Below are 229,466 nucleotides of genomic sequence, written 5' to 3'. Positions count from 1 at the left end.
GCCGACGTACTGGAGAGGGCCAGCGAGCAGGTACGCAAGACCGTCGCCGGGCTCGACCACGTCGCCGATGTCCAGAGCGACCTCTCGCAGAGCGTCCCGCGGATCTCCGTGACGCCCAACGCCAAGACGGCCGCGGCCGGTTACAACCAGACCACGCTCGGCGGTCTGGTCGCCCAGGCGGTCCGCGGCAACACCAGCGGCAAGGCGGTCCTGGACGACACCGAGCGGGACATCGTGATCAAGGCGGCCCACCCGGCCACCACCGAGGCGGAGTTGAGGAACCTGGCGGTGCCGACCCCGGCCGGCCCGGCCAAGCTCGGCAGCATCGCCACCGTCAAGACCGTGCCCGGCCCGGTCCAGATGACCCGCATCGACGGAGCCCGTTCGGCGACCATCACCGCCAAGCCGACCGGCGACAACACCGGCGCGGTCAGCACCAAGCTACAGAGCGAGATCAAGGCACTGAAGCTGCCGGACGGCGCCACCGCCACGATCGGCGGCGTCTCCCAGGACCAGTCCGAGGCCTTCTCCTCGCTCGGCATGGCGATGCTGGCGGCCGTCGCCATCGTCTTCATGCTCCTGGTAGCCACGTTCCGGTCCCTGATCCAGCCCCTCATCCTCCTCGTCTCCATCCCCTTCGCGGCCACCGGCGCGATCGGCCTGCTGGTCGCCACCGGCACCCCGCTGGGCGTCCCGGCACTGATCGGCATGCTGATGCTGATCGGCATCGTGGTCACCAACGCCATCGTGCTGATCGACCTGATCAACCAGTACCGCGCACAGGGTTACGGCGTCGTCGAGGCGGTCATCGAGGGCGGCCGCCACCGCCTCCGCCCCATCCTGATGACGGCCCTGGCCACGATCATGGCCCTGCTCCCGATGGCCCTCTCCCTCACCGGCAACAGCGGCTTCATCTCCCAGCCGCTGGCGGTGGTCGTGATCGGCGGTCTGATCACCTCCACCCTCCTCACCCTCCTCCTCGTCCCGACGCTCTACGCGATGATCGAACTCCGCAAGGAACGCCGCACGAAGAAGAAGGCCGCCAAACACGCCAAGAAGACCGGCACCCCCCTCAAGAAGACCGACCACACCCCGGAACCGGCCGGCGTGTAACCACCACCGGGTCACTCAACCGGGGAGCCCCCGCAGCCGTCACTTCGGCTGCGGGGGCTCCGCCGTACCCGGCACCAGGTCGAGGGTCACCCGGCCTTGAGCGAGGTGACGAACGCGGTCCAGGCCGCGGCCGGGATGAGCAGCGCGGGGCCGTCGGGGTGCTTGCTGTCCCGTACGGGCACTATGCCGGGGAGGTCGTCGGCGACCTCGACGCATTCGGCCCCTTCCTCATTGCTGTAACTGCTCTTGCGCCAGGTGGCCTTGCTCAGGTCGAGGCTTGTGCGCATGGCTCGTATCCCTTCATCACCCTGCGGATCCTCTCCGCGGAGTCGCGTGGAGTGAGAGCGTATGCCCGAAGCTTGTCGTAGACGGCCCAGAGGCGGTCCACATCCTCCGGGTCCTTGTAGAGGTGGCCCCGTGCACGCCCCTCTTCGTAGGCCACTGCCTGGCCGACCGAGGGCCGCACGAGGACCAGCGTGGGGGTGCCCATCAGGTAGTACTCACCGTGCTCGAACGGGACCACCTGAATCGTGGTGGCCGCGGCATCGACCTTCGGTAGCAGCGCCTCCAGTTGTGCGTGCATGACCTGGTGGCCGCCGACGGGCCGATGGAGGATCGACTCATCCAGAATCGCCCAATAGCGTGTGGATGACGCGGCCATTTGTGCCTGGCGGGCGAGCCTGGCCTGTAGGCGTTCCTCGACCAACTCCGGTGTGACGTTGGGAGACTGGCGCAGCAGGGCGCGGGCGTACTCCTCGGTCTGTAGCAGCCCAGGAATGAATCGCGTCTCGAAGGACTCGATCGCCGCTGCGTGCGCCTGCAATTCCAGGAACCGGCGGTAGTAGTGCGGGTGCGTCTCCTTCTTGGCCAGCTGATACAGCCCAAAGAAGTGCTTCTCCGTGCCGAACGCCGCGTCCAGCGCCCCCGGTAGCTCCGGTGGCGGCATCAACTCCGCCGCCTCCACCCGGGCCAGCGTGCTCTTGCTGAAGTTGACGATGTCGGACAGCTGCACCAGCGACAGCTTCGCGAGGTCGCGGTGGCGGCGTTGTTCCGAGCCGAAGTAATGGCGGGCGGACAGATACGGGTTCAGTTCCTTGGGCGTGAACTTCATGTGCAGCACCTCTTGGTCGTCCCACGCGCAACAGGTAGACGCAGCAACCCTGTTGAAGCCCCGTCTCACAGGGCAACTATTGCGATACACACGGTAATCAGCTGGCCAACTTAGCGAAAGCGGGTCATATGTTCGAGAGTTCGCCGCCGCGATTGCTGCCGTGGGCCAGGCCGGACGGCGCCCCGTGCTACCTGAGCACGGACGATCCGGAGAGCCGGCTGTCGCTCCTCGCCGACGATGTGGAGGGCGAGGTGATCGCCGCCGCCGAGGGGGCGCTGGAGGAGAGCGAGGCGTTGGCCGTCGGGGTGTCCGGGGCGGACCCCCGGGAGCTGTGCTGCGTGGTCGCCTGCCTGCGCGAGGCGTTACGGGACGTCCTGCGGATCGCGGTCAGCCGGGGCGACCGGCTCGCGGAGCGCGAGGAGTGATGCGATCGTAGCTGTGGGTGATGAGTCGACGAAAGGCAGGTAGCAACGTGTTCTCCGTGCTGGCCGCCAAGGCCGCTCTGCTGCCCGCCGCCGGGCTTGCCTGGGCAACCGTTCCGGCGACGGGCGCGGTGCCCGCGGACCCCGTCGCCGACGTCCGGGTGTCCGTCACCGGCGGCGCCTTCACCGCCACCGTCGGCACCGTCCGTACCACCGCGCACACCCTCGTCGGCGGCGTCTACTGTGCCGCCGCCGACGGGGCGCCCACCCCGCTCACCGCACTGGCCGATGCCGATGCGCAATTTCGCCTGGGCGGCGTGGAGATGCACTGGGACGTGGCCAAGCAGGACTACGTCGTCACCAGCATCCACGGCGATACCGCGGAGGGCACCAAGACCTGGAACGCGTATGTGAACGACAAGAAGATCACGACCGGGCCCTGCGGCACCGCGGTCAAGGACGACGACAAGGTCCGCTGGACCCTGGAGGCGCCGTCCTGACGGCAGGGGCTACGACAGGCCCTACGGCAGGGCCAGCATCCGCTCCAGCGCGAGCTTCGCGAACTTCTCGGTCTCCTTGTCGACCTCGATGCGGTTGACGACCTTGCCGGCCGCCAGCGACTCCAGCGCCCACACCAGGTGGGGGAGGTCGATGCGGTTCATCGTCGAGCAGAAGCAGACCGTCTTGTCGAGGAAGACGATCTCCTTGTCCTCCGCGGCGAAGCGGTTCGCCAGGCGGCGGACGAGGTTCAGCTCCGTACCGATGGCCCACTTCGAGCCGCGCGGGGCGGCCTCCAGGGCCTTGATGATGTACTCCGTCGAGCCGACGTGGTCCGCGGCCGCCACGACCTCGTGCTTGCACTCGGGGTGGACCAGGACGTTCACCTCGGGGATGCGGGCCCGGACGTCGTTGACCGAGTCGAGCGAGAAGCGGCCGTGCACGGAGCAGTGGCCGCGCCAGAGGATCATCTTGGCGTCCCGCAGCTGCTCGACGGTGAGCCCGCCGTTCGGCTTGTGCGGGTTGTAGACCACGCAGTCGTCCAGGGACATGCCCATGTCGCGGACGGCGGTGTTGCGGCCCAGGTGCTGGTCGGGCAGGAAGAGGACCTTGTCGCCCTGCTCGAAGGCCCAGTCCAGCGCGCGCTTGGCGTTGGAGGAGGTGCAGATCGTGCCGCCGTGCTTGCCGGTGAAGGCCTTGATGTCGGCGGACGAGTTCATGTATGAGACCGGCACGACCTGTTCGGCTATGCCGGCCTCGGTGAGTACGTCCCAGCACTCGGCGACCTGTTCCGAGGTCGCCATGTCGGCCATCGAACAGCCGGCGGCCAGGTCGGGGAGGATGACCTGCTGCGCGTCGCCGGTGAGGATGTCGGCCGATTCGGCCATGAAGTGCACACCGCAGAAGACGATGTACTCGGCGTCCGGCCGGGCCGCGGCGTCCCGCGCGAGCTTGAAGGAGTCGCCGGTGACATCGGCGAACTCGATGACCTCGTCACGCTGGTAGTGGTGCCCGAGGACGAAGACCTTGTCGCCGAGCTTCGCCTTGGCCGCGCGGGCGCGCTCGACGAGATCGGGGTCCGACGGGGCCGGCAGATCACCGGGGCACTCCACGCCGCGCTCGCTCTTCGGGTCGGCCTCACGGCCGAGGAGGAGCAGCGCCAGCGGGGTCGGCTGGACGTCCAGGGGCTGGGCGGTGGTCACAACACGCACCCTCTCTTCTCTGCGGACAGCTCTTGCTGGAAAGCCTTTTCGTCTATTTGACGCTATCTATCATAGCTGGTTCGTGTCAGTTTGACGATGGCCCTCGTGTCGATGTGACGCATCCGCCCCCCGCCATGTGCCGTCGGCCACCCGGTACCGGTTGCCGGTGTGCGAGCATGAGAAGAAGAAGCGCCGAGCCGGAATTAATCCGGGGCGTAGCCGGTTGCAGCTTGTTGCATCCGATGACAAGCGGTCCGTACAACCCGGGAGAGATGTAGATGAGCGTGCAGGACGAGAAGACCACCGTCAGCGACGGCATCATCCTGTCCGACGCGGCCGCGTCGAAGGTCAAGAGCCTGCTGGAGCAGGAGGGCCGGGACGACCTCGCGCTGCGGGTGGCCGTTCAGCCCGGTGGCTGCTCCGGCCTGCGCTACCAGCTCTTCTTCGACGAGCGTTCGCTCGACGGCGATGTCGTCAAGGACTTCGACGGCGTCAAGGTCGTCACCGACCGGATGAGCGCCCCGTACCTGGGCGGCGCCTCCATCGACTTCGTCGACACCATCGAGAAGCAGGGCTTCACGATCGACAACCCGAACGCCACCGGCTCCTGCGCCTGCGGTGACTCCTTCAGCTAAGGATCCCGGGCGGTAGGAACAGGTACCTACGACGAAGGCGGCACCCCGAGCGGGGGGCGGCCTTCGTCGTAGGTACGTACGGACCGGGGGAGAGGCCCGGTTACCGCTTCGGCACGGCCTCACCGGTCGACACATCGATCACCTTCCGGCCGTCCAGCGGCTTCTCCAGCGTCACGGTCTTGGTGAACTCCTTGGCGATCTTCACGCAGATCTGGCCCGGCTTCTTGTCCCGGCCGGTGACCTTGGTCTTCACCGCCGTGTCCGACTCCTCGGCGCTCACCGAGTAGACGCTGCACACCCCGCCCCAGAAGTGCACGGTCAGCTTCCGGCCACCGTCACCCACGTCGTACGACTCCAGCGCCATCGCCCCGGGCTTCCCCGACGGGTGCTGCGGGGTCTGGTCCTTGTGCGCCAGGTACTTCGGGTCCACCGCGGGGTGCGCGACGGTCGTCGTGGTGCTGTCCGGGCCGGTGCCGGCGCCCGGCTGGCGCACCGCGTACAGCCAGGACGGCACCAGCGCCTGCCCGCCGTCCACGTACTGCACCGCCAGCCCGAAGACCGCACCGGTCACCTCGGCCGGCTTCTGCGCCTTGTTCGGGGACGGCTCACAGGGCGCGATCTGGCCCTTCTTGTCGCCCTTGGCGGGCGTCGACGGGCAGTCGGCCGGCTTACGGCCCTCGCCCGCGTTCAGCCGGTCCAGCGTCTTGTCCGCGCTCAGCACCGGGTACACCGCGCCCTTGACCGGATTCGCCAACTGACCGCTGCCGCCGACCACTTGGCCGTCCGAGCCGACCTGGAGGTCGCTCTGCCAGCCGTACGTCGGCAGCCCGCCGAGCACCGGATCCGCGGTGACGATCCGCACCGCGCCCGACAGCCCGCTCGCATCCAGCTTGGCGTTCTGCTGGCCCAGCGCCTTGAGCACCGGCCGCACCGCCTGCTTGGCCTTCTCCGGCGACACCGCGCCCTTGCCGCTGCTGTCGTCCTCGGTCGTGATGTCCCCGCCGCCGCGGTACGAGGGACAGCCGGGCCGGGCCGAGGCGTCGCCGACGTCCGGCTGGTCCTGGCCGGTACCGCCCTTGGGGGAGGCGGGCAGCGCACAGTTGGTGCCACCGGGCGTGCCGTACTGCGAGTACGTCCAGGAGCCCGAACCGGTCTTGGTGACCTGGAGGACCGGGCCACGGCCGTCCCGGGTCGGCCCGCCGACCTTCCAGGTGGTGCCCTCGGAGCGGACCTTTCCCGCCACATCCAGCGCCTTCGCCAGCCGTTCCACCGCCTCCCGGCCGATCTCGCCCTTGGGCCGGTACACCGGTGCCGACGAGGGCCCGTCGGGCAGGTCCTTCACCGCCTTGTACTTGGCACCCTGCGGATTGGGCTCACCGGCCGCTATCGAGCCGCCCGTATAGCCGTCGAGGGCGAGCGGCGGCGGGTCGCTCTTGCCCGCGGATGCCGTGCCGGAGCCCTCGCTGCTGGACGCGGACGAGGCCCAGTACGCCGCGCCGCCCCCGGCCAGCAGCACCGCGGCGGCCATCGAGGCGACCAGCACCGGGCTGCGCCGCCTGCCCGTCTTGGGGTGGTCCGGGGTCTCAGGGGTGTCCTCGGTGTTCACCGCATCGCTCCTTCAGCTCCGCTGAGCATCTGACGTGCCATCCTCCGTGGAATGGACGTCGATGGGACGGAACGGGTGCGCGCGCGGTTCCCTGTGAGCCCCGTACGGGTGCCCACGGGAGTACGGGCGCCGCGGGACGGCCGTCCGCCCCGCGGCACCCGGATGGCTCAGTCGCCGTACTCGGACATTCCGTCCAGCAGCGCGGCGGAGGTGTCGGGGACCTTCACCCCGTGCAGATCGGTGGCGCGCCCCGGCGCAGGGGACGGCCGGCGGCCGGACCGCCAGCGCCCCGCCATCCGTGCGCAGTCGCCGCGCAGCTCGTCGAGCGATTCCGGTTCGGTGGCCGTGTGCGATGCCGCGGCACGCGGTGTGACGGCTTTCACAGGTTTGGTCATAGGGGCACCGTACGCAGCGGTATTCCGAGGAGAAAGCCCTACTATTTAGTAGTTTCAGTAGTTCCGGGTGTGCGGGATGACCGGGTGGCTGTGGCCCCCGCGGGGTAGCGTTGCTCTACGTCCGCCCGTCCCTCCGCCATCCGCAGGAGCAGACCCGTCGTGCGTATCGCAGTCACCGGCTCCATCGCCACCGACCACCTGATGACCTTCCCCGGCCGCTTCGCCGACCAGCTCGTGGCCGACCAGCTGCATACGGTCTCGCTCTCCTTCCTGGTCGACCAGCTCGACGTCCGCCGCGGCGGGGTCGCCCCCAACATCTGCTTCGGCATGGGCCAGCTCGGTATCCAGCCGATCCTCGTCGGTGCCGCGGGCAACGACTTCGAGGAGTACCGCGCCTGGCTCGACCGCCACGGCGTGGACACCCGCTCCGTGCGCATCTCCGAGGTGCTGCACACCGCCCGCTTCGTCTGCACCACCGACGCCGACCACAACCAGATCGGCTCCTTCTACACCGGCGCGATGAGCGAGGCCCGGCTGATCGAGCTCCAGCACGTGGCCGAGCGGGTCGGCGGCCTGGACCTGGTGCTGATCGGCGCGGACGACCCGGAGGCGATGATCCGGCACACCGAGGAGTGCCGCACCCGCGGTATCCCCTTCGCCGCCGACTTCTCCCAGCAGATCGCCCGTATGGACGGCGAGAACATCCGCACCCTCATGGAGGGCGCCACCTACCTCTTCTCCAACGAGTACGAGAAGGGCCTGATCGAGTCCAAGACCGGCTGGACCGCCGAGGAGATCCTGGCCAAGGTCGGCACCCGGGTCACCACCCTCGGATCCGACGGCGTCCGCATCGAGCGGGTCGGCGAGCCCACCATCGAGGTCGGCGTCCCGGAGGAGAAGGTCAAGGCCGACCCGACCGGCGTCGGCGACGCCTTCCGGGCCGGCTTCCTGGCCGGACTGGCCTGGGGCGTCAGCCTGGAGCGCGCCGCGCAGATCGGCTGCATGCTGGCGACGCTGGTCATCGAGACCGTCGGCACCCAGGAGTACGAGCTGCACCGCAGCCACTTCATGGACCGCTTCACCAAGGCCTACGGCCACGAGGCCGCCGCCGAGGTCCAGCAGCACCTGGCCTGAACCGGCCGCTCCACACCTCAGACGCGGCGCCGCACCACATACGCGGCGCCGCGTTCGGCCGCCCGCTCACCGACGTACTCCTGCTCGCGCATCGCGCACCAGGCGGGGATGTCCTGCCGGGCGGCCTCGTCGTCGGAGAGCACCGTCACCGTCCCGCCGACCGGCACCTCCCCGATCACCTTCGCCAGCTCGATGACCGGGATCGGGCAGCGCTTGCCGAGCGAGTCGACGACCAGGCCCTCGGGCGCCTCGGGCGCCGCCTCTTTCGGCTGCTCCTGCTCCGGCTGCTCCGGCTCCGGCGACCGGGCCCCGGCCTCCGCGTTCTCAGCAGCCTCCTCCGTCACCTCGGGCACCCCCAGCCGCTCCCGTACCGAGCGCACCACGCCCGGCAGCACCTCCAGGAACCGCTCCACCTTTGCCCCGTCCGTCCCGTACGGCAGCGAGATCCGGACGTTCCCCTCGGACAGCACGCCCATCGCGCGCAGCACATGGCTCGGCGTCAGCGTGCTGGACGTACAGGACGAGCCGGACGAGACGGAGAAACCGGCGCGGTCCAGCTCGTGCAGCAGGGCCTCCCCGTCGACATAGAGACAGGAGAAGGTGACGAGATGGGGGAGCCGGTGCACCGGATCGCCGACCACCTCCACATCCGGGACCAGCTCCGGCACCCGCGCCCTGATCCGGTCCACCAGGGCCCGCAGCCGCGCCGCCTCGGCGCCGGTCTCCGGGCCGGTCCGCAGCGCGCGCAGGGACGCCGCGGCCGCCACGATCGCCGGCAGGTTCTCGAACCCGGGGCTGCGGCCCGACTCCCGCTCGTCCTTCGGCCCCTGGACCGCGAACCGGGTCCCCTTACGGACCGCGAGCAGCCCCACGCCGGGCGGACCGCCCCACTTGTGGGCGCTGCCGGTCAGCAGTGACCAGGCACCGGACACCGGCCCCCACGGCAGCGACTGCGCGGCGTCCACCAGCAGCGGCACCCCGGCCTCCTGGCACAGCGCGGCCACCTCTTCGACCGGCTGTTCGGTACCCACCTCGTGGTTGGCGGACTGGAGCGCGACCAGCGCGGTGTCCGGGGTGAGCGCGGCGGCGACGTCCCCGGCCGCCACCCGGCCGCCGCGGTCCACGGCCAGCTCCGCCCGGGTGCCGCCGGCCGCCGCATGGACCTCGGCGGCGTGCAGCACCGAGGAGTGCTCCACCGCGGAGTACAGCAGCCGGCGGCCGGTGCGCCGGCGGGCGGCCAGCGCCCCGGCGACTCCGGTGTGCACCGCCTGCGTCCCCGATGGGGTGAAAATCAGCTCGTCCGGGCGACAGCCCACGGCCTCCGCCGCCGCCTCGCGGGCGGCGTCCAGCAGCAGCCGGGCGCGCCGCCCCTCGCGGTAGAGGCGGGCCGGATCGGCCCAGCCTTCATCGAGCGAGGCGAGCAGCGCCTCACGGGCGACCGGGTGAAGGGGGGCGGCGGACGCGGCGTCGAAGTAGGGCACGTAAGAGACGTTAGCCCCCGTGCCGGCGCGGTGTCGTTCAGGCCGTCAGATGCCTGGTGGCAGCGGGTATTCGGGCGCCGGGCGGGCGGCCCGCGGAGGGCCCGGCCACCCCTTAGGGGTGCGTCGCGGCGCGTTGGGCACCCTCCCCGCGCGACCCCAAATAGCGTCCAGTAGGGTTTGGTCCGCATAAACATCCAAACCCCTGCCCGACGCAGGGCGGCGACCGACCAGCGTGTAAGGCCGCAGCCGACCGCGCGGGCGAGACTCTCGGGAAGGCGCTACGTGAGTCCCAACGGCTCCGACCGCTCGTCGCGGCGCCCGATGCGGCGGAAGCTGCCGCAGGTGCTTGCTGCGGGCCTGGTCCTGGCGACCGCTACTGGTTGCACATATAAGGACTTCCCCCGCCTCGGCATGCCAACGCCCGTCACCGACGAGGCGCCGCGGATCCTCTCTCTTTGGCAGGGCTCCTGGGCCGCCGCCCTCGCAACGGGCGTGCTGGTGTGGGGCCTGATCATTTGGAGCGTGATCTTCCACCGCCGCAGCAGGACCAAGGTGGAGGTCCCCGCGCAGACCCGGTACAACATGCCGATCGAGGCGTTGTACACGATTGTCCCCTTCATCATCATCGCGGTGCTGTTCTACTTCACCGCGCGTGATGAGAGTGCGCTCCTGAAGACCTCCAAGAAGCCGGACCACGTGATCAACGTGGTGGGCTTCCAGTGGAGCTGGGCGTTCAACTACATGGAGAACGTCGACGGCAACAAGTCGACCACGAACATCAACTCCAGCGCGCTCTCCGCCATCCCGGACAAGTGGAAGAAGACCGCGCCGGCCGGTGCCGACGGTGTCTACGACACGGGTACCCCGGGCGAGCGGAACCCGCAGAACGGCAACCCGGGCCCGACGCTGTGGCTGCCGAAGGGCGAGACGGTCCAGTTCGTGCTGACCTCTCGCGATGTCATCCACTCCTTCTGGGTGGTGCCGTTCCTGATGAAGCAGGACGTCATCCCGGGCCACACCAACGTCTTCGAGGTGACCCCCAACAAGGAGGGCACCTTCATGGGCAAGTGCGCCGAGCTCTGCGGCGTCGACCACTCCCGGATGCTCTTCAACGTCAAGGTCGTCTCCCCTGAGCGGTACCGGGAGCACCTGAAGGACCTGGCGAAGAAGGGCCAGACCGGATACCTGCCGTCGGGCATCAAGCAGACGGATCACGCCAGGAATGCGGAGACGAAGAACACGTGAGCATCCTCAACGAACCTCAGGGTGCCGCCGCCGACACGGCTCCGGCAGCCCCGCCCGTACGCAAGAAGCAACCGGGTATCGCCGCGGTGAAGTGGCTGACCACCACCGACCACAAGACCATCGGCACGATGTACCTGGTCACGTCGTTCGCGTTCTTCTGCGTCGGCGGTGTCATGGCGCTGCTCATGCGCGCCGAGCTGGCCCGCCCCGGTACGCAGATCATGACGAACGAGCAGTTCAACCAGGCGTTCACGATGCACGGCACGATCATGCTGCTGATGTTCGCGACGCCGCTGTTCGCCGGCTTCGCGAACTGGATCATGCCGCTCCAGATCGGCGCGCCCGACGTGGCGTTCCCGCGGCTGAACATGTTCGCCTACTGGCTGTACCTCTTCGGCTCGCTGATCGCGGTCGGTGGATTCCTCACCCCGCAGGGTGCGGCGGACTTCGGCTGGTTCGCGTACTCCCCGCTGTCGGACGCGGTCCGCTCGCCGGGCGTCGGTGCCGACATGTGGATCATGGGTCTGGCCTTCTCCGGCTTCGGCACGATCCTCGGTTCGGTCAACTTCATCACGACGATCATCTGCATGCGCGCCCCTGGCATGACGATGTTCCGGATGCCGATCTTCACCTGGAACGTGCTGCTGACCGGTGTGCTGGTCCTGCTGGCCTTCCCGGTGCTGGCGGCGGCGCTGTTCGCGCTGGAGGCGGACCGGAAATTCGGTGCGCATGTCTTTGATGCCGCCAATGGCGGTGCCTTGCTCTGGCAACACCTCTTCTGGTTCTTCGGCCACCCCGAGGTGTACATCATCGCCCTGCCGTTCTTCGGCATCATTTCCGAGGTCATTCCGGTCTTCTCCCGGAAGCCGATGTTCGGTTACATCGGTCTGATCGCGGCGACGATTTCGATTGCCGGCCTTTCGGTCACGGTGTGGGCGCACCACATGTATGTGACGGGCGGCGTGCTGTTGCCGTTCTTCTCCTTCATGACGTTCCTGATCGCGGTGCCGACCGGTGTGAAGTTCTTCAACTGGATCGGCACGATGTGGAAGGGCTCGCTGTCCTTCGAGACACCGATGCTGTGGTCGATCGGCTTCCTGATCACCTTCACCTTCGGTGGTCTGACCGGTGTCATCCTGGCCTCGCCGCCGATGGACTTCCACATCTCCGACTCGTACTTCGTCGTGGCCCACTTCCACTACGTGGTCTTCGGCACGGTCGTCTTCGCGATGTTCGCCGGCTTCCACTTCTGGTGGCCGAAGTTCACCGGAAAGATGCTGGACGAGCGGCTCGGCAAGATCACCTTCTGGACGCTGTTCGTGGGCTTCCACGGCACCTTCCTCGTCCAGCACTGGCTCGGCGCCGAGGGCATGCCGCGGCGTTACGCGGACTACCTCGCCGCCGACGGCTTCACGACGCTGAACACCATCTCGACGATCAGCTCGTTCCTGCTGGGCCTGTCGATCCTGCCGTTCCTCTACAACATCTGGAAGACGGCGAAGTACGGCGAGAAGATCGAGGTCGACGACCCGTGGGGCTACGGCCGCTCGCTGGAGTGGGCGACGTCCTGCCCGCCGCCGCGGCACAACTTCCTCACGCTGCCGCGTATTCGCTCCGAATCCCCGGCGTTCGACCTGCACCACCCGGAGATCGCGGCCCTCGACGCGCTGCACAACGGTCACGGCGCGGCGGATGACAAGTCCCTCGCCGGCGGCAAGGAGGCGGGCAAGTGAGAATCCAGGGCAAGATGTTCATCTGGCTCTCCGTCTTCGTCCTCGCCATGGCGGTCGTCTATGGCGTCTGGTCGAAGGAGCCGGCGGGCACCACCGCGCTCTTCCTCGCCTTCGGCCTGTGCATCATGGTCGGCTACTACCTGGCCTTCACGGCCCGGCGGGTCGACGCGGGTGCCCAGGACAACGAGAACGCCGAGGTCTCGGACGACGCCGGTGAGCTGGGCTTCTTCAGCCCGCACAGCTGGCAGCCGCTGTCCCTGGCCGTCGGTGGCGCCCTCGCCTTCATGGGCGTCGTCTTCGGCTGGTGGCTGCTGTACTTCTCCCTGCCGGTGATCCTCGTCGGCCTCTTCGGCTGGGTCTTCGAGTACTACCACGGCGAGAACCGCACCCAGTGAGCGCGGAAATGCACGGCTGACACGCCGTACGGCGGGCCCGGACACCTCAACAGGTGTCCGGGCCCGCCCCGTTTGGAGGTACCGGGGCAGACCCGTTTGCAGTCCTCCAGCGCGCTGGGACAGGTGATGCTTCGTACTTTTGGGGCATGAGTTACAGACCTCGAACCCGGACGGTGCTGAGCTGCGGCCTCCTGCTCGTGCCCCTCGCGGTGAGCACCGCCGCGTGCGGGGGCTCGGCGTCGGAACAGCTCTCCGCCAATCCCTACGACGCAGGCGACCAGATCACCGCCAACACTCCGGACGGCAAGAAGAAAGCGGACCCCGACAAGCCGCTTGAGGTCTCCGTCGCGGAGGACGAGGCGCGGATCACGGACGTGACCGCCACCGACTCCACAGGACGCTTCGTCCGCGGCGAGCTCAGCGCCGACGGCAGGCACTGGCGGACCACGGTCCCGCTCGCCGCCGGCACCCGCTACACGGTGCGGGTCAGCACCGAGGACGGGGACGGCGCTCCCGGCCGTAAGACCCTTGTGGTCAACACCACAGAGGCCGAAGGCCAGTTGACCGCCACCTTCGGCCCGGAGAGCGGCGAGTACGGCGTCGGCCAGCCGGTCACCGCCGAGCTGAGCAAGCCCATCAAGGACCCCAAGGCGCGGGCCGTCGTCGAGAGCGCCCTGAAGGTCGACTCCATGCCGCGCGTCGAGGGCTCCTGGCACTGGGTGGACGCCAAGAAGCTGCACTTCCGCCCCAAGGAGTACTGGCCCGCCCACGCCACCATCTCGGTGCACAGCAACCTGGCCGGCCTGAAGATCGCCAAGGGGCTCTACGGCGGCCAGTCCAAGCCGGTCCGGCTCACCACCGGCGACCGGATGGAGGCCCTTACCGACGCGGCGGCGCACCAGATGACGGTGCGGCGCAACGGCGAGACGATCAACACCATCCCCGTCACCACCGGCAAGCCCGGCTTCTCCACCCGCAACGGCGTCAAGGTCGTACTCGGCAAGGAGAGCTTCGTACGGATGCGCAGCTCGACCGTCGGCATCGCCGCGGGCAGCTCCGAGTCCTACGACCTGCCGGTCTACTGGGCCACCCGGGTGACCTGGAGCGGTGAGTACGTACACGCCGCACCCTGGTCCGTCGGCTCGCAGGGCGCGGCGAACGTCAGCCACGGCTGTACGGGCATGTCCACCGGCAACGCCCAGTGGTTCTTCAACACCGTCCGGGTCGGCGACATCGTCAAGGTCGTCAACAGCGGCGGCGAGGACATGCCGCCGTTCGGCAACGGCTTCGGCGACTGGAACATGCCCTGGAAGGAGTGGCGCGCCGGCAGCGCCCTGAAGACCAAGGCCGGCAGCACCACAGGAGCGGCGGAGCGCCAGCAGGACCCCAGCAGCGACGCCCGGCTGCGCCCGAAGATCTGAGCCCGCTCAGCGGCCGCCCAGGCCCCCGCTCAGGCCTGTACGAGGGGCTTGCGGCGCAGCAGGCCGGCCAGGGCGTCGGCGAAGGCCACCGGATCGATCGGATGGGGCACCGCGGCGTCCGCCCGGCTCCAGGTGGCCAGCCAGGCGTCCTGCGGGCGGCCGATCAGCAGCAGCACCGGCGGGCACTGGAAGATCTCGTCCTTGATCTGCCGGCACACGCCCATCCCGCCCGCGGGCGCGGTCTCGCCGTCCAGCACGCAGACGTCGATGCCGCCCTGCTCCAGGGCCTCCAGCACCGCCGGCGCGGTCGCGCACTCCAGGATCTCGATCTCCGGGGCGTCGGCGGCAGGGCGCCGTCCGGCCGCCAGCCGGACCTGCTCGCGGGTGTGGGCGTTGTCGCTGTAGACCAGCACCGTGGCAGTCGCCTGCATCGTTCCTCCACGTCTTCGTAGCGGCACAGCTTCGGGTGGCACTCCTGCGCCGGATGCTACTCCCGCGGCGGGTGCCCGCAGGAGGGGTTCGACGGATCCAAGATCTGCCCGACGCCCCGTCAGGACGGGCCCCGGAGAGGCGGGCGTACGGGCCGCCGCGGGGGTACTTCCCTCCTTCGGGCGACGACGGAAATGGGCCGTACGAGCAGCGCGTACGTGCTTGACACACCGAACGGCACCCCCCGGAGTGAGGGCGGGATAAGCGACCGACATAATGTCGGTCGTGGCGACAGCAACGACAGTAGAAACCGGGCACGCGCACCCGTCGGTCAATCGGCCGAACCTCACCAGCGTCGGAACCATCATCTGGCTGAGTTCCGAGCTGATGTTCTTCGCGGCCCTCTTCGCGATGTACTTCACCCTTCGATCGGTGACCGGCGCCGAGTATTGGAAGGAATCCGCCGATGCGTTGAATCTTCCGTTCTCCGCGACCAACACCACGATCCTGGTGCTCAGCTCGCTGACCTGCCAGCTCGGCGTTTTCGCGGCCGAGCGCGGCGATGTCAAGAAGCTCCGCGCGTGGTTCGTGGTCACCTTCGTCATGGGTGCGATCTTCATCGGCGGTCAGGTCTTCGAGTACACGGAGCTGGTCAAGCACGAGGGCCTGTCGCTCTCGTCCGGCCCGTACGGCTCGGTGTTCTACCTGACCACCGGTTTCCACGGACTGCATGTGACGGGCGGTCTGATCGCCTTCCTGCTGGTCCTGGGCAGGACGTACGCGGCCAAGAGGTTCACCCACACGCAGGCCACCGCGGCCATCGTCGTGTCCTACTACTGGCACTTCGTCGATGTCGTCTGGATCGGCCTCTTCGCCACGATCTACCTGATCAAGTAGCCCTGCCGGCTCGGCATCAGACAGACATATCCACAGCATCGACGCAGAAGATCCTGACACCGGGGTAATCCGTGAAAAAGCTCTCCGCACGACGGCGCCATCCGCTGGCGGCGCTCGTCGTCCTACTCTTCGCGCTGGCGGTCACCGGGGGGCTGTACGCCGCGTTCGCGCCGGCGGACAAGGCTCAGGCCGATGACACCGCCCAGTCCCTTGCCATCAAGGAGGGCAAGAAGCTCTACGCCGTGGGCTGTGCAAGCTGCCACGGCACCGGCGGTCAGGGCACCTCCGACGGCCCGAGCCTGGTGGGCGTCGGCGCCGCAGCCGTCGACTTCCAGGTCGGCACCGGCCGTATGCCCGCCCAGCAGCCCGGCGCCCAGGTGCCGCGGAAGAAGGCCATCTACAACGACGCCCAGCGTGAGCAGCTGGCGGCCTACGTGGCCTCGTTGGGTGCCGGTCCCACCGTCCCGGAGAAGTCGCAGTACAGCTCCGACGGTGCCGACATCGGCAAGGGCGGCGAGCTGTTCCGCACCAACTGCGCGCAGTGCCACAACTTCACCGGTAAGGGCGGCGCCCTCACCAACGGGAAGTACGCACCGACGCTGGAGGGCGTGGACCCGAAGCACATCTACGAGGCCATGGAGACCGGCCCGCAGAACATGCCCTCCTTCGGGGACGGCTCGCTGAGCAAGCAGAACAAGAAGGACATCATCGCGTACCTCGGCGCCGTCAACGGCGATGAATCCGAGAGCCCCGGCGGCCTCGACCTCGGCGGTCTCGGTCCGGTCAGTGAGGGCCTCTTCGGCTACATCTTCGGCCTGGGCGCGCTGGTCGCGGTCGCCATCTGGGTCGCAGCCCGGACTACGAAGGCCAAGAAGTCATGAGCGAGACTGGACGACACGAAGACGTGCCAGAAGAAACCCTTCCCAGTGAGCGGGAGACGGCTCACGAAGGCGCGGTGACCACGGCGGACAACCCGTTCGCCGACCCGGGCCTGCCGGCGCACGAACACCGCGCGCAGGACATCGACGAGCGGGCCGCCCAGCGCTCCGAGCGCACCGTCGCCCTGCTCTTCCTGGTGTCCATGATCGCGACGGTCGCGTTCATCGCCGCCTACGTGGCGATCCCGATCGACAAGATCGTCTACATCTGGCCGATCGGCCACATCAGCGCCCTCAACTTCGCGCTCGGCCTGACGCTGGGTGCCGCACTCTTCTGCATCGGCGCCGGCGCGGTCCACTGGGCCCGCACGCTGATGTCGGACGAGGAGGTCGCCGACGAGCGCCACCCGATCGAGGCCGCCCCCGAGGTCAAGGCCAAGGTCCTGGCGGACTTCGCACAGGGTGCGAAGGAGTCGCAGTTCGGCCGCCGCAAGCTGATCCGCAACACGATGTTCGGTGCGCTGGCCCTGGTGCCTCTCTCCGGCGTCGTCCTGCTGCGTGACCTCGGGCCGCTGCCCGGGACCAAGCTGCGCACCACGAACTGGAAGAGGGGCGTCCGGCTCGTCAACCAGTCCACCAACCTTCCGCTGCGTCCCGAGGACATCGCGGTCGGCTCCCTGACCTTCGCCAAGCCCGAGGGCCTGGAGGAGGACCAGGAGGACTTCAACCAGAACATCGCCAAGGACGCCCTGATGCTCGTGCGGATTCAGCCGCAGAACATCAAGGACAAGAAGGAACTCGCCTGGTCCCACGAGGGCATCGTGGCGTACTCGAAGATCTGCACCCACGTGGGTTGCCCGATCAGCCTGTACGAGCAGCAGACGCACCACGTGCTCTGCCCCTGCCACCAGTCGACCTTCGACCTCTCCGACGGCGGTCGGGTGATCTTCGGCCCGGCCGGACACGCCCTTCCGCAGCTGCACATCACGGTGAAGGACGGCTTCCTGGAGGCCGCAAGCGGTTTCGAGGAGCCCGTCGGCCCGAGCTTCTGGGAGCGCGGATGAGTAACGAGACAAGCGCGACCACCACGCGCCGTGGCCAGGCGCCACGGGGCGAGCGGATCGCCGACTGGGCGGACGGCCGGCTGGGCATCTACAGCCTCGCCAAGTCCAACATGCGCAAGATCTTCCCGGACCACTGGTCCTTCATGCTGGGTGAGGTCGCGCTCTACAGCTTCATCATCATCATCCTGACCGGTGTCTACCTGACGCTGTTCTTCCACCCGAGCATGGCCGAGGTGACCTACCACGGTTCCTATGTGCCCATGCAGGGAATCCGGATGACCCAGGCCTTCGAGTCGACGCTGGACATCAGCTTCGACGTCCGCGGTGGTCTGCTCATCCGCCAGATCCACCACTGGGCCGCGCTGGTCTTCCTGGCCGCGATGATGGTCCACATGATGCGGGTGTTCTTCACCGGCGCCTTCCGCAAGCCGCGCGAGGTCAACTGGCTGTTCGGCTTCCTGCTGTTCGTGCTGGGCATGTTCACCGGCTTCACCGGCTACTCGCTCCCCGACGACCTGCTCTCCGGCACCGGCGTGCGGTTCATCGAGGGCGTCATCCTGGCGATGCCGCTGGTCGGTTCGTACCTGCAGATGTTCATCTTCGGCGGCGAGTTCCCCGGGCACGACATCATCCCGAGGTTCTTCACGGTCCACGTGCTGCTGCTGCCGGGCATCATGCTCGGCCTGCTGGTGGCGCACCTGATCCTGGTCTTCTACCACAAGCACACGCAGTTCCCGGGTGCCGGCAAGACCAACAACAACGTCGTCGGCATGCCGCTGCTGCCGGTCTACATGGCCAAGGCCGGAGGCTTCTTCTTCCTGGTCTTCGGTGTGATCTCGGTGATCGCCGCGGTCGCCAGCATCAACCCCGTGTGGGCCATAGGGCCGTACCGGCCGGACCAGGTCTCCACTGGTGCGCAGCCGGACTGGTACATGGGCTTCGCCGAGGGTCTGGTCCGCGTCATGCCGGGCTGGGAGTGGAACTTCTGGGGCCACACCCTCAACTTCGGTGTGCTGATCCCGATCATCATCTTCCCGCTGGTCCTGGTCGCCATCGCGGTCTACCCGTTCGTCGAGTCCTGGGTCCGCGGCGACAAGCGCGAGCACCACATCCTGGACCGCCCGCGCAACGTCCCCACCCGCACTGCCTTCGGTGTGGCCTGGCTGGTCGCGTACTTCGTGATGCTGATCGGTGGTGGCAACGACCTCTGGGCGACCCACTTCCACCTGTCGCTCAACTCGCTGACCTGGTTCGTCCGGATCGGATTCTTCGTCCTGCCGGTGCTGGCCTTCATCGCCACCAAGCGGATCTGCCTGGGTCTCCAGCGCCGCGACAAGGACAAGGTGCTGCACGGCCGCGAGTCCGGCATCATCAAGCGCCTGCCGCACGGTGAGTTCATCGAGGTCCACGAGCCGCTCAGCCAGGAGCAGCTGCACGTCCTCACCCAGCACGAGCAGCCCAAGCCGCTCGAGCTGGGCCCGGAGGTCGACGAGAACGGCGTGGAGCGCAAGCTGAAGCGTTCGCAGAAGCTGCGCGCCAAGCTCTCGAAGTCGTACTACGGCGAGGACAGCGTCATCCCCAAGCCCACGGTCGAGGAGTACAAGGAGATCAGCAGCGGCCACGGCCACCACTGATCCCCTGCGCGCCTCGTAGCGCACCGTAGGGAGTACGCCACCCAGAGGGCCCCGTCCGGCGACCGGACGGGGCCCTCCGGCATGTCTGCCGTCTCGATAGGGTGACGGCATAAGCAGGACACACACCAGGAGCGTGGACCATGAACGTTGTGACCCCGGCAGGCGGCGGCAGCGTGGCGGCCCACACCTGGCCGGGCATCCTGAACGCCCTGCTCGACGGCCGTGACCTCACCGCCGACGACACCGCCTGGGCGATGGACAAGATCATGCGGGGCGAGGCCAGCGACGCCCAGATCGCCGGGTTCGCGGTGGCGCTGCGGGCCAAGGGCGAGACCGTCGCGGAGATCTCCGGACTCGTCCGCACCATGTACGAGCACGCCCGGCTGATCGAGGTCCCCGGGCCCAGCGTCGACATCGTCGGCACCGGCGGCGACGGCGCCAAGACCGTCAACATCTCCACGATGTCCTCGATCGTCGTCGCCGGCACCGGCGCCAAGGTCGTCAAGCACGGAAACCGCGCCGCGTCCTCCGCCAGCGGCGCCTCCGACGTCCTGGAGAAGCTCGGCGTCAACCTCGACCTCACCCCGCAGCGGGTCACCGAGGTCGCCCAGGAAGCGGGCATCACCTTCTGCTTCGCCGTGAAGTTCCACCCCGCGCTGCGGCACGTCGCCAACGCCCGCGGCCAGCTCGGCATCCGTACGACGTTCAATGTGCTGGGCCCGCTGACCAACCCCGCCAAGGTCCGTGCCCAGGCGACCGGCGTCGCGGACGCCCGGATGGCGCCGATCCTGGCCGGGGTGCTCGCCGAACGCGGCTCCTCGGCACTGGTCTTCCGCGGCGACGACGGCCTCGACGAGCTGACCACCACCGCGACCTCACGGGTGTGGATCGTGCGGGACGGCACGGTGCGCGAGGAGGCCTTCGACCCGCGCGACGTCGGCATCTCCCTCGTCCCGGTGGAGGCGCTGCGCGGCGCGGACGCCTCGTACAACGCCGATGTCGCCCGCCGTCTGCTGGAGGGCGAGACCGGCCCGGTGCGCGACGCGGTGCTGCTGAACTCCGCGGCGGCCCTGGTCGCCCTGGAGCCGTCCGACGCACCCCTGGCGGAGCAGATCCGGGCCGGTATCGACAAGGCCGCCGCCTCGCTCGACTCCGGCGCCGCCAAGCGGGCGCTGGAGCGCTGGGTGGCGGCCAGCAACGTTTGAGCGCCCGGTGACGCAGCGTGTGACGCAGGGCTCAGTCCGTCATATGGACTGAGCCCTTGCGCGTAAATGCTCTTGTGGCATGATGCTGCGCAGGTCACGAGTGACAGCGACACAGGCCCCGGCCCGCTGTCCGGCAACCCTCCTTCCGTGGCGGGGTGCCCCGGGTGATGACCAGGCCGCAGGCAGCGAGGTCTGCGGCAAGCGCGGATCCCTCGCCAGGGATCCTGGTCCCCGAGGGAGAACTTCCGTGAATCAGCGAATGCGATAGGGCCCAACGGCCCCTTTTCCGCACCCTTTTCCTTCACGCTGCGGCCCCACCGCCTCTCGGCCCCGGGCATTTCCGCGCCCCCTCATGCACCCGCGCCGCAGCGAATTCGCTTACCTCTTACGGGAGTTCGCCATGTCTGTTTCCGCCGTTGCCGCCGACCCCTCCGTCTGTGCCCCGCTGCCGGTTCTGGGCCGGGACGTCCTGGTCCCCCTGGTGACCGGCGGCGAGGTCGACTACGCCGCGCTGGACTACGCCGCCAGCGCACCGGCGCTCCAGCGGGTCTGGGACGACGTGGCCGCCTACGCCCCGTACTACGGCAGCGTGCACCGTGGCGCCGGATACCTCTCGCAGCTCTCCACCGACCTCTTCGAGAACAGCCGCCGCACGATCGCCGACTTCCTCGGCTGTCGCGCCGAGGACCAGGTCGTCTTCACCCGCTCCACGACCGACTCCCTCAACCTCCTGGCCGCCGTACTCCCGCAGAACACCCGGGTGTTCGTCTTCGAGACCGAGCACCACGCGTCCCTGCTGCCCTGGGAGCAGCGCGCCGACCTCGCGGTGACGTACCTGAACGCGCCGCGTACGCCTCAGCAGGCCGTGGACACCCTGGAGAAGGCGCTGGCCGGGCGCGAGCCTTACGGGCCGGCGCTGGTCTGTGTCACCGGTGCGTCCAATGTGACCGGTGAGCTCTGGCCCGTACAGGAGCTGGCCGCCGCGGCCCACGCCCACGGCGCCCGGATCGTCCTCGACGCCGCGCAGCTCGCCCCGCACCACCCCGTCGACCTGGCGGAACTGGACGTCGACTGGGTCGCTTTCTCCGGCCACAAGCTGTACGCACCGTTCGGCGCCGGGGTGCTGGCCGGCCGCGCGGACTGGCTGCAGAGCGCCGAGCCGTACCTGGCGGGCGGCGGCGCCAGCCGTAAGGTCTCCCGGCTCACCGACGGCGGGGTGGACGTCGAATGGCACACCACCGCCGCCCGGCACGAGGCCGGCTCGCCGAACGTCATCGGCGCCTACGCCATCGCCTCCGCCTGCCAGGCGCTCACCGAGGCCGGCTTCGACACCCTGGTCGCCCGCGAGCAGGAGCTGATCGCCCGGGTCCGCGAGGGCCTCGCCGAGGTCCCCGAGGTCCGCGTCCTCTCCCTCTTCGGCGACGAAGCGCCGCGCGTCGGCGTCCTCTCCTTCGTCGTCGAGGGCTGGAACAGTTCGCACTTCGCGGCCGCCCTCTCCGCCGAGTACGGCATCGGCGTCCGCGACGGCCTGTTCTGCGCGCACCCGCTCGTCCGCACCCTCCTGGGCAGCAACCCGCAGGACCCGGGGGAGTGCGGCGCCCCCGACGCGGCCCCCGGCGAACTCCCCCAGACTTCGTCCGGGGGGACCCCCACCCTGAACGCCATCCGGGTCTCCTTCGGCGCCGGCACCCCCGACGAGCACGTCGACCGCTTCCTCAGCGCCGTCAAGGAACTGGTCACCGACGGCGCCCGCTGGAACTACCGTACGGAGGACGGCCGTTGTGTCCCCTCCGTGTCTTCCTGACGGGAGACCCCGCTCCAGGCGTGACCCCGCACCCCCACCGGCCCTTTCCTTTCCCACAACGGGAGGGGACGGGTCGGAGGGGCCTGGTGTGTGGACGTAAAGCGAAGCAGTCCACACACCAGGCCCCGGAGGTCCGTCACCGCACCCGACAACCACCTGGCCCGCCGCAGGCGCAACGGCGAACAACCACCACGGCGGGACAGCCGAAAACGTGGGGGCTAGGCGTCCAGCCCAATGGCAAATGCCGCCTCAAGATCATGCTGCGAGTACGTCCGGAACGCGATATGCGTCTCCGTCGAGGCGACGCCGGGGATCTTGCTGATCCGGCCGGGGATGACGTCCGCGAGGTCGTCGTGCTTGGCGACCCGGACCATGGCGATCAGGTCGTGTGCGCCGGTGACCGAGTAGACCTCGCTGACGCCCTCCAGCGCGGCGATCTTCTCGGCGATCTCCGGGATCTGGTCCACGCTGGTCTTGATGAGCACGATCGACGTGATCACGGCTGGCTCTCTCCCTCGGTCGCCCGGTCGTTCGCCCTGGTGGCCCCCACACTATCCCTCCCGTACCGGAGCCACGCGTACAGGAAGCCGAGTACGAAGCCGACCACATGCGCGAGGTAGGCGACGCCAGGACCGTGCGGGTCGTCCTGTGCGGCCTGCCACTGGAGGAAGAACCAGAACAGCAGCACCATCCAGGCGGGGAAGCGCAGCGGGAGGAAGAAGAGGAAGGGGAAGACGCTGGTGACGCGGGCCCTGGGGAAGAGGTACAGGAAGGCCCCGAGGACCCCGGCGATCGAGCCGGAGGCGCCCACCAGCGTCTGGCCCGAGGAGGCGTGCGCCGCCGCGTAGCCGAGCAGCGCCAGGTAGCCGATGATGAGGTAAAAGGCGACGAACGGCAGCCGGCCCATCCGTGCCTCGGCCATGCCGCCGAAGACGTAGAGAAACAGCATGTTGCCGAGCAGGTGCAGCCAGCTGCCGTGCACGAACAGTGCGGTGAGCGGAGTGATCAGCGCCCGCAGTGAACCGCTCCACAGTTCCAGCGGGATCACGCCCCACCGCTCGAAATACGCGGTCTGGGCCTTCAGCAGCGCGTCGCCGGTGCCGTACATGCGGTTCAGGCCGGAAGCGGGGCCGATGAGGAAGACCGCACAGCACAGGCCGATCAGCACGTTCGTCAGCCGCGAGAACACCGCGGTCAGGGACCGGGTGGGGCGCGGCGGGCGGGGGAGGAGGCCGGACGGGAACAGCGAACGGGAGCGGGGGGTACGGGTGTGGGGAGTACGGGCAGAACGCGGTGAACGGGGTGGGGGAGCCGGCGCCGTCATGAAGTGATCATGGCGTAATGCGGGCAATCGGGACAGAGCGCCTCGCCGCATCCTGGCTCCCGGGCGGGGCCCGCACCGGCCCCCCGTCAGGCCGTAGGGTTGCAGGCAGTACTTTGCCTACTTCCGCAGTCCGACGGCGTACCGCGTGAACGGCGCAGCAGCACGAGAACGACGAGCACGAAAGAGGACGACACGATGGCTGTTCCCCTGCCGACGGCCGAAACCCGGTGGCGCTGCACGCTCTGCGGCAACCTCACCCGTTTCGATGTCACCCGCCGGGCCAAGGTCGTGGAGTACGTCCACCTGGACCTGGCCGGTGAGCCGAAGGTGGAGGAGCGCGAGGTCCTCAGTGAGAGCATCGAGTCCGTGCGCTGCCGCTGGTGCAACGCGGTCGACCAGATCGAACTGGTGGACCGTCCGGGCGCGAGCGCCTGAGATCGGAGCGAAGCAGCCGTGGTGGACCGTCCAGAAGGGGAGCCGGGGGCCCAGCGTGACGACGTACCCGAGGGTGCGGCGGACGAGGTGCTCGACCGACCGCTGCCCGAGGGCGTACGGCGCCGGGTCGTGGCGCTCACCGCGGAGTCGTTCGGCGCGCTGACGGTCGCCGAACTCCCCGCCCCACTGCGGCAGTACGCCCGGTTCACCCCGACTCGTCGGGCCAAGTTCGCCGGCAATGCGATGGCCGCGACGCTGGAGAGCGACGCGGTCTTCCGGCAGCGGATCGCCGGCAAGCTGCGCGAAGCGCAGCCGGAGCTGGCCGAGGCGCTGGAGCACGGCACCCCGCCGGCAGCCGCCGATCCGCTCGAAGTCGCCGCGGCCGCCTATGTGCTGCGGCCGGAGGGCTGGGTCAAGCTTGTGGCGGCGGCCGGCGAGGAGGCCCAGCGGGCGCGCGCCGAGCGGGCCGGCGAGGAGGCCGAACGGGAACTGGCCCGGCTGCGCGAGGAGCTGGCGCTGGCCCGCGGCGAGGCCCGTACGGAGGCGGAGCGGATCCGGGTGGACCTGGACGCCGTCCGCAAGGAGAACGAGTCGCTGCGGCGCAAGCTGCGCAGCGCGCAGAGCGACGTCAAGCGCGGTGAGGCGGCGGTGCGCAAGGCCGAGGCCGCGGTGGCCGAGGCGCGGGACCGGGCGGCCACGGAGAAGGCCGCCGCGGACAGCGAGGTGCGCCGGCTCAAGGCCCGGATCGCCGAGGCCGAGACGGCTCTGGAGACCAGCCGGCGGGCCGCCCGCGAGGGCCGCAGCGTCGAGGACATGCGGGTGCGGCTGCTGCTGGACACCGTCCTGGACGCCGCCCAGGGGCTGCGCCGTGAGCTGGCGCTGCCGCCGGCCAGCGTCCATCCGGCCGACACCGTCGAGGCGGTGGCGCCGGGCCGGATGACGCCGAAGGACATCGCTACGCGCGCATTGTCCGATATGGACCCCGCACTGCTGGACCAGCTACTGGCGCTGCCCCAGGCGCATTTGGTGGTGGACGGCTACAACGTCACCAAAACCGGCTATCCGACCATGCCGCTGGACAAGCAGCGGCTGCGGCTGCTGGGCGGGCTCGCGGTGCTGGCGGCGCAGACCGGTGCGGAGATGACCTGTGTCTTCGACGGGGCGGAGCTGGCCGCGCCGGTGCTGCTCGCCCCGCCGCGCGGCGTTCGGGTCCTTTTCAGCAAACCGGGCGTAACGGCCGATGAGTTGATTCGTCAGCTCGTACGGGCCGAACCGCCCGGCCGTCCGGTCGTGGTGGTCTCCACGGACCGGGAAGTGGCCGACGGGGTGGCGAAGGCCGGCGCCCGGCCGGTCTCATCGGCTTTGCTCCTCAAGCGACTTGCGCGGACGTGACGCACGGCCTGCCGATGCTTTCCGGCCAGGGAAAATCGCGCGCCATTCGTATCTGAGCGTCAATTGGCGCTTACTGCCTGTGTGATGTTGGTAAAGGATGGGGTTTGTGGAGCAGATTTTTCCCGTGAGGATTTGAAGCGATCACAGCTCCGTTACTAAGGTCAGGCGCGAACCTTCATACAGGTGATCATCCAACCGGGATGAACAGTGAAGGTACCGCCGAGTCCGCAGCGTTGACGCGGAGCCGGGGTCTCATCCCCCCACTTCCCGGTAGGCGGCTGGAGGAAGAAGGAGCTCGCCCCCGTGGCGTCCCACCGTCGACCCAAGCAGCCGAGCCGTACTCGCGTGACCGTGCTCACCGCCACCGCGGCGGCGGCCGTGGCCCTCTCGTCCCAGGCCGCACAGGCAGACCCCCACCAGTCGAAGAAGGACGTCAAGTCCGAGGTCGACAAGCTCTACGAGCAGGCCGAGGCGGCCACCGAGAAGTACAACGGGGTCAAGGAGGACCAGGACAAGCTCCAGAAAGAGGTCGACGCCCTCCAGGACAAGGTCGCCCGCGGCCAGGGTGAGCTCAACCAGCTCCGCAAGGGACTCGGCGCGGTCGCCTCGGGCCAGTACCGCAGCGGCTCCATCGACCCCTCGGTGCAGCTCTTCCTCTCCGGCGACCCGGACACCTACCTCGAAAAGGCCGCCACCCTCGACCAGTTGAGCGGCAAGCAGGCCGAACAGCTGAAGACCATCGCGGACAAGCAGCGCCGGCTCGCCCAGGAGCGCGCCGAGGCCGCGAGCAAGATCGAGGACCTCTCCGAGACCCGTAAGGCGCTCGGCGAGAAGAAGGACGAGATCAAGGGCAAGCTCGCCAAGGCGCAGCAGCTGCTCAACACCCTGACCGCCAAGGAGCGGGCGGCCATGCAGGCCGAGGAGGACCGCGCCAACCGCAGCAACGAGCGGGTCAACCTCGGCGATGACGTGCCCGCCTCGCAGCGCGGTGCGGCCGCCCTCCAGGCCGCGCAGTCCAAGATAGGTTCGCCCTACGTCTGGGGCGCCACCGGCCCGTCGTCCTTCGACTGCTCGGGTCTGACCTCCTGGGCCTACCAGCAGGCCGGCCAGTCGCTGCCGCGTACCTCGCAGGAGCAGGCCAACGCCGGTACCCGGATCGGCTCGCAGAGCGCCCTCAAGCCCGGCGACCTGGTGCTCTTCTACGACGACCTGCACCACATCGGCCTGTACGCGGGCAACGGCACGGTGCTGCACGCCCCGAAGCCGGGCGCCAATGTGCGCTACGAGTCGATCAACAACATGCCGTTCATGTTCGGCGTGCGGGTCTGAGCCAGGGGTCCGAAAGGCCTCACAACCCCCTCAACCTGCCGCCCGAACGGGCGATTTGCGGTCGGCACCGCTGACCTGCCGCCCCGCCGGTGACCTGCACAGTCACCGGCGGGGCGGCTTTTTGCGTACGAAATGGGGTCTTTGGCCGGGCTGGACCTGCGCCGTTACTGTCTGCCCTCGCAGCTTCCGGTCACCGCACGCCCTCCCGGGCGGCAGGGGCTTCCCGCAAGCTCCCGGCTGCTCCCCCACGCTTTCGGCTCCGCTCGAGCGGGGGGACCCCCATCGCAAGGAGTGTGGCTCTCGTGGCTTCCCACCGCCGTACCTCACCGCACGGCCAGGCCACCCTCGCCGGCGTCACCGTATTGTCGGCCGCTCTGGCGGGCGCGGCTGCGGCCCTGGCGGCACCGCCGGCCTCCGCACTCCCCACGGACCACCCGGCCGCCGGCCGCGACGCGGCCACCGCACGGGTCGACAAGCTCTACGAAGAGGCGGAGCGGGCCACCGAGAAGTTCAACGGCGCCGAGGCCCGGACCCAGCAGCTGCGCGGTGAGGTGGCCGCCCTCCAGGAGCGCACCGCCCGCACCCAGGAGCGGGTCAACCGGATGCGCGGCCGGCTCGGCGCACTGGCCTCCGCCCAGTACCGGGCCGGCGGGATCGACCCCACCGTCCGGCTGATGCTCACCGAACGGCCCGAGACCTATCTGGAGAAGGCGTCCGCCCTCGACCGGATCGCCACCGCCCAGGCCGCCCGGCTGCGGGTCCTGCGGGCGACGCAGCGCTCCCTGGAGCAGCAGCGCCGGGAGACCGCCGGAAAGCTCGCCGAGCTGGAGGCGAGCCGCAGGCAGGTGGCCCGCCACAAGAGGGACGTCCAGCGCAGGCTGGCCACCGCGCAGCGGCTGCTGAACGCGCTGCCCAGGGACGCCAGGAAGGCCTACGGCCAGAGCTCCAGGAGCGACGGCCGCGACGCGGTGCCGCCCGGCCTCGGCGGCGCCGTACCGGCCTCCGGACGGGCCGCCAGGGCCCTCGACGCGGTACGGGCCGCCGTCGGCCGCCCGTACGCCTGGGGAAGCAACGGGCCCCGCACCTTCGACTGCTCCGGACTCACCCAATGGGCCTACCGCCGGGCCGGCGTCTTGCTGCCCCGTACCTCGCAGGCCCAGCGCAGCGCCGGACGGCAGGTTCCGCTCAGCCAGGTGCAGCCCGGTGACCTGGTCATCTACCGCTCGGACGCCAGCCATGTCGGCATGTACGTCGGAAACGGCCAGGTCGTGCACGCGCCGTATCCCGGGGCGCGGGTGCGCTACGACCCCATCGGCATGATGCCGGTCTCGGCGGTCACCAGGCCCTGAACCGCCCGCCCAGCGTTTTTGCCCCGGCCGGGCCGGAATTACGATCGGGCGCATGCCGGACCAGCGGGCGAGACGGCCGTCGCGGACCGGGGCGGCCGGCTCTGCCGCCCTGGCCGGCCTTGTGCTGCTCGTCCCCCTGGCCGGCTGTGCGACCGAGACCTCGACGTCGGCCCGCTTCCCGGACGTCCAGCGGATGCTCGACGGCCGGGCGCAGGCCGTCCAGCGGCGGGACGAGGCCGGTTTCCTGGCCGCCGTCGACCCGCACGCCACCGCCTTCCGCGCCCGCCAGCGCGCGATGTTCGGCAACCTCTCCGGCGTGCCCGTGACCGACTGGCACTACGACCTCGACTCCACCGACGCCTTCCCGCTGCCGGACGGCGCCGGCGGCCAGCAGCTGGCCGCCAAGGTCCGGCTGCGCTACCGCCTCAAGGGCTATGACACCGCCCCGGTCAACGCCGTCCAGTACCTCACGCTCACCGAGCGCGACGGCCGCTGGCTGATCTCCTCGGACACCGACGGCGCCGTGGCCGGCCGCAGCGGCACCCGCCAGCTGTGGGACCAGGGCCCGGTACGGCTGGTCCGCGGCCGGTACAGCCTGGTCCTCGGCGGCGACGCACACCCGGCCCGGCTCCGGGACCTGGCCCGCCGCGCGGACCAGGCGGTGCCCGCGGTCTCCGCCGCCTGGAAGGGCAAATGGGCGCGGAAGGTGGTGGTGGAGGCGCCGGACTCGGTCGAGCGGATGGCGCAGCTGATGGGCAGCGACGACGCCTCCGGCTATCTGGGGATCGCGGCGGTCACCACCGGTGAGGCGGGCGTCTCCACGACCGCGCCCGCGGACCGCGTGATCATCAACCCCGATGCCTACGAAGAGCTCAACGACCTCGGACGCAAGGTGGTCCTCACCCACGAGACCACCCATGTCGCCACCCGTACGGTCACCACCACGGCCACCCCCCTCTGGCTCTCCGAGGGCTTCGCCGACTGGGTCGCCTACCGCGGCACCCACCGCAAGCCCGCCACCGCCGCCCCCGAACTGACCCGCGCCGTCCACTCCGGCAAGCTCCCCGAGCGGCTGCCCACCGATGCCGACTTCGGCTTCAAGGCGGGCGCCGACCGGCTGGCGAAGGCGTACGAGGGCAGCTGGCTGGCCTGCCGGATGATCGCCGAGAAGTGGGGCGAGGCGAAGCTGCTGGCGTTCTACCGGGCGGCGGGCCGGAGCGAGGTCCGTACCTCGGCGGCGGGCGGTGCGGGCGCCCCCATCGAGGCGGCCTCGGCCCGGCCGGCACGCCCGCGTCCGGCCCCGCCGGTCACCGGCTCCCGGCATCCCGCGCCGGCCCGCGCCGACCGTACGGACCGCGCGATGCGGTCCCAACTGGGCGTCGGTCTGGCCGAGTTCACGCGGGAGTGGCGGGCGTATGTGAAGCGTCTGCTCCTTCGTCGGTGAGCGGGCGGCGGGCGCGTACCACGCCGGCGGGCCCGGCCGGCCGGCCGCGGGTGGCGGCCCACAGCCGGCGGCAGGCGAGCAGTGACGCGGCGACCAGCAGGCCGTTGCGCACCGCCAGCGCCGCGATGCCCAGCGGGTCGCCGGCCACCACGTGGGCGAACCAGATCGGGAACTCCAGCAGGGTGACCCCGGTGGCGAGTACGACCAGCACGGCCGGCAGCCGCTGCCGGCTCGCGCGTACGGTCATGCACACCGCGGCCAGCCCCACCAGCCAGAGCATGTACTGCGGGCTGATCACCCGGCTCGTGGTCGTGAACAGCAGCGTCGCGGTGAAGGCCGCATCGCACAGCGTCGCGCGGGTGAACGCCCCGGCCCACATCCGCCACAGCACCAGCCAGCCCAGCGCCGCCCCGCTCAGCACCACCGCCAGGGTGCTGACCAACGGGACGCCCGGCCCGAGGAACTCCACCGAGCCGTAGTTGAGCAGCACCTCACCGCTCCACCCGTAGTGGCGGGCGATATGGAAGACCAGGGCGCCGAGCGATTCGATCTCCGTACCGCGGTCGCGCTGGAAGGTCAGAAACGCCAGCGCGCCCGGGGCGGCGGCCACCCCGCACACGGTCAGCCCGGCAGCGGTGCCAGCCGCACTGCCCCACAGGGCGCGCCCCCGGCGGCCGCGTAGCGCCGCCCCGGTCAGCAGCAGCGCCGGCCAGATCTTCAGCAGCGTCCCGAACGCGATCAGCGCGCCCGCCACCCGCGGCCGTCGGACGGCCGCGAAGAGCGCCGCGACGGCGACCCCGGTGACCATCAGGTCGTAGCGCGCGTACGCGGTCGGGCCCAGCAGCGCCACCCCCACGATCCACACCCAGGCCCCGGCCGGCCGGTTCCCTGGCCGCCGCCCCGCCCGGAGGAACAGCACGAGCACCGCCGCGTCCGCCAGCAGCATCAGGACGTAGAACGCCGGGGCGTAGTCCAGGAACGGCAGCAGCGCGGGTGAGAGCACGGCCAGTGCGGCGGCCGGCGGATACTGCCAGGTCACATCGTCCAGCGGGAAGGTGCCGCTCTTCAGGACCTCGAACCAGCCCTGGTAGATCACCGAGACATCGGTGGTGACATCCGGGCCGGGCAGCACCAGCACCCTCAGCACGCACAACAGCACAACGGCCCGGGTCACGGCCCAGGTCACGACCGCAGCCCACACCCCGCGCCCGCCGCCGTCGGCCCTTCGCACCTCGCCGCCGCCCTTCCGTGTACTGCCTGCATCATGCCGTTGCCGGCCGGCCACGACCGTAGTGGAGGCATGGGCGTGGCGGGGCGGGCGGGTCCCGGCAGGCCGGCGCCCGGTACTGTCGGGGGCCAGTACGCCGAGACCGACCGCTCGGACCGACCGTCGAGAGACCATCGTGCACAAGACCCTGATCGTCACGAACGACTTTCCGCCCCGGCCCGGCGGCATCCAGGCCTTCCTGCACAGCATGGCGCTGCGCCTGGACCCCACCCAGGTCGTGGTCTACGCCTCGACCTGGAAGCGCGGCGAGGAAGGGCTCGCGGCCACCGCCGACTTCGACGCCGACCAGCCGTTCCCGGTGGTCAGGGACCGTACGACGATGCTGCTGCCGACGCCGAGGGTGACCCGGCGGGCCGTCGCGCTGCTACGCGAACACGGCTGCTCCTCGGTCTGGTTCGGGGCCGCGGCCCCGCTCGGCCTGATGGCGCCCGCGCTCCGCTCGGCCGGCGCCCGCCGCATCGTGGCGACCACGCACGGCCACGAGGCGGGCTGGGCACAGCTGCCCGCCGCCCGCCAACTGCTGCGCCGGATCGGCGAGGGCACCGACACCCTCACCTACCTCGGCGAGTACACCCGCTCCCGGATCGCCGCCGCGCTCACCCCGGCCGCCGCCGCGCGAATGGTCCAACTCCCGCCCGGCGTCGACGAGAAGACCTTCCACCCGGGCTCGGGCGGCGACCTCGTACGGGCCCGGCTCGGGCTCGCCGACCGGTCGGTCGTGGTGTGCGTCTCGCGGCTCGTGCCGCGCAAGGGCCAGGACACCCTCATCGAGGCGATGCCGGCCATCGTCTCCGCGGTGCCCGATGCCGTCCTGCTGATCGTCGGCGGCGGCCCGTACGAGAAGGAACTGCACGCGCTGGCGGTGGAGAAGGGCGTCGCGGACTCCGTCCGCTTCACCGGCGCCGTGCCGTGGGAGGAACTGCCGGCCCACTACGGCGCCGGCGACGTCTTCGCGATGCCCTGCCGCACCCGTCGCGGCGGCCTCGACGTCGAGGGCCTGGGCATCGTCTACCTGGAGGCCTCCGCCACCGGACTGCCCGTCGTGGCCGGTGACTCCGGCGGCGCCCCCGACGCGGTCCTCGACGGCGAAACCGGCTGGGTCGTCCCCGGCAACGCCCCCACCCCCACCGCCGACCGCATCATCACCCTCCTGAAGGACCCCGCGCTCCGCCGCACCATGGGCGAACGCGGCCGCGCCTGGGTGGAGGAGAAGTGGCGCTGGGACCTGCTGGCGTCGCGCCTGAAGCGGTTGCTTTGACCTCCCACGTTGTCGTCTGCGGCGCCGTGCTGGTGTCTCGCCGTTGCGCCTGCGGCGGGCGGTGGTTTGTAGGGTGCGGTGACGGTCCTCCGGGGCAGGGTTTCCGGACTGCTTCGCTTTACGTCCGGAAACCCTGCCCCTCCGGCCCGTCACCGCACCCGACAACCACCTGGCCCGCCGCAGGCGCAACGGCGGCAAACCACCACGGCGGGAAAGCCGAAAACGTGGGAAGGCCTACCCGCGGTAAATCGCCTCGATGTCCTCCGCGAAGTCCTTCGCCACCACGTTCCGCTTCAGCTTCAGCGACGGGGTGACATGGCCCGACTCCTCCGTGAACTGGGTCGGCAGGACGCGGAACTTACGGACCGACTCGGCCTTGGAGACGGCCGCGTTGCCGTCGTCCACCGCGCGCTGGACGGCGGCCAGCAGCTCCGGGTCCTCGGCGAGTTCGGCCGGGGAGATGCCCGCGGGGTGGCCGTGCTCCTCGGCCCAGCGGGGCAGGAACTCCTCGTCGAGGGTGACCAGTGCGCCGATGAACGGGCGGCCGTCGCCGACGACCATGCACTCGGCGATCAGCGCGTGCGCCCGGATCCGGTCCTCGATCACGGCCGGTGCGACGTTCTTGCCGCCCGCGGTGACCAGGATCTCCTTCTTGCGGCCGGTGATGGCGAGGTAGCCGTCCTCGTCGAGGGTGCCGATGTCGCCGGTGTGGAACCAGCCGTCGGAGAGCGCCTCTTTGGTGGCGGAGGGGTTGTTCCAGTACTCCGTGAAGAGGTGTTCGCCGTGCAGCAGCACCTCGCCGTCGTCGGCGATCCGCACGACGGAGCCGGGCAGCGGCTGGCCGACGGTGCCGATCTTCTGGCGGTCCCAGGGGTTGAAGGCGGTGGCCGCACAGGACTCCGTCAGGCCGTAGCCCTCCAGGGCGGTGAAGCCGATGCCGCGGTAGAAGTGGCCGAGGCGGTCGCCGAGCGGTGCGCCGCCGGAGATGGCGTGGGTGGCCCGGCCGCCGAGGACGGCGCGCAGCCTGCCGTAGACCAGGCGGTCGAAGACCTTGTACTTGAGCTTCAGGCCCAGCGGCGGGCCGTCCGGGGTGTCGAGCGCCCGGCTGTAGGCGATCGCGGTCTCCGCCGCCTTGTCGAAGATCTTGCCCCGGCCGTCGGCCTGCGCCTTGGCCCGCGCCGAGTTGTAGACCTTCTCGAAGACCCGCGGGACGCCCAGGATCAGCGTCGGCCGGAAGGAGGCCAGGTCGTCGGTGAGGTTCTTGATGTCGGGGGCGTGGCCCAGCTTGATGGGCGCCATCACGGAGGCGACCTGCACCAGCCGGCCGAAGACATGGGCGATCGGCAGGAAGAGCAGGACCGAGGAGTGGCCCGTACGGAAGAGCGGCCGCAGACGCTCGACGACATTGCCGCACTCGGCGAAGAAGCTGCGGTGGCTGAGCACACAGCCCTTGGGGCGGCCGGTGGTGCCGGAGGTGTAGACGATGGTGGCCGGCGAGTCCGCGTCGGCGAGCGCACTGCGCGCATCCACCTCCTCGTCGGTCAGGTTCGCGCCCGCGGCCCGCAGCCGGGCGATCGCGTCCCGCTCGATCTGCCAGATGTTCGCCAGCTCGGGCAGCCCGTCGCGGACCGACTCGACGGTCGCCTCGTGGGCCGGCGTCTCCACCAGACAGGCCACCGCGCCGGAGTCGCCGAGGATCCACTGGATCTGCTCGGCGGAACTGGTCTCGTACACGGGGACGGTGATCGCGCCGGCACTCCAGATGGCGAAGTCCAGCAGCGTCCACTCATAACGGGTGCGCGACATCAGACCGACCCGGTCGCCGGGCTGTACCCCGGAGGCGATCAGGCCCTTGGCGGCGGCCCGGACCTCGGCGAGGAAGGTGGCGGCGGTGACGTCCTGCCACTCACCGTTCACCTTGCGCCCCATGACGGCAACATCCGGGTGCTGCGCGGCATTTCGGCGGATAAGATCCGTCAGATTGCCGTCCGCGGGGACCTCGTACAGGGCCGGAAGGCTGAACTCGCGCAAGACTGCTGCTCCTCGAAAGCGCCGGCGCCACGACGCTGTGTGCTGCACCGGCTGCGGTCCATGATCATGCAGGGGGATTGGACTGCCCGGACGTTACCCATGGGTATTGCTTTTGGGATAGGGGGGAACGGCCAGATGTTCGATGCGTCACATGCCGGGGGACACGCCATGGGGACTCTTCCGCGCAGACTAGACCAGCGGGTCGGTGACCCGAAAGTAACCCCGCGCCTGCTGCCTCTCCCCACGTGCCCCGCCCCGATCTAGGCTGCCGCCATGCGTGTGCACGTGGTCAGCGACATTCACGGCAACAGCCGGGACCTCATGGCGGCCGGAACCGGCGCCGATGCCCTGATCTGCCTCGGGGACCTGGTCCTCTTCCTCGATTACGCGGACCACTCGCGCGGCATCTTCCCCGACCTCTTCGGCGTCGAGAACACCGACACCCTGGTCGCCCTGCGCGCCGCCCGCCGCTACGACGAGGCCCGCGCGCTCGGCCGCCGGCTGTGGGGCGAGCTGGAGCGCACGGGCGCGGTCCGCGAGGCGGTCATCGAGGACGCGGTCCGCCGGCAGTACGCCGAACTCTTCGCGGCCTTCCCGACCCCCACGTACGCCACCTACGGCAACGTCGACATGCCGCGCCTGTGGCCCGAATACGCCGGACCCGGCACCACCGTCCTGGACGGCCAGCGGGTGGAGATCGGCGGCTGGGTCTTCGGCTTCGTCGGCGGCGGGCTGACCACGCCGATGCGGGCCCCCTACGAGATCAGCGACGAGGAGTACGCCGCCAAGATCGAGGCGGTCGGCGAGGTCGACGTGCTGTGCACCCATATCCCGCCGGACGTCCCCGAGCTGTGCTACGACACCGTCGCCCGCCGCTTCGAGCGCGGCAGCACGGCCCTGCTGCACGCCATCCGCACCACCCGGCCGCGCTACTCGCTCTTCGGGCATGTGCACCAGCCGCTCGCCCGCAGGGCCCGTATCGGCGGCACGGAATGCATCAATGTCGGCCACTTCAATGCGACCGGAACGCCCTACGTCCTGGAGTGGTGAGCCCGGCCGCGTCCACCCGCCATCCCCCGCGCGGTAGCCTTCAGCAGCAGAGACGGGAAGCGTCGGCGGACCGGCACGAATCGGCATGGAGGAGTCACGGCGATGGCCGAACACACCAGCTCTAGCATCACGATCGAGGCGGCACCCGCCGAAGTGATGGCGGTGATCGCCGACTTCGACCGCTATCCGGAGTGGACCGGAGAGGTCAAGGAGGCGGAGGTCCTCGACAAGGACGACCAGGGCCGCGCGGCGCAGGTGCGCCTGCTGCTGGACGCCGGAGCGATCAAGGACGACCACACCCTCGCGTACACCTGGACCGGCACCAACGAGGTCAGCTGGTCCCTGGTCAAGTCCCAGATGCTGCGCGCCCTCGACGGCTCCTACCACCTCGCGGCGCTCAACGACGGTGCGAGCACCAAGGTGACGTACCAGCTCACCGTCGACGTCAAGATCCCGATGCTCGGCATGATCAAGCGCAAGGCGGAGAAGGTCATCATCGACCGCGCGCTGGCCGGGCTGAAGAAGCGCGTCGAGAGCGGCCCGGACACCGGGTCCGCCGACGGGGCCGGGTCCGCCGACGAGGCCAAGAAGCTCTGAGCGTGCGCATCGTCCTCGTCACGGGCCCGGGCGGCGCCGGCCGCACCACGCTTGCCGCCGCGACCGCTCTGGCCGGTGCCCGCAAGGGCGCACGGGCCCTGCTGCTCACCACGGAGAGCAGCGCACCGGAAACGGTGCTGGGCACCGCCCTCGGCGCCGACGCCCCCACCCCGATAGCACCCGGCCTGCACGCCCGGCGCATCGACCCCGGCGACCGCTTCCGGCAGGAATTCCTCGCCTTCCAGGAGCGCGCCGGCGCCGCCCTCGACCTCCTGGGCGCCGCCCCCCTCGACGAGGACGAGCTCACCGAGCTCCCCGGCGCCGAGGACTTCGCGCTGCTCCAGGCGCTGCGCGCCGAACACGCCTCGGACGACTGGGACATGGTCGTCGTCGACATGCCCTCGGCGGCCGAAACGATCCGGTTGCTGGCGCTGCCGAACCAGGTACGCCGCTACCTGCGCCGGCTGCTGCCGCCCGAGCGCCAGGCCGCCCGCGCGCTGCGCCCCGTGCTCGCCCAGCTCGCCGGTGTCCCGATGCCGGCCCAGAAGCTGTACGACGCCGCCGAGCGCTGGGAGAGCGAACTCGCCGCCGTCCAGCGGGCGATCGACGACCCCGGTACCTCGGTCCGTCTGGTCACCGAGGCCGGCCCGGTCGCCGCCGCCAACCTGCGCAGCATCCGCGCCGGACTCGCCCTGCACGGCCGGCGCACCGACGGCGTGGTCGTCAACCGGCTGCTGCCCACCGGCTCCGCCGACCCCTTCCTCGCCGCGCTCTCCGGCAGCCAGCAGACCGCCCTCAAGGCGCTGCGCGAGGAGTTCCCCGACGTCCCCGTCCATGAGGTGCCGCACCTGGGCCGCGACCCCCAGGGCGTCGAGGAGCTGGACGAGCTGATCGACGGGCCGACCGGCGAGATCGGCGAGCTCGGTGACCCCGACGCCACGGGTGCCGTGGACGGCCGGCGTGCCGATCCGTGGACCGTCGAGGACCGGCTGGCCACCGACGGCATCCTCGTCTGGCGGGTGCCGCTGCCCGGTGCCGAGCGCCGGGGGCTGGGCCTGGTCCGCCGCGGCGACGAGATCGTGGTGACCGTCGGCCGCTTCCGCCGGATCCGTACGCTCCCCTCCGCGCTGCGCCGCTGCACCGTCTCCGGCGCCGGACTGCGCGACGGCGTCCTGGAGATCCGCTTCAGCCCCGATCCGGACCTGTGGCCCAAGAGCGACGTAAGGAACTGAACGGCATACCACCGTTCGGGTAACGTCGAGGGTGAGCCGCCGAACCGGCCCGCCCGCCCCGATGCGCCTTGTCCCGACGGGCCCGCCCCGCACCCCCTCGCGGTACCGCCTCGCCGCAGGAGTCCACGGAGTTCATCATGAGCGATGCCACCGAGCGCCCCGCCGACCGCACGGCCGAGCCCGATGCCGACGCGTGGGAGACCGCCTGCGCCGAGGACCTGGCCGCCGAGCAGGCCCGCCGCCGGGACACCTACGGTCCGCAGCCCGGCAGCGCCGCCGAGGAGCTGCGCAAGCTCGCCGACGCGGTGACCGACAAGCTCGCCGGCATCCAGCTGCCCGGCGCGCTCGGCGGGATCGCCGCGCAGAGCGCCGTCAGCCAGCTCTTCAAGCAGGCCAAGGCCGCCGTCGAGCCGGTCATCGAGCGCAACCCGGATATCTTCGACCACCTCGCCGCGGCCGGCTCCGAACTGCTCGCCGCCTACCGCTCCGCCGTCGAGGGCAGCGAGCGCCGCTGGACCCGCGACGACCGCGACGAGGGACCCGCAGGACGCCGCGACGACGATCCGCGCGACGACGACGGCCCCACCGGCACCGAGCGAATCGACCTCGACTGACCTCTCCCAGGGTCCGTAAGACAGGGGAGAGACCCCCGCCTCCGGTACGGTGGGTCCCGGCGGGGTTCGAGCGAAAAACTGAGGGACACATGGGACTCACCATCGGCGTCGACATCGGCGGCACGAAGATCGCGGCCGGTGTGGTCGACGAAGAGGGCTCGATCCTTGAGACGTGCAAGGTAGCGACCCCGCAGGCCACCGATGCGCTGACCGAAGCCATCGCGGAAGCGGTCCGTACCGTCGGTGCCGGCCATCACATCGAGGCCGTGGGCATCGGCGCGGCCGGCTATGTCGACGAGAAGCGGGCCACGGTCCTCTTCGCGCCGAACATCGACTGGCGCCACGAACCGCTCAAGGACAAGGTCGAACAGCGCGTCGGCCTCCCGGTCGTCGTCGAGAACGACGCCAACGCCGCGGCCTGGGGCGAGTACAAGTTCGGCGCCGGCCAGGGCCACAGCGACGTCATCTGCATCACCCTCGGCACGGGCCTGGGCGGCGGCATCATCATCGGCAACAAGCTGCGCCGCGGCCGCTTCGGCGTCGCCGCCGAGTTCGGCCACATCCGGGTGGTGCCCGACGGCCTGCTGTGCGGCTGCGGCAGCCAGGGCTGCTGGGAGCAGTACGCCTCAGGGCGTGCCCTGCTGCGCTACGCCCGCCAGCGCGCCTTCGCCACCCCGGAGAACGCCCAGATCCTGCTCTCCCTCGGCGACGGCACCTCCGAGGGCATCGAGGGCCGGCACGTCAGCCAGGCCGCCCGCCAGGGCGACCCGGTCGCCATCGACTCCTTCCGCGAGCTGGCCCGCTGGGCCGGCGCCGGCCTTGCCGACCTGGCCTCGCTCTTCGACCCGTCCGCCTTCATCGTCGGCGGCGGCGTCTCGGACGAGGGCGAGCTGGTGCTCGAACCGATCCGCAAGTCCTTCCGCCGCTGGCTGGTCGGCAACCAGTACCGGCCGCACGCCCAGGTGCTCGCCGCCCAGCTCGGTGGCAAGGCCGGACTGGTCGGTGCGGCCGACCTGGCGCGCCAGGGCTGAACAGGATGGTGGCTGAGCACTCCGGACTTCCGGCGTCCGGCACCGAGCAGGGCTCCGCGCTCGTCCGTGTGCTCAGCTACAACATCCGCTCGATGCGCGACGACCGGGCGGCGCTGGCCAGGGTCATCCGGGCCTGCGCCCCCGATCTCGTCCTGATCCAGGAGGCGCCGCGGTTCTTCCGGTGGCGCAAGGCCGCCGAGCGGCTGGCCCGCGCCACCGGTCTGGTCCATGTCACCGGCGGCGGCACGACCGCGGGCCCGATGATCCTCTCCACCCTCCGCGCCCATGTGGAGCGTACGGAGGACATCCTGCTGCCCCGTACCCCCGGCCTGCACCAGCGCGGCTTCGCCACCGCGGTGGTCCGCATCGGCCGGGCCCGGCTCGGCGTGCTCAGCTGCCATCTCAGCCTCGACGGGCAGGAGCGCTACGAGCAGGCCGGACTGCTGCTGGCACAGGTGGCCGCGCTGGGGGCGCCGTACGCGGTCGTCGGGGGAGATCTCAACGACCGGCCCGACGGGCGGAGCTTCCGGCGGGTGGCCGGGGCGCTGACGGACGGCTGGGCGGACAAGCCCTGGGGCGGCGAGTTCACCGCCACGCCCCACGAGCCGCGGCAGCGGATCGACGCCGTCTTCGTCACCGACGGCGTCGAGGTGCTCGGGTGCGGTGTGCCGCACGGTCTGCCGGGCGTACGCGGCCGCGATCTGCTGGCCGCCTCGGATCATCTGCCGGTGCTGGCGGCGCTGCGGGTGCCGGCCGCGGACTGACTCACACCACCGCGCCGCCGCCGGGAAGGTGGTCGTCGTCCTCGTCGTCGTTGTTCATCCGCGCCACGAGCGTGGCGAAGCCGCCGAGGAAGCCGCCGATGCCGAGGACGGTCAGCCACCAGGTCACCGGCTGCTGGAGGATCACCATGGCCACCAGGAGCAGCGGACCGCCCAGCACGGCGATCCAGGCGAACTTGGTGGTGGTGTCGGCCTTCGGGAGCGGGGGCGGTTCGGGCGGGGTGAAGTGGCCCTCGTCGGTCGCGTCGAAGTCGTCGTCGGACGCCTCCGCGGCCGACCAGTCGCGCGGGCCGACGCCCGGCGCGAAGACGACGAAGCTGCCGGGGCTCGCGGCTTCGCCCTTGCCCTCGCCCCCGCCTTCGCCCTTGCCCGTCCCCTCGTCCGCGCCGTCCGTGCCGGACCCGGCCTGCTTGGTGCTGGCGCTGGCGCTGTCGCCGGCGTCGTCCGCCGCGGGGAACGACGGCTGCTCGCCGTAGCCCGCGACGATCTCCGCCCAGGCGGCGTCCTCGTCCAGCGGGTCCCGGGGGTCGCGGGGGCTACGCTCCGCCACGGGCCGCCGTCCCCTCATGGGCCGCATCCGCCCGGTCCCCTTGCGCCTCCGGGGCGAGCCGCGAGATGAAGGCGAAGGTGTCCCGGAAGATCTGCTCCGCGTCGTGGTCCAGCGTCGCGACGTGGTAGCTGCGCTCCAGCAGCGTCTGCCGCACATCCGTCGAGGAGACCCGGGCGAGGATCCGCTCGGAGTCCGCCGCCGGGACGACGTGGTCCTGCGGGCTGGTCATCACCAGCAACGGCTGGGTGACGCCGGGGAGTTCGGAGTCGACCTGCTGGAAGAACCGGCGCAGCGAGTACGCGGCGTGCAGCGGCACCCGGTCGTAGCCGATCTCCTCGGTGTCCGGCTTGGCGATATCGCTGGCGATCCCCTTGGTGGTCAGTACGAGATGCCGCAGTACCGGCAGCAGCGGCGCCGCGGCATCATGGACCTTGTTCGCCGGGTTGACCAGTGCCACGCCGCTGATCGCGGTGCCGTGCTTGGCCGCCAGGCGCAGCGCCAGCGCGCCGCCCATCGACAGCCCGCAGACGAAGACCTTGGCGCAGCGTTCGGTCAGCGCGCGCAGTTCGCGGTCGACCTCGGCGTACCAGTCCTGCCAGGTCGTCAGCTGGAGGTCCTGCCAGCGGGTGCCGTGGCCGGGCAGCAGCGGGAGGGCGACCGTGAGCCCCTGGCCGGCCAGATATTCGGCCCAGGGGCGCACGGACTGCGGGGAGCCGGTGAAGCCGTGGCACACAAGGACGCCGACCTCTCCGCCGTCACGGCGGAACGGCTCGGCTCCGGGAAGGAGCGGCACCGGGGGACTCCGATCGATGAGGGGGCCTGGCGAGTTACCTCAGGGTACGCAAAGTGACGGCGGGCGGGTAGGTCCGGCGTCACCCACAGCCGTGTACACGGGCGCGGGCCCGTCGCGGGGGCACCGTCACCGCCCGGTCGGGGCGAGCGTGTCACCGGGGCAGGTTAAGGTCTTTGCGTCACACACAGGAGGCAGTCGGTTGATCTACGGCGCAATGAAGTTTTCCATCGGCGGGTCGCTGAAGCTTGCCTTCAGGCCCTGGGTGGAAGGCATCGAGAACGTTCCCGCGGAGGGTCCGGCGATCCTCGCGAGCAACCACCTGTCCTTCTCGGACTCCTTCTTCCTGCCCGCGGTGCTCGACCGCAAGGTCACCTTCATCGCGAAGGCCGAGTACTTCACCTCGCCGGGCGTGAAGGGACGGCTGACCGCCGCGTTCTTCAAGGGCGTGGGCCAGCTCCCGGTCGACCGCTCGGGCGGCCGGGGCGCGGGCGAGGCGGCGATCAAGAGCGGCATCGAGGTGCTGGAGCGCGGTGAGCTGTTCGGCATCTACCCGGAGGGCACCCGCTCCCCGGACGGCCGGCTCTACCGCGGCAAGCCGGGCGGTCTGGCCCGGGTGGCGCTGGCCACCGGCGCCCCGGTCATCCCCGTGGCGATGATCGACACCGAGAAGGTGCAGCCCCCCGGCAAGATCGTGCCGAAGATGATCCGGCCGGGCATCCGTATCGGCAAGCCGCTGGACTTCACCCGCTATCAGGGCATGGAGGGCGACCGCTTCATCCTGCGGTCGGTCACCGACGAGGTCATGTACGAGATCATGAAGCTGTCGGGCCAGGAGTACGTGGACATCTACGCGACGGCCGCCAAGCGGCAGATCGCGGACGCGGCGAAGGCCGCGGAGGCGAAGAAGAAGGCCGAGGCGGAGCAGGCCAAGAAGGCCGCCGCCGAATAGGCCGAAGAGACGGGCAGGGCCGAGGCCGGGCGTGGGCGCGCCGGGCGAGGGGTGGGGGCCGGCAATGACGGACTGGGACATACCGACAGCGAGCGGCGCCATGGCCGCCCGACGCCATGGCAAGCGCCCCCCGAAGGTGCTGCGGATGTCCGTCGAGCTCCCGCTGTGGCGGGCGCTCACGGGCTACCGCATCCTCACCCTCGTCTACACCCTCTGCCTGGTGGCGCTCTCGTACCGCAGGTACGAGCATCCGCTCGGCGCCGCCGGCTATATGGCCGCGCTCACCCTCTGGATGGTGCTGACCTGGCGCCGTACCACCTCTCCGGAGCGCTGCACCCGTCGCTTCCTCATCGCCGACCTCAGCTTCGCGGTCGGCGGCATCCTGCTGACCCTGCTGGTCGACAGCCACGCCCGCATCATGGACGGCGCGCCGACGCTGCCCTCCATCTGGACCGCGGGCGCCGTACTGGGCTTCGCGATCAAGGGCGGCTGGCGCTGGGCGGCGGTGGCCTCCAGCGCGGTGGCGGCCGCCAATCTCTTCGAGCGCCAGGAGCTGGCCCGCGACACCATCCACAACGTGGTGCTGGTGTGGGTCGCCAGCGTCGCCATCGGCTATGTCGTCGAGGTGGCCCGGGCCAGTGAGCGCACCCTCGCCCGCGCGCTCCAGATCGAGGCCGCCACCCGCGAACGGGACCGGCTGGCCCGCGACATCCACGACAGCGTGCTCCAGGTGCTGGCGATGGTGCAGCGGCGCGGGGCCGCGATCGGCGGGGAGGCGGCCGAACTGGGCCGGATGGCGGGCGAACAGGAGGTCGCGCTGCGGACCCTGGTCGCCGGCGGCCCGGTGCGGCCGTCCGTGCTCGGAGCGGCGCCGGATGCGCCGGCCACGGTGCCGTACGACAGCGGCGCGGCGGACCGGGCGGCCGCCCCGGCGCGGAGTGCCGCGTCACCGGCCGCCCACGGGCCCTGCGATGTCCGGGCGCTGCTCGCCCCGTACGCCGGCGCCGGAGTCACCTTCTCCGAGCCGGGTGCCCCGGTCGAGCTGCCCGCCGCCGCGGCGGCGGAGCTCCAGGCCGCTGTCGGTGCCGCGTTGGACAATGTCCGGGTGCATGCGGGGGACGGTGCCCACGCATGGATCCTGGTGGAGGACGAACCGCACGCGGTGATCGTGACGGTCCGCGACGACGGCCCCGGCATCCCCGAGGGCCGGCTCGCGGACGCCGAGCGCGAGGGCCGGCTGGGCGTGGCCCTGTCGATCCGCGGCCGGCTGCGGGATCTGGGCGGCAGCGCCGAGTGGGTCTCGGTCCCGGGCCAGGGCACGGAAGTGGAATTGACGGTCCCCAAGGGCGCGAAGTCCGAGGGCGGAAGACGGGGGAAGGCACGCGCGTGAGTGAACAGACGGGCCTGAAGGTCATGGTGGTCGACGACCACCCGATGTGGCGCGACGCGGTCGCGCGGGATCTGGCGGAGGCCGGCTTCGAGGTGGTGGCGACGGCCGGCGACGGCCTCCAGGCAGTGCGCAGGGCGCAGGCCGCCTCGCCCGATGTGCTGGTCCTCGACCTCAACCTGCCGGGGCTGCCCGGCGTGCAGGTGTGCAAGGAGCTGGTCGGTGCCAATCCCGCGCTGCGGGTGCTGGTGCTGTCCGCCAGCGGAGAGCACGCCGATGTGCTGGAGGCCGTCAAGTCCGGGGCGACCGGCTATCTGCTGAAGTCGGCGAGCACCCAGGAGCTGCTGGACGCGGTGCGGCGCACGGCCGCCGGGGACGCGGTGTTCACACCCGGTCTGGCCGGTCTGGTGCTCGGTGAGTACCGCAGGCTGGCGACCGAGCCCGCCCCCGCGACGCCGGACAAACCGGGCGCCCCGCAGCTGACGGAGCGCGAGACCGAGGTGCTGCGGCTGGTCGCCAAGGGACTCTCGTACAAGCAGATCGCCGAGCGGCTGGTCATCTCGCACCGCACGGTGCAGAACCACGTCCAGAACACCCTCGGCAAGCTCCAGTTGCACAACCGTGTGGAGCTGGTGCGCTATGCGATCGAGCGCGGGCTCGACGAGGCCTGACCGGCGCACCCGCGGCCGGGCCGGCGCACCCCGCCCGTACGGGTGAACACCGTGCATCAACTCCCCGGAAATTCACCGTCATCGCGGTTTGTCCCATCCCTGAGTGACCCAGATCACCATTAGCGTGACCGGCGTCGGATCGACCACGGCCGTGCGCGGCCCTGACGGGATGTAGGTGATTGCAGTGCGGGTCGGAGTACTGACCGGCGGCGGCGACTGCCCGGGTCTGAACGCAGTGATCAGGGGCATCGTCCGCAAGGGCACCCAGGAGTACGGATACGACCTCGTCGGCTTCCGGGACGGCTGGCGCGGGCCGCTCGAGAACGACACGGTGCCGCTCGACATCTCCGCGGTGCGCGGCATCCTGCCCCGGGGCGGGACGATCCTCGGCTCCTCGCGGACCAACCCCTTCCAGCAGGACGACGGCGTCCGCCGGATCAAGGACACCCTCACCAAGCAGGAGGTCGACGCGCTGATCGCGATCGGCGGGGAGGACACCCTCGGCGTCGCGGCCCGGCTGTCCGACGACTACGGAATCCCGTGCGTGGGCGTCCCCAAGACCATCGACAACGACCTGTCGGCCACGGACTACACCTTCGGCTTCGACACCGCCGTCGGCGTCGCCACCGAGGCCATCGACCGGCTGCACACCACCGCCGAGTCCCATATGCGCGTCCTGGTCGTCGAGGTGATGGGCCGGCACGCCGGCTGGATCGCGCTGCACTCGGGCCTGGCCGGCGGGGCGAACGTCATCCTCATCCCCGAGCAGCGCTTCGACGTCGAGCAGGTCTGCCGGTGGATCGAATCCCGGTTCAAGGTGCGCTACGCCCCGATCGTGGTGGTCGCCGAGGGCGCGATGCCCAAGGACGGCCAGATGGTCCTCAAGGACGACTCCAAGGACTCCTTCGGACACGTCCGGCTGTCGGGCGTGGGGGAGTGGCTGGCCAAGGAGATCGAGTCGCGCACCGGCAAGGAGGCCCGTACGACGGTGCTCGGCCACACCCAGCGCGGCGGCACCCCCAGCGCCTTCGACCGCTGGCTGGCCACCCGTTTCGGGCTGCACGCCATCGACGCGGTGCACGACGGCGACTTCGGCAAGATGGTCGCGCTGCGCGGTACGGACATCGTCCGGGTGCCGATCGCGGAGGCGACGGCCCGGCTGAAGACCGTCGATCCGGCCCTCTACGCCGAGGCCGGGGTCTTCTTCGGCTGACCGGATCGCCCGCCCTCCGGGCGGCACCGCCGGGCGAGGGGCCGTATATTCGCCTACGCGACATATCCGGCCCATTGCTTCTACGCGAAACGTACCGGCGGGAGAGAATGTGGAGATCGTCGCCTTCGGTGTGCAGGCGGATGAGCGGCCGTTCCTGGACAGGGCCTTCGCCGGCCGGCACCAGATCCGCAGCCTGGACGTCTTCCTCAACCGCGACACCGCCCCCATCGCGCACGGCTACGAGATCGTCAGCTCCAGCGTCAACGCCGACCTCGGCGCGGACGTCCTCCAGATCCTCGCGGCCGGCGGGACGAAGATGATCGCCCAGCGCTCCACCGGCTTCAACAACATCGATCTGGAGGCCGCGGCCGACCTCGGCATGAGCATCGGCCGGGTCTCCCACTACTCGCCCTACGCGGTCGCCGAGTTCGCCTGGGGCCTCGCCCTCGCCGTCGACCGGCGGATCGTCCGCGCCACCCACCGCACCCGCAACTTCGACTTCCGGCTGGACGGCCTGATGGGCCGCGATCTGCGCGGACGTACGGCCGGGGTGCTCGGCACCGGCAAGATCGGCGAGGCGTTCACCCGGATCGCCCACGGCTTCGGGATGAACCTGCTGGGCTGGGACATCGCCGAGAATCCGCGCTGCCTCGCACTGGGCATGGAGTACGTCGACCGGCAGCGGCTGTGCGCCGAGGCCGATCTGCTCACCCTCCACCTGCCGCTGGTGCCGGACACCCGGCACCTCATCGACGCCGCCGCGCTGGCCGCGATGAAGCACGACGCCATCCTGATCAACACCAGCCGCGGCGGACTCGTCGACACCGCCGCCCTCGTCGACACCCTCAAGGCCGGCCGGCTCACCGGCGTCGGCCTGGACGTCTACGAGGAGGAGGCCGCGTTCTTCTACCGCGACAGGTCCCTGGACGTGATCGGCGACGACACCCTCGCACGGCTGATGACCTTCGCGAACGTGCTGGTCACCTCCCACCAGGCGTACTTCACCGAGGATGCGGTCGGCCAGATCACCGAGGCCACCGTGGCCAACGTCGAGGACTACCTGGCCCACCGCACCAACGAGAACATGCTGGTCACACGAGGACAGCTGCCAGCAGCTGCGCGGTGACCGCGGCCCCGTCCAGGGTCAGTACCGACTCCGGATGGAACTGCACCCCCGCAAAGCCCGGACCGCGCAGCGCATGCACCTCGCCGGTCTCCGCGTCCCGGCTCAGCTCCACGCGGTGCATGGCCAGTTCGGCCGCCGTACGGTCGTCACAGCGGGCCGTGAAGGTGTTGTAGAAGCCGACCGTCTCCGGGCGGCCGAAGAAGTCGATCCGCTCCTGCGCGCCCTGGAACGGCACCTCCTTGCGGACGATCTCCAACCCCAGCTCCGCGGCGAGGAGTTCATGGCCGAGGCAGACGCCGAGCAGGCCCGAGCGGTGCCCGCCCACCAGTTCCGCGGTGAGCGCCCGCAGGAAGCGCATCTTGGGGTCGGCGGCGTCCGAGGGATCGCCCGGCCCCGGGCCCAGCACGACCGGGCCCCGGTGCGCCAGGGCGGCCTCGCGCAGCCCCGGCTCGTCGAAGCGCCGCACGGTCACCGTCAGCCCCGAGGTGCGCAGCAGATGCGCCAGCATCGCGGTGAAGGTGTCCTCCGCGTCGATCACCAGCGCATGCCCGCTCAGCGCGGCGGTCGGCGCGGTGGTCTGCATCCGCAGCCAGAACGGCGCCAGATCCGCGCGGCGGGCGTCCAGGGCGGCCCGTACCCGCGGGTCGTCGGCCAGCCGCGGGGGCCGGCCCCCGTCCGCCGGGCCCGCGGGCGCCTCCCGTACGCCCAGCGCGGTGAGCACCCCGGCCGCCTTGGCATGGGTCTCGGCGACCTCGCCGTGCGGGTCGGAGGCGCGCACCAGCGTGGCGCCGACCGGCACCCGCAGCCTGCCGTCGGCGGCGATGTCGGCGGTACGGATCAGGATCGGCGAGTCCAGCGTCTGCGCGCCCCCGGCGTCCCGGCCGATCAGCGCCAGGGCCCCCGCGTAGTAGCCGCGGCCCCGCCCGTCCGGGCCCACCGGCTCGTGCCGCTCGATGACCCGGCAGGCGTTCTGCACCGGCGAACCGGTGACCGTCGCCGCGAACATCGTCTCCCTGAGCACCTCGCGCACATCGAGCGTGGACCGGCCGCGCAGCTCGTACTCGGTGTGCGCGAGATGCGCCATCTCCTTGAGCCGGGGCCCGATCACCACCCCGCCCTTGTCGCCGACGGTGCACATCATCTTCAGCTCCTCGTCCACCACCATCGACAGCTCCTCGACCTCCTTGCGGTCGCCGAGGAAGGCCAGCAGGCTCTCGGGGGTCGGCCCGCCGGCCGGGTAGCGGTAGGTGCCGCTGATCGGGTTCATCACGACGGTCCCGCCGCTCATCCGGACATGGACCTCGGGGCTGGCGCCGACCAGCGTGTGCACCCCGGGGCGGTGCACCACATACGTCCAGTACGCACCCCGCTCACCGGCCAGCAGCCGCCGGAACAGCGCCAGCGCATCGGCCGCCGAGAAGTCCGCGATCGTGCCCTCGAACGTCCGGCGGATGACGAAGTTCGCCCCTTCGCCGGTGCCGATCTCGTCCCGCACCACCCGGCCGACGATCTCCGCGTACGCCGCGTCGTCCACATCGAACGCCCCGTCCGCCACGGCGACGTCATGCCCAGGCAGCGCCGCCAGTACGTCGTCCAGCCGCAGCTCACAGCTCTCCCGGGGCCGCAGCACGGCCAGCGGGGTGCCGTCGTCGTGCGCCCGGAACCCGCGCTCGCGGATCTGCCGGAACGGGATCAGCGCCAGCGCATCGGTCACCGGCGTTCCGGGCGCCGTCTCACCCAGTGGGATGTCGGCCAGTCGCTCGACCTCCGTCACCTCGCCGATCAGCACCTCTACGGTGTCCGCCGCCTCCCGGCCGGGGGAGCGGCGGCGCAGCAGGGCGAACGGCGGGCAGGCGGGGTCGAGCAGCCGCTGGACGAGCGCGGCGGCGTCGGGGTGCGGGACGTGGGACGCGCGGTGCATGGCGGTTTCCTTCCAGGTGGGCCGGGAAAGAGGGCACGGCCGCCTGGAAAGGCTGAAGGCCGCCCCTCGGGCGGCCTTCGCGGAGTTCTGGGATGTGCGCGCGAAATCAGTGGGCCGCCGGATGAGCGGTCCACCACCAGTTCATGTTCATGGCCGGTCGCGTGCACATGGGGCGCACCCTACCCGACCGCCCGAGTGCCGTGCGTCTCAAAGTCCGGATGCCGGGGCGGACGGGACCTCCGGACCCCGTAATGTTGGCTTTGTGACCGTGAACGCTGAAACCCACGCCGGTGGCAACACCTGGCGAGACCTGCCCGCGGCGCAGCAGCCTGACTGGCCGGACCAAGAGGCTCTGCGCGATGTGATCGCGGAGCTCGAGTCCTATCCGCCGCTCGTCTTCGCGGGCGAGTGCGACCAGCTGCGCGAGCGCCTGGGAGCGGTCGCCCGTGGTGAGGCGTTCCTGCTTCAGGGCGGCGACTGTGCGGAGGCCTTCGACGCCGTATCCGCCGAGCACATCCGCAACAAGCTCAAGACGCTTCTCCAGATGGGCGCCGTACTGACCTACGCCGGGTCCGTCCCGGTGGTCAAGGTCGGCCGGATCGCCGGCCAGTACAGCAAGCCGCGCTCCAAGCCGACCGAGACCCGTGACGGGGTGACCCTGCCGACCTACCGCGGCGACTCCGTCAACGGCTTCGAGTTCACCGAGGCGGCCCGGATCCCGGACCCCCAGCGGCTCAAGCGGATGTACCACGCCTCCGCGGCGACCCTGAACCTCGTGCGCGCCTTCACCACCGGCGGCTACGCCGATCTGCGTCAGGTGCACGCCTGGAACCAGGACTTCGTGAAGTCCTCGCCCTCCGGGCAGCGCTACGAGGCGCTGGCCCGCGAGATCGACCGTGCGCTGAACTTCATGAACGCCTGCGGGGTGGACCCGGAGGAGTTCAAGACCGTCGAGTTCTTCTCCTCGCACGAGGCGCTGATCCTGGACTACGAGTCGGCGCTGACCCGCACCGACTCGCGCACCGGCAACCTCTACGACGTCTCCGGCCACATGGTCTGGATCGGCGAGCGCACCCGTCAGCTGGACGGTGCGCACATCGAGTTCGCCGCGCGCATCCGCAACCCGATCGGTGTCAAGCTCGGCCCGACGACCACGCCCGAGGACGCGCTCACGCTCATCGAGCGGCTCGACCCGGAGCGCGAGCCGGGCCGGCTGACCTTCATCACCCGCATGGGAGCGGACAAGGTCCGCGACAAGCTCCCCGAGCTGGTCGAGAAGGTCACCGCCTCCGGCGCGCAGGTCGCCTGGATCTGCGACCCGATGCACGGCAACACCTTCGAGGCCGCCTCCGGTCACAAGACCCGGCGCTTCGACGATGTGCTGGACGAGGTCAAGGGCTTCTTCGAGGTCCACAAGAGCCTCGGCACCCACCCTGGCGGCATCCACGTCGAGCTGACCGGCGACGATGTCACCGAGTGCGTGGGCGGCGGCGACGAGATCTTCGTCGATGATCTGCACCAGCGCTACGAGACCGCCTGCGACCCGCGGCTCAACCGCAGCCAGTCGCTGGACCTGGCCTTCCTGGTGGCGGAGATGTACCGCGATCAGTGAGCGGGACCGAACGCAGTGGGGCGCGGATCGTGTGATCCGCGCCCCACTGCGCTGTCCGGGGCCGTTCGGGCGTTGTGGGGGCCCGCCGGGCCAGGTAAGGTAAGGGTAACCTCACTCAAGATCAGCTGGTCTGGTCGACGAGTCCTCTCCGAGCCGCCCCAAGAGGTGAAACCGCGTGTACGTCTGCTCTTGCTTCGGGATCACCGAGCAGCAGGTCCGCGAGCACGCGGGCACCGGCGCCTGCACGCCGCGCCAGATCGCCTCCGCCTGCAAGGCCGGCACCGACTGCGGCAACTGCGTACGCCGCATCCAGGCGCTGCTCGGCCGCGGCTCGTGCCCCCGCCGGGACCTCGTCGACAACGGCGCGTCCGACCCGCTGGCGACGGACGAGCAGACGCCGGGGCCACAGCCGGTCGCGGGGGTGGGCGCACCGGCGCCCGCGGTGCTCTCGGAGGCCGCGTAGTCCCCAGGGCGGTACGCCGGGCTCCCGCCATGGCGCCGTCCGCTCAGCTCGGCTGCTCGACCACCTGGGCCAGATAGAGCGCCTCCCCGAGCTTCTGGACCAGCTCCAGCTGGGTGTCGAGATAGTCGATGTGGTGCTCCTCGTCCGCGAGAATGGCCTCGAAAATGTTCGCCGAGGTGATGTCGCCCTTGTTGCGCATCAGCTCGATACCGCGCTTGAGCCGGTCGATCGCCTCCACCTCGATCTGCCGGTCCGCCTCGAACATCTCGGTGACGGACTGGCCGACCCGTACGTGGAACAGCCGCTGGTAATTCGGCAGGCCTTCGAGGAAGAGAATCCGGTCCGTCAGGACCTCCGCATGCTTCATCTCGTCGAAGGACTCGGCACGGGTGTACTTCGCGAGCTTCGTCCAGCCGAAGTTCTCCTGCATCTTGGCGTGCAGGAAGTACTGGTTGATCGCGGTCAGCTCGGCGGTCAGCTGCTCGTTGAGGAATTCGATGACCTCGGGGTCACCCTGCATGGCTGCGGGCTCCTTCCACGCGAGAACTGGGCAGGTGCCGCGCATCCTCGCACCGCCCGGAAGCACCGTCCAGTAAGTGCACGCTTAGTAGGAGTTGCCCGATTCCCTCCCTCCCTGGTCATCGGCACCCCTTCCGGTCTGACAACATGGAGGGCATGGGTCAGCCGGAAAGCCACGGAGCGGAGCAGCCACAGCTGCCTCCCGGGCAGCGGCTCCAGCGGGGCTGGCCGGTGACGCATTACGGGCCGGTCCCCAAGTTCCGCGCCGAACGCTGGGAGTTCCGGGCCTTCGGCGCCACCGCGGACGGTGCGAAGCACTGCTGGTCGCACGACGAATTCACGGCACTTCCGTACACCACGGTCGTCTCCGATATGCACTGCGTGACGAAATTCAGCATGCTCGGAGCCGAATGGGGCGGGGTGCTCTCCAAGACCATTCTGGATCTTGCGCCGCCCGCGCCCGACGTCACCCATGTGATGGTGTGGGCCGAGTACGGCTTCAGCTCGAATCTCCGGCTGGCGGATTTCGCCGCGGAGAACTGCATTTTCGCCACCCACCGCGACGGTGAACTGCTCACCGCCGAGCACGGCTTCCCGGTCCGCCTGATCGTGCCCCATCTGTACGCCTGGAAAGGCCCCAAGTGGGTCCGCGGCATCGAATACATGCGGGCTGACCGCCGCGGCTTCTGGGAGGAGCGCGGCTACCACAACCTGGGCGACCCCTGGCGCGAACAGCGCTACTCCTACCAGGAAGAGCCCGGGGACGGCCCCGAGCTGTGACGGGAATACCCCCCGCACCCACCCCGTTGAGGCCCCGTAGGGGGCCCTCGCACCCCCTACGGGATCTGTTCGCCCCTCCCCCTAAGGCGCCCGCAGCCCCTTGAGGCGGGCCACGTCCGCCGCATGGCCTTCCTTGCCGCCCGGTGTCTCCACGACCAGCGGCACCCCGGCGGTCGACGGATGGCTGAACAGCTCGGCGAACGGCTCCGTACCGATATGCCCCGCGCCGATGTTCGCGTGCCGGTCCTTGTGCGCGCCGGCCACGTCCTTGGAGTCATTGGCGTGGATCAGCTTCAGCCGTCCCTCGCCGGTGACCTCCACCAGCTCGTCCAGCAGCGCCTTCGTCCCGCCCGGCGCCGCCATGTCGTGCCCGGCCGCGAACGCATGGCAGGTGTCCAGGCAGACCCCCAGCTTCGGGTGCCGGTCCAGCGCATCGAAGTACGGCCCCAGATCCTCCGCCCGGGCACACAGCGACGCGCCCTGTCCGGCCGTCGGCTCCAGCAGCAGCCAGGGGTCCTCGGGGTGCGTCAGCTCGTCCAGCAACGGCCGCAGCCGCTCCCTGACCTGCGCCATCGCCACCGTACGCGGGCGCCCGCCGGTCGCCGACCCGGTGTGCACCACCACCCCGAGCGCACCGATCTCCCGGCCCCGGCGCAGCGAATGCCGCAGCGAGGCCACGGACCGCTCGACGGTCGCCTCGGTGTGCGAGCCGAAGTTGATCAGATACGGCGCATGCACATACGCCGGCATCCCCTGGAGCGCACAGGCCGCGCGGAACGCCTCGTCCTGCTCGGGGTTGCCGGGCAGCGTCGCCCAGCCGCGCGGATTGGCCACGAAGACCTGGACGACTTCATCGCCCATCTCACGGGCGTACGGAATGCCGGTCTTCGCCAGCCCGCCGGCCACCGGCACATGGCCACCGACCGGATTACGGGCCCGGGCGCGCTGCTCGGCGCCCTGGGGGGAGGGGGATCTGCTCACCCTCCCAGGGTGCCAGGTGCCGCACGACGGCCGTACGGCACCCGGCACCGGCTGCCTACAGGGCTCCCTTGAGCTTGATGGTGATCGTGCCGCCCTTGGGCGCCTTCTGGCCGCCCTCGACGGACTGCGAGTCGACCTCGTCCTGCGGGAAGAGCCACGGCTTCTTCACCTCGACCCGGAAGCCGAGCGCGGTGAGCTCCTTCTTGGCGTCCTCGGCCTTCTTGCCGGTGACATCCGGGACGGTGATCATCTCCGGGCCCTTGGAGAGCGTCAGGGTGACCGTGTCACCCTTGCCGAGCTTGCCGCCCTCACCCGGCGACTGACGGGCGACGGTGCCCTTGTCCTCCGGCGAGAACACCGGCTGCTCGGCGAACCGCGCCTTGAAGCCCGCCTCGCGCAGCGTGTCCGCGGCGTCCGCGCGCTCGCTGCCGATGACCCCGGGCACCTCGACCTCAGGGCCCCGGCTGATGGTCAGCGCCACCGCCGTATCGGGCCGCCGCTTGCTGCCCGCCACCGGGTCCGTACGGATCACCGAACCCTTGGCGACCTCATCGCTGAACGCCCGGGTCTCGGTGCCCGGGATCAGACCGCGGTCGCGCAGCTTGCGCTTGGCGTCCGCGACCGGGGTGCCCGAGAGATCCGGGACGGCGACGATGTCCGGGCCACGCGAGACGGTGAGCGTGACCGTCCACGTCCCGCGGATCCGCTTGCCGGTCGCGGGGTCCGTCTTCATGACGTGCCCGCGCTCCACGTTGGGACTGAAACCGCGTACGACCTTGACCCCCAGACCCGCGTCCCGCAGGGTCTTCTCGGCCTTGGCCTGCGGCATGTCCAGCACCGCCGGGACGGTGGTGAACTGGCCGGAGTTGATGTACCAGACGCCCGTACCGACGCCGAGGACCAACAGCACCGCCGCGATGATCGTGGCCAGCCTGCGCCGCTGGAGCAGCCCGCCAGGGGGCGCCACGGGCGCAGCCACCGGCCGCAGCCGGGTCGTCTGCTCCGGCGGCGGCACCTCCAGCCGGCTGGTCCGGTTCAGCTCCGCCTCGTCCGCCCCCGGCAACGGCAGCTGCACGGCGGCGGCCCGGGGTATCACGTCCGTGGGCTCCGAGTCGCTGCCGGCACCGCCCGCCGGCACCTCCTTGGCCTGCGGCGGTACGACGTCCAGCTGCTCGTCGGTCAGCCCCGCCCGCGTCTCCCGGGCACGGGACAGCAGCACCACCGCGTCCTGCGCACGCTGCTGCGGTTCGCGGGCGGTCGCCTGCGCGACCAGCGCGTCCAGCCCCGGCGCGAGCCCCGGCACCAGCGCGGACGGCGGCTGTACGTCCTCGTGCAGATGCTGATAGATGACCTGCGCCACCGAGCCGCCCGTATGGGGCTTGCTGCCGGTCAGCATCTCGTAGAGCACCACACCGCACGCATAGACATCGACCCGGGCGTCGGCGGTGCCGTGCTCCAGCTGCTCGGGCGCCAGATACGACACGGTCCCCAGGACCGAGCCCGTCGAAGAGGTGGTGTTGGTGTCCACCGCGCGCACCAGACCGAAGTCGGCGACCTTGACCCGGCCGTCGTCCCCGATCAGCACGTTCTCCGGCTTCATGTCGCGGTGCACCAGACCGGCGCGGTGCGCGGCCCCCAGGGCGGCCAGGATCGGCTCCAGGATGTCCAGCGCGGCCCGCGGCTGGAGCGCACCCCGCTCGCGCAGCACATCGCGCAGCGTGCAGCCGGCGACGTACTCCATCGCCAGATAGACGTACGTCCCGTCCGTGCCCTGGTCGAAGACGCCCACCACATTCGGATGCGACAGCCGGGCGACCGACTTCGCCTCACGGATGAAACGGTCCACGAACGCCCCGTCCGTGGCCAGGCTCGGATGCATCACCTTCAGCGCGAGCACACGGTCGAGCCGGGTGTCCACGGCCCGGTAGACCGTGGCCATACCGCCGGCCGCGATGCGCGCCTGGATGCGGTATCGGCCGTCGAGCAGCTGGCCTACGAGGGGGTCTTCGAGCGTCGTATCCACGGAAGGGGAGTCTATTCGTACGTTGTCGGGTGCGGCGCCGTGTCCCGTCTCGCCGTTGCGCCTGCGGCGGGCGTGGGCTGTCGGGTGCGGTGCCGCTCCTCCGGACTTCGTCCTGCGGCGCGGCCCCTCCCGTGAGTGGGTGGTAGAGGCCGGTGGGGGTGCACGTGATCTCTTACGTGCACCCCCACCGGCCTTTTCCCTTCCCCACAACGGGAGGGGACGGGCCGGAGGGGCCTTGTTTGTGGACGTAAAGCGAAGCAGTCCACAAACAAGGCCCCGGAGGTCCGTCACCGCACCCGACCACCACCTGGCCCGCCGCAGGCGCCACGGCGAGAAACCACCAAGGCGGGAAAGCCAAAAACGTGGGCTAGAACGCAGGCCGCTCAGGGTCCAGCGCAGGCACACCCTCCGTAGGTGAGGACGCAAGGGCGAAGTGCCGGCGCGGAATCCTGCCCGCCCGGCGGGCATAGCGACCCGCTTCGACCGCGTGGCGCATCGCGTGGGCCATCAGCTCGGGCTCCTGTGCGCGGGTCACGGCGGATGCCAGCATCACCGCGGCGCAGCCCAGCTCCATGGCGAGTGCGGCGTCCGAGGCGGTGCCGGCGCCCGCGTCCAGGATGACCGGTACGCCGGCCCGCTCGGTGATCAGCTGGAAGTTGTGCGGGTTGCGGATGCCCAGGCCGGAGCCGATCGGCGAGCCCAGCGGCATGATCGCGGCGCAGCCGACATCCTCCAGTTTGCGGGCCAGCACCGGGTCGTCGTTGGTGTAGGGCAGCACGGTGAAGCCGTCGTCGACCAGGGTCTCGGCGGCCTCCAGCAGCTCGACCGGGTCGGGCAGCAGGGTGCGCTCGTCGGCGACGACCTCCAGCTTGACCCAGTCCGTGCCCAGCGCCTCCCGGGCGAGCCGGGCGGTGAGCACCGCCTCGCCCGCGGTGAAGCAGCCCGCCGTATTGGGCAGCACCCGGATGTGGTGTCGGGTGAGGAGGGACAGCACCGAGCCCTGCACGGTGGGGTCCAGCCGCCGCATGGCGACCGTCGTCAGCTCCGTACCGGAGGCGAGCAGCGCACGCTCCAGGACGTCGAGGCTGGGCGCGCCGCCGGTGCCCATGATCAGGCGGGAGGCGAAGGTGGTGCCGGCGAGGGTGAGCTGGTCATCGGCCATGATCAGCCTCCCTGGACGGCGGTGAGCACCTCGACGCGGTCGCCCTCGCCGAGCGGGGTGGCGGCCCACCGGGTGCGGGGGACGACGACCTCGTTGAGCGCGGCGGCCACCCCTGAGGGCGCCGTGGTCAGGGTGGCGACGAGCCGGTCGAGGGTGAGGCCGCCGGGGATCTCCCGGGTCTCGCCGTTGAGGGACACGGACACGGTGGTGGTGTCGGGGGCGCTCATACGGGCTGCTCCTCCAGGAGGCGGGTGCGCTCGGTGGCGGGGGCGAAGCGTGCGGGGGTGAAGGGTCGGGCCTCTTCGGGGAGGCTTCCGGTGGCCAGGGCCTCGGCCATCGCGTCACCGGTGACCGGCGTCAGCAGCACGCCGTTGCGGTAGTGGCCGGTGGCCAGGTGGAGGCCGGGCAGCGCGGTCGGGCCCAGGAGCGGCGCGTTGTCGGGGGAGGTGGGGCGCAGCCCTGCGCAGCTCTCCACGAGTGGCAGCTCGGTGATGCCCGGGACCAGCTCGTGCGCGTCCCGCAGCAGCTCGTAGACGCCGCCGGCGGTCACGGTGGTGTCCCAGCCCAGCTCCTCGCTGGTGGCGCCGATGACCAGCTCACCGTTCTCCCGCGGCACCAGGTAGAGCGGGTTGCCGCGGACCACGGCCCGTACGGTGCGCGAGAGGAAGGCGGGGGAACCGGCGGGCACCCGGGGGAGGCGCAGACGCAGTACCTGGCCCTTGACCGGGCGTACCGGCGGCCGCACCTCGTCGGGCACCCCGGCCAGCCGGCCGCTCTCACTGCCCGCGGCCAGTACGGTCTGCCCGGCCGACACCCTTGTGCCGTCGGCGAGTTCGGCGCCGGTGGCACGCTCCCGCCCGACCGTCAGCCGCTCGGCCCGGCTCCGGTGGAAGACCACCCCGGCCCGTTCGCAGGCCACCAGCAGGGCGCTCGCCAGCTGCCGCGGATCGACCTGATGGTCGCCGTCGACCCGGAGCCCGCCGCGTACGCCGGGGGCCAGCAACGGCTCCAGACGGCGGCACTCCCGGCCGGTGAGCCACTGTGAGTCCAGGCCCGACCGGAGCTGGAGGGCGTGCAGCTCGCGCAGGTGGGCGCGGTCGTCGGCGTCCAGCGCGACGGCCAGGGTGCCGCACCGCCGGTAGCCGATCCGCTGCCCGCCGGCCTCCTCCAGCTCCTCGGCGAAGCGCGGATAGCGGCGTGCCGAGGCGAGGTTGAGGCCCAGCAGGGTCTGCTCGCCGTAGTGGAGCTCGGTGACCGCGGCCAGCATCCCGGCCGCGACGTAGGCCGCGCCGCCACCGGGCGCCGGGTCGGCCACCGCGACGGTCATCCCGCGGCCGGCCGCCCGCCAGGCGGTGACCAGGCCGATGATGCCGCCCCCGATGACGAGCACGTCGGGGTTCCCGGTAGCTGGTGTGGACGGTGTGGCAGATGGATGCATGGGCGTCCAGCTCCTCCCTTCGCCGGCATGACCCGGATCAGGTTCGTACGGTCGGAGGCCGGCCAGCCTCCCTCTCAGCCCGGTGCGTCCGGGCTCCCGCGAGTGCGTGTAGCCGTCACCCTAATACGGGGGCGCGAGGCGCCGTAAGGCAGCGCCTCGGCGCCTGCACGGGCTCCCAGGGGCTCGCGGCGCATCCCCGTGCACCGGCGCGACCGGCTGTGACGGTGTGTCAGAGATCTCCTTGCGCGCTGCTGCGAGCCCCGTCGCGGCCCGTCCTAAAGTGAGTGGGTGAGCGAGCAGAGCAAGTCCTCCCAGGCCCCTGACCGCACGCCCCGCGTCGTGATCGTCGGCGCCGGAATCGCGGGTGTGCAGACCGCCGTCGCCCTGCGCGAACAGGGCTGGCCCGGCACGATCACCCTGATCGGCGACGAGCCCCACCCGCCCTACGACCGCCCCCCGCTGTCCAAGGCGGTACTGCTGGGCAAGGCCGACGGCTCGGCCTTCGACGTGGACTTCGCCGGGCTCGGCATCGACCTCCACCTGGGCCGCCGGGTCACCGCCCTGGCCCCGCAGGACCGGCTGGTCCATACGGCCGAGGGCCCGGTCGGCTACGACTACGCGGTGATCGCGACCGGCGCCGATCCGATCACCCTGCCCGGCAGCGAGGGGCTGCCCGGCGTCCATCTGCTGCGCACCCTCGACGACGCCGAACGGCTGCGCCCGGTGCTCGCCGCCCAGCACGAGATCGTGGTCGTCGGGGCCGGCTGGATCGGCGCCGAGTTCGCCACCGCCGCACGCGAGGCGGGCTGCGCGGTCACCGTCGTCGAGGCCGCCGACCGCCCGCTGGCCGGTGCGCTGCCCGCCGAGGTCGCCGCCCATATGACCGGCTGGTACGCGGACGCCGGCGCCGAGCTGCGCACCGGCGCCCGGGTCGAGTCCGTCACCCCCGGGCAGGTCACCCTCGCGGACGGCACCCGGCTGCCCGCCGACGCGGTGGTTGTCGGGATCGGCGCCCGGCCCGCCACCGCCTGGCTGGCCGGCTCGGGCGTCGAGCTCTCGCCCGAGGACGGCTCGGTGCTCGCCGACGAGCAGCTGCGCACCTCGGTGCCCGATGTGTACGCGGTCGGCGACTGCGCCTCCTTCCCGTCGGCCCGTTACGGCAGCCGGCTGCTGATCCACCACTGGGACAACGCCCTCCAGGGCCCCCGTACGGTCGCCGAGAACATCGCCCTCGGCGGGGCGGAGGAGCTGGTCTACGACCCCGTGCCGTACTTCTGGTCCGAGCAGTTCGGCCGGTTCGTCCAGTACGCGGGCCACCACGTGGAGGGCGACGAGCTGGTCTGGCGCGGCGACCCGGCAGGCGCCGCCTGGTCGGTGCTCTGGCTGCGCCGTGAGCCGGGCGCGGCCGGTGCCGGGGAAGGCGCAGGACGGCTCGTCGCGCTGCTGGCCGTGGGGCGCCCGCGCGACCTCGCCCAGGGCCGCAAGCTCATCGAGCGGGGTGTGTCCCTGGACCGGGAGCGGGCCGCGAACGCGGCCGTACCGCTGAAGGCGGCGGCGCGGTAGGGCGGGCAGCCGGCCGGGTGTGCGGCTGGGTGTGCGGCGGGGTGTGCCGTCACCCTCCGGTGTGCCGCGGGCCCCTGATGGCGATGCCCGGCTACCGGCTGTCAGTGCGAGGTGGCACGCTTGTCCTGTGACCGAGATTGACGCAAACATCGATGGACTCGTCCCCGCCTGGCTCACCCTCCCCGACGTCGCCGAACGGCTCGGCGTCGAGGTGACACGTGTCCGGCAGCTGGTCAAGGAGGGCCAGCTGATCGCGGTGCGCCGTGGGGAGAACAGGGTGCTCCAGGTACCCGCCGATTTCATCAAGGACGACAAGGTGGTCAAGGGCCTCGTCGGCACGCTCACGCTCCTGAAGGACGACGGCTTCACCGACGAGGAGATGCTGGAGTGGCTGTTCACCGCGGATGAGAGCCTGCCCGGGACCCCGGCGCAGGCGCTGCGTGAGAACCGCGGTACGGAGGTGAAGCGCCGGGCGCAGGCGCTCGCCGTCTGATCCGCCCGGTGCGGCGCGCTCCGCTCAGCACCCTGCACCAGCATCCGTAACCACATCCCAGGGGCGTACGGGCCGGACGGCCGTCCCGTACGCCCCCGACCCGGGGGGAAGCCGCCCGATGACCACCGCACGACAAGCCCTGGCCGACGCCCGGCTCTACCTCTGCACGGGCGCCCGCACGGCCCAGGGCGACCTTCCGCAGTTCCTGGACGCCGTGCTCACCTCGGGCGTGGACATCGTCCAGCTGCGCGACAAGGGCATGGAGGCCGGCGAGGAGCTCCGGCACCTGGAGGTCTTCGCGGACGCCTGCCGACGGCACGGCAAGCTGCTCGCGGTCAACGACCGTGCGGACGTCGCCCACGCCATCGGCAGCGATGTGCTGCACCTCGGCCAGGGCGATCTGCCGGTCCCGGCCGCCCGCGCCGTCCTCGGACCGGACGTCCTGATCGGCCGCTCCACGCATGCCGAGGCCGAGGTGGACGCCGCGCTCGCCGAGCCGGGCGTCGACTACTTCTGTACGGGCCCGTGCTGGCCCACACCCACCAAGCCCGGCCGCCACGCCCCCGGCCTCGACCTGGTCCGCTACACCGCGGCCCGGGCACCGGAGCGCCCCTGGTTCGCGATCGGCGGGATCGACGAGGGCAATCTCGACGAGGTGCTCGCGGCGGGTGCCCGCAGGGTCGTGGTGGTCCGGGCGATCACCGAGGCCGACGACCCGGGCGCGGCGGCCGCGGCCCTGGCCAAGCGCGTCCGGGGCTGGGAGGGCCGGCCCGTAGTGACCTAGGTCGCTTTGTGGTGGGTGTCGGGCCGTTTCCTTACGGCCGTGCGGCCGGAAAATGTCCAACCAGTGGACATGAAGCCGACCAACCAGGCATAACGCCGATGACGGTTGGTGTGTGACCGGCCGGTGGTTAACCTGCCGGTATGGCCCTAGGTACAGCTTCCACCAGGACTGATCGCGCACGCACGGTGCGCGAACTGCTTGCGTCCGGCAAGCAGTCCTACTCGTTCGAGTTCGCCGCCCCGAAAACCGAGAAGGGTGAGCGGACCCTGTGGAACGCCATTCGTCGGATCGAGGCCGTCTCCCCGACCTTTGTCTCCGTGACGTACGGCGCCGGCGGCACCTCCCGTGACGGCACGGTGCGCGCCACCGAGCGCATCGCCACCGACACCACCCTGACCCCGGTCGCGCATCTGACCGCGGTCAACCACTCCACCGCGGACCTGCGCAACATCATCGGCCAGTACGCCGACGCCGGGATCCGCAACATGCTCGCACTGCGCGGCGACCCGCCGGGCGACCCGATGGGCGAGTGGGTCAAGCACCCTGAGGGCGTCGCCTACGCCGCCGACCTGGTCCGGCTGATCAAGGAGTCCGGCGACTTCTGCGTCGGCGTCGCCGCCTTCCCCGAGATGCACCCGCGCTCGACGGACTGGGACACCGATGTGGCCCACTTCGTGGCCAAGTGCCGGGCCGGTGCGGACTTCGCGATCACCCAGATGTTCTTCTACCCCGAGGACTACCTCAGGCTGCGGGACCGGGTCGCGGCCGCGGGTTGCCCGACGCCGATCATTCCGGAGATCATGCCGGTCACGAACGTCCGTCAGATCGAGCGGTTCGCGCAGCTCAGCAATGCGGCCTTCCCGCCCGATCTGGCCGAGCGCATCCTGGCCGTCAAGGACGACCCGGCGGCGGTACGCTCCATTGGCATCGAGTACGCGACGGAATTGTGTGCGCGCTTGATGGCCGAGGGCGTTCCCGGGTTGCACTTCATTACCCTGAACCACTCCACGGCGACGCTGGAAATCTACGAGAATCTGGGGCTGCATCAGCAGTCCTGATCACGGCTGCGGGCGAGCGGCGGAAGAGGGGCGTATATGGGCTGGACGATCCTCTACATCGCGTTCGGTCTGGTCGCCCTGTGGCTGCTCGGTGAGGTACTGCTCCAGTACAAGGCCCGGCTGCGCTGGCGGCTGCTCGCCTTCGCCGGCTTCCTCGGCGTGGTCGTCGGCGTCATCATCCCCTCGGTGATCGTGATCGGGGTGGGCCTGATCGCCTTTGCCATCGGCCAGACCCAAGTGACGCTCTCCTTCCGGCGCGGCTTCACCACCGGCTGGGCGCTCGGCGCCAAGCCCGGCAGGCCCGGCGGGGTCGGCGAGGGCACGGGCCGCCGGGGCCGCCGCTCCGGCCCGCCCGCGGCCGAACCGACGCTCCAGGTCTCGGACTTGGAGGCGGTACCGGCCGGCGAACCGCCCGTCGACGGCCCCGGCCGGGGCGGCACCGACGGGGGCCCGGACACCTTCGAGAGCACCGGCGGCTTCCAGAGCCCCGGCTTCCCGAACCAGGAGACCTACGCGGGCCAGGGCACCTACGGCGGCCAGGGCTCCTACGGCTACCAGGCCGACGGGTACGGCGCGGACGGGTACGGCGCGGACGGCGGCTACCGGAACCAGGACCCGTACGAGGACCCGCAGGACCAGAGCGTCTTCGCCACCCAGTCCTTCGACGCACCGCCCCCGGCCGCCTTCGACGACTACACCACGGCCGGCGCCGCCCCCGTCTACGCCCCGCAGCCGATGCCCGACGAGACCGGCCAGTACGGCGTCTACAGCCCCGACGCCCGTGCCACACAGAGCGGCTACGGGGACTACGGCGCCTACGGCGGCACCCCGGACAACGGCAGCAGCGACGGCAACGGCTACCCCTACGACGGCAGTTACGGCCAGCCCGCGGCCGCCCAGGACGTCTACGGCGACCCCTACGCCGCGTACGGCGACGGCCTCGGCCAGGGCGGGCAGGCGCCCTACGCCGACCCGTACGCCGGCGCCCAGCAGTACTCCGCGCCCTACGACCCCTACGCCCAGCCCGACCCGTACGCCCAGCCGCCCTACGGCGCCCAGCAGTACGACGCACAGGGGCAGCCGCTCGGCCAGAACCCGGGCCAGGGCTACGGCGAGACACCGCCCGACGGGGTCTGGGTCCCCCAGCAGCGCGACGGCGAACTCCCGCCCGAGCAGCCCTACCCGCCGTACCAGCAGCAAGGCTACGACGGGCAGCCCTACCGCTACTGAACCACCGGCCCGCGGCGGACCGCGGCGCCCAGGCCGCCTACGTGGAGCCGTGCCAGTCGTCGCCGTTCACGATCAGGCCCGCCACCAGCGCGCCGGACATCCCGGCATGCGCCGGCCCGCCGCCCGGGTGCGACCAGCCGCCGACCGCGTAGAGCCCCGGTATCCGGGTGCGGTTGCCGGGCCGCAGAAAACGGCCCTCGCGGCCCGCCAGCGCCGGCCCCGGCACCCGTTCGCCGTCCGCGGGCGGCAGCACCTCACGCCACAGCACCCGCTCCCGAAGCCCCGGAACGGCCGCCTCGGCGACCTCCACCAGCCGGTCGGCAGCCGCCTCGGCCGCCGCGCCGTCCCACCGGACCGCCGGGCCGTGCGGCGCCACCGTCGCGGTCAGCACCACGGCCTCATGACCGTCGTCGGGCCGGGTGGTGGGATCGTCCGGGCGCAGCACCGTCACCGTCGGCCGCGCGCACGGCGTCCGCAGACCGGCGCCGTCCCCGAACACCCCGGCCAGCTCCGCCGCGCGGTCCGCGGCATGGACGACGGTCCGGTGCACCGCGCCCGGCTCCCGCGCGCCGCGTAGCGCCAGACAGACCGTGAGCCGCCCCGTCGCCCCTTCGCCGGCGCCGTCCGCCGGCCGCACCTCGTCCTCCCCGTACGGCTGTCGCCCCCCGAGGAGCGCCGGCAGCCGGGCCGGATCGAGGCCCGCGACCACGAACTCCGCCTCGACGACCCGCCCGTCGGCCAGCCCGACCCCCGCCGCCCGGCCGTCCTTCTCGACGATCGCGGTCACCTCCGCACCGAAGGTGAACTCCACCTTGCGCGCCAGGCACCGCTCGTACAGCGCATCGGCCAGCGCCCGCATGCCGCCGCGCGGATACCAGCTCCCGAAGGTCTGCTCCATGTACGGCAGGACCGTGGCGCTCGCCGGGGCGCTGCGCGGATCGAAGCCGTACGCCAGGGCATGGCTCTCCAGCAGCGCCACCAGCCGGGGGTCGGACAGCTCGCGGCGGGCGACCTCGGCGAGGGTGGCGGTCGTGGGGCCCTTGCCGCGGCCGAACAGCCCGCGCCGCCGCACCGCCGGATACGGATCGCGCCCCAGCACCCGCCAGTCCTGCCACAACGGCTCCTCCAGCAGCGGCCGGCGGGTGGCGTCCCAGGCATCGCGGGCCCGGCCCACCAGGGCGCTCCAGCGCTCACCCGCGCCCGCCCCCAGCGCCTCGTCCAGGGCCGTAAGGACGCCGGCCCGCGAGGCGTTCGGCAGCGAGACGGCCGTACCGTCGGCGAAGACATGGCGGCTCGCGGGGTCGACCTGGGTCAGCTCGACGCAGCTCTCCAGCGGCTCACGCCCGGTCTTGAGGAACAGATCGCGGTAGACCGCCGGCAGATGCAGCAGGCCCGGACCCGTGTCGAACGCGAAGCCGTCCCGCGCCAGCCGGCGCACCGCGCCGCCGTGCGTCGCGCCACGCTCGAACACCGCCACCCGGTGGCCCGCGACGGCCAGCCGGGCAGCGGCCGCCATCGCGCCCATCCCGGCGCCGATCACTGCAATCCGTGCCATGCCTGCGACTTTATCCGGACCCACTGACAACGCCCGCACGGCCGCCGCCGGCCCCGGCCGCAGTGCGCGCTCAGCCCGCCGGCGGCACCGTACTGCCCGCCGCCGGCATCGCGCCGCCCGCCGCGGCCAGCCGCTTCTCCTCGCGCCGCTGGCGCCGGCGCCGCAGGAACCGGCGGATCCGCGACCAGAGCACGATCACCAGCGTGATCCCCGCGGCCAGCAGCGTGCCCGCGATGACCGCGGCGGCCACCGGATGGAACACGGCGAAAGCGATGATCCCGGCGACGCCCAGATCCTCGACGATGCTCAGCACGATGTTGCTGGCCGGCTCCGGCGAGGTGTTGACCGCGATCCGCGTACCCGCCTTGACCAGATGGCTCAGCAGCGCCGTGGAGCCTCCTACGGCGCCCGCGGCCAGCTCGGGCAGCGAACCGTTGTGCCCGGCCAGCAGCGCCGCCACCACGCCGCCGGCGACCGGCCGGATCACCGTGTGCACGGCGTCCCAGACCGAGTCCACGTACGGGATCTTGTCGGCGACCGCCTCGCACAGGAAGAGCACCCCGGCCACGATCAGCACATCGGGGCGCTGGAGCGCCGCGGGCACTTCGTCGGAGACGCCGGTCGCGCCGAGCAGGCCGAAGAGCAGGACGACGGCGTAGGCGTTGATCCCGCTCGCCCAGCCACTGGTGAAAACCAAGGGAAGTACGGACACGACGGAGATCGTAGGCCGCCGGTGGGGGCCGGTGCTCAGCTTTGAGTATCCGTACTCAGACGCCCAGATGAGTAGGTACGCGGATGGGCCTGAACCGGCCGGAACGGAAGAGTAGGCGTCGCGGAAGGGAAGCGGCGCCGCACCGCCGACACGGGGCGGCGGAACGGCGCGGCTCCCGGCCGTGACGGGGGAACACGGGGGAGCACGGGGGCTCCACGGGGGAGCACGGGGGAAGCGCTGTCCTGGTCGGATCGACGGGGGAACGATCCGCGCCAGGGCAGCGCACTTTTTCGTGCGGGCCCACGGGGGTGCGCGCCGCACCTGACCATGCGGCGCGCACTCAACTCCCCACAGACAGGCCCTAGGCGGGACGGCCGCTGACCCGCCCCTGGAGCAGCCGCGACAGCGCCGCGTGCACCTCGTCGATCGACCGGTCCGGCTGGTAGGACTGCCAGTCCAGGGCGGCCACCAGGACCATCCCGAACAGCGCCGAGGCGGTCAGCGGGATATCGATCTCCTCGCTCAGCTCCTCGTTGGCCACCGCCTCCCGCAGCACGTCCTCCACCACCGTGATGGCCCGCTCACGCACCACCATCAGCGTCGACTGCCACGCCCGGTTGGTGCGCCACAGCTCGGCGACGTAGAGCTGGGTGAGCGCCGGGTAACGGGAGATGAAGTCCAGACCGGCGCGGATCATCGCGTCCAGCGCGTCGATCCGGCTGCCGCCCCGGTCCGCGACCTCCTCGGCGGCCGCCTGCAAGGAGGTCGCCAGCAGCTCGATGCCGTGCCGCAGCAGCTCCTCGAAGAGAACGTTCTTGCTCGCGAAGTTGTAGTAGACCGTGCCCTTCGCGACGCCCGCCCGCTCGGCGATCTCGTCCACCGTGGTGGAGGAGAAGCCCTGTTCGGCGATGAGCGTGACCGCGGCCTCGAAGAGCTTCCGCCGGGTGGCGTCGCGGCGTGTATTGGAGCTGTCCATGGGGGCGATTGTGCCGGTACTGGCGAATCGATGCGCGGCGCGTAGCGCCTCCGGCAGGGCGGTGGCGGGCTGGGGGCACCTCCCAGCGGTAGCTGGGGGAGGGTGGGCGCTCATAGGCTCAGCTCCGGATGCAGGTCCTTCATGCGTACCACCTGGCGGCCGCGTGCCGTCAGGGACGTCAGTGCGAGCGCCCCGGCGGTGAACGCCAGCAGCACCGCACTGCCCTGCCATACGGGAGCGAGCCCACCGCCCGTGATGAGCCGGCGCAGCCCCTCCACGATGTAACTCATCGGCAGATAGGGGTGGATGGCGCCGAAGAATCCGGGGCTGGTCTGCACCGGGTACGTACCGCCCGCCGAGGTCAGCTGGAGCATCAGCAGCGCCAGTACCAGGATCCGGCCGGCCGGTCCGAACTGTGCGTTCAGCCACTGCACGATCGCCGAGAAACAGGCCGTGACCAGCACCAGGAAGCCGATCGTGCCGGCCGCCCGCGCCATCTGGAGCCCGAGCCCGAAGTGCAGCACGGACATCAGCGCCGCGGTCTGGAGGACGCCCACCCCGACCACCGGCAGCCAGCCGGAGACCGCCACCCGCCAGGAGGACGCCCCCATCGCCAGCGCCCGCCTGTTGAGCGGCTGGATCAGCATGTACGCCACCATGGCGCCGACCCACAAGGACAGCGGGATGAAGTACGGGGCGAACCCGGTGCCGTAGTTGGGCGCCTTGTGGGCGGAGCCGGAGGCGAGCTGCACCGGGTCGGACATCACCAGGGTGCGCGCGTCGCGGTCCTTCTTGCCGTAGTCGGGGATCTGCTTCGCCCCGTCGTGCAGCCCGCCGGCCAGCTTCTGCGAGCCGTCGGAGAGCTTGAACAGGCCGCCGTCCAGGGTGTGCGCGCCGTCCTTCAGCCTGCCCACACCGGAGTCGAGATCGTCCATACCGGACGCGGCCCGGCCGGTGCCGTGGTGCAGTGTGTGCGTCCCGTCGTCGAGCTTGTCCGCGCCGGCGGCCAGCCGGGCGTTGCCCGCGGCCAGTTTGCGGGCGCCCGCGGACACCTTGTGCGCCCCGGTGTTGAGGTCGTTGATCTTCTTGACCGCGGCGTCGATGTCGGCGCCCAGCGTCGGCCCGTGCTCGGCCAGTTCGCTCGCCAGGTAGTGCAGGGTGTCCAGGTCCCGGCCCAGTTGGTCGAGGTTCTTCTGGTCGTGGACGTACCCGCTGACCTCCTCGGCCTTGTCCGCCGCCGTGGCCGCCTGGTCCCTGAGCTGCTTCAGCTCGGTGCAGGAGGTGTCGAGGCTGAGGCCGCTCTCGCAGTGCAGCCGGTAGTACGTGGCCAGGTGGTCGGATATCCCCCGGGAGAGCTTCGCCCCGGTGGCCGCCGCCGCGGGCAGCTTGCCCAAGTGGTCGCGGATCGCCTGCGAGCCGTCCGCGACCAGTCGCGCCGCCTCGCCGATCTCCTTGCCGTGCGCCCGGACGAAGGGCCCCACCTTGCCGGCGAAGCCGTTGACGGTGTCGGCCAGCTCCTGTGTCCCGTCGGCCACCTGCCGGGAGCCGTCGGCCAGTTGGCGGGAGCCGTTGGCGGCCGTACCGGCTCCCCGCGCGAGGTCGGAGCTGCCCTGGGAGAGCCGCCCGGCGCCCGCGTCGAGGTCGCCCAGGCCGGTGACCAGTCGGCCGCTGCCGTCCTTCGCGGTGCCCAGGCCGTCGGCCAGTTTGCCCGAGCCTTCCTTGGCCCGCCCGATGCCGTCCTTGAGTCGGTCGGCGCCGTCGGCGGCCTGCTCGGTCTTGCCGTGCAGGGTCGAGAAGGAGACGAAGATCTTGTCGAGGAAGGTGCGCGACGCCTTCTTAGAGGCCGCCGCGCGCACCTCGGAGAACACCGTCCGGGAGATCTGCCCGACGATGTAGTTGTTCGCGTCGTTCGTCCGCACCTTGAGGGCGCCGGTCTCCGGGTGGTCACCCGAACTGGAGGCGATCCGCCGGCTGAAGTCCTTCGGGACGGTCAGCGACAGGTAGTACGTACCGTCTTCGACGCCCCTGGCGGCCTCCTCGGCGTCCACCGGGCGCCAGTCGAAGGTGTGGCTGTCGGCCAGCCCCTCGACGATGCCCTCGCCCGCCGAGATCCGCTTCCCGCCGGCCTCGGCGCCCTGATCCTCGTTGACCAGCGCGACCGGGACCTTGTCCAGCCGCCCGTAGGGGTCCCAGAAGGACCACAGGTACAGCGCGCCGTACAGGAGCGGCAGCAGCAGAAGGGCGGCCAGCGCCGCGCGCGGCAGCTTCCCCCTCCCGAACCGCTTCAGCTCAAGCGCGGCCAGTTTCGGCGAGCGCATCGGCCGCCCCCTCCTCGTCGTCGTGCTCCTGGTGCCCGTCGCGTGCGTCCGGCTCGTGGGGGCCGTCGGGGGAGTCCTGCTGGTGGGGGTCCTCAGGGGGGTCCTGCTCGTGGGCGCCGGGCGCGCCGGGTACGTCCTGCTCGCCGGGTACGTCCCGCTCGCCGTGCGCGCCAGCCTGCGGCGCGTCGGCGGTGGCGGCCTCCGGGAGGGCCTGCTCCGGGAGGGTCTGCTCCTGGCGGTCTCCCGTATGCACCAGCACCAGCCCCTCCTCGCTCTCGGGCGGCTCACTGCACACCGCGAGGACCGTCGTGCCGGCCGCCGTCAGGCCGCGCAGCATCGCCCAGGCCGCCGCGCGTTCCCCGTCGGACAGCTTCAGATCCGTGTCGTCGACGGCCAGCAGCCGCGGCCCGCCGATCAGTGCCAGCGCCACGGACAGCCGCAGCGCCTCCAGCCGCTCCAGATCGCGCACGGACGTCCGGATCCCCTTGGGCAGTGCATCGAGGTCCAGCCCGGCCGCCTCCAGGGCGCCGTCCACCAGGGCGCGGGCCTCCGCCCTGCGCTCCCGGCGCGGCCGCAACAGGGCGCGCAGCGAGCCGCCGAACCGGCCCTGCAACAAGGCCTGTTCGCGCAGGTGCTCGCCCACGGTCAGTGCGGGATCGAGCTCGGCGACCCCCGGCACATGGGCGAGCGCGGTGACGGCCCGGACCGCGGCCATCTTCTTCGGCAGCGGCAGCCCACCGATCTCGGCGGTGCCGGCGGCGGGCTTCATCCGGCCGGTGAGCGCGAGCAGCAGACACGTACGGCCCGAGCCCGAAGGGCCCTGCACGGCGATCAGCGAGCCGGGTCCGGCGGTGATGTCGATGTTCCGGAACGCCCATCCGCGGGGGCCCTCGAGTCCGAATCCCGTCGCGGTGACCGCCGCCCCGTGCGGGGTGCTGTCCACGATCCCTCCTTGAACTGACTGGTCAGTTTAAAAAGTATGCAGCATCCAACCCCACGTTCCGCAAGGGGGTGTGGGGAATCAGCCCCGAGTCCCGCCTCCCCGTTGGCCCCGTCTGCCCCCGCCGTGCCCCGCCATGCCCCCCTCCCGGCCCCGCCCCTGTCCCCCCATTTCCGGCGGAAGCGCAGGTCAGGGCCGATTGTCAGTGGTGTACCTCACGATGGGGTCATACGGTCCGAATCGGCATTCGGTCCCGAACCGGCATGCGACGACAGGAGGTTCGTCATGGCAGCTCGTCCCAACGGGGGCAGCTCCGCTGCGTACGGTCCCCCGAGCGATGTCCACCCCGTCCTGCGACGGGCGGCCGCACCACCCGCCGCCCTCGACCTGCTCGCACAGGCCCAGCACGGCCTCGACGAAGCACAGACCCTGGAAACCCCCAACGAGCGGTTCGCCACCGCCCATCTGGCCGCGCTGCGCACCGCCGCCGCCGTCCTCGCCGTCCGCGGCCGGCCGGAGACCACGGTGCGCCGCAGGCAGCGTATTCGCAGCGCCTGGGAGGTGCTGCCCGAGGTCGCCCCCGAACTCGCCGAGTGGAGCGCCCTGTTCGCCGCCGGCGCCGCCCGCCGGGCCAAGGCGGAGGCGGGCATAGCCGGCGCGGCCAGCCGCCGTGACGCGGACGATCTCCTGCGGGACGTCGCGATGTTCCTGCGCCTGGTGGAGCGCATGCTCCTCCTCCAGCCGTCACTGCCGCCCCAGCGAGCGGGGTGACGCGGGGCCGGCAATGGCAGGTCCGGCCCGGTTGAGGGGCCCCGGCTTGAGGGGCTCCAGCCCGTAGGAGGCCCGGAGGCCCGGAGGCCCGGAGGCCTGGAGGCCCGGCGTGAGGGATGTCCGGCCTGGGGGCGCGTGTGGACCGGCGAGATGCAGCCCGGGGACGGGGCCGAGGTTGCGGTGAGCTCCCGGTCCGGCCGGCCAGGCGCCGGCGTGGCCGGTCCCGGTCCGACCGGGCCCGGTCGGCGCCTGGTCCTTGTCCGGCCGGGGAGTGGTGGAGGAGTGGGGCGGGTGGGTTGGGGCGGGGCCCCGGGGGGAGGGGAAAGGAGAGAAGCGTCCGCGACAAGGAGCGCCCGTTAAAAGGAGTGCGCGCAACAAGGAGCGCCCGCGACAAGGAATGCCCGCAACAAGGTATGCCCGATATCTCCCCTCCCTACTGCTCCGCGATCGGCGGATGGCGTGGGACGCAATAGGGTGGTGGACGACTGGATGTTCATGCCCCCGCCGAGGAGCCACCCGCCGTGTCTGACCCGCTGCGCCCGCGCGCTTCCCTTCGTACCGCCGTGGTCTGGGAGGTCCTCAAGGACGCCCTGGAGCGCCGGGTCAAGTCTGCCGGGCGTGACGCCCTGGATGTCCTGGACACCGGCGGCGGCACCGGCAACTTTGCCGTGCCGGTCGCTCGCCTCGGCCACCGTGTCACCGTCGTCGACCCCAGCCCCAACGCGCTCTTCGCCCTGGAGCGCCGCGCCGCCGAGGCAGGCGTAGCCGACCGGGTACGCGCCGTCCAGGGCGACGCCCACGGCCTGTTCGATGTCGTCGAGCGCAGCGGCTACGACACCGTGCTGTGCCACGGCGTGCTGGAGTACGTCGACGACCCGGCCGAGGGCGTCCGCAACGCCGTCGACGCGCTGCGTCCGGCCGGCACCCTCAGCCTGCTCGCGGCCGGCCTCGGCGGCGCCGTGCTGGCCCGTGCCCTCGCGGGCCACTTCACCGAGGCCCACCAGGCCCTCACCGACCCCGCCGGGCGCTGGGGCGAGGGCGACCCGATGCCCCGTCGGTTCACTGCCGACCAGCTCACCGAGCTGGTGGCCGCCACGGGCCTGGAAGTCAGCGCGGTCCACGGTGTGCGGGTCTTCGCCGACCTGGTCCCCGGTGTGCTGGTCGACACCGAACCGGGCGCCATGGACGCCCTGCTGAAGCTGGAGGCGGCCGCCGCCGAGCAGCCCGCCTTCCACGCCGTGGCCACTCAGCTGCACGTCCTCGCCGAGCGCGACTGACCCACCGGAGCACCCGGCCACCGCGTGCGGTCGGCCACAGACCACCCGATCAGCCCCTTCGCCCCGTATGATCGGGGTACGACGTTCCGGCATGACGGACAGGCGGGTGGGGAATGCAGGCAGCATCACCACCGGTCGCCACGGCGGCCCGGACAGTGAACTGGCGTCGAGGGGCGGGTTTCACGGGGGCGATTCCCTGCCTATCCTGAAAGGGTCGCACCCGGTCGCCCCCCGCGACCGACGAGTAGGAGGACTCCGTGCCGCTCTCGGAGCACGAGCAGCGCATGCTCGAGCAAATGGAGCGAGCGCTGTACGCCGAAGATCCCAAGTTCGCGACAGCGCTTGAGGGAAGCGGGCTGCGTACGTACACCCGGCGACGGGTCTACCAAGCGGTCGCGGGCTTCCTGGTGGGTATCGCCCTGCTCATGGCCGGCATGGTCGCGCAGCAGATCTGGATCAGTGTGGTGGGCTTCCTCGTCATGCTCGGCTGCGCCGTGCTGGCGGTCACGGGATGGCGCAAGGCTCCCAAGCCGGGTGACGGGCAGAGCGCAGGCGGCCCAGGCGCCCCGGCGCGCCGTCAGCCCAGGCAGCGCCGCTCGATGATGAACCGCATCGAGGACCGCTGGCAGCGACGCAGGGACGAGCAACAGGGCCACTGAGCCGACGGGCCGGGCAGGCCCTCCGGCTCTCTTCTCGCCCCGTCGCTGCACGTTTTCGCACTCTTCAAGCTCCGTGCTGTGGCCGCCCGAACAGGATCGGGCGGCCACAGCACGTTTTTGTGCGGGCGGCAACGGGGGCCGCGCGGCTGCCGTGAGGCGCACCGCCCCCCTGCCGCCCGCGCTGCGTGCGCTTACGCCCCCTGCCGCCCGGGCCGGAGGGCGGCCATCGCGCGCCGTACGGACGTCACAGGGCGGCTGGTGCGCAGCCGGTGGACCAGGGACGTCCAGCGGGCGGTGCAGGCCCAGCGGAGCCGGGCCGCGGAGCGCGGGGCCAGCCGGGCCCGGAGGCGTATGCCACGGGTCGCGCCGTCCCGCAACCCGGCCCGTACCCGCTGGACGTCCAGGGGCAGACCGCTCGCGGCCTGTGGCTGCGGGGCGTAGAGCACCTGCTCCACCGCCGCGGCCACCCGCTGCGCGGCCGCTGCGGGCTCCGGCTGGAGTTCTCCGATGCGGATGATGCGCGCGGCCGCCTTGCGCGGGGTGAGCGCATCGTCCGGCAGGATCCCGAAGTCCCAGGCGGTGTCGAGCAGCTCCTGCCAGGCGGCGAGGGTGGCCGCCGCGACGTCGCCGTCCGGACCGGCGAGCGCCAGTCGCCGGGCGCGTCTGCGCAGCCGCCACAGCAGCGGGAGCGCGGGCAGCAGCAGGATCAGCAGCGCGGCGAGCGCGATGCCGGTCACCAGCCAGGGGGAGGGGCCGCCGTCCGGTGGGCGAGGGCCGGCCTGCGCGGGCGGCGTCACACACCCCGTACCGGAGTCCGCCCGCTGCTCACCAGGGCCGCAGGAAGGCGCCGTCGACGGACCGTCCGAGGGGGTCCCGGCCCGGGACGGTTCGGGCGCCGGACTCGCGGGATCGGCCGGGCCCGAGGTGTCCGTGGAGGCATAGTCCGGGATACTGCCCCGGCTCGGCGTGGGCTCGAACCGGGTCCAGCCGATGCCCTGGAAGTACAGCTCGGGCCAGGCGTGTGCGTCCCTGAGGCTGACCGAGGTCGTGCCGTCGGGCTGTTTGGTGCCGGGGGTGAAGCCGACCGCGACCCGGGCGGGGATGCCCAGCGTGCGGGCCATGGCGGCCATCGAGAACGAGAAGTGGACGCAGAAGCCCTGCTTCTCCTGGAGGAACCGCGCGATGGCCTGGGCACCGCTGCCCGCCCGGACGTCCGTGTTGTACGTGAAGCCGCCGTAGAGCGCGAACCAGTCCTGGAGCTTGACGGCCTTGGCGTAGGCGGTCGTTGCGCCACGGGTGATCTGACGGGCGGTGGAGCGTACGGCCGCAGGGAGCGAGTCCGGGACCTTGGTGTACTCGCGCAGCAGGTCCGCGGGGGGTGCCGGGGCGCCGGCCAGCTGCCGGGAGGTGGGCCGGATCTGGAGGCTCTCGACCTGGTACTGCATGCCGCGGGTGTTCTGCCCGCGGTCGCCGACGAGCGTGCGGCCCTGGGGCTCGAAACGCCACCGGCCGGAGAGGTCCACCCTGGACGCCGGGTAGGGGAGCGGCAGCCAGTTCTGGGCGTACCACTCGGCGGTGGAGATGGAGGTGTTGATTCGGTTGAGGTCGACCGTGGGGCTGAGGCCGGCCGGCGCCGGAAGACGGTCGGGGACGTCGGTGACCGTGCGCTCGGACGGCTTCCAGGTCGCACCGTCGAACTGGTCGAGGGCGACGATCCGCAGATACAGATCGCGGGTATCGGACGCGGTGGTGCGGTAGTTGAGGACTTCCTTGTCCTCGGGCTGGTTGAGGCTGTCCTGTAGTGACACCAGGGGGTTCACCGCGGAGATGGTCCCCCCACCGCCGCCGGGCCCGGGGCCGTTGCCGGTACGGGCGAGCAGGCCGCCGCCGAGGGAGGGCAGCACGGCGGGCACCACCAGCGCGATCCCCAGCGCCAGCGCGCCGATCCGGCGGCCGGTACGGACCGGGGCCGTTGCCGGTGCGCCCTCCTCGGAGGCGAAGCCCCCGCCTGGTCCGCCCGCTCCGCCGAACACCCGGCCCCACTGGGAGAGCCGGTCGCGGCCCTCGGCCAGCAGGAGCAGCAGATAGCCGGCCCCCGCGATCAGGAACCACAGCCAGCTCGCGCCGCCCTGGGACAGCCCGGCCGCCACCGAGTAGAGCGCGAGCAGCGGCAGCCCGGCGGGGGCGGCGCTGCGGTACGTGACCGCCAGCGCGTCCACGATCAGCCCGATCACCAGCACCCCGGCGACCAGCAGCAGCCGGATACCGGGGGTGAGCGGGGCCGGGATGGCGTACCGGCCGACGTCCTGGACGCCGCCCTGCACCAGCCGGCCGAACTCCGCGACCGCGTCCGGCCCCGGCACCAGCCCGAGGATCGCCTCGCCAGGGGTACAGAGCAGGGTCAGCAGCATGACGGTGACCAGCACCTGGGCGCCGATGGTCAGCGGTCGGGCGAGCGGCACCCGGCGGGCCAGCGCGCCCACGCCGGTCATGACCGCCAGCAGCGCCGCCGCCTGGAACACCCAGCTGACCGGGTCCACCAGCGGCAGCAGTGCGCAGGCGGCACACAGGGTGGCCACCACCGCACACAGCGCCAGCCGCGCCCGGCCGCTCATGGCCGCGCTCCGCTTCGCCCGGGCCCGCCCCCGCACGCCCCGCTGTGGCCCACCACCACCGAGCTCTCCTTCATGGCCGTTCCCCTGTCACCGTCTGTGCACCACCGTCGCCCGCGCCCCCGCTCACTCCGGCCGTCCGGTCGGCCTCCGCCCCCGCACGGTCCGCCGCCCTGCGCCACAGGTCGGCGAGGACCGCTCCGGGGGTGACCGGCAGGGCCGTCCAGCCCGCTCTCCGCAGCAGCCGCAGCCGCTCGGCCACCGGGGCCTGGCCGGTGGAGAACCTGATGCCGCCGGGGCCGCGGTGCCAGGCATCGCCGTCCAGGACGAAGGCGACCGCCGCGCCGCTGCGCCGGCGCATCTGCCCCGCGATCGCGGCCTGTTCCTCGTCCAGATCGCCGAGGAAGGCGACCAGCAGCCCTTCGCTGCCGCCGCGCAGTACGTCGTACGCCGCCGACAGGCCCGGCTCGTCGGAGTGCTCCACGACGGCGAGGGTGTCCAGCAGCAGACCGGCGGCGTCGGCGGGCGCCGTGCCGCCCGCGAAGCTGCCGGCGCCGTCGGGTCCCGGCACGGACGTGCCGGTGTCGGTCAGCAGCCGGACCGAGAAGCCGCGCTCCAGCAGATGCACCGCGGTCGAGGCGGCCGCGGACACCGCCCACTCGAAGGGCGAGTCGGGGCCGCTTCCCGGGTGGGCGTCGGCCCGGGTGTCGAGCAGGACCGTGCAGCGCGCCTTCTGGGGCTGCTCCTCCCGGCGGACCATCAGCTCGCCGTGGCGCGCGGTGGACCGCCAGTGGATCCGGCGCAGATCGTCGCCGTGCCGGTAGCCGCGGGGGATGATGTCGTCGTCGCCGGCCAGCGCCAGGGAACGCTGCCGCCCGTCGCCGTACCCTGCCGCCTCGCCCGCGATCTCGACGGCCGGCAGCGGCTCGACCCGGGGCACCACCGTCAGGGTGTCGAAGGAGCTGAACGAGCGGGTCAGCTCGCACATGCCGAACGGGTCGGACAGCCGCAGCTGGAGCGGCCCCAGCGGATAGCGGCCCCGCAGGTCGGAGCGGACCCGGTAGGAGACCTCGCGGCGGCCGCCGGCCTCGACCCGGTCCAGGATGAAGCGCGGCCGGGGCCCGAGGACGTACGGCACCCGGTCCTGGAGCATCAGCACGCCCGTGGGCAGCCGGGAGATGTTCTCCATCCGCAGCCGGACCCGGGACTCGGCGGCCGCGGGTACCCGGGCGGGGGAGAGCGTACGGCCGGCGGCCACGCGGTAGTGGGTGCGGTGCAGGACCAGGACGCAGGCCGGCGGCAGGGCCGCGAGCAGCAGACCGACCCGCAGCAGGTCCGGCTGTCCGAGGACGTACGAGCACACCGCGGCGGCCACCCCGGCGGCCAGGAACGACCGGCCGCGCGTCGTGAGCCCCCTGAGGGCCGCCCGCAGCCCGCCCCGCTCCGGCGTTCCCTCGCTCCCCCCTCCGGTCATCACAGCCCCCGTAGCCCCGGCGGCTGCCGGCCGTGGGTCCGCCACGGGTGGCCGGACGGATCGGGGACCGGTACGCGCTGAAGGATCTCCCCTACGAGCTGTTCGGCCGTGCGGCGGTTCAACTGGGCCTGGGCGGTGGGCAGGAGACGGTGCGCGAGCACCGCCACGGCCAGCGACTGGACGTCGTCCGGCAGGGCGTACTCCCGTCCCAGGAGCGCTGCGGAGGCCTTGGCGGCGCGCAGCAGATGCAGGGTCGCCCGCGGGGAGGCGCCGAGTCGCAGCTCGGGGTGGCTGCGGGTGGCCGCCACCAGGTCGACGGCGTATCTGCGCACCGCTTCGGCGACATGGACCTCGCGCACCGCGTCGGTCATCTTGATGATGTCGTGGGCGTGCGCCACCGGCTGGAGGTCGTCGAGCGGGGAGGCGCCGCCGTGCACGTCCAGCATCTGCAACTCGGCCGCCGGGCTCGGGTAGCCGATCGACACCCGCGCCATGAAGCGGTCCCGCTGTGCCTCGGGGAGCGGGTAGGTGCCCTCCATCTCCACCGGATTCTGGGTGGCGATGACCATGAACGGGCTGGGCAGCTCGTACGTCTGCCCGTCCATGGTGACCTGACGCTCCTCCATGGACTCCAGGAGGGCCGACTGGGTCTTGGGCGAGGCGCGGTTGATCTCGTCGCCGATGACGATCTGGGAGAAGATCGCGCCGGGCTTGAACTCGAAGTCCCGCTGCTGCTGGTCGAAGATGCTGACGCCGGTGATGTCGGAGGGCAGCAGGTCGGGCGTGAACTGGATGCGCCGCACCGAGCAGTCGATGGAGCGGGCCAGCGCCTTGGCGAGCATGGTCTTGCCGACGCCGGGCACGTCCTCGATCAGCAGATGCCCCTCGGCCAGCAGGACGGTCAGCGCGAGGCGTACGACCTCCGGCTTGCCCTCGATCACGCTCTCCACCGACCGGTGGATCCGCTCCGCGGTGGCGGTCAGATCGCCCCGCGCGCTCGGCTCTTCCCCCACGCTCGGCTTTGCTCGTGCGGGGGGACCCCCATGGGCGGGGGGACCCCCAAGGCTCGCTCGTTCGTCATACGTCGTCACTCGGCCCTCCTCGGCCCTGTACTACGGGCCGATGCCCCCCTGTGGACCCGGCCCTCCCCGAAAGCGCCGTGCCCGGCCACGGCCGGGACGACGTTCACCCACGCATTCTTGCCGCCCGCGCGGCTCTGCGTCATGGCCTGTGGATAACTCACAAGGTTGTGGCCGGGCCTTCCCGGCGAACCCGGCCTTTTCGGGCCGGCCGCGCACGTCAGCGGGGCCGGACCGGCCCGTCGGACGGGCCGGTCCGGTGCGTCAGGCCCGCGGGTCGATCTCGCGCAGCAGACCCGTCTTCACGTCGAAGACGAAGCCGCGGACGTCGTCGGTGTGCGGCAGGAAGGGCGAGGTGCGCACCCGCTGCATGGACTGCCGGACGTCCTCGTCGAGGTCCTTGAAGGCCTCCACCGCCCAGGTCGGACGCTGGCCGACCTCGGCCGCCAGCTCGTGGCGGAAGTCCTCGGTCAGGTTGAGCAGACCGCAGCCGGTGTGGTGGATCAGCACGACCGAGCGGGTGCCGAGCGCGCGCTGGCTGATCGTCAGGGAGCGGATGATGTCGTCGGTGACCACACCGCCGGCGTTGCGGATGGTGTGGCAGTCGCCGAGTTCGAGGCCGAGGGCGGCGTGCAGGTCGAGGCGGGCGTCCATACAGGCCACGACCGCGACCTTGAGAACGGGCCGTGCGTCCATGCCGGGGTCGGTGAACGCGGCGGCGTAACGCTGGTTCGCCTCCACGAGACGGTCGGTTACCGTGCCGCCGGTACGGGTGGCGGCGCGGTCGGTGGACTGGGGCAGCGGCTGCGACGCAGGTATGGGCATGGATTCACGGTAATCGTCATCTGCACTTTCGGCCGCATGAGAGGACGGGCATAGGGGGCAAGGTCACTCTTTGTGAGGTAGTGCACAGTCCGGTGCGCGCCCCTGCCGTCCGGGTGAGAAGCCGGCCGGAACGACCGCGGGAAGCCGTCGCGGGACGCGCGCGACCAGTTGATTGACCGGGACAGCCGGTGGACTAAAGTGGCGCGAAGTGGGAGGCGTGACGCTCTCCTTGGATACCGAATTCCTCGCGTGCGCGAATCGTACGTACGGCTCGGCCTCCTCCCGCTCCCATGGTCTTCCGACGTCACTTCCCCGTCGCCGGAGGGCCACTTCCCCTTCAGAGCGGGCGGGGACCAAGCGGTACGTGCGGCACCCCCAGCCAGCGGCCGGGGACCCACCTGCCGCCAGGCCATCGGAAGGCATATGAGCGAGCACAGCGAGCGAAGCAGAAAGAGGTGCGCGCTCTGCGAATGCAGGCCCGCCGAGCGCAGCGAGGCCGGCGCATGAGCAGCAATACCCGCCACGTACCCGTCATGCTCCAGCGTTGTCTGGACATGCTCGCCCCCGCGCTCACCGAGCCCGGTGCCGTCGTCGTCGACTGCACCCTCGGCCTCGGCGGCCACAGCGAGGCGCTGCTCTCCGCCTTCCCGGAGGCCCGGCTGATCGCCCTCGACCGCGACCCGGCCGCCCTGCGGCTCGCCGGGGAGCGGCTGGCCCCGTACGGCGACCGCGCCACCCTGGTGCACGCCGTCTACGACGAGCTCCCCGAGGTCCTCGACCGGCTCGGGACGCCGCGCGTCCAGGGTGTGCTCTTCGACCTCGGCGTCTCCTCGATGCAGCTCGACGAGGCCGACCGCGGCTTCGCGTACGCCCAGGACGCCCCGCTGGACATGCGGATGGACCAGACGACCGGCATCAGCGCCGCCGATGTCCTCAACACCTACCCGCCCGGTGAACTGGTCCGGATCCTGCGCTCCTACGGAGAGGAGAAGCAGGCCAAGCGGATCGTCTCGGCCATCGTCCGCGAGCGCGCCAAGGAGCCGTTCACCAACAGCGCACGGCTGGTCGAGCTGATCCGCGACGCGTTGCCGCAGGCCGCCAAGCGCACCGGCGGCAACCCCGCCAAGCGCACGTTCCAGGCGCTGCGCATCGAGGTCAACGGCGAGCTGGCCAGCGTCGAGCGGGCCGTCCCGGCCGCCGTCAAGGCGCTCGCGGTCGGCGGCCGGATCGCCGTGCTCTCGTACCACTCCCTGGAGGACCGCCTGGTCAAGCAGGTCTTCGCGGCCGGTGCGAGCACCACAGCGCCGCCCGGCCTGCCCGTCGTCCCCGAGCGCTACCAGCCCCGCCTGAAGCTGCTGACCCGCGGCGCCGAACTTCCCACGGAGGAGGAGATCGCCGAGAACCGCCGCGCCGCCCCCGCCCGGCTGCGCGGCGCGGAGCGCATCCGCGAGAACGTCGAGAACGCTGTGGACAGCCCATGAGAGGCCAGGGGCGGCCGCGCGGCAGGCAGAAGCGGCTCTCCGCGCTGTTTCCTTCCGCCACCGCCCCGGGCACGGCGGCCCGCACCCCGTTCGTGCTGCTGATCGTCGTCCTGCTCGGCTCCGGGCTGATCAGCCTGCTGCTGCTCAACTCGGCGCTCAACCAAGGGTCGTTCGAGCTCAGCAAGCTGGAGAAGAAGACCGACGAGCTGACCGACGAGCAGCAGGCGCTCCAGCAGGAGGTGGACGCGTACTCCGCGCCGGGTGCGCTGGAGCGGCGCGCCCGCCGGCTGGGGATGGTGCCCGGCGGCAGCCCGGCGTTCCTGCTCCCCGACGGACGGGTGCTCGGCAAGCCGGGCGTGGCCACGTCCGACGGGGCGCCGCTGAGCACCTCCGCCGAACCGTCGGCGGCCGCGGTCCTGGGTGTGGCCGCGCCGAGAGTGCCGTCCGCCCCGGCGGCGCCGGTCGCGCCGCCGTCAGTCCAGCCGCCGGTGCCCGCCTCGGCCGCCACACTGGGCCCGCAGAGCGCACCGGGCGCGGACGCCCGTCCCGCCCCGCGCGCCGGGTCCGGAACCGGCGGCCCCACCGCGCCCGCCCCCACCCCGACGACCTCCGGCAGGTGAACGCGGCATGACCGAGCCCAGGGACCCCCGCCGGGTGCCTCGCCCCACCCAGCGCGGCGGTCGGCCCGGAAACCGCGGCGGCCGCCCGCCCGCCAAACGCCCGGTACCCAGGCCCGCCGCCCGCCGCCCCGGCTCCCGCCCCGCGCCCCAGGTGCTCCGCCTGGGCAGCCCGCGCCCCCGGCTGCGGCTGGTCGCCCTCGGGCTGACGGTGGTCATGCTGGTCTTCGTCGTACGGCTCTTCCAGGTGCAGGCCGTGGACGCCGGGGCGTTCGCGGCCAAGGCCAACGAGAACCGCTACGTCCCGGTCAAGCTGGCCGCCGAGCGCGGTGCGATCACCGACCGCAACGGGGTGGACCTGGCCACCACCGTGGACGCGTACGACATCACCGCCGACCCGAGCCTCCTGGCGCCCGCGAAGACCAGGACCGACGACGCCCCGCAGCGGGCCGCCGCGCTCCTCGCGCCGATCCTCCACCAGGACAAGGCCACCCTGGCCAAGAAGCTCGACCAGCCGAAGGCGCGCTACGTCCTGCTCGCCCGGCAGCAGACCCCGCAGGTCTGGAAGAAGATCAAGGACCTCCGCAAGACCCTCGACGCCAAGGCGGCCGCCGCCCCCAAGAGCGCGCCCCGCCCCGACGTCCTGGTCGGGATCTTCGCCGACAAGCACAGCAAGCGCCTCTACCCCAACAAGGACCTCGCCTCCGGGGTCCTCGGCTTCGTCAACAGCGCGGGCAAGGGCGGCGGCGGCCTGGAGGCGCTGCTGAACAAGCAGCTGGCCGGCAAGGACGGCAAGCTCGTCTACGCCCAGTCCGGGGGCCGCCGGGTGCCCACCGCCGACACCCAGGAGCACCCCGCCGTCCCCGGCTCCGAGGTGGAGCTGACCCTCGACCGTGACATCCAGTGGGCCGCCCAGCGGGCCATCGCCGAACAGGTCACCAAGTCCGGGGCCGACCGTGGCTACGTCGTCGTCCAGGACACCCGCACCGGTGAGGTCCTGGCGCTGGCCAACGCGCCCGCCTTCGACCCCAACGACCTCTCCGCCTCCGACCCGGAGGCGCTGGGCAACGCGGCCCTCTCCGACGCCTTCGAGCCGGGCTCCACCAGCAAGCTGATGTCGATGGCCGCCGTACTGGAGGAGGGCGTCGCCACCCCGTCCACCCGGGTGACCGTGCCCAACCGGCTGCACCGCGGCGACCGGCTCTTCGCGGACGACGTCGACCACGAGACCTGGCATCTGACGCTCAACGGCGTGCTCGCCAAGTCCAGCAACATCGGCACGATCCTCGCGGCCGGCCAGCTCGGCAGGTCCCAGCCCGAGGCCAACCGGGTCCTCTACTCCTACCTGCGCAAATTCGGCATCGGCAAGCCGACAGGACTGGGCTTCCCGGGAGAGACCGCCGGCATCCTGGCCAAGCCGCAGGACTGGAACACCTCGCAGCAGTACACGATCCCCTTCGGCCAGGGGCTGTCCCTCAACGCCGTACAGGCCGCCTCCGTCTACTCCACGATCGCCAACGGCGGCGAGCGCATCGCCCCCACGCTGGTCCGCGGCAGCACCGGGCCCGACGGCCACTACGCACCGGCGCCCAGGCCCCCGAAGACCCGCGTGGTCAGCCAGAAGACCGCGCGGACCCTCGCCAGCATGCTGGAGTCCGTCGTCGACGACGAGGAAGGCACCGGGGCCAAGGCGAAGATCGACGGCTACCGGGTCGGCGGCAAGACCGGCACCTCCAACCGGGTGGACCCCAAAACCGGCCGCTACCACGGCTACACCGCCTCCTTCGCCGGCTTCGCGCCCGCCGACAAGCCCCGGATCACGGTCTACTGCGCGGTACAGAACCCCACCAGGGGCAGCTACTTCGGCGGCCAGGTCTGCGGTCCGATCTACCAGCAGGTCATGGCGTTCGCGCTGAAAACCCTCCAGGTCCCGCCGACCGGTGCCAAGCCCCCGCGGCTGCCGGTCACCTTCACGCCAGGCCAATGAAATCGAGGCAAATCCGCCGTGACGACGATCACCCCCGACGGCACCCCAGAGCCGTGCCGGCGCACCTCCCCCCGGGCCTCACTTCGCCCCGGGCCCGACCGGCCCGGTACGCTCACCGCCGTGTCACACGCTGATCAGTCCCCGAAAGCCCAGCACGCCGGCAAGGGCGGCCCCGCTACCTATCCGGGAGCTCCCCGCCCTGCCCAGGTCCGCCCCACCCCCCTGGCCGACCTCGCCGAGCAGCTGGGCACCCCGGCCCCGGCGGCAGCCCATGCCGAGGTCGTCGTCACCGGCATCACCCACGACTCCCGGGCCGTGCGTCCCGGCGATGTCTACGCCGCGCTGCCCGGCGCCCGTCTGCACGGCGCCGACTTCGTCGCCCAGGCCGCCGACCTCGGCGCCGCCGCGATCCTGACCGACCCGGCGGGCGCCGAGCGCGCCGCCGCGACCGGTCTGCCGGTCCTCGCCGTCGAGAACCCGCGCGCCCGGATGGGTGCGCTGGCCGTCTCGATCTACGGGGCGCCGGGCGAGGACCTGCTCCAGATCGGCATCACCGGCACGTCCGGCAAGACCACCACCGCCTACCTCATCGAGGGCGGACTGCGGGCCGCGGCCGCCGAGCGGGGCGATGGCAGCCTGACCGGCCTGATCGGCACGGTCGAGACCCGTATCGGCGGGGAGCGCATCAAGTCCGAGCGCACCACCCCCGAGGCCACCGACCTCCAGGCGCTGTTCGCGGTGATGCGCGAGCGCGGGGTCCGCGCGGTCGCCATGGAGGTCTCCAGCCACGCCCTGGTCCTCGGCCGGGTCGACGGCTGCGTCTTCGACGTCGCGATCTTCAACAACCTCAGCCCGGAGCACATGGAGTTCCACTCCGGGATGGAGGACTACTTCCAGGCCAAGGCCCAGCTGTTCACCAAGGCCCGCAGCCGGGCCGGTGTCGTCAACCTCGACGACGAGTACGGCAAGCGGCTCGCCCAGGGCGAGTCCGAGGTCCCGGTCACCACCTTCTCCGCCGAGGGCCACCCGGACGCGGACTGGCGCGCCTCGGACGTCGAGGTCGGCGCGCTCGGCTCGACCTTCACCGTGCACGGTCCCGACGGCGTCACCCTGCGTGCCGCGTCCCCGATCGCCGGCCCGTTCAACGTCGCCAATGCGCTCGCCGCGATCGTCTCGCTGGTCGTCGCCGGTATCGACCCGCAGACCGCGGCCGACGGCGTCGCCGCGGTCCCCGGGGTCCCCGGCCGGCTGGAGCGGATCGACGCCGGCCAGCCGTACCTGGCGGTGGTCGACTACGCGCACAAGACCGACGCCGTCGAATCGGTGCTGCGGGCGCTGCGCAAGGTCACCGACGGCAAGCTGCACGCCGTGCTCGGCTGCGGCGGCGACCGCGACCCGCACAAGCGCGCCCCCATGGGCGCCGCGGTGGCCCGGCTCGCCGACACGGCCATCCTGACCTCCGACAACCCGCGCAACGAGGACCCGCTCGCGATCCTCGCCACCATGCTGGCGGGCGCCGCCGAGGTGCCGGTCCACGAACGCGGCACGGTGCTGGTCGAGGAAGAGCGGGCCGCCGCCATCGCCGCCGCCGTCGCCCGCGCCGAGCCCGGCGACACCGTGATCGTCGCCGGCAAGGGCCATGAGCAGGGCCAGGACATCGCCGGAGTGGTCCGGCCCTTCGACGACCGCCAGGTGCTGCGCGATGCCATCGAGGGTTCGCTGAAGTCACAGCAGTCGCAGCAGTCACCGCAGCCGAAACACCAGGGATGACACACCGCCATGCGCGCACAATCCTTTCGCCGTCACCGCCCGCCGCTCGCCGGGGGTGACCTGTGATCTCCCTGTCCCTCGCCGAGATCGCGAGTATCGTCCGCGGCCAGCAGTACGACATACCGGACGCCGGCCGACAGGTGACCGGGCCGGTCGTCACCGACTCCCGTGCGGTACGCCCCGGCGGCCTGTTCGTGGCCTTCGCCGGGGAACGCGTCGACGGCCATGACTTCGCCCGGGGCGCCGTCGAGGCCGGCGCGGTGGCCGTCCTGGCCGCCCGCCCCCTCGGCGTCCCCGCGATCGTCGTCGACGACGTCACCGCCGCCCTTGGCGCGCTCGCCCGCGCCGTCGTCGAGCGGCTGGGCACCACCGTCGTCGGGCTGACCGGCTCGGCCGGCAAGACCAGCACCAAGGACCTGATCGCCCAGCTGCTCCAGCGGCACGGCCCGACCGTCTGGCCGGAGGGCAACCTCAACAACGAGATCGGGCTGCCGCTGACCGCGCTGCGCGCCGATGAGACGACCCGTCACCTCGTCCTGGAGATGGGCGCCCGCGGCGTCGGCCACATCCGCTACCTCGCCGCGCTGACCCCGCCGCGGATCGGTGTGGTGCTCAACGTCGGCAGCGCGCACCTCGGCGAGTTCGGCGGCCGCGCGCAGATCGCCGAGGCGAAGGGCGAACTCGTCGAGGCGCTGCCGTCCGCCGAGGAGGGCGGGATCGCGGTGCTCAACGCCGACGATCCGTACGTCCGCGCCATGGCACCGCGTACGAGGGCCCGTACCGTCCTGTTCGGTGAGGCCGAGGACGCCGCCGTACGTGCCGAGAATGTCCGGCTCACGGCGCTCGGACAGCCTGCCTTCACGCTTCACACACCCTCCGGGTGCAGTGATGTGACCATGCGGCTGTACGGTGAGCACCACGTGTCGAACGCGCTCGCCGCGGCCGCCGTAGCCCATGAGTTGGGCATGCCCGTAGACGAGATCGCCACCGCGCTCTCCGAAGCCGGCACGCTCTCCCGCTGGCGTATGGAGGTCACCGAGCGCGTGGACGGCGTGACGGTCGTCAACGACGCCTACAACGCGAACCCCGAGTCCATGCGAGCGGCGCTGCGAGCGCTGGTCGCGATGGGCGCGGCCGGCAAGGCCAAGGGGGGTCGTACGTGGGCGGTGCTCGGTGAGATGGCCGAGCTCGGCGAGGAGTCACTCGCCGAACACGACGCGGTCGGGCGGCTGGTCGTCCGGCTCAACGTCAGCAAGCTCGTGGCAGTCGGCGGCAGGGAAGCGGCCTGGCTCGACATGGGCGCCAAGAACGAGGGTTCGTGGGGTGAGGAGTCGGTGCACGTGTCCGACGCGCGGGCGGCGGTCGACCTGTTGCGCAGCGAGCTGCGACCGGGAGACGTCGTGCTGGTGAAGGCGTCCAGGTCGGTGGGGCTGGAGCGGGTCGCCGCAGCTCTGCTGGACGACGAGGGCATTGCGGGCGCAGCGGGCGCTGAGGGTGGAGTCGCGTCCCGATGAACTCGATGAAGCAGATCCTCTTCTCCGGAATGATCGGGCTCTTCCTGACCCTGATCGGCACCCCGCTGCTGATCAAGCTGCTGGCCAAGAAGGGGTACGGGCAGTTCATCCGCGATGACGGCCCGCGGACCCACGGCAGCAAGAAGGGCACGCCCACCATGGGCGGTATCTCCTTCATCCTGGCCACGATCATCGCCTATGTCGTGACCAAGGTGATCACCTCCAGCGATCCGACCTTCTCCGGTGTGCTGGTGCTGTTCCTCTTCGCGGGCATGGGCCTGGTCGGCTTCCTCGACGACTACATCAAGATCGTCAAGCAGCGTTCGCTGGGTCTGCGGGCCAAGGCGAAGATGGCAGGACAGCTGATCGTCGGTATCGCCTTCGCGGTGCTCTCGCTGCAATTCGCCGACCTGCGCGGACAGACCCCGGCCTCGGACCGGCTGTCCTTCACCCAGGACTTCGGCTGGCAGATCGGCCCGGTCATCTTCGTGATCTGGGCGCTGTTCATGATCCTGGCGATGTCCAACGGCGTGAACCTCACCGACGGCCTCGACGGCCTGGCCACCGGCGCCTCGGTGATGGTCTTCGGCGCGTACACGTTCATCGGCATCTGGCAGCACCAGGAGTCCTGCGCCAACCAGATCACCGCCGGACCGGGCTGTTACGAGGTACGCGACCCGCTCGACCTCGCGGTGGTCGCCTCCGCCCTGATGGGTGCCTGCTTCGGCTTCCTGTGGTGGAACACCTCACCGGCCAAGATCTTCATGGGTGACACCGGCTCGCTGGCCCTGGGCGGCGCGCTCGCCGGTCTGGCGATCTGCTCCCGTACGGAGCTGCTGCTCGCCCTCCTCGGCGGCCTCTTCGTCCTGATCACGATGTCCGTGGTCATTCAGGTCGGCTCCTTCAAGCTGACCGGCAAGCGGGTCTTCCGGATGGCGCCGCTCCAGCACCACTTCGAGCTCAAGGGGTGGTCCGAAGTCCTTGTGGTGGTCAGGTTCTGGATCATCCAGGGCATGTGCGTCATCGTGGGACTCGGCGTCTTCTACGGTGGTTGGCAGGCAGCGAAGTGACCACGCACGACTCGGCCCGGAACCCCGCGGAGTTCGCGGGTCTGGACATCACCGTCGCCGGCCTCGGTGTGAGCGGCAGCAGCGCCGCCCGCGCCCTGGCCGGCCTCGGCGCCCGCGTCACGGTTGTGGACGGCGGCGCGGGCGAGCAGCAGCAGGCCGCGGCCCGTGAGCTGGAGGCACAGGGGATCACGGTCCGCCTCGGCGACGGGGCGACCCTCCCCGAGGGCACCGATCTCGTGGTCACCTCGCCCGGCTGGAAGCCGGACAGCCCGCTGTTCACGGCGGCCGCCGCGGCCGGGGTGGACGTGGTCGGCGACGTCGAGATCGCCTGGCGGCTGCGCGAGACCGTGCCGGGACAGCCGGCGGCGGCCTGGCTCGCGGTCACCGGCACCAACGGCAAGACCACCACCGTCCGGATGCTGGCCTCGATCCTGGCCGCCGAGGGCCTGCACACCATGGCCGTCGGCAACATCGGCACCCCGATCATCGATGTCGTCCTCGGGCAGGGCAAGGACGGTGCGCGCCCCTACGACGTGCTCGCCGTCGAGCTCTCCAGCTACCAGCTGCACTGGGCGCCCTCGCTGCGGGCGCACTCCGCCGCGGTCCTCAACATCGCCCCCGACCACCTCGACTGGCACGGCTCCCTCCAGGCCTACGCCGCCGACAAGGGCCGGATCTACGAGGGCAACACCGTCGCCTGCGTCTACAACGTGGCCGACAAGGCGACCGAGGACCTGGTGCGCGAGGCCGATGTCGAGGAGGGCTGCCGCGCCATCGGCTTCACCCTCGGCACCCCGGGCCCCTCCCAACTCGGCGTCGTCGACGGCATCCTCGTCGACCGCGCCTTCGTGGAGAACCGGCAGAAGCAGGCCCAGGAGCTGGCCGAGGTCTCCGACATCGCGCCCGGCTCCGGCACCCCCGCCCCGCACAACATCGCCAACGCCCTCGCGGCGGCGGCGCTGGCCCGTGCCTTCGGCGTACGGCCCGCGGCGGTACGCGACGGACTGCGCGCCTTCCACCCCGAGCCCCACCGCATCCAGCACATCGCGGACATCGACGGCGTCACCTACATCGACGACTCCAAGGCCACCAACACCCACGCCGCCGAGGCGTCCTTGGCGGCGTACGATCACATCGTGTGGATCGCCGGCGGGCTCGCCAAGGGCGCGACCTTCGACGAACTGGTGCAGAAGTCCGCGGCCCGGCTGCGCGGGGTGGTGCTGATCGGCGCCGATCGGGCGCTGATTCGCGAAGCCCTGGCGCGACACGCCCCCGATGTCCCGGTGGTCGACCTCGACCGGACCGACACTGGGGCGATGCCTGAGGCGGTCCGGGAAGCGTCCCGTCTGGCGGAGCCCGGCGACACCGTCCTGCTGGCTCCGGCCTGTGCCTCGATGGACATGTTCGTCAATTACAACAAGCGGGGCGACGCCTTCGCCGAAGCGGTCCGTGAGCTGACCGCACGGGATCAGTAGACCGTTTCTCCCCGCCGCCGCCGATGACCGGCGCCGAGCGTACCTGTGGAGGGGACGAGGATGACGGCCCGACCGGCGAACACAGGGCGGGAGGGCGGGGGCCGGTCCGCGCGGGCGGGCGGGAGCGGTTCCGCGCGGGCGGGCGGGGGCCGGTCCGCCCCGCTGCGTCCGTCCCGCCGTACTTCCGTGGTGCGCCCGTCGCGCGGGGGTCGCTCACCGGGCGGCCCCCGGGGCCTGCACACCCGGCTCAGACGAGCCTGGGACCGTCCGCTGACCGCGTACTACCTGATCCTCGGCGGCAGTCTGCTGATCACGGTCCTGGGCCTGGTGATGGTCTACTCGGCGTCCCAGATCAAGGCGCTCCAGTCCGGACTCGCCCCGTCGTATTTCTTCCGCAAACAGTTGCTCGCGGCCGTTCTCGGGGGTGGGCTGCTGCTGTTCGCCGCGCGGATGTCCGTACGGGTGCACCGTACGCTGGCGTATCCGCTGCTCGCGGTCTCGGTGTTCCTGATGTGCCTGGTGCAGATTCCGGGCATAGGGGTCGCGGTCAACGGCAATCAGAACTGGATCAGTCTCGGCGGCCCTTTCCAGATGCAACCGAGCGAGTTCGCCAAGCTCGCGCTGGTCCTGTGGGGCGCCGATCTGCTGGCCCGCAAGCAGGACAAGCGGCTGCTGGTGCAGTGGAAGCATCTGTTGGTGCCGCTGGTCCCGGTGGCTTTTCTGCTGCTCGCGCTGATCATGCTCGGCGGCGATATGGGCACCGCGATCATCCTCACCGCGATCGCCTTCGGGCTGCTGTGGCTGGCCGGAGCGCCGACCAGGCTGTTCGCCGGGGTGCTGGGTGCCGCCGCGGTGATCGGCGCGCTGCTGATCAAGACCAGCGCCAACCGGATGTCCCGGCTGGCCTGCATCGGCGCGACCGATCCGGGCCCCGGTGATCAGTGCTGGCAGGCCGTGCACGGGATCTACGCCCTCGCATCCGGCGGATTCTTCGGTTCCGGACTGGGTGCGAGTATGGAAAAATGGGGTGAACTCCCTGAACCGCACACCGACTTCATCTTCGCCATCACCGGGGAGGAACTGGGTCTGGCGGGGACGCTGTCGGTGCTCGCCCTCTTCGCGGCTCTAGGCTATGCGGGTATCCGCGTGGCCGGGCGCACGGAGGACCCCTTCGTACGGTACGCCGCGGGAGGCGTGACCACCTGGATCACGGCCCAGGCCGTGATCAACATCGGTGCGGTGCTCGGCCTGTTGCCGATCGCCGGTGTCCCGCTCCCGCTGTTCTCCTACGGAGGCTCCGCCCTGCTGCCGACGATGTTCGCCATCGGGCTGCTGATCGCCTTCGCGCGTGACGAGCCCGCTGCACGGGCGGCGTTGACGGCCCGGTCGGCGCGGAAGCCGGGCTCCGGCAGGAGACCGGCTGGGGTGAGATGGAAGACGATGAGACGGCGCGTCAAGAAGCGGCCGTCCGGAGAGCGGTGAATTTCGGTGCATGTCGTACTCGCCGGTGGGGGGACCGCCGGCCACATCGAGCCCGCGCTCGCCCTCGCGGACGCACTGCGGAGGCAGGACCCCACCGTGGGGATCACGGCACTCGGTACGGAGAAGGGGCTGGAGACCCGGCTCGTCCCGGAGCGCGGCTATGAGCTGGGCCTGATCCCGGCCGTACCGCTGCCGCGCAAGCCCACCCCCGAACTGATCACCGTCCCCGGGCGGCTGCGCGGCACGATCAAGGCCGCCGAGCAGATCCTGGAGCGCACGAAGGCGGACTGTGTGGTCGGCTTCGGCGGCTATGTGGCGCTGCCCGGCTATCTGGCCGCCAAGCGGCTCGGAGTGCCGATCATCGTGCACGAGGCGAACGCGCGCCCCGGTCTGGCCAACAAGATCGGCTCGCGGTACGCCAAGTTCGTCGCCGTCAGCACCCCCGACAGCAAGCTGCGCGGCGCCCGCTACGTCGGCATTCCGCTGCGCCGCACCATCGCCACCCTCGACCGCGCCGCGGTCCGCCCGGAGGCGCGGGCCGCCTTCGGTCTCGACCCCAACCTGCCGACCCTGCTGGTGTCCGGCGGTTCCCAGGGCGCCCGCCGGCTCAACGAGGTCATCCAGGCGGCCGTCCCGGTCCTCCAGCGGGCCGGCATCCAGGTGCTGCACGCGGTCGGTCCGAAGAACGAATTGCCGCATGTGGACAACATGCCCGGGATGCCGCCCTATGTCCCGGTACCGTACGTGGACCGGATGGATCTCGCGTACGCCGCGGCTGACATGATGCTCTGCCGCGCGGGCGCGATGACCGTCGCCGAGTTGTCCGCCGTCGGGCTCCCGGCCGCGTTCGTCCCGCTGCCCATCGGCAACGGCGAACAGCGGCTCAACGCCCAGCCGCTGGTCAACGCCGGCGGGGGGCTGCTGGTCGACGACGCCCAGCTGACCTCGGACTGGGTGCAGAGCAATGTGCTCCCGGTCCTGGCCGATCCGCACCGGCTGTACGAGATGTCCCGCGCGGCCTCCGAGTTCGGCCGCAGGGACGCCGACGAGCTGCTGGTCGGCATGGTGTACGAGGCGATCGCGCAGCACAACAAGTAGCGCACGAGAGAAGGCAGGGAGCGTGGCCGGACCGACGACCGCCCGGCGCGGCGAGAAGAAGTCACCGTCCGGCCCGCCCTCCGCCGCGGAGGTGCGACGGCGAAGATTCCGCTGGGTGCGCACCTCCCTGCGGGCGCCGGGCCGCCGCGGTCTGATCATCATCACGGTTGTTGCCGTGGTGCTCGGCGGGTTCGGCGCCTGGGTGCTCTACGCCTCGGACTGGCTGCGGGTGGAGCGCGTCAGGGCCACCGGCACCGATGTGCTGACCTCGCGTGAGGTGGTGGCCGCGGCCGCCGCTCCGATGAACGCACCGCTGGTCTCGGTGGATACCGACGCGCTGGCCCGCCGGCTGAGCGCCCGGCTGCCGCGCATCAAGAGCGTTGACGTCGAGCGGTCATGGCCGCACACCATCGGTCTGAAAGTGACCGAAAGGCAGCCGGAACTCCTGATGCGAGCGGGCGGAAAGTTTGTCGAAGTGGACGCCGAGGGTGTCCGGTTCGCGACCGTCACGGCCGCCCCCAAGGGCGTTCCGCTTCTGGAAATGGCCGTTTCGCACTCCCCGAGTCTGCACCGTTTCGGAATCGACCGTTTGCGTCGCGCCGCGGTCGAAGTCGCCCAGGATGTGCCCGCGGCGGTACGCAAGGACGTCCGCACGGTCCGGGTCCGGTCATACGATTCCGTCACCCTCGAACTGACCCGCGGACGCACCGTCGCCTGGGGTAGTCGCGAACAGGGCGCCGAAAAGGCGAAGGCGCTGACCGCACTGCTGAAAGCCGCACGTGACGCGCGCCACTTCGACATCTCCGTCCCCACCGCCCCTGCGGTGTCCGGGAGTTGACGTCCGTAGCCGCAGGCCAGCACCCTGGATGGCTACGACTATGGGTGATCACATAGGGTGAAAAGAAAAACGGGAGGTTCGGCGTGTTCGTTGAACACGCGCGTCTTGTCGACTTAGTGTCTCGTTCCAAAGGGACTATGGAACCAAGGAACACAGGCACAGGTAACCCTAAACTTCAACGTTAGGGTTCGGGTCGGCACTACGGACCGTCCCATCGGCATCAGTCGGCGTCCACTCGCAAGTGCGGCGACGACACGTAACTCGAGGCGAGAGGCCTTCGACGTGGCAGCACCGCAGAACTACCTCGCAGTCATCAAGGTCGTCGGCATCGGCGGCGGTGGCGTGAACGCCATCAACCGGATGATCGAGGTCGGGCTCAAGGGCGTCGAGTTCATCGCGATCAACACCGATGCGCAGGCGCTGCTGATGAGCGACGCCGACGTCAAGCTCGACGTCGGCCGCGAAATGACCCGCGGCCTCGGCGCCGGCGCCAACCCGGATGTGGGTCGCAAGGCGGCCGAGGACCACCGCGAGGAGATCGAGGAGGTCCTCAAGGGGGCCGACATGGTCTTCGTGACCGCGGGTGAGGGCGGCGGCACCGGCACCGGTGGCGCACCCGTCGTCGCCAACATCGCGCGCTCGCTGGGCGCCCTGACGATCGGTGTGGTCACCCGGCCGTTCACCTTCGAGGGCCGCCGTCGTGCCAACCAGGCCGAGGACGGCATCGCCCAGCTGCGCGAAGAGGTCGACACCCTCATCGTGATCCCCAACGACCGACTGCTGTCCATCTCGGACCGCCAGGTGAGCGTGCTCGACGCGTTCAAGTCCGCGGACCAGGTACTGCTGTCGGGTGTCCAGGGCATCACCGACCTGATCACCACCCCGGGTCTGATCAACCTCGACTTCGCCGACGTCAAGTCCGTGATGTCGGAGGCCGGCTCGGCCCTCATGGGCATCGGCTCGGCGCGCGGCGACGACCGCGCGGTGGCCGCCGCGGAGATGGCGATCTCCTCGCCGCTCCTGGAGGCGTCCATCGACGGCGCCCGCGGCGTCCTGCTCTCCATCTCCGGCGGCTCGGACCTCGGTCTCTTCGAGATCAACGAGGCCGCGCAGCTGGTCAGCGAGGCGGCACACCCGGAAGCCAACATCATCTTCGGCGCGGTCATCGACGACGCGCTGGGCGACGAGGTGCGGGTGACGGTCATCGCCGCGGGCTTCGACGGCGGTCAGCCGCCGGCCCGCCGCGATGCGCAGTCCGCACTGTCGGCCCCGAAGCGCGAGGAGCCGGCGCCGGCCCCGAGCCGTCCGGCCGCTCCGCCGGAGCCGCGGACGTCCTCGTCGTTCGGCGGTCTGGGTTCGGTGCCCGCACGGGACGAGGAGCCGGCGCCCGCCGAGTCCTCCTCCTCGCTGGGCGAGGCCACTTCGTCCCCGTCGAGCACTCCGCAGGTTCCCCCGGCCCGTCCGTCGTACTCCGACTCCGCGGCCGAGGAACTGGACGTTCCCGACTTCCTGAAGTGACCGAAGCACCGAAGTGATAGGGCAACAGCACCACGAGAGCGGCGCGCACTTCGCCTTCACCGACAGGTGGGGCGGGGTGAGCGCCGCTCCGTATGAGCAGCTCAACCTGGGCGGCGCGGTCGGCGACGACCCGGAGGCGGTACGGACCAACCGTGCGCTCGCGGCAGCGGAACTCGGGCTCGACCCGGCCGCGGTGGTCTGGATGAACCAGGTCCACGGCCGGGACGTCGCGGTGGTCGACGGACCCTGGCGCAATGCGGACATCCCGTGTGTGGACGCGGTGGTGACGGCACGCCGGGGCCTTGCGCTCGCCGTACTGACCGCGGACTGCACCCCGGTCCTGCTGGCCGACCCGGTCGCCGGGATCGCGGGGGCCGCGCACGCCGGGCGGCCGGGTCTGGTCGCCGGAGTGGTGCCGGCGGTCGTCGAGGCGATGGCGAAGCTGGGGGCGGAGCCGTCCCGGATCCTCGCCCGCACAGGGCCCGCGATCTGCGGACGGTGTTACGAGGTGCCCGAGGCCATGCGCTCCGAGGTCGCCGCGGTGGTGCCCGAGGCGCATGCGACGACGAGCTGGGGCACGCCGGCGGTGGATGTCACCGCGGGGGTACGGGCCCAACTCGCCGCGGCGGGCGTGCCGTTGCGTGAGGATTCCCACATCTGCACCCGGGAGTCCGCGGACCACTTCTCTTATCGGCGCGACCGCACGACCGGGCGGCTCGCGAGCTACGTATGGCTCGGGGACGACCCCGGCCGGGGGCCGGGGGAGGCCGAGCGGTGATGGACGACCGGAGAACTCAGCTGGCCGAGAACCTGGAGCGGGTGGAAAATCGTATCTCCGCTGCCTGCGTCAAGGCCGGCCGACCGCGCGAAGAAGTGACCCTGATCGTGGTCACCAAGACCTACCCCGCGAGCGATGTCCGTCTGCTCGCGGAGCTGGGGGTGCGCCAGGTCGCGGAGAACCGCGATCAGGAGGCGGCACCCAAGGCCGCGGAATGCGCTGATTTGCCCCTTACTTGGCACTTCGTTGGGCAACTACAGACCAACAAGGTGCGCTCTGTGGCCGGTTATGCCGGGATTGTTCAGTCGATCGACCGGTCCAGGCTCGTCACCGCACTCTCCAAGGAGGCGGTGCGCGCCGAGCGCGAGCTGGGTTGCCTGATCCAGGTGGCACTTGACGCCGAGGCTGCCCAGCGCGGGGAGCGCGGTGGGGTGGCGCCGGACGGCGTGCCGGCCCTCGCGGAGGCGATCGCCGGGGCACAAGGGCTGCGGCTGGACGGTGTGATGATGGTCGCGCCGCTGGCCGGGCCGTACGCCGGTCGCCAACTGGCCGCATTCGAGCGGCTCATGGAAATCTCAACCGACCTGCGCGCCACCCATCCTGCTGCCAACATGGTGTCAGCAGGCATGAGTGCGGACCTTGAGGACGCCGTGGCGGCCGGAGCGACACATGTGCGCGTCGGCACTGCGGTACTCGGAGTCCGACCACGGCTCGGGTAACGTCGCCAAGCAAGTCGGACCACAGCACAAAATATGGTCATTCCCGCAGAAAGCGGGAGGCCCGCGTGGATCCAAGGCCCCTGGTGACGGAGCCGATCCACCACAGAGCGGAGGACGCAGAGAATGGCCGGCGCGATGCGCAAGATGGCGGTCTACCTCGGCCTCGTGGAGGACGATGGGTACGACGGCCGGGGGTTCGACCCCGACGACGAGTTCGAGCCCGAGCTTGACCCGGAGCCTGATCGGGGACGGCGGCAACAGCACCAAGTGCAGCCCGAAACACGGCCAGAACGGGACGAACCTGTCCGTGCCGTGACACCCCCTGCGCAACGTGAACCGGCCCCGCTCACCGCGGAAAGCGGACGACCCGCCCGAATCGCCCCCGTGGCATCCATCACACCCGAACGCCCAAATCTGGAGAAGAACGCACCGGTGATCATGCCCAAGGTTGTGTCCGAGCGGGAGCCCTACCGCATCACCACGCTGCACCCCCGGACCTACAACGAAGCCCGTACCATCGGGGAACACTTCCGTGAGGGCACTCCGGTGATCATGAATCTCACGGAGATGGATGACACAGATGCGAAGCGACTTGTCGACTTTGCGGCCGGTTTGGTGTTTGGTCTTCACGGGAGCATCGAGCGGGTGACGCAGAAGGTGTTCCTGTTGTCGCCTGCTAACGTCGATGTCACGGCGGAGGACAAGGCCCGAATCGCAGAGGGCGGGTTCTTCAACCAGAGCTGAGACGCAACACCGGGCACACCAGGGCCGTAAGGCCGACACAGGAGCAAGGGGAGAGGGACGCGCGAGATGAGTGTCGCTGGTCAGGTGATCTATATCGCGCTGTACTGCTTCCTGATCGTGTTGATCTTCCGGCTGGTGATGGACTATGTGTTCCAATTCGCCCGTTCATGGCAACCCGGCAAGGCGATGGTGGTCGTTCTTGAGGCCGCCTACACTGTCACTGATCCGCCACTCAAGCTTCTGCGGCGGGTCATTCCGCCGCTGCGTCTCGGGGGCGTGGCGCTCGATCTGTCCTTCTTCGTATTGATGATCATCGTCTACATCCTGATCACCGTCGTGAGGTCGGTGTTGTTGGTGTGAACGATACGGTCTTGCCGATTGCCGACGACTACGTTGAGGTGAAGTAGAGATGCCGTTGACCCCCGAGGACGTGCGGAACAAGCAGTTCACGACCGTCCGCCTCCGAGAAGGCTATGACGAGGACGAGGTCGATGCCTTCCTCGATGAGGTCGAAGCCGAACTGACCCGGCTTCTGCGGGAGAACGAGGACCTGCGCGCCAAGCTGGCCGCTGCCACCCGCGCCGCGGCGCAGAATCAGCAGCAGCAGGGTCTGCGCAAGGGACCGGACCAGCAGCAGGAGCAGCAGCAGAGGCCCGGGGCTCCCGTGCCCGCCGCCATATCCGGTCCGCAGCCGGTCCCGCCGCAGCAGCAGGGGATGGGTGGCCCGCCCCAACTGCCCGGTGGTGCACCGCAGCTGCCTCCTGGTCCCGGTGGCCACGGCCCGCAGGGCCCGCACGGCCCCGGTCCGATGGGTCCCGGCGGTCCCATGGGTGGCCCGATGGGCGGCCCCGGTGGACCCCAGCTGCCCGGCCCCGGCGGCCAGCAGGGCGGCCCGGGCGGTGACAGCGCGGCCCGCGTGCTGTCGCTGGCACAGCAGACCGCCGACCAGGCGATCGCGGAGGCCCGTTCCGAGGCCAACAAGATCGTCGGCGAGGCGCGCAGCCGTGCAGAGGGCCTGGAGCGGGACGCCCGCGCCAAGGCCGACGCTCTGGAGCGGGATGCGCAGGAGAAGCACCGCGTGGCGATGGGCTCGCTGGAGTCGGCCCGCGCGACGCTGGAGCGCAAGGTCGAGGACCTGCGCGGCTTCGAGCGCGAGTACCGCACGCGACTGAAGTCCTACCTGGAGAGCCAGCTGCGTCAGCTGGAGAACCAGGCGGACGACTCGCTGGCCCCGCCGCGGACCCCGGCGACCGCTTCGCTGCCGCCGTCCCCGTCGATGGCGTCGGCCGGTGCCGGAACCATGGGCGGCAACCACACCATGGGTGGCGGCCAGTCGATGAACGGCAACCACTCCATGGCCGGTCAGTCCAGCGGTCCGTCCTACGGTGGTCAGCAGCAGATGTCGCCGGCGATGACCCAGCCGATGGCTCCGGTGCGGCCGCAGGGGCCGTCGCCGATGCAGCAGACCCCGTCGCCGATGAGGGGCTTCCTCATCGACGAGGACGACAACTGAGGTCCGCCTAGCGCGTACCGTCGGCAATCAGGGCCGGGCCCCGAGGGATTCCCTCGGGGCCCGGCCCTTTGTGTGGGTGCGCCCGGGCCTCATGCAGATAATGCGAAATGCCCCGGCGCGGGTGACGCCGGGGCATTTGTGCGGGCTGGGGGATTACGCCTTACGGAGGCGGAACGTCAGTGCCAGTGCCTCGTCCGCGAAGGCCGGACCGAAGGTGTCGTCCGCCTCGCCGGGGGCGAAGTCCGTGGCGAGCACCTCGTCGGAGATCAGTCCGGCGTGGTCGGTCAGCGCGGTGCGGACCTCGTCGTCCGTGGACTGCCAGCGCAGGGCGATCCGGTCCGCCACATCCAGGCCGCTGTTCTTACGGGCCTCCTGGATCAGCCGGATCGCATCGCGGGCCAGGCCCGCCCGGCGCAGCTCCGGGGTGATCTCCAGGTCGAGGGCGACCGTGGCGCCCGCGTCGGAGGCCACCGACCAGCCCTCGCGCGGGGTCTCGGTGATGATCACCTCGTCGGGGGCGAGCGAGACGGTCTCGCCGTCGACCTCGACGCTCGCCGTGCCCTCGCGCAGTGCGAGCGAGAGGGCCGCGGCGTCCGCGGCGGCGACGGCCTTGGCGACCGCCTGGACGCCCTTGCCGAACCGCTTGCCGAGAGCCCGGAAGTTGGCCTTCGCCGTCGTGTCGACGAGCGAGCCGCCCACCTCCGAGAGGGAGGCCAGCGAGCTGACGTTCAGCTCCTCGGTGATCTGGGCGCGCAGGTCCTCGGGCAGGCCGGCGAAGCCATGGGCCGCGACCAGTGCACGGGACAGCGGCTGGCGGGTCTTGACGCCGGATTCGGCGCGGGTGGCCCGGCCCAGCTCGACCAGGCGGCGGACCAGCAGCATCTGGGCGGAGAGGGCCGGGTCGATGGCCGCCTTGTCGGCCACCGGCCAGCTGGAGAGGTGGACGGAGTCCGGGGCGTCCGGGGTGACCGGGACGACCAGGTCCTGCCAGACCCGCTCGGTGATGAAGGGGGTCAGCGGCGCCATCAGGCGGGTGACCGTCTCGATGACCTCGTGGAGGGTGCGCAGCGCGGCCGCGTCGCCCTGCCAGAAGCGGCGGCGGGAGCGGCGGACGTACCAGTTGGAGAGGTCGTCGACGAAGGCCGACAGCAGCTTGCCGGCGCGCTGGGTGTCGAAGGCCTCCAGGGCGTCGGTGACCTGCTCGACCAGGCTGTTCAGCTCGCCGAGCAGCCAGCGGTCCAGCAGCGGACGGTCGGCCGGGGCCGGGTCGGCCGCGGACGGCGCCCAGTTGGACGTACGGGCGTACAGCGCCTGGAAGGCGACGGTGTTCCAGTACGTCAGCAGCGTCTTGCGGACGACTTCCTGGATGGTGTTGTGCCCCACCCGGCGGGCGGACCACGGGGAGCCGCCGGCGGCCATGAACCAGCGGACCGCGTCGGCGCCGTGCTGGTCCATGAGCGGGATCGGCTGGAGGATGTTGCCCAGGTGCTTGGACATCTTCCGGCCGTCCTCGGCGAGGATGTGGCCCAGGCAGACCACGTTCTCGTACGACGACTTGTCGAAGACCAGGGTGCCGACGGCCATCAGCGTGTAGAACCAGCCGCGGGTCTGGTCGATGGCCTCGGAGATGAACTGCGCCGGGTAGCGCTTCTCGAACAGCTCCTTGTTGCGGTACGGGTAGCCCCACTGCGCGAACGGCATCGAGCCCGAGTCGTACCAGGCGTCGATGACCTCGGGGACCCGGACGGCCGTGAGCGAGCAGCCCTCGTGGGTGCAGCCGAAGGTGATCTCGTCGATGAACGGCCGGTGCGGGTCCAGGCCCGACTGGTCGGTGCCGGTCAGCTCGGTGAGCTCGGTGAGCGAGCCGACGCAGGTCAGGTGGTTCTCCTCGCAGCGCCAGATGGGCAGCGGGGTGCCCCAGTAGCGGTTGCGGGAGAGCGCCCAGTCGATGTTGTTGCTCAGCCAGTCGCCGAAGCGGCCGTGCTTGACCGACTCCGGGAACCAGTTGGTGTTCTCGTTCTCCCGGAGGAGGGCGTCCTTGATCGCGGTCGTGCGGATGTACCAGGACGGCTGGGCGTAGTAGAGCAGCGCGGTGTGGCAGCGCCAGCAGTGCGGGTAGCTGTGCTCGTAGGCGATGTGCTTGAACAGCAGGCCGCGGGCGTCGAGGTCGGTGACCAGGGCCTCGTCGGCCTTCTTGAAGAACTGGCCGCCGACGAGGGCGAGTCCCTCGTCGAACGTGCCGTCGGGGCGGACCGGGTTGACGACCGGGAGGCCGTACGCCTTGCAGGTCTTGAGGTCGTCCTCACCGAAGGCGGGCGCCTGGTGGACCAGGCCCGTACCGTCGTCGGTCGTCACATACTCGGCGTTGACGACGAAGTTGGCGCCGTCCAGCTCGACCAGGGAGAACGGGCGCTCGTAGGCCCAGCGCTCCATCTCACGGCCGGTGAAGGACTGACCGGTGGCCTCCCAGCCCTCGCCGAGCGCCTTCTCCAGCAGCGGCTCGGCGACGACCAGCTTGTCCGTGCCGTCGGTGGCGACGACGTAGGTCACGTCGGGGTGCGCGGCGGCGGCCGTGTTGGAGACCAGGGTCCAGGGGGTCGTCGTCCAGATGAGGAGGGACGCCTCGCCGGCGAGCGGGCCGGAGGTGAGCGGGAGGCGGACATAGACCGAGGGGTCGACGACGGTCTCGTAGCCCTGCGCCAGCTCGTGGTCCGACAGGCCGGTGCCGCAGCGCGGGCACCAGGGGGCGACGCGGTGGTCCTGGACCAGCAGGCCCTTGGTGAAGATCTCCTTCAGCGACCACCACACCGACTCGATGTAGTCGGGGTCCATCGTGCGGTACGGGGCATCCAGGTCGGTCCAGTAGCCCATGCGCGTGGTGAGCGCGGCGAAGGCGTCGGTGTGGCGGGTGACCGACTCGCGGCACTTGGCGTTGAACTCGGCGATGCCGTACGCCTCGATGTCCTTCTTGCCGTTGAAGCCCAGCTCCTTCTCCACGGCCAGCTCGACCGGGAGGCCGTGGCAGTCCCAGCCGGCCTTGCGGTCGACGTGGTAGCCCTGCATCGTCCGGAACCGGGGGAAGACGTCCTTGAAGACGCGCGCCTCGATGTGGTGGGCACCGGGCATGCCGTTGGCGGTCGGGGGGCCCTCGTAGAAGACCCACTCGGGCCGGCCCTCGGAGTGCTGGAGGGTTCGGGCGAAGACCTTCTGTTCCTGCCAGAACTCGAGCACCGCGTGCTCAAGGGCGGGAAGGTCTACCTGGGCGGGTACCTGGCGGTACTGGGGCTGCTCACTCATCGGGGGCTTCCTCCGGCGGACACCTGCTGCGTTCTCCGTCCGGAGGGACGAGAGCCTGCGCTCCCGCGGTACCACCCTCCTTGGCGGTGCCTCTGCACCGCCCCCTCATTGGGGTCGCGCTGCCGGTTCTACTCGCCCTGGGTGGCCCGCGGCCCGTGGGCGGAGCCCACTGTCCAAAGCTTTCTTCCGGCGACTCCGGGGTGATCTTCACGTCGTGCACGCCCCCGGGCTCCCACCGTCCCCGGGTCGCTGCCGGCTGCGTACGACGCTACTCGTCCCATCAATGCCTGTCGCTGGGCCCAGTGTACGGGGCCGCGCCGACAGTGGCCGACCGAATATCGGAGGCAGGGGGCGCCGCCGGCGCCGTACGGGGTGCGGGCGCCGTCGGCCGGTCCGCGCCGCGTGACCCGAATGGCCAGAAGCCGGGTCCCCGGCCACCGGGCGGATTACCGGGCGGACAGCGGGGCACAACCGAGGCAGACCGGACTTCCGGGCCGGGTGGCAGGACCCGACGGGGCGGTGCGTCCCGTTGCCGCGTGCCGTGCGGCGATTTATCGTTCCCGTCACGATTCGCGAACAATGTCACATATGTGAAGGGGTCGCGGCCATGGTGGCGAAAAAGACCGCCGCGGAGAAGAGCACGACGCCTGCCGACGAGGCCGTCGCGAAGCAGCCTGCACCGAAGAACAACACTCCGAAGAAGGCCGCTCCGAAGAAGGCCGCCGCCAGGAAGACGGCAGTCGGCACGACCACGTCCAGGAAGACCACGGCCGCGAAGCCCACGGCCAGGAAAACAGCGGCGAAGACCGCGAAAAAGGCTCCGGCCAAGAAGGCCGCGGTGCCCGCTAAGAAGACGGGAGCCAAGACGGTGGTGGCGAAGAAGACGGTGGCCGCGACGGCCGATGCGCACGGCGATGACGCGGTGCCGGTGGCCCGGACGGCCGCGGCACCGGACGAGCTTGCCGTACGGCCCGGGGAGGATCCCTGGACGACCGCGGAGGTCGCCGAGGCGCGCACCGAGCTGATGGACGAGGCGGCGCGGCTGCGGCTGGAGATCACCTCGGCGGAGGACGCGATCGCCGGGCTGATGCGCGACTCCGGGGACGGTGCCGGTGACGACGAGGCCGACACCGGCAGCAAGAACATCACCCGTGAACACGAACTCGCGCTCGCCTCCAACGCCCGCGAGATGCTCCTCCAGACCGAGCGGGCCCTGGGCCGGCTGGACGCGGGCACTTACGGGCTGTGCGAGACCTGCGGCAACCCCATCGGCAAGGCGCGGATGCAGGCCTTCCCACGGGCCACGCTGTGTGTGGAGTGCAAACAGAAGCAGGAGCGCCGCTGAGAGTGGGCCGAGGGGCGGGTCGTCGCGGGCGGCACCCGTACCGCCCGCCCCCGTCCGTGTGTGCCGTACTCTCGTGGTTCAGCCAGGCACGGCCTGGCCGTGGACACAACGGGCTGAGGGACTCACACGTGGCAGAGGCGGAGCGCATCACCGGTACGCCGGAACCCGAGCCGGGCTCCGGGACGGATCCCACCCCGGGGTCCGAAGGGGGAGGGCCGGACCAGCCGGAGCAGGGTGCCGGCCGCGGCAAGCGGCGGATCCGCGCCCTGCTGCTGGTGGCGTTCCTGGTCTACCTGCTCGACCTGGGCAGCAAGCTCCTCGTCGTGGAGAAGCTGGAACACCATGAGCCCATCCAGGTCATCGGGACGCTGCTCCAGTTCAGCGTGATCCGCAACCGAGGCGCCGCCTTCAGCATCGGCGAGGCGCTGACGATCTTCCTCACGATCATCGCCGCGGTGGTGATCGTGGTCATCGCCCGGATCGCCCGCAAGCTCTACAGCCTGCCCTGGGCCCTTGCGCTCGGGCTGCTGCTCGGCGGTGCCTTCGGCAACCTCACCGACCGGATCTTCCGCTCGCCGGGCATCTTCGAGGGCGCTGTGGTCGACTTCATCGCCCCCGCGCACTTCGCGGTCTTCAACCTCGCCGACTCCGCGATCGTCTGCGGCGGCATCCTGATCGTGATCCTCTCCTTCCGGGGGCTCGACCCCGACGGGACGATCCACAAGGACTGACCGGTCCGGTGGGACTGACCGGCCCGGCGGCGACTGACGGACCGTCGGGTCCAGGGGCCGGGCCACGGCTCCGGCCGCCGGACAGGACACCATGGCGCAACTGCCATACTCGTGGGGTGAGCACCATTCCCGAGATCCGCACCCTGCCCGTACCGGACGGCCTCGAAGGCGAGCGCGTGGACGCCGCGCTGGCCCGCATTTTCGGCTTTTCCCGGACGAAGGCGGCCGAACTCGCCGCTGCCGGAAAGGTCCGGGTCGACGGATCCGAGGTGATGAAGTCCGAGCGGGTGCGCGGCGGCGCCTGGCTGGAAGTCGAGATGCCGCAGGCCGCGCCGCCCGTGGAGATCGTCGCCGAGCCCGTCGAGGGCATGGAGATCGTGCATGACGACGACGACATCGTCGTGATCGTCAAGCCGGTCGGGGTGGCCGCGCACCCGAGCCCCGGCTGGACCGGTACCACCGTCATCGGCGGGCTGGCCGCGGCCGGCTACCGCATCTCCACCTCGGGCGCCGCCGAGCGCCAGGGCATCGTGCACCGCCTCGACGTCGGCACCTCGGGCCTGATGGTGGTCGCCAAGTCCGAGCGCGCCTACACCCTGCTCAAGCAGCAGTTCCGCGAGCGGACGGTCGACAAGCGCTACCACGCCCTGGTCCAGGGCCACCCGGACCCGATGAGTGGCACCATCGACGCCCCCATCGGGCGGCACCCGCAGCACGACTACAAGTGGGCGGTCACCGCCGAAGGCAAGCCGTCGGTCACGCACTACGACCTCATAGAGGCGTTCCGCGCGGCCAGCCTGCTCGACATCAAGCTGGAGACCGGGCGCACCCACCAGATCCGGGTCCACATGGCCGCACACCGCCACCCCTGCGTCGGCGATCTGACGTACGGCGCGGACCCCACGCTCGCCAAGCGGCTGGGCGTCGGCCGGCAGTGGCTGCACGCGGTCCGGCTGGGCTTCGAGCACCCCTCCGACGGCCAGTGGGCCGAGTTCGAGAGCCCCTACCCCGACGACCTCCAGCACGCCCTCGACACCGTGCGGGACGAGAGCAGCTGACGCCGGGGCAGCTCGGCCCCGACGTGTGACGCCGGGGGAGCTCGGCCCCGATGCGGCGTTCCGTGGCCCGTACGGCGGGCAACCACAAGCGTCATGGCACGCTTGGGGCGGAAGTGAGCCAAGCCGACCACCCCGGAGCGTCGCCACGTGGACCAGCTTGCTCTGCTGTTCGTCCTGCTGCTCGGGGCCGTGGTCATGGTGCCGGTCGGTGACCGGCTGGGGCTGCCGTCGCCGGTGCTGATGACGCTCGCCGGCGCCGTCCTGGCGCTGCTGCCGTTCGTCCCCAACGTCGAGGTGCCGCCCGAACTCATCCTGCCGGTGGTGCTGCCGCCACTGCTCTACGCGGCCGTGCAGCGCACCTCCTGGCGGCAGTTCACCGCCAACCTCCGGCCGATCTTCCTGCTCGCGGTGGCGCTGGTCTTCGCCACCACGGCCGCGGTCGCCGCGGTCGCCCAGGCGGTGGTGCCCGGGATGCCGGCGGCCGCCGCGGTGGTGCTCGGGGCACTGGTCGCCCCGCCCGACCCGGTCGCCGCGACCGCCGTGGCCGGCAAGCTGGGGCTGCCCCGGAGGATGGTCTCGATCCTGGAGGGCGAAGGGCTCTTCAACGACGTCACCGCGATCGTGCTCTACCACGTGGCGCTCGCCGCGGCGGTCAGCGGCACCTTCTCGGTGCCCGGCGCGCTCGGCTCGCTGGTGCTGTCCGCGGTGGTCGCCATAGCGGTCGGCCTCCTCCTCGGCTGGGTCGCCAACAAGCTGATGGGGCTGCTCGACGACCCGACGCTCCAGATCGGGCTGACGCTGCTGGTGCCGTTCGTCGCCTACGTCCTGGCCGAGGAGTTCCGGGGCTCCGGGGTGCTGGCCGTGCTGACCTGCGCGCTCTTCCTGGCCGAGTACGCGGTCGACCCGGACGATGTGATGGGCAGGCTCGCCGGGTACACCTTCTGGGAGGTCGTCGACACCCTCGTCACCGGTGTCGCCTTCGGACTGATCGGCCTGGAGCTGCACACCATCCTGGGGGCCGCCGCGCACCATTGGGGCGGGCTGCTCGGCGCCGGCGCCGCGGTCGTCGGGGTGGTCGTCGCCGTCCGGCTGCTGTGGCTGCTGCCCGCCGCCTGGCTGGCCAAGCGGATGCACAAGCGCCGCGACTACGACGAGGACATCCCGATGAGCTGGCGCGAGACCCTGATCATGTGGTGGTCAGGGATGCGCGGGGTGGCCTCGGTGGCGCTGGCGCTGGCCATTCCGTACGGCGTGGACGGCGGCGGGGCGTTCCCGGCCCGTGACGAGATCCTCTTCATCGCCTTCGCGGTGGTGCTCTCCACCCTGCTGGTCCAGGGCCTCACCCTGCCCTGGCTGGTGCGCACGCTGCGGGTGCGGGCCGACGCCGACGCCGTGGACGCGCTGGAGCGGCAGCTGGCGATCCGGGTGATCAAGGCGGCCAAGCGGCGGCTGAAGGAGATCCTGGAAGTCGAGGAGCTGCCCGAGGAGGTCAGCGAGCAGCTGGCCCGCCGGGCGTACGACATCGGGGCCCGGATCGCGCCGGAGATCGTCGACGACGAGCGGCGCGAGCTGTTCGAGAAGCGCATCGGCCGGATGAAGAAGGTGCAGCGGATCCAGGGCGAGATGCTGTCGGCCGCCCGGCACGAGGTGCTGGCGGCCCGCAGTGAGCCCGGCGCCGACCCCGAGGTCGTGGACCGGGTGCTGCGCCACCTGGACATGCGCAGCTTGCGGGGCGCGCCCTGAGCCGGCGCCCCCGACAGTGGCTCAGGGCTCCTGGCCCTCCGCCTCGTGCACCGACGGCGCGGGCCCGGTGCTGATCCGCGGCAGCGCGTAGGCGTGCTCGGTCCGCAGCCACTCGACCATCCGCTCGCGGACCTCGCAGCGCACCGTCCATATGGTGTCCGCGTCCCGGGCGGTCACCAGCGCCCGCACCACGATCGTGGACGGGGTGGTGTCGGTGACCACCAGGCTCCAGGCCCGGCCGTCCCAGTCCTCGGACTCCTGAAGGATCTCGTGCAGCCGCTGGCGCATCTTCTCCACCGGTGCGCTGTGGTCGAGGTGGAAGAGGACGGTGCCGGTCATCTGGGCGCCGCCGCGCGACCAGTTCTCGAACGGTTTGCCGGTGAAGTACGACACCGGCATGGTGATCCGCCGCTCGTCCCAGGTCCGTACGGTCAGGAACGTCAGGGTGATCTCCTCGACGGTGCCCCACTCACCGTCCACGACGACGGTGTCCCCGATCCGCACCATGTCTCCGAAGGCGATCTGCAGCCCGGCGAAGAGGTTGCCGAGGGTGGACTGGGCGGCGATACCGGCGACGATGCCCAGCAGCCCGGCCGACGCCAGCATGGACGTGCCGACCGCCCGCATCTCCGGGAACGTCAGCAGCATCGAGGCGGCCGCGACGACGATCACCACCGCCGTGACCACCCGCTGGATCAGCGTGACCTGGGTCCGCACCCGCCGCACCCGCGCGGCGTCCCGGGCGCTCGCCGCATAGCGGGAGTACGACGACTCCACGATCGCTGCCGCGGCCCGGACCACCAGCCAGGCGGTGGCGGCTATCAGCACCAGGGACAGCGCTCGGCCGATCCCCGCCCCGTGCTCCTCGGCGAATTTCAGCCCGCTCTCGTCGTACGAGCCGCGCAGCAGGGCCGCGCACAGCGTCGCCCACAGGGGTATGCGGCAGCGGCGCAGCAGACCCCAGAGCGGGGTTTCGGGGTGGGCGGCATCGATGCGCCGCAGCGCCCGGTCGGCGAGCCAGACCAGGACCTGTGTGACCAGGACCGAGCCGCCGATGACGGCGACCGGCCGCAGCACGTCCTCCAGGGACACGGGACCTCCTCGGGTGAGATGCGCTGTGGTGTGCTGGTACCCGGTCCCTGCGACCGTAACTGGCACGATGGGGTCACAACCAGCCGAGCCAGGGAAGTGATGCAGTGCCGCCCTCCAGCGAGTCCCCGACCAGCGGACCTTCGACGATTGTGCTGTTCCATTCAGTGTGCGGGCTGCGCCCCGCGGTGCACGCCGCCGCGGACCGGCTGCGTACCGCGGGACACGAGGTGATCGTCCCGGATCTGTTCGACGGCCGGACCGCCGACTCGGTGCCGGACGGCATTCTGATCAAGGACGAGATCGGCAGGGAGGAGTTGCTCAAGCGCGCCATCACGGCCGTCGCGCCGTACTCCGACCGCGGTCTGGTCTACGCCGGTTTCTCCTTCGGCGGCTCGGTCGCCCAGACCCTCGCGCTGGGCGACGAGAAGGCCCGGGGGCTGCTTCTGCTGCACGGTACCTCGGACATCGCCGAGGGCGCGGCCGTCGACGAGCTGCCGGTGCAGCTGCACGTCGCCGACCCGGACCCGTACGAGCCGCATGACTGGCTGAACGCCTGGTACCTCCAGATGCGCCGGGCCGGCGCGGACGTAGAGGTCTTCCGCTACGCCGGCGCCGGCCACCTCTTCACCGACCCGGATCTGCCGGACCACGACGCCGAGGCGGCGGAGCGCACCTGGAAGGTGGCGCTGGGCTTCCTGGCCGGCCTGTGAACGCCGGTACCGGAGCCGTCCGGTAGCCCGCGGGGGCGGGCGGGGGTTTGACGACAGGCCCTAGGCCACCGGCCCGTCTGCTCGCTCGACCTGCCGGCTGCCGGTCCGGGTCCGGTACGAGCGCAGATGCTCGCTGGTCGCGTTCGGGTCGGTCTTGTCGGAGATGGCGAAGTAGTCCATCTGCGTGCGCTCGGCGGTGATGTCCAGGACGCCGTAGCCGTGCGAGTCCATGTCCAGCCACTTCACATGGCGGTTGGCGGCCCGGATGGCGGCGACGCCGGCCAGCGAGAGGGTGTGCGGGGCGATGTGCAGGAAGTCGTCCACGTTGTCGGAGGTGACGGAGGTGACCACGAACTCCGTCGCCACCGACCGGGTGGCGGGGTAGCTCGCCGCCTCCAGCGGCACATCGTTGGCCCAGGCCATGTGGATGTCGCCGGTCAGGAAGACGGTGTTGTCGATGCCGCGGTCGCTGAGGTGGCTCAGCAGCTCGTGCCGGTCGTCGGTGTAGCCGTCCCACTGGTCGGTGTTGATCGCCAGGCCCTCCTTGGGTATCCCGAGGATCTCCGCGAGCGGGCCGAGCAGCTTCGCCGGTATGGCGCCGAAGGCCACCGGCGAGATCATCACCGAGGTGCCCACCAGCCGCCAGGCGGCGTCCGAGCGTTCCAGTCCGGCCTTGAGCCAGTCCAGTTGGGCCCGCCCGGTGAGCGTCCGGCCGGGGTCGTCGACCGCGCCGCTGCCCGGCTTGGCCTGCTCGTCGCGGAACGAGCGCAGGTCCAGCAGGTGCAGATCGGCGAGGCTGCCGAAGCGCAGCCGGCGGTAGGTGGTGCCGGCGATGGAGGGGCGTACCGGCATCCACTCGAAGTACGCCTGCTTCGCGGCGGCCATCCGCGCCGACCAGGAGCCCTCGGCGCCCGGTGTGTGGTTGTTCGCGCCGCCCTTCCAGGCGTTGTCGGCGAACTCGTGGTCGTCCCAGATGGCGATGACCGGGTGGGTGGCGTGCATGGCCAGGGCGTCCGGGTCGGTCTTGTGGACGCCGTGCCGGATGCGGTAGTCGGCGAGCGTGAGCAGCTCGTGGGCGGGGGAGTGCGGGCGGACGACGTACTTGAAGTCGGGGAACTCGCCGGACTTGTACTCGTAGAGGTAGTCGCCGAGGTGCAGTACCGCGTCCAGCTCGGTACGGGCGGCCAGATGCCGGTACGGCGAGAAGTAGCCGGCCTCCCAGTTGGAGCAGGAGACCACGCCGAAGCGGACGTTGCCGGCCGCCGCGTCGTGCGCGGGGGCGGTGCGGGTGCGGCCGACGGGGGAGTGCTCGCCGTCGACGGTGAAGCGGTAGTAGTAGTGGGTGGCCGGGCGTAGGCCGCGGACATCCGCCTTGACGGTGTGGTCGCTTGCCGCCGAGGTGGTCACGCTGCCCCGGGCGACGACGGTGGCGAACTCCTTGTCGCTCGCCACCTCCCAACCGGCCTTGGTGGCAGGTCCGCGGCCGGAGCCGGGGGTGGCGGACGGGGTCGGGGTGATCCGGGTCCACAGCAGGACGCCGTCCGGGAGGGGGTCACCCGAGGCGACGCCGTGCTGGAAGAACCGGCTTGGGCCCGCGGCCTGTTGGGCGTGGGCGGAGGCGGCGCCGGCGAACGGCAGCAGTGCGGCGGTGGCGGCTACGGCCGTGACGGCTGTGCGGCGAGAGATCTGGTCATGATCGGTCACGGCCGCACACCCTACTGGCCGGTAGGGGGCCAACGGGAGGGCGAGGACCGGGAATTCCCAGAATTCGCCCGCCCGTGACCGAACTGCCGCTCAGTGTGCGCCCGAGGGGTCCTTTTCGCCCTCGCGAATTCCCTTTCCGCCGTCCTTGCCGGTTTCCGTACCCTTCGCCGGACCGAATTCCTTGTCGATCATTTTCCTGAAGTTGGCCAGGGCGAGCTGGTTGTACTGCTCCTGCGTCATCTGGCGCTGCGGGATCTGGTCCATCACCAGCTTCTTGTCGCCGTGCAGGAACGTCGGGGTGCCCTTGACGTCCTTGCGGCCGAAGAGCGCGGTCATGTCCATCGTCCAGCGGTCGTAGGTGCCCTTCTTGACCGCCGTCTCGAACGCCTTGTTGTTCTTCAGCTCCGGCACGTCCGCGGCGACCTTGAGCAGTTCGGCGTCCTTGGCGTACAGGTCTTCGCGCTCGTCGGGGTGGTACTTGGTGGAGTACAGCGCCGCCTTGTACTTCAGGAACGCCTCCGGGCTGACGTTCAGCGCCGCGCCGAGCGCGCTCAGCGCGTTCTTCGAGCCCTCGCCGCCCGCGTTGTCGTCGATGAAGGTGTACATGGTGAAGCGCACGTTGTAGCGGCCGTCCTCGATGTCCTTGAGCAGCGCGGTGCCGCTGCTCTGCTCGAACGCGGCACACGCCGGGCAGCGGACGTCCTCGAAGACCTCCAGGGTCTCCTTGGCCTTCGGGTCGCCTATCAGGATCTCGGTGTGGTCCTTGCCCTGGGTGTGCGCCGGTGCGACCTGCTTGGCCTCCTTGGCGGCTTCCCAGCCGGTCGGCTCGTTGGCCTTCAGTACGGCGAAGCCGATGCCGCCGGCCAGGGCGAGGACGCCGACGACCGCGCCCGCCACGATGAGTTGGCGGCGCAGCCGCTCCTGCTTCTTCTGGCGCTCGCGCTCGGCGCGGATGCGCTCGCGGGCTGCCTGCTTGTTGGCCTGGCTGTTGCGGTTGCTCATGGGGGGTCCCCTCACGGGTCTGGTTGCTCGTACGAACGGGTCAGAGAGCGGCGGTACGAGGAGGGCCGCGGTGCCGTACGCAGTGCACGAGGAGGGGGAGCGGGCGGGCCGCAGGGCGCGGGGGGAGCGGGCGGATCCGCCGGCGGGGCGGGGTGAGGGCGGCGCCGGCCACCGCGGCCGCGGTGCGCAGCGGGCGGACGGTGGCGGCCGCGGCCGCGCGCAGCACGGCGTCCAGGGCGGCGTCGCCGCGGTGCAGCCAGCCGGCGGCGCACAGGCCGACCGCGAGATGGGCGGCGAGCAGCAGCCAGGGCGCGGCGGCCGGCACGGCCGGCGGCAGCGGGGTGTCCAGGTGGGCGGCGGCCCGTGCCAGCGGGGTGCCCAACTCGCCGCCCCGGCACAGCAGATGGACGCCGAGCGAGCGCAGCGGCCCGGCGACCGGCCCGCCGGCCTGGCCGTAACAGGTGTGCTGCCCTGAGGTGAAGACGGTGTCGGCGGCCAGCTCCAGCGGCACCAGCAGCGTGGCGAAGGACCGGTAGCCGCGCTTCCGGCCGGTCAGTGCGTAGGCCGCGGTGAACACCCCGGCGCAGACCGCCAGCACGGTCGCGGGCGGCAGCGGGGCGCGTGAGAGCAGGACATGGGAGGCAGCGGACAGGGTGGTGCACAGCGCGGTGAACAACAGCGCCCGCACCGCCCTGAGTTCCGCTGCCGGCGCGCCGGCCGGACGGGCCCCCGGGCGCGCTCCCCTCGCCTGCATGGCGGGAGTCTGCCATGTGCACGGCACGCGGCCGGGTCAAGATTTGGCATCGGCCGGCGTGCATACCGCACGCCGGCCGGGGGGCAGCGCCTGGACCGGGTCACTTCTTCAGCTGCGGCCCGACCAGGGAGTTGAAGCTCTCCAGGCTCGACGGCGCCACCTTGCCCTGGGGGGTGTCGGTGCCGATCACGGTGTCGTTGACCTTCAGGGTCGGGGTGCTGGTGACTTCCTTGTGCGAGTTGAACTCGGTCGACATCTCCAGCGCCCACCGGTCGAAGGTGCCGGTCTTGACGGCCTTCTGGAAGGCGGCGTTGCCCTTGAGCGCCGGGACGGTGTCGGCGACCTTGATCAGGTAGCTGTCGTCGGCGAACTTGTCCGGACCGGTCTCCTCCGGGTGGTACTCCTTCGAGTACAGCGCGTACTTGTACTTCAGGAAGGCGTCCGGGCTGACGTTGAGCGCGGCGCCCAGCGCGGACAGCGCGTTCTTCGAGCCGGTGCCCTTGAGGTTGGTGTCGAGGAACGTGCCCAGGTGGTAGGCGGCCTTGTACTTGCCGTCCTTGATGTCCTTCTCGACGGTCGCGCCGACCTTCTGCTCGAAAGAGGCGCAGCCGGGGCAGCGCGGGTCCTCGAAGAGGCTGAGGGTGTTCTTGGCGTCCGGCTTGCCGATGACGACGGTGGTGCCCTTGGCGCCCGAGGCGTTGGCGGGCTTGACCAGCTTGGCCTTCGCCGCCTTCTCCCACACCTGGTCGCCGCCCGCGCTGTCGGCTGCGCTGCCGCCGCCGGAGTCGCCGCCCGCGGTGGCGACCGCCACCCCGATACCGCCGGCTATCGCCAGGACACCGACGATCGCCCCGCCGACGGTCAGCTGCCGGCGCAGCTGCTCCTTCTTCTTCTGGCGCTCGCGCTCGGCGCGCAGCCGCTCGCGGGCTGCCTGCTTGTTGGCCTGGCTGTTGCGGTTGCTCATGACTGATCCTGCTCCGTGGAATCCGTGGTACGTGATGTGCCGGGTGCGTGCTGTCGTCAGGCGTACGCGCGCGGGGCGCGAGCGTACGCGGGCTGCGTGGGCCCCCCGGTGGGAGGGCGGCTACGCAGCGAGCGCGCAGGGCGGCCCGCGGCGCACGACACAGTGCACGAGCAGAGGGGCCGGGCGGGCCGGGCGGCCGGTCCGTACGGGGGCCGGGGCCGGGCGGCGCGGCGCGGCGCCGGCGGCGATGACCGCGACCGCGATCAGCAGCGGGCGGAAGGCGAAGCCGGCCACCGCGCCCAGCACCTGGGCCAGCGCGGCCTCGCCGCGCCGCAGCCAGCCGGCCGCCAGCAGCCCGACGGCCAGATGCGTGGCGAGCAGCAGCAGCCAGGTCACGGCGGGCGCGGCGGGATCCTCGGGCAGCCGCGTCAACGGGCCGCCGACCGGGCTTCCGCCGCAGAGCAGATCCACCCCGAGGGAGCGCAGCGGTCCGGCGACCGGGCCGCCCGCGCCGCCGTAACAGGTGTGCTGCCCGATGCTGAAGACCAGGTCGGCGGCGAGCTCCAGGGGGACCAGCAGCGCCGCGATCCGCCAGAAGCCGCGCTCCCGGCCGGCCAGCGCATAGGCGACGGTGAAGACGGCGGCCGAGAGCCCGGCGACGGTGGCCGGCGGCAACGGCATACGGGACAGCAGCACATGGGAGGCCGCGGACAGCGTCACGCACAGCGCCGTGAAGAGCGCTGCGCGCAGTGCCCGCAGATGTGCCGCCGAGATGTCCATTGCTGCCGAGTGTGCCATGGGCCGGGATAAGAGGCGCCTAAGGGGGCCCGGACTCGTACATACCGGGAAAACCGGTACATACGGGCCACGGTGCGGCCCCCTTACAGGCCCGGGATCCGGCCGTTGCGGAACAGATCCACGAAGATCTGGTGGTCGGCCCGCGCCCGGGCGCCGTAGGAGTGCGCGAAGTCCACCAGCAGCGGGGCGAACCCGTCCTCATCGGCCGCGAGGGCCGCGTCGATGGCCCGCTCGGTCGAGAACGGCACCAGGGAGTGGCCGCTCTCGTCGTCCGCGGCCGCGTGCATCGTGGCCGTCGCCCGCCCCAGGTCGGCGACCACCGCGGAGATCTCCTCCGGGTCGTCGATGTCCGACCAGTCCAGGTCGACCGCGTACGGCGAGATCTCGGCGACCAGCTGGCCCTTGCGGCTTCCGCCCTCCTCGATCTCCGTCCAGCCCAGCCACGGGTCGGCGTGGTCCTGGAGGGCGCGCTGGGAGATCACCGTGCGGTGGCCCTCGTGCTCGAAGTAGCCGCGCACCGCGGGGTCGGTGAGGTGCCGGGAGACCGCCGGGGTCTGCGCCTGCTTCATGTAGATCACCACATCGTTCTCCAGGGCGTCGCTGTTGCCCTCGAGGAGGATGTTGTACGACGGCAGACCGGCCGAGCCGATGCCGATACCGCGCCGGCCGACCACGTCCTTGACCCGGTAGGAGTCCGGACGGTTCAGGCTCGACTCCGGCAGCGTCTCCAGATAGCCGTCGAAGGCGGCGAGCACCTTGTAGCGGGTCGCGGCGTCCAGTTCGACGCTGCCGCCGCCGGCGGCGAAGCGGCGCTCGAAATCGCGGATCTCGGTCATGGAGTCCAGCAGCCCGAACCGGGTCAGCGAGCGGGCGTCGCGCAGCGCGCCCAGCAGCGGGCCCTCGGCGGTGTCCAGGGTGAAGGGCGGCACCTCGTCATCCTTCGCCCCGGAGGCCAGCGCATGGATCCGCTCGCGGTAGGCGGCGGCGTAGATCCGCACCAGGTCCGTGATCTGCTCGTCGCTGAGCGCCTTGGCGTAGCCGATCAGTGCGACCGAGGCGGCGAACCGCTTGAGGTCCCAGGTGAACGGGCCGACATAGGCCTCGTCGAAGTCGTTGACGTTGAAGATCAGCCGGCCCGTGGCGTCCATGTAGGTGCCGAAGTTCTCGGCGTGCAGATCGCCGTGGATCCACACCCGCCCGGTCCGCTCGTCCAGGTACGGGCCGGCGTCCTTGTCCCTGGCCGCCTCCAGATCGCGGTAGAACAGGCAGGCCGTGCCCCGGTAGAAGGCGAAGGCGGAGGCGGCCATCTTCCGGAATTTCACGCGGAAGGCCGCGGGGTCGGCGGCGAGCAGCTCTCCGAAAGCGGTGTCGAAGACGGCAAGGATCTCCTCGCCGCGCTGTGCGGCGTCCTGTGCCGGGGCGTGCTGGGACGGCATCGCTATGCCTCCTGAGGTGCGGAAAAGGGTACGGAGAGCCATGACGGACCCGCATCGCGGGCCTGCCAGTGACAACGGGCGAGGCTACTCGTGAGTGCCCCGCCGTGGGCACCCGAGTCACCGCGATTGTCGGTGGCGAGTCGTAGACTTCTAGACCGTTCCACCCCCTTGTCGTCGCCTGTTTCCCGGAGGTCTTCCGCCGTGGCAAAACCGCCGTTCACGCACCTGCATGTCCACACCCAGTACTCGCTGCTGGACGGTGCGGCGCGGCTGTCGGACATGTTCAAGGCGGCCAACGAGATGGGCATGACCCATATCGCCATGTCCGACCACGGCAACCTCCACGGCGCGTACGACTTCTTCCACTCCGCGCAGAAGGCCGGCGTCACCCCGATCATCGGGATCGAGGCGTATGTGGCGCCGGAGTCGCGGCGCAACAAGCGCAAGATCCAGTGGGGTCAGCCGCATCAGAAGCGCGATGACGTGTCCGGTTCGGGTGGTTACACCCACAAGACGATCTGGGCGGCGAACAAGACCGGTCTGCACAACCTCTTCCGGCTGTCCTCGGACGCGTACGCGGAGGGCTGGCTCCAGAAGTGGCCGCGGATGGACAAGGAGACCATCTCGCAGTGGTCGGAGGGGCTGATCGCCTCCACCGGCTGCCCCTCCGGTGAGCTCCAGACCCGGCTGCGGCTGGGCCAGTACGAGGAGGCCCGCAAGGCCGCCGGGGAGTACCAGGACATCTTCGGCAAGGACCGGTACTTCCTCGAGCTGATGGACCACGGCATCGAGATCGAGCGCCGGGTCCGCGACGACCTGCTGAAGATCGGCAAGGAGCTCGGCATCCCGCCGCTGGTCACCAACGACTCGCACTACACCTACGCGCACGAGTCGACGGCCCACGACGCCCTGCTGTGCATCCAGACCGGCAAGAACCTCTCCGACCCGGACCGTTTCCGCTTCGACGGCACCGGCTACTACCTCAAGTCCACCGACGAGATGTACGCCATCGACTCCTCGGACGCCTGGCAGGAGGGGTGCGACAACACCCGCCTGGTCGCGGACCAGATCGACCCCACGGGGATGTTCGAGAAGCGCGACCTGATGCCCAAGTTCGAGATCCCCGAGGGCTACACCGAGGTCACCTGGTTCCAGGAGGAGGTCCGGGTCGGCATGAAGCGCCGCTTCCCGGGCGGCGTTCCCGAGGACCGTCAGAAGCAGGCCGAGTACGAGATGGACGTCATCATCCAGATGGGGTTCCCCGGCTACTTCCTCGTCGTCGCCGACTTCATCATGTGGGCCAAGAACAACGGCATCGCGGTCGGCCCCGGCCGTGGCTCCGCGGCCGGTTCGATCGTGGCGTACGCGATGGGCATCACCGACCTCGACCCGATCGAGCACGGGCTGATCTTCGAGCGGTTCCTCAACCCCGAGCGCGTCTCGATGCCCGATGTCGACATCGACTTCGACGAGCGCAGGCGCGTCGAAGTGATCCGCTACGTCACGGAGAAGTACGGCGCGGACAAGGTCGCCATGATCGGCACCTACGGCAAGATCAAGGCGAAGAACGCGATCAAGGACTCGGCCCGTGTGCTGGGTTACCCGTACGCGATGGGCGACCGCCTCACCAAGGCGATGCCCGCCGACGTCCTCGGCAAGGGCATCGACCTCGACGGCATCACCAACCCGAGCCACCCGCGCTACAGCGAGGCGGGCGAGATCCGGGGGATGTACGAGAACGAGCCGGACGTGAAGAAGGTCATCGACACCGCCAAGGGCGTCGAGGGCCTGGTCCGGCAGATGGGTGTGCACGCGGCCGGCGTGATCATGTCCAGCGAGCCGATCGTCGACCACGCCCCGCTGTGGACGCGGCACACCGACGGCGTGACCATCACGCAGTGGGACTACCCCCAGTGCGAGTCGCTGGGCCTGCTGAAGATGGACTTCCTGGGCCTGCGCAACCTCACCATCATGGACGACGCCGTCAAGATGGTGAAGCAGAACAAGGGCATCGAGCTGGAGCTGCTCTCCGTCCCGCTGGACGACCCCAAGACCTACGAAATGCTCTGCCGCGGTGACACGCTCGGCGTCTTCCAGTTCGACGGCGGCCCGATGCGTTCGCTGCTGCGGCTGATGAAGCCCGACAACTTCGAGGACATTTCCGCCGTCTCGGCCCTGTACCGCCCGGGCCCGATGGGCATGGACTCGCACACCAACTACGCGCTGCGCAAGAACGGCCTCCAGGAGATCACCCCGATCCACCCGGAGCTGGAGGAGCCGCTCAAGGAGGTCCTGGGCCTCACCTACGGCCTGATCGTCTATCAGGAGCAGGTGCAGAAGGCCGCCCAGATCATCGCCGGGTACTCCCTCGGCGAGGCCGACATCCTCCGTCGCGTCATGGGCAAGAAGAAGCCCGAGGAGCTGGCGAAGAACTTCGTTCTCTTCCAGGAGGGCGCGCGGAAGAACGGCTTCTCCGACCAGGCCATCCAGGCGCTGTGGGACGTCCTGGTCCCGTTCGCCGGCTACGCCTTCAACAAGGCGCACTCCTCCGCGTACGGCCTGGTCACGTACTGGACCGCCTACCTCAAGGCGAACTACCCGGCCGAGTACATGTCCGCGCTGCTGACCTCCGTGCGCGACGACAAGGACAAGTCGGCGGTCTATCTGAACGAGTGCCGGCGCATGGGCATCAAGGTGCTCCCGCCGAACGTCAACGAGTCCGAGGCGAACTTCGCCGCCCAGGGCGACGATGTGATCCTCTTCGGCCTCACCGCGGTCCGTAACGTCGGCCAGAACGTCGTCGACTCGATCATCCGCTGCCGCAAGGCGAAGGGGAAGTACGCCTCGTTCCCCGACTACCTCGACAAGGTCGACGCGGTCGTCTGCAACAAGCGCACCACCGAATCCCTGATCAAGGCCGGCGCCTTCGACGAGATGGGCCACACCCGCAAGGGGCTGATGGCGCACTACGAACCGATGATCGACAACGTCGTCCAGGTCAAGCGCAAGGAGGCCGAGGGGCAGTTCGACCTCTTCGGCGGTCTGGGCGACTCCGGCGACGGCGCTTCCGAGGGCCCCGGCTTCGGGCTGGACGTGGAGTTCTCCGACGTCGAGTGGGACAAGACCTATCTGCTCGCCCAGGAGCGCGAGATGCTCGGTCTCTACGTCTCCGACCACCCGCTCTTCGGGCTGGAACACGTCCTGTCCGACAAGGCCGACGCCGCCATCGCCCAGCTCACCGGCGGCGACTACTCCGACGGTTCGATCGTCACCATCGGCGGCATCATCTCCGGCCTGCAGCGCAAGATGACCAAACAGGGCAATGCCTGGGCCATCGCCACCGTCGAGGACCTGGCGGGCTCCATCGACTGCATGTTCTTCCCGGCGACCTACCAGCTGGTGTCCACCCAACTCGTCGAGGACACCGTGGTGTTCGTCAAGGGCCGGCTCGACAAGCGCGAGGACATCCCGCGTCTGGTCGCGATGGAGATGATGGTCCCCGACCTCTCCGAGGCGGGCACCAACGCCCCCGTGACGATCACGATTCCGACGGTGAAGGTCACCCCGCCGATGGTCGAGAAGCTCGGCGAGGTGCTGAGCAGCCACCGAGGCTCCACGGAGGTGCGGATCAAGCTGCTGGGGGCGCGTAAGACCACCGTGCTGCGGCTGGACCGGCATCGGGTCACTCCCGACCCGTCGCTGTTCGGCGACCTCAAGGTGCTGCTCGGCCCGTCCTGCCTGGCGGGCTGATCCGCGGCGGACCGCCGAGCGCCGCATCCGAGCCGGCCCGAGGGGCGCGCCCAAGACGGGCGCGCCCCTCGGTTCATGTGCAGCAAATCATCTGCACCGTAGGTCAGTTGTGTCCGAAGCGCCGCTCGCGGTTCTTGCGGGCAAGGTCCCCGGGGGTGGCGGTGGCACTGGACTTGGCCTGCGCCTCCATGGCCGTCTGCTGGGCTTGCTGCTGGCCGCGCTCCGCCTGGCTCGCGGCCTTCTGACTGCGGTCCTGCTTCTTGTTCTTGGCCATGACCGTTGCCTCCTGAGGGGGAATCTGGGATCGGGGCCGCGACCAGACTGACACGCCGGACAGAAGCCTGCATTTCGGGCAATTACCCTCTGTGAAACGGCTGATCACGCGCTGTACTCAAGATCCCCGCCGAATCCGCCACGCCGATGATCGAGTTCGGGCAGATAACGCCCGTACGGTCGGGCAGACTCCAAGGAAAGCCGAAGAGAACTCGTGCCACGGGCCGAGCCGGGGGGCGACCGGACTTCAGCACCTCAGGGAAGAGGGTGGAACGTGGATCGCTGCGTCGTCCTGGTGGACGCCGGGTATTTGCTCGGCGCCGCTGCGAGTCTGCTCGCCGGAGAGCCCGCCCGGTCCCGGATCACCGTCGACCACGCCGCCCTCATCCAGGGCCTGCGCCAGCGCGCCGAAGCCGACACCGAACGCCCGCTGCTGCGCATCTACTGGTTCGACGGCGCCCCCGACCGGGTCCCGCAGCCCGAGCACCGCCGGCTGCGTGTGATGCCCCGGGTCACCGTCCGGCTGGGTGCCCTGACCCGCAGTGACGGCCGCTGGGCGCAGAAGGGGGTGGACGCCGCGATGCACGCCGAGCTGACCGAGCTCGCCCGTAACCGCGCCTGCTCCGACATCGTCCTGGTCACCGGCGACGGCGATCTGCTGCCCGGCCTGATGTCGGCGAAGGAACACGGCGTCGCGGTCCATCTGTGGGCCGTCCAGGCCGCCGACGGCGACTACAACCAGTCCGAGGACCTGGTCGCCGAGGCCGATGAGCGCCGGGTGCTGGACCGCAGCTGGATCACCCGGGCGGTGCGCGCCAAGGAACTCGGCGGCCCCTGCGCCTCGCCGCCCGCCCCCCGCCCCGAGATCGCCGCGATCCTCTCCGCGCCACTGCCCGAGTCCGCGGCCGCTGCCGCCGCTGCCGCCGGCTCACCCTCCGGCGCGGAAACCGGTGACCGTACGCATGAGCGCAACGGCTCCGCCAATGGGGTGACCCGGCCCGCGGCCGGCAGCGACGGCCGGACCGCCGGCGGCGAGGCCGCGGGCGCGCGGGGTGTGCCCACGCCCAAGGACCTCGCCGGACTCGGCCGGGACCGCGCGGCCGGCCAGACCGCGGCCGGCAACGGCGACCGGTCAGCCGCCGGCGCCACCCTGCGCTGGTCCTCCGACAAGGGCTGGGTCGAGCGCGGCGGACCGGCCGGCGAACCCGACGGGACCGCCGCCCTGCCCACCCTCGCCCAGCTCACCAGCGCCGAGCAGCGCTGGGCCGACCGCGAGGAGGACATCACCGCCGTCAGCGGCGACCCCTTCGAGGTCGGCCAGGTCTTCGCCCGCCGCTGGACCGACCGGCTCTCCGATCCGGCGCACCTGGCGCAGCTCTCGACGGAGTACCCGCGCATCCCGCACCGCATCGACGGTGAACTGCTGCGCTACGCCGCCCGCTTCGGGCTGCTCGCCCACAAGGACGACCAGATCGACGAGCACGACCGCTATGCGATCCGGGCCGGCTTCTGGCGCGAGGTCGATCTGCGGACGGCCGCCGAGCACGCCCCGGCCGGGGACTGACGCCCGCCGCCCCGCCCCCGTTCCGGCTCGCCCAGGAGCCCCGCGGGCCGGAGCCGGGCCGAGGACGCGTACCCTCGTAGCTCGTGAGGACGGGCGCAACACAGGCAGAGCGCGGCGGGCCGGTGTGCGCCGTGCGGGACCTGGTCAAGACGTACCCCGCGATGCGCGGGCGCCGCGGTGCGGCACAGGCGCCCGCCGTACGGGCCAACGACGGCATCACCCTGGACGTCCACCGCGGCGAGATCTTCGGGCTGCTCGGCCCCAACGGCGCCGGCAAGTCCACCCTGGTGCGCCAGCTGACCGGACTGCTGCGCCCGGACTCCGGCAGCATCGCCGTCCTCGGCCACGACCTGGTGCGCCACCCGGAACGGGCCGCCCGGCTGCTGGGCTACCTGGGGCAGGAGTCCACCGCCCTGGACGAGATGACCGTCGCCCTCGCCGTGGAGACCACCGGCCGGCTGCGCGGACTCGGCGCCCGCGAGGCCCGCACCGAGCGGGACGCGGTGGTCGAGGAGCTGGGCCTGGGGGACATCGCGGGCCGGGCGCTCCAGAAGCTCTCCGGCGGACAGCGGCGGCTGGCCTGCTTCGCCACCGCGCTGATCGGCGCGCGGCCGCTGCTGGTGCTGGACGAGCCCACCACCGGCATGGACCCGGTCGCGCGGCGCGCCGTATGGGCCGCGGTGGACCGGCGCCGGGCCGAGCGCGGCGCCACGGTGGTGCTGGTGACCCACAACGTGCTGGAGGCCGAGAGCGTGCTCGACCGGGTCGCGGTGATCGACCGGGGCCGGGTCATCGCCTGCGACACGCCCGGCGGGCTGAAGGACATGGTGAGCAACGAGGTCCGGCTGGAGCTGGTCTGGCGCGACCGCCCGCCGCTGGACGTCCCCGAGGTCGCCGCCCTCGAAGCCGACGCCCGCGCCTCCGGCCGCCGCTGGACCCTGCGCCTCCCCGCCGACCGGGCCCGCTCCGCCGTCGCCGCGGTCACCGGAGGCCCAGCCTTCGCCGCCCTCGACGACTTCACGCTGGCGACACCGAGCCTGGAGGACGTGTATCTCGCGCTCGGCGGCCGGGGCGAGGGACTGGTGAAGGCGTGAGCGGGGGCAGGTATCGCGGACGTATGGAGTGCTGCGGGCGTATGGAATGCTGCGGACGTGGCGAGGAAGGCCTGGTGACAGCGTGAGTGTGGTTCCCGCGCAGGCGGTGGCCGGGGCGGCCCCGGCCACCGGAGCGTGGTCCGAGGACGGGGCCGCCCCGCTGGCGCCGCGCGCCCGCTTCGTGCCCGCGCTCGGCGCCGTCTACCGCGCCCAGCTCTCCCGGGCCCGGGTCGCCCGGATCCCGCTGCTGTTCGTCGCCACCTTCCAGTCCATCGGGATCATGGTCCTGCTGCGCGGGGTGGTCGACGGCGGCGACCCCGCGCGGTCCGTGGTCTCCGGCTCCAGCGTGCTGGTGGTCGCCTTCGTGGCGCTCAACCTGCTCGCCCAGTACTTCGGCCAGCTACGGGCCGGCGGCGGACTCGACCACTACGCGACGCTGCCGGTCCCGCCGGCCGCCGTGGTGCTCGGTGCGGCCGCCGCCTACGCCTCCTTCACCGTGCCGGGGACGATCGTCACCGCCGTCACCGGCTGTGTGCTCTTCCAGCTGCCGATGGCCAACCTCTGGGTGCTGGCCGCCGTGCTCCCGCTCGCCGGTGCCGCGCTGTCCGGTCTCGGCGCGGCCCTGGGGCTGCTCGCACCGCGCCCCGAACTCGCCACGCTCTGCGGCCAGTTGGGCATGTCGGCGGCCCTGCTGCTGGGCGTACTGCCGGCCGGGCGGATGCCCGAGATGATCGGCTGGGCCCGCGATCTGCTGCCCTCGACCTACGGCGTGGAGGCGCTGGCGCGCAGCTTCGACCCGCACCCCGACTGGGTCGCGGTCGGTGCCGACCTGGGGGTCTGCGCGGCCGTCGGAGTGCTCTCGCTGGCCGTCGCGACCTGGGCCTACCGCAGGGCGGCCACCCGATGAGCGGCGCCCCCACCCCGAACGGGCGTCCTGCTGCCGGTCCCACCAGCCCCACCTGGCACGATGGCGGGGTGACCGCACCGCTGACGCCCCACGAGAACCAACCGCCCGAAGAGCCGCAGCACCCCCAGGCCGCGCCCGCGGACCACGGAGCCGCCGAGCACGGCGGTTCGTTCGGCCCCGAGCTGGGCCGTGAGCTGCGCGAGGGCGCGCTGATCGCGCTCGCGGTCGGGGTGAGCGGCGTACTGCTGGGCGTGCTGTGGAACTGGCTCGCACCGCACATCCCGCTGATCTCGGACACCCGCAACGTCTACCTCAAGAACACCGAGGGCGAAGAGGCGATCGGCGCGGACGGCACCTTCGTCCTGCTGTCCCTCGCCTTCGGCGTGCTCAGCGCGGCCGTGGTCTTCGTCCTACGCCGTCGCGGCGGGATCCCGCTGGTCGTGGCGCTGGTCCTGGGCGGGCTGCTGGGCGCGGGGCTGGGCTGGCTGACCGGTATGTGGCTGGGCCCGACCCCGGACGTGGCCGCGCACGCCAAGCAGGTCGGCCCCGGCGTGACCTTCGAGGGCCCGCTGCGGCTCCAGGCCAAGGGCGCGCTGCTGGCCTGGCCGATCGCCTCGATGCTGACGCAGCTGGCGCTGACCGGCCTCTTCGGCCCGCGCGACCCGGAGCCGGAAGGCCTGGACTGGTCCGGCGGTCATGGCTACGACCACCCGCACGGCAGCGACCACGACGGTCAGGAACACCACGACGGCCACGGCCCGCACGGTGACGCCCGCGACGACCACCGGCCGGAACCGCCCGTCACGGGCTGAGCCCGGACGCCCCCAGGGACGGCCGGCCGACCGGCCGTCCCACCGGGATCGCTCAGCTCCGTGCGATCGGTGCCACCCGCGCCCCGGTCAGCGCCACCAGATCCGCCGGCGACAGCTCGACCTCCAGACCGCGCCGCCCCGCCGAGACACACACCGTCGGCCTGCCCTCGGCCGAGGCGTCCACGACCGTGGGCAGCCGCTTGCGCTGCCCGAGCGGCGAGATCCCGCCGAGGACATACCCCGTACTGCGCTCGGCCGCCGCCGGATCCGCCATCGTCGCCCGCTTGCCGCCCACCGCGGACGCCAGCGCCTTGAGGTCCAGCGACCCGGACACCGGCACCACGGCGACCGTCAGCGCCCCGTCGACCTCCGCCAGCAGGGTCTTGAAGACCTGGTCCGGCGGGACACCGAGGGCGTCGGCGGCCTCCTCGCCGTACGAGGCGCTGGCCGGATCGTGCGCGTACGAGTGCGTCGTGAAGGGAACGCCCGCCTTGGTGAGGGCGACCGTCGCGGGGGTGCCGACGGACTTCTTCGACTTCTTCGCCACCGTCTTCGTGCCTCGCGTCAGTTGGGGCTGGTCGGCTGCCTGGTCAGATCCACGGCCGGCAGCGACGGGAGCTTACCGAGCAGCGCCGACTCATGGCGAAGGAGTTTCAGCTCCTGCCCCAGACGGGCCGCGGTGTCCGGCGCCTCCAGCAGCCGCTGCTTGGCGGGCACGTCCAGGACGGCCGCCGCGGCGACCAGGTACGACAGCACCGACGGGTCGGCCGGCAGGTCCTGCCCGCTCGACAGCGTCCGCTCGTTCGCCCAGGCCAGCCGCTTCTGATAGGTACGGAAGGCGCGCACCACACCCGACGCGAGCGCGCCCGCGCCCTCGCCCTCTTCCTCCTCCAGCTCCTCCAGCTCGGCCGTCAGATACGGCCCGGAGGTATCCACCGACAGCAGCCGGAAGCGGGTGGTGCCGGTGGCCAGAACCTCATAGCCGGTGTCCTCGGCGGAGGACTTCTCCCGGATGGTGGCCGCGTCCGCGACACAGCCCACGGAGTGGAACGCCTGGAGCGGATCGTCGCCGAAGCCCGCCGCCGGACCGCCCTCGGACGGCAGCGTGGCGTCCGGCAGGCCCTGCGCGGTGGGCGCGACCTCCCGCCCGTCCCGGATCGCGATCACCGCGAAGCGGCGGTCATCGTCGGGCATCGCGCTCAGATCGCGCATCATCGCCCGGTACCGCGCCTCGAAAACGTTCAGCGGGAGCACGAGTCCCGGGAACAGCACCGAGTTCAGCGGGAAGAGGGGGAGGCGCACGGAGGTCACAGCCGATAAGACTAGACGCTGCGCTTGGCTTGGTTCCCACGTGGTTGGCTTTCCCGCCGTGGTGGTTGTTCGCCGTTGCGCCCCTCCGCTGCGCTGTGCCTCGGCCCACGTTGTCGTCTGCGGCGCCGTGCGTCGTCTCGCCGTTGCGCCTGCGGCGGGCTGGTGCCGCTGCGCGGGGCTGTTCGGCTGCGGGACCGGCCCTCCGGACTTCGTCCTGCGGTCCGGCCCCTTCCGTTGGGGGTGGGAGGAAGACCGTAGGGGTGCACGTAATCGGTCCGGTGCACGCTTGTGGATCCAGTCACAGCAACGGGACATGCAACACCCGCCCCCACTCACGTTTTCCCACCCACCCACGGGAGGGGCCGCGCCGCAGGACGAAGTCCGGAGGAGCGGCACCGCACCCGACAACACCACGCCCGCCGCCAGGCGCAACGGCGAGAACACGCACGGCGCCGCAGACAAAAACGTGGGAGTTACTGCCTGCGCAGCAGCCGCGACGCACCCGCCGCCACCGTCGTCGCGAGTACCCAGCCCGCCAGGATCAGCACTGCCGCCGCCCACTGTGCGCACCCGCCCGGCTTCCAGGCGGGGCCCTGATAGAGGTCGATGACCGGCAGGAGCAGGTCGAGGGAGTAGAGGTAGGGGTTCCATGGCGGGGCTTCGCCCGGTTTGAGGGGTGGGGGCGGGTCGGACGAGAAGTAGAGGGTGCCGATCGCCCACAGGATGGCCATCCATACCGCGGCCCGTCCGGGGCGGTAGCCGTAGGCGACGGTCCAGTCCTGGAGGAAGCCCCAGGCCTTCGCGGCCAGCGGCAGGGTCTCCCGGCGCCGCCGCTGCTTGGCGAGCAGCACCTCGCGGGCGTCGGCGTCCTCCCCGCTGGCGCGCAGGGAGGTAGCGAGCATCTCGTACGGCTCGGGTGCGTACTCGGGTGTCGCGGCGGCCACCCATTGCAGCCGCTGGGAGAGCGGGAAGGGGCCGCGCGGGATCAGCGTTTCGTAGGCGAAGCCGGCCATCCACAGTCCGCCGAGCCCGGGCCAGCTTGCCGACTTGTCGACGAGGTTGGCGACCCGGGCGCCGGAGAGGATCACCCGGCCACGCTGCGGCCGCTCCCCGAGGAACCGCAGCTCGGGCGTCTGTATCCGGCGCAGCGACAGTTCCTGGTCGGACTCCATGACGAAGCGGGCGTGTTCAAAGTCGAGCGCGTCGCCGAACCGGCCGTCGTCCAGCCGCATCCCGCCCTCGCACTCGAAGCGCTGCATGCGGGTGCCGCGCGAGGGGGTGTTGCCGATGCCGTACGGGGGAGTGGCGGTGCTGGAGAACGGGGAGTTCGCCAGGCCCGCGGCGGTCAGATACAGGGTGCGTTCGACGGTGAGCTGCGGGGCGTTCAGCGCCCGGCGGCCGAAGGGGTTGCTCAGCCGGCTGCCGCGCAGGCTCAGCGACACCCCTATGGTGGCGCCGCGCAGCGACAGCTCACCGTAGGACTCCAGCATCTCGGCCTGGAGGTCCTGGGCGACGGTCATCCCGTCCGCCATGATCGACCGGCCCTGCCGGTCCTTGTGCACCACGGTCTGGTTGAGCATCAGGTCCGTGCCGATGTGGGCGTCGGTGAGGCGGATGCCGGACTGGACGACGCAGCGGGGCAGATGGAGGTCGCCCTCGGTGTGCAGCCGGGCCGCCTCCAGCCTCGGTATCGCGCAGTTCACCATCCGCAGGGTGGTGAACCGGCTCTCGGGCAGCACCACCTCCGCCTCGAAGCGGCAGTCCCGGAGTTCCACGAATGGCTTGATCGCGCCGCCCGCGACGTCGAGGGTGTCCGTGATGTACGCGCCGGTGAGCTTGAGCGCGGAGACCCGGCCGGGCTGCGCCGGCGGCCCGTCGAGCAGCAGCAGCGCCACCACCCGCGCCCGCACCCGGCGCTCGGGCCCCCACAGATGCTGTCCGTGCGGATCGTCGCGGGCCGGGTCGCCGATGTGCAGATCGCAGGTGCTGCCGTTGCGGAAGGCCTGCCACATGCTCCATTCCGCCGACGTCAGTCGCAGGTCGGCGGGCGCGTCGCCGTCGCCGGGGTCGGTCACTGTTTCCCCCTTGCTGTCCCATTGGAGTGCCGCGGCCGCATGCCGCAACCTGTTCGGACGCACTTCGCGCGTGGTCTGCGCACGAGGACGCATACGTCCCGCAGGTTTCCCCCGTATGCCGCTATGTGGCCCTTGCCCGCCCCGTGACTGCTTGAACACGTGTGGTCAGGGCCAACTCCGGTCAACTTCGCGGGCCGGATCACGGTGCGTCCGTACCGTGCGTCGCGGTGTATCACTGAGTGATACGGCCGGTCGGCGCCGGGATCGGGTCTGAGACACTGGGGGCGTGATCTCCCGAATCGACCTGCGCGGTGACGCCCTCCCCGAGGGCGGCGCCCTGCGCGACCTGCTGCCCCGTGCCGAGTTCGACGTGGAAGCCGCCCTGGAGAAGGTGCGGCCGATCTGCGAGGACGTACGCCATCGCGGCACCGCGGCGCTGATCGAGTACGCGCGGCGGTTCGACGGTGTGGAGATCGAGCGGGTACGGGTTCCCGCCGAGGCGCTGCAACGCGCCCTTGACGGACTGGACCCGGCCGTGCGTGCCGCCCTGGAGGAGTCCATCCGGCGCGCCCGGATCGTCCACCGCGAGCAGCGCCGCACCGACGTCACCACCAAGGTCGTCCCCGGCGGCACGGTCACCGAACGCTGGGTCCCCGTCGAGCGGGTGGGGCTGTACGTACCGGGCGGCCGCTCGGTCTACCCCTCGTCCGTCGTCATGAACGTCGTCCCCGCGCAGGAGGCCGGCGTCGCCTCCCTGGCCGTGACCTCCCCGCCGCAGGTGGACTTCGACGGTCTGCCGCACCCGACGATCCTCGCCACCTGTGCGCTGCTCGGCGTCGACGAGGTCTATGCGGCCGGCGGCGCCCAGGCCATCGCGATGTTTGCGTACGGCACCGACGAGTGCCTGCCCGCCAACCTCGTCACCGGCCCCGGCAACATCTATGTCGCCGCCGCCAAGCGCCTGCTCAAGGGCCGGATCGGCATCGACTCCGAAGCCGGCCCCACCGAGATCGCGATCCTCGCCGACGACACGGCCGACCCCGTGCACCTCGCCGCCGACCTGATCAGCCAGGCGGAGCACGACCCGATGGCCGCCGCCGTCCTGGTCACCGACTCCGTAGAACTGGCCGAGAAGACCGAGAAGGAGCTGGCCCCGCAGGTCGCCGCCAGCAAGCACGTCGAGGACCGGATCGTCCCGGCGCTCTCCGGCCGGCAGTCGGCCATCGTCCTGGTCGACGGCCTCGACGAGGGGCTGCGCGTGGTGGACGCCTACGGTGCCGAGCACCTGGAGATCCAGACCGCCGACGCCTCGGCCGTCGCCGCCCGGGTCCGCAACGCCGGCGCGGTCTTCGTCGGCCCGTACGCGCCGGTCTCGCTCGGCGACTACTGCGCCGGCTCCAACCACGTGCTGCCCACCGGCGGCTGCGCCTGTCACTCCTCCGGCCTGTCCGTGCAGTCCTTCCTGCGCGGCATCCATGTCGTGGACTACACCCGCGACGCGCTGGCCGAGGTCGCCCACCACGTGGTGACCCTCGCCGAGGCCGAGGACCTCCCGGCGCACGGCGCGGCGATCAAGGCCAGGTTCGACTGGAAGGTCCCGCAGAGCAAGTGAGCAGGCACGTGACCCGTATCGACGATCTCCCCATCCGGGACGAGCTGCGCGGCAAGTCCCCGTACGGCGCCCCTCAGCTGGACGTGCCGGTACGCCTGAACACCAACGAGAACCCCTACCCGCTGCCCGAGCCGCTGGTCCGGCGGATCGCCGAGCGGGTGACCGAGGCCGCCCGGGAGCTCAACCGCTACCCGGACCGGGACGCCGTCGAGCTGCGCACCGAGCTGGCCCGCTACCTCACCCGCACCGGCGGCCACCAGGTCACCAAGGAGCAGGTCTGGGCGGCCAACGGCTCCAACGAGGTCATCCAGCAGCTGTTGCAGACCTTCGGCGGCCCGGGGCGCACGGCCATCGGCTTCGAGCCCTCGTACTCGATGCACGGTCTGATCTCGCGCGGTACCGGCACCGGCTGGATCTCCGGCCCGCGCAACGACGACTTCACCATCGACCTGACCGCGGCGAAGGCGGCCATCGCCGGGCAGCGGCCCGACGTGGTCTTCATCTGCTCGCCCAACAACCCCACGGGCACGGCCGTCGAGGCCGAGACCGTGCTGGCGCTGTACGACGCCGCGCAGGCCGCCAGGGCCGACGGCAACGGGGCGCTGGTGGTGGTCGACGAGGCCTACGGCGAGTTCAGCCACCGCCCCTCGCTGCTGCCGCTGATCGAGGGCCGGCCGAACCTGGTGGTCTCGCGGACGATGTCCAAGGCGTTCGGCGCCGCCGGGCTGCGGCTGGGCTATCTGGCCGCCGACCCCGCGGTGGTCGACGCCGTCCAGCTCGTCCGGCTGCCGTACCACCTCTCGTCCGTCACGCAGGCCACCGCGCTCGCCGCGCTGGAGCACACCGATACGCTCCTGAAGTACGTCGAGCAGCTGAAGGCCGAACGGGACCGGCTGGTCAGCGAGCTGCGGACGATCGGCTGCGAGGTCACCGCCTCCGACGCCAACTTCGTGCAGTTCGGCCGGTTCACCGGCGAGGGGGGCGCCCATGCCGCCTGGCAGGCGCTCCTCGACCAGGGGGTCCTGGTCCGTGACAACGGCGTACCCGGATGGCTGCGGGTCACCGCCGGCACCCCGGCCGAGAACGATGCGTTCCTCGATGCGGTGCGCACGCTGTTCAAAGAACGCAGTTTGAAGGAGAACGAGCAATGACCCGCGTAGGACGCGTGGAGCGCACCACGAAGGAAACGTCCGTGCTCGTCGAGATCGACCTCGACGGCCGGGGCGAGGTCGATGTGTCGACCGGTGTCGGCTTCTACGACCACATGCTCGACCAGCTCGGCCGGCACGGGCTGTTCGACCTCAAGGTCAAGACCGATGGCGATCTGCACATCGACACCCACCACACCATCGAGGACACCGCCCTCGCGCTGGGCGCCGCCTTCAAGCAGGCCCTCGGCGACAAGTCCGGCATCTACCGCTTCGGCAACTGCACCGTCCCGCTGGACGAGTCGCTGGCCCAGGTGACCGTCGACCTCTCCGGCCGCCCCTATCTGGTGCACACCGAGCCGGAGAACATGGCGCCGATGATCGGCAGCTACGACACCACGATGACCCGGCACATCTTCGAGTCCTTCGTCGCGCAGGCCCAGATAGCGCTGCACATCCACGTCCCGTACGGGCGCAACGCCCACCACATCGTGGAGTGCCAGTTCAAGGCGCTGGCCCGGGCCCTGCGCTACGCCAGCGAACGCGACCCGCGCGCGGCCGGCATCATCCCCTCCACGAAGGGTGCGCTGTAGTCCCCATGAACGGCCTGTCGACCGTCTTCATCCTGATCGGGCTCTTCCTCCTCGGCGGCGTCTACTCCTTCTGGAAGCAGCAGCTGCCCAAGAGCCTGATCGTGCTGCTCTCCATCGGCTCGGCGCTCTGTCTCGCCGCCGGCGTGCTGCGGCTGGAGGTATGGAATTGACCACCTCGGCATCGCGTAAGAAGGTCGTCGTCTTCGACTACGGCTTCGGTAACGTCCGCTCCGCCGAGCGTGCCCTGGCGCATGTCGGCGCCGACGTGGAGATCACCCGGGACTACGACCGGGCGATGAACGCCGAGGGGCTGCTGGTCCCCGGCGTCGGCGCCTTCGCCGCCTGTATGCGCGGTCTGAAGGAGGCCCGCGGCGACTGGCTCGTCGGTCGCCGGCTGGCCGGCGGCCGCCCGGTGATGGGCATCTGCGTGGGCATGCAGATCCTCTTCGGCCGCGGTATCGAGCACGGTGTGGAGACCGAAGGCCTGGAGGAGTGGCCGGGCACCGTCGGCCCGCTCAAGGCCCCCATCGTGCCGCACATGGGCTGGAACACCGTCGACGCCCCCGAGGGCTCGCGGCTCTTCGCCGGACTGCCCGCCGACGCCCGCTACTACTTCGTGCACTCCTACGCGGTGCACGACTGGGAGCTGGAGACCGGCAACCCGCACATGGCCGCGCCGAAGGTCACCTGGGCCACGCACGGCGAGCCCTTCGTGGCCGCCGTCGAGAACGGCCCGCTGTGGGCCACCCAGTTCCACCCCGAGAAGTCCGGCGACGCCGGCGCCCAGCTCCTGACCAACTGGATCAACACCCTGTGAGCCCCCTGATGCCGAAGCTCGAACTCCTCCCCGCCGTCGACGTCCGCGACGGCCAGGCCGTCCGCCTCGTCCACGGCGAGTCCGGCTCCGAGACCTCCTACGGCGACCCGCTCCAGGCGGCCCTCGCCTGGCAGCGGTCCGGGGCCGAATGGCTGCATCTCGTCGACCTCGACGCCGCCTTCGGTACCGGCGACAACCGTGCGCAGATCGCCGAGGTCGCCCGCTCCATGGACATCAAGGTGGAGCTGTCCGGCGGCATCCGCGACGACGACTCGCTGGCCGCCGCCCTGGCCACCGGCTGCACCCGGGTCAACATCGGCACCGCCGCCCTGGAGAACCCCGAGTGGGTCGCCAAGATCATCGCCGAGTACGGCGACCGGATCGCGGTCGGCCTGGACGTGCGCGGGACGACGCTGCGCGGCCGCGGCTGGACCCGCGACGGCGGCGACCTCTACGAGACACTGGCCCGTCTGGACTCCGAGGGCTGCGCCCGCTACGTCGTCACCGACATCAACAAGGACGGCACCCTCCAGGGCCCCAACCTGGAGCTGCTGCGCAATGTCTGCGCCGCCACCGACCGCCCGGTCGTCGCCTCCGGCGGCGTCTCCTCCCTCGACGACCTGCGGGCGATCTCCTCCCTGGTCCCGCAGGGCGTGGAGGGCGCGATCGTCGGCAAGGCGCTCTACGCCAAGGCGTTCACGCTCGAAGAGGCGCTGGAGGCCGTCTCGTCATGAGTGGAGTACGGCGCGTCACGGCCGGCGAACCCTGGGGCAAGGACCCCTGGGCGGAGACCTTCGGGCGCTCCCGCGCGGTGGCGCTCCCCAACGGTCTGGTGCTGGTCTCCGGCTGCACCTCCGTCACCGACGGACAGGTCGCCGCCGGCGCCCCGTACGAGCAGGCGCTGACCTCCTTCCGCACCGCCCTGTCGGCGCTGGAGGAGGTGGGCCTCGGCCGTGACGACGTCGTACGCACCCGTATGTACCTCACCCATGCCCGGGACGTGGACGAGGTCGGACGCGCTCACAAGGAGCTGTTCGGCGCCGTCCGCCCCGCCGCATCCATGATCATCGTCTCCGGCTTCGTGGACCCGCGCCTGGTCGTCGAGGTAGAGGTCGAGGCGTACAGAGAGGCCCCCCAACCATGACACTGGCCGTACGAGTCATCCCCTGCCTGGACGTCGACAACGGGCGGGTCGTCAAGGGCGTCAACTTCCAGAACCTGCGGGACGCGGGCGACCCCGTCGAGATGGCGAAGATCTACGGGGAGGAAGGCGCCGACGAGCTGACCTTCCTCGACATCACCGCCTCCTCCGGCAACCGCGAGACCACCTACGACGTGGTCCGCCGCACCGCCGAACAGGTCTTCATCCCGCTCACCGTCGGCGGCGGCGTCCGCACCCCCGAGGACGTCGACAAGCTGCTGCGGGCCGGGGCCGACAAGGTCGGCGTCAACACCGCCGCGATCGCCCGCCCCGACGTGATCCGCGAGATCGCCGAACGCTTCGGCAGCCAGGTCCTGGTCCTGTCCGTCGACGCCCGCCGCACCGACGCCGGCACCCCGTCCGGCTTCGAGGTCACCACCCACGGCGGACGCCGCGGCACCGGTATCGACGCCGTCGAATGGGCGCACCGCGCCGCCGAGTTGGGCGCCGGCGAGATCCTGCTGAACTCCATGGACGCCGACGGCACCAAGGACGGCTACGACGTCGAGATGATCGAGGCGGTGCGCAAGCACGTCACCATCCCGGTGATCGCCTCCGGCGGCGCCGGCAAGCTCTCCGACTTCCCCCCGGCGGTCGCCGCCGGCGCCGACGCGGTCCTGGCCGCCTCCGTCTTCCACTTCGGCGACCTGCGCATCTCCCAGGTCAAGGACGCCCTGCGGGAGGCCGGGCACCCGGTCCGCTGACCGCGGCGCCGCGCCCCGTTCCCCCCGCGGGCCGGGGGTGCCGCGTCGAACCGCGGGCCGTTTCGCCGTAGGCTCCGCCCATGAGTCGTGTCAACGATGTGGGCGGGCAGACCGGATTCGGGGCGCTGCGCATCGAGGCGGACGAGCCTCCGTTCCACGCCGACTGGGAGGCGCGGGTCTTCGCGCTGAACTCCGTGCTGGTGCGCAACGGGGTCTACCGGCTCGATGAGTTCCGGGACGCCGTGGAGCGGATGGACCCGCAGCGCTACCTGGCGACGTCGTACTACGAGCGCTGGCTCCTCGCGATCGAGACCCTGCTCGCCGAGCGGAAGGTGCTGCCGGATGGCTGACTTCCGCGCGGGGCAGTGGGTCCGGGTGCGCCCCGGCGACCCGGCCGGGCACACCCGTGTGCCGCGCTATGTGCGCGGACACCTGGGGCGGATCGTCGAGTCGCAGGGCCGGTGGGCGCTGGCCGACGAGATCGCGGCGGGCATCGCCGCGCCGCGTGTCGAGCCGGTCTACACCGTGGCCTTCGCCGCGCGCGACCTGTGGGGCGAAGGGGATCACGAGGTCACGGTGGACCTCTGGGAGTCATACATCGAGCCGGTGCGGAGGGACGGGCATGAGCGGTGAGCACACCAGTGCGCCGGTGGGGGCGCGGGTGCGGCGCCTGGAGGAGCGGCTGATCGCGGCCGGCGTGGTCGAGGAGGCGCAGCTGGACGCCGCGCTGGCCACGATGCTGAAGGGGGCCTCGCCGGTCAACGGCGCGCGCATCGTGGCCCGGGCGTGGGTGGACGAGGGCTTCCGGTCCCGGCTGCTGGCCGATGCGAATGCCGCACTGCCCGAGCTCGGGCTCTCGATGGCGGGCGGCATCCAGGAGCAGCGGCTGAAGGTCGTCGAGAACACCGCGGCCGCCCACCACGTCATCGTCTGCACGCTGTGCTCCTGCTACCCGGTCGGACTGCTGGGGCCCTCGCCGTCCTGGTACAAGAGCGAGGCCTACCGCGCGCGGGTGGTGCGCGAACCGCGCGCCGTGCTGGCCGAGTTCGGGCTGGAGCTGCCCGAGGACACCACGATCACGGTGTGGGATTCGAGCGCGGAGAGCCGCTACATGGTCCTGCCGCGGCGGCCCGACGGCACCGCGGGCAGGAGCGAGCCGGAGCTGGCCGCGCTGGTCACCCGGGAAGGGCTCATCGGGACCGCCGCGGTGTGAGCGGCGCCGCCTCAGCGGCCCTTGCGCGCCGCCCGGACGAACTCGCGGTTCATCTTGGTGATGCTGAACAGCGGGATGCCCTTGGGACAGGCGGTGGCGCACTCCCCGGTGAGGGTGCAGCCGCCGAAGCCCTCCTCGTCCATCCGGGCCACCATGTCCAGCACCCGGCTCTCCCGCTCGGGCGCGCCCTGCGGCAGCACATTGAGGTGGTTGACCTTGGCCGAGGTGAACAGCATGGCGGCGCCGTTCGGGCAGGCCGCCACACAGGCGCCGCAGCCGATGCACTCCGCGTGCTCGAAGGCGGCATCGGCGTCCGGCTTCGGCACGGGCGTGGCATGGGCCTCCGGCGCGGCGCCGGTCGGGGCGGTGATGTAGCCGCCGGCCTGGATGATCCGGTCGAAGGCGGAGCGGTCGACGACCAGGTCCCTGACGACCGGGAAGGCCGCGGCGCGCCAGGGCTCGATGTCGATGGTGTCGCCGTCGGAGAACGACCGCATATGGAGCTGGCAGGTGGTGGTCCGCTCCGGGCCGTGCGCCTCGCCGTTGATGACCAGGCTGCACGCACCGCAGATGCCCTCGCGGCAGTCGTGGTCGAAGGCGACCGGATCGTCACCGCCGAGGATCAGCTCCTCGTTGAGGGTGTCGAGCATCTCCAGGAACGACATGTCCGGGGAGATGCCGTCGACCTCGTAGGTGGACATGGCGCCGGGGGCGTCGGCGTTCTGCTGGCGCCAGACGCGCAGGGTGAGCCTCATGCGTAGCTCCGCTGGGTGGGGTGGACGTACTCGAAGACCAGGTCTTCCTTGTGCAGGACGGGGGCGTCGCCGGTGGCCGTGAACTCCCAGGCGGCGGCGTAGGAGAACTCCTCGTCCCGGCGCTCGGCCTCACCGTCCGGGGTCTGGGACTCCTCGCGGAAGTGGCCGCCGCAGGACTCCGCGCGGTGCAGCGCGTCGAGGCACATCAGCTCGGCGAGCTCCAGGTAGTCGACGATCCGGTTGGCCTTCTCCAGGGACTGGTTGAACTCTTCGCCGGTGCCGGGCACCTTGATGCGGCGCCAGAACTCCTCGCGGATCTGCGGGATCCGGTCCAGCGCCTTGCGCAACCCCTCGTCGGTGCGGGCCATGCCGCAGTACTCCCACATGAGTTCACCGAGCTCGCGGTGGAAGGAATCGGGGGTGCGGTCGCCGTCGACGGCCAGCAGCAGATTGAGCCGGTCCTCCGTCTCGGCCAGCACCTCCTGGACGGCGGGGTGTCCGTCGGTGACCTCGTCGTTGTGCGGGTTGCGGGCCAGGTAGTCGTTGATCGTCGACGGGAGGACGAAGTAGCCGTCGGCGAGGCCCTGCATCAGCGCGCTCGCGCCGAGCCGGTTGGCGCCGTGGTCGGAGAAGTTGGCCTCCCCGATCGCGAACAGGCCGGGCACGGTGGTCTGGAGGTCGTAGTCGACCCACAGTCCGCCCATCGTGTAGTGCACCGCCGGGTAGATCCGCATCGGCACCCGGTAGGGGTCCTCGTCGGTGATCCGGGCGTACATGTCGAAGAGGTTGCCGTACTTCGCCTCGACGGCCTTGCGGCCCATCCGCGCGAGGGCGTCCGCGAAGTCCAGATACACGCCCTGCCCGCCGGGGCCGACGCCCCGGCCCTCGTCACAGACGTTCTTCGCGGCGCGCGAGGCGATGTCACGGGGCACCAGATTGCCGAAGGAGGGGTAGATCCGCTCCAGGTAGTAGTCCCGCTCGTCCTCGGGGATCTCGGTGGGCGGGCGGGTGTCGCCCTTGGCCCTGGGGACCCAGATCCGGCCGTCGTTGCGCAGCGACTCGCTCATCAGCGTCAGCTTGGACTGGTGGTCGCCGGTGCGCGGGATGCAGGTGGGGTGGATCTGGGTGAAGCAGGGGTTGGCGAAGTACGCGCCACGGCGGTGCGCCCGCCACACGGCGGTGGCGTTGGAGTTCATGGCGTTCGTCGACAGGTAGAAGACGTTGCCGTAGCCGCCGGAGGCCAGGACGACGGCGTCCGCGAAGTACGTGTCGATGCGGCCGGTGAGGAGATCGCGCGCCACGATGCCGCGCGCCTTCCCGTCGATGACGATCAGGTCGAGCATCTCGGTACGGGGGTGCATCTCGATGTTCCCCGCGGCTATCTGCCGCGACAGCGCCTGGTAGGCGCCGAGCAGCAGCTGCTGGCCCGTCTGGCCGCGGGCGTAGAACGTACGGGAGACCTGGACGCCGCCGAAGGAGCGGGTGTCGAGCAGCCCGCCGTACTCGCGGGCGAACGGCACGCCCTGGGCCACGCACTGGTCGATGATCTCGACGGAGATCTGCGCGAGCCGGTGGACGTTGGACTCGCGGGCGCGGAAGTCGCCGCCCTTGACGGTGTCGTAGAAGAGCCGGTGGACGGAGTCGCCGTCGTTGCGGTAGTTCTTCGCGGCGTTGATCCCGCCCTGGGCGGCGATCGAGTGGGCCCGGCGCGGGGAGTCCTGGTAGCAGAACTGCTCGACGTGGTAGCCCTGTTCGGCGAGCGTGGCACCGGCAGCGCCGCCCGCGAGGCCGGTGCCGACGACGATGACGGTGTGCTTACGGCGGTTGGCCGGGTTGACCAGCTTCGCCTCGAAGCGGCGCCGGTCCCAGCGCTCGGCGACCGGCCCGGCAGGAGCCTTGGTGTCGGCGACCGGGTCCCCGGTGACGTAGTCGGCGTAGGCGGGGTACGGGTTCATGTCAGCTCACCACTCCGGTCATGACGGCGACGGGTACGGAGACGAAGCCCAGCGTCAGCACCAGCGCGAGGGCGTTGGCGAGGGTCTTGAGCAGGCGGTCGCGGGCGTGGCTGCCCACGCCGAGGGTCTGGGCGGCGCTCCAGAAGCCGTGCCGGATGTGCAGGCCGAGCGCCAGCATCGCGATGAGGTAGACGGCGTTGCCGTACCAGGTGGAGAAGGTGTCCACCACGTTCCCGTAGGGGTGGCCGGACCGGAAGCCGCCGGAGTGCACGGTGCCGGTGGTCAGGTCCAGGACGTGCCAGACGATGAACAGGCCGAGGATGATCCCGCCCCAGCGCATGGTGCGGGTGGCGTAGCTCGCCCGCGGCTTCTTGTGCACGTACTTGTTCGGCCGCGCTTTGATGTCCCGGCGGCTGAGCTGGTACGCGGAGGTGGCGTGCGCGACGACGGCGGCGACCAGGACCACCCGGACCAGCCACAGCGTCCACTCGCGGTGCATGAAGGGCTCGCCGACCACCCGCAGCCAGTGCGCGTAGTGGTCGAACTCGTCCGGACCGAAGAAGATCTTCAGGTTGCCGATCATGTGGACGACCAGGTAGAGCAGCATGATCAGACCGCTCACGGCCATCACCGTCTTCTTGCCGACGGACGAGTCCCAGAGCCTGTGGGTCATGGACGGCCGTCGATCCGTCCGTGTGTCCAGTGCCATGGGTCCCGACGGTAAGGAGCGGGCGGCCCATCAGTCCAAGACATGGTGCGGCTCATCTCCATAGCCTGAGCCTATCGATGCCCTACATTCCCCTTATGCAGTTGCAGCAGCTCCGCTACTTCACCGCCGTGGCCGACACCCGCCACTTCACCCGCGCCGCCGCACGCGAACATGTCGCCCAGCCCTCGCTCTCTCAGCAGATCCGGTCCCTGGAGCGGGAGTTGGGCGCCGAGCTGTTCCACCGGGCGCGCGGCCACATCACCCTCACCGACGCCGGCGAGACCCTGCTGCCGCTCGCCCGGCGGATCCTCGCCGACGCCGAGACCGCCCGCCGCGAGGTCCAGGAGGTCGCCCAGCTGTGCCGCGGCCGGCTACGGCTCGGGGCCCCGCCCAGCCTCTGCGCCAGCCTCGTCCCCGACGTCCTGAGCGCCTTCCACGCCACCTACCCGGGCGTCGACCTGATCGTCACCGAGGACGGCTCCCAGGACCTGGTCCGCGCCCTGGCCGACGGCGAACTCGACCTCGCCCTGATCATCACCCCGCTCCCGGTCCAGGCCCCGGCGCTGGCCACCGCCGACCTGCTGCGCGAGGAGCTGGTCGTGGTCTCCGCCCCCGGCCGGCCCGCCCCGGTCGTCGGCCGCCGCACCCGCATCCGGGTCGAGGACCTGCGCGACCGCCCGCTCGCCATGTTCCGCCGCGGCTACGACCTGCGGGAATTCACCACCGCGGCATGCCGCGCGGCCGGCTTCGAGCCCACCTTCACCGTCGAGGGCGGCGAGATGGACGCGGTCCTCGGCTTCGTACGGGCCGGGCTGGGCATCGCCGTCGTCCCCAGCATGGTCGCCGAACGCTCCGGCCTGCGCATCACCCGCTTCGCCACCCCCGGAATGCACCGCACCATCTCCGTCGCCCACCGCGGCGATGTCTCCCCGCCGCGCGCCGCCCGCGAACTGGAACGCATCCTCACCGAGCACCTCGATCAGGGGACGCCCTGACCGCCGCGCCGCGCGGTGCCGTGGCGGCGGCCCGGCCCCGGCCGTAGGCTGGCCGCATGTCGACCCATGCGCAGCGCGAACGGCTCCTGCTCGCCGACCTGTTGGAGAGCGCCGGACCCGACGCGCCGACCCTGTGTGAGAACTGGACCGCGCGGGACCTGGCCGCGCATGTGGTGGTGCGCGAACGGCGCGCCGACGCGGCCGGCGGGATCCTCTTCAGGCCGCTGGCGGCCCGGCTGGACCGGGTGCAGGCGGAGTTCGCGGCCAAGCCGTACGAGGAACTGATCCAGCTGATCAGGACCGGCCCGCCGCGGATGTCGCCGTTCGCGCTGAAGCAGATCGACGAGGCGTCCAACACGGTCGAGTTCTACGTCCACGGCGAGGACGTCCGGCGGGCGCAGCCGGACTGGGCCCCGCGCGAGCTCGACCCCGTCTTCGCGGACGGCCTGTGGGCGAGGATCGAGCGGATGGCCCGGATGCTCGGCCGTAGGTCGCCGGTGGGTCTCGTCCTGCGCCGGCCGGACGGGCGGACCGCGGTCGCGCGCCGCGGCACCCCGGTGGTCACGGTCGTCGGGGAGCCCGGCGAGCTGACCCTGTTCGCCTTCGGGCGGCAGGAGGCGGCCGAGGTCGAGCTGGACGGGGACAAGGAGGCCATCGGGCAGCTGATGGCGGCGAAGCTGGGGGTATGAGCCCGGCGGCGCGGCTACTTCCGCACCACCACCACGGCGACCACCACACCGACCACCACCGCCGCCGCGAACACCGCGCCCAGCACCCGCGCCGCCACCCGCGCGGCATGGTCCGGGTCCGGCGGCTCTGGCGGCACGGGCGGCTGCTGAGGATGCATGCCTGAAGGATGCCGCACGGCACAATGGACCCATGACCAGCAGCCGCACCACCGCCACCGACACCCAACTGGATCCCGCCATCGCCGCCCGCCTCAAGCGCGGCGCCGACGGCCTGGTCCCCGCCATCGCCCAGCAGTACGACACCGGCGAGGTGCTGATGATGGGGTGGATGGACGACGAGGCGCTGCACCGCACCCTGACCACCGGCCGCTGCACGTACTGGAGCCGCAGCCGCCAGGAGTACTGGGTCAAGGGCGACACCTCAGGCCACTTCCAGTACGTCAAGTCGGTCGCGCTGGACTGCGACGCCGACACCGTCCTGGTCAAGGTCGACCAGGTCGGCGCCGCCTGCCACACCGGCGCCCGCACCTGCTTCGACGCGGACGTACTGCCCACCGAGGAAGGCCAGGGCCAGTAGGCTCCGCTGCCATGACCACGGGAACCACCGGCACCGCCACTCCGGACCTCGACACCTTCCGCACCCTCGCCAAGGACCGACGGGTCATCCCCGTCACCCGGCGGCTGCTCGCGGACGGCGACACCCCGGTCGGGCTCTACCGCAAACTCGCCGCCGAACGCCCCGGCACCTTCCTGCTGGAGTCCGCCGAGAACGGCCGTACGTGGTCGCGCTACTCCTTCATCGGCGTCCGCAGCGCCGCCACCCTCACCACCCGCGACGGCCGGGCCCACTGGCTGGGCACCCCGCCGGTCGGCGTGCCCACCGAGGGCGACCCGCTCGCCGTACTGCGCGCCACCGTCGAGACCCTGCACACCCCCCGCGACCTGATCGAGGGCGCGGGCCTGCCGCCCTTCACCGGCGGCATGGTCGGCTACCTCGGCTACGACATCGTGCGCCGCCTGGAGAAGATCGGCGAGCAGACCACCGACGACCTCCGGCTGCCCGAGCTGACCATGCTGCTCACCTCCGACCTCGCGGTCCTCGACCACTGGAACGGCACGGTCCTGCTGATCGCCAACGCGATCAACCACAACGACCTCGACACCGGCATCGACGAGGCGTACGCGGACGCCGTGGCCCGGCTGGACACCATGGCCGACGACCTCGCCCGGCCCGCGCCCGCCAGCGCCGCCGCGCTGCCGCCGTCCGAGGTCCCCCCGTACACCGCCGAGTGGGGCGGACCGGCCTACCAGGAGGCCGTCGAGGACATCAAGGAGCGCATCCGGGCCGGCGAGGCCTTCCAGGTCGTGCCCTCCCAGCGCTTCGAAACCCCCTGCACGGCCAGCGCGTTGGACGTCTACCGGGTGCTGCGCGCCACCAACCCCAGCCCGTACATGTACCTCTTCCGCTTCGAGGGCGACGACGGCGACGGGACTGCCGGCGGGGCGGCCTTCGACGTGGTCGGCTCCAGTCCCGAGGCGCTGGTCAAGGTCGAGGACGGCCGGGCCATGGTGCACCCGATCGCCGGCACCCGCCCGCGCGGCGCATCCGTCCAGGAGGACCAGGCCCTGGCGGACGAGCTGATGGCCGACCCCAAGGAGCGCGCCGAGCATCTGATGCTGGTCGACCTGGGGCGCAACGACCTCGGCCGGGTCTGCGAACCCGGCAGCGTCGAGGTCGTCGACTTCATGTCCGTCGAGCGCTACAGCCATGTGATGCACATCGTCTCCACGGTGACCGGCACGGTGGCCGAGGGCCGCACCGCCTTCGACGTGCTCACCGCCTGCTTCCCCGCCGGCACCCTCTCCGGCGCGCCCAAGCCGCGCGCCATGCAGATCATCGAGGAGCTGGAGCCGACCCGGCGCGGGCTGTACGGCGGCTGTGTGGGCTACCTGGACTTCGCCGGCGACTCCGACACCGCGATCGCGATCCGCACGGCCCTGCTGCGGGACGGCACCGCCTACGTCCAGGCGGGCGCCGGAGTGGTCGCCGACTCCGACCCGGTGGCCGAGGACACCGAGTGCCGCAACAAGGCGGCGGCCGTCCTGCGCGCCGTACACACCGCCAACCACCTGGGCAGGTAGCCGGCCGCGGGGCCGTCCGTCGGGCGGGACCACCAACGGCTCCTGCCCGGTCCACCCCGCCGCGGGGTTCCCCGGCCGGTACGCGATAGTGGTACGCGTGAGTGCCGCACCCCAGACCCGTACCGACACCGAGCCCTCGGATGACGCCGTGCCCGCGGCCGGGTCCGCGTCGGCCGGTGCCGCGCGCAGAAGCCTCGCCCTGGCACTGCTGACCGGCGCGGCCGGCGCCGGCCTGACGCTGCTGGCCTCCGGCCGCATCTGGGCCCAGGGCTCCGCCCGGCTCGCCCAGGGCGAGCTGCCGCGCACCGTGACCGGCGCCGATGTGACCGGAGTGCCCGGCGCGCTGGCCGTGGTCGGCCTGGCCGCCCTGGTCGCCGTCTTCGCGGTGCGCCGGGCCGGCCGGACCGCTGTCGCCACCCTCCTCACGCTCAGTGGCGCCGGCATCGTCGTCGCCGCCGTGCTGGGCAACGCCGACACCTCCGCACTGCGCGAGAAGGCGGCCACCGCGGTCGGTCTGACCGGCGCCGGTGTGCATCACGTCACCCACACCGGCTGGCCGTGGGTGGCCGCGGCCGGCGGCGGGCTGCTGCTGATCGCCGGGCTGCTGGCGCTGGTGTACGGGCGCCACTGGCCTGCGATGTCGGGCCGATACGAGCGCGCCCCGCGCGGTGCCCGCGGCCCGCGGCGCGCCCCGGCGGCCCCGGATCTGGACCGCCCGGAGGAGATCTGGAAGTCCCTGGACCGCGGCGAGGACCCCACCCGGTAAAAGAGCCCCGCCCGGCATCGGTGACAATGGGCGCTGAGGATCACCGCGCCCCCGACCCCGGCGCGCGAGAGCAACGAGGAGCACACATGTCGAGCAGTGGCCACGGACACACCCCCGCCGCCTGGACCGGCGTCATCATCTCGTTCATCGGCTTCTGCGTCGCCGGAGCCTTCATCGTGCTGGGGAACGTGCCCGGCTTCTGGGGCGGCATGGTGCTGATCGGCCTCGGGGCCGTGGTCGGTGGTCTGATGCGCGCGGCGGGCCTGGGCCAGGAGCCCAAGCGCGCGGCGAAGCCGGCCGCCGCCGCCCAGGCGCAGCCGCAGGAGGGCTGAGCCCGCTCCCCGTGGTGCCGGGCCCCGGCACCGCCCGCAGACCCCGAAGGCGCCGCTTCCCGCCCGTACGGCGGCCGGGAAGCGGCGCCTTCGTGCATCCGGCGGCACAATCGCCACGTGAGCGATCCCGTGGTGCGGGCCCGGCCGGAAGCCCGGCCGAGAGGCGGCCCGGCGCGCCGTCTCCTCCCGCCGCTGGGCGCCCTCGCAGCCGTCACCAGCGCCTTCGGCTACGTCGGCGCCGTCGACCCGAACGAGCCCGGCCACTACCCCGTCTGCCCGCTGCTGCACCTCACCGGCCTGTACTGCCCTGCCTGCGGCGGACTGCGCAGCGCCCACGCCGTCGCACACGGTGACCTCGCCGCCGCCCTCGGCGCCAATGCGCTCGCGGTGGCCGGCTACGCCCTCTGCGCCGTCCTCTGGGCACTCTGGCTGGCCCGCGCGGCACGAGGACGCCGTACGCCGGGCCCCCGGCCCCGCCCCGTCCACTGGTGGGCGCTGACCGGACTCCTGCTCGCCTTCACGGTCGTCCGCAACCTGCCCTTCGGCAGCGCCCTGGCACCCTGACCACCCGGGTGGGCCGCCCGCCCGGCCGGTAAATGTCCAGGTGGTGGGACCGCGGTCAACCGGATGCGCGTCCTCCCTCCCATGGCGGATACCATCGGAGAGCCGGATGGGGACAGCTCGTCCCCCGGGGCACTGTCCCCCTCGACCGCCCAAGCAAGGAGGCCGCTCGCGTGAGTGTGCTCGACGAGATCATCGACGGGGTCCGCGCCGACCTCGCGGAGCGGCAGGCGCGGGTATCCCTCGACGAGCTCAAGGAGCGGGCCCAGAAGGCGCGCCCCGCGATGGACGGTGTCGCGGCACTCAAGGGCGAGAGCGTCACGGTGATCTGCGAGGTGAAGCGCTCCAGCCCCTCCAAGGGCGCGCTCGCCGCGATCGCCGACCCGGCCGGCCTGGCCGCCGACTACGAAGCGGGCGGCGCCGCGGTCATCTCCGTCCTCACCGAGGAGCGCAAGTTCGGCGGCTCGCTGGCCGACCTGGAGGCCGTCCGCGCCCGGGTCGACATCCCGCTGCTGCGCAAGGACTTCATCGTCACCGCCTACCAGCTGTGGGAGGCCCGCGCCTACGGTGCCGATCTCGCGCTGCTGATCGTCTCCGCGCTGGAGCAGGAGGCCCTGGTCTCGCTGATCGAGCGGGCCGAGTCGATCGGGCTGACGCCGCTGGTCGAGGTGCACGACGAGGAAGAGGTCGCCCGCGCGGTGGACGCCGGCGCCCGGATCATCGGCGTCAACGCCCGCAACCTCAAGACCCTGGAGGTCGACCGCGGCAACTTCGCCCGGGTCGCCCCCGAGATCCCCGACCACATCGTCAAGATCGCCGAGTCCGGCGTGCGCGGGCCGCACGACCTGATCGCATACGCCAATGACGGCGCGGACGCGGTGCTGGTCGGCGAGTCGCTGGTCACCGGCAAGGACCCCAGGACCGCGGTCGCCGATCTGGTCGCCGCGGGCTCCCACCCGGCGATCCGCCACGGGCGGGCCTGACCGCCCCGATCGCCGACATGACCACCAGCGCCTCCCGCATCCACCGCCCCGGGCCGGGCCACCGCCCCGGGCCGGCCGCCGTGCTCGCCGCGGCCGCCGGCGACGGCCGGCATGCGGCGCTGGGCCGGGGCTGCCGGCCGCGCGGCTGCCGAGCACCGGCACGGCGGGTCCACGGGCGACGGGTCCGCTATCACATCGGTTCGGAGCCGGGGCAGATCAACGGGCGCCGATGGCGCGGGGCTGCCGCACGCTGACCGGGGACGGGCGTCCTCGGTGCCGGCGTGCGCAGCAGTCATCCCCCTAGCGTGATGTCCGGAATCCGATCCGAGCGGGGCGAGTGCCCCGATCCAGGAGCGCGTCAGATGTCCTCCGATTTCTTCCTTCCCGACCCCGAGGGGCGGGTGCCCAGCCCCGAGGGCTATTTCGGTGCCTTCGGCGGCAAGTTCATCCCCGAGGCGCTGGTCGCCGCGGTCGACGAGGTCGCCGCGGAGTACGAGAAGGCCAAGGCGGACCCCGCCTTCGCGGCCGAGCTCAACGACCTGATGGTCAACTACACCGGGCGCCCCAGCGCGCTCACCGAGGTGCCGCGGTTCGCCGAACAGGCCGGCGGGGCCCGGGTCTTCCTCAAGCGGGAAGACCTCAACCACACCGGCTCGCACAAGATCAACAACGTGCTGGGCCAGGCGCTGCTCACCAAGCGGATGGGCAAGACCCGGGTCATCGCCGAGACCGGCGCCGGCCAGCACGGCGTCGCCACCGCCACCGCCTGCGCCCTCTTCGGCCTCGACTGCACCATCTACATGGGCGAGATCGACACCCAGCGGCAGGCCCTCAACGTCGCCCGGATGCGGATGCTCGGCGCCGAGGTCATCGCCGTGAAGTCCGGCAGCCGCACCCTCAAGGACGCCATCAACGAGGCGTTCCGGGACTGGGTCGCCAACGTCGACCGCACCCACTACCTCTTCGGTACGGTCGCCGGACCGCACCCCTTCCCGGCGCTGGTCCGCGACTTCCACCGGGTCATCGGCGTCGAGGCCCGCCGCCAGATCCTGGAGCGCGCCGGCCGGCTGCCGGACGCCGCCCTCGCCTGCGTCGGCGGCGGCTCCAACGCCATCGGGCTCTTCCACGCCTTCCTCCCCGACGAAGGCGTCCGCCTGATCGGCTGCGAGCCCGGCGGCCACGGCGTCGAGACCGGCGAGCACGCCGCCACCCTCACCGAGGGCACCCCCGGCATCCTGCACGGCTCGCGCAGCTACGTCCTCCAGGACGAGGACGGCCAGATCACCGAGCCGTACTCCATCTCGGCCGGTCTGGACTACCCCGGCATCGGCCCCGAGCACGCCTACCTCAAGGACGTCGGCCGGGCCGAGTACCGCGCGGTCACCGACGACGCGGCGATGCAGGCCCTGCGCCTGCTCTCGCGGACCGAGGGCATCATCCCGGCGATCGAGAGCGCCCATGCGCTGGCCGGCGCCCTGGAGGTCGGCCGCGAGCTGGGCCCCGACGGCCTGCTGCTGATCAACCTCTCCGGGCGCGGTGACAAGGACATGGACACCGCCGCCCGTTACTTCGGGCTCTATGACGAGAAGGACGGCGCCGATGTGAACGGCGCGGTCCAGCCCACGGGCGAGGGGGAGAAGTGATGGCCGGCAACATCGAACTGCTCAACTCCGTACTGGCGCAGGCGCGTTCGGAGAACCGTGCCGCGCTCGTCGGCTACCTCCCGGCCGGGTTCCCGACCGTGGACGGCGGCGTGCGGGCGATGACCGAGATGCTGGACGGCGGCTGCGACATCGTCGAGGTCGGGCTGCCGCACAGCGACCCGGTCCTGGACGGCCCGGTCATCCAGACCGCCGACGACATCGCGCTGCGCGGCGGCGTGAAGACCGTCGATGTGATCCGCACGGTCCGCGAGGTGCACGCCGCCACCGGTGCGCCGGTGCTGTGCATGACGTACTGGAACCCCGTCGACGCTTACGGCGTCGAGCGGTTCGCCGCCGACCTGGCCGAGGCGGGCGGCGCCGGCTGCATCCTGCCGGACCTCCCGGTCGAGGAGTCCGAGGTGTGGCGCAAGGCCGCCGAGCAGCACGGGCTGGCCACCGTCTTCGTGGTCGCGCCCAGCAGCCGGGACGAGCGGCTGGCCAAGATCACCGCGGCCGGCAGCGGCTTCGTCTACGCCGCGTCCCTGATGGGCGTCACAGGCACCCGCGAGTCGGTCGGCCGCGAGGCCCAGGAGCTGGTGGCCAGGACCCGCGCCACCGCTGGTGCCCGCCACGGGCTCCCCGTCTGCGTCGGCCTCGGCGTCTCCAACCCCGAACAGGCCGCCGAGGTGGCCCGGTTCGCGGACGGGGTGATCGTCGGCTCGGCGTTCGTCAAGCGGCTGCTGACGGCGGGCGACGACCTGGAGGCGGGCCTCGCCGGACTGCGCACCCTGGCGGGCGAGCTGGCCGAGGGCGTACGCAACCGCTCCTAGCGAGCGGGGCGCGGCGGGCCGGGCGCACGGCGGGCAGCCGTCCACGGCGGCCGGGCGCTGTCCCTCGATAGGGCGAACATCGGTGCGGAGGGGTGCAGCGGCACCCCTCCGCTTCGTTGTCCAGGGGCGTGAGCCAGAAGAATCATGAGGGTAAGAGAAGCGCCCGCGAGCGGCTTCAGGAACAACGGGAGAAGGAGAAGGCGCGCTCCCGGCGCCGCCGCCAGGCGATCGTCGCCGGTTCGGTGGTGGCGGTGCTGGCCATCGCCGGCGGCATCGGTGTCTGGGTGTCCTCGTCCGACGGCGGCCAGAGCAGCTCCGACAACGAAACCGCCCGCCCGAAGCAGGCCAGTGGCGGTGACCGGCCGGCCGTCCCGGTGGGAGCGCCCGGCGCCCCGTCCACCCTCGCGGTGTGGGAGGACTTCCGCTGCCCCGCCTGCCGGCAGTTCGAGACCGGCTTCCGTCCGGTGATCCACGAGCTGGAGGACTCCGGCCGGCTCAAGGCCGAGTACCACCTCGTGACGATCATCGACGGCAACGCCGGAGGCAAGGGATCGCTCAACGCCGCCAACGCCGCGCTGTGCGCCCAGGACGCAGGACGGTTCCGCGACTACCACGACGTCCTCTACGCGAACCAGCCGCCCGAGCCGCAGGACAAGTTCGCCGACACCCAGTACCTCCTCCAGCTGGCCGGCAAGGTCAAGGGGCTGGTGACCCCCGCCTTCACCCAGTGCGTCAAGGACGGCAAGTACAACGGCTTCGTCCGCAAGTCCAGCGAGGCCTTCGCCAACTCCGGATACCGCGGCACGCCGACCGTGCTGCTCAACGGCCAGGACCTCGCCAAGCTGAAGGGCGGCCGCTTCACGCCCGCGGACCTGAAGAAGATGGTCCTGGACGCCGGCAAGGGCACCCAGCCGGGCAAGAGCGCTTCGCCGGGCGGCGGCACCGGCACCGCGCCGAGCGCGTCGCCGAAGTCCGGCGCCGAACCGAGGTCCGGTGCCGAACCGAGGTCCGGTACGGCGCCAAAGGCCGGTACGGCGCCGAAGGCCGGTACGGCGCCGAAGGCCGGTGCGTCCTCGAAGACCGGCGTCTCGCCGGAGTCCGGGACGGCGGCCCACCGGCCCGGCGCCCCGAGGACCGGCACCGGCACCGGGCCGCGCGCCGCGCCGAAGATCAGCAACTCGCCCTCGTCCTAGACCCCGCCCTCGCCACGCAGCGTCATCGGGCGAGGACGGCGTCGTTACGCAGCCGTTGCCGGGCGGGTTGTCGCCGACCCCGCCCGGCGCGGTAGCGTCGTCCCTGCCATGGACCTCGCATTCATTCCCAGCCCGTCGGTCGGCGTCGTACATCTCGGCCCGATCCCGCTGCGCGGCTACGCGTTCTGCATCATCATCGGCGTCTTCGTCGGCGTCTGGCTCGGCAACAGGCGCTGGATCCAGCGCGGTGGCCGTTCCGGCACCGTCGCGGACATCGCCGTGTGGGCCGTGCCCTTCGGGCTGGTCGGCGGCCGCCTCTACCACGTCATCACGACGTACGAGCCGTACTTCGGCAAGAACGGCCATCCGCTCGACGCCTTCAAGGTGTGGGAGGGCGGCCTCGGCATCTGGGGCGCGGTCGCACTCGGTGCGGTGGGCGCCTGGATCGGCTGCCGCCGCCGCGGCATCCCGATGCCGGCCTACGCCGATGCGCTGGCGCCCGGTCTGGCCCTCGGCCAGGCGATCGGCCGCTGGGGCAACTGGTTCAACCAGGAGCTGTACGGCAAGCCGACCGATGTCCCCTGGGCGCTGAAGATCAGCTCCGACCCGGCCATCGGACGCGTCGGCGGCACCTACCACCCGACGTTCCTCTACGAGTGCCTGTGGTGCATCGGCGTCGCGGCGCTGGTGATCTGGGCGGACAAGCGCTTCCGGCTCGGCCATGGACGCGCCTTCGCGCTGTACGTCGCCGCCTACTGCGCGGGCCGCGCCTGGATCGAGTACATGCGGGTCGACGAGGCGCACCACATCCTGGGCCTGCGGCTCAACGTATGGACCTCGCTGATCATCTTCGTCCTGGCCGTCGTCTACTTCGTGGTCTCCGCCAAGAAGGCACCGGGCCGGGAGGAGGTCGTCGAGCCGGGCGCGCTGGAGGAGCGTGCGGCAGCCGAGGCGGCCGCCGCCGAGGCCGCGGAGAGCGGCGAGGACGCGAAGAGCACCAAGCATGCCGAGAGCGCCGAGAGCGCCGAGAGTGCCAAGGACGCCGAGAACGCCAAGGACGCCGGGACCAGCGGCGACGACAGCGGCGAGGCCTCGGCCGAAGCACCCGCCGACGAGTCTGCCGACAAGCCCGCCGGCAGCGGCAGCACCAAGAAGTCCTGAGGCGGCCGACGGCTGCCCTGAGCGCCGGGCGGACTCGACATACCGAGTCCGCCCGGCGCTCCGTCGTAGGGGCTCACCGCCTGCGCTCGGCCAGCGACAGCACCCGCCGGGCCCCCGCGACCACGGCCGCGTCCACGAACCGCCCGTCCGGCAGCGCCTGCGCCCCGCCCTCCGCGCCGGCCGCCCGGACGATCTCCGCCGCGGCCTCGATCTCCTCCGGCGAGGGCAGATGGGCCGCTTCGATCACCGGGAGCTGCCGGGGGTGGATCGCCACCCGGCCCAGGAAGCCCAGCGCCCGGCCCCGGGCGCAGGACCGGGCCAGCCCGTCCAGGTCGTGGACGTCCGGATAGACCGACTGTGGCGGCGGGGCCAGCCCGGCCGCGCGGGCCGCGACCACGGTCCGGCTGCGCGGCCAGGCCAGTCCCGCCTCGTCCCGTAGCCCCAGCTCGGTGGAGAGGTCGGTCTCGCCGAGCGCGAGCCCTTGCAGCGCCGGGTGCGCGGTGGCGATCGCGAAGGCGTGCTCGATGCCCAGCGCGGATTCGAGCAGGGCGTAGAGCGCAGGGGTGGCCGGGAGGGCGGCCGGGGCGGGGGCGGCCGCGGGGGCGAGGGTGGCGGTGGCGCCGCCGGGAGCCGTACGGGCCGCGCCGCCGGTGGGCCCGATACGGGTGCTCCGGGCGGTGCGGGTCACCCGGCCCGTGGTGAGCCGCCGTGCCAGGGCGGGCTCGGCGGCCGGCGGCGAGGTCGTCGCCCAGCCCGCCACCCGGTGCACGTCGGCCGGTCCCTGCACCTTGGGGAGCCGCAGCCCGGCCAGGCCCGGCAGGGCGGCCAGCGTGCGGATCTCGGTCTCGGCGAGCGGGCCGTCCAGCGCATTGACCCGGACATGGACGGGCGCGGGGCCCGGCGCCGGGTCGCTCAGCAGCTCGGCGGTGGCGCGCAGGGCATGCTCCTTGCGGTCCGGGGCGACCGCGTCCTCCAGGTCGACCACCACCACATCGGCCCCGCAGCCGAGCGCCTTGGCGACCACCTCGGGGCGGTCGCCGGGCACATAGAGCCAGGTCAGCGGCGTACTGACGGGGCTCTCGCGCGGCGTTGCCGGTGCGGCGGGCCTCATAGCGCGCCCGCCCCGCGCAGCGCGGCGATCTCGGCCTCGTCCATCCCGAGCCCGGCCAGGACCTCGTCGGTGTCCGCGCCGTGCGGGCGGCCGGCCCACCGGATGGCGCCCGGCGTCTCGGAGAGCCGGAAGAGGACGTTCTGCATCCGCAGGGTGCCCAGTTCGTCGTCGGGGATCTCGATGACCGACTCCAGCGCCTGGTACTGCGGATCCGCCAGCACATCGCGGATGTCGTAGACGGGCGCGACGGCCGCCTCGGCCTCCTCGAAGGCGGCCAGCACCTCGGCCCGGTCGTGCCGGGCGATCCACCCGGCGACCGCCGCGTCCAGCTCGTCGGCGTGCCGGGCCCGCCCCGCACCGGTCCCGAACCATGGCTCGTCGATCACCTCCGGCCGTCCGACCAGCCGCATCACCCGCTCCGCCACGGACTCGGCGGAGGTGGAGACCGCCACCCACGACCCGTCGGCGGTCCGGTAGGTGTTGCGCGGCGCGACATTGGCGGAGCGGTTGCCGGTCCGCGGCTGGACGTGGCCGAGCTGGTCGTACCAGAGCGGATGCGGGCCGAGCACGGTCAGCATCGGTTCGATCAGCGCCAGGTCGACGACCTGCCCGCGGCCGGTGGTCTCCCGTGCGCGCAGTGCGGCCATCACGGCGTACGACGTGCTGAGCGCGGTGATCCCGTCGGCGAGGCCGAACGGCGGCAGGGTCGGGGGCCCGTCCGGTTCACCGGTGATCGCGGCGAAGCCGCTCATCGCCTCGGCGAGGGTGCCGAATCCGGGGCGCCGGGCGTACGGGCCGAACTGGCCGAAGCCGGTGACCCGGGCCAGCACCAGCCGCGGGTTGACGGTGGCCAGCTCGTCCCAGCCCAGGCCCCACTTCTCCAGCGTCCCTGGCCGGAAGTTCTCGACGATGACGTCCGCGCCGGCGGCGAGCCGCAGCAGCACCTCGCGGCCGCCCGGGTGGGACAGGTCGAGCGTCAGGGTCTTCTTGTTGCGGCCCAGCAGTTTCCACCACAGCCCGATGCCGTCCTTGGCCGGCCCGTGCCCGCGTGCGGGGTCGGGCCGCCGCGGATGCTCCACCTTGATCACCTCGGCGCCGAAGTCGCCGAGCAGGGTGGCGGCGAGCGGCCCGGCGAAGAGGGTGGCGAGATCGAGCACCCGGAGTCCGGCGAGCGGGCCGGGGGAGTGGGCGGCCTCCGGGGCGGCCGGGCCATCGGCGGCGGGCCGGGACGTCCCGGACAGCGAGGGGTCGGTCATGGTGCGCAGGCCTCCGGTCGGTGGGGGGTGGGGACGACGGGTGCCGCGGTGCGTTCCGCGAGGGCGGTCAGGGCCGGTGCGGCGGGGCCGTGGTCGTCACCGTCCGCCCGCCTCCGTCATCGCGGGGATGGCCGAGATCGCGGTGAAGGCCTGCTCGTGGGTGCGGGCGCGGGCCCGGTCGCGGGTGAAGATCTCGCGGGCGACGGTGGCCAGCGCGGCGCCCGGGGCCTGGAGATCGAGGCGGCTGGCGCGGGCGACCTCGCCGCTCCACTCGGCCGGTACCGCCGAGGCCCCGCGCAGCGCACCGGCCAGTGCGCCGCTCATCGTGGCGATCGAATCGCAGTCCCGGCCGTAGTTGACCGAGCCGAGGACGGTGTCCCGGTAGTCGCCGCCGGCGACCAGCAACATGCCCAGCGCGACGGGCAGTTCCTCGATGGAGTGCAGCCGGGAGGGGCGGCGGGCGCCCAGCGAGGGGTTGCGGTAGTCCGGGCCGACGGTGTCGAAGGGCGCGACGGCCGCGCGCAGCGCCCCGACGGCCGCCTCGGGGTCGGTCAGCGAGGACGCCGCCTCGCAGACCGCCTCGATCGCGGCACGGGTCCCGTCCTTCGCCAGCCGCAGCGCCTGGACGATGACCGAGGACGGGGTGGCCTCGGGCACGAAGGCGGCGGCCACCGCCGCGGCGAAGACACCGGCCGCCTCCCGCCCGTACGAGGACTGATGGGCCCCGGCGATGTCCAGCGCCTCGGCGTAGGCCCGGTCCGGATTGCCGGCGTTGACCACCCCGACCGGGGTCATGTACATCGCCGCACCGCAGTTGACGATGTTTCCCACGCCGGCCTCGCGCGGATCGGCGTGCCCGTAGTGCAGCCGCGCCACGATCCACTTCTCGGCCAGGAAGATCCGCTGCAACGGCAGCGCCTCGGCCTCCAGTTCCGGGATCCAGCGCGGGGTGCCGATCAGGTCCGGTACGAGGTGGTCGGCGACGTCGTAGGCGTCGAGGTGGTCGCGCACCGACTCGTAGACCCGGACCAGCGCATGGGTCATCAGGGTGTCGTCGGTGACATGGCCGTTGCCCTTGTGGTATGGCGTGAGCGGGCGGGCGGTGCGCCAGTCGTCGTGGAACGGTCCGACGATGCCGGTGACCCGGCCCCCGTGCCGCTTGACGATCTCCTCCGGCGTCCGGCCCTCGACCGCGCCGCCGAGCGCATCGCCGACCGCGGCGCCGACCAGCGCGCCGATCGCCCGGTCCTCCAGGGACGGTGGGGAGGGGGAGGGGGCGGGGGCGGGGGCGGCCGGCGCGCCGGGCATGACCGGCAGGACCTGGGTGACCTGGGGGTCGGGGACGCCCGGCGCGCCCGGCGTCCGCTCGCTGGTGTACGTCATGTGCGGATGAGTCCTTCCACGGTGGGGGAGTGGGGCGGGACCGGGGCGGCCGGGGCGCCGGGGGCGGCCGGTTCCGGGGGCGGGGGGTGCGCTGCGCTCATGGTGGTATCCGTGCCACGCGGCGGCCCGGCTCTCCTCTCCCGGGCGGCCAGGTCACCCGGTCGACTCCCCCCGGGCGGCGCCGCGGTGGGGAACCGGCACCCGCTGTGATCGGGATCTCAGCACCGGTCTCGCGGAAAAACCGCAGGTCAGCGGGGTAAGTTCGGCCTTCCTTGCTAGCGGCGGAGGGCAATACGCGCATAGCTTCGAGGGGTTGGAGGGGGAAGTGCCGCTATCGGCCCACACCTCGCTGAAGGGAGTAGGTCCCGATATGTCCGTCATGGAGATCATGGATGCCGCGGCACCGACGCATGTGGCCCACCGCGACAACCACACTCACCGCGATGTGAACGGCGGCTGGCTGCGCCCCGCCGTCTTCGGCGCGATGGACGGGCTGGTCTCGAACCTCGCCCTGATGACCGGTGTCGCCGGCGGTGCGGTCCCGCAGCAGACGATCATCCTCACCGGCCTCGCGGGCCTGGCCGCCGGTGCCTTCTCGATGGCCGCGGGCGAGTACACCTCGGTCGCCTCGCAGCGCGAGCTGGTGCAGGCCGAGCTGAACATCGAGCGGGCCGAGCTGCGCAAGCACCCCAAGGACGAGCAGGAGGAGCTGGCCGCCCTCTATGTGTCGCGCGGTGTCGAGCCGGGGCTCGCCCGGCAGGTCGCGGAGCAGCTGTCCAAGGACCCCGAGCAGGCGCTGGAGATCCATGCCCGGGAGGAACTGGGCATCGACCCTTCCGACCTTCCTTCTCCCGCCGTTGCCGCGATTTCCTCCTTTGGATCGTTTGCGCTGGGCGCGCTTCTGCCTGTCCTTCCTTACCTGTTGGGCGCTTCCGCCATCTGGCCCGCGGTGCTGCTCGCCCTGGTCGGACTCTTCGCCTGTGGTGCTGTTGTGGCACGTGTGACGGCGCGTTCGTGGTGGTTCAGCGGGCTGCGGCAACTTGCCCTCGGCGGCGCGGCCGCCGGTGTGACGTACGTCCTGGGAGCGTTGTTCGGAACCGTCGTAGGGTGAGGGTGTCAGTGGCGTGTCATACGGGTGACTGCATAATTACTGCGTTACCCAGCGGTTTCGATTTGTTGACGACCGGGCATAAGGCCCTGGCGTCGCGGGCAATGTCGCTCGCCGAACGCCGCCTTGTGGGACGGCCCTGATTCCGTCCGCGTCCTTGATCGCCGCGTCTGCGGTGTCCGCATGTTGGAAGCCCCTTTTCGCTTTTTGGGAAGGGCGCCATCCTGTAACCTGCACGAAATTTCGCGGAGGGCCAACGTCGTCCCTCGGCAATGCCTATGCCACGACGACGTTGGGAGAGCTTGATGCGCTTCGCGTCCACGCACTCCGCGACCACCAGCAGCGCCAGCGCCGCCGCATGGTCGCCCATGGACGGGCGCCCCGCCCAGCAGGGGATGTACGACCCGCGCAACGAGCACGACGCCTGCGGCGTCGGCTTTGTGGCCACCCTCACCGGCGAGGCCAGCCACGCACTGGTCGAGCAGGCGCTCACCGTCCTGACGAATCTGGAGCACCGCGGTGCCACCGGCTCGGAGCCCGACTCGGGCGACGGCGCCGGCATCCTGCTCCAGGTGCCGGACGCGTTCCTGCGCGAGAACGTCACCTTCGAGCTCCCCGAGGCCGGCGGCTACGCCGTCGGTATCGCCTTCCTGCCGTCCGATGCCCAGGAAGCGGCCGACGCCGTCTCGCGCATCGAGACGATCGCCGGTGAAGAGGGCCTGAACGTCATCGGCTGGCGCGTGGTCCCGGTCGCGCCGCAGCTGCTCGGCAACGGCGCCCGCGCCACCATGCCGGCCTTCTCCCAGCTCTTCGTCAGCGACGGCGAGAACACCGGCCTGGCGCTCGACCGCAAGGCCTTCGCGCTGCGCAAGCGCGCCGAGCGCGAGGCGGGCGTCTACTTCCCCTCGCTGTCCGCCCGCACGATCGTGTACAAGGGCATGCTGACCACCGGCCAGCTGGAGCCCTTCTTCCCGGACCTGTCCGACCGCCGCTTCGCCACCGCCATCGCGCTGGTCCACTCGCGGTTCTCCACCAACACCTTCCCGAGCTGGCCGCTGGCCCACCCGTACCGCTTCGTCGCGCACAACGGCGAGATCAACACGGTCAAGGGCAACCGCAACTGGATGCGCGCCCGTGAGTCCCAGCTGGCGTCGAAGCTCTTCGGCGACGGGGACCCCGAGAAGCTCGAGCGGATCTTCCCGGTCTGCACCCCGGACGCCTCCGACTCCGCCTCCTTCGACGAGGTCCTGGAGCTGCTGCACCTCGGCGGCCGCTCGCTGCCGCACTCGGTGCTGATGATGGTCCCGGAGGCCTGGGAGAACTCCACCTCCATGGACCCGGCCCGGCGCGCCTTCTACCAGTACCACTCCACGATGATGGAGCCCTGGGACGGCCCGGCCTGCGTCACCTTCACCGACGGCACCCAGGTCGGCGCGGTCCTCGACCGCAACGGTCTGCGCCCGGGCCGCTACTGGGTCACCGACGACGGCCTGGTCGTGCTCTCCTCCGAGGTCGGCGTCCTGGACATCGACCCCGCCAAGGTCGTCCGCAAGGGCCGCCTCCAGCCCGGCAAGATGTTCCTCGTCGACACCGCCGAGCACCGCATCATCGAGGACGACGAGATCAAGGCGCAGCTCGCCGCCGAGCAGCCCTACCAGGAGTGGCTGGACTCCGGTCTGATCGAGCTGGCCGACCTGCCCGAGCGTGAGCACATCGTGCACACCCACGCCTCGGTCACCCGCCGCCAGCAGACCTTCGGCTACACCGAGGAAGAGCTCCGCGTCATCCTCGCCCCGATGGCCAAGGCCGGCGCCGAGCCGATCGGCTCGATGGGCACCGACTCGCCGATCGCCGCGCTCTCCGAGCGCCCCCGGCTGCTCTTCGACTACTTCACCCAGCTCTTCGCGCAGGTCACCAACCCGCCGCTGGACGCCATCCGCGAGGAACTGGTCACCTCGCTGATCTCCTCGCTCGGCCCCCAGGGCAACCTCCTGGAGCCCACCGCGGCCTCCTGCCGCAGTGTGACCCTGCCGTTCCCGGTGATCGACAACGACGAGCTGGCCAAGCTCATCCACATCAACGCCGACGGCGACATGCCCGGCATGAAGGCCGTGACCCTCTCCGGCCTCTACCGGGTCTCCGGCGGCGGCGAGTCGCTGGCCGCCCGGCTCGAGCAGATCTGCGCCGAGGCCGACGCCGCCATCGCCGACGGCGCCCGGCTGATCGTGCTCTCCGACCGCCACTCCGACGCCGAGCACGCGCCGATCCCGTCGCTGCTGCTGACCTCCGCGGTCCACCACCACCTCATCGCCACCAAGACCCGCACCCAGGTCGGTCTGCTCGTCGAGGCCGGCGATGTCCGCGAGGTGCACCACGTCGCGCTGCTGATCGGCTACGGTGCCGCGGCGGTCAACCCGTACCTGGCGATGGAGTCCGTCGAGGACCTGGTCCGCGCCGGCACCTTCCTGCCCGGCGTCGACCCCGAGGCGGCCATCAAGAACCTGATCAAGGCGCTCGGCAAGGGCGTCCTGAAGGTCATGTCCAAGATGGGCATCTCCACCGTCGCCTCCTACCGGGGCGCGCAGGTCTTCGAGGCCGTCGGCCTGGACGAGGACTTCGTCGCCACGTACTTCCACGGCACCGCCACCAAGATCGGCGGCGCCGGCCTGGACGTCATCGCCAAGGAGGTCGCGGCCCGCCACGCCAAGGCCTACCCGGCCACCGGCATCGCCGCCACGCACCGTGCGCTGGAGATCGGCGGCGAGTACCAGTGGCGCCGCGAGGGCGAGCCGCACCTCTTCGACCCGGACACCGTCTTCCGGCTCCAGCACTCCACCCGCACGCGCCGTTACGACATCTTCAAGAAGTACACCGAGCGGGTGAACGAGCAGTCCGAGCGGCTGATGACGCTGCGCGGCCTGTTCGCCCTCAAGAACGACCGGCAGCCGATCCCGCTCGACGAGGTCGAGCCGGCGTCGGAGATCGTCAAGCGCTTTTCCACCGGCGCCATGTCGTACGGCTCCATCTCCCAGGAGGCGCACGAGACCCTCGCCATCGCCATGAACCGGCTGGGCGGCAAGTCCAACACCGGTGAGGGCGGCGAGGACCCCGAGCGCCTCTACGACCCGGAGCGCCGCTCGTCCATCAAGCAGGTCGCCTCCGGCCGCTTCGGTGTGACGTCCGAGTACCTGGTCAACTCCGACGACATCCAGATCAAGATGGCGCAGGGCGCCAAGCCCGGCGAGGGCGGCCAGCTGCCCGGCCACAAGGTCTACCCCTGGGTCGCCAAGACCCGGCACTCGACCCCGGGCGTCGGTCTGATCTCCCCGCCGCCGCACCACGACATCTACTCCATCGAGGACCTGGCTCAGCTGATCCACGACCTCAAGAACGCCAACCCGGCCGCCCGCATCCACGTGAAGCTGGTCTCCGAGGTCGGCGTCGGCACCGTCGCCGCGGGTGTCTCCAAGGCGCACGCCGACGTGGTGCTGATCTCCGGTCACGACGGCGGTACCGGTGCCTCCCCGCTCACCTCGCTCAAGCACGCGGGCGGCCCCTGGGAGCTGGGCCTGGCCGAGACCCAGCAGACGCTGCTGCTCAACGGCCTGCGTGACCGCATCGTGGTGCAGACCGACGGTCAGCTCAAGACCGGCCGGGACGTCATCATCGCCGCCCTGCTGGGCGCCGAGGAGTTCGGCTTCGCGACCGCCCCGCTGGTGGTCTCCGGCTGCGTCATGATGCGCGTCTGCCACCTGGACACCTGCCCGGTCGGCATCGCCACCCAGAACCCGACGCTGCGCGAGCGGTTCAGCGGCAAGGCCGACTACGTCGTCAACTTCTTCGAGTTCATCGCCGAGGAGGTCCGCGAGCTCCTGGCCGAGCTGGGCTTCCGCACCCTCGAAGAGGCCGTCGGCCACGCCGAGCTGCTGGACACCACCAAGGCCGTGGACCACTGGAAGGCACAGGGCCTGGACCTGGCCCCGCTGCTGCACGTCCCCGAGCTGCCCGAGGGCGCCGTCCGCCACCAGATCACCGTCCAGGACCACGGTCTGGAGAAGGCGCTCGACAACGAGCTGATCAAGCTCGCCGCCGACGCCCTGGCGGCCGACACCGCCGAGGCCGCCCAGCCGGTCCGCGCCCAGGTCGCCGTACGGAACATCAACCGCACGGTCGGCACCATGCTCGGCCACGAGGTGACCAAGAAGTTCGGCGGTGCCGGCCTGCCCGACGACACCATCGACATCACCTTCACCGGCTCGGCCGGCCAGTCCTTCGGCGCGTTCCTGCCGCGCGGCGTCACGCTGCGCCTGGAGGGCGACGCCAACGACTACGTCGGCAAGGGCCTGTCCGGCGGCCGGGTCATCGTCCGCCCGGACCGCGGCGCCGACCACCTCGCCGAGTTCTCCACCATCGCGGGCAACACCCTCGCCTACGGCGCCACCGGCGGCGAACTGTTCCTGCGCGGCCGGGTCGGCGAGCGGTTCTGCGTCCGCAACTCCGGTGCCACGGTGGTCTCCGAGGGCGTCGGCGACCACGGCTGCGAGTACATGACCGGCGGCAACGCCGTCGTCCTGGGCGAGACGGGCCGCAACTTCGCGGCCGGTATGTCCGGTGGCTTCGCCTACGTCATCGACCTGGACAAGGCCAACGTCAACAAGGAACTGGCCGACGCGGTGAGCCCGCTGGACGAGGCCGACAAGCAGTGGCTGCACGACGTGGTGCGCCGCCACCAGGAGGAGACCGGCTCCACCGTCGCCGCCAAGCTCCTCGCCGACTGGGATGCCGCCGCAGCACGCTTCAGCAAGGTCATCCCGCCCACGTACCAGGCAGTGCTCGCCGCCAAGGAAGCCGCCGAGCAGGCCGGACTCTCCGAGTCCGAGACCCACGAGAAGATGATGGAGGCGGCGACCAATGGCTGACCCCAAGGGCTTCCTGAACCACGAGCGCGAGATCGCCAAGACCCGCCCCGTCGAGGAGCGCGTCAAGGACTGGAACGAGGTCTACCAGCCCGGCTCCCTGCTGCCGATCATCAGCAAGCAGGCGTCGCGCTGCATGGACTGCGGCATCCCGTTCTGCCACAACGGCTGCCCGCTCGGAAACCTCATCCCCGAGTGGAACGACTACGCCTACCGCGAGGACTGGACCGAGGCCAGCGAGCGGCTGCACGCGACCAACAACTTCCCGGAGTTCACCGGTCGTCTGTGCCCCGCGCCCTGTGAGGCCGCCTGTGTGCTGGGCATCAACCAGCCGCCGGTGACCATCAAGAACGTCGAGGTCTCCATCATCGACAAGGCGTGGGACAACGGCGATGTCACCCCGCAGCCGCCCGAGCGCCTCTCCGGCAAGACCGTCGCCGTCATCGGCTCAGGACCGGCCGGTCTGGCCGCCGCCCAGCAGCTGACCCGGGCCGGCCACACCGTCGCCGTCTACGAGCGCGCGGACCGGATCGGTGGTCTCCTCCGTTACGGCATCCCCGAGTTCAAGATGGAGAAGCGCCACATCAACCGCCGCATCGAGCAGATGCGCGCGGAGGGCACCAAGTTCCGTACGGAGGTGGAGATCGGCCGCGACATCGACGCCAAGAAGCTGCGCAAGCGCTACGACGCCGTCGTCATCGCCGCCGGTGCCACCACCTCCCGCGATCTGCCGGTGCCCGGCCGTGAGCTGAACGGCATCCACTTCGCGATGGACTACCTGCCGCTGGCCAACAAGGTGCAGGAGGGCGACCTCACCACCGCCCCGATCACCGCCGAGGGCAAGCATGTCGTCGTCATCGGCGGCGGCGACACCGGCGCGGACTGCGTCGGCACCGCCCACCGCCAGGGCGCGGCCTCCGTCACCCAGCTGGAGATCATGCCCAAGCCGGGCGAGGAGCGGAACGCGGGCCAGCCCTGGCCGACCTTCCCGATGCTTTACAAGGTCACCTCCGCGCACGAGGAGGGCGGCGAGCGCGTCTACTCGGTGTCGACCACCCACTTCGAGGGCGACGAGGACGGCAACGTCCAGTGGCTGCACCTGATCGAGGTGGAGTTCAAGGACGGCAAGCTGGAGCAGAAGCCGGGGACGGAGCGCCGTATCCCCGCCCAGCTGGTCACCCTCGCCATGGGCTTCACCGGCACCGACCGCGAGAACGGCCTGGTCGAGCAGTTCGGCCTGGAGCTCGACGAGCGCGGCAACGTCGCCCGCGACGCCGACTTCGCCACCAATGTCCCCGGCGTGTTCGTCGCCGGTGACGCCGGCCGCGGCCAGTCGTTGATCGTGTGGGCCATCGCCGAGGGCCGCTCCGCCGCCCGCGGTGTGGACCGCTTCCTGACCGGAGTCAGCGCCCTGCCGGCTCCCATCAAGCCGACGGACCGCGCACTGACCGTCTGACCGGCCGGTGCGCGACCGTCCCTGAATGTCCCGTACAACGTCGTACGGAGGCACGGGGACCGGGGATTGACCCCCGGCCCCCGTCCGCGGCGCCTGTCCCCTCCCCCCGACCGGAGGGCAGGCGCCGCGGGTCTTTTTGAGGGGGCCTTCGTGTCCCCTACGGGATCTGTTCGCCCGCCCCCTACGAGCCGCTGCGCTCCGGGAAGCGGCGCCCCAACTGCCGCGCCAACTCCCGTGCGGGCGCCGGGACGGCCTGGTCCGGGGGAGCGGCCGACGGCCGGAAGTCGTGCACCGGCGGATGCCACGCGGCCAGGTCGATCCGGCGGTCGCTCAGCGGCAGCACCCACCGCGGGTCGGCGTGCACCCGTAACACCTGTGCCTCGATCTGCGTCCAGGCCCCGTCGGTCACCGTCCGCTCACCGACCCGGCGCGCCTCCAACTGCACCGGACAGTGCACCAGTCGGGGCGGCCGTACCAGTTCGGACGGCTCCGTCCAGGGTGCTTCTGCCGAGGGCGCCATGGCGCCCGTGCCTTCCTCGGTCCCCGTCGCGTCCGGCGGCAGATTGAACACCACGTCCGGGCGTACCGCGAGGTTCTTGGCGGTGCGCCCGCGGGTCGGCAGCCAGAGGCTCACGACCGGGCCGAGCTCCCACCGGATCCGCAGCTCGACCAGTACGAATGTTCCGTCGTCGTTCTCCGTGGACAGCAGCGCCGGGGTGACCGAACTGCTCTTCTCCAGCGCGCCTTTCATGCCGTTGAGGATAGAAGCCGGATGATTCGGTGCTCACCGAAATGTTATCAGAGGTTACTCTGTGTACATGAACCGATGGGACGCCGATCAGGAAAGCCTCACGGAGACGCCCGATCTCGCCGCGCTCGCGGCGCTGCTCGCGGACCGCACCCGTGCCGCCATCTGTATGGCCCTGCTCGACGGCGGCACCTGGACCGCGGGTGAACTCGCCGAATACGCCTCCGTGGCGCCCTCCACGACCACCGAACACCTCAACCTGCTGGTCGCCGGCGGCCTGCTCGCCGAGGAACGCCAGGGCCGGCGGCGCTATGTGCGGCTGGCCGGCCCGGACACCGCCGAGACGCTGGAGAACCTGGCCGGACTGGCGCCCTACCGCCCGGTCCCGATCCGCTCGCTGGCCGAGGCCAACCAGCGCAGGGCGCTGCACCACGCCCGTACGTGCTACGACCACATCGCCGGTGCACTCGGCGTCGCCCTCGCCGAGACGATGACCGAACGCGGCCTGCTGGCACGGGACCACGGCCTGGTGCTGACCGCCGCCGGCGCCCAGTGGCTGACCGCCCTCGGTATCCCCGACACCGGCCCCCCGTCCGCCCACCGGGCCCATGTGCGTACCTGCTTCGACTGGACGGTGCGCCGCCAGCACCTCTCCGGCGCGGTCGGCGCAGCCCTCTACCGCCATGCCGTGGACCGCGCATGGATCGTCAAGTCGCCCACCACCCGCATCCTCAGCCTCACCGAAGCCGGCCGGGTGGCCTTCCGTGACCGCCTCGGTCTCCCCGACGAGGCGCTCTTTCCGTCCCTGACGCTCGCCACGCCCCGTATGTGACCGTGGTGCGGGAGGGCGGCGGCAGCCCTGCGCCCTGCCGCCGCCCTCCACCAGGCGGGCCGGTAATCCACCCGTCGCTGCCGGGTCCCGGCGCGGCGGGGTCACCCGGATCGGTGAAGTGCCGTGCTCGCGCAGGGGACATGCGGCCGGGCGTCTTGCCTGGAGGGCGCTCGAAGGCGGCCTCCGGGGAGGGGCGCCCGGCCGCGTCGCGTCCGGCGGTCAGCCCTTGAGGAGTTGCTTGCCGGTCGCGGCGTCCACGACCTTGCGGTTGCCCAGTGCGCCCTTGAGCTTGACCTTCACCTTGTCGGTGGCCAGCAGCTCCGTGCACATCCCCTTGGAGCTCTTCCGCTTGCCCCAGCCGCCCACCACCACCAGGCCCTTGGTCTCTTGGACGCGGGCGCCGAAGCGGACATCGCAGGCGCTGTGCCCGACGGTCACGGTGATCTCCCGTACGCCGGTGTCCTTGGGGCGCTCCGCGCCGGCCAGCGGCAGCAGCGCCTGCTTCCGCCCGGAGACCGGTGAGACCTTGGGCCAGTCCCGCGCTATCTGGTCCGCCCGCTGCGCGAAGGCGTCCGGCTTCTTCGGCGGCGGGGCGCTGCCCACGGTCTGCTGCTTCTGCCCGCAGCCGGACAGGGCGAGCGTGCCGGACACCGCCAGGGTGAGGACGGCGGCGAGCGTACGGGTGCGGGAGAGGTGGGATCCTCGCATGACATTGCCTCCTTGTTCGGCGGTATGACGTGTCCGGGGCAAGACAGGTTCCGGCCTGATCCCTGCCGCTTCGCCGTCCGCTCAATCCGCCCTGGGCGCAAACCGGATGACCGCGGGCCGGCGCCCGCTAGCGTCCCCGGTATGGACTCACTGACCCGCCTCACCCTCACCGTCTGGCAACTGGCCTTCCCCGTCGGGCACGTCTACGTCGTCGCGCTGCCCGATGACGGATATGCGCTGGTCGACACCGGCATACCCGGCTCGGCCCCCGCCATCCTCGACGCACTGGCCCGGCTCGGCGGCCGGCCGGAGCAGCTGCGGCAGATCGTGCTCACCCACAGCCATGTGGACCACATGGGCTCCGCGGCCGACCTGGTGGCCGCCACCGGCGCCCGGGTACTGGCCGGCGCACTGGACGCCCCCTACATCCGCGGCACCCTCCCCGAACCACAGGCGGTGCTCACCGCCGCCGAACGGTCCCTGCACGAGGGGACCATGGCGGACTTCGCGGCCTCCGGGGTCCCGCCCCTGCGCCCGGCCGAGGTCGATGTCGAACTGCACGACGGAGACACCCTCGACGGCTGGCCGGAACCGGTGCGGGTGCTGCACGTCCCCGGCCACACCCCGGGCGGGATCGCACTCCACCTCCCCGGGAGCCGACTGCTCTTCCCCGGCGACATCATCGGTACGAGCCCCGACGGCGACCGCGCGGTCCTCGGCCCCATCAACGTCGAACGCGAGCGGGCCATCGCCTCCTTCCGGCGGCTGGCGGCCCTCGACGACGTCGACACGGTGTGCGTACCGCACGGCAGGCCGCTCCTCGGCAACGCCCGGGACGTCCTGGCCGCGGCGACCCCGGAGCAGGACTGGCTGTGACCCGGCGCGGCCCGGGCGGAGTCGCGCGCGAAGGGGTGGAAGCTGTGCACCAGGTCAACCAGCGTATGTATAGGGCGAGTTGGGGTGGTGCGCGGCCGGCTGGGGCGGTGATCCTGCGGGGTGTCCTCGCACCGGGGGAATTGCCCGGGGGCCGGGGCGCGGCGCCCTCTCCGCCTTTCGTTACCCATGTAACCTCGCCGGGTGCGGCCGGCCCGGGGGCACCGGAGCCGGCGAGCGACGACACGGGAGAGGGCACGGGCATGCAGCTGCACACCCATGAGTGGGGCGTCGGCGAACGGGTCGCGGTGCTGGTGCACGGCATGATGTCCGACCACCGCACCTGGCACCGGGTCGGCCCGGCGCTCGCCGGGCGGGGCTACCGTGTCATCGCCGTCGACCTGCGCGGCCACGGCCTCAGCCCGCGCGGCGCATACGCCGCCGAGCTGTACGCCGAGGACCTGGTGGAGACCCTGCCCGCCCGGCCCGAGGTCGTCATCGGGCACTCGCTGGGCGGTCTGGCGCTCTCCCTGGCCGTGGAGCAACTCCAGCCGCGGCGCGCGGTCTACAGCGATCCCGCCTGGTCGCTCGGGCGGGTCGGCCAGCCCGTCGACCCGGCCCTGTTCGTCACCTTCAAGACCGCCGACCGGTCGATGGTGCAGACCTTCAACCCGCGCTGGGACGACGTGGACGTCGGCATCGAGCTGGCCACCCTCGCGCTCTGGGACACCGGTACCGCGCTGGCGCTGTCCGCCGAGCATCTACAGGACCGCACGCCCCAGAAGCCGGTCGTCCCCTCGCTGGTGCAGATCGCGGGCCGGGGCTTCCTCTTCTCCGACGAGGCGGCCGCCGAACTGACCGCCCGCGGCTTCGAGGTCCGTACGGTGCCCGGCTCGGGACACACCATCCACCGGGACGACTTCGACGGGTTCATGGCCGGGCTGGAGGGGTGGGTCTAGCGTCGGCCGGTCCGGCCCCGGTGTCCGCCCCGCTGTGCCGCTGGACCAGCAGGCTCCCCAGCGCGGTGCGCCGGTGCAGCACCGCCCGGCCGGCGCGGACCGTGGTGAGCAGGCCCGCGCCGCGCAGCGCGGCGGTGTGGGCGGAGGCGGTGGCGTTGCTGACGCCGAGCCGGCGGGCCAGGCCGCTGGTGGTGTGCTCCTCGGTGAGCAGCAGCAGGATCTCGTGGCGGGTCCGCCCGAGCACCCCGGCCAGTGCGTCGTCCGCGCCGTCCGCCCCGTCGGGTACGAGGGGCAGGCCCGGCCCGGCCGGGTAGGTGAGGAACAGCGGGTGGCCGGGCAGGTCGGCGAGGAGCGGAGGGCCGGTCCGGTGGAAGGTGGGCTGGAGCACCAGCCCGCGGCCGCCCAGCCGGATGTCGCTCTGCCCGGGCGCCTCGAACTCCCAGACGTCCTGGTGCAGTCGGCTGCCGGGGACGAGGGCGGTGAGCGCGGCGCCGGTGCCGTGCTCGGCCACGGTCAGCGCATGGCGGGTGAACTCCGCCCGGTGCAGGTCCTGCACCAGCGGCCACACGGGCCGCAGCGCGGTGTCGAACGCGGCGCGCTGTGCGCGGGTCACGAGCTGCCAGGCGTCGGCATCACCCTGGTGCAGACCGCGGATCCACGGCGGTACCGGGCCCGGATGCCCGGCGTACGCGCGCTCGAGCTCGGCGCGGACCAGGGCCGGGCGGGCGGCCCGTACGGTCTCCAGTGCCTCCGGCAGGCTGTCGCTGAACACATCGAGGAACGCGGGGGCGTGCGCGCCGGGAACCAGAGCGGCCAGCGGTACGGCGGTGGCCGGCAGGGACCGCAGCAGCCGCTGCCGCCAGCGGCCGAAGAGCAGGGCGTCGTCGGGGCGGCACATCCTCATCAGGGCCGCGTTCAGCTCCTGCAACGGGGCCGGGCGGGGCGCGAGGCGGACCAGGGCGAAGTCGGCGGCCGTGAAGTGGATCCGGGTCACTACTCTCCTCCGTGGCGCCGCACCAGCCTTTCGGGCCGGCTCGAAAACCTCGCCCGCGCCCGCCGCAGGACGCCAGCATGCGGGTATGTCCTCCTCATTCACTCATGGCGCATCCACTCGTGGTGCCGGGCACCTGGACCGGCGGACCGTCACCAAGTCGGCGGTACTGGCCGCCGGGTTGCTGCTCACCGGCGGCATCACCCCGGCGCAGGCCCAGTCACCGCCCCGGCCGCAGGCGCCCGCACCGGCACGGCCCGCGGGCGGGGTCACCCTGCGGCTGCCGGCGCCGGCCGGCCCGCACCGCATCGGCGTCACCACGCTCTACCTGGTCGACCGCTCGCGGTGCGACCCGTGGGATGCCGCCCTCCCCGTAAGGGAGGTGATGGCCACGGTGTACTACCCGGCCCGCACCGTCCGCGGCACCCCGGTCGCACCCCAGATGACCGAGGCCGCCGCGGCGGTCTTCGCCGGCCTCGACGCCCGGGTGCATCACCTCCCGGAGGCCGGGGTGAACTGGGCAGCCACCAGGACGCATGCGCACACGGGCGCGCCCGCGCAGACCGTACGGCGACCGGTGCTGCTGTACAGCCCGGGAGGCGGCGACCCGCGCACCCTGGGCACCGGGCTCGCCGAGGACCTGGCGAGCCACGGCTATGTGGTGGTGACCCTCGACCACCCCGGCGACACCAGTGAGGTCGAGTTCCCGGTCACCACGGCATACCGGCCCGATGCCGTGCGCACCACCGTCTTCCGGGACGATCCCCGCAAGGATCCCGGGCAGTTCCGTACCGCGATCGCCACCCGGATCGCCGACCTCCGTTTCGTCCTCGGGCAGTTGGCGGTCCTGGCCACCGGAGGCAACCCCGATGCGGCGGGCCGCGCCCTGCCACCGCACCTCGGCCGGGCGCTGGATCTGCGGCGGGTGGGCCTCTACGGCCACTCGGCCGGTGGCACCGCTGTCGCCGAGGCGCTGTACGAGGACCGCCGGATCGCCGCCGCGGTCAACATGGAGGGCTACCTGGACCACCCGCCGGCCAGGCCCGGCCCCGGCCGCTACGGGGAGCTGTATCCGGTCGCCCGCCACGGGGTGGACCGGCCGCTGCTCCTGCTGGGTTCCGAGGAGTTCACCGGCGGGAAGAAGAACAAGGCGGAGCTGGCGCGCTCCTGGCAGGCGATGCTCTCCCACCCGCGGGGCTGCACCCGCCGGCAGGAGATCGCCCGCACCGCACACTGGGTGTTCACCGACTACGCCGCGATGGCGCCCCCGTTGCACGCCGCCGGACTGATGACCGCCGCCGCCCGGGGCGAGCTGGTCGGCGCGCTCGACCCGGCCGTCTCGGTGCCCACGGTGCGCCACCGCGTCCGGGCCTTCTTCGACCGCCATCTGTCCCGCCGCCCCGGGTAGCCGACGCGGCGTCAGGTGTCACAGTCCAGCAGCGTCTTGCACAGCCCGCAGCGCGCCTGGAGCCGCCCGCGGACCGGGACGCGGATCCGCTGATGGCAGGCGGGACACGGGAACGACACCCGCAGCGGCGCAGGGCCCTCGAAGGCGTAGCCGTCGTCCGGTCCGGCCGGGCGGACGGTGCGCCGTGGATCCTGCGCCGCCCGGCGGTCCTTGGCGTAGCGGAGCCGGGCGGCCCAGCCGGCGCCGGCCAGCGGCGGCCGGCGCGCGTCCCGGCGGGCCCGCGCCGCGCCCGCCGTATACGCGTCGTACGCCTGCGGGCTGGTGAACCACGGCGCCGGGTCCTCGCCGAAGAACGCGGCCCGCTTGGCCAGCACATAACCGAACTCCTCCGGCGTCAGATAGCCGAGCTTCTGCGAGAACGGCCCGTGCTCGCGGTAGGCGTCCAGCAGCAGCCAGCCCGCGCCGAGGTAGCTGGTGGCGGTGTCGGTGAGGATCTCGTTGTCGCGGGTGCCGGGGAACGACAGGTCCAGGCGGTGCAGGTAGACATGCATCACCTCATGGGCCAGCGCGGCACCGATGTCCTTGCGGTGCTTCCTGAAGCGGTCGTTGAGTTCGATGAAGTACTCGGGGCCCGCGGCGAGTTCGACGTTCGCCGCGTGCTCCATCTCGCGGAAGCTGACCACCATCCGGGCGTCCGGCAGATGCAGCTGCCGGACCAGCGCGCGGGCGACCCGCTGCGCGCCCAGATGCAGGTCCTCGGTGTCGTCGAAGGCCACCTCGGCCGGCGGCACGCTCGTGGCAAAGGTGCTCACCGTGTCGTACGACAGGCGTTTGAACAGTGCGTGGACGGCCGCGCGCACCGTGTCGAGGTGGGGGAATCCGTGCTCGATATTGCTGCCGCCCGTGGTCACCCGGCTCACTGTACGGGTGTCCGGGATCATCCGGTATGAGCCGTACCGGCGTGGGTGGTAAGGGAGTTGGCCGGATGCGCACCCTTGTCACCCTGATCGCCCACTCCACATAATCCAAGGGCGCTCCACGGACTCATCCCCCACTGGGTCCGGACGCCTTACGGCGTGCTGCCCTCCTCCACGCAGATTCTGCGGCGGCCACGTCCGGCTCCGGTGTTGGCATGGGCTCGTCAGCGACGTGCAACCCCCCACGAAAGGAAGCCCGTTGCGCAGCTACCGGAAGCTCCTCACGAGAAGCACTGCCGTCGGCGCGGTCGCCCTGGCCGCCTTCAGTCTCCAGCCCGCCTCCGCCTCCGCCGCCCCCGCCCCGGACCCGTCCGGCGGCGGCCACACCAAGGTCGTCGGCGGCACCAAGGCCGACCAGGGTGAATTCCCCTTCATGGTCCGGCTGTCGATGGGCTGCGGCGGCGCCCTCTACGCCAAGGACATCGTGCTCACCGCGGCGCACTGCGTCGAGGGCAGCGGCGACAACACCTCCATCACCGCCACCGCGGGCGTGGTCGACCTGGAGGACTCCGCCGCCGTCAAGGTCAACTCCACCAAGGTCCTCCAGGCCCCCGGCTACAACGGCAAGGGCAAGGACTGGGCGCTGATCAAGCTCGCCAAGCCCATAGACCAGCCCACGCTGAAGATCGCCGAGGACGACAAGCTCAACAACGGCGACTTCACCATCGCCGGCTGGGGCGCCGACAAGGAAGGCGGCGACCAGCAGCGCTACCTCCTCAAGGCGACCGTGCCGTTCGTGGACGACGCCGCCTGCCAGAAGGCCTACGGCGACCAGCTGACGCCCGGCGACGAGATCTGCGCCGGCAAGCTGGACACCGGCGGCATCGACACCTGCCAGGGCGACTCCGGCGGCCCGATGTTCCGCAAGGACGACGCGGGCGAATGGCTCCAGGTCGGCATCGTCTCCTGGGGTGAGGGCTGCGCCCGTCCCGGCAAGCCCGGTGTCTACAGCGAGGTGAGCACCTTCGCCGCGGACATCAAGAAGGCCGCGGGCGAACTCGGCTGACCGACCGCACCACCCACGCAGGCGCAGGGCCCGGGGCACGCTCCCCGGGCCCTGCACCACGTCCACGCCCCTGCCGGAGGACTTTGGTCCCGGCCCTTGGTCCCCCCGCCACCCGGACGTTGGTCCGTCCGCGCCCGGGACCAAACGCACCCTTCCGGCCGGGTCTTGTGCCGTCAGCGACGGTCGTAGGACCTCTGGGCGCGCCCCTGACCGCTGCCTAGCGTGAACGGCATGTCCACCGAGCCCCGCCGCCGGCCCCCGGCCCGCGACCGCCACCACCGCACGACGGTCGTCGCCGCCCTGCTCCTCGCCGCCTCCGCCGCGGCCCTCGCCTACGTCCTGCTCGGCGGTCACCGCGACCCCCTCGAGCCGGCCCCCGAGTCCCTTGCCTCGCAGGTCGCGGCCTAGTCAGTCCTGAAATGGGCGGGCCCGGCACACCGAGGACGCAGGAGAGGAGAACGGGGATGCCGATCAGTGTGGTCATCGCGGACGACCAGGAGATGGTCCGGACGGGGTTCCGGATGATCCTGGAGAGCCAGGCCGACATCGAGGTCCTGGACGACGTCGTCGACGGCGAGGCCGCCCTCGAAGCCGTCGAACGGCTGCGCCCCGATGTGCTGTTGCTGGATATCCGGATGCCCAAGGCCGACGGCCTGGAGGTCACCCGCCGGCTCTCCGCGCGCGCCGCCGCCCACCCCGAGTACGGGCAACGGCCCCGCATCGTCATCGTCACCACCTTCGACCTCGACGCGTACGTACACGCCGCGCTGCACGGCGGCGCCTCCGGCTTCCTCCTGAAGGACGCAGGCCCCGGCCTGCTCGTGGAGGCCGTACGGGCCGCCGCCGTCGGCGACGCCCTGGTCTCACCCGCGATCACCGTCCGGCTGCTGCGCGAAATGGCCCCCACCGCCCGCCGTGGCGCGGTCGCCCGGGCCCCCTCCGCACCGCTCACCGAGCGCGAACGGGACGTCGTACGGGAGCTGGCGCACGGCAGGACCAACTCCGAGATCGCCGGTGAGCTGTATGTCTCGCTGTCCACGGTCAAGTCCCATCTGGCGCATGTGCAGAGCAAGCTGGCCGCCCGCAACCGCGTCGAGATCGCCGCCTGGGCCTGGGAGAGCGGCCTGGTCGGCGGGCGTACATGAGCGAGCGGAGCGAGCCGTACGCATGACCGCTGTGCCGGGGTGCGCCCGGAGCCACCCGCGGGGAGCCGTCGCCGCCAGGGCCGTCCTGGCGGTGGTGCTGCTGTTGCTGGTCGTGGTGGAGACCGTGGCACTATTCCGCCGGCCCAGCGGCCCGCATGCGGTGATGGCCGTCACCGGCGCGCTCGTCTGCCTGTGCGCGGCGCCCGCCCCGCGCATCCCGCTGACGCTACGGGCCCGGGCCGCCGCCGCGGTCTCCCTCACCGCCTCGGCGGTGCTGATCGCCGGGCCGCACGCGCCGGCCGTGTGGGGACTGGGGGAGGGCGTCGCGCTGCTGGTCCTGCTCGGCGCCGTCGTCCACCGCGCGGCCGGCCGCACCGCCGCCGTCCTCGGCCCGCTGCTCGCCCTGGCCTGCCTCCTCGCCCCTCTGCGGGACGTCCGGCTGGGCCTCTTCGCCGTCGTCTACGGGGTGGTCACCGTGGTCGTCGCCGTCTATTCGGTGATCCTGCGCCGGCAGGACGCCCAGCGGCTGCGCGATCTCGCCGCCGTACGGGCCGCCGAGCGGCTGGAACTGGCGCGGGAGCTGCACGACCTGGTCGCCCACCACGTCACCGGCATCGTCGTCCAGGCCCGCGCCGCCCGCTTCACCGCCCTGGACGGGCCGCGGGCCGGCGCCACCTTCGAGCGGATCGAGACCTCCGGCGGTGAGGCGCTGGGCGCGATGCGCCGGCTGGTGCGGGTGCTGCGCGAGAACGGCGCCCACACCCAGCCGGTCGCCGGGCTCGCCGAGGTCCGCGCGCTGACCGACGCCTTCGCCCGCACCGGCCCGCCGGTCGTGCTCTCCCTCGACCGGGGCGTGGCCGACGCACTGCCGGCCGAGGTGGCCGCGGCGGTCCACCGCATCGTGCGCGAGGCACTGACCAACGTCCGCAAGCATGCGGCGGACGCCACGGCGGTACGGATCGGCCTGCGGGCGGTGGACGACGGCGCGGAGCTGCGGATCGCCAACGACGGCGGCAGACCGGCACGGCTGTCCGAGCAGGCCCGCGACGGAGGCTTCGGCCTGGCCGGACTCACCGAACGGGCCGAGGCGCTGGGCGGCCGGCTCACCGCGGGCCCGGCCCCCGAGGGCGGCTGGCAGCTGACCGCCGTGCTCCCGCTGGACGGCGGCCCCGCGCTGGCCTGAGCACGGCGACGACCCGGTGCGTACGGCGACGGACCGGGCCCGCGTACGGCGACCACGAACCGGCGCGACCAACCGCGACCACACCCACGCCGCACCCGCGCCCCGCCCCACATCTGTCCAACACCTCCACCCCCTTTGTCCATAGGCGCGCGCCCCGACCCCGCAGCACGCTGTCCGCCGACAGCCAGTGCAGGCCCCGAAGGGGAGGACAGCGCGCGTGAACGAACAGACAGATGCCCCGCGCGGGCCCAGCCGCAGAAAGGTCGTCGCCGCCACCGCGCTCGCCTCGGTCGCCGGAGCCCTCCCGCTCGGCGCGCGCCCCGCCACGGCCGCACCGCGCGCCACCGAAGCGGTGCTGCGCTCCACCGCGCTGGAGGTCCGCGTCGACACCGCCTTCCCGCGCATCGTCTCCTACACCGACCGCGGCACCGGCGCCGTACTGCACGGCCAGGAAACCCCCGTCACCCAGGTCCTCATCGACGGCACCGCCCGCACCCCCCACGTCACCCACCACACCCGCGCCGACCGGGCCACCTACACCCTCCGCTTCGACGGCGGCACCACGGTCACCGTGCAGATCGCCGTCGAGGGATGGCGGACCACCTGGCGCGTCACCGGCATCACCGACACCCCCGCGCTGCGCATCGGCACCCTGGAGATCCCCGGCCTCGCACTGCTCAGCGTCCGCAGCGACCAGCCCGGCGCCGCCCTGCTCGCCGCCCGTATCGAGCTCGACAAGGCCAAGAGCGGCGACACCCTGGTACGGCCTACCGACGCCACGCCCGCCGAGGCCGCGCCCACCGGCTGCGCCTACGCCGTCGTCGCCACCGGCGAACTGGCCGCCGGCATCGAGACCAACACCGCCCACGACAAGCCGACCGGCGCCACCACCTGGGAGAACGGCCGACTGTGGCGGCAGACCGTCCGCGCCGACGGCTTCGTCACGACGCAGCTGGGCCCCGGCCAGTGGACGCACCGCGCCGCCGGGCAGCCAGTGGACGCCACCGACCCCCTGCCGTACGCCACCGTCCTTGTCACCCGCGACCGCAACGGCGACGGCAGCGCCGACTGGCAGGACGGCGCCATCGCCCTGCGCGACATCATGGTGATGCCGCTGGGCGCCGAGGAACAGCATCTGCGGGTCGTCCCGCACATCCCGTTCAACTTCGCCAGCCAGGCCACCAACCCGTTCCTCGCCACCCTCGACCACATCAAACGGATCGCGCTGGCCACCGACGGGCTGCGGCAGTTCACCCTCCTCAAGGGCTACCAGTCCGAAGGCCATGACTCCGCCCACCCCGACTACGGCGGCAACTACAACCAGCGGGCCGGCGGCCTCGCCGACCTCAACACCCTGCTGCGCGCCGGCAAGAAGTGGAACAGCGACTTCGCGGTGCACGTCAACGCCACCGAGTCCTACCCGGTCGCGCACGCCTTCTCCGAAACGCTCGTCGACAAGGACGACAAGCAGTGGGACTGGCTCGACCAGTCCTACCGCATCGACGCCCGCCGCGATCTGGTCTCCGGCGACATCGCCCGCCGCTTCGCCCGGCTGCGCAAGGAGACCGACCCGGCCCTGAACACCCTCTACATCGACGTCTTCCGCGAGTCCGGCTGGAACTCCGACCGCCTCCAGCGCCATCTGCGCGCCCAGGGCTGGCAGATCACCACCGAATGGGGCCACGGCCTGGAGCGCTCCTCACTGTGGTCGCACTGGGCGAACGAGACCGACTACGGCCCCGACACCTCCCGCGGGATCAACTCCCAGCTGATCCGCTTCCTGCGCAACCACCACAAGGACGTCTTCGCCGACAAGTGGCCCACGCTGCTCGGCAGCGGCCGGATGGGCAACTTCGAGGGCTGGGTCGGCAAGACCGACTGGCACGCGTTCCACACCCTCATCTGGACCCACGCGCTGCCCGCCAAGTACCTCCAGGCCTACCCGATCAGGACCTGGGGCGCCCACGAGATCACCTTCGAGGGCCCCACAAAGACGTCGGTGAGCGACGCCGAGGGCACCCGCAAGATCACCACCGATGGCCGCGTCGTCTACGACGACGGCACCTACCTGCTCCCCTGGGAACCCCGCCGCGCCACCGACCCCGACAAGCTCTACCACTACAACCCCCGTGGCGGCACGACCCGTTGGACCCTGCCCCGCGGCTGGTCGTCCCTCAGCGCCGTCCACGCCTACCGGCTCACCGACCAGGGCCGCACCCAGGAGACCCGCATCCCGGTCAGCGGCGGACGGATCACCCTCACCGCCGAAGCGGGCATCGCCTACGTCATCCACCGCCGCAAGGCACCCGCCCAGCCCGACCCGCGCTGGGGAGAGGGCACCCCGCTGACCGACCCCGGCTTCCACTCCGGCACCCTGCACGGCTGGCACACCACCGGCCCGGCCACCGTCGAACTCAGCAAGCTAGGCGACTACGAGCTGGTCATCGGCGCGGGTGGCGCCGCCACCGTCGCCCAGAAACTCACCCGGCTCGCCCCCGGCCGCTACGCCGCCTCCGTCCAGATCGAGGTCGGCGCCACGGCGGGGGAGCGGCGGCGGTCCGGCCTGGAGATCCGCACCGCTGACGGCGTCACCGCCGCCAACTGGACCGACACCTCCACCGTCGGCAACTACGTGGCCGCCGACCGCAAATCAGGCACCCGCTTCCAGCGCCTGTTCACCCGCTTCACCGTCCCCGAAGGCGGCGGCCCCGTCACCCTCACCTTGACGGCGGCCGCCGGAGCGGCCCGGGTCCGGTTCGACAACGTCCGCGTCGTGCCCGCCGAACCCACCGCCAAGAAGGGCACCGTCGCCTACGAGGACTTCGAGCACGTCCCCCAGGGCTGGGGCGTCTTCGTCAAGGGCGACGCCGGCGGCAGCACCGACCCGCGCACCCACATCGCCCAGCGGCACGCCCCGTTCACCCAGCGCGGCTGGAACGGCAAGGCCATCGACGACGTCATCGACGGCGGCCAGTCGCTCAAGTCACGCGGCGAGAACACCGGACTGGTCTACCGGACCGTTCCGCACACCGTCCGCTTCACCCCCGGCCGCCGCTACCGGGTCACCTTCCGCTACGAGAACGAGACGGCCGGCCAGTACGCCTGGATCACCGCCGTCGACGAGCCCGCACCCCGCGAACTGCGCCGCACCCCGCTCCCGGTCGCCACCCGGCCCACCACCCACACCTATGAGTTCACCGCGCCCGACAACGGCGAGGCCTGGGTGGGACTCCGCAAGACCGGCGAGGACGGGACGGCGGAGTTCGTCCTCGACGCCTTCGAGGTGCGCGAGGTGTGAACCGGCCGTGGGGGCGGGGTCGGTGGCCCCCACGGCTCCCCCTCAGCTCCCTGCCGCGCAGGGATACAGACCGGGCGCCCCCGCCTCTTCCCCCACAGGGGCCGGGGCGCCCTCCCACTCCCACACCAGCAGCTCGTTGCCGCCCGCACGCAGCACCGGGCCCGGCACGTACAAGGCGCGCTGCGGACCGGCCGCCCGGTAACGGCCCAGACAGAAACCGTTGATCCACGCGAAGCCGTGCTGCCAGCCCGGCAGCACCAGATCTGCGTCCCCCGGCCGCCCGGACACCGTCAGCGTCCCCCGGTACAGCCCCGCACCCCCGCCGGCGCCCTCCGCCGGCCGGAACGGCACCTTCGCCAGCGCCCCCGCCTCCTCCAGCGCCGCCAGCCGCAGCCCCCGCGACCGTACGCCGTGCAGATACTGCCGCTCGTGCAGCAGACCGCCCACGATCCCCTTGGACTCCGCCAGCCGCGGCCCGTAGTTGACCCGCCCCAGCGACCCCACCCACAGCTCCACCGACGCCGGCCCCGCCACCTCCCCGAGCACCGCGTCCTCGCCCTCCACCACGCCCCGGTACTCCCCGTCGACGAACACCACCGCCCGGTCCCGCAGCCCGCGCACCCGCAGCGGATACCGGCCCCGCGGCCCCGGCACCGCCACCCGGTAGCGCACCACCCCCCGGTCCACCCCCAGCTCCTCGAACGTCGCCGGACCACCGCCCTCGGCCTCCACGCCGCCCAGGGCCTCCATCACGTCCCCGGCCGGCGCCCACTCCCCGACCACCGCACGCACCGGCGCCGCAAGCCCCGGCGGCGGCTGCGGCACCTCGGGCAGCGGCCCGTCCGCCCACCCGGCCAGCACCTCACGGAACCGCCAGAACTTCTCCGTCGGCCGCCCCCGTTCATCGACCGGCGCCCCGTAGTCGTACGAGGTAACCGTTGCCCGCAGCGCCCCGTCGTGCAGCTCACCCACCCGGTTGGCGCCCGCCCAGCCGCCGAAACTCGTACCGCCGTGCGCCATATAGATATTGACCGAGGCACCGCACTCCAGGATCTCCCGCAGCGCCGCCGCCGCGTCCTTCGCCGACCGCGGCGCCTCGGCCTGCCCCCAGTGCGCGAACCACCCGCACCAGAACTCCATACACATGAGCGGCCCGTCCGGCCGGTGCCGGCGCAGCGCCGCGAACGCCTCCCCGGCCCCCGACCCGAAATTGGCGGTGGCCAGCACCCCCGGAACCGAACCCCCGCTCAGCATGTGGTCCTCGGGCCCGTCCGACGTGCACAGCGGCACCCGCACCCCCAGCGCCCGCAGCCGCTCCACGATCCACGCCAGATACGCGGCATCGCTGCCGTACGAGCCGTACTCGTTCTCCGCCTGCACCATGACCACCGGCCCGCCGCCCGGGCCGCCGGAGTCCGAGGCAGCGGTGCACTGCCGCGCCACCACCTGCGGCAGCAGCCGCCCGAACCAGGTGTCCACGGCCCGCAGATACACCGCGTCCAAGGTCCGCACCCGCCGCCCCAGCGGCCCGGTCAGCCACGCCGGCAGCCCGCCGTTCTCCCACTCCGCGCAGATGTACGGCCCCGGCCGCACGATCGCCCACAGCCCCGCCGCCCCGGCCGCGTCCAGGAACCGCCCCAGCGCCTCCGGATCCTCGAACTGCCCGGGCCGCGGCTCGTGCAGATTCCACGGAACATACGTCTCCACACAGTTCAGCCCCATCGCCCTCAGCATCGCCAGCCGGTGGCCCCACTGCGCCTCGTGCACCCGGAAGTAGTGCAACGCCCCCGACAGCAGCCGCACCGGCCGCCCGTCCAGCAGGAACTCCCGCTCACCCACCGCGAATTGCGCCACGCAACCCCCCTGTGTCGTCCCCCGAGGACATCTCGATCAGCTCACCGGTCACCCTCGCCCTCTGGCGGTGTGACGGTCCATGGACAAAGATCGGCTGTGTTTGGACGGTTGGACGGTTGAACGCCTGGACGGAACGGCACACACGAGGCACGGAGCGACGGGAGGCCGGCCGTGTACCACACCTGGATGCGCTACTTCACCCCAAGCCCGGTCCACCACCGGCTCGGCCTGGTGTGCCTGGGGGTCGGCCTCCAGCACGGCACCCTGCCCACGGTCGGCCCACGCACCCTCGACCACCATGTCGCGCTCGTCATCAGCGCCGGCCGCGGCTGGTTCACCACCCCCGACGGCCGGCGCCGCACCGTCACCGCCCCCGCCCTGCTGTGGATCCTCCCCGGCGTGCAGCACCACTACGGGGCCGACCCGGAGACCGGCTGGGACGAGAGCTTCGTCGACTTCACCGGCCCGGCCGCCGCCACCTACACCGAACTCGGCTACATCGAACCCGACCGGCCCGTCGTACCGCTCGCCGACACCGGCCCCGCCCGGGCCGCGGTGGGACGCATCGCCCGCGCGGCCCGGCGCGGCAACCCCCTCCTGGAGGTGGAGACCTCCGCCGCGGTCCACGAACTCCTCGTCGCCCTGCGCCGCGCCCGCGCCGACACCGACGCCGACGGCGACCCCGTCCTGACGGCCCTCGCCCGCGACGCCTTCCTCCCCCTCTCGGTCGCCGAACACGCCGCCCGGCACGGCATGACCCCCGCCGAACTGCGCGCCGCCGTACGCCGCGGCGCCGGATGCAGCCCCAAGGACTACCTGCTCGGCATCCGCCTGGGCCGCGCCAAGGAGCTGCTGGCCGGCACCGAGCTGCCGGTCGCCGCGGTCGCCCGGCGCGTCGGCTACGACGACCCCGCCTACTTCAGCCGCCTGTTCACCCGGCGCGTGGGCACCGCCCCGGTCCGCTTCCGCGACCGCCAGGGCCGCAACGTTCCCGGCGGCTGGTCCACCCAGATCCCCGACCCCGACGATCCACCGCTGGTCAGCGGGCACAGCGGCTGACCGCGCGCCGGGGCCCGCAACCGCACCACCGCACCCGGACAAACCCCCGTGCACCGGCCACCGGCCGTACGGCAGCATGGCCCCATGCCGCAACTCCAGCGCGACGAGGCGCAGACCCGAGCCCGACTCATCGACGTCCACCACTACACCGTCGAACTCGACCTCACCCAAGGCGCCGAGACCTTCGGCTCCCGCACGGTCATCCACTTCACCGCCCGGGCCGGCGGCGACACCTTCGTCGAACTGAAACCCGCCGAGCTGCACTCCGCCACCCTCGACGGCCACCGCCTCGACCCCACCGCCCTCGACGACAACCGCCTCCCGCTCACCGGCCTGACCCCCGGCGACCACGAGCTGCGCATCGACGCCACCATGCGCTACTCCCGCACCGGCGAGGGCATGCACCGCTTCACCGACCCCGCCGACGGCGAGAACTACGTCTACACCCAGCTGTTCCTCGACGACATCCAGCGCGTCTTCGCCGCCTTCGACCAGCCCGACCTCAAGGCCGTCTTCGCCCTGACCGTCACCGCCCCCACCGGCTGGACCGTCCTCGCCAACGGCCGCACCGAGCACCTGGGCAACGGCCACTGGAAGGCCGCCCCCACCCCCCTCATCTCCACCTACCTCGTCGCCGTCGCCGCCGGCCCCTGGCACTCCGTACGCACCGAACACGCCGGACTGCCCTTCGGCATCCACTGCCGCCGCTCCCTCGCCCCCCACCTCGACGCCGACGCCGAAGAAATCCTCGACCTCACCCGCCGCTGCTTCGACCGCTACCACGAACTCTTCGAGGAGCCCTACCCCTTCGACTCCTACGACCAGGCCTTCGTCCCCGAATTCAACGCCGGCGCCATGGAGAACCCCGGCCTGGTCACCTTCCGCGACGAATTCGTCTACCGCTCCGCCGTCACCGACACCGAACGCCAGACCCGCGGCATGGTCATCGCCCACGAAATGGCCCACATGTGGTTCGGCGACCTCGTCACCCTCCAGTGGTGGGACGACATCTGGCTCAACGAATCCTTCGCCGAATACATGGGCTACCAGGTCCTGGCCGAAGCCACCCGCTTCACCGACACCTGGACCGACTTCGCCGTCGCCCGCAAGGGCTGGGGCTACGACGCCGACCAGCGCCCCTCCACCCACCCGGTCGCCCCCGCCCCCGAGGACGTCCCCGACACCGCCTCCGCCCTCCTCAACTTCGACGGCATCTCCTACGCCAAGGGCGCCTCCGCCCTGCGCCAGCTCGTCGCCTGGATGGGCAACAAGGACTTCCTCACCGGCATCAACGACCACTTCGCCCGGCACCGCTTCGGCAACGCCACCCTCGCCGATTTCATCGACTCCCTCGCCCGCGCCACCGACCGCGACGTCCACGGCTGGGCCGACCGCTGGCTGCGCACCACCGGAGTCGACACCCTCACCCCCGTCGTACGCGACACCACCGAAGGACACTGGAGCCTCACCGTCCAGCAGACCGCAGGCCAGGACGGCACCCGCCCCCACCGCCTCACCGTCGGCCTCTACGACCACGACCCGCACACCCCCGGACGCCTCGTCCCCCGCACCCCGCTCACCCTCGACGTGCCCGACGACAGCAGCCACACCGGGACCGGCTCCCGCCCCGCCCTGCTCCTCCTCAACGACCAGGACCTCACCTACGCCAAGGTCCGCCTCGACCCGGACTCCTGGGACACCGCCCTCGGCGCCCTGGCCGGCCTCCCCGACCCGCTGACCCGCGCCGTCGTATGGAACGCCGCCCGCGACATGGTCCGCGACGGCGAACTGCCGCCCACCGCCTACCTCGACGCCGCCCGCGCCCACCTCCCGCACGAAACCGACCTCGCCCTCGTCCAGGGCGTCCTCGCCTTCGCCCGCACCCAGATCGCCGACCGCTACCTGCCGGCACGCAGCCGCCACTCCGCCCTCGCCGGCCTCACCGCGCTCAGCCGCGAGATACTCCGCCGCACCGAAGGCCCCGAGAACGGCAGCCACGCCGGACTGCGGCTCACCGCCGTACGCGCCTTCATCGACAGCGCCACCACCCCCGAAGGCCTCCAGGACTGGCTCGACGACGGCAGCGTCCCCGGCGGCCCGCACCTCGACCCCGAACTGCGCTGGCGCATCCTCGGCCGGCTCGCCGTCCTCGGCGCCGCCCCGCTCGACGAACTCCGCGCCACCATCGACGCCGAACTCGCCCGCGACCCCAGCGCCACCGGCCGCGAAGGCGCCGCCCGCTGCCACGCCGCACTACCCGACCCGGACGCCAAACAGGCCGCCTGGGACGCCCTGTTCCGCACCGACGAACCCACCGCCCTGTCCAACTACCTCTTCACCGCCACCGCCACCGGCTTCTGGGCCCCCGAACACCTCGACCTGCTCCGCCCCTACGTCGCCCGCTACTTCCGCGACGTCCCCGCCCTCGCCGCCGCCCGCGGCCCCGCCCTCGCCGAGGCCGCGGGACGCTCCGCCTTCCCCGTCCCCTTCGTCGACGAGGACACCCTCCGCCTCGGTGAGAACTGCCTCACCGACGGCGACCCGACCCCCGCCCTGCGCCGTAAGCTCATCGACCAACTCGACGACCTGCGAAGGGCCTTGAAGGTCCGCACCGCGGCCGCCGTGGATCAGGGCTGAACGGACGGTGCCGCCGGACCGGCAGCCGGCGGCACCCGAACACCTGCGGTACACCCGTACCACTTACGGGTGGTATGACCACAACCGGTGGATACGCGGCGTACAGGGAAAGTAACTTAGGGCCGCTTCACGCCCCCGTCCGCAGTGTGACCGCCCCCGTGGCGCAGCCCGAACCCCCTGACAGAAGAGCACAACGATGTCTGTGCCCCCTGCCGGCACCGCCCTCGCAGGCGGCACCAACGGCCCCCGCGCACTCCGCCCCCTCCTCGACACCGTCCTCGACGCCCTCACCACCGGCGCCCAGGACCGCGCCGGCCCCCTCCCGCCCGGCGGGCCCGACGCCGTCACCCGCGCCGTGCACGACGCCTGCCACCCCCTCCTCCCCGAACACGGCACCGGCCCGCACCCCGCCCTGCGCACCCTCGTCCACACCCTCGCCGCCGGCGCCGCCGACCCCGCCGACCCGCACTGCGCCGCCCATCTGCACTGCCCGCCGCTGGCCCTGGCCACCGCCGCCGACCTCGCCGCCGGCGCCCTCAACCCCTCGATGGACTCCTGGGACCAGGCCCCCGCCGCCTCCGCACTCGAAACACTCACCGGCCGCGCCCTCGCCGCGCTCGTCTACCCCGACGCCACCGACCCCGACGCGCTGATCACCACCGGCGGCACCGAATCCAACCTGCTCGCCATCCTCCTCGCCCGCGAAGCCGCCACCGCGACCGGCCCCCTCCAGGTCGTCTGCGGCGCCAACGCCCACCACTCCCTCCACCGCGCCGCCTGGCTCCTCGGCCTCCCCGAACCCCTCACCCTCCCCACCCCCGACGGCACCCTCACCCCCCACACCGTCCACACCTGCCTCGCCAACCTCGCCGGACACACCGGCCCCGTCCTCCTCGCGGCCACCGCAGGCACTACCGACTCCGGCGCCATCGACCCTCTCCCCGCACTCGCCGACCTCGCCCACCACCACGGCGCCCGACTCCACATCGACGCCGCCTACGGCGGCCCCCTCCTCTTCAGCGACACCCACCACACCGCCCTCACCGGCCTCGACCGCGCCCACACCGTCGCCCTCGACCTGCACAAACTCGGCTGGCAACCGGTCGCAGCCGGCCTCCTGGCCGTCCCCGACCCCACCACCCTCGCCCCCCTCGCCCACCAGGCCGACTACCTCAACGCCGACGACGACACCGAAGCCGGCCTCCCCGACCTCCTCAGCCGCTCACTGCGCACCACCCGCCGCCCCGACATCCTCAAAATCGCCGTCACCCTCAAAGCCCTCGGCCGCCACGGCCTCGGCGACCTCGTCGACCGCACCCTCGCCGCCGCCCAGACCCTCGCCGACCTCATCGACGCCCACCCCCGCTACGAACTCCACTCCCGCCCCACCCTCACCACCGTCCTCTTCCGCCCCACCGGCGCCGACGACACCACCCTCGCCGCCATCCGCCGCACCCTCCTCACCGACGGCCAGGCCGTCCTCGGCCGCGCCACCACCCCCACCGGCCTCTGGCTCAAAGCCACCCTCCTCAACCCCCACACCCAACCCGGAGACCTCACCACCCTCCTCAAACTCGTGGAAGGCCACATCCCCCGATGACCAGCACCCCCGAAACCCCCAACACCCCCGACACCACCGGCGCCGCCACCCCCGACGCCCCCCTCGACCTCGCCGGCATCGGCATCGGCCCCTTCAACCTCTCCCTCGCCGCCCTCGCCCAGCCCCTCACCGAGCTGCGCTGCGCCTTCTACGACCAGCGCCCCGCCTTCCACTGGCACCCGGGCCTCCTCATCGACGGCACCACCCTCCAAGTCCCCTTCCTCGCCGACCTCGTCACCCTCGCCGACCCCACCAGCCCCTGGACCTTCCTCAACTACCTCAAAGCCCGCGAACGCCTCTACCCCTTCTACTTCGCCGAACGCCTCCACACCCACCGCGCCGAATACGACGCCTACTGCCGCTGGGTCAGCGAAAACCTCCCCAGCCTCCACTTCGGCCACCAGATCGACGCCGTCCGCTGGAACCCCGAACACGAAGCCTTCGAAATCGACTTCACCCAGCTCGGCACCGACGGCGAAGCCGAAGCCCTCGGCCGCACCTACGCCCGCAACCTCGTCCTCGGCATCGGCACCACCCCCCACATCCCCGTACCGCTCCGCCCCCTCGCCGACGCCCCCGCCGTCCCCGTCATCCACTCCGCCGACTACCTCGACCACCGCGAAACCCTGCTCGCCGCCGACCACCTCACCGTCATCGGCGCCGGCCAGTCGGGCGCCGAAATCTTCCTCGACCAGCTCCGCGCCCGCCCCGCCGGCCGCGAAGGCCTCCACTGGCTCGCCCGCACCCCCGCCTTCGCCCCCATGGAATACAGCAAACTCGGCCTCGAACACTTCACCCCCGACTACACCCGCTACTTCCACGACCTCCCCGAACGCGTCCGCGACGCCCTCGTCCCCGCCCAGTGGCAACTCCACAAAGGCATCGACCACACCACCCTCGCCGCCATCCACGACGAGCTCTACCACCGCACCCTCCACGGCGGCTGGCCCGACGCCACCCTCACCCCCGGCGTCTCCGTACGCACCGCCGGCCGCGTCGGCACCACCAAGGTCGAACTCCACCTCGACCACGCCCAGCAAGGCACCCGCTCCCGCCTCACCACCGACGCCGTCATCCTCGCCACCGGCTACCGCGAACGCCGCATGGACACCCTCCTCGCCGCCCTCGACCCCTACGTACGCCGCGACGCGAGCGAACGCCCCCGCATCGACGCACACCACCGCGTCCTCCTCGACCCCCTCGTCACCGGCTCCCTCTACGTCCAGAACGCCGAAACCCACACCCACGGCGTCGGCACCCCCGACCTCGGCCTCGCCGCCTGGCGCAGCGCCACCATCCTCAACTCCCTCACCGACACCACCCCCTACCCCCTCCCCAGCCGCACCGCCTTCACCACCTTCGGCCTCCCGCAACCCATCACCCCGGCCCGCACCGGCACCGTCCCCCGCCAGGGCTCAAAGCTCGTCCCGCGCCACTGACCCACACCGGCCCCGCCCCAGGCGCCGGACGGAAGGCTTCCGGCGCCGCCGCGCCGCGAACACCCACCCCCCCCACCGGCCGGATATGCCACCCTCGCCCCATGACCGACCCCAACGGACCGACCACCCCCCACGGCACCCCCGCCCTCCCCTACGGCACCCCCGACCACCCCCGCCTCGCCGTACGCGGCGAGGCCCGCCTCGAAGTCGACCCCGAAATCGCCCGTATCACCGTCACCCTCAGCGCCCGCGGCACCGACCGCACCGCCGCCCTGACCGACCTCACCCGCCGCAACGACCAAGCCCTCACCCTCATCAAGAGCTACCCCGACGCCCTCGAAAAACTGGAGACCGGCGCCTTCAGCCTCACCCCCCAACTCGCCGAGAAAGGCCGCCGCGAACGCATCCACGCCTACACCGGACGCGTCACCCACACCGCCACCCTCAACGACTTCACCACCCTCGGCGAACTCACCACCCGCCTCGCCGACCTCGAACTCACCCGCGTCGACGGCCCCTGGTGGGAGCTGCGCCCCGACTCACCCGCCCACCGCGCCGCCCGCACCCAGGCCGTCCACGAAGCCGTCCAGCGCGCCCGCGAATACGCCGAAGCGCTCGGCGCCCGCCTCGACGCCGTCGTCGAGATCGCCGACCTCGGCGCCGAGAACAACGCGCCCGCCGCCGCCCCCGCCATGCGCTCCTTCGCCGGCTACGGAGGCGGCGCCCCCGTCCAGGAAAGCGCCCCGGCCCTCGACCTCGAACCCCAGCGCCAAACCGTCTACGCCAATGTCAACGCACGCTTTACGATGACCCGTCCCGCACTGTGAGACCGCGCCGCGCGAGGGCGAAATTCCGCTCATAGGAGCGCCTTCGCGCGCATTCCATTACTTGTCAACAGCCTTTCACCAAGCGCTCGTTGAGCAGTCACTTCCTTACAGTTCCCTACCGCCCGGTAAGTCATAGAGTCGAAGACATGCGCCGAGCAAAGATCGTCTGCACTCTGGGACCCGCCACCGACTCGTACGAGCAGATCAAAGCCCTCGTCGACGCCGGAATGGACATCGCCCGCTTCAACCTCAGCCACGGCACCTACGCCGAACACGAGGCGCGCTTCGACCGGGTCCGCAAGGCATCCGAAGAAGCCCACCGCAGCGTCGGCATCCTCGCCGATCTTCAAGGCCCGAAGATCCGCCTCGGCCGATTCCGCGAAGGCCCTGTACTTCTCGAACGCGGCGACGACTTCACCATCACCGTCGAACCGTCCGCCGAAGGCGACCGCCACCTCTGCGGCACCACCTACCACGGCCTCGCCGCCGACGTCACCACCGGCGAACGCATCCTCGTCGACGACGGCAAGGTCACCCTCGAAGTCACCGGCGTCGACGGACCCCGCGTCCACACCAAGGTCATCGAAGGCGGCATGGTCTCCGACCACAAAGGCCTCAACCTCCCCGGCGTCGCCGTCTCCGTCCCCGCCCTCTCCGAAAAGGACCAGGACGACCTCCGCTGGGCCCTGCGCTACGGCGCCGACATCATCGCCCTCTCCTTCGTCCGCAGCGGCCGCGACATCGAAGACGTCCACCGCATCATGTGCGAGGAGAACCGCTTCCTCCCCGTCATCGCCAAGGTCGAAAAGCCCCAGGCCGTCGACAACATCGACGACATCGTCGCCGCCTTCGACGGCATCATGGTCGCCCGCGGCGACCTCGGCGTCGAAATGCCCCTGGAAACCGTCCCGATCGTCCAGAAGCGCGCCATCAAGCTCGCCAAGCGCAACGCCAAACCGGTCATCGTCGCCACCCAGATGCTCGACTCGATGATCGACAACTCCCGCCCCACCCGCGCCGAGGCCTCCGACGTCGCCAACGCCATCATCGACGGCACCGACGCCGTCATGCTCTCCGGCGAAACCAGCGTCGGGAAGCACCCCACCGAGACCGTCAAAACCATGAGCCGCATCGTCGAAGCGGCAGAAGAAGACATCCTCGCCAAGGGCCTCCCGCCGCTCACCCGGACCAGCAAGCCCCGCACCCAGGGCGGCGCCGTGGCCCGCGCCGCCGCCGAAATGGGCGACTTCCTCGGCGCCAAGTTCCTCGTCGCCTTCACCCAGTCCGGCGACACCGTCCGCCGCCTCTCCCGCTACCGCTCACCCATCCCCCTCCTCGCCTTCACCCCCGACACCGCCACCCGCTCCCAGCTCAACCTCACCTGGGGCGTGGAGACCTTCCTCGGCCCCACCGTCGACTCCACCGACGAGATGGTCGCCCAGGTCGACGAGCACCTCCTCAAGATCGGCCGCTGCCAGAAGGGCGACGTCGTCATCATCACCGCCGGCTCCCCGCCCGGCGTCCCCGGCTCCACCAACCTCGTCCGCGTCCACCACATCGGCGAGGACGACTGCCCCGAGTAGCACCCCGCACCGCGCTCCCGCTGGGCCGAGGAACTGACTGCCTTCCTGTCAGTACTTCGGCCCGATGTGTTGGTCCATGAGGGCCACCGAAGCTTTGCGGGCGACGGAGATGTTCTCCGCCTTGCGGGACTGCCGCGCCGGTTTCCACTCGACGCCGACCGCGTCGAGCGCGTCCGTGTAGAGCCGCAGGATGTCGGCGGACATGTTCGTGAAGAAGTACCGCGGATATTCGTAGCGTTTGCGCTCGCCGCCGACCGTGCGCGTCGTCCAGTTCGTGATCCGGCAGCCGTCGGAGTGGAAGAGTCCGCGGATGAATTCCCAGGGGTGTGCGTCCACGATCTCCCGCTGCCAGGCTTCGAGGACGATGGGCCGCTCATGCTTCTTGCCGGGGCCGTGCTGCGGGAAGAGGCAGGGCCAGTGGTGGCTGTAGCTCGTCACCATCACACAGCCCTGGCGCTGGATGATGCACACACTGTTCATAGGGCGGACCGCCTTCACCGCCTCGCGGCACGCCACGATCAGCCCCGGCCAGGCGTCCGCGCACGCGATGCGCAGCGCATACCCGCGCCGCCGTGGCTGTCTGCTGAGGCAGCCGTCGCCGAGGTAGAGGCCGAGCAGGTACGCATACGGCCCGGCCGCCTCAGGTGGACGCGGCACTCTCTCGCATCGCGGGCATGCGGCCCGGCGGGAGACCGGTTCGATCCGGGTCTGCCAGGAGCGGAGCGCGTAACGGGAAATGCCGGTCTGCTTGCTCACCGAGTTGAGACTGCGGCCTTGGGAGACGAGGGAGAGGGCGTGCTCACGGGTTTCACGGTCGTACATGAATGCGAGCTTGGCCGGAAATGGATTCCCGCATGGCCGAACGGGTGTGCCCTCGCTCCTTCGAGCGAATTTTCCCGAACCTTACGCGACCTTGGAATCGGAGGAAAAGTGCCCCGGGTCGGACTCGAACCGACACTGTATGGGTTTTGAATCCATTGCCTGCTGCCAATTGGGCTACCGGGGCCAGCGGAATCCAAGGCTAACGCCCACCTGCTGTGGGACCACCTTACAGGAGCTAGGTAGGCTCTTGGGGCACCACCTGACCGGAACGAGGAGTCCCGTGAGCGCCGCCGAGCCCGAGCAGCCCGTCGCCGATGACGATCAGTCGCACGTCCCGCCGCTGACCACGCGCGTCGTGATCGCCGAGGACGAGGCCCTCATCCGTCTCGATCTCAAAGAGATGCTGGAGGAGGAGGGCTACACCGTCGTCGGCGAGGCCGGGGACGGGCAGACCGCCGTGGAGCTGGCCCGGGAGCACCGTCCCGATCTGGTGATCCTGGACGTGAAGATGCCGGTGCTGGACGGTATCTCGGCGGCCGAGAAGATCGCCGAGGAGAGCATTGCGCCGGTGCTGATGCTGACCGCGTTCTCACAGCGTGAGCTGGTGGAACGGGCGCGGGACGCGGGCGCGATGGCGTATCTGGTGAAGCCGTTCTCCAAGAGCGATGTGGTGCCGGCGATCGAGATGGCGGTGAGCCGGTTCACCGAGCTGAGGACGCTGGAGAAGGAGGTCGCGGACCTCACCCAGCGGCTGGAGACGCGGAAGCTGGTGGACCGGGCGAAGAGCATTCTGCAGACGCAGTACGGGCTGACCGAGCCGGCCGCGTTCCGGTGGATCCAGAAGACGTCGATGGACCGTCGGCTGTCGATGCAGCAGGTGGCCGAGGCGGTCATCGAGGACGCCGAGGAGAAGAAGCAGAAGGACCAGTAGCCGCGCCTTGTGTGCGTGAGCGGCCCCGTACCGATGGTTGTCGGTGCGGGGCCGCTCGTGTGTGGTGGGCGGTGCGGGTGGTTCAGTCCTCGCCGAGGTAGGCCTTGCGGACGGATTCGTCGTGGAGGAGGGAGTGGCCGCTGCCGGAGAGGGAGATGCGGCCGATCTCCATGACGTGGGCCTGGTCGGCGAGGGAGAGGGCTGCCTGGGCGTTCTGTTCCACGAGGAGGATGGTGGTGCCCTGGGAGCGGAGTTCGCGGATGGTCGCCATGATTTTCTGCATCATGATCGGCGAGAGGCCCATGGAGGGTTCGTCGAGCATGAGGAGCTTCGGGCGGGACATCAGGGCCCGGCCCATGGCGAGCATTTGCTGTTCGCCGCCGGAGAGGGTGCCGGAGGCTTGTTTGCGGCGTTCGCCGAGGATGGGGAAGAGGTCGTAGACGTGGCGGATGTCGGCCTCGATGCCGGCGGTGTCCTTGCGGAGGAAGGCTCCGAGCTGGAGGTTCTCGGCGATGGTGAGGCGGGGGAAGATGTGCCGGCCCTCGGGGGAGTGGGCCAGCCCGAGAGAGACGATCTTGTGGGCGGCGACGCCGGTGAGCGGCTTGCCGTCGAAGATGATCTTTCCCGAGGTGGGCTTCAGCAGGCCCGAGAGGGTGCGGAGGGTGGTCGTCTTGCCGGCGCCGTTGGTGCCGATGAGGGTGACGGCCTGGCCCGCTTCGACGGAGAACGAGATGCCCTTGACGGCCTCGATCTTGCCGTAGGCGACCCGGAGGTCCTCGACCTCGAGCAGTGCGGTCACTGGGGTCCTCCCTCGGTGCTGGTGGTGTCCTCCGCGTCGGCGGCGGCTTCCGCGGCGTGCGCCTCCGCGGCCTCGACTTCGGAGACCTCGGCTTCCCCGGGGTCGCCTTCGAAGGGTTCGCCGAGGTAGGCGGCGATGACCCGCTCGTCGGCCTGGACGACTTCGGAGGTGCCTTCGACGAGCTTTTCGCCCTGGACGAGGACGGCCACGCGGTCGCACAGGTTGAACACGAAGCGCATGTCGTGCTCGATGAGGAGGACGGCGATGCCCTGGTCCCGGACGGCGAAGACCAACTCCTCGGTGGCCCGGGTCTCCTGGGGGTTCATACCGGCCGTCGGTTCGTCGAGCAGCAGCAGGCCCGGTTCGGAGGCGAGCGCCCGCGCGATCTCCAGCTTGCGCTGCTCGCCGTAGGGCAGGTTGCGTGCCAGATGGTCGCGCTTGTGGGCCAGGCCGGTGAACTCCAGGAGTTCCATGGCCCGTTCCTCGCTCGTGGTCTCGGCCTTCTTGAAGCCGGGGCTGCGCAGCAGCGCGGACCACAGGCCTTCCTTGGTCCGTGTGTGCCGTCCGACGAGGACGTTCTCGAGGACGGTCATGTTGGCGAAGAGGCGGATGTTCTGGAAGGTGCGGGCGATGCCGGCCTGGGTGACGAGGTGGGGTTTGCGCGAGAGGCGGGTACCCCGGTAGCTGACGCTGCCTTCGGTGGGGGTGTAGAGGCCGGTGAGGCAGTTGAAGAAGGTGGTTTTGCCGGCGCCGTTGGGGCCGATGAGGCCGACGATCTCGCCGGCGTTGACGGTGAGATCGACGCCCCGTACGGCGGTGAGTCCGCCGAAGCGCATGGTCACGCCGTCGGCGCGGAGCACGGTGCCGGTGTCGGTGGCGGGTGCGAGAGTGGATGGTGTCGTCATGGTCGTCACGCCTTTGCCTTGGTGGCGCCCAGGGTGGCGTCGGAGTCCGGTAGGCGCTGGTCGGGCACGTCGAGCTGGCCGGTTTCGTGGAATTCGAGTTGCTTGCGGCGGTCGGGGATGAGGCCTTCGGGCCGGAAGCGCATGAGCAGGACGAGTGCGATGCCGAACAGGAGGAGCTGGTAGTCCTGGATGAAGTCGAGCTTGGCGGGGATGAGGAAGAGCAGCGCGGCGCCGACGAGGGGGCCGCTGAGGGTGCCCATGCCGCCGAGGATGACCGCGGCGAGGAGGAAGGCGGAGTTGGGCGGCTGGGGCCCGGCGAACTGGAACTGTTCGGGGGTGGCGGTGGTCACGACGTGGGCGTGGACGGTGCCGGCGAGTCCGGCGAGGGCCGCGCCGAGGGCGAAGGCGAGCAGCCGCAGCCGGAAGCTGTTGATGCCCATGGCGATGGCGGCGGTTTCGTCCTCGCGGATGGCGATCCAGGCGCGGCCGATGCGGGAGGAGGCGGCGCGTCGGAAGACCAGGACGACGAAGGCGGTCACGAGGATCATCAGCAGGTAGTAGTTGCCGTAGGTGGCGACGGGGATGCCGAGGATGTCGTGGGGTTCGCCGAAGTTGAAGCCGAAGATTTCGAGGTTGGGGATGTTGGGGATGCCCATGGCGCCGTTGGTGACGTCGGGGCCGGTGGTGCCGTTGAGGTTGAGCATGGCGATGCGGAAGATCTCACCGAAGCCGAGGGTGACGATCGCGAGGTAGTCGCCGCGTAGCCGGAGGGTGGGTGCGCCGATCAGGACGCCGAAGACCAGGGACGCCGCGGCGCCGGTCAGCAGGGCCGCCCAGAAGGGGAAGTGGAGCCCGAGGGCGGATTCGGGGGAGCCGGAGACCAGGGCGGCGGCGTAGGCGCCGACGCCGAGGAAGGCGACGTATCCCAGGTCGAGGAGGCCGGCGAGGCCGACGACGACGTTGAGGCCCAGGGCGACCGTGGCGAAGATCAGGATGTTGGCGCCGATGATCGTGTACTGGTCGGTGTCCTGGGTGAAGGGGAAGCAGGCGGCGGCGGCGAAGGCCGCGCCGAGGGCGACGCCGCGGTGCTTGTGGGTGAGCTGGGTGAGCCGGTTGATGAGTCCGGCCCGGTTGAGGGCGGGGATGGCCAGGAGGATGAAGATCAGGTAGCCGACGAACGGGGCGCCGTCATCGGTGTCGATGCCGTAGGTGAAGGCGAAGAGCCCGGCGGCGAAGGCACCGGCGATGATCAGGATCTCGGCCCAGGAGGGGAGTTCGAGGGTGCGGCGCCGTACGGGGGTGGCGGCGAGCACCGCGGTGAAGCGCTGCCAGGGGCCTGCGGGCGGGTCGCCGTCGGGCTGGTCGGGCGGCAGCGCGAGGGCGCCGAGGAGGGTGACCAGTGAGGTGACGGCGGCGACGACACCGCCGGGTTCGAGGTTGACCAGGCCGCCGAGCTGCATGGCGATGGCGCCGAGGGTGAACCAGGTGGCGGCGAAGGTGCCGAGCGCGGCCAGCAGGGTGGGGGCGTTGCGCCCCGCGGGGGTGAGCCACTGCAGTCCGCGCAGCCCGAGGGCGGCGGTGACGAGCAGCAGGGTGAGGATGCCGCCGGCGAGGGTGACGATCTGGAGGCCGGCGGGGGAGAAGTAGTAGGTGAGGTCGCCGGGGAAGTCGCTGCTCCAGGTCCAGGCGAGGCCGGTGGAGACGGCGGTGGTGAGGGCGCCGGCGGCGGTGATGAGGCGCGCGGCGCGTTCGGGCAGCGGGATCAGGCCGCGGGCCGTGGTTGTGGTGGTGTTCGTGGTCATCGCTATCACGCCCGATCCGCGACGCGTTCGCCCAGCAGGCCTTGTGGCCGCAGGAGGAGTACGAGGATGAGGAGCACGAAGGCCCAGACGTCCTTCCAGGCTCCGCCGCCGAATTGCTGCATGCCGGGGATCTCTTCGATGTAGGCGGTGGCGAGGGCTTCGGCGATGCCGAGGACGACGCCGCCGAGCATGGCGCCGTAGATGTTGCCGATGCCGCCGAGCACGGCTGCGGTGAAGGCCTTGAGGCCCATGATGAAGCCCATGCGGAACTGGACCTCGCCGGTGCGCAGGCCGTAGGCGACGGCGGCGACGCCGGCGAACGCGGCGCCGATGGCGAAGGCGAGGACGATGATCCGGTCGGTGTTGATGCCCATGAGCTTGGCGGTGTCGGGATCCTGGGCGGTGGCCTGCATGGCCCGTCCGCTGCGGGTCTTGGCGACGAAGAAGCCGAGGGCGATCATGCAGGCGGGGGCGGCGATCAGCACGAAGATGTCGCCGCGCTGGACGGTGGCGCCGAAGATCTCGAAGGCGCTGCCCTTGAACTGGGGGAAGACCCGGGCCTGTTTCCCGTCGGGGTACCACTTCCAGACGGCCTGCTGGAGGGCGATGGACAGTCCGATGGCGGTGATGAGGGGGGCGAGGCGGGGTGCGCCGCGCAGCGGACGGTAGGCGAAACGTTCCGCTGCGATGCCGACGAGGACGGATACCGCGATTCCGCCGAGGAGCATGACCGGCAGGGCGAGGGCGAGTGAGGTTCCGGCGGGCAGTGCGAGGTAGACGCTGAGCGCTCCGAAGCCGCCTACCATGAAGATCTCGCCGTGGGCGAAGTTGATGAGCTGGACGATTCCGTAGACCATCGTGTAGCCGATCGCGATGAGTCCGTACATCGCGCCGAGGATGAGTCCGTTGGCCAGCTGTTGCGGCAGTTCGCTCACCGCAGGCCTCCGTTGTGTGGGAGTTACGAGATTCCGGGGGGTCCCGGTGTGCCACGGGCCGCGCCAGGGGCGTTCATGGCGTCCTGGCGCGGCCCGGGGCGTCGGTGCTGTGGTGCTTCGGTGCGATCAGCTCTTGTCGAACTTCTTGAATTCGGCGCTGAATCGGGAGGCCCAGGCACCCTTGTCGACCTGATATGCGGTGATCATGGTGTTGGTGGTGTCGCCGTATTTGTCGAAGGCGACCTTTCCGGTGACGCCGTCGAAGGTGACCTTGTTCATGGCCTCGACGACCTTCTTGCGGGCGTCTTCGGGGAGCTTTCCGCCGTTGTCGTCGACGACGCTCTTGACGGCCTGGATGAGGGCCCAGGTGGCGTCATAGGTGGAGCCGCCGTAGGCCTCGTAGGCCTCCTTGAAGCCGGCCGCCTTGTAATCGGCGATGAACTTCTTGGCGGACGGGAGTTCTTCGACGGGCTTTCCGACGGAGGAGGCGTAGTCGCCCTGCGCCTTCTTGTTGAGCTTGATGTAGTCGCCGCTGTACATGCCGTCGCCGCCCATCAGGGGCACGGTGACGCCGCCGTCCTTGAGCTGCTGGCTGAGCGGACCGGACGCGGGGTATTCACCGCCGTAGAAGACCACGTCGGGCTTGGCGGACTTGACCTTGGAGACGACGGCCTTGAAGTCGCGGTCGTCGGGGCTGACGTGTTCGGTGCCGACGATCTTTCCGCCGAGCTTGGTGAACTGGTCCTTGAAGGACGAGGCGAGACCGACGCCGTAGGTCTTCTGGTCGTCGATGACATAGGCCTTCTTGACCTTCATCTTCTCCCAGGCGTACTGGCCGTCGAAGGCGCCCTGCACCTCGTCGGTGGTGGCGGTGCGGAAGTAGGTCGGGAATTGCCGTACCCGCTTGTTCTTCCGCCAGTCCGGGCCCTGTGTGAGGTCCGGGGTGGTGTTCGCCGGGGATATCAGGGTGAGGTTGTTCTGCTTGGAGACCTGCTGCATGGACTGGGCGACGCCGGAATTGAGCGGGCCGACGATGCCGAGGACGTCCTTGTCGCCGGCGAGCTTGGTGGTGTTCTGCTGGCCGACATTGGGCAGCGCTTTGTCGTCGAGGGCTTCGAGCTTGAACGTGACGCCCTTGACCTCGCCGGTTTTGTTCGCGTTGTTGATGGCGAGCTGGGCGGAATTGCGTATGCCCAGGCCCAGCGCGGAGAGCTCTCCGGTGGTCGGGGCGTCGAGGCCGATGACGACGGTTGTCTTGGAGCCGTCGCCGCTCTTGGTGTCGCCGCGGGAGCCGCACGCGGAGAGCGTGAGGGCACCGGTGGCGACTGCGGTGGTGAGGAGAAGCAAGGAACGGTGACGCACGGATCAGTCCTTTCCCTGGCGCGGCCACAGCTGTCGCATGGCCGATTCGCGCGCCGGGCTGTACGGGATGTACGCGATGTGGTACAGGGGTCCGTTCTCACAGCGCGCCCGGCGGCGCGGTGACTGGCGGTGACTCTAGAGCGGTGTTCGCAACGTCGGCAGAGGCGCTGACCAGGATGTGACGCTCTTGTTATGACCGGCGATGAGCGTTTTGGCCTTACGCTCCTTACACCTGAGAGCGAACGCGGTGCGGAGGGCGAACTCGCACTTCCACGGGCAGATGGGCCGCGAGGCGCCGGGAGGGCGTCCGCTTATCGGATGCGCCGGGCGTGGGGGTCGCGTGCCCGGGGCGGGATCGGGGCACGGGAAAGGGGCGCAACGGCACGCTTGTTACGCAGCGTTACGGGCATATGAACGGCCCCGCACCCGGATACCGGGGCGGGGCCGTAGCGCGCGCGGCTCGGGCCGCTGGGTTTCGGTCAGCTGCGGTAGGCGTCGGCGTCCACGTCACGCAGCATGCACGTCAGGCGGGCGGTGCAGACCCGCTTGTCGTGCTCATCGGTGATCACGATCTCGTAGGTCGCGGTGGAACGGCCGCGGTGCACGGGAGTGGCGACACCGGTGACCAGACCGGAGCGGACCCCCCGGTGGTGGGTGCAGTTGAGGTCGACGCCGACGGCCAGCTTGGTGGGACCGCCGTGCAGCATCGAGCCCACCGAACCGAGGGTTTCGGCCAGGACGGCCGAGGCGCCGCCGTGCAGCAGTCCGTAGGGCTGGGTGTTGCCCTCCACGGGCATGGTGCCGACCACCCGCTCGGGCGCGGCCTCGGTGACCTGCACACTCATCCGCTCACCGAGGTGCCCGGCGGAGAAGAGGGCGGGCAGGTCCAGGCCGAGCCCGGCCCACTGGTCGAGGATCTGCTGCGGAAACTTCGTGGTGCTGTGCTCACCCATGCCTACGGCTCCGTTCGCTCGCGCGTACTCGTCACGCCCGTGATCGTCGTCGATCCGTGCCCGTTCCTATCAGGCCCCTGAGCAAGCGCTCAGTGCGGGGTGGCGCATTCCCGCCCGCCGGCCCGCCGGCGCTTCACTGCCGGTGCGCGCCCTCCAGGCGGATCACCACGGACTTCGACGCCGGGGTGTTGCTGGTGTCGGCGGTGTGATCGAGCGGGATGAGGACATTGGTCTCGGGGTAGTAGGCGGCCGCGCAGCCGCGGGCCGTCGGGTAGTGCACCACGCGGAAACCGGGCGCGCGCCGCTCGCTGCCGTCGGTCCACTCACTGACCAGATCCGCGTACGCCCCGTCGGCCAGGCCCCGTTCACGGGCGTCCTCCGGGTGGACGAGGACGACCCGGCGGCCGTTCTTGATGCCGCGGTAGCGGTCGTCGAGGCCGTAGACCGTGGTGTTGTACTGGTCGTGGGAGCGCAGCGTCTGGAGCAGCAGCCGCCCCTCGGGGACGGTGGGGTACTCGACGGGCGCGGCCGTGAAGTTGGCCTTCCCGGTGGCGGTGGGGAAGCTGCGGCTGTCCCTGGGGGCGTGCGGAAGGGCAAAGCCTCCCGGGCGGGCCACCTTGGCGTTGAAGTCCTCGAAGCCCGGGATGACATGCGCGATCCGGTCCCGGATCGTCGCGTAGTCCCGCGCGAACTCCTCCCAGGGAGTGCGGCTTTTCGCACCGAGGACCCGGCGGGCCAGCCGGGCGACGATCGCCGTCTCGGACAACAGGTGGTCGCTCGCCGGCGCCAGCCGCCCGCGGGAGGCGTGCACCATGCCCATGGAGTCCTCCACGGTCACGAACTGCTCGCCACCGGCCTGCACATCGCGCTCCGTACGGCCCAGCGTCGGCAGGATCAGCGCCCGGGCACCGGTGATCACATGCGAACGGTTGAGCTTGGTGGAGACATGCACGGTCAGCCGGGCACGGCGCATCGCGGCCTCGGTCACGTCCGTATCGGGCGTCGCCGCGACGAAGTTGCCGCCCATCGCGAAGAACACCTTGGCCTGCCCGTCGCGCAGCGCGCGGATCGCGCGGACCACATCGAGACCGTGCTCCCGCGGCGGGGCGAACCCGAACTCCTTCTCCAGGGCGTCGAGGAACGCCGGCGCGGGCCGCTCGAAAATGCCCATGGTGCGGTCACCCTGGACATTGCTGTGCCCGCGCACCGGGCAGACACCGGCACCCGGACGGCCGATGTTGCCGCGCAGCAGCAGGAAGTTGACGACCTCCTGAATGGTGGGCACGGAGTGCTTGTGCTGGGTCAGACCCATCGCCCAGCACACGATCGTGCGCCGCGAGGCGAGCACCATCTCCAGCGCCCGGTCGATCTCCTGGCGGGTCAGGCCGGTCGCGGCAAGGGTCTCCTCCCAGTCCTCACCGGCCCGCGCCATCTGCGCGAACTCCTCGAAACCATGGGTGTGTTCGCGGATGAACTCCTCGTCCACGGCGCCGTCGGTCGCCAGGATGAGACGGTTGAGGGCACGGAAGAGCGCCTGGTCACCGCCGAGCCGCACCTGGAGGAAGAGATCGGCCAGCGCGGTGCCGCCGCCGGCCAGACCACGCGGGGTCTGCGGATTCTTGAAGCGCTCCAGACCGGCCTCGGGCAGCGGATTGATCGAGATGATCTTCGCGCCGCCGGCCTTCGCCCGCTCCAGAGCGGTGAGCATCCGGGGGTGGTTGGTCCCCGGATTCTGCCCCGCGACGATGATCAAATCGGCCTTGTACAGGTCCTCCAGCAGGACGCTTCCCTTGCCGATACCGATCGTCTGCGTCAGGGCCGAGCCGGACGACTCATGGCACATGTTGGAGCAGTCCGGCAGGTTGTTGGTGCCGAACTCGCGGGCGAAGAGCTGATAGAGGAAGGCGGCCTCGTTGCTGGTGCGCCCGGAGGTGTAGAAGACGGCCTCGTCCGGGGAGTCCAGTGCGGCCAGCTCCTCACCGACGATGTCGAAGGCCCGCTCCCACGGGACCGGCACATAATGATCAGCACCCTCGGCCAGATACATGGGGTGGGTCAGCCGGCCCTGCTGACCGAGCCAGTAGCCACTGCGGGTCGCGAGGTCCGCGACCGGGTGGGCGGCGAAGAAATCCGGCGTCACCCGGCGCAGGGTGGCCTCTTCGGCCACGGCCTTGGCGCCGTTCTCACAGAACTCCGCGGTATGCGGCTTGTCCGGCTCCGGCCACGCACAGCCGGGACAGTCGAAACCGTCTGGCTGATTGACGCGCAGCAAGGTCAGCGCGGTACGGCGCACACCCATCTGCTTCTGGGAGACCCGCAGCGCATGGGTGATCGCCGGCAGCCCGACCGCGGAGTGCTGGGGTGCGCCGACCTCCGGCGCGTCCTGGATGGGGTCCGACGCGGGCGGCTTGCCTGCCATGGCGCTCTCCCTCGAGCCGTGAGCTGGTGCTCGCTCCGCCGGAAGCGGCGGATCGTTGCCGTACACATCCGATCCTGTCACGGACCGGGCACGGCGGTGTAGGGGAGACCGCCGGGCACGGGACCGGACAGCGGGAGCCGCGGGGAGGGCGCTGGGCCCGGCGGCGGAGGCCCGCCGCCAGCGGGGGCCGGGACCGTCGGGGCGGGGATTGTCAGTGGGCCGTGGCAGGATCGGGGGCGTGGCAGCAAAGGCAGCGAAGAAGAGCGAAGCGACCGGCACCGAGGCGGCGACGGGCGGTCGTCCCCGCCTGCTCCTGATGGACGGGCATTCCATGGCATACCGGGCGTTCTTCGCCCTGCCCGTGGAGAACTTCACCACCGTCACCGGACAACCGACCAATGCGATCTACGGCTTCGCGTCGATGCTCGCGAACACCCTGCGCGACGAAGCGCCCACCCACTTCGCGGTGGCCTTCGACGTCTCCCGCAAGACCTGGCGGTCCGAGGAGTTCGCCGACTACAAGGCCAACCGCTCCAAGGCCCCCGACGAATTCAAGGGCCAGGTCGAGCTGATCGGCGAGCTGCTGGACACCATGCGGGTCAAGCGCTTCGCCGTCGAAGGGTACGAAGCCGACGACGTCATCGCCACGCTCACCGAGCAGGCCACCGCCCAGGGCTTCCAGGTCTCCATCGTCACCGGCGACCGCGACTCCTTCCAGCTGGTCTCCGACGACGTCACCGTCCTCTACCCCACCAAGGGCGTCTCCGAGCTGACCCGCTTCACCCCCGAGAAAGTCTTCGAGAAGTACGGCCTCACCCCCGCCCAGTACCCGGACTTCGCCGCCCTGCGCGGCGACCCGTCCGACAACCTCCCCGGCATCCCCGGCGTCGGCGAGAAGACCGCCACCAAGTGGATCAACCAGTTCGGCTCCTTCGCCGAACTGGTCGAGCGCGTCGACGAGGTCAAGGGCAAGGCAGGCGCCAACCTCCGCGAGCACCTCGAAGCGGTCAAGCTCAACCGCCGGCTCACCGAGATGGTGCGCGACGTCGCACTGCCCTGCGGCCCCGAACAGCTCACCCGCGAGGCATACGACCGCGAAGCCCTCAAGGTCTTCCTCAACGCCCTCGAGATCCGCAATCCCGGCCTGCGCGACCGGCTGCTCGCCGTCGACCCGGGCTCCGCCGACACCACCGAGGAGCCCACCCCCGCCGCCGGCATCGAGGTGGACGGCACCGTCCTCGGCACCGGCGAACTCGCTCCGTGGCTGGCCGAACACGCCACCGGCCCCCTCGGCGTGGCCACCGTCGACGTCTGGAGCCTCGGCAGCGGCAGCGTCGCCGAAGTCGCCCTGGCCACCCTCCACGGCCCGGCCGCCTGGTTCGACCCCGCCCAGCTCGACGAGGCCGACGAGCAGGCCTTCGCCGCCTGGAGCGCCGACCCGGCCAGCCACAAGATCATGCACAACGTCAAGGGCCTGATGCGGGTCTTCGGCGAACACGGCTGGCGCATCGACGGCGTCACCATGGACACCGCCCTCGCCGCCTACCTCGTCAAGCCCGGCCGCCGCTCCTTCGCCCTGGACGCCCTCTCCATCGAATACCTCGGCCGCGACCTCGCCCCCGCAGCGGCCGGCGACGGACAGCTGGCGTTCGGCGCCGACGAGCAGGCCGAGGCAGACGCCCTCATGGGACAGGCCCGCACCGTCCTCGACCTGGGCGCGGCGCTCGAAACGAAGCTGGCCGAGGTCGGCGCGGCCGAGCTGCTGCGCGACGTGGAACTGCCCACCAGCGAACTGCTCGCCCGGATGGAGCGGGCCGGCATCGCCGCCGACCGCGGCTGGCTGGAACGCATCGAGGCACAGTTCGCCGGCGCGGTACAGCAGGCCGTGAAGGAAGCGCACGCCGCCGCCGGCCACGAATTCAACCTCGGCTCGCCCAAGCAGCTCCAGGAAGTCCTCTTCGGCGAACTCGGCCTGCCCAAGACCAAGAAGACCAAGACCGGCTACACCACCGACGCCGACGCCCTCGCCTGGCTCGCCGCACAGACCGACAACGAACTGCCCGTGATCATGCTCCGGCACCGCGAGCAGGCCAAGCTGCGCACCACCGTCGAAGGCCTGATCAAGACCATCGGCGCGGACGGCCGGATCCACACCACCTTCAACCAGACCGTCGCCGCCACCGGCCGGCTGTCGTCCACCGACCCTAACCTCCAGAACATCCCGGTCCGCACGGACGAGGGCCGGGCCATCCGCCGCGGCTTCATCGTCGGCGAGGGCTTCGAATCGCTGCTGACGGCCGACTACAGCCAGATCGAACTGCGCGTGATGGCCCACCTCTCCGAGGACGAAGGCCTCATCGAGGCATTCACCTCCGGCGAGGACCTGCACACCACCGTCGCCTCCCAGGTCTTCTCGGTCGCCAAGAACCAGGTCGACGCCGAGATGCGCCGCAAGATCAAGGCAATGTCCTACGGCCTGGCCTACGGCCTGTCCGCCTTCGGCCTCTCCCAGCAACTGGGCATCCAGCCCGACGAGGCCCGCAAGCTGATGGACAACTACTTCGAGCGGTTCGGCGGGGTCCGCGACTACCTCCGGCGCGTCGTCGAAGAGGCCCGCGCCACCGGCTACACCGAGACGATGCTCGGCCGCCGCCGCTATCTGCCCGACCTCAACAGCGACAACCGCCAGCGCCGCGAAACCGCCGAGCGGATGGCACTGAACGCCCCCATCCAGGGCACCGCTGCCGACATCGTCAAGATCGCCATGCTGCGGGTCGACGCGGCGATGCGGGCCGCAAAGCTGGAGTCCCGGCTGCTGCTCCAGGTCCACGACGAAATCGTCGTCGAGGTCGCCCACGGCGAACGCAAGAAGATCGAGGAACTGCTGCGCAAGGAAATGGCCGCAGCGGCCGAACTGCGCGCCCCGTTGGACGTCTCCGTCGGCTCGGGCAAGGACTGGGAGTCGGCAGCGCACTGACGGGACGCGGGGGCGCGCGACCGTACGCGGTGGCGCGCCGACCGGCCGGTGGTGGTGTATCTGCCGAGGGCGGCCTACCTGCCGGCCGTGGGGTGTGCCGACCGGCCGCGGGGTGTGGCGACCGGGTGCGGGGTGTGCTGACTGGACGGCGGGCTGACCGTACGCGGGGCGGGCTCAGTCGGCGGTGCGGGACGCCGTCGGCGGGCCCGCCGACGCACCGGCGGCTTCCGCACCGGCGGCTTCCGCATCGGCAGCCGCCGCGTCTGCCGCCCCCGCACCGGCTGATTCCGCACCGGGCACCTGCGCACCGGGCGCTTCCGCGCCGGCCGACCCGGCACAGCCTGCCCCCGTACCGCCTACCCCTGTACCGCCCGCCCCCGCACCGGCCGCCGCCGTGGCCGCAGCCTTCGCCGGCGGCCGCACCCGGCCCGCCCGCCGGATCAGCAGACGTACGGCCGCCGCATACAGCAGCAGCCCCAGTGTGAGCCCCGCCCCCGCCCCGAACAGCAGGTCCGGAACGTAGTCGAACCAGCCCGCCGCGTCGCCGTACACCGCATACGCCCGCCGGATCCGGTGCACCGCGCCGACCAGCACACACCACGCCACCGGAAGCATCAGCAACAGCCGGACCCGCACACTCAGCGAAGGCAACGCCAGGGGCGCGGGCGCGGTCACTTCACCGGATGCGTCCACCTCACCAGGCACGGGTGCGACCACCTTGCCGGGCAAGGGCACCTCACCAGGTGCGGGCGCGGCCGCTTCGCCACGCGCTGCCGAAACGCCCGACGAGCCCACCCCCACCCCCGCCCCGCTCCCGCGCCGTAGCGCCGCCAGCGCCGACCACACGAACCACGCCATCGCGGCCAGCGCCACCGCCGAGGTGCCGTACTGCAGATACGCCGCCACCGGCAGCCCGCCCACCACCCCGTCCAGCCCCGGGACCAGCCGGGTACCCCACCGGCCCGCGTGGGTGAAGGCGTCCCAGACGACATGGGTCGCCGCCCCGAGCACCGCCGACAGCACGAACCGGCCGATCAGCCAAGCCAGTTCACCCGGCCCACGCGGCTGCCAGGGACGGCCCCGCACGAATACATACACCCGCCCCCGCCACGCCCCCCGCGGCAACAGCGCCAGCACAGGCTCGCGCACCAGCAGCCAGCCACCGACCAGCACCGCGGTGACCAGCACATCCACCGTCAGCACACCCGGCAGCGAGTGCGTTACCGCACCGAACGCCATCGCACCCGGAACCACGGTGTCCGCGTAGTACGTCATGTCCGGTGCGAACGACCCCGCGACGAGCGCCGACGCGACCAGCGGACCACGTGCCGCCCCGGTCCGCCGGAGGGCCGGAAGCACAGCAGCGGCATGGCTGAGCGTGAACGGCATGGTGCCTCTCCTCGATCGATTCGGATCATTATGTGTCCGATGAGGGTGGTAGATGCCGGGCCCGAGTTGTCGTAGTGTCGCCTGAGTTGGCGCGCCGGGGAGCGCGATACCGCGTCAGAACGCGGTGGCTGAACGCGGAGGGGACCACATATGGCAGTCACAATCCGACGGCGGCTCCGAAGGGGAGCGGCCTCGACGGCCGTGGCAGCCCTGGTACTCGCCGCCCTGACCGCCTCTCAGTCACCGGACGCCACCAAGAGCACAGCCGCCAAGGGGCAGGAGACCCCGCCCCCCACCGACACCCCCATCGACGGCGGTTCGACGTACTACACCGACCTGCCGCCCCTCAACAGCCCCGTACCACCCGGCGGTTCCAACCACCCCCGGCCCGACGGCGGCAGCACCCTCGCCGGCCCGGCTCAGGCCGGTCTGCCCGCCACCGTCCTGGCCGCGTACAAAAAGGCCGCGTCCGAGATCGGCGCCTCCGAACCGGACTGCCGGCTGCCCTGGCAACTGCTCGCCGGCATCGGCAAGGTCGAATCCGGCCAGGCACGCGGCGGAGCGGTCGACGCCGAGGGCACCACCCTCCAGCCGATCCTCGGCCCGCAGCTCAACGGCCACGGCTTCGCCCGGATCACCGACACCGACGGCGGCCGCTTCGACGGCGACCGCACCCACGACCGTGCCGTCGGCCCGATGCAGTTCATCCCCTCGACCTGGTCCCAAGGCAGCCCCGACGGCACCGGCTGGGGCGCCGACGGCAACGGCGACGGCAAGAAGGACCCCAACAACGTCTTCGACGCCTCGCTCGCCGCCGGCCGCTACCTCTGCGCCGGCGGCCGCGACCTGACGGCCCAGCAGGACCTGGACCGGGCCATCCTCGGCTACAACCACTCCGAGGAGTATCTGCGGACGGTGCTGTCCTGGTACGCGTTCTACCGCCACGGCACCTACGAGGTCCCCGACGGCAAGGGCGTCCTCCCCGTCCAACGGGGCAACACCCCCGGCACCGGCGGCCACACCGACGGCCGGTCCGAAGGACGTACCCGCCAAGGACGTACCGGCCACGGCAAGAGCCCCCACCCCGGCAAGACCAAGCCCAACCGCCCCACAAAGCCAGGCGGTTCGCACGGCACCGGCCACACCCCCGGCGGCACGGGGCCCACCCCGGGCCACACCGGCACCCCGAACCGCCCGGGCACCCCCACCCCCAAGCCCCACCCCACGACGCCCGCCCCCCTCACCACCCTCCAGCGCGTCGGCGACCAAGACCTGAGCACCACCACGGACACCGACTTCACCGCGAAGCCGCAGGTACGCGCCGAGGGCGCGGCGGGCCGACCGGTCGCCGGCGCCCGCATCCGCTTCACCCTCCCCGCCACCACCGACGCCCGCTTCCCCGGCGGTGCCACCACCGTCACCGTCACCACCGGCAAGAACGGCCTGGCCACCGCACCAACGCTGCACGCAGGCGACAAGACCGGCACCTTCACCCTCCGCGCGACGGCCCTCGGCCGCACCCTGCCCGCCGTCGCCTTCCACGCCACCGTCCAGGCCCCGCCGTCGCCGAAGGCCGACCGCCTCACCCGCACCTCGGACAAGGACCTGACGGCAACCGCCGGCCACCCCTTCGCGGAGGACGCGGTCGAGATCAAGGCGACCTGCCAGGGCAAGGCCGCCGCCGGAGTGCCGCTCACCGCGACGATGATCACCGACGACCCCGCCCACCCCGTGGAGAACGACCAGGGCCCCTACTTCAAGGACCCCAAGGCCACCGGCGACGACAAGGACAAGCCGGTCCGCACCCTCACCGGCCTCACCACCGACGCCAACGGCCTCCTCAAGCTCCCCAAGATCTACACCGACACCCACAGCGGAACCTTCCTGCTGCGCCTGACCACCCCCGACGGCACCACCCTCACCCTCAACCTCAAGGTCGCCGCCCCACCAGCCACTCACTAACCCCCCACCCGCCCACCAGCCCCTCCCACACCCCACACCCCACACCCCACACCCCAAAAACACACCACCCACCCCCACCCCGCCGTCCCGCCCCACCCAGGGCAGGACGGCGGCGCTCGCGCGTACCCACATCCGCCCGCCGACGCCTGCCGAGGCAACAAGCACACGAGCAAACAGGCAACAGGCAACAAGCAACAGTTAGTTGTGGGCCGCGCGCAGCAACGGCCCACAAACACGTACGCCTCTACAGCAACGGCCCACAGGCGCCCCGGCCCTACGTGTTCTCATCTCAACCGCCCGTTGCTACGGTGCCCCCGCCCTGACGCCGTATCAGTTCACCGGAGGCGACCATGCGCGCCCTGAAAGCAGCCGCGCTCGGACTGGCCGCGGCGCTCGCCCTCGTCTTCACGATCACGGCGATCGGCGCGCCCAGCGGCACGACTTCGCCCAAGCCGCTGCTGACCACCGTCCCCAAGCACCCCTGACCGTCCCCAAGCACCCCTGAGGGGCGGACGTCACCGAGGGAGGGACGTCACCGCCATGCGCCGGACCGCCAGCCTCGTACTGCTCGCCTTCGCCGTCTTCTTCACCGCACTCTCCCCGCTGCTGCGGTGGTACGCCTTCCCCCGGCTCGCCAAGATCCCGCCCAGCCAGTACCAGGACATGGTCCTCGAGGCCAGTCCCGCCACCCTCCTCAACTACAGCACCATGAAGGCCAGGCAGGTCCCCAAGATCACCATCGTCCAGACCCTCAAGGGCAACGTCGCCGCATCCGACCGCATCGAGCAGACAGCGGGCCGCGACGTCGTCGTCTGGGACACCCTGTCCTACGTCGCGGGCCCCGACGGCAAGATGGTCTCCGAGATCCCCGAGCGCTACATCTTCGACGCGCACTCCCAGGAACCCGTGCACGCCACCGGCGAGATGGTCGACGGCGACCCGGTGCGCCGCGACGGCATCGAGTACAAGTGGCCCTTCCTCACCGAGAAGCGTGACTACACCTACTTCGACGCCCAGACCCGCACCTCGACCCCCATTCACTACAAGGGCACCCGCAACTTCCGGGGCCTGGAGGTCTACTACTTCGAGCAGACCATCCCCTGGACCAAGGTCCCGCTCCCCAAGAAGATGCCGGTCAAGGGCATCACGCCACAGTCCGTCGCGAAGATGGGCACCACCCGCTGGTACACCACCAAGCGCATGTTCTGGGTGGAGCCGGTCACCGGCGCACCGGTCAACGGCCAGGAGATCCACAAGGAAGAGCTGCGCGGTGGCGACCTGCTGCCCGGCGGCGGCAAGGTCACCGCCTTCGCCGGCCATGTGAAGATGCGTGCCGACTACGTCGACTCCACCGTCGTCCTGGTGAAATCCCAGCGCACCCTCGTCCTCCTGCTCACCAGCTACCTCCCCTGGGGATTCCTGACTCTCGGCGCCGCGCTGCTCGCCCTGAGCCTGCACCTCGAAGCCCGCAACCGCCGCCCCGGTCCCCGTCCCGGTCCCGGTCGCGGTCCCGGTCGCGGTCCCGGTCGCGGTCCCGGACCTGGCTCCGTCGACGTTGGCCCGCCGGGCCCGGAACCGGAGCCACGACCGAGGCCCTCCGCGTGAGACCTCCCTCGTCTCCCTGACCTCCGTGCAGAGCACCGTGAAGCCCCCGGCTGAACGCCGTGAGGGCTCCTGCCGAACACCGTGAGGCCTCCACGTACCTCCGCCACGTCCTCCACGTACCTCCGCCACGTAGAGCACAACAAGGCCTGCCTTCTTTCCCGCTTCCCGACGCCCCCGCTGTGCCGCGCCTCCTTACATCCAGCAACGATTGCACAGAGTTACTTTGTCCCCGGGTTGGTGACGTTCTGTGATTCTGCTCGGTCATGTCGTCCTGTGGCTCACCGGGAACGCCGAAGCGCCGATGGAGGCGGGGGCGCGGGGGAGTGGGAAGGGGGAAGGGCGGGGCGGATGGGCGCGCAGTGGGCGACCCCACGACCGAATGCGGTGTCGAACGGGGCCTGGCCGCCACGCTCAGCTCCGTTTGAGGCGCGCGGACGTGTGGCGGGTCGGTTCGGCGGTCGAAGGGTCTTCGGGCCATGGGTGTTTGGGGTACCGGCCGCGCAACTCCGCGCGTACGGACCGGTATCCGTCCCGCCAGAAGGACGCGAGGTCGGCCGTGACCGCGGCCGGGCGTCCGGCGGGGGAGAGTAGATGCACAAGGACGGAAACCCGTCCGCCGGCCACCCGCGGCGACTCCTGCCAGCCGAACAACTCCTGTAGTTTCACGGCCAGTACGGGCTGCTCACCGCCGTAGTCCACCCGTATCCGCGAACCGCTCGGCACTTCGATGCGCTCGGGCGCCAGCTCGTCGAAGCGGACCGCGTCACCGGTCGCCCACGGCAGCAGCCGGGCCAGCGCCTGCCCCGCGTCGATCCGTTCCAGGTCGGCCCGCCGGCGCGCCCGGCCGAGCTCGGCCCCCAGCCACTCCTCGGCCCGCTCCAGCAGCGCCGCGTCCGACACATCGGGCCAGGGCGCGCCCAGCTCCCGGTGCACAAACGCCATCCGCTGCCGCAACGCCGTCGCGGCCGGCGACCACCGGAGCAGCCCGAGGCCCTCCCGCCGCAGGCCCGACAGCACCGCCTCGTGCAGCAGCGCCGGGTTCGGCTCGGTCAGCGGCCGGGACGCAAGTTCGATCGCCCCCAGCCGGGTCACCCTCCGGGCCACCACATCCCCGTCCGACCAGTGCACCTCCTCCCCCGAGGAGTGCAGCGCCCGCGCCGCGGCACACGCCGTCTCCTCATCGATCACCGCGGCCAGCCGCACCCGTGCCGACACCGCCGCCACCGGCCGGTCCGCCACCGCCACCGCCAGCCACGCGGCATCCCGCAGCCGCGACCCGTCCCCGGCCCGCGCCCCCGGCCCGGCCCCCGCCAGCTCGGCACCGGTCCCGGACGCCATCAGATAACTCCCGGCGCCGCGGGCCCGGGCCACCCGCTCCGGGAACGCCAGCGCGGCGAGAAGACCGGCGACGGCATCGTCGGACGTACCGGCCCCCGAGCCGCTGGGAGAGCCGTTGCCGCTGCCCGCCCCCTGCTCCCCGGCTCCGCCCTGCTCCCCGGCCGCCGACGTCAGCCGGCGCACCTCCTGGCGCCACCGGGCGGCGTACGCATCGCCGCCCCGCCGCGCGGTGCGCCACGCCGCCGCCAGGTCGTCCCCGTACGCCCGAGGCGGCTCCTCGCTCAGCAGGGCGACCACCTCCGCGGCCCGCCGTACGCCGACCTCGGGTGCGCCGTCCAGCAGGGCACGCGCCAGCCGTGGGTGCAGCCCCACCCGCGCCATACGGTTGCCCCGCGGCGTGGCCCGGCCGTCTTCGTCCACCGCGCCGATCGCCGTCAGCACCTCCCGGGCCGCGGCCAGCGCACCGGCCGGCGGCGCGTCGAGCAGTGCGAGGCCACGCGCGTCCGGATCGCCCCAGCAGGCCGTCTGCAGGGCGAACGCGGTCAGATCGGCGACCTTGATCTCCGGCTCGGGGAACGCCGGCAGCCGCCCGTCCTCACCCTCCGACCAGCAGCGGTAGACCACACCGGGCGCCTCACGCCCCGCCCGCCCGGCGCGCTGCCGGGCCGCCGCCCGGGAGGCCTGTACGGTCGCCAGCGCGCTGAGCCCGCGCGCATGATCCCGCCGCGGCACCCGCGCCAGCCCGCTGTCCACCACCACCCGGACGCCCGGCACGGTCAGACTGGACTCCGCCACCGAGGTCGCCAGCACCACCCTGCGAACGCCGTCCCCGCCCGCCAGTACGGCGTCCTGCACCTCGGCAGGCGCCCGCCCGTGTACCTGCAACACCTCGGCGTCCACCCCGGCCAGCTCCCCGGCGACCCGCCCGATCTCCCCGACACCGGGCAGAAAGCACAGCACGTCGCCCGTCTGCTCGCGCAGCGCCCGCCGCACCACCCCCGCCATATGCGTCAGCAGCGCCGGATCCACCCGCATCCCATGGGCCGGCCGCACCGGCCGCTCCGGTGGCGCCCACACCACCTCCACCGGGTGCGACACGCCCGCCGCCTCGACCACCGGTGCTTTTTCCCGGGAGCCACCCAGCAGACGGGCCCACCCCTGGGCATCCGTCGTTGCCGACGCGGCCACCAGTTGCAGCTCGGGCCGCAGCGTCTCCCGTACGTCCAGCAGGAAGGCGGCACACGTATCGGCGTCCAGATGCCGCTCATGGCACTCGTCGAGCACCACGAGATCGACCCCGGCCAGCTCCGGATCCCGTTGCAGCCGTTGCAACAGCACTCCGGTGGTCACCACCTCCACGGCGGTACGGGGCCCGGCCCGCCGCTCCCCGCGCACAGTGAAACCGACCTGCTCACCGGGCTTCTGGCCCAGCAGCCAGGCCATCCGCCGGGCCGCGGCGCGGGCCGCGATCCGCCGCGGCTCGGCGACCAGTACCCGCCGCAGCGGCCCCGCGCCGGTCAGACCCGCGAGCTCCAGCGGTACCAAGGTCGTCTTGCCGGTGCCCGGCGGGGCGCACAGCACCGTCGTACCGGCCCCGTCGAGGGCTTCGCGGAGCGCGGGCAGCGCGGTACGTACGGGCAGCTGGGCGAGGGCGTCACGGGCGATCACGTCCCCCAGTGTGCCGCCCGCCACTGACACCGGGCCCCGGCCCCGAGAACTCGCCGGGCCTTCGCCCCGCGACCGCCCGGCGCAGTCGCCGGACGTCCCCTCGCCGCTGCTCCGCGCCGCCCGATTGGACCATGAGCCACCGGACTGGCCCTAAGGGGTCCTGACGGTCCAGACAGCCCTGCCGAGCCTGACACGCCGATGACACGCCGACAGGCCGACAGGTCCGACAGGCGAACAAGCCCCCAGCAGCGCAGCCGCCCCTGACAGGGCCATGAACCGCTCGCTGCTAGACGTGCGCCTCGCACACGAAGATCGCCGTCCCCGGGATCAGGCGCCCGCGCAGAGGGGACCAGCCGCCCCACTCCTGGGCGTTCCATTCCGGCCATTCCGGCTCGACGAGATCCACCAGCCGGAATCCCGCCGTCACCACGTCCCGCACCCGGTCTCCCAGCGTCCGGTGATGCTCGACGTACACCGCCCGGCCGGTCTCGTCCTGCTCCACGTACGGCGTGCGGTCGAAGTAGGAGGCCGCCACGGACAGCCCCTCGGGGCCGGGCTCATCGGGGAAGGCCCAGCGGATCGGGTGGGTCACGGAGAAGACGAACCGGCCGCCCGGCCGCAGCACCCTGCGCACCTCCCGCAGGACCCGCACCGGGTCGGCGACGAACGGCAGCGCCCCGTACGCGGAACAGGCGAGGTCGAAGCTGCCGTCGCGGAACGGCAGGGCCGTGGCGTCCGCCTCCACCAGCTCGGTGACCTCGTCGTCCGTGCCGTCGGCGATGCGCAGGGCGTGCTGTAGTTGCCGGTGGGAGAGGTCCAGCGCCACCGGGAGGGCGCCCTGGGCCGCCAGCCAGCGGGAGCACTGCGCCGCGCCGGCCCCGATCTCCAGGATCCGCCGGCCCTTCAGCTCGGCGGCCGGTCCGAGCAGTGCGGCCTCCGCCTCGTCGAGCCCTTCAGGGCCCCAGATGAACCGGTCGTCCCCGAGGAAGGCGCCGTGCTCGCTCTGGTACTCGTCCGCGTTGCGGTCCCACCAGCCCCGATTGGCCTGACTGCTCTCGGTGTCCGAGGCGTCACGGCGGGTCGCCTCCGGCTCGTGCTCTTGGTTCATCGCGCCCGTCGTCGTAGTCTTCGCTCTGCTTGTTGCTGCAGGGACTGTGAGGCCGTTCGACCTCGCGGAACACCGCGTGTGCCGGTTATGGGGCGTTCTGTCCCGGGTGTGCGCGTTCGCGCATTGACCGTGTCCGGCTGCCCCCGTATGCTACAAGTTGCGCTGCGGGCTTGCGCGCCTCAGACGGAGCAGGCCGCGCTCGCATCTGTATGTACCCCTCGGTTTTGAGGCGTTTCGGATAGCTCCAAGTGCTCCGGCATTTACGGGCTTCCAATAGCAAACGCTTCTGACACTGTCCGGCTTATGCAGAGGCGATACGGGCTCTCGGCGTAGCAGTACCTACGACTTCAATGTCCGTACCGGAGCCCTTTCCCACATGACGAGCAGCACCGAGACCACCGCCACCACCCCGCAGGTTGCGGTCAACGACATCGGTAACGAGGAAGCCTTCCTCGCCGCGATCGACGAGACGATCAAGTACTTCAACGACGGCGACATCGTCGACGGCGTCATCGTGAAGGTCGACCGGGACGAGGTCCTGCTCGACATCGGTTACAAGACCGAAGGCGTCATCCCGAGCCGCGAGCTCTCGATCAAGCACGACGTCGACCCCAATGAGGTCGTCGCCGTCGGTGACGAGATCGAGGCCCTTGTTCTCCAGAAGGAGGACAAGGAAGGCCGCCTGATCCTCTCGAAGAAGCGCGCCCAGTACGAGCGTGCCTGGGGCACCATCGAGAAGATCAAGGAAGAGGACGGCATCGTCACCGGTACCGTCATCGAGGTCGTCAAGGGTGGTCTCATCCTCGACATCGGCCTCCGTGGCTTCCTCCCGGCCTCCCTGGTCGAGATGCGCCGCGTCCGCGACCTTCAGCCCTACGTGGGCAAGGAGCTCGAGGCCAAGATCATCGAGCTGGACAAGAACCGCAACAACGTGGTCCTGTCCCGCCGCGCCTGGCTGGAGCAGACCCAGAGCGAGGTCCGCCAGACCTTCCTCACCACCCTCCAGAAGGGTCAGGTGCGCTCCGGCGTCGTCTCCTCCATCGTCAACTTCGGTGCCTTCGTGGACCTGGGCGGCGTCGACGGTCTCGTCCACGTCTCCGAGCTGTCCTGGAAGCACATCGACCACCCGTCCGAGGTCGTGGAGGTCGGCCAGGAGGTCACGGTCGAGGTCCTGGACGTCGACATGGACCGCGAGCGCGTCTCCCTGTCGCTCAAGGCGACCCAGGAAGACCCGTGGCAGCAGTTCGCCCGGACCCACCAGATCGGTCAGGTCGTCCCGGGTAAGGTCACCAAGCTCGTTCCCTTCGGTGCGTTCGTGCGCGTCGACGAGGGCATCGAGGGCCTGGTCCACATCTCCGAGCTGGCCGAGCGCCACGTGGAGATCCCGGAGCAGGTCGTCCAGGTCAACGACGAGATCTTCGTCAAGGTCATCGACATCGACCTCGAGCGCCGTCGCATCAGCCTCTCGCTGAAGCAGGCCAACGAGTCCTTCGGTGCCGACCCGTCGGCGGTCGAGTTCGACCCGACCCTGTACGGCATGGCCGCGTCCTACGACGACCAGGGCAACTACATCTACCCCGAGGGCTTCGACCCGGAGACCAACGACTGGCTGGAGGGCTACGAGGCCCAGCGCGAGGCGTGGGAGCAGCAGTACGCCGAGGCGCAGCAGCGCTTCGAGCAGCACCAGGCCCAGGTCATCAAGTCCCGCGAGGCCGACGAGCAGGCTGCGGCCGAGGGCGCTGCGGCGCCGGCGGCGCAGGGTGGCGGCAACGCCGGCGGCGGCAACGCCGGTGGCGGCTCGTACTCCTCGGAGTCGGCGGACAACTCCGGCGCCCTGGCGTCGGACGAGGCGCTCGCCGCGCTCCGCGAGAAGCTGGCCGGCGGCCAGAGCTGAGCTCGCTCCGGTAGGCAGTAGCTGAACGGCGAAGGCCCGCTCCCCTTAGGGGGAGCGGGCCTTCGCCGTTGTCCGGGGCGGCGCGTCGGAGGGCGTGGGGGAGGGCGCGCCGGGGGCGATGGGGCGTGATGGGGCGTGAGGGAGTGGCCGGGGTGGCTGGGGTGGGCCGGAGTGTCAGTCCACCGGGGCGCCTGGATTGGTGACGCCATGGCCGCCGGTGACGGTGTTGTCACCCGTGATGGTGACCCGGGTAATCGGACGCGTCGTAATGAGTGATTCGGACGCGTCGTAACGGGTGATGTTGAAGCCATGGCGACCGGATCCGGCTGCGGCGCGCAGATCGGGTGTGTTGCCGCGGACGACCACCGTGCCGCAGGCTCAGCCGGACCGCTGGGGGTGGGCCTCATAGCCGTTGTTGGGGTGAGCGTGATCCGGGACGACGGGGTGCCGGCGGCCGGCGTCGCGAGGTTTCCCTTGTACGTGGAGTGGTGCGGCGGCGCCCAGCAGGGCGGCACCGGGGCCGGTCAGAAGCGGGCGGGTTGGCGCGGAACGGAGACGGGTGCAGGGCGGATACGGGTATGGGTACGGGTATGGACAATGCGGGCGCGGATCTTCAGCCAACTCTCTTCCTGTATGTGAACGTTGGGTGTCAGTGTGAATGTGCGCTGTCGGGGCGAAGGTAGAGCTGGGGCTGATAAGCGGCAAGGCTTCCGGTGGTGAGGAGTGGGGATGAACCAGCCTGCCCCGTAAGGGAGTTGCGTTGATCTACTTGGGAGAGGTGGGGGAGGGGTCGGCCTTCGAGAGTCGCACGGGGCCAGGGGGGTGGGACGGAGGCGCCGGCGGGGTGGGGAAGCGAACCGGTGGCCTTTACCGCGGTCACCGGCGTACCAGGTCGGGCGGGCGGAACATGTCCGGAAACGGGCGGGGCATATCCGGGCCGGGAATGACTGTGGCCGACCATACGTTGGCGCTCATGAGAACGAGGAGGAGCGGTCACTGTGTTGGATCCCCAGAGTTTGTACACATGGGAGCCGGGCGGGCTCGCGGAGGTCGAGGCGCTGGCCTCCAGGGACTCCGCCGGGCTCGTGCTGCTGTACCACTTCGACGGGTACATCGACGCCGGCGAGACGGGCGACCAGATCGTGCGACGGCTGCTCGACGGCCTGCCGAACCAAGTCGTCGCCCGCTTCGACCACGACCGCCTCGTCGACTACCGCGCCCGCCGCCCGCTGCTCACCTTCGAGCGCAGCCGCTGGACCGCGTATGAAACCCCGAGCATCGAGCTGCGGCTGATGCGCGACACCACTGACGCGCCGTTCCTGCTGCTGTCCGGACCCGAGCCGGATGTCGAGTGGGAACGCTTCGCGGCCGCCGTCAAGGCGATCGTGGAGCGGCTGGGCGTACGGCTGTCGGTGAACTTCCACGGCATTCCCATGGGCGTCCCGCACACCCGCCCCGTAGGAATCACCCCCCACGGCAACCGCACCGACCTGATGCCGGGCCACGCCAGCTTCTTCGACGAGGCCCAGGTGCCCGGCAGCGCCGAGTCGCTGATCGAGTTCCGGCTGGCCGAGGCCGGGCACGACGTGTTGGGCGTGGCCGCGCATGTACCGCACTACATCGCCCGCTCCGCCTATCCGGACGCCGCGCTGACGACTCTGGAAGCGGTGACGGCCGCCACCGGCCTCGTACTGCCGGGCGCGGCGCATGCGTTGCGTACGGAGGCGCTGCGGACGCAGGAGGAGATCGAGCGGCAGATCTCGGAGGGTGACGAGGAGCTGGTCGCCCTGGTCAGCGGCCTTGAGCATCAGTACGACGCGGTGGCCGGTGCGGAGAGCCGGGGAAATCTCGTGGCCGAGGCGGTGGAGCTGCCGTCGGCCGACGAGATCGGCCGGGAATTCGAACGGTTCCTGGCGGAGCGGGAGGGCGAGGGCGGCGGCATCTGAGCCCGGTGGCATCGGACCCGGGTTTTCGGGCCGGGGGTTTCTGTGCCCGGTGGCATTTGACCGGGCGGTATCTGAGCCCGGCCGCCCGCTTGTCTTCCGGGCAGCCGGGCGTCCCGGAGCACCCGCGCACCGTATAGCGTGTGTCCATGGTGAAGGTGGGGCTGACCGGCGGAATCGGCGCGGGCAAGAGTGAGGTTTCGCGTTTGCTGGCGTCGTACGGCGCGGTGATCGTGGACGCGGACAAGATCGCACGCGAGGTCGTCGAGCCCGGTACACCCGGACTGGCGGCCGTGGTCGAGGAGTTCGGGGAGGATGTACTCACCCCGGACGGCACGCTCGACCGGCCGAAGCTGGGCGGGATCGTCTTCGCCGATCCCGAGAAGCTGAGGGCGCTGAACGCGATCGTGCACCCGCTGGTGGGTGCGCGCTCCGCCGAACTCGAGGCGTCGGCCGGCCCGGACACCGTAGTGGTCCACGATGTGCCGCTGCTGACGGAGAACGGCCTCGCGCCGCTCTACGACACGGTGGTCGTGGTCGACGCCGCCCCGCAGACCCAGCTCGACCGGCTGGTACGGCTGCGGGGCATGGCGGAGGGCGAGGCGAAGTCCCGGATGGCCGCCCAGGCGACCCGCGAACAGCGGCTGGCGATCGCGGATTTCGTCATCGACAACGACGGACCGCTGGAGGCACTGGAGCCGCAGGTCCGGGCGGTATGGGAGCGCCTGCGGGCCGCCTAGCGCCGGACGATAACCTCGCCGCCATGACTGCCGCATCCAACGCCACTTCCGCGTCCGCTGCCGCGAGCACGGCCGCGACCCCCAGCCCGGCCGTGGCCCCTGCCTCCGCTTCCCCCTCCACCTCTCTGCCGGTTTCTGCCACGGAGTCGGCCCCCGCGTCGTTCGTCGTGAACATCCCCGGTATCGCGGATGCTGACCTGGAGCCTGACCCCCTCGACCCCTCGCAGATCGTCTCCGGGGACCCGGTGGTGACGGGCAAGGTGCTCTGGGAGTCGTCGGACGGCAGGCAGCTCCGCGGAATCTGGCAGATCACGCCGGGCGTGGTTACTGACACCGAGGCCAATGAGCTGTTCGTGGTCGTCAGCGGACGCGCCACCATCGAGGTCGAGGGCGGTTCCGTACTCGAAGTGGGACCGGGTGACGCCTGCATCCTGCGCGAAGGCGACCGCACCCGGTGGACGGTGCACGAGACGCTGCGCAAGGCGTACCACATCAGCTTGTAGCGGGCGGGTTGCGGCGGGACATCGGAGGGGAGCGACGCATCGGGGGTGGGCGGGGCCCAGCACGATCCCTCCCCGGGGGCCCCGCCCCCCGCCCCCGCCCACCCCACCCCTCCCCTCCCGCCCCTCCAAGGTCACGGCCCCGATCCTGGGCAGGCCTCGGTCTGGCAGACCGTGCCTCGGACGCGCCCCGACCTTGCTCTGACCACGGACGTCATGCCCCAACATCTGGGGGCAGGCCGAGCGTCAGCTGGGTGCCTTGCCCTGGTCAGCCGATGCGGACCGGGGAATGCCGCGACCGATGGGATTGTTGTGGCCCCAGGTAACGCCGTACGGTCCGTCGCTGACGCATGCTCGATGGCAGCGGCACTTGTCATCGGCGACGGAAACCGAGAGGAGCAGGCCGTGCCCGAGAGCAGCCCCGAGACGCATGTCATCGACTTCCGAGCCGCGGAGCACCTGTTGGCGGCCCGTGACCCGCGCGGCGCGATTCAGCTGCTGGACTCGGTCATCACGGCCCACCCCGAGAACACCGCGGCCCGGCTGCTCCGTGCCCGTGCCTTCTTCCTCGCTGCCCAACTACGCCCGGCGGAGCTCGAATTCCAGATCGTGCTGGACCGCGAGCCGGACAACGCCTTTGCCCACTTCGCGCTGGGCCGCACCCTGGAGCGCGCCGACCGACCGGAGGAGGCACTGCGCCACTTCCGACTGGCGGCGGCCCTCGAACCGCGCCCGGAATTCATCCAGGCCGCCCGCTTCGAGCGTGACGACACGGGCAAGGGGGAGGACACCCCCTAAGCGCCCCCTGGGGCGCGCCCCTCACAGACTCCAGTCGCTTCGACCATGTGGGGGCATCAACTAACCCCCTCTTCCTGGACATTGCCCCTCCCGAAATGGTCTCCGAAGTGGTCTGATCCGGGAGCCTGTTGCTCCGGCCCTACGGTCTCGTGCCGCGTCGGCGGCCGGGGTCGTTGCGTATGCCGTATGTGTCGTTCCGGCCTCGATCGGGCTCGTAGGGCGGTATCTCCCTGCCGGGCTGGTAGTGCGGTCCCTGGTGAATATGGCGGATCACCAGGAGCAGGTCTGTGGCCGCCACCATGGCCAGCGCGGCACACGCGGCGGCCCACTCGGGGCGGCCGGCGCTGACGAAGGCCACGGTTCCGGCGATGGTCCACAACAGGCCCCACAGCGCCAGCCCACAGCGAATTCTCAGCGGGCTGCGTGCGTGAAGGGGCTCATTTCCGGTACGCATCAGTACCCATCTCCTACCTTCAGGATCCCCCCGATCGGCTGGTCAGTCACGTGTCGCTTTTGCCTTTCAACAGTTTGTTTCTGGGCAACCCGGCGGCCCGGTGCCGGTCTGGTCGCGGATGGTGTCCTGTGCTCGGGCTCCGGGCTGTCCCTGGCTCCCGTGGCTGCGGTTCCTTTCCTCGGGCTGCTTCCGGTCTGTGCTTGCTTCTGCGCTGGGGGTGCTGCTGGTGGCTGGGGTTTGTTGTGGTGGTCGGGGCTGGTGGGTGCGGCAGAAGCCTTGTCGGTGGGGTGGGGGTCGCCGGCGGGGTGGCTGTTGATCCAGGACAGGCCGCCGATGTCGAGCTGGGAGCGGGCGCGGGTCACGGCGACGTATGCCAGGCGTGCCTCGTCGAGATCGATGGGCCCGGGAACCGGTGCCCCGTCCTCATCGCGCTCGTCGAGGTCGTCGGGGGCGGTGAAGTCGTCCGCGATGCGTACGCTCGACCACTCCCGTCCCTTGGCCCGGTGTGCGGTGGAGACCGTCACCTCGGCGGACTCCTCGGGGGAGAGCCGGTCCAGGGCCTGGAGCAGGGCTTCCGTGCCGTGTTCGTCGACGATTTCCACCAGCGGCAGCAGATCGCGGCCGGCCGGGTCGAACTCCGCGTACTCGCGCAGCTCCGCCCAGGTCTCGAAGAGCATCAGCTCGGGATGGGTGGTGCGGCGCCCGGCTTCCAGATTGTGCGCGGCGCGGGCGAGGGCGCTCAGGGACTCTCCGCCGCCCGCGAGTGCGACCCGGCGGCCCGTCTCCAGCTGCCGTATCACCTCCACCATCGCCCCCACGTTTGTGCGGGACAGGATTGCCTCCGGTGAGTGGACCCTGTGTAACTCCGTGTTCAGGTGGGGCGAGCCGGTGAGTGTGAGGGGTGCGTCGACGATCCTCAGCCAGCGGTTGGCCTCGGCCGCCAGTGCCGGGCCGAAGCGGAAGGAGCGGGAGAGGCTGAGCTGTCGGCCGTCGAATCCGGTCATGATGTCGCGCGCGCCGCGCCAGCCGTAGATGGCTTGGGCGGAATCCCCGACCAGGACCAGCTGGGCGTGGTCACGCTGTGCCGTGAAGACCTCCTCGACCACGGGGTTGGTGTCCTGTGCCTCGTCGAGGAGCAGAAAGTCTGCCCGGATGACCGGTTCGCTCAGCGCCCACATCTTCAGGTAGTGGTCGTGCTCGAAGCGGACGACGCCGTGGTCCGGATGCTGTAGGTCGGCCCAGGCCTTGCGGGCGTAGGGCAGGACGAGGTCGGCGAGGTGTGCGTGCAGGGGTTCGGATTCGGCTCCGCGCAGGGGCGGGACGTGGTGGCGGGCGATCTCTTTGTCGGCCGACTGGCAGAAGCGGGTGACGGTGCGCAGGGCCGTGTAGGAGAGGGCCTTGTTGTTGACCTTGCGTGGCCCGATGCGAACGACCAGGTTGTCGTTGATGCCCAGGGCGGCTCCCGTGCGCCATCCGGCTCGCCGTGGGGCGTTCATCCGCGCCTGGTACCTCTTGCCCACGGCGGTGTAGGCGAGGGCGTGGGCCGTCCCGCAGGCCACTTCGGCGGGGAATTGCCGGCCGGCGTGGCGTGCGACGGCTCTGTTGAAGGCGATATATCGACTGAGCCGGCCCTGTCGTCGTGCGGAGTGCGCGAGCATCGCGAGGGTCGTCGTCTTGCCGGTGCCGGCGCCGGCCTGGATCACGAGTGGGGCGCCGGTGGCGAAGGCCTCCGCTGCGGCGTGCTGCTCGGGGGTGGGGGTGGGCGTGTAGATGCGCATGGGTCGCTCCTTGCTGGCGTTGGGTGATTACTGAGAGTGCTTGTGTCACTGACTGTAATCGACTGTGGGCTGTGAGCGAGAGAATTTTTGTGGCCTGTGGATAACTCGGCTTCGTGCGCGGAAAGCGCGGGCGGGACGCGTTGTCAGTGGCGTCTGCTTCCATCGACATGGCGCAGGCTGCCGCGGCGGCGGAGGAGAAGGCGCAGGAGAAGCAGGAGAAGCCGGGAGGTGCAGTGGGGGCGACCGTAGACTCGCAGGTCGGGCGTGGTGGCGGGGCCGGCCACGGACGGCAGGTCCGGCGGGCGCCTTGGCCGGCGGTGAAGGAGCAGAGAGCAGAGGACGGCGGAATGGTGGGGCATGGGCAGGGCGGTGTGACCGCAGGCGCCGTGGCTCGCTGTGCCGTGGCCTTCCTGCCCGCTCAGCCCCCGCGCGCCGGGAAGATCGCTCTCTGGCGGCCCGATGGCGGGCCGCTCCCTGCCGCCGGAGCCGGGGGAAGCGGAGCGGGCGGGCGGGCGGCGGACGGCCCGGTGGAGACGGTTCAGCTGACCGTCGCGCGCCGGCACGGCAACGGTGCCCGGAGCCGTACGGTCCCGGCGCTGCTGCTCCCGCTGGCCGAGGCCGTACCGCTGCTGGTACAAGCCCGGCACGACCCCACCGCCGATCCGGCCGCCGCCTGCTGGGGCGCGGCGACGCTGCATGCGCTGCACCTCGCCGCGCGCGGCAGACTGCTGCCGGGGCTGACCCTCGACGACACCGATGCCTGGCGCGCCGGCCCGCTCGACCCCGAGGACATCGCGCACCTTCGCGCCATCGCCGCAGCCATGCCCGCCGAGGCGTACCCCGTGCCCCTCGCCGGCAGTCGTCCGCTCCAACTGCACGACCCCGCGGCCCTGGTGCGGCTCTACGTGGACGCGGTCGCCGACGCGCTGCCGCGCACCCCCGCTGCCGGGCTCGTGGCCGGCGCACCCTTCGCGGCGAGCGCCCCGCAGCACCTGCCGGGCGCGCGGGAGTGGGCCGCCGAGGTCGCGGCCGGTGTCGACGCCGGCGTACGGCTCTCCTTGCGACTCGACCTGGCCCCGCACCAGCTCTTCGACACAAGGGGGGAGAGCGGAGGGCCGGATGAGGCCGAAGAGCGCAGTGCGGCAGCGGCCGTCCTCCAGGTGCACAGCCTCACCGACCCGACGCTGGTCGCCGACGCCCGTGACCTGTGGGAGGGCGAAGGCCCCGACCACTTCGGGCCGCGTTCCCGTGTCGACACCCTCCTGGCGCTGCGGCGCGCCGCCCGCATCTGGGCACCGCTCACCCGCCTCCTGGAGCGGCTGGTCCCCGACGTACTGCCGCTCAGCGAGGACGAGTTGTACGAGCTGCTGGGGGAGGCCGCACCCCGTCTGGGCGCCGCGGGGGTGGCCGTGCACTGGCCCAGGGAGCTGGCCCGGGGACTGACGGCGACGGCCGTGCTGCATCCGGCGCCGGGTTCCGCCGCGGACGGATTCGGGTTCTTCGACACACGTGAACTGGCGCAGTTCCGCTGGCAGGTGGCGATGGACGGGGTGCCGCTGACGCAGGCGGAAATGGACGCCCTCGCCGAGGCGCACCGGCCCGTCGTCCGGCTGCGCGACCGGTGGGTCCTGGTCGACCCCGGCCTCGTACGCAAGGCCCGTAAGCGCGAACTGGGGTACCTGGACCCCGTCGATGCCCTGGCGGTGACGCTGAGCGGCACCACGGAGGTGGACGGCGAGCAGGTCGAGGTGGTCCCTCTGGGGGCGCTCGCCGCGCTGCGCGGCCGCCTCACCACACAGGCGCGTCCACTGCCCCAGCCGCCCGGTTTGCAGGCGACCCTGCGTGACTACCAACTACGGGGCATGGCCTGGCTCGACACCATGACCTCCCTCGGCCTCGGCGGCTGCCTCGCCGACGACATGGGCCTGGGCAAGACCGTCACCGTCATCGCGCTCCACCTCCACCGGCGCCCCACCGAACCGGTCCTCGTGGTCTGCCCCGCCTCCCTCCTCGGCAACTGGCAGCGCGAGATCGAGCGCTTCGCCCCCGGCACGCCCGTACGGCGCTTCCACGGCGCCGGCCGAAGCCTCGACGACCTGGACGGTGGCTTCGTGCTGACGACGTACGGGACGATGCGCAGCAGCGCCGCCCAACTGGCCGCCAGGCCCTGGGCATGGGTGGTCGCCGACGAGGCCCAGCATGTGAAGAACCCGCGCTCCTCGACGGCCAGGGCGCTGCGCAGCATCAAGGCCCCGGCCCGGATCGCCCTCACCGGCACACCGGTGGAGAACAACCTCTCCGAGCTGTGGGCGCTGCTGGACTGGACGACCCCCGGACTCCTCGGCCCTCTCAAGACGTTCCGGGCGCTGCACGCCCGTGAGGTCGAGGGCGGTGAGGACCCGGAGGCGGCCGAGCGGCTGGCCAGGCTGGTGCGGCCGTTCATCCTGCGCCGTAAGAAGTCCGACCCCGGGATCGTGCCCGAGCTCCCGCCCAAGACCGAGACCGACCACCCGGTGGCGCTGGGCCGCGAACAGGCCGCGCTTTATCAGGCCGTCGTCCGCGAGACCCTTGCCCGGATCGAGACCGCCGAAGGCATCGCGCGCCGTGGCCTGGTCATGAAGCTGCTCACCGCCCTCAAACAGATCTGCAACCACCCCGCGCAGTACCTCAAGGAGGCCGCTCCGGGCCTGGCCGCCCGCTCCGGGAAGCTCGAACTCCTCGACGAGCTCCTGGACACCATCCTCGCCGAGGGCGGCGCCACACTGATCTTCACCCAGTACGTGGGGATGGCGCGGCTGCTGGAGCAGCACCTCGCCACCCGCGGCATCCCCGCCCAGCTGCTGCACGGCGGCACCCCGGTCGCCGAACGGGAGAAGATGGTCGAGCGCTTCCAGTCAGGGCAGACCCCGGTCTTTCTGCTGTCCCTCAAGGCGGCGGGCACCGGCCTGAACCTCACCCGCGCCGGACATGTGATCCACTACGACCGCTGGTGGAATCCGGCGGTGGAGGAGCAGGCCACCGACCGCGCGTACCGCATCGGCCAGACCCAGCCCGTCCAGGTCCACCGGCTGATCGCCGAAGGCACCGTCGAGGACAACATCGCCCAACTTCTCAGCGCCAAACGGGCGCTCGCCGACGCGGTGCTCTCCGGAGGGGAGACCGCGCTCACCGAACTGTCCGACGCCGAGCTGGCCGATCTCGTCTCCCTCAGGAGGCCCGGATGACACCGCTCCCCACCCCCGGCCGCCGCCTGTCCGGGCGCGCCGCCGCGGCCGACCGGCTGGCCCGCGCGGACCGTTCGCGTACCTTCCCGCCCCTGCCGGACCGGCCGGGCGCCCGGGGGCTGTTCGCCGAATCCTGGTGGGGAAGCGCCTGGCTGGACGCGCTGGAGAGCGCCGCCCTCGACGGCGCACGGCTCGCCCGCGGCCGCACCTACGCCCGCGACGGCCACGTCGACACCATCAACGTCACCCCGGGCCGTATCCGCGCCACCGTACGGGGCAGCAAGCCCCGCCCCTACAGCGCCGAGATCCGCCTCAGGACCCTCACCGACCAGGAGTGGGACGCCCTCCTCGACGCGGTCGCCGCGGAGCCCGGACAGCTCACCGCCCTGCTGGCCAAGAGGCTGCCCAGCACGCTGGCCGAGGGCGAGGTGCGCCTCCTCCCGGGGCCGGGCGACCTCGTCCCCCGCTGCACGTGCCCCGACCACGGCAGCCCCTGTAAACACGCCGCCGCGCTCTGCTTCCAGGTGGCCCGCCTGCTGGACGCCGATCCGTTCGTGCTGCTGCTGATGCGCGGCCGGGGGGAACGCGAACTCCTCGACGAACTCTCCCGCCGCAACGCCGCGCTGACGGCCCGTGAGGCCCGCGAGGCCGGTGCGCCTCCCCTGGGCGCCGCGCCTCCGGCCGCCGTCAGCCCGGAGACCCACCGGCCCGCGCACGCCGCCGCCATGGAACGCACTTCGGAGAGGGACTTCGGGGGTGCGCCTCAGGAGGCCCTGGCACACGGGACGCCGGCACCGCCCGGTGTGCTCGCCCGCGCCGCCCTCGCCGACCGGCCCCGCCCGCCGCTCCCGCCGCCCCTGCCGGTGCCCGCGCAGCCCGGTCACCCGCCTGCCCTGCCCGACGGCGAGGGGCTGCCCTTCGCCCCCGCCACCCTGGAATTCCTGGCCGCCGACGCCGCCGCCCGCGCCCACGCCTGCGTGACCGCCGCGGGATCCCCGGGCACCGGCAGCGACCGGCCGGCCCACCCCGGCCCGTTCCCGGACCTGCCCCCGTGGGAGGACGCCGTCCGCCTGGCCGCCACCGCCCACCCCACCGCCGGGCTGACCGCCACCACCCGTGCCCTCTACCGCGACCTCGCCGCGGCGACCGGCCGTACGCCCACGGACGTCGCCCGCTCCGTGGCCGCCTGGCGGCAGGGCGGACCCGAAGGCCTCGCCCTCCTCGACACCACCTGGAACCCACCGGCCGGCGACTTCGACCGGGCCCGCAGCGCCCTCCTGGCCGCCGACCTCCCCGCCCTGCGGCCGCGCCACAACCACCTCACCGACCCCGACCGCGGCATTCAGCTCCGCTTCGGCCGCGACAACCGCTGGTACCCCTACGAATCCGAGCCCGGCACCGACGACTGGTGGCCCACCGGCCCCGCCGACCCCGACCCCGTAGGTGCCCTCACCACGCTCCTCGCGCGATGACTAACCTCAAGGCCGTGGAAGGTCTCGACACGCTCACCCGGTCCCTCGCCCGGCGCACCCCCGAACAGCTCGCCGCACTCCTCACCCGCCATGCCGAGCCGCTCGCCCGACGGCCCGCACCCACCGAACTCCGCGGCCTGGCGGGCGCATTGTGGTCCTACGAAACCCTCCACCACCTGGTGCTGCACCTCGACCACCCCCGGCTCCAGGTGCTCGCCACCACCGCCCGCCTCAGCCAGGAGCGCGCCGCCCAGGACGCCCCCGGCCCCGCCGCCCCCACGCCGGGCGCCGACTACCAGTCCCTGATGGCGCACCGGCTGTCCTTCGCGCAACTGGCCACCGCCCCCGTCCCGCCCCAGGACGTCTTCACCGCCCTCGGGGCCACCGGGTCCGCACGCACCGCCGCCGATGCCGCCCTGCGCGCCCTCTACGACGACGGACTCGCTGCCCCCACCGAGGACGGCGCCGTCGTCGTTCCGCCGCGCGCACCCCAACTCCTCGCCGCGCACGACCTCGGACCTTTCCTCGCCGAGGCACCCCGTCCCGTCCCGGACGACACCGCCGATCCCGGCATGCCCACCGCGGCGGTCCCCGTGACGTCGCTGCACGACGAGTCCCGGGCCGCCGCGGCGACCCTCGCCGCCACCGTGGACCGCCTGTTGTCCTCGCTGGCGACCCGGCCCGCCGCGCTGCGCAAGTCGGGCGGACTGGCCGTACGGGAGATCAAACGGCTGGCCAAAGCGGCCGGCGCCACCGAACCGCACACCCGCCTCCTCCTCGACCTCACCCTCGCCGCCGACCTGATCGCGCTGACCCGCACCCCGGCCGGCATCACCGCCCTGCCCACCGTCGCCTACGACGACTGGCTGGCCCGCCCGCCCGGCGCGCGCCTCGGCCCCCTCCTGGCGGCCTGGTCCGGCCTGTGGGCCATCCCCACCCACACCCCCTTCGGCGAGACGCCCACCGCACTGGTGCGCGGCCACGACCGGCATGCGCCCGCCCTCCGGCATGCCCTCCTCGCCGCGCTGGCCACCGTCCCCCTCGGTGCCGGCGGGCCGCTTCCGTCCCTGCCGGGCACGGATGCGGCTCAGCCGGAGGCGGGCACCCCCGGTGCGCTGCGAGGCCTCCTGACGGCAGCGGACTGGTACCGTCCGCTCGCCGTCACCCGGCAGCCGATGGCCGAGGACCGCGCCGCCCACACCCTCCACGAAGCCGCCTACCTGGGCCTGGTCGCCCACGGCACCCTCACCCCGCTCGGCCGGGCGCTGCTCGCCGACCCGCACTCCCTCGACGAACCGCTCGGCGACCTGCTGCCGCCACTGCTCGAACAGGCCCACTTCCAGGCCGATCTGACCGCCGTCGTGCCCGGCCGCCCTGGTGCCGCGCTCGCCGCGCTGCTCGCCTCCGCCGCCGACCGGGAGTCCGAAGGGCACGCCGTGACCTGGCGGTTCACCCCGGCCTCCGTACGCCGCGCCCTGGACGCCGGCCACGGTGCCGACACCCTCCTGGACGACCTCACCCGCGCCTCGGCGAACGGCGCCCTGCCGCAGCCGCTGCGCTATCTGATCCAGGACGCCGCCCGCGCGCACGGCCGGATGCGGGTCCTGCCCGCCGCCTGCTGCATCCGCTCCGACGACGAAATCCTCATCAAGGAGCTGGCCGCGCACCGCGCCCTGAGCGATCTCACCCTGCGGGCCATCGCCCCGACCGTCCTGGTCAGCGGACGCCCGCCGGCCGCCACCCTGGACGCGCTGCGCGCCGCGGGCTACGCCCCCGCCCTGGAGTCCGACACCGGCACCACCACCGTCGAACGGCTCCCCGCACACCGCGCCAAGGCCCCCGCCCCGACCCGCGACCCGCACGCACCGCTCGCCCTCGCCCAACGCCTCCTGGGCCTGCCACCGCAACCTCAGGAGGCCGGCCCGGCCGGCAGCGCCTGAGCCGTCGGCCGGCCCCGCGGCCCGTGGCGCGGCGGCTGCTCGTCCTCCGTGCCGCCCTGGCGTGTCAGATACCCCCTGTTGACCACCTTGGCGATGGCCCCACAGCCGTATCGCCTTGACGCGGTTGCCAGCGACGGCGATCGAATTTCGTCCCTGCGCTGAGCGCATCCGATCGAATGTGGACCGGATGTGATCCAGTGGCGGAGCGGGGCACCGGCCCCGGCCGTCACCGCCGCTGCGTTGTCAGTGCCGTCAAGTAGCGTTCTGGCGTACGGAGTCGATCCGGCGGATCGGGCGGACCGACGGCCGTAACGGAAGGGCGAGGTCGACGTGGGGGAGCACGGGGTGGCCGACGACGGGGTACGGAACGAGTTGGGCGGCACCGCACACGGGCCGGTGGTGCAGGCCGGGGCCATCCACGGCGATGTGCGCTTCGAGGTGAAGCGTCCGGAGGTCCCGGTGCCCCGGCAGGTGCCTGCCGGGGTGGCCCGGTTCGTCGACCGTGCGCCGGTGATCGAGGCACTGAACGGTTCGGTGGGCGAGGCCGGCGGGGTCGCCGTGCTCAGCGGGCTGCCGGGGGTGGGCAAGAGTGCGACGGTGCGCAGATGGGCGCAAGGGGAGCGCGGCCGGTTTCCCGGTGGGGAGTTCTATGTCGACTTCGCCGAGCTGCGGGCCCAGGTGGGCGGCGATGTCTCGGCCGGAGTGAGCCGCTGTCTGCGCGCGCTGGGCGTGGAGGACCGGTATCTGCCTTCGACACTGGGCGAGTTGACCGGCATGTTCCGCAGCTGGACGGCCGACGAGCGGGTGCTGATGGTCCTCGATGACGTCACCGAGCCGGCGCAGGTACGGGCGCTGATCCCGGGTGCACCCGGCAGCGTCGTGCTCGCCACGAGCCAGGGCACGCTCGGTGAACTGCTGGGCGACGGAGCGCGTCTGCTGCCGCTGGAACCCCTCACCGACGCGCACGGGCTACAGCTGCTCACGCGGCTGTGCGGGGAAGAGCGCCTCATGGCGGACGGGCCGGCCGCCGCCGAACGGATCGTGGCGCACTGCGGCGGGCTCCCGGTGGCGCTGCATGTGGCCGCCGCGCGGCTGGTGATGCACCCAGGGTTGTCGGTCGAGGCATTCGGCGATGAACTGGCCGATGACCGAAGCCGGTTGAGCGCGTTGCGCAGGGGAGGCGAGCGGGTGGTGGCGACCGTTTTCTCGGTGGCGTATGCGGGGTTGCCGGAGCGGGCTGCACGGCTGTACCGGGCGCTGGGGCAGTATCCCGGGCGTCGCTGGGACGCCGGTGCGGCGGCTGCCGCTGCCGGGACGACGGTCCCGCAGGCGGCCGAGCAACTCGAAGTGCTGGAGGCGGCGAGCCTGGTCACGGTGGCGGCGGACGGCCGGTACGACTTCCACGACCTGGTGCGGCTGCACGCCAGGGAGCAGGCCGCCGCGGAAGGGACGGAGGCCGAGCGCACGGCCGTCGTGCGCAGGGTGGTGGACCATCTGCTCACCCGGGCCGCACACGCCGATCTGGCCGTCATGGGGCGCCGGATGCGTATCGGCCGGTACGTCGAGCGCCTGGGCGAGACCGACCGGTGGGCCGCCTTCCGGGACCGCTCGGAGGCGCTGGAGTGGCTGGACGTCTGGCGTGCCGAGCTGCTGTCCGCCCAGCGGGCCGCCGCGGACCACGGATGGCACCGCCCCGCCTACGAGCTGGCCGAGGCGCTGACCGCCCTCTACCTCAACCGCCGGTACCTCAACGACTGGGTGGTGTCCGGAGAGCTGGGCGCCGGACAGGCTGCGGCGGACGGCAATGCAGCCGCCGAGTCCCGGCTGCGTGCCCTGCTCTCCCGCCCCCTGATGGACCGCGACGAACTGCCGCGGTCCCGCAGGGAACTCGAGACGGCCGTCGCCCGGGCCGACGAGGCCGGCGATGTGCTGCTGCGCGCCTCCGCCCGCGAGTTCTACGGCCGCTACTGGGACCGCTGCGACCCCGACCGCGCCGTCCGCACCTACGAGGAGGCGATGACGCTCTACCGCGCCGCGGGCGACGCGCGCGGTATCGCCATCGGCCGCTACTTCATGGGGTGCGCACAGCACGCTGTCGGCCGCACCGACGACGCGTTCACCACGCTCCAGGACGCCTACGACGGGTTCATGGCGCTCGACGACCGGCGGATGGGAGCGCGCGCCCTGGCCGCCCTCGGGGGCGTGCAGCGCACGCGGGGCCGCACCGACGAGGCGGTCGCGGCCCTGGAGGAGGCCGCCCGGATGCTGCGCGAGCGTGGCGCCGTCCATTACGAGGCCCAGGTGTGCGAGGAACTGGCCGAGTTGGCCGAGGAACGCGGCGACCGCGAGCAGTGGCGGCAGCATCTCACCCGGGCGCTGGAGATATACGAGACCGGCGGTGGACCGCGCGCCGTGGAACTGCGCCGCCGACTCACGGAGAACGAGGGGATACCTGAGTAGAGGGCGCGGGGGGGGGGTCCGGGGCGGTGAGTCCGCTCAGTGTGGTCGCCGGGCGGGCCGGGCGAGGCTCAGCTCGGCGTCCTCGGTGCGGCTGCCGAGCGTGAGGGTGATGAAGCCGTCCAACGGGCGCCGGGTACGCAGCAGGGCGTAGACGGCGGCGGCGAGCACGGCGGGATCGGTCAGAAGACCGGTCGCGGACACCTCGACCGTCCGGCCGTCGCGGAGCCCGACGCGGCAGCCGCGCCCGCCGAGGCCCACGGCGGCGAGCAGGCAGCCGGGGTAGCGGGCCAGGGTGCCCTGGATCCACCGGTCGGCAGCGACGACGGTGGCGGCCGGATCGCGGCGGACCAGGACCGATGCGCTCTCCGCCGACCGCCGGTCCCGTTCGTCGTCGGCGCAGGAGAGATACCGGAACGGGCCCTCGGGAACGTCGGTCCGTTCAACAGGGGAGAAGGAGTCGACGACGGCGGGGCTGCGCTCGACCGACACCCGCGGGCCCTCGGGCCCCTCGGCGATGGTGACGGTCACATACGTCGCGGTGACCTGTTCCGGGTGCGCCAGCGGTACGGGCGGTTCCGGGGCCCGGCGTGGCGGCGGCGGGCCGGGCGGCTCGGGCAGGTCCAGGAGGTCGTAGACGGCGGTACGGATCAGGTCCAGGGCACGGCCGGGGGCGGCGAAGGCGCTCTCGCCGAGCTTGTACAGCCGGCCGAGGGTGTCGTCGTCCGCCGGCTGTGGGGCGTGGAGGACGCGTTCGATCTGCGGTCGCAGCGGTGCCCCGGGCACGAGCCGCGGCGCGAGACGGCCCAGCTCCGCCATGGGCGTGCCGGGCACGGCCTCGTCCTCGCCGAACGCGCCGAGCAGCAGGGGCGTTCCGAGCGCGGCACCGTAGAAGGTGACCGAACCGTGGTCACCGATCAGGAGGTCGGCGGCGAGCAGGGTGGCCTGCCAGCCCGCCGTCGGCGGGATGCTCAACAGCCCGGCGTCATGGGCGGAATCGAGGAGGGAGTGCAGGGCGTGGCGGCCATGGGCGGAGGTGATGTTGGGGTGGGTGACCAGCGCGACGGCGTAGTCGTCCAGGGGCAGTTCGGCGAGCAGCCGGGCCGGGAGCGCGGGATCCCGGCCCAGGAGCGAACGGCCGCGCCAGGTCGAACTCAGCATGATCAGCCGCCGGCCGTCCGGCACACCGAGGGCCCGGCGGTATCCGTCGCGCAGATCCCGCCCGTCGCACAGGGCGTCATAGCAGGGATCGCCGACGAGGAGGGTGCGGCCGGCGGCCGCGGGGTGCGCGGCGGCCAGCTGGGCGGCCTGGTCCGGGTGCGAAATTGCGAGCCGGGCGCGGCCACTGCGCAGCAGGGCGTCCGGGACGACCCCGGCCAGCCGGTCCTGGTTGCTGCGGGAGTCCGGGACGAGCTTGTGGAAGCCGACGCCGTGCGGAAGGACCAGGACGGGGGCGGTGTGGTGTGACGCGGTGAGGTCGGCGTTCTCGGACGCCGTGATGATCAGGTCGGGGGTGATGCAGGGGAATTGGTGCCAGGGGAGGATGCGGGCGCCGGCCGCGCGCAGCAGTTCATGGACGCCGTCGTTGAAGGCGGAGGTGGGGTCGTAGGCGAAGACCAGAGAGATGCGCGGGTCGTCGCGCAGCACCGGACGGAGGACATCGAGCACCCGGACTGTCGAGGTGACGGTGCGCGCCACGGCCACGACGGTGCGCTCGCCCGCGAACGTCCGCCAGCGCTCGGAGTCCTCGCCCACGGGCACCCGCAGTGGCGGTATGAGGCCCCCGTGCCCATGCCCGTGGCCGTCGCGATGCCCGTCGCCGTTGCCGTCACGGTCACCGGCACACGGGCACCCGCACCCGCCCCCACCCGCACAGGCGCTCGCGGCTCGCGGCTCGCGGCTCGCGGCTCGCGGCTCGCGGCTCGCGGCTCGCGGCTCGCGGCTCGCGGCTCGCGGCTCGCGGCTCGCGGCCATCCTGCTGCTAGCGCGCACCACCGTTGTCCGCAACCCCCTGACGGTGATCTGAACTGTCTCTGGCGCCCCTACGGTAAAGCAGCGGCGGTACGCCCGGACGGTCAGGTGTGCGGGGTGCGGACCGCTCCACGGCCGGCCTCAGTCGTCGGCCGGTTTCCGCCGGCTCGCCCCGCTGATGCGCCGTAAGGCCGACGGCCCGAAGCCGAGTGGCCGGGGGAGGCGTCTGGCGGCCGCAGGGGGTGCCGAGAGGGCGGGCGTGGCAGTGGCCGCCGCAGGAGGCCGGGGTGCGGTGGCCGAGGAGGGACCGGCCGCGGCCGGCGGGAGCGGTGGCACCGGCACCGGTGCCGCGGGCCGGTCCGGCGAACCGTCGGCCGCCGGACGCGTCCGGGCGGTACGGCCCCGGAGCAGGCCGAGCGCGGCCGACGGGTGCAGGAACGGGGCCGTACGGGCGGAGGCGGTGACGACATCCGCGTACGCGCGGCAGACGGCCGGGCGGCCCGCCGCGGGGGAGCCGAAGGCCTCGCCGGTGGCCAGGGACCACGGCTCCTGGACGATACCGCCGATGGCCCGCTGGACCTTACGGGCGAGGGCCGGATCGTCCATCCCGTGCCGTCGCAGCGCCTCGCGGAGTGCCGCGGCGCTGTGCGCGGCGATGGACAGGCCCTGGCCGAAGTCGGGGCTGAGCGAGACCACGGCCCCGCCGAGCGCGATGAACCCCGTCGGCCAGCACGGCAGTTGGGCGAAGCGCCGCCGCCGGTTGGTCGTGTCGCGGGACAGCCGTACCTCGCTCAGCGGTTCGGCGTCGGCGATCAGGTCGCCGATGGCGGAGTCACCGGTGCGGCGGGCGAACGGCACAAAGCGGCCGGCGTGTTCGGTCGGCCGGTCGTCCCCGCTGCCGGTGAGCGTGACCAGCCAGCGGCCGCCCTCGATCGGGACCAGCGTCGCCGTCCTGCCGGGCAACGCGCGCGCGGGCCCGGCAGGGCCGGAAGGCGCGGTGGCGAACACCGAACGGGAGGTGAGCACCGGGTGGTTCGCGGTGCCTTCGGGGGCACGGAAGATCCGGGTCGCAGAGACGATGCCGGAGTCTGCGAGGTCTTCGCACGCGGTGGGCAGCCCCAGCGCCCGCAGCCGGTCCTGGGTGGTGGAGTGCCGGCCGGTGGCGTCGACGATGAGGTCGGCATCCAGGCGGTACGTCTCGCCGGTCGTGGTGTCCCGGACCCGCACCCCGGTGATGTGTTCCGCGGTGCCGGTCAGCTCCTCCGCCTCGGTTCCGTCGAGGACGCTCACCCCGGGGAGGTCCGGTACCAGCCGGCGGACGCCCCGGTCGAGCAGATCGCGGGAGCAGGCGATCAGATACGGCGCGCGGCGCCTGCCTAACCAGCTCTGCGGTGCGCGGACGGCGAGCTCCGCCGGCACCGGAACCCGCCGGGCGCCCTCGGCCAGCCAGCCCTCGACACAGCCGGGCAGCAGGGCATCGACCATCCGGGCGCCGTCGGCGGCCAGCAGATGGGCGTGCCGGGCCTGCGGAAGATCCGTGGGCAGGGCGGGCGTCCTCGGCAGCCGGTCCCGCTCGACGACGATGACATCGGCATGCCCGGACAGCGCGGCGGCGGCGAGCATGCCGGTGAAGCCGCCACCGAGCACCACCGCGAGGTACGGGTGGGTGAAGTGCAGCCCGCTGCTGCTCGGGTCGCTCGGTGCGTTCATGGGCAGTCCCTTTCTCGGCGGCGGAGCACGGTCCCCCGGCGGGAGCGGGACACGTCCAGAAAGGGCGGTGCCGCATACGGTCGGGAATGTCGGCGCGCGGCGGCGATGACGGCGTCGGTGGCGGCCGTGAACGAGGCCGTCAGCGCGGACGGCAGGGACGCGGAAGCGGTCCGCAGGATGCGCAGAGGTGCTGGTGGAAGCGGTAGTGCTCGTTGTGGGTCCCGGCAGGCCGGCGCATATGCCGGCCTGCCGCCCCCCGATCTCCCCATCATGATTCCCCCTCAGGCCGTGCCCGCGTCGCCCCGCGCACGGCCACGTCCTCCGCCACCCGCCCGTATCACCGGGTGCGGTGGGTGAGCGGCACTGCCTCGCTGAGCGCGCTCTGCCCCTGGGGACGCAGCCGTCACATCTGGTCAACGGCGGACACTTTTCCGGATCGTAGGCGGCGGCGATCACATCCGGTAGCCAGGTTTGAGCGAGGGATGTGTGAAAGCCACCCCGGGCATACCGAGGGGTAGATCCGAAGCAAAACGCTGCAATGGGTGGAAATCGCTGGGCTCGTTTCTCGCGTCGCGAGAAAGCGGGCGGAAAATTCTCGTGAGGTGAGGGGCGGGAGCACCCGAATCGCCGCATGGTTGGCGCGAAATGATCGGGTAACGGCGGTCCGGGCGGCGCCGTGCCTACCCTGTGCGGGCACCGCACTGGAGAACCTGAGGGAGAGTCGTGCGCGCGATTGTGATGCGAGAATTCGGCGGCCCGGACGTGCTGCGGCTCGAGGACGTGCCCGAGCCCGGCCCCCGCGGCGGCCACTCGCTGGTCGACGTGGTGCTGGCCGGCATCAATTACGCGGATGTGCACGTACGCGGAGACTCCTACCTGGCGCCCGTCGAGCTGCCGTACACACCCGGCAACGAGGTCGTGGGGACCCTGGACGGCCGGCGCGTCGTCGGGCTGTGCCGCGGCGGCGGATACGCCGAGCGGGCGCTGCTGCACCGCCGCGTCACCTGGGACGTGCCCGACGAGGTCAGCGACGAACAGGCCGTCGCGCTGGCGTTGCAGGGCAACAGCGCCTGGCATCTGCTCTTCACCTCGCTGCGGATCACCAAGGGCGAGACGGTCGTCGTACCGGCCGCCGCGGGCGGGGTCGGCTCGCTGGCCGTCCAGCTCGCCGCGCGCGCCGGCGCCCGGGTCATCGGCCTCGCCGGCTCTGCCGAAAAGCGCAAGCTGGCACAGGAGTTGGGGGCCCACGCGGTCGTCGACTCGACCGCCGAGGATCTGACGGAGCGCATCCTGGACGCGGCGGGCGGCCCGGTCGAGGCGGCGCTGGAGATGACCGGTGGCCGCACCTTCGAGCGGACCCTCGCGGCGGTCGCCCCCCGCGGCCGGCTCGCCGTCTACGGATTCGCCGGCGGCGAGCTGGCGAGTGTGCCGACCCGGCAGCTGATGGAGCGGTCCCTCACCGTCTCGGGCTTCTGGCTGCCGCAGCTCTACGCGGACCGTACGGCGCTGCCGACGTCCATGAAGGCGCTGTTCGACGCCGTCGTCGACGGCTCCCTCAAGCCGCTGACCGGCGCCGCCTTCCCGCTCGGTGAGGCGGCGCGGGCGCACCACGAGCTGGCCGCCCGCACCCGGGCCGGGAAACTGGCCCTCGACGTCGCCCGATAATTCCGGTAGCCCGGGCCGCCGGACGGGCACAACGGTCCGTACGCACAACGCCGTGCGCCTGCGGGCGCGGAACACCGCCACGGGAGAGAGCACACGATGGGCAACAGCACCACAGCGTCGGGATCGTCGGCCTCGGCCGCCGCGCCCGCCTCCGCTTCGGGCACCACCGCCACGGCGCCGGGCACCCCGGGCCGCCCCAAGGGCACGCGCCAGACGGCCAAGACGGCCAAGACGGCCGCGTCCGCGGGCCCCCGGGCGTCGGGATCCGGCCATGCCGAGCGGGTCTTCCTCGTCCAGACCGCCTTCGCCGAGCTCGGCGGGTCCGCCCATGGCCCCGGTGAGATCGCCGAATTCACCGGCCTGGACGACTCCGTCGTCTACCGCATCCTGCAATCCGGTATCTACCAGCGGATCTTCGAGCGGGTCGACCGCGGCCTCTACCGGCTGCGGACCTCGGCCGCCCAGCTCGCCTTCACCGCGCTCGACCACCGCCTCGACGGCGCGCAGACCGTGCTGCGTGAACTGCGGACGGCCACCGACGGCGGGCTGGCGTTCCTCTACATGGTGGCGCCGTTCTCCGGCGCACAACGGCAGTGCGTCGACATGGCCGTCGGCGACTCCGACCTCGCGGAGCTGGGCATGACACCGCGCGATGTGCTGTCCGTGACGCGCTCCCTGCGCACCGGCGCCTCCGGCCGGACCATCCTCGCCTACCTGCCGGAGGTGCTCCAGCAGCGGGTGCTGGCCGAGCCCGTACCGGACCAGGCCGGACCGGGTGTCTACCGGGACAACGACGCGCTGGCCGAGTCCCTCGCCGAGGTACGCGACCTCGGCTACGCGCTCGGGTACGAGGAGTGCATGGCCGGCTGGAACTCCTGTGCCGCGCCGATCATGTGGGACGGCTCCATCATGGGCGCGGTCCTGCTGCTCAAGCAGAAGTCCGTGATGCCGGTGGCCCCCGCCGGCGTCATCGAGGCGACGAAGGAGGCGGCGGCCGTGCTCAGCCGCTACGGAGCCGCCCGTCCGGACGCCGGCCAGGCTTGAACCGCGGTAACAGCGGGCACAATGAGGCACCGACCACGCACAAGGGGGTCCGATGGAAGCGGAGTTGGCCGCGCTCGCCGCGGCGGGCGCGACGACGCTGGTGCAGCAGATGGCGACGGACGGCTGGGCGACGGTCCGCAGCCGGA

General features: G+C 71.6%; 196 protein-coding genes, 1 tRNA gene, 1 pseudogene and 2 riboswitches (2 of these 200 only partly in view). Of the genes and pseudogenes, 128 read left to right on the top strand and 70 right to left on the bottom strand.

Annotated features, from left to right (window positions below; genetic code table 11):
- On the top strand, positions 1-1,113 hold the 3' end of the coding sequence (locus ACZ55A_RS01790) for an efflux RND transporter permease subunit (protein WP_468831594.1). Its footprint begins 2,076 nt before the window's first position; only the last 1,113 of its 3,189 coding nucleotides appear in the window; its start codon lies beyond the left edge, outside the window; it ends in the stop codon at positions 1,111-1,113.
- Between the two features lie 86 nt (positions 1,114-1,199).
- Here ACZ55A_RS01790 and ACZ55A_RS01785 read toward each other — a convergent pair whose 3' ends face one another.
- Complete coding sequence (locus ACZ55A_RS01785; RefSeq protein ID WP_468831591.1) at positions 1,200-1,400, bottom strand: DUF397 domain-containing protein; 201 nt, start codon at positions 1,398-1,400, stop codon at positions 1,200-1,202.
- Positions 1,379-2,224 (bottom strand): helix-turn-helix domain-containing protein, encoded by an 846-nt coding sequence (locus tag ACZ55A_RS01780; RefSeq protein ID WP_468831588.1) that lies wholly within the window; start codon positions 2,222-2,224, stop codon positions 1,379-1,381. Before ACZ55A_RS01780 ends, ACZ55A_RS01785 begins: the two co-directional genes overlap by 22 nt.
- A 128-nt stretch (positions 2,225-2,352) precedes the next feature.
- Between ACZ55A_RS01780 and ACZ55A_RS01775 the strand changes: the two genes are divergently transcribed.
- Entirely contained in the window at positions 2,353-2,649 is a 297-nt protein-coding gene (locus ACZ55A_RS01775; RefSeq protein ID WP_468831586.1) for a hypothetical protein, read from the top strand.
- 47 nt (positions 2,650-2,696) lie between these two features.
- Entirely contained in the window at positions 2,697-3,146 is a 450-nt protein-coding gene (locus ACZ55A_RS01770; RefSeq protein WP_468831583.1) for a DUF4430 domain-containing protein, read from the top strand.
- A gap of 21 nt (positions 3,147-3,167) precedes the next feature.
- On the opposite strand, the gene nadA is transcribed toward ACZ55A_RS01770, so the two are convergent.
- Positions 3,168-4,355 (bottom strand): quinolinate synthase NadA, encoded by a 1,188-nt coding sequence (nadA, locus tag ACZ55A_RS01765; RefSeq protein ID WP_468831580.1) that lies wholly within the window; start codon positions 4,353-4,355, stop codon positions 3,168-3,170.
- 269 nt (positions 4,356-4,624) lie between these two features.
- On the opposite strand from nadA, the gene erpA reads away from it, so the two are divergent.
- A complete protein-coding gene (erpA, locus tag ACZ55A_RS01760; RefSeq protein WP_030070025.1) occupies positions 4,625-4,981 on the top strand; it encodes an iron-sulfur cluster insertion protein ErpA in 357 nt (118 codons plus the stop codon).
- 100 nt (positions 4,982-5,081) lie between these two features.
- Here the strand turns inward: erpA and ACZ55A_RS01755 are convergent, their stop codons facing one another.
- Both ACZ55A_RS01755 and ACZ55A_RS01750 read right to left on the bottom strand, forming a co-directional pair.
- Entirely contained in the window at positions 5,082-6,587 is a 1,506-nt protein-coding gene (locus ACZ55A_RS01755) for a hypothetical protein (protein WP_468831576.1), read from the bottom strand.
- 167 nt (positions 6,588-6,754) lie between these two features.
- Complete coding sequence (locus ACZ55A_RS01750; RefSeq protein WP_468831573.1) at positions 6,755-6,982, bottom strand: hypothetical protein; 228 nt, start codon at positions 6,980-6,982, stop codon at positions 6,755-6,757.
- 159 nt (positions 6,983-7,141) lie between these two features.
- Here ACZ55A_RS01750 and ACZ55A_RS01745 point away from each other — a divergent pair, with 159 nt between their 5' ends.
- Positions 7,142-8,116, top strand: coding sequence for a carbohydrate kinase family protein (locus ACZ55A_RS01745; protein WP_468831570.1), 975 nt, complete (start codon positions 7,142-7,144; stop codon positions 8,114-8,116).
- A 17-nt stretch (positions 8,117-8,133) separates the two neighbouring features.
- Here the strand turns inward: ACZ55A_RS01745 and ACZ55A_RS01740 are convergent, their stop codons facing one another.
- Entirely contained in the window at positions 8,134-9,597 is a 1,464-nt protein-coding gene (locus ACZ55A_RS01740) for an aminotransferase class V-fold PLP-dependent enzyme (protein ID WP_468831567.1), read from the bottom strand.
- A gap of 282 nt (positions 9,598-9,879) precedes the next feature.
- On the opposite strand from ACZ55A_RS01740, the gene ctaC reads away from it, so the two are divergent.
- From ctaC to ACZ55A_RS01720, 4 genes are all read left to right on the top strand, one after another.
- The gene (ctaC, locus tag ACZ55A_RS01735; protein WP_468831564.1) at positions 9,880-10,842 is read left to right on the top strand and encodes an aa3-type cytochrome oxidase subunit II; all 963 of its coding nucleotides are present in this window, start codon (positions 9,880-9,882) and stop codon (positions 10,840-10,842) included.
- A complete protein-coding gene (ctaD, locus tag ACZ55A_RS01730; RefSeq protein WP_468831561.1) occupies positions 10,839-12,575 on the top strand; it encodes an aa3-type cytochrome oxidase subunit I in 1,737 nt (578 codons plus the stop codon). The genes ctaC and ctaD overlap by 4 nt, the downstream gene beginning before the upstream one ends.
- Entirely contained in the window at positions 12,572-12,970 is a 399-nt protein-coding gene (locus tag ACZ55A_RS01725; RefSeq protein ID WP_468831558.1) for a cytochrome c oxidase subunit 4, read from the top strand. Before ctaD ends, ACZ55A_RS01725 begins: the two co-directional genes overlap by 4 nt.
- A 146-nt stretch (positions 12,971-13,116) precedes the next feature.
- Positions 13,117-14,391: a L,D-transpeptidase gene (locus ACZ55A_RS01720; RefSeq protein ID WP_468831555.1), complete on the top strand. Its 1,275-nt coding sequence runs from the start codon at positions 13,117-13,119 to the stop codon at positions 14,389-14,391.
- A gap of 29 nt (positions 14,392-14,420) precedes the next feature.
- On the opposite strand, the gene ACZ55A_RS01715 is transcribed toward ACZ55A_RS01720, so the two are convergent.
- Complete coding sequence (locus ACZ55A_RS01715) at positions 14,421-14,822, bottom strand: hypothetical protein (protein ID WP_468831552.1); 402 nt, start codon at positions 14,820-14,822, stop codon at positions 14,421-14,423.
- A gap of 274 nt (positions 14,823-15,096) precedes the next feature.
- Here ACZ55A_RS01715 and ctaE point away from each other — a divergent pair, with 274 nt between their 5' ends.
- The 6 genes from ctaE to ACZ55A_RS01685 all read left to right on the top strand — a co-directional run bounded on the left by ctaE (position 15,097) and on the right by ACZ55A_RS01685 (position 22,302).
- Positions 15,097-15,717: an aa3-type cytochrome oxidase subunit III gene (gene ctaE, locus ACZ55A_RS01710; protein WP_362614683.1), complete on the top strand. Its 621-nt coding sequence runs from the start codon at positions 15,097-15,099 to the stop codon at positions 15,715-15,717.
- Positions 15,718-15,788: 71 nt separating this feature from the next.
- Complete coding sequence (gene qcrC, locus ACZ55A_RS01705) at positions 15,789-16,598, top strand: cytochrome bc1 complex diheme cytochrome c subunit (protein WP_468831548.1); 810 nt, start codon at positions 15,789-15,791, stop codon at positions 16,596-16,598.
- Positions 16,595-17,659 (top strand): cytochrome bc1 complex Rieske iron-sulfur subunit, encoded by a 1,065-nt coding sequence (gene qcrA, locus ACZ55A_RS01700; protein ID WP_468831545.1) that lies wholly within the window; start codon positions 16,595-16,597, stop codon positions 17,657-17,659. Before qcrC ends, qcrA begins: the two co-directional genes overlap by 4 nt.
- Positions 17,656-19,293, top strand: coding sequence for a cytochrome bc1 complex cytochrome b subunit (gene qcrB, locus ACZ55A_RS01695; RefSeq protein ID WP_468831542.1), 1,638 nt, complete (start codon positions 17,656-17,658; stop codon positions 19,291-19,293). The genes qcrA and qcrB overlap by 4 nt, the downstream gene beginning before the upstream one ends.
- A gap of 140 nt (positions 19,294-19,433) precedes the next feature.
- Complete coding sequence (gene trpD / locus ACZ55A_RS01690) at positions 19,434-20,498, top strand: anthranilate phosphoribosyltransferase (protein WP_468831539.1); 1,065 nt, start codon at positions 19,434-19,436, stop codon at positions 20,496-20,498.
- A gap of 92 nt (positions 20,499-20,590) precedes the next feature.
- A riboswitch (SAM riboswitch) is annotated at positions 20,591-20,708 on the top strand.
- 190 nt (positions 20,709-20,898) lie between these two features.
- Complete coding sequence (locus ACZ55A_RS01685) at positions 20,899-22,302, top strand: aminotransferase class V-fold PLP-dependent enzyme (RefSeq protein ID WP_468831536.1); 1,404 nt, start codon at positions 20,899-20,901, stop codon at positions 22,300-22,302.
- A 218-nt stretch (positions 22,303-22,520) separates the two neighbouring features.
- Here the strand turns inward: ACZ55A_RS01685 and ACZ55A_RS01680 are convergent, their stop codons facing one another.
- Positions 22,521-22,802 (bottom strand): Lrp/AsnC family transcriptional regulator, encoded by a 282-nt coding sequence (locus ACZ55A_RS01680; protein ID WP_030415457.1) that lies wholly within the window; start codon positions 22,800-22,802, stop codon positions 22,521-22,523.
- Positions 22,799-23,479 (bottom strand): rhomboid family intramembrane serine protease, encoded by a 681-nt coding sequence (locus ACZ55A_RS01675; protein ID WP_468834522.1) that lies wholly within the window; start codon positions 23,477-23,479, stop codon positions 22,799-22,801. Before ACZ55A_RS01675 ends, ACZ55A_RS01680 begins: the two co-directional genes overlap by 4 nt.
- 342 nt (positions 23,480-23,821) lie before the next feature.
- On the opposite strand from ACZ55A_RS01675, the gene ACZ55A_RS01670 reads away from it, so the two are divergent.
- The 5 genes from ACZ55A_RS01670 to ACZ55A_RS01650 all read left to right on the top strand — a co-directional run bounded on the left by ACZ55A_RS01670 (position 23,822) and on the right by ACZ55A_RS01650 (position 29,575).
- Positions 23,822-24,061 (top strand): hypothetical protein, encoded by a 240-nt coding sequence (locus ACZ55A_RS01670; protein ID WP_468831532.1) that lies wholly within the window; start codon positions 23,822-23,824, stop codon positions 24,059-24,061.
- A gap of 18 nt (positions 24,062-24,079) precedes the next feature.
- Complete coding sequence (locus tag ACZ55A_RS01665) at positions 24,080-25,453, top strand: NYN domain-containing protein (protein WP_468831529.1); 1,374 nt, start codon at positions 24,080-24,082, stop codon at positions 25,451-25,453.
- Between the two features lie 303 nt (positions 25,454-25,756).
- Positions 25,757-26,782 carry a C40 family peptidase gene (locus ACZ55A_RS01660; RefSeq protein WP_468831527.1) on the top strand — a complete coding sequence of 342 codons (1,026 nt, stop codon included), beginning with the start codon at positions 25,757-25,759 and terminating at the stop codon, positions 26,780-26,782.
- 302 nt (positions 26,783-27,084) lie between these two features.
- Complete coding sequence (locus tag ACZ55A_RS01655; protein ID WP_468831524.1) at positions 27,085-28,131, top strand: C40 family peptidase; 1,047 nt, start codon at positions 27,085-27,087, stop codon at positions 28,129-28,131.
- Between the two features lie 52 nt (positions 28,132-28,183).
- A complete protein-coding gene (locus tag ACZ55A_RS01650) occupies positions 28,184-29,575 on the top strand; it encodes a hypothetical protein (protein WP_468831521.1) in 1,392 nt (463 codons plus the stop codon).
- Here the strand turns inward: ACZ55A_RS01650 and ACZ55A_RS01645 are convergent.
- A complete protein-coding gene (locus ACZ55A_RS01645) occupies positions 29,526-30,761 on the bottom strand; it encodes a glycosyltransferase 87 family protein (RefSeq protein WP_468831518.1) in 1,236 nt (411 codons plus the stop codon). The two genes, ACZ55A_RS01650 and ACZ55A_RS01645, sit on opposite strands and share 50 nt — an antisense overlap.
- A gap of 217 nt (positions 30,762-30,978) precedes the next feature.
- On the opposite strand from ACZ55A_RS01645, the gene ACZ55A_RS01640 reads away from it, so the two are divergent.
- On the top strand, positions 30,979-32,121 hold the full coding sequence (locus tag ACZ55A_RS01640) for a glycosyltransferase family 4 protein (protein WP_468831515.1): 1,143 nt from the start codon (positions 30,979-30,981) through the stop codon (positions 32,119-32,121).
- A 234-nt stretch (positions 32,122-32,355) separates the two neighbouring features.
- Here the strand turns inward: ACZ55A_RS01640 and ACZ55A_RS01635 are convergent, their stop codons facing one another.
- The gene (locus tag ACZ55A_RS01635; protein WP_468831512.1) at positions 32,356-34,152 is read right to left on the bottom strand and encodes an AMP-dependent synthetase/ligase; all 1,797 of its coding nucleotides are present in this window, start codon (positions 34,150-34,152) and stop codon (positions 32,356-32,358) included.
- 273 nt (positions 34,153-34,425) lie between these two features.
- Between ACZ55A_RS01635 and ACZ55A_RS01630 the strand changes: the two genes are divergently transcribed.
- The 6 genes from ACZ55A_RS01630 (at position 34,426) to ACZ55A_RS01605 (ending at position 39,440) form a co-directional block, all read left to right on the top strand.
- Entirely contained in the window at positions 34,426-35,202 is a 777-nt protein-coding gene (locus tag ACZ55A_RS01630; RefSeq protein WP_468831509.1) for a metallophosphoesterase family protein, read from the top strand.
- A 102-nt stretch (positions 35,203-35,304) separates the two neighbouring features.
- The gene (locus ACZ55A_RS01625) at positions 35,305-35,799 is read left to right on the top strand and encodes an SRPBCC family protein (protein WP_468831507.1); all 495 of its coding nucleotides are present in this window, start codon (positions 35,305-35,307) and stop codon (positions 35,797-35,799) included.
- Between the two features lie 2 nt (positions 35,800-35,801).
- Positions 35,802-37,031, top strand: coding sequence for an ArsA family ATPase (locus tag ACZ55A_RS01620; protein ID WP_468831504.1), 1,230 nt, complete (start codon positions 35,802-35,804; stop codon positions 37,029-37,031).
- A gap of 137 nt (positions 37,032-37,168) precedes the next feature.
- The gene (locus ACZ55A_RS01615) at positions 37,169-37,645 is read left to right on the top strand and encodes a DUF5304 domain-containing protein (RefSeq protein ID WP_468831501.1); all 477 of its coding nucleotides are present in this window, start codon (positions 37,169-37,171) and stop codon (positions 37,643-37,645) included.
- 89 nt (positions 37,646-37,734) lie between these two features.
- Positions 37,735-38,676 carry an ROK family glucokinase gene (locus ACZ55A_RS01610; protein ID WP_468831498.1) on the top strand — a complete coding sequence of 314 codons (942 nt, stop codon included), beginning with the start codon at positions 37,735-37,737 and terminating at the stop codon, positions 38,674-38,676.
- Positions 38,677-38,681: 5 nt separating this feature from the next.
- The gene (locus ACZ55A_RS01605) at positions 38,682-39,440 is read left to right on the top strand and encodes an endonuclease/exonuclease/phosphatase family protein (protein ID WP_468831495.1); all 759 of its coding nucleotides are present in this window, start codon (positions 38,682-38,684) and stop codon (positions 39,438-39,440) included.
- Between the two features lies 1 nt (position 39,441).
- Here ACZ55A_RS01605 and ACZ55A_RS01600 read toward each other — a convergent pair whose 3' ends face one another.
- Both ACZ55A_RS01600 and ACZ55A_RS01595 read right to left on the bottom strand, forming a co-directional pair.
- Positions 39,442-40,008, bottom strand: coding sequence for a hypothetical protein (locus tag ACZ55A_RS01600; RefSeq protein ID WP_468831492.1), 567 nt, complete (start codon positions 40,006-40,008; stop codon positions 39,442-39,444).
- Entirely contained in the window at positions 39,995-40,801 is an 807-nt protein-coding gene (locus ACZ55A_RS01595; protein ID WP_468831489.1) for an alpha/beta hydrolase, read from the bottom strand. The genes ACZ55A_RS01600 and ACZ55A_RS01595 overlap by 14 nt, the downstream gene beginning before the upstream one ends.
- 214 nt (positions 40,802-41,015) lie before the next feature.
- On the opposite strand from ACZ55A_RS01595, the gene ACZ55A_RS01590 reads away from it, so the two are divergent.
- From ACZ55A_RS01590 to ACZ55A_RS01570, 5 genes are all read left to right on the top strand, one after another.
- Positions 41,016-41,750, top strand: a complete 735-nt coding sequence (locus ACZ55A_RS01590) for a lysophospholipid acyltransferase family protein (protein ID WP_468831486.1) — start codon at positions 41,016-41,018, stop codon at positions 41,748-41,750.
- A gap of 145 nt (positions 41,751-41,895) precedes the next feature.
- On the top strand, positions 41,896-43,140 hold the full coding sequence (macS, locus tag ACZ55A_RS01585; protein ID WP_468831483.1) for a MacS family sensor histidine kinase: 1,245 nt from the start codon (positions 41,896-41,898) through the stop codon (positions 43,138-43,140).
- Positions 43,137-43,808 (top strand): response regulator, encoded by a 672-nt coding sequence (locus ACZ55A_RS01580; RefSeq protein WP_468831480.1) that lies wholly within the window; start codon positions 43,137-43,139, stop codon positions 43,806-43,808. The genes macS and ACZ55A_RS01580 overlap by 4 nt, the downstream gene beginning before the upstream one ends.
- 184 nt (positions 43,809-43,992) lie before the next feature.
- On the top strand, positions 43,993-45,021 hold the full coding sequence (locus ACZ55A_RS01575) for a 6-phosphofructokinase (RefSeq protein ID WP_468831477.1): 1,029 nt from the start codon (positions 43,993-43,995) through the stop codon (positions 45,019-45,021).
- A gap of 109 nt (positions 45,022-45,130) precedes the next feature.
- Positions 45,131-46,147 (top strand): 2-hydroxyacid dehydrogenase, encoded by a 1,017-nt coding sequence (locus ACZ55A_RS01570; RefSeq protein ID WP_468831475.1) that lies wholly within the window; start codon positions 45,131-45,133, stop codon positions 46,145-46,147.
- Here the strand turns inward: ACZ55A_RS01570 and ACZ55A_RS01565 are convergent.
- On the bottom strand, positions 46,113-48,068 hold the full coding sequence (locus tag ACZ55A_RS01565; RefSeq protein ID WP_468831472.1) for an anthranilate synthase family protein: 1,956 nt from the start codon (positions 48,066-48,068) through the stop codon (positions 46,113-46,115). The genes ACZ55A_RS01570 and ACZ55A_RS01565 overlap by 35 nt on opposite strands.
- A 262-nt stretch (positions 48,069-48,330) precedes the next feature.
- Between ACZ55A_RS01565 and ACZ55A_RS01560 the strand changes: the two genes are divergently transcribed.
- A complete protein-coding gene (locus ACZ55A_RS01560; protein ID WP_468831469.1) occupies positions 48,331-49,680 on the top strand; it encodes a class II 3-deoxy-7-phosphoheptulonate synthase in 1,350 nt (449 codons plus the stop codon).
- A 175-nt stretch (positions 49,681-49,855) separates the two neighbouring features.
- A complete protein-coding gene (locus tag ACZ55A_RS01555; RefSeq protein ID WP_468831466.1) occupies positions 49,856-50,143 on the top strand; it encodes a (2Fe-2S)-binding protein in 288 nt (95 codons plus the stop codon).
- A 43-nt stretch (positions 50,144-50,186) separates the two neighbouring features.
- Here ACZ55A_RS01555 and bfr read toward each other — a convergent pair whose 3' ends face one another.
- Entirely contained in the window at positions 50,187-50,663 is a 477-nt protein-coding gene (gene bfr, locus ACZ55A_RS01550) for a bacterioferritin (RefSeq protein WP_468831464.1), read from the bottom strand.
- Positions 50,664-50,809: 146 nt separating this feature from the next.
- Here bfr and ACZ55A_RS01545 point away from each other — a divergent pair, with 146 nt between their 5' ends.
- A complete protein-coding gene (locus ACZ55A_RS01545; protein ID WP_468831461.1) occupies positions 50,810-51,442 on the top strand; it encodes a sulfite oxidase-like oxidoreductase in 633 nt (210 codons plus the stop codon).
- 81 nt (positions 51,443-51,523) lie between these two features.
- Here the strand turns inward: ACZ55A_RS01545 and ACZ55A_RS01540 are convergent, their stop codons facing one another.
- The 5 genes from ACZ55A_RS01540 to thiO form a co-directional block, all read right to left on the bottom strand.
- Positions 51,524-52,423: a deoxyribonuclease IV gene (locus ACZ55A_RS01540; protein WP_468831458.1), complete on the bottom strand. Its 900-nt coding sequence runs from the start codon at positions 52,421-52,423 to the stop codon at positions 51,524-51,526.
- 55 nt (positions 52,424-52,478) lie between these two features.
- Positions 52,479-54,446, bottom strand: a complete 1,968-nt coding sequence (pknB, locus tag ACZ55A_RS01535; protein ID WP_468831455.1) for a Stk1 family PASTA domain-containing Ser/Thr kinase — start codon at positions 54,444-54,446, stop codon at positions 52,479-52,481.
- Positions 54,447-54,813: 367 nt separating this feature from the next.
- On the bottom strand, positions 54,814-55,608 hold the full coding sequence (locus ACZ55A_RS01530; RefSeq protein WP_468831452.1) for a thiazole synthase: 795 nt from the start codon (positions 55,606-55,608) through the stop codon (positions 54,814-54,816).
- A gap of 2 nt (positions 55,609-55,610) precedes the next feature.
- On the bottom strand, positions 55,611-55,835 hold the full coding sequence (gene thiS, locus ACZ55A_RS01525; RefSeq protein ID WP_468831449.1) for a sulfur carrier protein ThiS: 225 nt from the start codon (positions 55,833-55,835) through the stop codon (positions 55,611-55,613).
- Positions 55,832-57,046, bottom strand: a complete 1,215-nt coding sequence (gene thiO / locus ACZ55A_RS01520; RefSeq protein ID WP_468831447.1) for a glycine oxidase ThiO — start codon at positions 57,044-57,046, stop codon at positions 55,832-55,834. Before thiO ends, thiS begins: the two co-directional genes overlap by 4 nt.
- Positions 57,044-57,157: riboswitch (TPP riboswitch) on the bottom strand. (Overlaps the previous gene by 3 nt.)
- A 177-nt stretch (positions 57,158-57,334) precedes the next feature.
- Between thiO and ACZ55A_RS01515 the strand changes: the two genes are divergently transcribed.
- From ACZ55A_RS01515 to ACZ55A_RS01495, 5 genes are all read left to right on the top strand, one after another.
- Positions 57,335-58,609 carry an NAD(P)/FAD-dependent oxidoreductase gene (locus ACZ55A_RS01515; RefSeq protein WP_468831444.1) on the top strand — a complete coding sequence of 425 codons (1,275 nt, stop codon included), beginning with the start codon at positions 57,335-57,337 and terminating at the stop codon, positions 58,607-58,609.
- Between the two features lie 127 nt (positions 58,610-58,736).
- Positions 58,737-59,102 (top strand): Rv2175c family DNA-binding protein, encoded by a 366-nt coding sequence (locus ACZ55A_RS01510; protein WP_468831442.1) that lies wholly within the window; start codon positions 58,737-58,739, stop codon positions 59,100-59,102.
- A gap of 118 nt (positions 59,103-59,220) precedes the next feature.
- Positions 59,221-59,886: a thiamine phosphate synthase gene (gene thiE, locus ACZ55A_RS01505; RefSeq protein ID WP_468831440.1), complete on the top strand. Its 666-nt coding sequence runs from the start codon at positions 59,221-59,223 to the stop codon at positions 59,884-59,886.
- Between the two features lie 140 nt (positions 59,887-60,026).
- A complete protein-coding gene (gene metF, locus ACZ55A_RS01500; protein WP_468831437.1) occupies positions 60,027-60,944 on the top strand; it encodes a methylenetetrahydrofolate reductase [NAD(P)H] in 918 nt (305 codons plus the stop codon).
- Positions 60,945-60,980: 36 nt separating this feature from the next.
- Positions 60,981-62,174, top strand: a complete 1,194-nt coding sequence (locus tag ACZ55A_RS01495; protein ID WP_468831434.1) for a hypothetical protein — start codon at positions 60,981-60,983, stop codon at positions 62,172-62,174.
- Between the two features lie 37 nt (positions 62,175-62,211).
- Here the strand turns inward: ACZ55A_RS01495 and ACZ55A_RS01490 are convergent, their stop codons facing one another.
- The 5 genes from ACZ55A_RS01490 to ACZ55A_RS01470 all read right to left on the bottom strand — a co-directional run bounded on the left by ACZ55A_RS01490 (position 62,212) and on the right by ACZ55A_RS01470 (position 68,678).
- Positions 62,212-63,729 (bottom strand): phytoene desaturase family protein, encoded by a 1,518-nt coding sequence (locus ACZ55A_RS01490; RefSeq protein WP_468831431.1) that lies wholly within the window; start codon positions 63,727-63,729, stop codon positions 62,212-62,214.
- 70 nt (positions 63,730-63,799) lie between these two features.
- Positions 63,800-64,441, bottom strand: a complete 642-nt coding sequence (locus ACZ55A_RS01485) for a DUF4126 domain-containing protein (protein ID WP_468831428.1) — start codon at positions 64,439-64,441, stop codon at positions 63,800-63,802.
- Positions 64,442-64,802: 361 nt separating this feature from the next.
- Positions 64,803-65,417, bottom strand: a complete 615-nt coding sequence (locus ACZ55A_RS01480; RefSeq protein ID WP_468831425.1) for a TetR/AcrR family transcriptional regulator — start codon at positions 65,415-65,417, stop codon at positions 64,803-64,805.
- Positions 65,418-65,527: 110 nt separating this feature from the next.
- Positions 65,528-67,735 (bottom strand): YhgE/Pip family protein, encoded by a 2,208-nt coding sequence (locus ACZ55A_RS01475; protein WP_468831422.1) that lies wholly within the window; start codon positions 67,733-67,735, stop codon positions 65,528-65,530.
- Positions 67,707-68,678, bottom strand: coding sequence for an ATP-binding cassette domain-containing protein (locus ACZ55A_RS01470; RefSeq protein WP_468831419.1), 972 nt, complete (start codon positions 68,676-68,678; stop codon positions 67,707-67,709). The genes ACZ55A_RS01475 and ACZ55A_RS01470 overlap by 29 nt, the downstream gene beginning before the upstream one ends.
- A gap of 282 nt (positions 68,679-68,960) precedes the next feature.
- Here ACZ55A_RS01470 and ACZ55A_RS01465 point away from each other — a divergent pair, with 282 nt between their 5' ends.
- From ACZ55A_RS01465 to ACZ55A_RS01455, 3 genes are all read left to right on the top strand, one after another.
- Complete coding sequence (locus ACZ55A_RS01465; protein WP_468831416.1) at positions 68,961-69,446, top strand: SAV_6107 family HEPN domain-containing protein; 486 nt, start codon at positions 68,961-68,963, stop codon at positions 69,444-69,446.
- A gap of 521 nt (positions 69,447-69,967) precedes the next feature.
- Positions 69,968-70,723, top strand: coding sequence for a methyltransferase (locus ACZ55A_RS01460; RefSeq protein WP_468831413.1), 756 nt, complete (start codon positions 69,968-69,970; stop codon positions 70,721-70,723).
- A 257-nt stretch (positions 70,724-70,980) separates the two neighbouring features.
- Positions 70,981-71,382: a DUF3040 domain-containing protein gene (locus ACZ55A_RS01455; protein ID WP_468831410.1), complete on the top strand. Its 402-nt coding sequence runs from the start codon at positions 70,981-70,983 to the stop codon at positions 71,380-71,382.
- Positions 71,383-71,573: 191 nt separating this feature from the next.
- Here the strand turns inward: ACZ55A_RS01455 and ACZ55A_RS01450 are convergent, their stop codons facing one another.
- From ACZ55A_RS01450 to ACZ55A_RS01435, 4 genes are all read right to left on the bottom strand, one after another.
- On the bottom strand, positions 71,574-73,997 hold the full coding sequence (locus ACZ55A_RS01450) for a transglutaminase TgpA family protein (protein ID WP_468831407.1): 2,424 nt from the start codon (positions 73,995-73,997) through the stop codon (positions 71,574-71,576).
- 70 nt (positions 73,998-74,067) lie between these two features.
- Positions 74,068-75,468 (bottom strand): DUF58 domain-containing protein, encoded by a 1,401-nt coding sequence (locus tag ACZ55A_RS01445; protein WP_468831404.1) that lies wholly within the window; start codon positions 75,466-75,468, stop codon positions 74,068-74,070.
- On the bottom strand, positions 75,468-76,559 hold the full coding sequence (locus ACZ55A_RS01440; RefSeq protein ID WP_468831401.1) for an AAA family ATPase: 1,092 nt from the start codon (positions 76,557-76,559) through the stop codon (positions 75,468-75,470). Before ACZ55A_RS01440 ends, ACZ55A_RS01445 begins: the two co-directional genes overlap by 1 nt.
- Positions 76,560-76,811: 252 nt before the next feature.
- A complete protein-coding gene (locus ACZ55A_RS01435) occupies positions 76,812-77,372 on the bottom strand; it encodes a beta-class carbonic anhydrase (RefSeq protein ID WP_468831398.1) in 561 nt (186 codons plus the stop codon).
- Positions 77,373-77,875: 503 nt separating this feature from the next.
- Between ACZ55A_RS01435 and rsmH the strand changes: the two genes are divergently transcribed.
- From rsmH to ACZ55A_RS01355, 16 genes are all read left to right on the top strand, one after another.
- Positions 77,876-78,853, top strand: coding sequence for a 16S rRNA (cytosine(1402)-N(4))-methyltransferase RsmH (gene rsmH, locus ACZ55A_RS01430; protein WP_468831395.1), 978 nt, complete (start codon positions 77,876-77,878; stop codon positions 78,851-78,853).
- Positions 78,850-79,473: a cell division protein FtsL gene (gene ftsL, locus ACZ55A_RS01425; RefSeq protein WP_468831392.1), complete on the top strand. Its 624-nt coding sequence runs from the start codon at positions 78,850-78,852 to the stop codon at positions 79,471-79,473. The genes rsmH and ftsL overlap by 4 nt, the downstream gene beginning before the upstream one ends.
- 7 nt (positions 79,474-79,480) lie before the next feature.
- Positions 79,481-81,457 (top strand): peptidoglycan D,D-transpeptidase FtsI family protein, encoded by a 1,977-nt coding sequence (locus ACZ55A_RS01420; RefSeq protein WP_468831389.1) that lies wholly within the window; start codon positions 79,481-79,483, stop codon positions 81,455-81,457.
- Between the two features lie 18 nt (positions 81,458-81,475).
- A complete protein-coding gene (locus ACZ55A_RS01415; protein WP_468831386.1) occupies positions 81,476-83,227 on the top strand; it encodes a UDP-N-acetylmuramoyl-L-alanyl-D-glutamate--2,6-diaminopimelate ligase in 1,752 nt (583 codons plus the stop codon).
- Between the two features lie 62 nt (positions 83,228-83,289).
- Positions 83,290-84,741: a UDP-N-acetylmuramoyl-tripeptide--D-alanyl-D-alanine ligase gene (locus ACZ55A_RS01410; RefSeq protein WP_468831383.1), complete on the top strand. Its 1,452-nt coding sequence runs from the start codon at positions 83,290-83,292 to the stop codon at positions 84,739-84,741.
- Between the two features lie 5 nt (positions 84,742-84,746).
- Positions 84,747-85,811 carry a phospho-N-acetylmuramoyl-pentapeptide-transferase gene (gene mraY, locus ACZ55A_RS01405; RefSeq protein WP_468834517.1) on the top strand — a complete coding sequence of 355 codons (1,065 nt, stop codon included), beginning with the start codon at positions 84,747-84,749 and terminating at the stop codon, positions 85,809-85,811.
- Positions 85,793-87,286, top strand: a complete 1,494-nt coding sequence (gene murD / locus ACZ55A_RS01400; RefSeq protein ID WP_468831380.1) for a UDP-N-acetylmuramoyl-L-alanine--D-glutamate ligase — start codon at positions 85,793-85,795, stop codon at positions 87,284-87,286. The genes mraY and murD overlap by 19 nt, the downstream gene beginning before the upstream one ends.
- A gap of 60 nt (positions 87,287-87,346) precedes the next feature.
- Positions 87,347-88,768: a putative lipid II flippase FtsW gene (gene ftsW / locus ACZ55A_RS01395; protein WP_468831377.1), complete on the top strand. Its 1,422-nt coding sequence runs from the start codon at positions 87,347-87,349 to the stop codon at positions 88,766-88,768.
- Positions 88,769-88,774: 6 nt separating this feature from the next.
- On the top strand, positions 88,775-89,866 hold the full coding sequence (gene murG / locus ACZ55A_RS01390) for an undecaprenyldiphospho-muramoylpentapeptide beta-N-acetylglucosaminyltransferase (protein ID WP_468831374.1): 1,092 nt from the start codon (positions 88,775-88,777) through the stop codon (positions 89,864-89,866).
- Positions 89,867-89,888: 22 nt separating this feature from the next.
- Complete coding sequence (locus ACZ55A_RS01385; RefSeq protein ID WP_468831371.1) at positions 89,889-90,704, top strand: cell division protein FtsQ/DivIB; 816 nt, start codon at positions 89,889-89,891, stop codon at positions 90,702-90,704.
- A 282-nt stretch (positions 90,705-90,986) separates the two neighbouring features.
- Positions 90,987-92,222 carry a cell division protein FtsZ gene (gene ftsZ / locus ACZ55A_RS01380; protein WP_468831368.1) on the top strand — a complete coding sequence of 412 codons (1,236 nt, stop codon included), beginning with the start codon at positions 90,987-90,989 and terminating at the stop codon, positions 92,220-92,222.
- A gap of 13 nt (positions 92,223-92,235) precedes the next feature.
- Positions 92,236-93,000, top strand: coding sequence for a peptidoglycan editing factor PgeF (gene pgeF / locus ACZ55A_RS01375; RefSeq protein WP_468831365.1), 765 nt, complete (start codon positions 92,236-92,238; stop codon positions 92,998-93,000).
- On the top strand, positions 93,000-93,719 hold the full coding sequence (locus tag ACZ55A_RS01370; protein WP_468831362.1) for a YggS family pyridoxal phosphate-dependent enzyme: 720 nt from the start codon (positions 93,000-93,002) through the stop codon (positions 93,717-93,719). Before pgeF ends, ACZ55A_RS01370 begins: the two co-directional genes overlap by 1 nt.
- Before the next feature lie 123 nt (positions 93,720-93,842).
- Entirely contained in the window at positions 93,843-94,463 is a 621-nt protein-coding gene (locus ACZ55A_RS01365) for a cell division protein SepF (protein ID WP_468831359.1), read from the top strand.
- A gap of 66 nt (positions 94,464-94,529) precedes the next feature.
- Positions 94,530-94,823 (top strand): YggT family protein, encoded by a 294-nt coding sequence (locus ACZ55A_RS01360; RefSeq protein ID WP_360941721.1) that lies wholly within the window; start codon positions 94,530-94,532, stop codon positions 94,821-94,823.
- 49 nt (positions 94,824-94,872) lie between these two features.
- Positions 94,873-95,976, top strand: a complete 1,104-nt coding sequence (locus tag ACZ55A_RS01355) for a DivIVA domain-containing protein (RefSeq protein ID WP_468831356.1) — start codon at positions 94,873-94,875, stop codon at positions 95,974-95,976.
- Positions 95,977-96,129: 153 nt separating this feature from the next.
- Here the strand turns inward: ACZ55A_RS01355 and ileS are convergent, their stop codons facing one another.
- Positions 96,130-99,273, bottom strand: a complete 3,144-nt coding sequence (gene ileS, locus ACZ55A_RS01350) for an isoleucine--tRNA ligase (RefSeq protein WP_468831353.1) — start codon at positions 99,271-99,273, stop codon at positions 96,130-96,132.
- A gap of 607 nt (positions 99,274-99,880) precedes the next feature.
- Here ileS and ACZ55A_RS01345 point away from each other — a divergent pair.
- The 4 genes from ACZ55A_RS01345 to ACZ55A_RS01330 all read left to right on the top strand — a co-directional run bounded on the left by ACZ55A_RS01345 (position 99,881) and on the right by ACZ55A_RS01330 (position 104,150).
- On the top strand, positions 99,881-100,618 hold the full coding sequence (locus ACZ55A_RS01345) for a TraR/DksA family transcriptional regulator (RefSeq protein ID WP_468831350.1): 738 nt from the start codon (positions 99,881-99,883) through the stop codon (positions 100,616-100,618).
- A 128-nt stretch (positions 100,619-100,746) separates the two neighbouring features.
- The gene (lspA, locus tag ACZ55A_RS01340) at positions 100,747-101,349 is read left to right on the top strand and encodes a signal peptidase II (protein WP_468831347.1); all 603 of its coding nucleotides are present in this window, start codon (positions 100,747-100,749) and stop codon (positions 101,347-101,349) included.
- Between the two features lie 116 nt (positions 101,350-101,465).
- Positions 101,466-102,407, top strand: coding sequence for an RluA family pseudouridine synthase (locus tag ACZ55A_RS01335; RefSeq protein ID WP_468831344.1), 942 nt, complete (start codon positions 101,466-101,468; stop codon positions 102,405-102,407).
- 147 nt (positions 102,408-102,554) lie between these two features.
- Positions 102,555-104,150 (top strand): Na+/H+ antiporter, encoded by a 1,596-nt coding sequence (locus ACZ55A_RS01330; protein ID WP_468831341.1) that lies wholly within the window; start codon positions 102,555-102,557, stop codon positions 104,148-104,150.
- A gap of 21 nt (positions 104,151-104,171) precedes the next feature.
- Here the strand turns inward: ACZ55A_RS01330 and ACZ55A_RS01325 are convergent, their stop codons facing one another.
- Entirely contained in the window at positions 104,172-105,236 is a 1,065-nt protein-coding gene (locus tag ACZ55A_RS01325) for a mechanosensitive ion channel family protein (RefSeq protein WP_468834512.1), read from the bottom strand.
- Positions 105,237-105,346: 110 nt separating this feature from the next.
- On the opposite strand from ACZ55A_RS01325, the gene ACZ55A_RS01320 reads away from it, so the two are divergent.
- Positions 105,347-105,952, top strand: a complete 606-nt coding sequence (locus ACZ55A_RS01320; protein WP_468831338.1) for a dienelactone hydrolase family protein — start codon at positions 105,347-105,349, stop codon at positions 105,950-105,952.
- A 60-nt stretch (positions 105,953-106,012) separates the two neighbouring features.
- Here ACZ55A_RS01320 and ACZ55A_RS01315 read toward each other — a convergent pair whose 3' ends face one another.
- The 6 genes from ACZ55A_RS01315 to ACZ55A_RS01290 form a co-directional block, all read right to left on the bottom strand.
- The gene (locus ACZ55A_RS01315) at positions 106,013-107,656 is read right to left on the bottom strand and encodes an alkaline phosphatase D family protein (RefSeq protein ID WP_468831335.1); all 1,644 of its coding nucleotides are present in this window, start codon (positions 107,654-107,656) and stop codon (positions 106,013-106,015) included.
- A gap of 90 nt (positions 107,657-107,746) precedes the next feature.
- A complete protein-coding gene (locus ACZ55A_RS01310; RefSeq protein WP_468831332.1) occupies positions 107,747-108,658 on the bottom strand; it encodes a thioredoxin domain-containing protein in 912 nt (303 codons plus the stop codon).
- Between the two features lie 40 nt (positions 108,659-108,698).
- Positions 108,699-109,412, bottom strand: a complete 714-nt coding sequence (locus ACZ55A_RS01305) for a hypothetical protein (RefSeq protein WP_468831329.1) — start codon at positions 109,410-109,412, stop codon at positions 108,699-108,701.
- Between the two features lie 100 nt (positions 109,413-109,512).
- Positions 109,513-110,376 carry a thioredoxin domain-containing protein gene (locus ACZ55A_RS01300; RefSeq protein ID WP_468831326.1) on the bottom strand — a complete coding sequence of 288 codons (864 nt, stop codon included), beginning with the start codon at positions 110,374-110,376 and terminating at the stop codon, positions 109,513-109,515.
- Positions 110,377-110,496: 120 nt separating this feature from the next.
- A complete protein-coding gene (locus ACZ55A_RS01295) occupies positions 110,497-111,156 on the bottom strand; it encodes a hypothetical protein (RefSeq protein ID WP_468831323.1) in 660 nt (219 codons plus the stop codon).
- 101 nt (positions 111,157-111,257) lie between these two features.
- A complete protein-coding gene (locus ACZ55A_RS01290; RefSeq protein ID WP_468831320.1) occupies positions 111,258-112,610 on the bottom strand; it encodes a DUF2252 domain-containing protein in 1,353 nt (450 codons plus the stop codon).
- A 201-nt stretch (positions 112,611-112,811) separates the two neighbouring features.
- On the opposite strand from ACZ55A_RS01290, the gene dnaE reads away from it, so the two are divergent.
- A complete protein-coding gene (gene dnaE / locus ACZ55A_RS01285; protein ID WP_468831317.1) occupies positions 112,812-116,360 on the top strand; it encodes a DNA polymerase III subunit alpha in 3,549 nt (1,182 codons plus the stop codon).
- A 103-nt stretch (positions 116,361-116,463) separates the two neighbouring features.
- On the opposite strand, the gene ACZ55A_RS01280 is transcribed toward dnaE, so the two are convergent.
- Complete coding sequence (locus ACZ55A_RS01280; protein ID WP_468831314.1) at positions 116,464-116,634, bottom strand: hypothetical protein; 171 nt, start codon at positions 116,632-116,634, stop codon at positions 116,464-116,466.
- A 273-nt stretch (positions 116,635-116,907) separates the two neighbouring features.
- Here ACZ55A_RS01280 and ACZ55A_RS01275 point away from each other — a divergent pair, with 273 nt between their 5' ends.
- The 4 genes from ACZ55A_RS01275 to ACZ55A_RS01260 all read left to right on the top strand — a co-directional run bounded on the left by ACZ55A_RS01275 (position 116,908) and on the right by ACZ55A_RS01260 (position 121,010).
- Positions 116,908-118,197, top strand: a complete 1,290-nt coding sequence (locus tag ACZ55A_RS01275) for an NYN domain-containing protein (protein ID WP_468831312.1) — start codon at positions 116,908-116,910, stop codon at positions 118,195-118,197.
- An 83-nt stretch (positions 118,198-118,280) separates the two neighbouring features.
- Positions 118,281-119,291, top strand: a complete 1,011-nt coding sequence (locus tag ACZ55A_RS01270) for an ABC transporter ATP-binding protein (RefSeq protein ID WP_468831309.1) — start codon at positions 118,281-118,283, stop codon at positions 119,289-119,291.
- 82 nt (positions 119,292-119,373) lie between these two features.
- Entirely contained in the window at positions 119,374-120,198 is an 825-nt protein-coding gene (locus ACZ55A_RS01265) for an ABC transporter permease (protein WP_468831306.1), read from the top strand.
- Positions 120,199-120,266: 68 nt separating this feature from the next.
- Entirely contained in the window at positions 120,267-121,010 is a 744-nt protein-coding gene (locus tag ACZ55A_RS01260; protein WP_468831303.1) for an ABC transporter permease, read from the top strand.
- Between the two features lie 52 nt (positions 121,011-121,062).
- Here the strand turns inward: ACZ55A_RS01260 and ybaK are convergent, their stop codons facing one another.
- The 3 genes from ybaK to ACZ55A_RS01245 form a co-directional block, all read right to left on the bottom strand.
- A complete protein-coding gene (ybaK, locus tag ACZ55A_RS01255; RefSeq protein ID WP_468831300.1) occupies positions 121,063-121,557 on the bottom strand; it encodes a Cys-tRNA(Pro) deacylase in 495 nt (164 codons plus the stop codon).
- 17 nt (positions 121,558-121,574) lie between these two features.
- On the bottom strand, positions 121,575-122,321 hold the full coding sequence (locus ACZ55A_RS01250; RefSeq protein WP_468831297.1) for an LON peptidase substrate-binding domain-containing protein: 747 nt from the start codon (positions 122,319-122,321) through the stop codon (positions 121,575-121,577).
- Positions 122,322-122,794: 473 nt separating this feature from the next.
- Positions 122,795-124,396: an oxidoreductase gene (locus ACZ55A_RS01245; RefSeq protein WP_468831294.1), complete on the bottom strand. Its 1,602-nt coding sequence runs from the start codon at positions 124,394-124,396 to the stop codon at positions 122,795-122,797.
- 286 nt (positions 124,397-124,682) lie between these two features.
- On the opposite strand from ACZ55A_RS01245, the gene hisD reads away from it, so the two are divergent.
- The 11 genes from hisD to ACZ55A_RS01190 all read left to right on the top strand — a co-directional run bounded on the left by hisD (position 124,683) and on the right by ACZ55A_RS01190 (position 131,684).
- Positions 124,683-126,008, top strand: coding sequence for a histidinol dehydrogenase (hisD, locus tag ACZ55A_RS01240; RefSeq protein ID WP_468831291.1), 1,326 nt, complete (start codon positions 124,683-124,685; stop codon positions 126,006-126,008).
- The gene (locus ACZ55A_RS01235) at positions 126,005-127,159 is read left to right on the top strand and encodes a histidinol-phosphate transaminase (protein ID WP_468831288.1); all 1,155 of its coding nucleotides are present in this window, start codon (positions 126,005-126,007) and stop codon (positions 127,157-127,159) included. The genes hisD and ACZ55A_RS01235 overlap by 4 nt, the downstream gene beginning before the upstream one ends.
- Positions 127,156-127,749 carry an imidazoleglycerol-phosphate dehydratase HisB gene (gene hisB, locus ACZ55A_RS01230; protein ID WP_086716854.1) on the top strand — a complete coding sequence of 198 codons (594 nt, stop codon included), beginning with the start codon at positions 127,156-127,158 and terminating at the stop codon, positions 127,747-127,749. Before ACZ55A_RS01235 ends, hisB begins: the two co-directional genes overlap by 4 nt.
- 5 nt (positions 127,750-127,754) lie before the next feature.
- Complete coding sequence (locus ACZ55A_RS01225) at positions 127,755-127,919, top strand: hypothetical protein (protein ID WP_468831285.1); 165 nt, start codon at positions 127,755-127,757, stop codon at positions 127,917-127,919.
- Entirely contained in the window at positions 127,910-128,566 is a 657-nt protein-coding gene (gene hisH / locus ACZ55A_RS01220; protein WP_468831282.1) for an imidazole glycerol phosphate synthase subunit HisH, read from the top strand. The genes ACZ55A_RS01225 and hisH overlap by 10 nt, the downstream gene beginning before the upstream one ends.
- Before the next feature lie 8 nt (positions 128,567-128,574).
- Positions 128,575-129,300 carry a bifunctional 1-(5-phosphoribosyl)-5-((5-phosphoribosylamino)methylideneamino)imidazole-4-carboxamide isomerase/phosphoribosylanthranilate isomerase PriA gene (gene priA, locus ACZ55A_RS01215; RefSeq protein WP_468834508.1) on the top strand — a complete coding sequence of 242 codons (726 nt, stop codon included), beginning with the start codon at positions 128,575-128,577 and terminating at the stop codon, positions 129,298-129,300.
- Positions 129,297-129,710: a Rid family hydrolase gene (locus ACZ55A_RS01210; protein ID WP_468831279.1), complete on the top strand. Its 414-nt coding sequence runs from the start codon at positions 129,297-129,299 to the stop codon at positions 129,708-129,710. The genes priA and ACZ55A_RS01210 overlap by 4 nt, the downstream gene beginning before the upstream one ends.
- Positions 129,707-130,471, top strand: coding sequence for an imidazole glycerol phosphate synthase subunit HisF (gene hisF, locus ACZ55A_RS01205; protein ID WP_468831276.1), 765 nt, complete (start codon positions 129,707-129,709; stop codon positions 130,469-130,471). Before ACZ55A_RS01210 ends, hisF begins: the two co-directional genes overlap by 4 nt.
- Positions 130,472-130,551: 80 nt before the next feature.
- Entirely contained in the window at positions 130,552-130,821 is a 270-nt protein-coding gene (locus ACZ55A_RS01200) for a hypothetical protein (protein WP_468831273.1), read from the top strand.
- Positions 130,814-131,104 carry an SH3-like domain-containing protein gene (locus ACZ55A_RS01195; RefSeq protein ID WP_468831271.1) on the top strand — a complete coding sequence of 97 codons (291 nt, stop codon included), beginning with the start codon at positions 130,814-130,816 and terminating at the stop codon, positions 131,102-131,104. The genes ACZ55A_RS01200 and ACZ55A_RS01195 overlap by 8 nt, the downstream gene beginning before the upstream one ends.
- A complete protein-coding gene (locus ACZ55A_RS01190; protein WP_468831268.1) occupies positions 131,094-131,684 on the top strand; it encodes a nitrile hydratase subunit alpha in 591 nt (196 codons plus the stop codon). Before ACZ55A_RS01195 ends, ACZ55A_RS01190 begins: the two co-directional genes overlap by 11 nt.
- Positions 131,685-131,695: 11 nt before the next feature.
- Here the strand turns inward: ACZ55A_RS01190 and ACZ55A_RS01185 are convergent, their stop codons facing one another.
- The 3 genes from ACZ55A_RS01185 to ACZ55A_RS01175 are packed head-to-tail and all read right to left on the bottom strand — an operon-like array spanning position 131,696 to position 135,067.
- Complete coding sequence (locus ACZ55A_RS01185) at positions 131,696-132,439, bottom strand: succinate dehydrogenase/fumarate reductase iron-sulfur subunit (RefSeq protein WP_468831265.1); 744 nt, start codon at positions 132,437-132,439, stop codon at positions 131,696-131,698.
- Complete coding sequence (locus ACZ55A_RS01180; protein ID WP_468831262.1) at positions 132,436-134,394, bottom strand: fumarate reductase/succinate dehydrogenase flavoprotein subunit; 1,959 nt, start codon at positions 134,392-134,394, stop codon at positions 132,436-132,438. Before ACZ55A_RS01180 ends, ACZ55A_RS01185 begins: the two co-directional genes overlap by 4 nt.
- 1 nt (position 134,395) lies before the next feature.
- Positions 134,396-135,067 (bottom strand): succinate dehydrogenase, encoded by a 672-nt coding sequence (locus ACZ55A_RS01175; protein ID WP_468831259.1) that lies wholly within the window; start codon positions 135,065-135,067, stop codon positions 134,396-134,398.
- A 131-nt stretch (positions 135,068-135,198) separates the two neighbouring features.
- On the opposite strand from ACZ55A_RS01175, the gene ACZ55A_RS01170 reads away from it, so the two are divergent.
- Positions 135,199-136,098: a LysR family transcriptional regulator gene (locus ACZ55A_RS01170; protein ID WP_468831256.1), complete on the top strand. Its 900-nt coding sequence runs from the start codon at positions 135,199-135,201 to the stop codon at positions 136,096-136,098.
- A gap of 56 nt (positions 136,099-136,154) precedes the next feature.
- Complete coding sequence (locus tag ACZ55A_RS01165; protein ID WP_468831253.1) at positions 136,155-136,787, top strand: TIGR03085 family metal-binding protein; 633 nt, start codon at positions 136,155-136,157, stop codon at positions 136,785-136,787.
- A 14-nt stretch (positions 136,788-136,801) separates the two neighbouring features.
- On the opposite strand, the gene ACZ55A_RS01160 is transcribed toward ACZ55A_RS01165, so the two are convergent.
- On the bottom strand, positions 136,802-136,945 hold the full coding sequence (locus ACZ55A_RS01160) for a hypothetical protein (protein WP_468831250.1): 144 nt from the start codon (positions 136,943-136,945) through the stop codon (positions 136,802-136,804).
- A gap of 32 nt (positions 136,946-136,977) precedes the next feature.
- Here ACZ55A_RS01160 and hisI point away from each other — a divergent pair, with 32 nt between their 5' ends.
- From hisI to lgt, 11 genes are all read left to right on the top strand, one after another.
- Positions 136,978-137,364, top strand: a complete 387-nt coding sequence (gene hisI, locus ACZ55A_RS01155) for a phosphoribosyl-AMP cyclohydrolase (RefSeq protein WP_468831247.1) — start codon at positions 136,978-136,980, stop codon at positions 137,362-137,364.
- 11 nt (positions 137,365-137,375) lie between these two features.
- Entirely contained in the window at positions 137,376-138,929 is a 1,554-nt protein-coding gene (locus tag ACZ55A_RS01150; protein ID WP_468831244.1) for an anthranilate synthase component I, read from the top strand.
- 97 nt (positions 138,930-139,026) lie between these two features.
- Entirely contained in the window at positions 139,027-139,695 is a 669-nt protein-coding gene (locus ACZ55A_RS01145; protein WP_468831241.1) for a TIGR02234 family membrane protein, read from the top strand.
- 86 nt (positions 139,696-139,781) lie between these two features.
- Positions 139,782-140,027, top strand: a complete 246-nt coding sequence (locus tag ACZ55A_RS01140; protein WP_468831238.1) for an HGxxPAAW family protein — start codon at positions 139,782-139,784, stop codon at positions 140,025-140,027.
- A 117-nt stretch (positions 140,028-140,144) separates the two neighbouring features.
- The gene (locus ACZ55A_RS01135) at positions 140,145-140,591 is read left to right on the top strand and encodes a DUF2752 domain-containing protein (RefSeq protein ID WP_468831235.1); all 447 of its coding nucleotides are present in this window, start codon (positions 140,145-140,147) and stop codon (positions 140,589-140,591) included.
- 170 nt (positions 140,592-140,761) lie between these two features.
- Positions 140,762-141,571, top strand: a complete 810-nt coding sequence (gene trpC, locus ACZ55A_RS01130; RefSeq protein ID WP_468831232.1) for an indole-3-glycerol phosphate synthase TrpC — start codon at positions 140,762-140,764, stop codon at positions 141,569-141,571.
- Positions 141,572-141,588: 17 nt separating this feature from the next.
- Complete coding sequence (trpM, locus tag ACZ55A_RS01125; protein ID WP_468831229.1) at positions 141,589-141,825, top strand: tryptophan biosynthesis modulator TrpM; 237 nt, start codon at positions 141,589-141,591, stop codon at positions 141,823-141,825.
- Positions 141,826-141,933: 108 nt separating this feature from the next.
- The gene (gene trpB, locus ACZ55A_RS01120; protein ID WP_468831226.1) at positions 141,934-143,214 is read left to right on the top strand and encodes a tryptophan synthase subunit beta; all 1,281 of its coding nucleotides are present in this window, start codon (positions 141,934-141,936) and stop codon (positions 143,212-143,214) included.
- Positions 143,214-144,044, top strand: a complete 831-nt coding sequence (gene trpA, locus ACZ55A_RS01115) for a tryptophan synthase subunit alpha (protein ID WP_468831223.1) — start codon at positions 143,214-143,216, stop codon at positions 144,042-144,044. The genes trpB and trpA overlap by 1 nt, the downstream gene beginning before the upstream one ends.
- A 128-nt stretch (positions 144,045-144,172) precedes the next feature.
- On the top strand, positions 144,173-145,237 hold the full coding sequence (locus ACZ55A_RS01110) for a DsbA family protein (RefSeq protein WP_468831220.1): 1,065 nt from the start codon (positions 144,173-144,175) through the stop codon (positions 145,235-145,237).
- A gap of 108 nt (positions 145,238-145,345) precedes the next feature.
- Positions 145,346-146,398: a prolipoprotein diacylglyceryl transferase gene (lgt, locus tag ACZ55A_RS01105; protein WP_468831217.1), complete on the top strand. Its 1,053-nt coding sequence runs from the start codon at positions 145,346-145,348 to the stop codon at positions 146,396-146,398.
- Between the two features lie 73 nt (positions 146,399-146,471).
- Here the strand turns inward: lgt and ACZ55A_RS01100 are convergent, their stop codons facing one another.
- From ACZ55A_RS01100 to ACZ55A_RS01090, 3 genes are all read right to left on the bottom strand, one after another.
- On the bottom strand, positions 146,472-147,509 hold the full coding sequence (locus ACZ55A_RS01100) for an HpcH/HpaI aldolase/citrate lyase family protein (RefSeq protein ID WP_468831214.1): 1,038 nt from the start codon (positions 147,507-147,509) through the stop codon (positions 146,472-146,474).
- The gene (locus ACZ55A_RS01095; protein WP_468831212.1) at positions 147,506-148,765 is read right to left on the bottom strand and encodes a CaiB/BaiF CoA transferase family protein; all 1,260 of its coding nucleotides are present in this window, start codon (positions 148,763-148,765) and stop codon (positions 147,506-147,508) included. Before ACZ55A_RS01095 ends, ACZ55A_RS01100 begins: the two co-directional genes overlap by 4 nt.
- Before the next feature lie 96 nt (positions 148,766-148,861).
- A complete protein-coding gene (locus ACZ55A_RS01090; protein WP_468831209.1) occupies positions 148,862-150,148 on the bottom strand; it encodes an ADP-ribosylglycohydrolase family protein in 1,287 nt (428 codons plus the stop codon).
- A 379-nt stretch (positions 150,149-150,527) separates the two neighbouring features.
- Between ACZ55A_RS01090 and ACZ55A_RS01085 the strand changes: the two genes are divergently transcribed.
- The 3 genes from ACZ55A_RS01085 (at position 150,528) to ACZ55A_RS01075 (ending at position 157,628) form a co-directional block, all read left to right on the top strand.
- Entirely contained in the window at positions 150,528-151,259 is a 732-nt protein-coding gene (locus tag ACZ55A_RS01085) for a VIT1/CCC1 transporter family protein (RefSeq protein WP_468834505.1), read from the top strand.
- A 302-nt stretch (positions 151,260-151,561) separates the two neighbouring features.
- Positions 151,562-156,175, top strand: coding sequence for a glutamate synthase large subunit (gene gltB / locus ACZ55A_RS01080; protein WP_468831207.1), 4,614 nt, complete (start codon positions 151,562-151,564; stop codon positions 156,173-156,175).
- The gene (locus tag ACZ55A_RS01075) at positions 156,168-157,628 is read left to right on the top strand and encodes a glutamate synthase subunit beta (RefSeq protein WP_468831204.1); all 1,461 of its coding nucleotides are present in this window, start codon (positions 156,168-156,170) and stop codon (positions 157,626-157,628) included. The genes gltB and ACZ55A_RS01075 overlap by 8 nt, the downstream gene beginning before the upstream one ends.
- A gap of 181 nt (positions 157,629-157,809) precedes the next feature.
- Here the strand turns inward: ACZ55A_RS01075 and ACZ55A_RS01070 are convergent, their stop codons facing one another.
- Positions 157,810-158,379, bottom strand: a complete 570-nt coding sequence (locus ACZ55A_RS01070; protein WP_468831201.1) for a hypothetical protein — start codon at positions 158,377-158,379, stop codon at positions 157,810-157,812.
- Positions 158,380-158,446: 67 nt separating this feature from the next.
- On the opposite strand from ACZ55A_RS01070, the gene ACZ55A_RS01065 reads away from it, so the two are divergent.
- Positions 158,447-159,208, top strand: a complete 762-nt coding sequence (locus ACZ55A_RS01065) for an ArsR/SmtB family transcription factor (RefSeq protein WP_468831199.1) — start codon at positions 158,447-158,449, stop codon at positions 159,206-159,208.
- Between the two features lie 219 nt (positions 159,209-159,427).
- Here the strand turns inward: ACZ55A_RS01065 and ACZ55A_RS01060 are convergent, their stop codons facing one another.
- Complete coding sequence (locus ACZ55A_RS01060; RefSeq protein ID WP_468831196.1) at positions 159,428-159,916, bottom strand: hypothetical protein; 489 nt, start codon at positions 159,914-159,916, stop codon at positions 159,428-159,430.
- 141 nt (positions 159,917-160,057) lie between these two features.
- Between ACZ55A_RS01060 and ACZ55A_RS01055 the strand changes: the two genes are divergently transcribed.
- Both ACZ55A_RS01055 and ACZ55A_RS01050 read left to right on the top strand, forming a co-directional pair.
- Entirely contained in the window at positions 160,058-160,792 is a 735-nt protein-coding gene (locus ACZ55A_RS01055; protein WP_468831193.1) for an MBL fold metallo-hydrolase, read from the top strand.
- Positions 160,793-161,052: 260 nt separating this feature from the next.
- Positions 161,053-161,748: an alpha/beta fold hydrolase gene (locus ACZ55A_RS01050; protein ID WP_468831190.1), complete on the top strand. Its 696-nt coding sequence runs from the start codon at positions 161,053-161,055 to the stop codon at positions 161,746-161,748.
- On the opposite strand, the gene ACZ55A_RS01045 is transcribed toward ACZ55A_RS01050, so the two are convergent.
- Positions 161,720-162,742 (bottom strand): ArsR/SmtB family transcription factor, encoded by a 1,023-nt coding sequence (locus ACZ55A_RS01045; RefSeq protein WP_468831187.1) that lies wholly within the window; start codon positions 162,740-162,742, stop codon positions 161,720-161,722. The genes ACZ55A_RS01050 and ACZ55A_RS01045 overlap by 29 nt on opposite strands.
- Positions 162,743-162,827: 85 nt before the next feature.
- Between ACZ55A_RS01045 and ACZ55A_RS01040 the strand changes: the two genes are divergently transcribed.
- The gene (locus tag ACZ55A_RS01040; RefSeq protein ID WP_468831184.1) at positions 162,828-164,147 is read left to right on the top strand and encodes an alpha/beta hydrolase; all 1,320 of its coding nucleotides are present in this window, start codon (positions 162,828-162,830) and stop codon (positions 164,145-164,147) included.
- A gap of 11 nt (positions 164,148-164,158) precedes the next feature.
- Here the strand turns inward: ACZ55A_RS01040 and ACZ55A_RS01035 are convergent, their stop codons facing one another.
- On the bottom strand, positions 164,159-165,088 hold the full coding sequence (locus ACZ55A_RS01035; protein ID WP_468831181.1) for a hypothetical protein: 930 nt from the start codon (positions 165,086-165,088) through the stop codon (positions 164,159-164,161).
- A gap of 235 nt (positions 165,089-165,323) precedes the next feature.
- Between ACZ55A_RS01035 and ACZ55A_RS01030 the strand changes: the two genes are divergently transcribed.
- The 5 genes from ACZ55A_RS01030 to ACZ55A_RS01010 all read left to right on the top strand — a co-directional run bounded on the left by ACZ55A_RS01030 (position 165,324) and on the right by ACZ55A_RS01010 (position 171,756).
- Complete coding sequence (locus tag ACZ55A_RS01030; protein ID WP_468831178.1) at positions 165,324-166,130, top strand: S1 family peptidase; 807 nt, start codon at positions 165,324-165,326, stop codon at positions 166,128-166,130.
- A 231-nt stretch (positions 166,131-166,361) separates the two neighbouring features.
- Complete coding sequence (locus tag ACZ55A_RS01025; protein WP_468831175.1) at positions 166,362-166,538, top strand: hypothetical protein; 177 nt, start codon at positions 166,362-166,364, stop codon at positions 166,536-166,538.
- A gap of 56 nt (positions 166,539-166,594) precedes the next feature.
- Positions 166,595-167,275 carry a response regulator gene (locus ACZ55A_RS01020; protein ID WP_468831172.1) on the top strand — a complete coding sequence of 227 codons (681 nt, stop codon included), beginning with the start codon at positions 166,595-166,597 and terminating at the stop codon, positions 167,273-167,275.
- Positions 167,276-167,297: 22 nt separating this feature from the next.
- Complete coding sequence (locus tag ACZ55A_RS01015) at positions 167,298-168,458, top strand: sensor histidine kinase (RefSeq protein WP_468831170.1); 1,161 nt, start codon at positions 167,298-167,300, stop codon at positions 168,456-168,458.
- A gap of 217 nt (positions 168,459-168,675) precedes the next feature.
- Complete coding sequence (locus ACZ55A_RS01010) at positions 168,676-171,756, top strand: endo-alpha-N-acetylgalactosaminidase family protein (protein ID WP_468831167.1); 3,081 nt, start codon at positions 168,676-168,678, stop codon at positions 171,754-171,756.
- Between the two features lie 42 nt (positions 171,757-171,798).
- Here the strand turns inward: ACZ55A_RS01010 and ACZ55A_RS01005 are convergent, their stop codons facing one another.
- Complete coding sequence (locus ACZ55A_RS01005) at positions 171,799-173,610, bottom strand: glycoside hydrolase family 35 protein (protein WP_468831164.1); 1,812 nt, start codon at positions 173,608-173,610, stop codon at positions 171,799-171,801.
- Positions 173,611-173,781: 171 nt separating this feature from the next.
- Between ACZ55A_RS01005 and ACZ55A_RS01000 the strand changes: the two genes are divergently transcribed.
- From ACZ55A_RS01000 to pyk, 6 genes are all read left to right on the top strand, one after another.
- Entirely contained in the window at positions 173,782-174,669 is an 888-nt protein-coding gene (locus ACZ55A_RS01000; RefSeq protein ID WP_468831161.1) for a helix-turn-helix domain-containing protein, read from the top strand.
- Between the two features lie 84 nt (positions 174,670-174,753).
- The gene (gene pepN / locus ACZ55A_RS00995; RefSeq protein ID WP_468831158.1) at positions 174,754-177,306 is read left to right on the top strand and encodes an aminopeptidase N; all 2,553 of its coding nucleotides are present in this window, start codon (positions 174,754-174,756) and stop codon (positions 177,304-177,306) included.
- A 196-nt stretch (positions 177,307-177,502) separates the two neighbouring features.
- A complete protein-coding gene (locus ACZ55A_RS00990; protein WP_468831155.1) occupies positions 177,503-178,906 on the top strand; it encodes a pyridoxal phosphate-dependent decarboxylase family protein in 1,404 nt (467 codons plus the stop codon).
- Positions 178,903-180,345 (top strand): lysine N(6)-hydroxylase/L-ornithine N(5)-oxygenase family protein, encoded by a 1,443-nt coding sequence (locus ACZ55A_RS00985; protein WP_468831152.1) that lies wholly within the window; start codon positions 178,903-178,905, stop codon positions 180,343-180,345. Before ACZ55A_RS00990 ends, ACZ55A_RS00985 begins: the two co-directional genes overlap by 4 nt.
- A 101-nt stretch (positions 180,346-180,446) precedes the next feature.
- Entirely contained in the window at positions 180,447-181,172 is a 726-nt protein-coding gene (locus tag ACZ55A_RS00980) for an SIMPL domain-containing protein (protein ID WP_468831149.1), read from the top strand.
- Between the two features lie 146 nt (positions 181,173-181,318).
- Positions 181,319-182,755, top strand: a complete 1,437-nt coding sequence (gene pyk / locus ACZ55A_RS00975; RefSeq protein WP_468831146.1) for a pyruvate kinase — start codon at positions 181,319-181,321, stop codon at positions 182,753-182,755.
- Positions 182,756-182,803: 48 nt separating this feature from the next.
- Here pyk and ACZ55A_RS00970 read toward each other — a convergent pair whose 3' ends face one another.
- Both ACZ55A_RS00970 and ACZ55A_RS00965 read right to left on the bottom strand, forming a co-directional pair.
- On the bottom strand, positions 182,804-183,577 hold the full coding sequence (locus ACZ55A_RS00970; protein ID WP_468831144.1) for a transcriptional regulator: 774 nt from the start codon (positions 183,575-183,577) through the stop codon (positions 182,804-182,806).
- Positions 183,578-183,686: 109 nt separating this feature from the next.
- Positions 183,687-183,761, bottom strand: a tRNA-Leu gene (locus ACZ55A_RS00965).
- A 96-nt stretch (positions 183,762-183,857) separates the two neighbouring features.
- On the opposite strand from ACZ55A_RS00965, the gene ACZ55A_RS00960 reads away from it, so the two are divergent.
- On the top strand, positions 183,858-184,508 hold the full coding sequence (locus tag ACZ55A_RS00960; protein WP_468831141.1) for an ANTAR domain-containing response regulator: 651 nt from the start codon (positions 183,858-183,860) through the stop codon (positions 184,506-184,508).
- 82 nt (positions 184,509-184,590) lie between these two features.
- On the opposite strand, the gene ACZ55A_RS00955 is transcribed toward ACZ55A_RS00960, so the two are convergent.
- From ACZ55A_RS00955 to ACZ55A_RS00925, 7 genes are all read right to left on the bottom strand, one after another.
- Entirely contained in the window at positions 184,591-185,307 is a 717-nt protein-coding gene (locus ACZ55A_RS00955; RefSeq protein WP_468831138.1) for an ABC transporter ATP-binding protein, read from the bottom strand.
- Positions 185,304-186,212 carry an ABC transporter ATP-binding protein gene (locus ACZ55A_RS00950; protein WP_468831135.1) on the bottom strand — a complete coding sequence of 303 codons (909 nt, stop codon included), beginning with the start codon at positions 186,210-186,212 and terminating at the stop codon, positions 185,304-185,306. Before ACZ55A_RS00950 ends, ACZ55A_RS00955 begins: the two co-directional genes overlap by 4 nt.
- A 5-nt stretch (positions 186,213-186,217) precedes the next feature.
- Positions 186,218-188,014, bottom strand: coding sequence for a branched-chain amino acid ABC transporter permease (locus ACZ55A_RS00945; RefSeq protein WP_468831132.1), 1,797 nt, complete (start codon positions 188,012-188,014; stop codon positions 186,218-186,220).
- Positions 188,015-188,019: 5 nt separating this feature from the next.
- Positions 188,020-188,949 (bottom strand): branched-chain amino acid ABC transporter permease, encoded by a 930-nt coding sequence (locus tag ACZ55A_RS00940; RefSeq protein ID WP_468831129.1) that lies wholly within the window; start codon positions 188,947-188,949, stop codon positions 188,020-188,022.
- A 126-nt stretch (positions 188,950-189,075) separates the two neighbouring features.
- The gene (locus tag ACZ55A_RS00935) at positions 189,076-190,296 is read right to left on the bottom strand and encodes a branched-chain amino acid ABC transporter substrate-binding protein (protein ID WP_468834502.1); all 1,221 of its coding nucleotides are present in this window, start codon (positions 190,294-190,296) and stop codon (positions 189,076-189,078) included.
- A gap of 494 nt (positions 190,297-190,790) precedes the next feature.
- Positions 190,791-191,264 carry a PaaI family thioesterase gene (locus ACZ55A_RS00930; RefSeq protein WP_468831126.1) on the bottom strand — a complete coding sequence of 158 codons (474 nt, stop codon included), beginning with the start codon at positions 191,262-191,264 and terminating at the stop codon, positions 190,791-190,793.
- 133 nt (positions 191,265-191,397) lie between these two features.
- Positions 191,398-193,683, bottom strand: coding sequence for an FdhF/YdeP family oxidoreductase (locus tag ACZ55A_RS00925; RefSeq protein WP_468831123.1), 2,286 nt, complete (start codon positions 193,681-193,683; stop codon positions 191,398-191,400).
- A gap of 238 nt (positions 193,684-193,921) precedes the next feature.
- On the opposite strand from ACZ55A_RS00925, the gene polA reads away from it, so the two are divergent.
- Positions 193,922-196,660 (top strand): DNA polymerase I, encoded by a 2,739-nt coding sequence (gene polA, locus ACZ55A_RS00920; protein WP_468831120.1) that lies wholly within the window; start codon positions 193,922-193,924, stop codon positions 196,658-196,660.
- Positions 196,661-197,104: 444 nt separating this feature from the next.
- Here the strand turns inward: polA and ACZ55A_RS00915 are convergent.
- A pseudogene (locus ACZ55A_RS00915) lies at positions 197,105-198,049 on the bottom strand (DUF4184 family protein); the annotation flags it as partial.
- A gap of 150 nt (positions 198,050-198,199) precedes the next feature.
- Between ACZ55A_RS00915 and ACZ55A_RS00910 the strand changes: the two are divergent.
- The 3 genes from ACZ55A_RS00910 (at position 198,200) to pgfA (ending at position 201,616) form a co-directional block, all read left to right on the top strand.
- Positions 198,200-200,011: a lytic transglycosylase domain-containing protein gene (locus ACZ55A_RS00910; protein ID WP_468831117.1), complete on the top strand. Its 1,812-nt coding sequence runs from the start codon at positions 198,200-198,202 to the stop codon at positions 200,009-200,011.
- A 350-nt stretch (positions 200,012-200,361) separates the two neighbouring features.
- Positions 200,362-200,496 (top strand): SPW_0924 family protein, encoded by a 135-nt coding sequence (locus ACZ55A_RS00905; protein WP_468831114.1) that lies wholly within the window; start codon positions 200,362-200,364, stop codon positions 200,494-200,496.
- A gap of 55 nt (positions 200,497-200,551) precedes the next feature.
- On the top strand, positions 200,552-201,616 hold the full coding sequence (gene pgfA, locus ACZ55A_RS00900) for a cell envelope lipid trafficking protein PgfA (protein ID WP_468831111.1): 1,065 nt from the start codon (positions 200,552-200,554) through the stop codon (positions 201,614-201,616).
- 411 nt (positions 201,617-202,027) lie between these two features.
- Here the strand turns inward: pgfA and hrpB are convergent, their stop codons facing one another.
- Together hrpB and ACZ55A_RS00890 are read right to left on the bottom strand one after the other, a co-directional pair.
- Positions 202,028-204,622, bottom strand: a complete 2,595-nt coding sequence (hrpB, locus tag ACZ55A_RS00895) for an ATP-dependent helicase HrpB (RefSeq protein ID WP_468831108.1) — start codon at positions 204,620-204,622, stop codon at positions 202,028-202,030.
- A 286-nt stretch (positions 204,623-204,908) separates the two neighbouring features.
- Positions 204,909-205,730 carry a class I SAM-dependent methyltransferase gene (locus tag ACZ55A_RS00890; RefSeq protein WP_468831105.1) on the bottom strand — a complete coding sequence of 274 codons (822 nt, stop codon included), beginning with the start codon at positions 205,728-205,730 and terminating at the stop codon, positions 204,909-204,911.
- Between the two features lie 376 nt (positions 205,731-206,106).
- Between ACZ55A_RS00890 and rpsA the strand changes: the two genes are divergently transcribed.
- Positions 206,107-207,624 (top strand): 30S ribosomal protein S1, encoded by a 1,518-nt coding sequence (gene rpsA / locus ACZ55A_RS00885; protein ID WP_468831102.1) that lies wholly within the window; start codon positions 206,107-206,109, stop codon positions 207,622-207,624.
- A gap of 174 nt (positions 207,625-207,798) precedes the next feature.
- Here the strand turns inward: rpsA and ACZ55A_RS00880 are convergent, their stop codons facing one another.
- Entirely contained in the window at positions 207,799-207,990 is a 192-nt protein-coding gene (locus tag ACZ55A_RS00880; protein WP_468831099.1) for a hypothetical protein, read from the bottom strand.
- Positions 207,991-208,622: 632 nt separating this feature from the next.
- Between ACZ55A_RS00880 and ACZ55A_RS00875 the strand changes: the two genes are divergently transcribed.
- The 4 genes from ACZ55A_RS00875 to ACZ55A_RS00860 all read left to right on the top strand — a co-directional run bounded on the left by ACZ55A_RS00875 (position 208,623) and on the right by ACZ55A_RS00860 (position 211,605).
- Positions 208,623-209,570 carry a PAC2 family protein gene (locus tag ACZ55A_RS00875; RefSeq protein ID WP_468831096.1) on the top strand — a complete coding sequence of 316 codons (948 nt, stop codon included), beginning with the start codon at positions 208,623-208,625 and terminating at the stop codon, positions 209,568-209,570.
- A gap of 146 nt (positions 209,571-209,716) precedes the next feature.
- A complete protein-coding gene (gene coaE / locus ACZ55A_RS00870; protein WP_468834495.1) occupies positions 209,717-210,307 on the top strand; it encodes a dephospho-CoA kinase in 591 nt (196 codons plus the stop codon).
- A gap of 23 nt (positions 210,308-210,330) precedes the next feature.
- Positions 210,331-210,810 (top strand): cupin domain-containing protein, encoded by a 480-nt coding sequence (locus ACZ55A_RS00865; RefSeq protein ID WP_468831093.1) that lies wholly within the window; start codon positions 210,331-210,333, stop codon positions 210,808-210,810.
- Between the two features lie 402 nt (positions 210,811-211,212).
- The gene (locus ACZ55A_RS00860; protein WP_468834493.1) at positions 211,213-211,605 is read left to right on the top strand and encodes a tetratricopeptide repeat protein; all 393 of its coding nucleotides are present in this window, start codon (positions 211,213-211,215) and stop codon (positions 211,603-211,605) included.
- 139 nt (positions 211,606-211,744) lie between these two features.
- Here ACZ55A_RS00860 and ACZ55A_RS00855 read toward each other — a convergent pair whose 3' ends face one another.
- Positions 211,745-212,059 (bottom strand): DUF6343 family protein, encoded by a 315-nt coding sequence (locus ACZ55A_RS00855; RefSeq protein ID WP_468831090.1) that lies wholly within the window; start codon positions 212,057-212,059, stop codon positions 211,745-211,747.
- Entirely contained in the window at positions 212,059-213,837 is a 1,779-nt protein-coding gene (locus tag ACZ55A_RS00850) for a UvrD-helicase domain-containing protein (RefSeq protein ID WP_468831087.1), read from the bottom strand. The genes ACZ55A_RS00855 and ACZ55A_RS00850 overlap by 1 nt, the downstream gene beginning before the upstream one ends.
- 347 nt (positions 213,838-214,184) lie before the next feature.
- On the opposite strand from ACZ55A_RS00850, the gene ACZ55A_RS00845 reads away from it, so the two are divergent.
- The 4 genes from ACZ55A_RS00845 to ACZ55A_RS00830 all read left to right on the top strand — a co-directional run bounded on the left by ACZ55A_RS00845 (position 214,185) and on the right by ACZ55A_RS00830 (position 222,933).
- Complete coding sequence (locus tag ACZ55A_RS00845; RefSeq protein WP_468831084.1) at positions 214,185-217,061, top strand: DEAD/DEAH box helicase; 2,877 nt, start codon at positions 214,185-214,187, stop codon at positions 217,059-217,061.
- The gene (locus tag ACZ55A_RS00840; protein WP_468831081.1) at positions 217,058-218,533 is read left to right on the top strand and encodes an SWIM zinc finger family protein; all 1,476 of its coding nucleotides are present in this window, start codon (positions 217,058-217,060) and stop codon (positions 218,531-218,533) included. The genes ACZ55A_RS00845 and ACZ55A_RS00840 overlap by 4 nt, the downstream gene beginning before the upstream one ends.
- A 14-nt stretch (positions 218,534-218,547) precedes the next feature.
- Positions 218,548-220,473 carry a helicase-associated domain-containing protein gene (locus ACZ55A_RS00835; protein WP_468831078.1) on the top strand — a complete coding sequence of 642 codons (1,926 nt, stop codon included), beginning with the start codon at positions 218,548-218,550 and terminating at the stop codon, positions 220,471-220,473.
- A 345-nt stretch (positions 220,474-220,818) separates the two neighbouring features.
- Complete coding sequence (locus ACZ55A_RS00830) at positions 220,819-222,933, top strand: tetratricopeptide repeat protein (protein ID WP_468831075.1); 2,115 nt, start codon at positions 220,819-220,821, stop codon at positions 222,931-222,933.
- A 36-nt stretch (positions 222,934-222,969) separates the two neighbouring features.
- Here ACZ55A_RS00830 and ACZ55A_RS00825 read toward each other — a convergent pair whose 3' ends face one another.
- Complete coding sequence (locus ACZ55A_RS00825) at positions 222,970-224,685, bottom strand: CDP-glycerol glycerophosphotransferase family protein (protein WP_468831072.1); 1,716 nt, start codon at positions 224,683-224,685, stop codon at positions 222,970-222,972.
- 357 nt (positions 224,686-225,042) lie between these two features.
- Entirely contained in the window at positions 225,043-226,611 is a 1,569-nt protein-coding gene (locus tag ACZ55A_RS00820; protein ID WP_468831069.1) for an FAD-dependent monooxygenase, read from the bottom strand.
- Positions 226,612-227,334: 723 nt separating this feature from the next.
- On the opposite strand from ACZ55A_RS00820, the gene ACZ55A_RS00815 reads away from it, so the two are divergent.
- From ACZ55A_RS00815 to ACZ55A_RS00805, 3 genes are all read left to right on the top strand, one after another.
- A complete protein-coding gene (locus ACZ55A_RS00815) occupies positions 227,335-228,276 on the top strand; it encodes a quinone oxidoreductase family protein (protein WP_468831066.1) in 942 nt (313 codons plus the stop codon).
- 96 nt (positions 228,277-228,372) lie between these two features.
- Positions 228,373-229,320 carry an IclR family transcriptional regulator domain-containing protein gene (locus ACZ55A_RS00810; protein ID WP_468831063.1) on the top strand — a complete coding sequence of 316 codons (948 nt, stop codon included), beginning with the start codon at positions 228,373-228,375 and terminating at the stop codon, positions 229,318-229,320.
- Positions 229,321-229,372: 52 nt separating this feature from the next.
- Positions 229,373-229,466: the 5' portion of a hypothetical protein gene (locus tag ACZ55A_RS00805; protein WP_468831060.1), read on the top strand. Its footprint extends 353 nt past the window's final position; the window shows 94 of its 447 coding nt (coding positions 1-94); its start codon is at positions 229,373-229,375; its stop codon lies off the right edge, out of view.

The organism is Streptomyces sp. NPDC034111, from assembly GCF_055575375.1.
This window is presented reverse-complemented; position numbering and strand designations above follow the sequence as displayed.

What these genes read in the sequence shown, in the direction of transcription:
- ACZ55A_RS01785 (WP_468831591.1), bottom strand. Translation starts at nt 1,400, where the DNA reads ATGCGCACAAGCCTCGACCTGAGCAAGGCCACCTGGCGCAAGAGCAGT.
- ACZ55A_RS01780 (WP_468831588.1), bottom strand. Translation starts at nt 2,224, where the DNA reads ATGAAGTTCACGCCCAAGGAACTGAACCCGTATCTGTCCGCCCGCCAT.
- ACZ55A_RS01775 (WP_468831586.1), top strand. Translation starts at nt 2,353, where the DNA reads ATGTTCGAGAGTTCGCCGCCGCGATTGCTGCCGTGGGCCAGGCCGGAC.
- erpA (WP_030070025.1), top strand. Translation starts at nt 4,625, where the DNA reads ATGAGCGTGCAGGACGAGAAGACCACCGTCAGCGACGGCATCATCCTG.
- ACZ55A_RS01750 (WP_468831573.1), bottom strand. Translation starts at nt 6,982, where the DNA reads ATGACCAAACCTGTGAAAGCCGTCACACCGCGTGCCGCGGCATCGCAC.
- ACZ55A_RS01720 (WP_468831555.1), top strand. Translation starts at nt 13,117, where the DNA reads ATGAGTTACAGACCTCGAACCCGGACGGTGCTGAGCTGCGGCCTCCTG.
- ACZ55A_RS01715 (WP_468831552.1), bottom strand. Translation starts at nt 14,822, where the DNA reads ATGCAGGCGACTGCCACGGTGCTGGTCTACAGCGACAACGCCCACACC.
- ctaE (WP_362614683.1), top strand. Translation starts at nt 15,097, where the DNA reads ATGTCGGTCGTGGCGACAGCAACGACAGTAGAAACCGGGCACGCGCAC.
- qcrA (WP_468831545.1), top strand. Translation starts at nt 16,595, where the DNA reads ATGAGCGAGACTGGACGACACGAAGACGTGCCAGAAGAAACCCTTCCC.
- qcrB (WP_468831542.1), top strand. Translation starts at nt 17,656, where the DNA reads ATGAGTAACGAGACAAGCGCGACCACCACGCGCCGTGGCCAGGCGCCA.
- trpD (WP_468831539.1), top strand. Translation starts at nt 19,434, where the DNA reads ATGAACGTTGTGACCCCGGCAGGCGGCGGCAGCGTGGCGGCCCACACC.
- ACZ55A_RS01685 (WP_468831536.1), top strand. Translation starts at nt 20,899, where the DNA reads ATGTCTGTTTCCGCCGTTGCCGCCGACCCCTCCGTCTGTGCCCCGCTG.
- ACZ55A_RS01670 (WP_468831532.1), top strand. Translation starts at nt 23,822, where the DNA reads ATGGCTGTTCCCCTGCCGACGGCCGAAACCCGGTGGCGCTGCACGCTC.
- ACZ55A_RS01650 (WP_468831521.1), top strand. Translation starts at nt 28,184, where the DNA reads ATGCCGGACCAGCGGGCGAGACGGCCGTCGCGGACCGGGGCGGCCGGC.
- ACZ55A_RS01630 (WP_468831509.1), top strand. Translation starts at nt 34,426, where the DNA reads ATGCGTGTGCACGTGGTCAGCGACATTCACGGCAACAGCCGGGACCTC.
- ACZ55A_RS01625 (WP_468831507.1), top strand. Translation starts at nt 35,305, where the DNA reads ATGGCCGAACACACCAGCTCTAGCATCACGATCGAGGCGGCACCCGCC.
- ACZ55A_RS01615 (WP_468831501.1), top strand. Translation starts at nt 37,169, where the DNA reads ATGAGCGATGCCACCGAGCGCCCCGCCGACCGCACGGCCGAGCCCGAT.
- ACZ55A_RS01610 (WP_468831498.1), top strand. Translation starts at nt 37,735, where the DNA reads ATGGGACTCACCATCGGCGTCGACATCGGCGGCACGAAGATCGCGGCC.
- ACZ55A_RS01605 (WP_468831495.1), top strand. Translation starts at nt 38,682, where the DNA reads ATGGTGGCTGAGCACTCCGGACTTCCGGCGTCCGGCACCGAGCAGGGC.
- ACZ55A_RS01590 (WP_468831486.1), top strand. Translation starts at nt 41,016, where the DNA reads ATGAAGTTTTCCATCGGCGGGTCGCTGAAGCTTGCCTTCAGGCCCTGG.
- macS (WP_468831483.1), top strand. Translation starts at nt 41,896, where the DNA reads ATGTCCGTCGAGCTCCCGCTGTGGCGGGCGCTCACGGGCTACCGCATC.
- ACZ55A_RS01565 (WP_468831472.1), bottom strand. Translation starts at nt 48,068, where the DNA reads ATGCACCGCGCGTCCCACGTCCCGCACCCCGACGCCGCCGCGCTCGTC.
- bfr (WP_468831464.1), bottom strand. Translation starts at nt 50,663, where the DNA reads ATGCAGGGTGACCCCGAGGTCATCGAATTCCTCAACGAGCAGCTGACC.
- ACZ55A_RS01545 (WP_468831461.1), top strand. Translation starts at nt 50,810, where the DNA reads ATGGAGGGCATGGGTCAGCCGGAAAGCCACGGAGCGGAGCAGCCACAG.
- ACZ55A_RS01530 (WP_468831452.1), bottom strand. Translation starts at nt 55,608, where the DNA reads ATGGCCGATGACCAGCTCACCCTCGCCGGCACCACCTTCGCCTCCCGC.
- thiS (WP_468831449.1), bottom strand. Translation starts at nt 55,835, where the DNA reads ATGAGCGCCCCCGACACCACCACCGTGTCCGTGTCCCTCAACGGCGAG.
- thiO (WP_468831447.1), bottom strand. Translation starts at nt 57,046, where the DNA reads ATGCATCCATCTGCCACACCGTCCACACCAGCTACCGGGAACCCCGAC.
- thiE (WP_468831440.1), top strand. Translation starts at nt 59,221, where the DNA reads ATGACCACCGCACGACAAGCCCTGGCCGACGCCCGGCTCTACCTCTGC.
- metF (WP_468831437.1), top strand. Translation starts at nt 60,027, where the DNA reads ATGGCCCTAGGTACAGCTTCCACCAGGACTGATCGCGCACGCACGGTG.
- ACZ55A_RS01495 (WP_468831434.1), top strand. Translation starts at nt 60,981, where the DNA reads ATGGGCTGGACGATCCTCTACATCGCGTTCGGTCTGGTCGCCCTGTGG.
- ACZ55A_RS01490 (WP_468831431.1), bottom strand. Translation starts at nt 63,729, where the DNA reads ATGGCACGGATTGCAGTGATCGGCGCCGGGATGGGCGCGATGGCGGCC.
- ACZ55A_RS01480 (WP_468831425.1), bottom strand. Translation starts at nt 65,417, where the DNA reads ATGGACAGCTCCAATACACGCCGCGACGCCACCCGGCGGAAGCTCTTC.
- ACZ55A_RS01475 (WP_468831422.1), bottom strand. Translation starts at nt 67,735, where the DNA reads ATGCGCTCGCCGAAACTGGCCGCGCTTGAGCTGAAGCGGTTCGGGAGG.
- ACZ55A_RS01465 (WP_468831416.1), top strand. Translation starts at nt 68,961, where the DNA reads ATGGCAGCTCGTCCCAACGGGGGCAGCTCCGCTGCGTACGGTCCCCCG.
- ACZ55A_RS01450 (WP_468831407.1), bottom strand. Translation starts at nt 73,997, where the DNA reads ATGAGCGGCCGGGCGCGGCTGGCGCTGTGTGCGGTGGTGGCCACCCTG.
- ACZ55A_RS01445 (WP_468831404.1), bottom strand. Translation starts at nt 75,468, where the DNA reads ATGACCGGAGGGGGGAGCGAGGGAACGCCGGAGCGGGGCGGGCTGCGG.
- ACZ55A_RS01435 (WP_468831398.1), bottom strand. Translation starts at nt 77,372, where the DNA reads ATGCCCATACCTGCGTCGCAGCCGCTGCCCCAGTCCACCGACCGCGCC.
- rsmH (WP_468831395.1), top strand. Translation starts at nt 77,876, where the DNA reads ATGAGCAGCAATACCCGCCACGTACCCGTCATGCTCCAGCGTTGTCTG.
- ftsL (WP_468831392.1), top strand. Translation starts at nt 78,850, where the DNA reads ATGAGAGGCCAGGGGCGGCCGCGCGGCAGGCAGAAGCGGCTCTCCGCG.
- ACZ55A_RS01420 (WP_468831389.1), top strand. Translation starts at nt 79,481, where the DNA reads ATGACCGAGCCCAGGGACCCCCGCCGGGTGCCTCGCCCCACCCAGCGC.
- mraY (WP_468834517.1), top strand. Translation starts at nt 84,747, where the DNA reads ATGAAGCAGATCCTCTTCTCCGGAATGATCGGGCTCTTCCTGACCCTG.
- ftsW (WP_468831377.1), top strand. Translation starts at nt 87,347, where the DNA reads ATGACGGCCCGACCGGCGAACACAGGGCGGGAGGGCGGGGGCCGGTCC.
- ACZ55A_RS01370 (WP_468831362.1), top strand. Translation starts at nt 93,000, where the DNA reads ATGGACGACCGGAGAACTCAGCTGGCCGAGAACCTGGAGCGGGTGGAA.
- ACZ55A_RS01365 (WP_468831359.1), top strand. Translation starts at nt 93,843, where the DNA reads ATGGCCGGCGCGATGCGCAAGATGGCGGTCTACCTCGGCCTCGTGGAG.
- ACZ55A_RS01360 (WP_360941721.1), top strand. Translation starts at nt 94,530, where the DNA reads ATGAGTGTCGCTGGTCAGGTGATCTATATCGCGCTGTACTGCTTCCTG.
- ACZ55A_RS01355 (WP_468831356.1), top strand. Translation starts at nt 94,873, where the DNA reads ATGCCGTTGACCCCCGAGGACGTGCGGAACAAGCAGTTCACGACCGTC.
- ileS (WP_468831353.1), bottom strand. Translation starts at nt 99,273, where the DNA reads ATGAGTGAGCAGCCCCAGTACCGCCAGGTACCCGCCCAGGTAGACCTT.
- ACZ55A_RS01345 (WP_468831350.1), top strand. Translation starts at nt 99,881, where the DNA reads ATGGTGGCGAAAAAGACCGCCGCGGAGAAGAGCACGACGCCTGCCGAC.
- ACZ55A_RS01310 (WP_468831332.1), bottom strand. Translation starts at nt 108,658, where the DNA reads ATGAGCAACCGCAACAGCCAGGCCAACAAGCAGGCAGCCCGCGAGCGC.
- ACZ55A_RS01305 (WP_468831329.1), bottom strand. Translation starts at nt 109,412, where the DNA reads ATGCAGGCGAGGGGAGCGCGCCCGGGGGCCCGTCCGGCCGGCGCGCCG.
- ACZ55A_RS01300 (WP_468831326.1), bottom strand. Translation starts at nt 110,376, where the DNA reads ATGAGCAACCGCAACAGCCAGGCCAACAAGCAGGCAGCCCGCGAGCGG.
- ACZ55A_RS01295 (WP_468831323.1), bottom strand. Translation starts at nt 111,156, where the DNA reads ATGGACATCTCGGCGGCACATCTGCGGGCACTGCGCGCAGCGCTCTTC.
- ACZ55A_RS01290 (WP_468831320.1), bottom strand. Translation starts at nt 112,610, where the DNA reads ATGCCGTCCCAGCACGCCCCGGCACAGGACGCCGCACAGCGCGGCGAG.
- ACZ55A_RS01280 (WP_468831314.1), bottom strand. Translation starts at nt 116,634, where the DNA reads ATGGCCAAGAACAAGAAGCAGGACCGCAGTCAGAAGGCCGCGAGCCAG.
- hisB (WP_086716854.1), top strand. Translation starts at nt 127,156, where the DNA reads ATGACCCGCGTAGGACGCGTGGAGCGCACCACGAAGGAAACGTCCGTG.
- ACZ55A_RS01225 (WP_468831285.1), top strand. Translation starts at nt 127,755, where the DNA reads ATGAACGGCCTGTCGACCGTCTTCATCCTGATCGGGCTCTTCCTCCTC.
- hisH (WP_468831282.1), top strand. Translation starts at nt 127,910, where the DNA reads ATGGAATTGACCACCTCGGCATCGCGTAAGAAGGTCGTCGTCTTCGAC.
- priA (WP_468834508.1), top strand. Translation starts at nt 128,575, where the DNA reads ATGCCGAAGCTCGAACTCCTCCCCGCCGTCGACGTCCGCGACGGCCAG.
- ACZ55A_RS01210 (WP_468831279.1), top strand. Translation starts at nt 129,297, where the DNA reads ATGAGTGGAGTACGGCGCGTCACGGCCGGCGAACCCTGGGGCAAGGAC.
- hisF (WP_468831276.1), top strand. Translation starts at nt 129,707, where the DNA reads ATGACACTGGCCGTACGAGTCATCCCCTGCCTGGACGTCGACAACGGG.
- ACZ55A_RS01200 (WP_468831273.1), top strand. Translation starts at nt 130,552, where the DNA reads ATGAGTCGTGTCAACGATGTGGGCGGGCAGACCGGATTCGGGGCGCTG.
- ACZ55A_RS01195 (WP_468831271.1), top strand. Translation starts at nt 130,814, where the DNA reads ATGGCTGACTTCCGCGCGGGGCAGTGGGTCCGGGTGCGCCCCGGCGAC.
- ACZ55A_RS01190 (WP_468831268.1), top strand. Translation starts at nt 131,094, where the DNA reads ATGAGCGGTGAGCACACCAGTGCGCCGGTGGGGGCGCGGGTGCGGCGC.
- ACZ55A_RS01185 (WP_468831265.1), bottom strand. Translation starts at nt 132,439, where the DNA reads ATGAGGCTCACCCTGCGCGTCTGGCGCCAGCAGAACGCCGACGCCCCC.
- ACZ55A_RS01180 (WP_468831262.1), bottom strand. Translation starts at nt 134,394, where the DNA reads ATGAACCCGTACCCCGCCTACGCCGACTACGTCACCGGGGACCCGGTC.
- ACZ55A_RS01175 (WP_468831259.1), bottom strand. Translation starts at nt 135,067, where the DNA reads ATGACCCACAGGCTCTGGGACTCGTCCGTCGGCAAGAAGACGGTGATG.
- ACZ55A_RS01170 (WP_468831256.1), top strand. Translation starts at nt 135,199, where the DNA reads ATGCAGTTGCAGCAGCTCCGCTACTTCACCGCCGTGGCCGACACCCGC.
- ACZ55A_RS01165 (WP_468831253.1), top strand. Translation starts at nt 136,155, where the DNA reads ATGTCGACCCATGCGCAGCGCGAACGGCTCCTGCTCGCCGACCTGTTG.
- ACZ55A_RS01160 (WP_468831250.1), bottom strand. Translation starts at nt 136,945, where the DNA reads ATGCATCCTCAGCAGCCGCCCGTGCCGCCAGAGCCGCCGGACCCGGAC.
- hisI (WP_468831247.1), top strand. Translation starts at nt 136,978, where the DNA reads ATGACCAGCAGCCGCACCACCGCCACCGACACCCAACTGGATCCCGCC.
- ACZ55A_RS01150 (WP_468831244.1), top strand. Translation starts at nt 137,376, where the DNA reads ATGACCACGGGAACCACCGGCACCGCCACTCCGGACCTCGACACCTTC.
- ACZ55A_RS01140 (WP_468831238.1), top strand. Translation starts at nt 139,782, where the DNA reads ATGTCGAGCAGTGGCCACGGACACACCCCCGCCGCCTGGACCGGCGTC.
- trpM (WP_468831229.1), top strand. Translation starts at nt 141,589, where the DNA reads ATGACCACCAGCGCCTCCCGCATCCACCGCCCCGGGCCGGGCCACCGC.
- trpB (WP_468831226.1), top strand. Translation starts at nt 141,934, where the DNA reads ATGTCCTCCGATTTCTTCCTTCCCGACCCCGAGGGGCGGGTGCCCAGC.
- trpA (WP_468831223.1), top strand. Translation starts at nt 143,214, where the DNA reads ATGGCCGGCAACATCGAACTGCTCAACTCCGTACTGGCGCAGGCGCGT.
- lgt (WP_468831217.1), top strand. Translation starts at nt 145,346, where the DNA reads ATGGACCTCGCATTCATTCCCAGCCCGTCGGTCGGCGTCGTACATCTC.
- ACZ55A_RS01100 (WP_468831214.1), bottom strand. Translation starts at nt 147,509, where the DNA reads ATGAGGCCCGCCGCACCGGCAACGCCGCGCGAGAGCCCCGTCAGTACG.
- ACZ55A_RS01095 (WP_468831212.1), bottom strand. Translation starts at nt 148,765, where the DNA reads ATGACCGACCCCTCGCTGTCCGGGACGTCCCGGCCCGCCGCCGATGGC.
- ACZ55A_RS01090 (WP_468831209.1), bottom strand. Translation starts at nt 150,148, where the DNA reads ATGACGTACACCAGCGAGCGGACGCCGGGCGCGCCGGGCGTCCCCGAC.
- ACZ55A_RS01085 (WP_468834505.1), top strand. Translation starts at nt 150,528, where the DNA reads ATGGAGATCATGGATGCCGCGGCACCGACGCATGTGGCCCACCGCGAC.
- gltB (WP_468831207.1), top strand. Translation starts at nt 151,562, where the DNA reads ATGCGCTTCGCGTCCACGCACTCCGCGACCACCAGCAGCGCCAGCGCC.
- ACZ55A_RS01075 (WP_468831204.1), top strand. Translation starts at nt 156,168, where the DNA reads ATGGCTGACCCCAAGGGCTTCCTGAACCACGAGCGCGAGATCGCCAAG.
- ACZ55A_RS01070 (WP_468831201.1), bottom strand. Translation starts at nt 158,379, where the DNA reads ATGAAAGGCGCGCTGGAGAAGAGCAGTTCGGTCACCCCGGCGCTGCTG.
- ACZ55A_RS01065 (WP_468831199.1), top strand. Translation starts at nt 158,447, where the DNA reads ATGAACCGATGGGACGCCGATCAGGAAAGCCTCACGGAGACGCCCGAT.
- ACZ55A_RS01060 (WP_468831196.1), bottom strand. Translation starts at nt 159,916, where the DNA reads ATGCGAGGATCCCACCTCTCCCGCACCCGTACGCTCGCCGCCGTCCTC.
- ACZ55A_RS01055 (WP_468831193.1), top strand. Translation starts at nt 160,058, where the DNA reads ATGGACTCACTGACCCGCCTCACCCTCACCGTCTGGCAACTGGCCTTC.
- ACZ55A_RS01050 (WP_468831190.1), top strand. Translation starts at nt 161,053, where the DNA reads ATGCAGCTGCACACCCATGAGTGGGGCGTCGGCGAACGGGTCGCGGTG.
- ACZ55A_RS01040 (WP_468831184.1), top strand. Translation starts at nt 162,828, where the DNA reads ATGTCCTCCTCATTCACTCATGGCGCATCCACTCGTGGTGCCGGGCAC.
- ACZ55A_RS01035 (WP_468831181.1), bottom strand. Translation starts at nt 165,088, where the DNA reads ATGATCCCGGACACCCGTACAGTGAGCCGGGTGACCACGGGCGGCAGC.
- ACZ55A_RS01025 (WP_468831175.1), top strand. Translation starts at nt 166,362, where the DNA reads ATGTCCACCGAGCCCCGCCGCCGGCCCCCGGCCCGCGACCGCCACCAC.
- ACZ55A_RS01020 (WP_468831172.1), top strand. Translation starts at nt 166,595, where the DNA reads ATGCCGATCAGTGTGGTCATCGCGGACGACCAGGAGATGGTCCGGACG.
- ACZ55A_RS01015 (WP_468831170.1), top strand. Translation starts at nt 167,298, where the DNA reads ATGACCGCTGTGCCGGGGTGCGCCCGGAGCCACCCGCGGGGAGCCGTC.
- pepN (WP_468831158.1), top strand. Translation starts at nt 174,754, where the DNA reads ATGCCGCAACTCCAGCGCGACGAGGCGCAGACCCGAGCCCGACTCATC.
- ACZ55A_RS00990 (WP_468831155.1), top strand. Translation starts at nt 177,503, where the DNA reads ATGTCTGTGCCCCCTGCCGGCACCGCCCTCGCAGGCGGCACCAACGGC.
- ACZ55A_RS00985 (WP_468831152.1), top strand. Translation starts at nt 178,903, where the DNA reads ATGACCAGCACCCCCGAAACCCCCAACACCCCCGACACCACCGGCGCC.
- ACZ55A_RS00980 (WP_468831149.1), top strand. Translation starts at nt 180,447, where the DNA reads ATGACCGACCCCAACGGACCGACCACCCCCCACGGCACCCCCGCCCTC.
- pyk (WP_468831146.1), top strand. Translation starts at nt 181,319, where the DNA reads ATGCGCCGAGCAAAGATCGTCTGCACTCTGGGACCCGCCACCGACTCG.
- ACZ55A_RS00970 (WP_468831144.1), bottom strand. Translation starts at nt 183,577, where the DNA reads ATGTACGACCGTGAAACCCGTGAGCACGCCCTCTCCCTCGTCTCCCAA.
- ACZ55A_RS00950 (WP_468831135.1), bottom strand. Translation starts at nt 186,212, where the DNA reads ATGACGACACCATCCACTCTCGCACCCGCCACCGACACCGGCACCGTG.
- ACZ55A_RS00945 (WP_468831132.1), bottom strand. Translation starts at nt 188,014, where the DNA reads ATGACCACGAACACCACCACAACCACGGCCCGCGGCCTGATCCCGCTG.
- ACZ55A_RS00930 (WP_468831126.1), bottom strand. Translation starts at nt 191,264, where the DNA reads ATGGGTGAGCACAGCACCACGAAGTTTCCGCAGCAGATCCTCGACCAG.
- ACZ55A_RS00925 (WP_468831123.1), bottom strand. Translation starts at nt 193,683, where the DNA reads ATGGCAGGCAAGCCGCCCGCGTCGGACCCCATCCAGGACGCGCCGGAG.
- ACZ55A_RS00910 (WP_468831117.1), top strand. Translation starts at nt 198,200, where the DNA reads ATGGCAGTCACAATCCGACGGCGGCTCCGAAGGGGAGCGGCCTCGACG.
- ACZ55A_RS00905 (WP_468831114.1), top strand. Translation starts at nt 200,362, where the DNA reads ATGCGCGCCCTGAAAGCAGCCGCGCTCGGACTGGCCGCGGCGCTCGCC.
- pgfA (WP_468831111.1), top strand. Translation starts at nt 200,552, where the DNA reads ATGCGCCGGACCGCCAGCCTCGTACTGCTCGCCTTCGCCGTCTTCTTC.
- ACZ55A_RS00890 (WP_468831105.1), bottom strand. Translation starts at nt 205,730, where the DNA reads ATGAACCAAGAGCACGAGCCGGAGGCGACCCGCCGTGACGCCTCGGAC.
- rpsA (WP_468831102.1), top strand. Translation starts at nt 206,107, where the DNA reads ATGACGAGCAGCACCGAGACCACCGCCACCACCCCGCAGGTTGCGGTC.
- coaE (WP_468834495.1), top strand. Translation starts at nt 209,717, where the DNA reads ATGGTGAAGGTGGGGCTGACCGGCGGAATCGGCGCGGGCAAGAGTGAG.
- ACZ55A_RS00865 (WP_468831093.1), top strand. Translation starts at nt 210,331, where the DNA reads ATGACTGCCGCATCCAACGCCACTTCCGCGTCCGCTGCCGCGAGCACG.
- ACZ55A_RS00855 (WP_468831090.1), bottom strand. Translation starts at nt 212,059, where the DNA reads ATGCGTACCGGAAATGAGCCCCTTCACGCACGCAGCCCGCTGAGAATT.
- ACZ55A_RS00850 (WP_468831087.1), bottom strand. Translation starts at nt 213,837, where the DNA reads ATGCGCATCTACACGCCCACCCCCACCCCCGAGCAGCACGCCGCAGCG.
- ACZ55A_RS00845 (WP_468831084.1), top strand. Translation starts at nt 214,185, where the DNA reads ATGGTGGGGCATGGGCAGGGCGGTGTGACCGCAGGCGCCGTGGCTCGC.
- ACZ55A_RS00840 (WP_468831081.1), top strand. Translation starts at nt 217,058, where the DNA reads ATGACACCGCTCCCCACCCCCGGCCGCCGCCTGTCCGGGCGCGCCGCC.
- ACZ55A_RS00820 (WP_468831069.1), bottom strand. Translation starts at nt 226,611, where the DNA reads ATGAACGCACCGAGCGACCCGAGCAGCAGCGGGCTGCACTTCACCCAC.
- ACZ55A_RS00810 (WP_468831063.1), top strand. Translation starts at nt 228,373, where the DNA reads ATGGGCAACAGCACCACAGCGTCGGGATCGTCGGCCTCGGCCGCCGCG.